This window comes from Leptospira weilii serovar Ranarum str. ICFT (genome assembly GCF_000332415.1).
GTDB classification, from domain to species: domain Bacteria; phylum Spirochaetota; class Leptospiria; order Leptospirales; family Leptospiraceae; genus Leptospira; species Leptospira weilii_A.
Genome location: NZ_AOHC02000037.1, coordinates 1 through 230,686, shown reverse-complemented (window position 1 = coordinate 230,686; position 230,686 = coordinate 1). Strand labels below are relative to the sequence as shown.

The following is a 230,686-nucleotide window of genomic DNA, read 5'->3' as shown; positions in this document are numbered from 1 at the left end:
GCAGGTCTTTCCGTCAGAGTTTTATAAGAATTCTTTTGATAATCGGTGGAAACCAAGTACCATTCCAAGACCGCGCCGTCTTGCGTGTTCAGTTCCACGGACGGAGTTCCCAAAACGGCTTCCGCTTTGATTCGTTTGTCTCCTTCTTTTATCATTCCGACTTCGAACGTTCTGATATCGGAGTTAGGTTGAAACTCCTGTCTCGGAGGTTGTTTTTTATCTTCGGAACTGCAAAAAGAAAGCGCCGAGACACAAGTTAAGATCAAAAGGGCCGAAAAAATATTTTTCATCGTAATCTTCTCTAAGTTTGGATTTTGATCCACGACTATGATTTTTATTTTCGATCTGTCGAGAGTAAAAATCGAAATAAAGTTTAAAAAATTCTTCTTTATCCTTATCAAAGAATCATCGTGGCCGCATGAACGAGAACGAGGTTTCCATAAAAACGGTCTTAGTGACCGGCGGTAGCGGTTCCTTGGGCTTAATACTCGTTCCGGAATTACTCAAAACTTACAGAGTGGTTTGTATCGGAAGAAATCTTTCCTCCTTTCCGGACACGATTCGATTTCATTCCAATTTCGTTTTTTACCAAATCGATTTTGAAAACGATTCGGATATTTCCCTCAATGAAAAACCGGAATTCATCATTCATCTTGCGGGAAAAGTAAGCGGTGAAGCGAGCACTTTGGAAGAGTATAGAAAAGGAAACGAACTTTCGACCCGAAAGATTCTTCAATTCGCTTCCAAAAATCGGACGACGAGAATTTTATTTTCAAGTTCCTCTTCCGTTTACGGATTTTCGGATCGACCGGTGACCGAAACTTCCGCGTTAAACGGAAATACGTTTTACGCGATTTCAAAAATTGAATGCGAATCTCTGGTGCGAAAATCCAAAAACCCTTTTGTAATTCTCAGAATCGCCTCGGTTTACGGGCCCACAAATAAAAGTTTTCTGAATAAACTTCTGAAATTATTTCGATACGGAATTCTCCTTTATTCCGGAAATCCGAACTTTAAAAAATCCATGGTTCATTCCTCCGATGTTGTCGCCGCCATTTTAATCGTATTACAAAAATGGAATAAAGCATCCGGAAAAATATTCAATCTCGCGCATCCGAGAGCCTTGTCCTCTCAAGATCTCGAAATTCTCTTTTCGAATCTGAAACCCGGAAAGTTTTTTCTACGATTGAAACTCAAAGGTTGGGTTCTTTTTTTGTTCAACCTCTTTAACAAAATTTTAACAAAATTTACGAAGAAGAAAATCAATTTGGAATATATCCAAGAATCTTCGATCGTTCTCTCGGATCGAATTCAAAAAGAATTGGGTTTTCGGTTTAAAACCGATTTCGAAGAAGGGATTCGTTTCGAGTAGTTCTAGGGTGCGACCGCACACGGTCCATAATGTTACCCACAAGTTAAGCAGGTTTTTGGAATCAGAAGGATCAAAAACGCACGTTTCAAGTGGTGAGTAGTTAGGATTTTACATACAATAAAATGCAAGTGTTCCGACAAGAAGGGAGTTTTTTACTTGCAAAAAGTATGATTTTCTGATAGAGAAAAGCCTCCCGAATCTTCCCACCGCCTATTTCGCGACTCATAGGGAGCGAAATTGAGTTTCTTCCCCTCCACCCAAAACGCGGGGGAAACTCAACACAACGCTTCCTAAACTCAATCTCACTCCCTAAGGGTCGTTCGTAACTCAATCTCACTCCCTACGGGTCGTTCGTAACTCAATCTCACTCCCTACGGGTCGTTCGATAGGGCGCGTTGTGGGGCTTGCTTGTTTCACGAAAGATTGTCGTAATTCCGACAAATTTATCTTGAGATCCAAGTAACTCGTGAGTAACGTTATGCACGCGGTCGAGTGGCTAGGGGTTAGGGGTTCGGTTTTCGGACAGAATCATCAACAATCGATCCAAATCATTTTTCAGATCGGTGAGACTTTTTTTATCGACTTCTAAGTTTTCCAGAAGTTTAGTCGGCACGCGGGTCGCTTTTTCTTTCAGTTTTTTTCCTTTTCCGGAAAGAAAGATCCGCACCGAACGTTCGTCTTCTTCGGAACGTTTTCGTACAACAAGCTCCGAATCTTCCAAACGTTTCAGCAAAGGAGTCAAAGTTCCGGAATCCAAATATAATTTTTTTCCGATCTCTTTCACGTTACATCCGTCTTCTTTCCATAACACAAGAAGAACGAGATATTGAGGATACGTTAAACCCAGTTCGTCGAGAATCGGACGATAAAGCGCCGTCACCGCTCTCGAACAAGCATAAAGAGGAAAACAAATTTGATTTTCTAAAAAAAGATTTTTGGCGGGCATAAAAGGTTCGGCTCATCCACGCGAGACGGATTCCATTTTTATTTTTTTAAAAGTTCTTGGATTTCTTTTTCGATTTTTTCCGGAGTCGTAATGGGAGAATAACGTTTGATTACGTTTCCCTCTTTGTCCACTATGAACTTCGTAAAATTCCACTTGATCGAATTTCCGAAAAACCCGGAAGCCTTCTTTGTCAAAAACCGAAATACGGGATGAGCATTATCGCCGTTCACTTCGATCTTTTTGAAAATCGGAAATTCAACTCCGTAATTTTTTTGGCAGAAATTTTTGATCGCCTCGTCCGAGCCGGGTTCCTGATGTTTGAATTGATCGCAAGGAAAGCCGAGCACCTCCAACCCTTCCGCTTTGTACTTACTATACAAGTTTTGTAAACCCGCATATTGAGGAGTAAAAGAACATTCGCTGGCGGTATTTACGATTAATAAAACTTTTCCCCTATAATCCCCCAACTTTTGTTCCTTGCCGTTATTCAGAGTAGCCGTTAAATCATAGAATGTCCGGTCCATTTCAATCTCCATTTAGATTGTGCACAATTTAATTTTATAAAATATAATTTCCTATTTTTAGTCAAGAGAATATTTATAATTTGTCCCAAAACTCAAGTTTAGCGGACTCACTTATCCGCCTTTTAAGGAGTTGATTTTTTAAAAGAAAGGTTAGAATCGATCCCATGATCCCTAAGTATAAGATTCTTATCCCGTTACCTTCCGTCGATTTTGATCCATCGGAAAGTTCGATTCCTTGGAAAATTTTAAAGGAAAACGGCTATGAAGTTTTCTTTGCGACTCCGAACGGTAAACCCGGATCGGCCGATTTTAGAATGCTCACCGGCAAAGGCCTTGGGATTTGGAAACCGATTTTGATCGCTCATAAAAAAGCGAGAGCCGCTTATGATGAAATGATTTCCGATCCTCACTATCAAAATCCTTTGTCTTATAAGGATTTAAAATCCGAAAACTTTGAAGGTGTGATTCTTCCCGGCGGACACGCTCCCGGAATGAAAGAATACTTGGAATCGAAGGAACTGCAAGAATTCGTAGGTTCGTTCTTTGCAACCGGTAAACCTTTGGGAGCGATTTGTCACGGAGTCGTTTTAGCGGCTCGAAGTAAACTTCCCGGCTCGGATCGATCCGTTCTTTACGGAAAAAAAACGACGGCGCTTTTAAAATCGCAGGAGATGGCGGCTTGGAATCTTACGAAATTATGGTTGGGAAATTATTATCGAACTTATCCCCAATCCGTGGAAGAGGAAGTGAAGTCGGCTTTAAAGGATCCGAATGATTTTCACTTCGGCCCGAAACCGATCTTCAGAGACAATCATAAGAGATTGAAAAGAGGTCATGCGATTACGGACGGAAATTACGTTTCTTCGCGATGGCCGGGAGACGCACATTCTTTCACGATTTCTTTTATGAAATTGTTTTCGAATCGTTAAAGAGAAGGCTTGAGTCTAAGTGTTTAACGTGAGCTCGGCCTAAGAACGTTTGGGCGAATCCCTCGCCTGTTTTTTCTTACGGAAAAAACCGGCGCGGGACCGCGCTTGAACTCAATGTTGCTGCCTGCGGGCGCAACATAATGCTCCAATCAACAAATTGATAGATCACCTAAAAGCGAAATTTTTTCGTGATTCCAATTTGTCGATTCCGCTTCAATCGCTTTCGCATCGGCTACATTCAACTTACGTTATATTAGGATAAAAAATGCAAGATCATAGTTTACTCATCACTCTCATTGTATTTCTTACCGCTGCGGTAATTTCGGTGCCGCTTTTTAAAAAAATCGGATTGGGTTCCGTCGTTGGTTATCTCATCGGCGGAACGATCATCGGTCCTTGGGGAATCGGATTGATCGCCGACGTGGACAGCATCCTTCATCTTTCCGAGTTCGGAGTTGTTTTACTTTTATTTTTGATCGGACTCGAATTAAAACCTCAAAGACTTTGGGTTTTAAGAAGACCCGTTTTCGGTTTAGGCGGACTTCAAGTTACCTTTACCTCGCTCGTTTTTTTTACGATCCTTTCCTTTTTAGGTTTGGAAAAGTCCCAAGCGATCGTAATCAGTATTAGCATTTCATTATCTTCTACCGCCTTTGCACTTCAAACGTTGGGAGAAAAAAACGAACTCAATACCGCACACGGAAGAAGCGCTTTTGCGATCCTTTTGTTTCAAGACTTAGCCGTAATTCCGATCATGGCGATACTTCCGTTTTTAGCGGAATCGGTCAATCCCGAGTCGCAAGGAAGTATTAAACAAATCTTAACCGCTATCGGAACGATTTTTGCTGTCATTTTAGCGGGAAGATTTCTGGCGAGACCTTTGTTCAAACTCGTCGCGTCCAGTGGAAATCACGAAATTTTCACGGCCTTATCGCTACTGATCGTGATCGGACTTTCCTTACTTATGGATCAAGTAGGACTATCGATGGCGCTGGGATCTTTTTTAGGCGGAGTGATTCTTGCCGACTCGGAATACAGACACGAGTTGGAATCGAATCTAGAACCGTTCAAAGGTCTTTTACTCGGATTATTTTTTCTAGCGGTGGGTATGTCGATCAATCTCGGAGAAGTATTAAAAGATCCGATTCTTGTTATTTTATTCGCATTCCTCTTAATGTTCGTTAAAGCGACAATCCTTTATTTTTTAGGAAGAATTTCCAAACATTCCGGCGAAGTTTCCTTAAATCTCTCCGCTACAATTTCCCAAGGCGGAGAATTTGCGTTCGTAATATTAGGAGTGAGCGTATCCCTATCCATTCTTCCGAAAGAAAAAGCGGATTTAGTCATCGCAGTCGTCACTCTTTCGATGGGCCTAACACCGATCTTCGGAATCCTTAAAGATAAAACGTCCGAATTGATTTTCAAAAAAAATCAAAGTTCGGAGGAAGATACGATCGAAGAACAAAATCGAATTATCGTGGCGGGTTTCGGAAGATTCGGGCAAATCATCGCGAGGATGCTTTTCGTTCATAGGATCGGTTTTACCGCGTTGGAACACAATCCGGATCAAGTGAACCTGGCAAGAAAATTCGGGTACAAAATCTATTACGGAGACGCGAGTAAACTGAGTCTTTTACGTTCCGCGGGAGCAGAACATGCGGATTTATTTATATTATCAATTCAGGATATAGATGTTTCCGTAAAAGTCGCGGAACTGGTTAAAAAACATTTTCCGAATTTGACGATCATTGCAAGAGCGCGAAATCGAGAGCACGTTTTTAAACTTATGGAACTCGGGATTCAAATCATTCGCAGGGACACTTTCGCATCCGCGCTCGAATTGGCGGGGGAAACCCTGAGCAAATTGGGTTTTATGGATTCCGAAGTGGAAAAAAAAGTCAAAAAATTCAGAGCCCACGACGAATTGACTTTGAAAGGACAGTTTCAAATTCGAGACGACGAAAAAGAATTTATCCAATTCTCAAAAAACTCGATGCGTCAATTGGAATTGGCTTTCGAAGCCGATCGGTTAGAGAAAGAAGGAAAAGCAGCCGGTTAAAAGCCGTTTCACTAACGCGATGGAAGAACATCCGATCGTATAAGAATTACTCAATAAATTATTTTTAAATCGAATCTAAACGATACGATTTTACAAAAAATATATCGGCATAATCGATTTTTCTCTGTCTTTTAGATCCGGTTCAACGGATATGTTCATTATAGGAAGCTTTTCCATCTTAAACTTCACAAAAGTTCAAGATGGAAAAATCCAATTCTCTTCACTATTCTCTCCGGAGCGGCTCTTAACAGGGCCGCTCCGATTTTTTGAAACGATTGTAAATTCAAAAACTCTAAAGTGATTTCAGGATTTCTGCCCGTTTCTTTTTATATTCCTCTTCGGAAATTAATTTTTTATCGAGCAGACTTTTCAGTTCCATCAATCTCTTTTCCGCATCTTTTGAATTCGTTTCTTTCGGCTGATTCTTTATTTTGATATTTCCGGAATCGGAAAGATCGGTTTTATAAACGATGTGAAATTTCTTGGATTCTCCTTTCTCGTCTTTAAAATAGGACAATATTCCCATTGCGGAATCGGGAATGAAAACTTCCAAGGGTTGTTTTTGTTTTGATTCTGAAAGAGAATAGTTCGACCAGTCCTGAAACGTATAAGGCGTTTGAAAATCTATGAATTGATTCAATTCCAAAAATATAAAGTGAATGGAATCGGCCGTCGGGTAGATTAAGAATACGGTCCTTCGAATTCTTCTTCCCGGATTGATCATATCTTCTTTTTTTAATATCCAAAGTTGATAGGGTTGGGAAGGAGAATTTTGAAATTTTTCAGAAGCACGCTGCGCGATCTCTTGGCTCAATTCTTTTGGAAAAATTCTCAGAGCGGAATCATTGACCAAGGAATCGTTTTTGTTTCCCATTTGAAACAAAACGTCCGCGATTAAATTTTTAAAATTATTTTTTTCTCGGTTTTTTAGATAGGATGCGTTTTGATCCAACCAAGAAGGAAGATCGGGGCCGCTTTCAAATGAATAAAATGCGATCGAATCGGAGGAATAATTGAGCTCCTTTCGAATTCCCGCAAAGCAGGAAGACGAAAAAATAATAAAAAATAAAACTATGACCCGATTCATGACAAATTCGACGTACGCTCCATTTTCAACTACAATCATTCCCCCAAGATGAGACTTAATCTGCGGGAACTACCGCAATTTACGAGGTAATCATTAAATTTTCATAAATTATAAATTCTTAAAGTATTATCGATCTTTTTTTTCGGAATCCTTCCTTTTGAGAATATCTCCGATCTTACCGAGATCTTCCGGTTTAATTTTCGTTCCTGCGGCTTTTTTATTTTCTTCCTGAATGTCTTTATAAACTTCCGCTCTGTGAACGGAAACGTTTCTCGGAGCCTTAACGCCGATTTTTACCTGATCGCCTTTTATATCCACGATGACGATTTCTATGTCGTCGCCGATCATGATCGACTCGTTCGTTCTCCTTGCTAAGACCAGCACTTAACCCATCTCCACGGCGGCCGATTCGAGAATTTTTTCCCGAATCGAATGAGATTCGTTCCTTGAAATAAATTGTTTCCCGAAAAGTGTTTCCTTATTAATCAGAATCGGACCCTGCATATTCGCGGTCATGAGGGAAGGATCGTCGCCCGGAATCGTTACGATCACCAACGTTAGACTCTCTTTCATCTCGACGATTCCGATTCCCTGTAGTTCCTGTTCGGGAATCAGAGGTTTATATTCTTTTTTAAAAAGGGAAGGCGGGATTACCACAAAGGCAAGATCCACTTCTTCGATCGATTGAAGCCATTTAAAAACGGATTCCTCTTCTTCCTCGATCAACGCAAATTTTTTATAGTCTTCAAATCCTAACAATCCTTCCGGAAAGGATAAGATTTGTTTTTCCGATATTTGTATTTTCCCAAACGGCTTTGTTTGAATCTCGATTCCCATTCTAAATTTTTACCTTCGAAATTTCATTTCTGAATATTCTATTTTTATGGTTTATCTCAGAAAATCCATCAATGTCTGTTTAATAATTTTCGATCCGACGTTGAGAGCGTACTGATGAACGGTTTCCAACCACTTCATATTCATAATGGTTTCGGGAAAATCGACTCCTTCGTTTTTGGAAAGGAGTTCGGTCATGTAAGATTTATCAAAATCCACTCTTTGAGCGTGTTCATCCATCCGATTCATTCTCGCACCTACGATAGCACGATGACGCAAAATATTTTCCATCGCAAGATCCAAATCCTGAAGATCGCGTCCTGAAATTCTTTCCTGATCTTTTTGGATGAGATCGTTTCTAAATTGGATCATCACGTCGAAAACCGAAAGACCGGTTACGGTTGCCGACTTGGAATAATTATTGGGGGGTTCGGAAGTCGCGGAATCCACAAGGCCGATGTCTTTTAAGATCGTTCCTCCTTCCGTGTCCTCCATCCAGATTTGATGCGGAGCCGTGGAACTCAAACTGATGTTGTCTTGAGCGAGTTTATTGGCCTTCACTTCCAGAGGCGAGTTGTTGATCTTATCGATGATATCGTCGATCGTATCTCCGGCCGAAACGTGAATTTCCACTCCGTCGATTTTAAACTTCTGATCCGAAGAAGTTACGTATCCGGAGTTATCCACCTTACTCGTGATGCTCATGTTGGTTCCCCAGAAAACTTTGTTTCCCGGAATCGTTACAGGGATGTATTCTCCCTTTTCGATTTCTCTGAGTTGTTCTCCGATATCACCTCGATATTCGACGCCTATATATTGATTTTTTAATTCGATTCCTTGAAGACCTTTGATCTTGGATTCGATCGGTTCGAAAGGAGGTCTTTCGATCACGTATCCTCCGAATAGCGGACGACCCGTTGCGTCTCTCGTGTTAGCGATGTCGACTAACGCTCTTAGGATTTCATCGATCTCTTTTCCGATCGCAACCTCGAGTTCAAACCCTTTATCACCTTGATAGATACCGTTGGAAGCTTGAACGGCGAGAACTCTTGCTCTTTGAAACAAAGAACCGATACGATCCAGTTCTCCGTCGATTTGTTGAAGACGCGAGTTTCCGTCGTCTATGTTTCTCTGAAACGTATCCAGTTCGTTGAGTCTAGAACGAAAAAACATCTGATTGGTTGCACGGCCGGGCTCGTCGGAAGGAAGACGAATTCTCTGTCCCGTGGAAAGTTGGTTCTGAGTCTCGTCCATGTTGAGCTGATGTCTGTTTAAATTATGGACCAGACTGTTGTTCTGCATCATGTTCGTAATGCGCATCATATAATTCTCTCCTTACTCGCCGGTATTAACGGGAGATTAAACGCCCAATCGATTGATGATCGTATCTAAGATTTCATTCATCGTGTTGATCATCTTCGCGGACGCGTTGTAAGAATGTTGGAACTGAACCATGTTGGCCATTTCTTCGTCCAGGTTGACGCCCATAACCGACTGTCTCATGTTTTCAAGTTCGGTCATGAGATCGTTTTGAATTCCGAATTCTTGTTTTGCTTCTCTCGCTTCCGTTCCCAATTTTGAAATGAGAGTATTGTAGAAATCATCGGTCGTTTTAGAATAATCGACCATAACCGGACTATTCCTCAAAGCGGACGCGACCATCAAAGCGTTTCTTCCGTCCTTATGACCGCCGGGCGAATTATAATCCCCGGTTCCGCCCACGTCCTTACCCCGAGCCGCCGCGATGTTTGCAACGTTATTCGCGATTGATTCCGCCACCCTAAAATGAGAAGACGGATGGAAGTGAGGGGTTAGGGTGATATCTTCGGAACGCGATTGCAGCTTGTTGATTTCGCCGAGACGTTTATAATCGTAAGCGCCCGAAGGACCGGACGCCATTAAGATCCCGGTCATTCCCACAAGAAGATCTCCCGAATCCTCGATATGTCTGAGTATAAAATTCTTATTGGGATGATCGTCTGCAACCGTCGCTTTCAAAGCCAACTGGTTGTCGTGGTTCATATAAGCTACAACGCCGGAACGGGACGCGTTGATTTTCTTAATGATTCCGCTTAACGTATCATTGGTAGTATAAGGAATCAACACGGGAGATTCTTTAACATCCGATTGATTGAAACTGATCGTTCCGTTGATTCCGATCGGTCTGTCGGGATCGATCGTATTTCTACCGGTGACTCTAAAAATCGCCGTCACGTCGTTCTGCCCGTCTCCGTTGGAATCGTATTCCCCGAAGGTGTTGATGGATAAAGAACGAATATTAAAGAAAGCTTGATTTGTATTTCCGTTGATCCCGAATCCGTCTTTGTGGATTTCGTTCACAGCATCCATTACGTTAATGGAAAGTGAATCCACTTGATCGATCTTCTCGCGGATGATCTTATCTCGAACTTCGATCAGACCCTGCAATCTTCCTTTTCTCAAAAGAACCGGATCACCGGTCGCGGACCAATACAAATCCAAAAGCCCGTCTTTGGAAGGATTGCCGAGTATATCGATCTTGTTGGCTTTGTTTCCCTGAACGAGAATTTGCTGACCGATAAAAACCATCAACTCGTCCTCGTCGGAACGGCCGATCGTAACGTCGACTAAAGAAGAAAGTTCCTGTAAAAGTGCGTCTCGTTTATCATAGAGGTCGTTCGGTCTATCGCCGAGCGCTTCCGACTTTCCGATTCTTTCGTTTAAAGTGCGGATGTTTTCGGCGATCGTATTCATGTGATACGATTTGGTTTCGATTTCGCGATTTGCCTGATCTCGCAATTGTGCGAGTTTACGATACACGTCTTCGGTTCTACTTCCAAGACCGTTTGCTTTTTCAAGAACGACGGAACGATGCGCGTTGTCTTCCGGATAATTCGCTAAGTCTTCCCAAGAAGACCAAAACTTATCCATCAAAGTTCTGAGTGTGGTTCCGTTAGGTTCGTTAAAAACCGTTTCGAGTTGATAAAGATATTCGTTACGAGCCGCCCAGTAATCCTTGTTACCGGAGGTTTCGACGATTCTATCGTCGATAAAATTATCCCGGATTCTTTCGATCGAAGCGAGTTCCACTCCTTGTCCGATTTGTCCCGGAAGATTAGAACGATTTAAAGAAGGATCATATAAAGGATCCATTGCGGTCATCGTAACCCTTTGTCTCGCATAATGTTTGTTATCCGCGTTGGAAATATTATGACCCGTGGTCTGAAGCGCTTGTTGGTGTGCGGTTAAACCCCGCTTTCCGATCTCAAGACCTGAAAATGTAGATCCCATGGCTTCCTCCTGTTACAAAAATAAACGATCAATTTACGCCGAAGCATTGAGCATAAGGGATTGTCTCTTAGCTTGTTTGCGTTCCGGCTCTTTTCCGGAGCCGTACGTGCTTACGCCGGATTCCATAGCTTTTTCTTTCATTGCGTCGATTGTTCGGGAAAGAATTTCCTGACGAGTCAGGATCAGTTTTTCATTGGATTTAATTTTTTCTTTTAAACGATGTAGAACGGATTTTAACGAAGACCCGTATTCTTTTAGTCGAAAATTGGAATCCCGATCCAGTCGGTTTAAAAAATCGGATAAGGTCGGCGCACCGGTTTCGGGGAGAGCGAAATTTTTAGAGCGATAAACTTCTTCGATCGACTTCATACGAACTCTTTCGATCTCGGCGGCCATCACGAGTAACTCGTATGTTCTTTTAGTAATCGCTTCGAGAGATTTACCGTCGGCTTGAACGACTGCGGTTGACTTCTGCGTTTCTAATTCCAAAACGTTTGAATAAAGATCAATCTCGTCCTGGAAAAGTTTTGTAAGTTGCTCCAACCATTCCTCTTGTTTCATTTGTTTTATCCGATCCCTGCTATCAAGGATCGGTAAAATCGGAAATTTGCTTAGGTAATTTTCAAAGAAAATGAGAAATGAATTTAAGACGTAAGATTGATTTAAAGTTTTGGAGAACACAACTTGGGAAAAAAGTTCGGTTTTATTTTTCAGAAGTAAAATCCGGATTTCAGTGAATTCAAAAGAAAAGACTGATAAGACATAAGAATCTGATGCGAGCGCCGGTGAATTTCTTATGCGGCGATCCATAAAAAGTCGTAGCTGAATTACCACGGGGATTCGTAGATAATTCGAATTCATCCGTAAAATGTGGGAACTACCGCATATCCGATTAAAAAAGTAAGTTTACAATTTATTTCCAAATCGTTTTTAAATTGTACTTCCACAGCATTTATAAAATCATAGTAGGATACGATGCAAAGATATCTTAGAATTTTTTACGTAATTTTTCTAATTCAGTTTTTAAATGCCGAGACGATATTTCCCAAAGACAAACCGGGGACGGAGACTAAAACCAAAGAAATAAAACTTGCAAATACGGCTCATTTCGATTCCAAAAAGGAAACAAAAGAAAAACCTAAGAAAAATTTAAAAAAAGAAGTAAAAGAAAAAAATAATAAACGCATAGAAAAAGGAAATTCGGAATTCGAGATCATCAAAAAGAAAGAAGCCCTTTTTTTCTTTTCCATTCAGACCAGAAAGTTCGCGCAAGGCGAGTTGTTGTTTCTCAAACTAACCCCGGAAAAAACGACTCTTTCCAAATTGGATAGAATCAAAATTCTCTGGGAAAAAAAAGAAATTCCTCACACGACGATCGATTCCGTCTTATACGCGTGGATTCCAATCTCTCCCGAGTTTTCCAAAAAAAACGGTATATTAGAAATTCAAGATAAAAATCTTTTTAGAAAAAACGATTATAAAGAATACGAAATTCCGATTCACAAAACGAGCTTTTCGGAAACAAAAGTTTCTTCTCTGACTATGGATAAAAAATACACATCGCAGGAACTTCCTCAGGAAACGTTAGACTTCATTGCTGAATGTTCCAAAGCAAAGGCCGAAGCATTCCAATCAAGGACCGATATGCAGATCGTATCCGATTTTATTTATCCCGTTCAGGAAGTCCACTTCACAAGTCCGTTTTATAAAAGACGTATCTATAACAAAACCAAAGGAAAAGCACACGGAGGAGTCGATTTTAAAGGAGGAGTCGGAACGCCGATTTATGCGATCAACGACGGAACCGTAATCTTATCCAGACCGATGTACTACGAAGGAAACTTCACGATAATTGATCACGGTTTGGAAGTTTATTCTTTATATATGCATCAATCCGAATTGAGCGTAAAGGCGGGCGACAAAGTAAAAAAAGGGGACCCGATCGGTAAAGTGGGCTCAACAGGAATGTCCACGGGCCCGCATCTTCATTTAGGTCTGCGCGTCCAAGGAACGATGGTCGATCCGCTTTCGGCAATCGGCCAGAAATTTTTTAGGTAAAGTTTTTTGAATATTCTATTTCTATTATTTAATGTGAGTTCGGTATAACAAATTTGGCGAATAAGTAAATTATTTTAGGAAACATTCAAAATCTTGCTCTACAAAATTTCCGTAAGAATTTTAAGTTTTTGGGATTGTTATATTTGAATTTTATAAAGTTCTTTAAAAGACATTTTAGATCGAATTAAAATTGAATCGTAATCGAAGCATGAACCTTCTGGTTGACTGTGATTTTTTCTTTCTTACGCACATCCGCCTTTAAAGGTAGAACGTACTTCGTAGAGTTTTTTTCGGGAAAAATTGACGTATTCCAACTTGTAACGCCTATTTTCGCCGTAACCGGAATCATACCCCAAGAACGCGACGTTTTATTCAATATAGATTTCGCCTCTTTAGAAGCAGTGGATGTTAAAGTTAAAAAATGCCACCCTCCTTTACCGGGATAAATCCAAACAGTCCCTTGAAATTTAATCGTAACTGAATTCAAATTTATTGATATACCCCGGAGCCGATTAGGACTAGGGAAAACCGCCTTTGTCCCGCAAAGTCCGTACATTTTTTTATTTCTATAAAAAAATCAATGATCGTGATTCCTATGACATCGATTACTTGAACATTTGATTCCATCTTTTTAAAGCGCGATCTTGTCGGCACCGCGCCAACGGAAGCGCTTGAGTAGTTTTGATTTCCAATATTTCATGAGTTTGTTTGTTGACACGAAGTCGTAAACATGAACACCCATAACCATAGTCGCCTGTGTTCGTTTTTATCCATTGGCCTGATCTAAAGACGGGCCATTGCCAATCTTTAGACACTCGATAACCGCCTTGGACCGCGATTATCCATTCGGCATCTCGGTCGTATAACCAAATGTTCGCGGGATAGGATTACTGAGCCATCCACATCGTGTTTCGAAATTGGTTGTCTCACTTTCTCCGAATGAATTCTTAGACGCAATAACCGTCATAACGAAGAATAAGCTAACAAGAATCTTATGTCGAACTTTCATCCTTACTCTCTCTTAAAACTTTGCAGAATTTTTTCCACCGGCTCTTCGTGACCCTTTCCTTTAATCAAACTTTCCGAAATATGAAACAAAAAAGAATCCGGAAGTTTGTCACCCGAAGCGATAAAAAATCCGGTCTTCGCATATCTCGGTCTGAGATTATCATAGTAAGTCCAAAAAACTCCATCCATTCTCTTTTCAAAATTTTCCTCGCCGAGTTCATGAACTTCGATCATCTCGCCTTGATTGACGGCCAGATCCAAAAATTTTCCGAACTCGGGTTTGATCTTATCGATCTCTAAAAACGGTTCCGGAAAATAAAAAATTCGAAGAGAAGGGTAACGATTCGGATCCGTCTCGCTTGAAGAAATAATTCCCGCAATCTGCCCCGTTCCGGTTTGATCTTTCAAAGTCAGGTTTTTGGGATTGTGAAAGTAAAAATCTTCCGGCAAAGTGAATTGAACTTGGATATCGGAATTTTTCAGAATCCTAGATTGGGAATCGTAACTCCAATTTGTAAGTTCTTTTTGTTCCCAAGTCGGTTTAAAAAGCAGATAGGAAGTTAATATCTCCGCTTGTTGAAGCGATTTAAAACTCAAAAGTCCTGCGGTCAAAACCATTAAACCGAACAAAGAAATTCTATAAAAGATCGTACTTTCCAAAAAGCGAAGAATAAAACCTACCACGCAATAAACCGCGATAAAAATAATACCGGATCGATTGGAATAGAAATCCGTAAAAAAAAGCAGCGAGATACAAGAAACGAACATGATCGTTTCCGCGATCGGATTTAAAAAAATTCGAACCGTATCGTAAGTCGTCGTAGAGTCCGGACCTATTTTGTATTTTCTGACCGACTCTTGCTGAAGTAGTTTTCCAAATGCAAATGAGATTAAAAAGAAAAAGGCGCTCGCAACGATAAAGGCTCCGGAAACCAAAAGCAGAACGAAAAAAAAAGGGAGATGGCTTTCGTGCAAAATTAGAAATGAAATTCCGATAACGGAATAAATCAGATAGAGTTTTCGCAAAAAGGAAAGTTCTTGCAGTTTCACGAGGAAAAATTGGAGTTTCTTCCAGCCGAAAAATTTTGGGAGCCGTTTCATGAGTCAAATTACCGATTTCTTTTCAGATCTGAAAACGAGTTTTGACAACCTATCTCAGTCCATCCAATCATTTCTGGATACGATCGGAGTAATTACCTCTTTTTTAAAGATTCTTTTTTCCATCGTTCCCTTGGATCTTTTTTTAGTTTTAATCTTTACTTTGGTTTTGGTCTTTCTGTTCAATACGATCTCACCGACCACAAGTCGTTTCAATTACACCTTTGGCGTGTTAATCGTTTCTACCTTTCGAGTTTTCTTTCATAAAACTTTATCTCAAACTTGGAATCTCGGACCGGTTCTTTTAACCGCAATCTATCTTTTAATTCCCGCTTATTCCGTTTTTCTGTTTCGTTTCGGATTTTCTTTTTTGAAAAATATCCGTAGACGAAAAAACGAACTCAATCCGAAAGATTTTGAAATCGGCCTGATGAACATTCAAAAATCGTTTCATAGTTTGATGGCAAAAGGTTATGGGGAAATTCATTCGGCCGACAAAAAAGCCGTTTTGGATCGCGATCTTTTGAAAGAACAAGTCGCAGATTTGGAAAGAACGATTCAAGGTTTGAAAAATCTTCTCAATTCCGACAAAGGGTAACGAAAATATTAATTTATTATAATTAACCGTTACTTATTCGATCCCGATCGTCAAATCTTGAGGTCGACTCCTAATTGCAAATCTCCCATTTCGGTTTAAAAAGCAGCTTTGATACATCATAAATTTTTAATATTCAAATTTTTGGAAAATTAGAATCCGTCCAAAACCCGTCGATTTTTCGTTTTCAAACTCGCGTTATCTTTCTAAAAAGACTTGAAAATCTCTCCGAGATAAATTCAGGAAAATTGCTTTTTCTTACGATCATAAAAACGATCCAATCCGCAAAAAGCCGAGCCGATAAACTCGGTTCTCAAAAATTCATTCCACGGGTTTAAACAAATCTTTTACCGCGTCTTTTGCCTTGGACTGATTGAAATCCTCCCGGTCGATCAGTATCAAATCCGGATTTTCTTTTTCAAGACGATTGAGAATTTTCGAAATTTCGGTTTGAGATTTTGAATTCGTTGCCAAGTAACGAAACTTCGTTTTACATTCGGGACAGGTTTTATCCTTCGTATAATTTAGGCCGAGACGTTTACAATTCCCGCAAGTTCCGTACAAATCGTCGATCAACATCAACTGAGAGGAAACTTCGGAAACGCTTAACTTTTTCCAAACACGAATATATTTTTTATCGTCAGTCTGCATTTCTCATTTTGATAATTCGAATTTTTTTCGAGTCAAGACAAAACCGAACGCTTCCTTATCGATGCTCGACTTTTTCCTTTCGAAAATTAGTTCTTAATTCTTTTACCTTGACTTTTGAGTTTTTAGATCCAGACTTTTTGAAAACGTTAAAACGACTTAGGGCAACGAAATTAAAATGAAGACATTAACGATAAGAATTTACGGTACGTTCCAAAACATAATCCTTTTGTTTGCATTTATCATAACCGGGAATTGCCTTTACACAAATGTGAAAACTCCCGGCTGGTTTTATTCTCAAAGTTATTCGGACATTCGAGGAATGGATCCGGTCGGAAAACTTTCCGGCCAGGCCTGCGGCGAAGGCTGGTTCTGGCTTGTTTATACGGGTGATGAAAGTTACGAAGCCGCGGTTCAAAATGCGATTCAAGACAAAGCCGATCTTCTTTTCGACGTACAAACAGACTACTACGTTAAATCTATATTCTTCAACCTCTACTTTTATAAATGCACGAGGGTAACCGGGATCGGCGTAAAACTTCCGCAACGATTGATGAAAAAAGAGTAAAAAAGAAGAACATGAAATTCCGGGTTAAAACCTCCGTCTTAACTTTGTTAGGTGCGATTTTACTTTTAAACTGTACGTTACCGATCGGAAACCGAAGAACGCTCGTTAGACGAAACCCGATGCCTTATCCTACAAGCCCGATCTTATCACCTGAAAATCAGGTTTCCGTAGCCGGCACATATTTTAGAGATCCTTCGATTCATTACGGAAACGCATCCACTCGATTGCGTTTGTTCGGATTCGACGGATTTATCCATTCCACTTCCTCTCTTCCGCACAAAGATATGTTCCACGGCTCGTTGGATGATTGGGATTGGTCCAAACATAGGATCGTTCGTTTTGAAGGACAAAGTCAAGGTTGCCAAAGGGGAGTAACGTTGATTCTTCCTTTGCGGCAAGGAGAACGCGAGACCTTGGTTCCGGTCTCCTTCGTTTTCGGAAAAACGAGTTTTTATGAGGAACTTAAAGTGGAAATGGAAAAGAATAAGATCAAAGCTTTGTTTGATTCCCGATTGGATATCGAACAAACGGCCTATTTATTTTGGTTGATTCAGAAAAGGTGTATTCGATTCAAAAGTTATGCTATTCAAGAATTCTAATTCGATTTGATTGAGTATATGTCAGGAAAACAAAAAACGATTCTTATACTTTCGTCCTTATCGGGATTTCTCGGAGTCGCCTTAGGCGCGTTCGGCGCACACGCTCTAAAATCCATTGTCAGTCCGGAAATGCTAGCAATCTACGAAACCGGGAACCGGTATCATCTGATCCATAGTATTCCCCCTTTGATTTTAACTTTAACGGGATATATAAATAACGGTAGGCTTGTTTGGATTTCTTCGATTTTATTTCTTGCAGGAATTCTAATATTCTCTGGTTCTTTGTATGTTTTGGCGATCACGGGAATCAAAATATTAGGAGCGATTACTCCATTCGGAGGAGTGGCATTTTTGACGGCTTGGGTTCTACTCGGTTTTTCCGCGGTTCGCTCAAAGGCCGACTAACGTTGAGTTCCGTAATAGAATTTTCCTTTTTTTTCGATCAGTTTTCTCGTAATTAAACCTTCCGCAATGATCAAAAGACCTTGAACGGCGGATTCTTTTTTGGAAATTTCCGCGTCCTTTTGTTCGGCCATCAGTTGATGAACGTACTCCCTTCTTTTTCCTTCAAGGACTCCCAGCATGGAACCACAAACCTTGCCGTCACCGATGAGAAAGGCCAACGCGAGAGTTTGGGGCGGAGTTTCATTACAGAGATAATAAAGAGCTAAGTTATCAAAGTAAGAAAGTTCTTCAAAAGATTTTACCGTAAGTTCTTCTTTTTCATCCATGATTGATCGATTCCAATTCGATAAGTTTTTTTTCGAGGTATTGCACAAGATGGGAAGAATCCGGCTCGGAACCGGTAGCCGAACGAATTAAATCTTCGGCGGAATAAAATTTTCCCTTAGAGTGAACATTTTTTTTGAGCCAGTTTAGGAGAGAAGAAAAGTCCTTTTTTTCCTTCACTTCCGTTTGAAAGTTCGGATTCTCTTTTAAGAACGTTTGAAAGAGTTGAGCCGAATAAATGTTGCCCAACGTGTAAGTCGGAAAGTATCCGAAAGCCCCGCCGCTCCAATGGACATCCTGTAAAACCCCTTGTTTATCGGAAGGCACGGTAATTCCTAACAGATCCTTCATTTTGGAATTCCAGATTTCAGGAAGATCTACGACTTTAATTTTACCGTTGATCAGATCTCTTTCAATTTCAAATCGAAGTATGACGTGAAGATTGTAAGTGATCTGATCCGCCTCCACTCGAATCAAAGAAGGAGAGGATTGATTGATATAGGAAAAAAGTTCCGAAAAACCGAGTTCCGATTTTCTTATATTCAAAATCTCTAATAAAATTGGATAATACATCTCCCAGAATTCTCTGGATCTGCCCACTTGATTTTCCCAAAGCCTACTCTGAGACTCGTGAACGCCCAAAGAAACGGAATCGTGCAGAGGCGAAGGACCGCCTTCAATTTCGGAAATTCCCGCTTCATAAAGAGAATGTCCGGTTTCATGCAAAATACTGAATATAGAAGAAAGAGGATCCTTCAGATCGTAACGTGTTGTGATTCTTTTATCCTTACTTCCCAGGGAAGTGGAAAAAGGATGTTCGCTCGCGTCCAAACGCGAAATCTTAGGAGATAAGCCCAAAATACCTGGAAGAGTTTCTCCCAATTTGTTTTGAAAAAAGATCGGGATCTCTTTTGCAAACGGGTTCGCAACGTTCTTTCCTCTTTCGACCAAAGGTTTTAGAGAATTTTTTAAATTGAAAAATAACTTTTCTAGATTTTCCGCTTTTTCACCGGGTTCGTAACTTTCAAGCAGAGCGTCGTAGGCTTCGGTCCGATATCCGTAACACTCGGCTTGTTTTTTACTTAAGTCGACGATCTTAGAAAGAATCGGAGCGAAGTCGGAAAATCGATTTTCCTTTCTTGCTTTGGCCCAGACCGCGTGTGCTTTGCTTGTAGTAACCGAAAATTCCTCGACGAGTTCTTGCGAAAGACAACGAGAGCGATCCAGGTCTTGAAATAATCTTTCAAACTCGACTTTTCTTTCCGTTTGACCGGGCAGAATTTTTTGTTCGTTTTCCTCTCTTGCATTTTGTGCAAGTTTGTAAAAATTTTCACCGGCGTATTTTGAATGAATCAATCCGGAAAGGAGTCCGATCTGCAAACCTCGTTCCGATCTTCCGTCTTCGGGCAAAGTAATCTCCGAGTCCCACTGGAGTACGCTGAGGATATTTCTGAGCGTGTGGATCTCTTGATAAGCGACTCTATACTCCGCAAAAGATTTTAGTTCGTTCCGAATCGAATCGGTAAAAAGGTTCTCATACTCTTTCATCGCATTGGATAGTAAAAAATCTTCTTTTAGATTGACAAGTACCCTAACCGCAAAAAAATGATTTTTGCACGAATCGCGGGCATGGTGTAATGGCTAGCACTGTAGCCTTCCAAGCTTCCAGTGAGGGTTCGAGTCCCTCTGCCCGCAAATCTTTTTCTACTCAATAAAATTCTTAATCACTAATTAACGACTCGAACGCGAGCTTTGGTAAAGCATTTTGAGCGACCCATAGGAAGCGAAAAAATGCTTCCGAGGAACAGGATGTTCCGAGGCCAAAGCGAGACGCCTCGGAGCAAAGTCGAGCACGATGCGAGACTGCGTAGAGGGCGAGTCCCTCTGCCCGCAAATCTTTTTCTACTCAATAAAATTCTTAATCACTAATTAAAATCAAAGTGAGACATGGATTTTGAGACGGACAGAACGTTATGCGCTCTTATTGAGGAATAAGAAATCGGTTCCGATTAGGGAACCGATTCGAGATGTTACGAAGTTTGATTCTATTTATGAATCGAACTTTCCGATCTATTCTTTCGAATCTCATTCAAGAAAACTATATTTGTAGAATCGTTTTCTAAAATGTTATCGGCGAGGGTCTCCAACAACCTTCCCATCTTTTTACTTTGGGAAAGATCCGGCTTACGGGAGATTTTGTCCGGTTTATTTTCCGGGTTATCTTCGTTCGCTCGGGAATACAAGGGAATCCTCCAAAAGGGTGTGAGAAAAAGAATGCCGACCGATTTTTGACTCTGTCAAGCTCAATCCTTTTCTTCCACTTTAATTCCCGCGAGTTTTTCCAGTTCCTTGATTCTTTTAGCCCATTTTTGAAAATTTACGAGATTTCTAATATTAACGCGAACCTTTTGGTATTCCGCAAAAGTAAGTCCGTAATCCCAACCCACAAAAATCTCTTTTTTCTTAGGTGAATTTCTAAGGGAAGAACCCCCGCCCACAATGGTACCCTTAGGTACGAATAGGTGATCCGAAATCGCACAGGCTCCTCCGATGATCACGTCGTCTTCGATAATGGTACTTCCCGCAACGCCGCTTTGTCCCGCGATGATGATATTTTTTCCAAGGACACAGTTATGCGCAACGTGAACCATATTATCAAATTTGCAACCGTCTCCGATGATCGTATCTTCCAAACCGCCTCGATCAATCGAACATAACGATCCGATTTCAACGTCGTCTCCGATTCTTACGGTGCCAACATGCGGAATTTTATGATGTTTACCGTTTGCAGTGACGAACTTATAACCGTCTCCGCCGATCGAACAATTTCCGGAACAGATAAATCTTTTACCGATGATCACTCCGTGTTGAATCGAAGAATTCGGACCGATATGGGAATCCTCACCGATCATTACATTTCTGGAAATCTTAACTCCGTCTTCAAGGTAAGTGTTGGCGCCGATCACTGAGTTCTCTCCGACTACGACGTATTCCCCGACCGTAACTCCAACTCCTAACTTTGCGGAAGGATGAATCAAAGCGGTGGAAGAAATTTTTCCGGACGGAACGTAAGGCGGATAAAGAACGTCAAGAACTTCCGCAAGACTCAGTTCCGGATTGGAAACAACGAGGCAAGGACAGGATAACTCGTTTGCAAATTCTTCGGTGGTTAATATTACGCTGGAAAGAGTTTGTTTGGCTTCGCTTAACATTTTCTTGCTGGAAAGAAAACTAACGGAGTTCTTCGCTCCCGGAGAAATGGAAACGATCTTATCTACAACGATTGCATCCGGTGTCTGAGTGTTTGTAATCTTAGATCCGCTGATTTTTTTCGTTAATTCCGATAACTTGATCTGGGGCATATTTCCCTCGTTTTATTTTTTTGTTACACGGAGAAATGAATATTCCTGATCGTCACTCAAAAAAAGAAAAGGGCTGGATAAGTAACTTATCAGTTTATAAGAATTATAAGCAGCTTTCCCAAAATGACGGTTTCTTGCAGTCTTGAACCTTCTCGTAAATGAACGACGAACAACTCGACGACTTTTGACTGAAGAATTGCGGCGTCAATGTTTTGGAACTCGTCAGAGACGCCATAGAAATATCCCGTTTGACGAAATGGTCTCTCTAAAAACCATGTAGTAAATTCGAAAGATTCTTCATTTTTAGGAATTGCACTCGCTCATGAAACCGATTAGAGAACCTCAGATCAACCTATTTAAAAAATCAAATCCTTACAAAGCAAAAGTCATTAGCAACGTCTTACTGACTCCGGAAGCCGGAACCGGAAAAAGACCCAAAAAAGAAGGAGAAGCGCTCGTTCATAGAATTATTCTTGCGATTGATCATTCCGCATATCCCTATGTAATCGGACAAAGCGGCGGAGTGATTCCTCCCGGAGAAGACCCGGAGAAAAAAGCAAAGGGCTCGGCTGACGTCGGGTATACCATTCGACTTTATTCCATCGCTTCTCCGAGTTACTCTTTCAACATGAAAGAAGATAACATCGAATTCATCATCAAAAGAGACAACGTATATGATGAAAACGGCAACCTTCAACACAAAGGAGTTTGTTCGAACTATATGTGCGATCTGAAACCGGGCGACGAAGTTGTAATGACCGGACCTTCCGGTAAGAAATTTCTTCTTCCTATCTCCGATTTCGGCGGAGACATCATGTTCCTCGCAACAGGAACGGGCATCGCTCCTTTTATAGGCATGAGTGAAGAACTTTTGGAACACAAACTCATCAACTTCACCGGAAACATCACTCTCGTTTACGGAGCTCCTTACTCCGACGAACTCGTAATGATGGATTATCTGAGGGGTTTGGAATCTAAATATAAGAATTTCAAACTCGTCACCGCAATCTCTAGGGAAGAAAAAAATCCTTTCGACGGCGGAAGAATGTACATCTCTCACAGAGTTCGGGAACAAGCGGAAGCGGTAAAAAAGATTTTAAACGGCGGCGGACGTTTTTACATTTGCGGCGGACCAAAAGGAATGGAAAAAGGTGTGATCGAAGAAGTTCAAAAGATCGCCGGCAACACCGGAACTTACGAGGAATTCAAACATCATTTAGAAGGCGCTCATCAGTTGTTCGTTGAAACATACTGACATCGTTTCACATTTTTTTAAACCTAAAGCCGAAGGAAGCTTTGTTTCTTTCGGCTTTTTTATTAGAGTCGTTTGAAACATAAGAACCCGCCGCGCCAATATTGCTTCTATCAGGAAAATCTAAAGATGAAATTTCGTTTAACCCTCTTATTTTTACAAAAAGCCACGACACTCTTTTCGATTTTTCTTTGTCTTTTTACGGAGCTACGAGCACAAGAGGGTGTTTATCAGAATTTAGTAGAAGCCCTTCAAAATCCTTTGAAGGTTTGAGTTTTGGATTTGAGTAACAACCAACTGACGACACTTCCCAAAGAAATCGGACAGTTGCAGAATTTGCAAACGTTGGATTTGATAGGCAATCTAATTGCATCAAAAGAAAAAGAGAAGCTTCGTAAGGCCCTTCCCAAGTGTAAAATTATATTCGAAGGGAAGGGGAATGAGTGACTCGATTGAAGTTTGAAAATTACGGGATGTTTCAGCGGCTTTATTTTAAATTTTCACTGAAACATTATAAAAAACGAATCGATGAAATTTCGATCCATTGTTTATACTGGTAGAAAAATTAAACTTCGCACTCTAAAATGCAACTTGTAGGGAATGTGTTCTGCGAAGTTATAGTAAACTTTATTTGAACATTTGCGAATTGCTTCCTAAAGGGCGCAATTCAGGGAGAATTTAAAATGGGTGTGATCCGCGACGTGGACAAGGGCCGAGGCGAAGTGATTCGTGTGGAAGTATCCGAATACAAAGGAATCAAATATCTCAATCTCCGAGTTTGGTACACCGACAAAGACGGAGAAAAAAAACCGACTCAAAAAGGAATCGCCATTCCACCGGAACTTTACGACGAAATCAAAGCAGCCGTGATCGAAGCCGAAAACGAAGTAAAAGAATGATTTTTTCCAACGATGTAATTCAGATGTTTCTTTCTTGAATTACATCGTTGATGATAACTCGCGCCGCTTCCTCCGTTTCGGCAACTCGGATGTGACTTTCCAATCTTGTGATCGAAAAAACCTTCTTTACGGAATCGCTCAAATCGGAAACCACCAATTCACCGCCCCTTCTTTTCAACCAGCCTGAGATTTGAATCAACGTCCCGATCGCGGACGAATCGATAAAAGAAGAGGACTTTAAATTGATAACTACAAATCTAAAACCTTCGTACATTTTTTCTTGAATGTTACTTTTCAGTTCGGGACATCGGTACAAATCGATATCGTCCGTAGACTTATATACGAAAATTCGATCATGATATACGACGTTATCCGAAATAGGATCCGTATTTCTATGCCGAATATCCGAGGCTCCCGCCATAAGATGTTTACCGGCCGTTTTAGAATTCTCTTTGACCTTCGATTCCAAGGCTTCCAAGCGGGATTTTAAAGAACTCATAACCTCCGGAGCAAGATCGATCCGCTGATCCACATCTTTGATAAGAGAATTCAAAGTCTGAGAAGCTTCTTCAAAAGACCCTTCCCGAATCAAAGAACTCGCTCGTTTTAAAGTCTTTCCGGATTTTGCTACGATCGTTTCCACAATTACGTCCGCGTCTTCTTTCACGGACACGGATTTCCAATCCGGCTTCAAATCGAATTCCGCATTTTCCAACTTCATTTTATCCGCAAGATTATAAAACGAATTCGTAATTTTGATTCCTGTTTCGTTTTCGCCGTTGTATATTAAATTTTCAGGATGTGTTTTGACTCTGATTACGATATTTCGAATGTCGTCCGCGCGCATATCGCCGCACTGAATTACGACGGAACGGATTCTGCTCGGTTGTTCCGGATCCGTTTCCGTATAAAAAGGAATGTCGCTTATCAATTCGAGAAACTCGACGTCCTTTCCGAAAACAACTTTGGTTTCGATGGATTGTGCGTATAAAGAACCGATATTTCCGAATTCTCGAAAGAAAATATCACCCGTTCCTTCGGGACTTTCGACGTAATAAAAGTTTCCGCCGCCCGCATCCGCGATATCCTTCAAAAGGATTTCGTTGAAGTCGTCTCCAAAACCCACCACGGTTGTAGATATTCCTTTTTTGTAATGATCGCCCGCGATCTGAATCAAGTCGATCGGATCCGTAATTCCTTGAGTAGGATTTCCGTCCGTTAAAAGAATCGCCCTCTTATACACGGACGTTTCCGGAAATAATTCCAAACCTCTCAGAGTGTGCAACCAACCGCCCGAAAGATTGGTCGATGTTCCCGGAGAAATCGTATGAATCCGATTGATGATCGAAGTTTTTTCCACAAGCTGAATGACGGGTTGAATTACGTGAATGTCTTCCGCATAGGCAACCACGGAAAGAAAATCTCTTCGAGTCAACCAGTTGACCAAAGAAGAAGCGGCCTGAATCACGGCTTCGAGTTTTTCTCCTTTCATGGACCAACTTCTATCGATTGACAAACCCAAAACGATCGGTCTTCGATCCGGATTGTTCGCGCCCGTCGGCGAGTTCATACGGATTAAAACGGAATTGTTTCTGTTTACCGAAACTTCGTTATGCAAAAACTTCGCCGAAAGAATCATTCCGTGAAAAAACCATTTACCGAAGGTTCGATCAAGAAGAATTTGTAGAGAATCTCTATGAGCGAATTCTTAAATGATAAGATTCCATCTCAAAAAAGTCGGATTCTTGCAACCTACGATCTTTCAAAAAAAGAAAAGAAAACCCAAGGTTTCGGATCTACATGAATCGTTCGGAAGATTTTGAGATCATTCTCCCTGATTTTTTAAAAAGAATGGAGAGTTTAGTTTCACACGGCGGAGAAGAAATTCCGAGTTTTACGAGAATCTATCACAAAGACGAATTGATCTCCGAAACTTTCAACGAAGTGGAAAAAAATTCGGACTCTTCCTTTCATAGCGAAATCCTTTGTATCCGCGACGCAAAAGAAAAATTACAAACTCGTTATCTTACGGATTGTTTACTCATCACTTCGTTGGAACCTTGTTTGATGTGCGCGGGGACCATTCTTCTTTCCAGAATTCCAAAAGTTGTCTATCTTTTACCCGCAAAACAAGGAGAAGGAATTTCGTCTCTGAGCATCGAAACGATTTATTCTCGAAATTTTTTTCCCGAGCTGGTTTGTATTCCCTCTAAAATTTCCAAGGACGCGTTCAAATCGTTTTTCAAAGTTAGAAGAAAGAAATTCAATTGACGTACAACCTTTCGACGGAATTCCTGAAAGCTACAGGAGAAGTGTCAGAGTGGTCTATTGTGCATGCTTGGAAAGCATGTGTGCCAAAAGCACCCCGGGTTCGAATCCCGGCTTCTCCGACTCCGTATTATGGCAGGAACTCACGAAGTCCTTTCCCGGAAGTATCGCCCGCAAAAATTTCGGGACGTAATCCATCAAGATCTCGCCATAGGCGCCCTTCAAAACGCTCTTAAATCCGGCAAAATCGGTCACGCTTATATCTTCTTCGGTCCTCGAGGTGTGGGTAAAACCACAATCGCGAGAATTCTCGCAAAACGTTTAAACTGCCAAAACCCGATCGAGAACGAACCGTGTAACGAATGTAATTCCTGCACCGAAATCACTCGGGGAATTTCCAGCGACGTTTTGGAAATCGACGCCGCAAGTAATCGAGGAATCGAAAACATCCGCGAGCTCAGGGACAACGTAAAGTTCTCTCCGATGGGCGGGAAATATAAGGTTTATATAATAGACGAGGTCCACATGTTGACGGACCAGTCATTCAACGCTCTTTTAAAAACTTTGGAAGAACCTCCGGCTCATATCGTTTTTGTTTTAGCCACGACGGAGTTCCATAAGATTCCGGAGACTATTCTTTCCAGATGTCAGGATTTTATTTTTAAGAAAGTTCCCTTGTCCGTTCTCCAAGATTATTCCGAAAAACTTTGTAAGATCGAAAACGTTCAATACGATCAGGAAGGTCTTTTTTGGATCGCAAAAAAAGGGGACGGCTCCGTGAGAGATATGCTTTCCTTTATGGAACAAGCGATCGTATTCACGGATTCTAAACTACTTGGCGCCGGAATTCGTAAGATGATCGGTTATCACGGAATCGAGTTCTTGACTTCGTTTATCAAAAGTCTCGTCGATCCGGACAATCATTCCAAGGCGTTGGAAATCCTCGAATCCCTCTACCAAGAAGGCCAAGATATCTACAAATTCTTATGGGATTCCATCGAGTTCACTCATACTCTCAATTTAATCCGCGATTCCCTCGCCGATCCCGAGTCCGTTAATTTTCCAAAAGAAGATCTCATAAAAATGAAATCCGATTTTGAGAGTGTGGATTCTTCAAAATTGAATTTTCTTTCCGGAAAACTTTTCGAGATCTACGAAAGAATCAAAACGATTCGTTTGAGAAATTCCTTTGAAATCAAGGTTTTCACGGAAATTCAAATCAAAAAACTCGTGGAAGAACTTACATATCCGAGTTTGGCCGGTTTGGTCGATCGAATCAATCACCTGATTCTTATGGTGCAAGGTTCTAAGAACGCGATTCCCGATACCGATCATAGTTCCGCGCCGTTGATCAAAAATACTCCGCAGAACGATCCTCCTAAAAAAAAAGAGGATCCGCTTTCTCACGTTTTAGAATCTCAATTCGAGTCTAATCAACGGGATTTAGAAACCGATCCGTTCGGTACTTCTAAACCTTCCGCCGCAACTTCCGAATCGAATCCTCAGAAGTTCGACACAAGTACCGAGATCAAGAAAAAATTTCTGGGAACGGAAGTGGATCGAAGTAAAATTCCAAGATTGGATTCGTAACGTTATGTTTGATAAGATAAAAAATTTTTCGGAACTTCTTTCCAATATGGGCGCGCTCCGAGAAAGAATGGAAGAAATAAAAAAACGCATCGCCGCAATTCGAGTGGTGGGAGACGCGGGCGCCGGAATGGTAACCGTAACCGCTACCGGTGAAGGTCATATCACCAACGTATTTATCAACAAACAGCTCTTTGACGCGGAAGATAACAAGATGCTCGAAGACCTCGTTATGGCGGCGACAAACGACGCTCTCAAAAAAGCGAAAGAAGTGGCCGCTCATGAATTTCAATCCGCGTCCGGCGGTCTGGACTTTACGGAAATTTCTAAAATGTTCGGCGGAAATTTTGGCTAATCATCTTCTCGACGAAATGGTGGAAGCGCTTTCCTCACTTCCCGGAATCGGAAGAAAGAGCGCTTTTAGAATCAGCTTCCATCTCTTAAGACTGGAACAAGGTCTTTTCAATCGGTTCGTTTATCAACTTACGGATACAAAAAGCAGAATTAAATTTTGTAAACGATGCGGTTCTTACGCGGAGACTGAAGTTTGCGATATCTGCACTTCGGAAAAAAGGGACACTCATACGTTCTGTGTGGTGGAACAACCGGAAGACATTTTTTTTATCGAGAACACGAGGGAATTTCACGGCAAATATCACGTGTTAAACGGAGTGATTTCTCCTTTGGAAGGAATCGGTCCTAGAGATCTGAGAATCAAAGAACTTTTGGAAAGAATCGAACCCGAACAGGTGCGGGAAGTTTTGATCGCTACGAACCCGACTTTAGAAGGAGACGCTACTGCGGACTACTTAGCGAATCAGTTGAAACCTATTTCGGTTAACGTTACTCGAATCGCATACGGAATTACCGTCGGAGGTTCGATCGAACTTGCCGATCAATATACTTTAGGAAGAGCGATTCGCTCTCGTCTTCAACTTTAGAATCTGTGTTCCGCAGTTACGAAAAATTCTCTGAGAATTTTTCCCTGAGTCGTATCCAAGTAAGCCTTTAACCCGTCGCCCGCCACAAAATAACCGGACCTCATCAAGATCTGCATATCCCGAAACGCGCTCCATCTTAAGTTGATGTTGACTTCGTGTCCGAAGAAGGCGCTCGTTTTGTATCCGTTCTCAAAATTGAAGTACCGATTGTTTTCAATAAAAGGAGATTTGGTTCCGTACAATCGATAATATCCCAATGTCAAAAGCAACGGACCGTAAACGACAAAGTCTCCGTTGATTCCGTACTCGTACAAACCGCTGGAATCCTTTCCCGAAAAAAGAGCGTAACCTCCCGTAAAGTCGTTTGCGATGTTTGATATGGAATAACCCGGCATCAAAGTTTTATAACCTCCCGCTCGAAGATTGGCCTTTGTTCCGTCCTTATCGAAACCGGGTCGTCCCGTACTACCCACACCCACTAAGTTGAAAGTAAGATTTTCGCTGTAACGATAGGAAAATTGAAGATCGGCCATGCCGCCGGATATACTGTGTCTGCTATATCGATTGTATAAAACGGTTCCGATTTCATCGCGATACGGATCCAAAGAACGGACGGTTCCGTGATTGTAAATCCCGTGAATCACAAATCCGAAATTAGAAAGATTGATCTCGTTCATAAGACCGTGCCAGAATAATTGACCGACCTCGCTGTCCAAGGCGATCACCGCTCCGTTCGCGTTAGTCGTTTTGTCGATAGATTTAATCGTATCGTCCAAAAAGTAAGAATAGAGTTCGTGTTTTACGTTGTTGAAAAAGCTCGTTTTGATTTCGTAAAAATAAATATTCGTTCCGATATAATTTTTATCCGCGTAAGTGTTTTTGTCCAAATCGAGTTGAGCGTTCTGTCTCGCCACAAACCAACCCGCTTCGATCGTCGTATTCCATAAACGAAAATCTTTGTTGAGCGTAACCCCGGTGCCGGGAGTAAAAATCACTCTCCCTCTCGGAGAGGAAAAAAGTTGCTGCCCGACTCTCAAACTGAAAGCGTCCTCGGGAAGTTTAAAATTCAAATATAAGAATGTTGTTTGAATATTTACGGGGGAAGCAAAACCCGCTTCTCCACCTTGACCCGGACCGATCGTAGAGTTTTGACCGAAGCCCTTTCCGCCAAAAGTAATATCTCCGACTTGAACCCCCCAAAGAGCTTCGAAATATTTCGAAGTATTGAAGTTCATATTGACGGTCATCCTCGTATCGAAATACGAAATATCTTCTTTTTGAGGAGATAAGGTACTAGGATTTCCTTTTAATCTTTCCGCAATTTCGGCGTCCGCCGCCGTTTGATGTTTTTGTTGTTCTTCTGTTTTAAAAGCGTTCTTATCATAAGGAGTGGCCGCGGTTTGACGAGACGTGTAGATATCTCTTCCGAGATTAAATCCGCGTACTCTGTAATTTCCTTGAAAGTCGAGTTTGGTTTTCTCTTCGATTTCCTGGGAAAAAAGTAAGGATGGAAATAAAATCATCGCCAGGTAATAAAAGCGATAAGCCTTTTTTGAAAGGTCGTTGGACACGGATCATTTTACCCAGTTGTTCTGATTAAAATATCGGCTTCTCAATTCTTCCAAAACACCGGTTCGTTTCAATTCCTTGATAAAGAAATTTAAATTATCCGCAAAAATCAAATCGTTCTGCGGAAGAGCGGCGCTGATGTTTTCCTCTTGGACCGTTCCCAAAAGAGGAAGATAATTTGCTCTCAAAGAAGGATTTTTTTGAAGCAATGTAAGAATATAAAAACTATCCGCGACAAAACAAGTTACGTTGTTGCCGAGTAGATTATCGACCGCGATCGAATCCGAAAGATAACTGTAAATCGGAAGCTTGGAGAATTTCTTTTGAAGATAAATGTGATTCGTCGTATTGGATCTTACCGAAAAACTTACAAGACCGCTCAGAACGGTAAGGTCCGAAAGACTCATAAATCTTCTGGAAGTAACGATGTTCCCTTCCGGTTCGGGAGGAAGAATTTTTTTACTGACGAGAGCGGCGGGGGTTGTAACGAGATAAGGATCGGAGAAAGTGACTTGTTTACCCCGATTTAAATCGGTCGACATTCCGGCTAACGCAAGATCGATATTACCCGCGCGGATGTCCTCCGAAAACTGTCTGAAGGTTTTGAGAGGAACCAATTTCAAAGATACGCCGAGATAATCGGCATAGAGTTTAGCCAACTCCGCGTCTAAACCCGGATATCCGTCCTTTGGATTTTCGATATAAAACGGTTCGTATTGTTTATTAACGCCGACTACAATTTCCTTTTTGGAAAGAATTTTTTCCAATCTGGAACCGACGTATTCAGACTGAGAAAATAAACCGACTGGAAAAACAAAAAACAAACATAGGATTTTTTTCTCGAACATGAAACAAATGATAGATCGATCCTTGTTTTTTTCCAGAGCATTTTAAACGGAAAAAGGAATTTCTAAGGACTTATGATCTGAAATTCGGTTCTTCTGTTTTTATAATCCGTTTCGGGATTTTTTTGAGGAACGATCGGTTCCGAACTTCCTTTTCCGTCGGTTATGATTCTTCCGGAATCGATTCCCTTTTTGATCAAAAAATTTTTTACCGCATCGGCTCGATTACGACTGAGAATCAGATTGTCTTGAAAATCTCCGTTGAGATCCGTATGTCCCGTGATTTTAATTTTTACGTTCGGATTTTCCTTTAAGTAAATATTCAAATTTTCTAAAATTGAAAAAGAATTTTCGAGAAGCTCATAAGATCCCAAAGCAAAATGAATATTGTCCAAGGAAATCGATTTCCCTTTTTCCAACTCTTGAAACGGATTGGAAAAGTTGGAATAGATATCGTAATCGCGCCCGTTTCTTCTACAGAAATAAAACGTCGATCCGTCGCCCGCTTCTAAATAAAACGCTTCGTCTCCGGTCGTATTGATCTCGGGACCAAGATTGATCGGCTTGGAATAGTTTCCATCCGCAAGCAAAGTCGATTTATACAAATCATAACCGCCGAAACCGCCGGGACGATTGGAAGAAAAATAAATCGTCTTACCGTCTTTGGCGATCGTAGCCGCAATCTCGGAATAAGGCGTATTGATCGGATCGGGAAGACTCGTTGCCTTTTCCCAAGTTTTGTTTTTATAAGCCGCAACAAAGATATCCGCTTCGGCGACTCGCCCGAACGGATAACGGGTAAAATACAATCGATTGTTAAATAGAAACGGATTTTCCTCGATCTCTTCCGTGTTCACGGTTCTTGGAAGAGCAATCGGCTCGGCCCAGGAAGAATTTACCTTTTTAGAAAAATAAAGATCTCTCGAAACCCCGATCTTTCCGTTGGTTAATTGAAATTCGATCGCACCGTCCCGATTGGATGAAAAAAGAATTCCTTCTTCTTGATTCAAAATGAAAGGACTTTGATCGTCAAAGTTCGAATTCAGGATTTCAATTTCCGCGCCTCGGGGCCACTCGTCGCCCGTACGAGTCGACTTGTAAAGATCGGTATAATTTGAATTTTCTCTTTTGGAATAAAAATAAAGAATGTTGCCGTCGTCCGTCAAACTGATGCCGAATTCGTTGAGATTTGTGTTGATGGAACCTTTTAACTTTTCCGGTTTGATATTTTTAGAATTCTGAATTTTACCCGACTCTTGCGGATAAACGGAAAAAGTCGGTAATGATATTATAAAAAATGTATATATTAAAAGAAGAATGAATGTGGTTTTGTTTGTCAATAACCCGATGATATTTCTTTTCAAATTCGGCGGGATATTCTCAATGAGTTTTTTCAAACGTTTCGGCGTTTTGTGGAATTTTACGAGATTCGATTTTTTCCAAAAAAGAAATGTAAGTCTGTAAAAAAAACGAAAGCACAACCGTTCCTCAAAGATCATATCGAAAAAGTATTTGGTAGACGGGGGAAAAGAACGCATAACCACTCCAAGAATTCTAAAAAGAATCCCTACTTTCATTATCCGTTCTTTTGAAAAAAACCTGAGTCTAAAAATTTCGTTAAAGGAAAAATTCGAAAACGAATTTAAAAATACGACTTTAACGCTTCCGGGATACGAACCGTTCCGTCCGCATTTTGAAAATTTTCCAAAATCGCCGCGTACGTTCTTCCAAGCGCCAAGCCGGAACCGTTAATCGTATGGACGAGTTGATTCTTTCCGTCTTTAGACTTATAACGGATTTTCCCTCTTCTGGCTTGAAAGTCCCTAAAGTTAGAGACGGAAGAAATTTCCATATATCGATTCAAACCCGGCATCCAAACTTCGATATCGTAAGTGATCGAAGAACTTGCGGAAATATCTCCCGAACAAAGAAGGATCACTCGATACGGCAGTTCTAATTTCTTAAGAATATTTTCCGCGTGAGAAAGCATTTTTTTGTGTTCTTCTTCCGATTCTTCCGGCTTACAAAATTTTACGAGTTCCACTTTCTGAAACTGATGTACACGAACGAGTCCGCGCGTATCTTTTCCGTAAGATCCGGCCTCTCTTCTAAAACAAGACGTATGCGCGGTAACGGAAATCGGCAACTGATCTTCCGGAATGATTTCATCTCGATATAAATTCGTAAGAGGAACTTCCGCAGTCGGAATCAAGTTCAGCTCGTCCTTTTCGATTCTATAAAATTCGTCCTTAAATTTAGGATATTGTCCGGTGGCCGTCATCGATTCGTCGTTTACCATCGATGGAACCCAAACTTCCGTATAACCGTGCTCCTGTGTATGAACGTTCAGCATAAAATTCATTAAGGCTCTTTCCAGTTTGGCGCCTTCTTTCCAATACGTGTAAGCCCTTGCTCCGGAAAGTTTGACTCCTTTCTCAAAGTTGATCCAATGGAGCGCCTCTCCGATTTCAAAATGAGGTTTCGGAGGAAAGGAAAAAGAGGGAATCGTTCCGACTTCGTATTGAAGCACGTTATCGTGTTCCGATTTTCCCGCAGGAACTTTCGGATCCAGAATATTAGGAAGTCCTAAATTGATATCGATAAGAGCTTTTTCTTCCTGTTCGAGTTTGATTTCGATTTCCTTAATTTTTTCGCCGACGAGTTTGACGGACGCGGATATTTCCGCGATGTCTCCGCCCGATTGTTTGATCCTTCCTACTTCTTTGCTAACTTTGTTTCTTTCTTCCCTAAGGTGGTCCGCTTCTTTTTGAAACTCGCGTTTTCTTTGGATGATAGACTTCAGTTCGTCTATGATTCCGATGTCTTTAAATCCTCTAAGTTCTAAAACTTTTTTGAGGTCTTCCGTGTTTTCAGTGATATAACGCAGATCAAGCATTGTGGTGATACGCCTTACGATTCATAAATTTAATACCGTTTTCAAAAAGTCTACGTTCCACTTCGGCGTTGGATTCTTGTCGGAGCGAAAACATCTTGTCTAAAATAAATTTCATATAGGAAGGTTCGTTTCTTTTCCCTCGGAAAGGCGGAGGCGCCAAAAACGGAGCGTCGGTTTCAATCAACATACATTCCAGAGGAAGTTTCCCGGCCGCTTCCTGAATTTCAGTCGCGTTCTTAAAAGCTACGATTCCGGAAAAAGAAATATAATACCCGATGTCGACTAACGCTTTCGCTGTCGGATAATCGTAAGTAAAACAATGAATGACGCCGAAAGCCCGATCTCGGTAATTCCTTAAAATAGAAATCGTATCCTCTTTGGCGTCTCTGGAATGGATAACGACGGGTAATCGAGTTTTAGAAGAACATTCCAAGAAGGCTTCTAAAACTTCCTCCTGCTGTTTTTTCGTATCCGCGGTATGATAGTAATCGAGACCGATTTCGCCTATCGCGGAAAGTTTAGGATCGCCTAAGCTCTCGTAGACGAGCTTTAAGATTTCTTCTTTATTGGGGAACTCGTGCGTTTCGGTTGGATGACAACCGATCGAATATCGAATCTCCAACATATCATTCGAATATTCGTTCGCTATGGATCGAGCCCTTAAAGAACTCTCAAGGTCGATTCCGATTTGGACGATTTTTTTTACGCCGGATTCGGTTGCATTCTTTAGAGAATCTGCAATTTCCAAACCCTGCGATTGTATTATATCAAGGTGACAATGTGTATCGACAATAGAAACCATTAGAAATCCGGTTTTAGTGAGTCACTTTTTGTGAATTCGATTGACTGAAAAGAGATTTTTTAAGATCACTTCAGACAGGTAAAAGCATTCCGCTAAAAACCGGGTTTCGGGACATAAACCGTGAATATCAAAGCAACTGCCGCACTCATCTACTATAGACTTCGTTATAAGTATCAAGAGTACAAACTCAAATTGGATCTTAAACTTTCCGAGCTCAATCGAAAGGGACGAGAAAGGTTGACCGTGATGGTCATTCCCCATTCCGAACAGAAAACAATCAACTTTCACATCTCTTACAGAGCGATTTCGATCTTTATCGGAACGGTTTTTATTCTTCTTATCATCAGCTCGATCAACGTCTTAAGTCATAGCGGTTCTGTTCATCAACTTACGGAACTCAATCTTTCCAACAAAGACTTTATCCGCCAATCGGCTAAGATGAAGGAAGAAATCAATTCTCTTCACGAGTATGTCGAGTATTATTACGGAAGATTAGCAAGGCTTTATATAAGACTCGGCGGCGACCCCGCAAAAGTTTCCAAAGGGATCGGAGGGGCGGAACAACTTTCCACTCAACCGCCTTCTATTATAGAACCGAAGTCAGTCAATTTTCAAACAAACGATCTTCCCGAAGGCGCGGCGGTTTTCAGACTGAAAGAAGACGTTCATAATTTAAAAATCAGCAACGAACTCACACAAGACATCATATCGATTCTTAAAAAGAGAAAAAATATTCTCAAACAAACTCCTTCCATTTGGCCCGTAAAAGGGTACGTTCTTTATCCTTACGGCGCTTACTTAAATCCGATTTCGGGAAGAAAAGAGTACAACAGCGGAGTTGATATCGGATCTTTTGCAGGTTCCGAAGTTCTCGCAACCGCACCGGGAACCGTATATGAAATCGGTTATACAAGAAACACAGGTTACTTCGTAAAAGTTTCCCATAAGTACGGATGGAAAACGATCTACTCGAACATGGATCGATTGAAAGTAAAACAAGGTCAGCAAGTTTCGAAAACGGAAGTGATCGGCTTTGTCGGCAAAACCGAAGCTTCTCCGAATTATATGCTTCACTATGAAATTCACGTTGGAACAAGAGCGATCAATCCGTTCGCTTTCCTCAATCAAATTCAGGACTGAATGGCGACAACAGAAGAACACTTAATCGTTAATAGTATCATAGGCGAAGGCGCCGAGTTCAGCGGAGAGTTCAAACTCACCGGTCTTTTACGAATCGACGGAATTTTCAGAGGTTCGATAAAAACGGAGGGAAAAGTCCTAATCGGTAAATCAGGAATCGTCGATACGGATATCAAAGCCCGAATTGTTGTCGCTGGCGGTGAAATCAACGGGAATATTTACGCGAGCGAACGTGTCACTCTACTTGCTTCCTGCAGAATGAAAGGAGATATCGTATCTCCCAGAATCGTAATGGAAGAAGGGGTACAATTCGAAGGCAATTGTAAAATCAACCCAGTCGCACATTGAAAGTATTCATACCTCCTTATCAACCTCCTCGAAAAGAAACAGAAACCAAAAACACTTTCAAAAGTAAGAAGAACGGAGTCTCTTCTTTAAACGGAGGGAGTTCTACAAATCAAACGGAAGCGATCGAAAGCCCGGCGTCTTCTTCCTTTTTAGATATCTTAGAAGAAATTGTTCCTTCCGGATCGGAGACAACAAAAGATTTAAACGCTCTTTGGCGAGAGCTTCCCGATATTGAAAAAAGATTTTTGGATCTTCCATCCATCGAAAACTTAGAAGCCTATCAAAAACACGTCCAAGCGATTACAAAAGCGGTCATCGATCAAAATATGCGAGTGGAAACTCTCGCCAAAAGAATGAAAGGCGAGGCCAAAAAGATCTATCACGTCGTAAAGATTATCGATGAAAAGATTCAGATCTTAGCCGAACTCATCATGAACGAAGGGAATTCCGCCTTTAAACTTTTAAAGTCTCTGACGGATATTCGCGGGCTTTTATTGGATATTCAAGAGTAGAGTTTTTAAAAAAGGTTAAGATTTTTTTGAATCTGTATTTTATTGTTTATCGTGAAATGAAAGTTAGATGGAATTTTTTAAAATATTATGAATTTATAAAAATGGCGGTGTGAAATGGCGAAAAGACGACAACAAAAAATCGGAGGATTTGCAATTTTTATTTTAGGTTTATCTTTTACTCTTTGGACTTGGTACACGGCCATTTACGAAGGTTATTTTTATCGAAAAGTAAGTATCCTATTCCCGATGTTTTGTATTCTCGGAATCGGAATGATTTTATTTACCGATTATAAATCCGAAAGAATCGCGCGCGGGGAAGATATTTCACAATTAAGCGGGCATCGTTTAATTACTCCACTTTGGTGGACCATTTCGGCAATTGCAGTACTATCCGGTTTTGTAAATTACGTTTTTCTTTCTAATTGGAATTTCTAAACTGAGAATACTCGAAGATTTATTTTAGTGATCGAAATTAAATTTCGCTCTAGAAAAAATACCATACTGAAATAGTGCAAAGCCAGGCAAGTATCAGGAAGATAAAAAATTTAGCTTTTATTGACCGATCAACGAATTCAATATATACGATAAACAACACAGTCAAAACAAAACCAAGAAACGGCGCAGAAACTATCCCTCCATAACCCTGGCGATCGTCATTTTCTATCAAACCAAGATACATTACCACTGGCATTAAAATTAATAATAACATCTCAAACCTATAATTGAAAATGGGAGGAACTTTTTTATCTCCCGTTTCTCTGAATTTGGAATATAAAACGATTAATGGTATAATTCCGAAGAGAGGATAAAGAGGAACAAAAGCCAATCTGGATACACATTCTTTTTCTGATCATGACTTGAGTTTATTTTTTCGCCCTTTAATCCAAGTATTTATTATAAATCATTTCAAAATATATTGATCGAAGTGAAATCAAGAATTCTTATTAGAGTTATAAACCCAACGCGTTTAGAATCTTTTCCATTGCTTCGAGATTGGGTAATCGTTACAGAATCGGTAAGTAACATTCGATTAAACTTCAATAGAAGGGTTTATATATTTTTAAATAGGAAAAGGTATTAGATTCAATTTCTTTAATGATTTTGAAAAACCTTGATCAAAGGTTACAATTTGTGCCTCTAAGAATCGGCTCGCTGCAGCCAAAACCGCATCACCAAAGTCTTTAATGCTTTTCGGCCATAACTGAAGTATCAATTCAGGGTAATACGCGGATTCATAGGTAACACCAGGATTGATTAAAAGATCCTTAATGATTTGATTAATCTTACTCTCTTCAACAGAATAAATACTTTTAAAAACAAATACGATTTCCGTTATATTGTGTGAAGTTAGTATTATTTCATACTCTAATCGCGATACTTTTTCCCAAAGTATAACCATTTTAGTATGTTGTTCCAGGTTTTTTTGATTTAAAAACGAGATATAACAATTAGTATCTAAGATTAATTTCATTTTGAGTATCGTTTTGCGCGCGCTTCCCATGCTTTTTTGATATCCTCTTTAACATCAACGGAACCGGCAGAGAAGAAACCTTTATATTTTAGGAAAGGTTTATTGGCCGATTCAATGTGAATCCCCTGTTCGTCAATAGACCATTCGATGACATCTTCCATGGAAAGTTTTAAAAATTCTCGGATCTCTTTAGGAATTGTTATCTGATATTTCGATGTAATTTTGGATCTAAGTTTCATATCCTTACTATATCTAAAAAAGTAAGGAGCGTCAAGGTAAAAAGCTATAACTGCAGCTCTCTACTACGGTCCCATTCACCGTTTCACGGCAATTCGGACAAGTTTCGATCTTCGACATTACTTCAAATTCGCTTTGAAGCGTAAATACCTTGGTCACTTGAAGAAATAGGAAATTAGAACAACATAGGAAGGAAACTAATCAATGTCGCACAAACACAAGTAATGATAAAAAAATAAAGTAACCTGTCTTTTTTCAAACGATGAATCAATTCTATATATAAAATATATAATAAACTCAAAATAAAACCAAAAACCGGTCCCTGAATTAATAACCAAGACTCCTTTGAGTTTGAATATTCCAGATTAAGACTCGTCGACAGAACATACAATAACAAAGGGATCAAAATTAATATGAGTAGATCCATCCGATTGTAAAATATTGAAACCTTTTCAATATTCACTTTTATAACGGGGGAGTTGACATAGAAAAAGAGAACGAGTATTACAACAAGGATTGCTAAAATAAAATCAACACTCATAAAAAGACCATCAAAGTTGATCCGTATGAAAGATAATCTCATATTTTTCCTTAAACAAAGGGAACTCAAATTCCTTTATTAAGTTTCATTTTTTGTATATTGAAAAAAATAATGTTGTTACAAACCTAACGCGTTTAAAATTTTTTCCATCGCTTCGAGATTGGGATAAACGATCGTCATCTTACCTTTACCGGAACCTTGATTGTGACCGATCTCGATTTTCATGGAATATTTCTTTCTAAACTTGTTTTCCAGTTCTACGATGTTCACGTCTTTACGAGACTTTTTCTTTTCAGGCGCCGATCTTTCTTCCGTCAGATTAGAAACTAAGTCTTCTACTTGTCTGGCGGTAAGACCTTTTTCAGCGATTTGAAAGGCGAGCTGTTCGATCTTCTTTTTATCAGCCAGAGACAAAAGAGGTCTTGCATGGCCTTCGGAAATTCTTCCGTTTTTAATCAAGTCCTGAACTACGTCGGGAAGTTGAAGAAGACGAATTAAGTTTGAAATTGTAGAGCGATTTTTTCCAACGCGGCTTGAAATATCGGTGATTTTTAAATTTAACTTTTCGGAAAGAGTTTTGTAGGCAATCGCTTCTTCGATAGGATTCAAATCTTCTCTTTGAATGTTTTCTATGATCGCCATTTCCATGGATTGATTTTCGGAAACATTTTTAACGACCGCGGGAATTTTTACAAATCCCGCAAGTTTACAAGCTCTATAACGACGTTCACCGGAAATAATTTCATAACCGACGTCCGACTGTTTCACAACGATCGGTTGAATCACACCGTGCGCCTTGATCGTTTCGGAAAGTTCTTTGAGAGATTCTTCCGAAAAAGTTTTTCTAGGCTGACTCGGATTGGGACGAATTTCACTGATCTTAATTTCGCGAAGAGCTCCTTCCGAAGAAGAATCCATCGGCGTTTTATTTTCGTTAACCGGAATTAAATTTCCAAGGCCGCGTCCGAGGGCTTTGGGTTTGATCGCCATTCTTAATTTTTCCCTGCAACTTCCAAAGCGAGACTTCTATAACTTTGAGCGCCGACTCCTTCCGGATCGTAACTCATAATCGTTTGCCCGAAAGAAGGCGCTTCGCTCAACTTAACGTTTCTAGGAATGATCGTGGTATAAACTTTATCTTTGAAATAGGACTTAACGTCTTCCGCAACTTGATTCGCAAGGTTGGTTCTCTTGTCGAACATCGTCAAAAGAACTCCTTCCAATTCCAAAGAAGGATTGAGTTGGTTCTGAACGAGAGAAATGATTTTCATCAACTGAGTCAGACCTTCCAAAGCGAAGTATTCGGTCTGAAGAGTAATCATCACGCTGTCCGCGGCACAGAGCGCGTTGATCGTTAAGATTCCCAAAGACGGAGGACAGTCTATTAGAATATAATCATATTCGGTACGAAGTTCGGAGACCGCGTTTTTCAGTCTGTATTCCCTTTGATCCTCTGCGAGAAGGTCCGCTTCCGCGCCGCTTAAGTTTATGTTGGAAGGAATGATATGAAGATTGGAAACGTTCGTCCTTTGAATACATTCGTTCGCAGAGGATTCGCCCAACAATAATTCGTAAGAAGTTTTTGTAAGAGTGTTGATTTCAAGACCGAGACCGGAACCCGAATTTCCTTGAGGATCCATATCAATGATCAAAACTTTTTTTCCGATCGAAGCAAGATTGGCCGCGAGATTGATGGAGGTTGTCGTTTTTCCGACACCGCCCTTTTGATTACTAATGGATACGATCTTTCCCATTTGCGCCCTTACTCTCCTTGCTGATATCCTTCCAAGCTCTTGGATAACCATGCCTCGGGCTAGAAACCTTTTTCAAGAATTTAATATGTCGCATGCCTAAAAAGTCAAGAGCAGGCAAATCTTCGGAAAATTCTAAACTAAAACCGGAATAAGAAAGAACTTTCTCTTCTAATTTTGGATCTAGTTCACGTTTTGCTAAAAATGGGACATAAGTTCCTCCAACTTTAAGGAGGTTACAAATCGCTTCTACGCTATACGGATAAGGAATAAAACCTCGCGATACGACATAATTCAAATGTAACTTAGACTCTTCTGTTCGAATAAATTGAAATTTCACATCGGTAATTCGATGCAACCGAACAAATTCTTCCGTATGAGAAAGTTTTCTTTTTTGAGAATCGATTAAAACGACAACCGGATGATCGTTGAGACAACGAAAAAAGAACCCTGGAATTCCCGGTCCGGTTCCCGCGTCTCCAAGTTGGGCTCCCTTCCAAGATCCGATTTTTTCGGTGATCTTATAAACGTGGTAGATCGATTCCAATACGTGACGATCCAGAATTTCTTCCGAATCTCTTTTGGAAAAGAATCCTCCGGCCTCGTTTTTTTCTCTTAAGAATAATGTGAACTCTAGGATCAATTCCCAATCAAAGATAGAAAGGATTTCATCGGCTTCTTTGAGAAATCTTTCCTTCAATCTTTCCGTGATTGATTCGATGGAAAACTGAGCGGGATCCTGCATGTTGCTAAAGTAGAATCTTGATTCGTCTTGTCTTTACGGATTTTTTTGCCGGAGTTCCGACTTTAAATTTTAAACTAAAAAGAGAACACCTTCAAGATTTTTTGAGATCCTTTAATACAATCCCTGCGCAAAGGATCGATGCGGGGTCCATTCCATTCCGGTTTGATTTCCGATGATCGGTGAACCGGAATGGACCGGAGCTGAGAGCCTGGTGGTCGGGCAGTTTCAATCGATTTCTTTTTATAGAAAAAATCGCCCCGACCATGCGCCCGCGTCTATTGGCAAATGATCGAGGTAATCCTACGTTGCCACTCGAAGTACGTTCGTGAGTTTCGAAACTTTAAAAAAGTTTAATGTTATTTTACGTCTAAATTCTTAAAGAACCTTAAGGAACGTTATTGAATTCGATCACGGACTTATGAAGAATTTCAATTCCGGTTTTTATATGTTCAATCCTAGTACTTTCATTCTTGCCGTGAATTCCATCGATCTCCTCCGAAGTCAGAAGCGCGGGAATCAAACCGTAACATTTAAAACCGGCCATTCTTAAGTAAGAAGAATCCGTCGTCCCGGGCGACAAAAAAGGAGTAACGACCGCACCGGGAACCACTTGTTGAACAATCCCGGATAAAACCTTAAAGTATTTCGAATCAACCGGCGACGTCGTTCCCGGTTCCAAATGTCTTGCGGTAACTTTGACTCTATATTTTTCTCCGAGCTTTTTTACTTTTTCAAAGATGACTTTCTCATCAAAACCCGGAAGAATTCTCATATCGATCGTTCCATTCGCTTTTGATGTGATCACGTTAATCCCCGCGTGATGTGTATCGATTCCCGTAATACTTACGGAGTTGCTCGTCATCGCCCGTAAATGTTTATTGGAACGTATGACTCCGTTTAAAATCAAACTCAACAATGGGTTGCGAGATCTTTTTAGAACAAACGAGTTCGGAAAGGAACTGACTTCCCCCATTTGATAAAAGAAAGAAGCGGTTTCGTCTTTGATGATAACGACTTCATTCATCTTCTTTAAGTCTGTAAGAAAATCAATGAGGTTCAGCGCCGCATATTGAATCGGCGGAGTACTTCCGTGACCGGAGATATCTTCCGATTCCAAATCCAACCAAACGGCGCCTTTTTCAGCATGTTGAATATTAAAGATCTTACTTCCTTTTACGATTACGTCTTTGGTTCCGACACCGCCTTCGTTGTGAACGAACTCATATCCGTTGAAGATTTCTCTATGTTTTGCGATCAAAAATCTCATCCCGAACTCGGAACGACTTTCTTCGTCGGCTACCGCCAGATACATTAGATTTTTTTTGAGCTTCACTCCGGAATCATGAATTAAGAAAAACGCATAGAGTTGCATGATACCCAGACCTTTTACATCCACGGCGCCGCGACCATAGATACGATCGCCTTTTCTTATTCCCGAAAACGGAGGCTCGTCCCATTCATTTGGATCCGCTTCCACTACGTCGATATGACTCGTAAGAATCAGACCGCCCTCCGAATCCGTTCCTTTCATCTCCGCCATGATATTCGCTCTTTCCGGTTTGCCGGGAACGTCAATGATTGTAGTTTTGATTCCGCGTTTATCAAAAAGACTTTTTAAAAACAAGACCGCTTGCTTTTCATTTCCTCGAACCGTTTTAATTCTAAGGTATGTTTGTAAATCTTTCGAAGCGTCTTCCGCAAGTTTCCTATAGTCGCGCTTTTGAAACTTTGCGACGGGTGTTAAAGATTGGATTCCTTTTTCTGTAACGAAAATCGTATAGAGTAAAAACAAAACCAAAACTCCTAAAAGACCGAATGCGATTTTCTTTCGATTCATTTGTATTTCTCCTCGGTGCGGGAAAAGATACTTAAGCCGTCTTTCCTTTCAAGGCATTTACATTAGGGAATTCGTTTGTTTTTCATTTGTGATTCCGATTTGCCGTTAACCTTTTTGATTGTTTTCCGATGATTGTAGGTAGAGGTTATAGGATGTTACGAATTCTATTTGCAGCTTATTCTGAATTTTTTATTTTTTTTCGAAGAAAAAAAGAAAACAATTCTTCCCGTTTAAAGAATTTATTCCCTAAGTTTAGAAAGGAAGTTTATATGTTTTGGAAATACATTTTTGTTACTAAACTCACGCATGACTTTTTACATTCTAAAGTTTTAGGGCGAGTTCTTATTTTAAAATTGGTTCTTATCTTCTTAGTGTTTCCAAAAATCATTTTCGGTGTTACTCCGGGCAAGTGGTCTCATATCGATAAGTATGTTTTTGGAAACAACTTAAACGGTCCTCTTAAAGAAATCGTAAAGAACACAAGCGGCAAAGTCGTTTACACGGCGACATACGAATATGATTCTTCTGGTAAACTTATCAAAGAAATTTACTTGGATGCGGATGGAAAGTCGGACGGTTTTACCGTTTTTCAATACAAAGATGGAAAAGTTGTTAGAGAAGAACTTTTCGATAAAAATAATTCCTTACTCGAAACAAAAACTTTTCGATATAACCCCAAAGGACGGATTGATCTCGTAGAAGTTTTCGATAAAGAGAAGAAACTTCTTTTAAAATCAAACATTACTTCTTGGGATAAGGACTTCGTAAAATCGGGACAAACCAGTTGGCCCGGTTCAAAGGAAGTTGAAATTTTCAACTTGATTCAGGATGAAAAAAATCCAAAAGCCTTAATTCAGAATATTTACAACGAAGAAAAAAAGCAAATCGCTTCCACTAAGTTTGAGTACGATGAGCAGGGAAAATTACTGAGTCGGATCAATATCCAAGGCGAGCAGGAAAGAAAAAACCAACTGATCTACGGGTCCGATAATCAACTTCAGAGTTTTACGTTTCACGTGAAACAAAACAACAAATGGGAACTTCAGAAGACTCACGAGCTGATCTACAAATAATCTTGATTCGTTCAGGTAAGTTTCTACCGGTAACAAGAAGGAACAAATTCAAAAAGAAAATCGTATTTCAAGCTTGATCCAAACCTTCATCCCAATCCGAAATCCTTTTCAAAGTATTTTTGAGAAATATCAACAAACGATTTTATTGTTAACTTTTATTTGTAGGAAACTTAAAACCGGATCGGCAATAAGCTTACATCAAAATCTATTTTCAATGAGAGATTTTTACGACGAGAAACGAGTCTTGAATTTTTCTTCTACTGAACTCAAAGGGTAATTTGTTTTTATTCCCGTTCTGAAAGAATGATAAGAACAAAAAAGAAATTCAAAACACTAAACTCTTAAAAGAAAAAGCCCGAATCAACGGGCTTTCAAAAACGTTTCATGTGAAACGCGAACGTAAATCGAAATCCCGTCGGAACTCCCACATCCTTTGTCGGAAGATTTTACGGTATCAAGAAATCTCCACCTCTTGTTTTCTTTTGCCTTTGATATGATAGAGAAGTAGATCGATATCGCTCGGATCCACTCCCGAAATCTGACCCGCCTTTTCCAAAGTCATCGGCTTATGATTTTTTAATTTCTGAATCGCTTCTTTTTTCAGTCCGGCGATACAATCGTAGTTTATATCTTCGGGAATGGAAAGATCCAAATACTTATTCTTCCACTGAATCGTTTCCAGTTCTCTTTTGATGTAACCTTCGTACTTAATTTCCATCTCAAGAATATTTTTCTCGGCCTCGGACCAAACTCTCACTTCGGGAATCATAAATTCTACATCCGTAATTTTAATCTCGGGACGTTTCAAAAAAGAATCCAACTTCATTCCGAACTTGTAGTTTGTGATTCCTTTTTGATCTAAAAGATTCTGAAATTCATCCGAAGGTTTCAAAGGAATTTGATAGATTCTTTCTCGAACAGAATTCACTCTCTCGTATCTTTCTTTCATTCGATCGTAACTTTCCTGATTCACAAGACCAAGATCGTAACCATACTTCATCAATCTTTGATCCGCGTTGTCTTGTCTTAAAAGAAGTCTGTGTTCCGCACGAGAAGTAAACATTCGATACGGATCCTCCACTCCCTTATGAACTAAGTCGTCGATCAACACTCCGATATAAGACTCGCTTCTTTTGAACAAGAGGGGAGTTAGATTCTTCAGAGAATGAAGAACGCTATAAGCCGCAACCAAACCTTGAGCCGCCGCTTCTTCATAGCCGGTGGTTCCGTTGATTTGTCCCGCGTGATAAAGACCTTTGATCTTTTTTGTTTCGAGCGTCGGCTTTAATTCCGTCGGATCCACATAGTCGTACTCGATCGCATAACCCGGTCTTACGATCTCGGCGTTCTCTAAACCTTTGAGAGATCTTACCAACTTCCACTGAACTTCTTCCGGAAGACTTGTGGAAACTCCGTTGAGATAGATCTCCGAAGTTTCATAACCTTCCGGCTCTAAAAAAACCTGATGTCTTTCTCGATCCGCAAACCGCACAACCTTATCTTCGATCGAAGGACAATAACGAGGGCCGGTGCTTTGAATTTGTCCCGAATACATCGGAGACAAACTTAGATTTTCATGAATGAGTTTATGAGTTTCAGCATTCGTATAAGTGATGTAACAAGGAATTTGTCTTCGAGTAATTTTCTCAGTTGAGAAAGAAAACGGAGAAGGATGAAGATCGCCCTCTTGGATCGCAAGCACACTCAAGTCGACCGAGTTCTTATGAATGCGAGGAGGGGTTCCCGTCTTCAATCTTCCCAACTTCAAGTTGTATTTCACTAAAGACTTAGAAAGTCCCTTTACGGTCGGCTCGCACATTCTTCCGTTTTCATTTTGATACGTTCCGATATGAACGAGAGAAGATAAAAATGTTCCCGTAGTTAAGATCAGATGATCGGTATAAATTTCAAAACCGCGTCCGGTCTTAACTCCGATTACTCGATCGTTTTCAATGAGCAACTCTTCGACCGTGTCTTGACGCATCGAAAGATTTTTTTCGGCTTCGAGAGTATGTTTTACTTTGAGTTGATATTCTTTCTTTTCTGCTTGCGCTCTTGGCGCCCAAACACTCGGACCTTTGGAAGTGTTGAGCATCTTAAATTGAATTCCGGTGTTATCGATGACCTTGCCCATGATACCGCCGAGCGCATCCACTTCTCTTACCATATGTCCTTTCGCAATTCCACCGATCGCAGGGTTGCAAGACATCTGGCCGATCGTATCCAAGTTCATCGTGATCAAAAGAGTTTTGGCTCCACCTTTGGAAGCGATATAAGCCGCTTCCGAACCGGCGTGACCCGCACCGACTACGATACAATCAAAACGGTTCGGGAAAAAAGATGGGTTCTTGAATTCAATCATTGGGATTCAACTTCCTGAAAAGAGATTACAAATTTTAGAATGAGATGTTTCGCGAGTGCCGAGCGCCTTTGTAACAAGTTTAATCGACAAGAGACCGGACATATTGATTCATGGAATTATATCACTTATCAGGTTCCTGTTCTATGGCAGAATCCATCAAGAAACTATCCTATTTCGAAGGAAAAATCCTTCCCGAATCCGAAGCAAAGATCAGCATTCAAACTCACGCGCTTCAATACGGAACCACTGTCTTTGGCGGAGTTCGAGGTTACTACGATAAAGACACCGATAACATCTATCTCTTTCGTATCTTAGACCATTATCAAAGGTTGATCAACTCGACTCGAATCATGCAGTTGAAGTTGGAGAAAACAAAAGAAAACCTGAGAGACATAACGATCGACTTGATTCGTCAAAGCGGTTATAAAGAAAACATCTATCTCCGTCCTTTTGTTTATACATCGGCGCTTCAACTTTCTCCGCGCTTTCATGACGTGCCGACCGAACTTGCAATCTACATTCTTCAGTTAAACGATTATCTGGATACAAAACGAGGATTGAAAACGATGGTATCGAGTTGGAGAAGGTTCGACGACGCCGTAATTCCGACCTTATCCAAAGTTTCCGGCGGATATGTAAACTCGGCGCTTGCAAAATCCGAAGCGGTTCAAAACGGATTTGACGAAGCGATCTTTTTAGATTCCAGAGGATTTGTAAGCGAAGGTTCAGCGGAAAATATCTTTCTCGTTCGAGACGGAAAAATCATCACACCGGGAATCAATTCTTCTTTGTTGGAGGGAATCACTCGAAGAAGCGTTCTGCAAATTGCAAAAGACAACGGAATCGAAGTGATCGAAAGAGATATCTCCAGAAGCGAACTTTACATAGCGGATGAAGTTTTCTTTTCGGGAACCGGAGTTCAAATCGCTTGGGTTTCAGAGATCGATCATAGGAAAGTCGGTAACTCGGAAATGGGACCGATCACAAAAAAGATCCAGAGTTTATTCTTCAATCTTGTAATCAACAAAGAAGAAAAGTACAAACACTGGTTGACTCCTGTATATTAAGAAAGAATGAATTCGTTTCAACTCGATGATATCTTAGGACAAGACGTTGCTCTTACGTTCTTAAAAAGATACACGTCGAAACCGGAAACGATTCCGCCCCTTCTTATCTTTCACGGTCCCGACGGAACCGGAAAAGAATCCGCATCGGAACGTTTCATTAAGAATGTATTGTGTTTCGAAGGAACTTCCTGCGGGATCTGCGCGTCCTGCAAAGCTTTCGTGCGCCACTCGCATCCGGATTACATTCGATTCCCGGAGGAAAGCGGTAAAATCATTCCGATTGGAAGCGAGGATAATCCGGATGAGTTCTCGATTCGATGGTTAATCCGTTCCCGCTTGAACTATCGACCGCATCTTTCCCGATTTCGATTTATCGTTTTCCCGGATGCGTCCTTAATCGGAAACGAAGCCGAAACCGCATTGTTAAAATCGTTGGAAGAGGCTCCTCACTTTTCAAGATTTATCTTTATCGTAAACAATCTGGATAAACTCAAAGAGACCATCATAAGTAGAGCGATCTGTGTTCCGTTTCAATACTTGAATCAAAACGATTTAAAAAGAATCAATACAAACTTCGGACTTACCACACTTCCGTTTCAGGGCGGAAGTCTCGTATCGTCCGACTGTCCAAAGGAAGTAATGGATTTGATTCAGGAAAAAATCAAGGATCGATTGGAAACGGCGCTCGATCTTTTAAAACTCGAGTCGTGGATTCTTTCTTACAAAGACGAACATCCCGAATGGAAGGAAAATTTTTCTTATAAAGAATTTTTAGAATTAATAAGTCTTGTTTTAATCTACGAATATACGAGAACAGATTACGAAAATAATCTCTCAAAAATCGAAACAATCTTTCAATTCAAGGCCGAACTTCACAAAAAAATCATCGGGATCGACACGATCGCACTTTCAAGATTGTTTTTTCAAATTTCTCTTTAAGATACATTCCAAAATTTGAATATATATTTCTTAAAAAACATTCAGTCAAACGTCCTCTAAAACGCATAAATCGATCGTTTTTTAAATTTGTGACATAATTAATTATTCAAAGCATAAACATCTTCTTTTTTTGGCAGAGGATTCCAATTCCGGAATTTTCATTTGAGTACAAGGCTTCTTCAAAAAATACTGTATTCTCATTCGTAGGGTTCCGGGACTCCGGAGCCGAATTGAAAAATCGTTTTATTCAGTCGAATTGAGAATTTTTTTAATTCGAACTCGCTGAAGTCTCTTCAAACAAGAGAACTTTTTGTTTTATTATTTTTGGAGGAAGCGTTGAATCTAGTTTGGAATAAAATTTTGGAGGAAGTATCTAAAAAGATATCTCCTCAATATTATGAACGCTTCATCGATACTCTGAAATTAGAAACTTTTAATTCGGAAAAATGTACGATCATCGCTCCTTCGGCTACGATCAAAACCCACGTCGAAAGAAAATATCAAAGTATCATTGAAAATGCGATCTTAGAAACCTGCGGCGATAAGATTCCCGTTGAAATTCTAATCGAAACAAAGGCGGCTTCTCCGCTTCAATCGATTCTTGAAAAATCATTCGATCAAAAAGATTTTCAATTCAATCCGGATTACACGTTTGAAACTTTTATTTTAGGAGATTGCAATCGATTGGCCTATACGGCCGCAAAAGAATGTGTTCGAAAACCCGCTGAAATCAATCCTCTTTATTTGTTTGGAAACGTCGGCGTTGGAAAAACGCACTTACTCCATGCGATCGGATCCGAACTTATCAAAAAAGATCCGTGGAAAACCGTATGTTACGTTGATATCACTTCTTTTATGAATGAGTTTCGTTTCGCTCTTCAATCCAGAGAACTGATCGAAAGTTTTAAGATCAAATATCAATCCTATAACTGCCTTCTCGTGGACGACATTCAACTTCTTTCCACCAACGCCGAAAAAACTCAGGATGAATTTTTTGCATTATTCAATTTTCTCTTTGAAAGAAAAAGACAAATCGTAATCGCATCGGATCGTCCGAGTTCCGAACTTACAATTCATGAAAGATTAAAATCCAGATTTGTAACGGGAGTTCAAGCGGACATTCAATATCCGGATCGCGAAATTCGAAAGGGAATCGTAACTCATCATTCTCAGATTATGGATCTCGGTTTAAGCGAAGACATATTGGATTTTTTAGCGGATCAAATCGAAGAAGATACAAGACTTCTTCTCGGCGCGCTCAACGATATTTACTTATATAAAAAATCTTACTCGCTTCTTTTCTTAAACTTAGATAAAGTGAAAGAGATTGTAAAAAATCGTTTATATCGAAAGAAGAATGTGGAATTTTCACACGATCGAATCATAGAATCCGTTGCTAAAGAATTCAGTTTGGATGCCTCGGAGATTATGGGAAAGAGCAGAAAGAAAGAGTTAATCATTCCCCGTCATATTTGTTTTTATCTCTTACACAATATTTTTAAAGTAAATAAATCTCAGGTCGGAAGACTTTTTCAAACTCAACATACGACCGTAATCCACGGAGTTCGTAAAGCCGAGGAACTTCTTTCCAACAACAAAGAAATGCGTTTTTTAGTGGAACGGATCAGTTCCAAATATAGGCTCCAGTAGACAAAGTTTTTCGACAGATAAAAAAATAGTTTTTCACACTGTTTATAAGCTGTTTATAAACTATAAAAATAGCGTTAAAAAAATTTATTAAATCTGTAAATAAGACATAATACAGAATTACTGTCGCTTTGCATCGGAAAATTGACTCAGAATTATGTCGGAAAAGAAAATTCTCTTTTCAAAAAGAATGAGACATATTTCAGTATTCTTTCAGAATGCGATTTTATGTACATATCTACAGGTACTACTCCTACAACTGTACAATAATAAGAAATCTATTTAATTAAAAAAGAAACTAGGAGAAACAAATTGAAAATCAAAGTTAACACATCGGAATTCTTAAAAGCCATTCATGCAGTGGAAGGTGTAATCTCCGCGAGAGAAATTAAATCTATATTATCAAATCTTAAAATAGAAGCGGAAGGGAAGGAAGTTTTTCTTTCCGCTACCGATCTTGAAATTTCGATCAAAACATCGGTGCCTGCGGAAGTCGTTCACTCGGGAAGTATTTCGTTACCCGCAAAACAACTTTCCAGTTTTTTTAAAACGATTCACTTTGAAGAGACGACTTTGTCTTTGGAAGAATCCGACGGTGATTCTTCCATCGTTTATATTACGGACGCTTCCGGTAAAAACGATTATAAATCCAAAATGAGCGGAATGGACGCGGAAGAAATCAAAACGATCTCTAAGGTCGATCCCTCTCAAGTTTCTTCTTTTCCGAGTACTTTGATAAACGACATGATTCGCAAAACCTCCTACGCGATCGCGCACGAAGATCAAAGATTTATATTCAACGGTCTTTATATGATTCCCGATGGAAATAAATTAATTTTTGTCGGAACGGACGGAAGAAGACTTTGTAAAATCGAAAGAACACTTCCTTCTCCTTTACAATTTAAGCAATCGATTATCGTTCCCGCAAAAGCAATTCGAGAAATTTCTAAAATGATCGCAACTTCCGAAACAGGAAATATCGGTTTGATCGACAGCCAGATCTACGCATCCGCAAATAACATAGAACTCTTATGTAAATTGATCGAAGGAAATTTTCCAAATTACGAACAAGTTATCCCGAAGAGCACGAAATTCTCCACGAGCATTTCCAAAGAAGAATTTCAAGTTTCTCTCAGACAAGTTCTTACCGCTGCGGAAGAACCTTCCAGACAAGTAAGACTTACTTTCGGTAAAAACAATTTGAATCTATTCGCTCAAACGTTAGGCGCTTCGGAAGCGAGTATCAACAAGCCGATCGAATATTCCGGCGACGAAGTTACGATCGCATTCAAAGGCGAATACTTGATGGATATTTTCAGATCGATCGACGACGGCGAGGTCAAAATCGAATTTTCGGATGCCAGTTCCCCGGTTATTTTTAAGGATCCGTCCGATCCTGAATTTATATCCGTAATTATGCCGATGAAATTATAAAAATCCTTCGAGCAAAATTCGGAAGAACTTTGCAGCTTGGTCTTTCCGATAAAATGTTTTTAAAACATCTTACTCTTCAGAATTTCAGAAACCACGAAGAACTTAGTTTGGATTTCGATTCCAGACTTATTTTTTTTGTGGGGGATAACGGAGAGGGAAAAACAAACCTTCTTGAAGCGATTTGTATGTTGTCTTGGCTGAAAAGTTTTCGCGAACCCGAAGATTCCAATCTGATTCGATGGGGTTCTGAAAATTTTTTTTTAAGAGGAAGAATCCAAGAAAATCAAAAAGAATCCGTGTTGGAAATCGGATTTACCGCAAAACCCACGATCAAAAGAAAATTAAAGTTCAATCAAGAAGAAGTAAAAAAAAGAACCGACCTGATCGGTAAGTTCATTACGGTTTTATTAACTCCTATGGATTTAAAAATCATAGAATCGGGTCCGGCGGAAAGAAGAAAATTCATCGATGCGTTTATCTCTTCTTTCGATCCCTTTTATCTCGAATCTCTGCTCGAATATAATAAAATTCTAAAACACAGAAACGCTTTGTTAAAAACGGGCGGCTCCGATTCCTCTCATCTATCGGTTTGGGATAAAAAACTGATCGAGAAAGGGGTATTGATTCTTAATCAAAGAAAAAAAATAGTTTTGGAACTCAATTCTTTCTATCAAACCAATTTGGATAAGTTGAGCGGTGGAAAAGACGGACTGGAACTCACCTACCAACCCAACGTAAAAGACGAAAACGAATTTGTAGAAAAACTCGGCCGTAATTTGGGAAGGGATTTGAGACTCGGTTATACTTCGGTAGGAATTCATAGAGACGATCTTTTTATCGGAAACAACGAACGTGATATCACCGAGTTCGGATCTCAGGGTCAAAAAAGAAGTACGGTAATCGCTTTAAAAACCGCTACGTTCAATTATTATAGGAATGTATTAAATACTACGCCGGTTTTATTGATCGACGACGTAATTCGGGAATTAGACGTTAAACGAAGGGAATATTTTGTGGATCTCGTCGTAAACGCGGGGCAGGCATTTTTTACAACGACGGATTTGGAAGGAATTCAAGATTATGTCGGTAAACTTCAGGATCAAAAACAGATTTTTCTAATTCGAGAAGGAAACGTCCAATCTGTAGAATGAAAGACGATTTGATTTCATCCAAAAAAATCGAGACTTCCGAGTTTCGTTCCGTTTTAAATCAAATGGGAATTACGGAAGAAAATTTACAGGAAAAAATTTCCGTTCATACGCTTCGAAATCGCTGGAAGGAAATAATTGGTCCCGTGTTTGCTTCGCATTCGGAAGTGAATTCGGTTCAATTCGGTAAACTCCGAATTCTCGTTTCTCATAACGCTTATAAACAAGAATTGCTTTTTTTGCAAAATCGTATTCTCAGAGAGTCGGCTCGGTTTTTAGGAAAAGGAATCGTTCGTTCGATTGAGATTTCAATCGGTAAACTAACGACTTCTTATTCTCCCGCCTTACCTGAAACCAAGGAAAAAAAAGGCTTGGAAGGCAAAGATGATTTAATCGCGATTCTCGAAAAAGAAACGGACCCCGAAGTTAAAAAACGTTACCTAGAGATTCTTCAATATCTTTGATCATTCGATGAATTTCCTTGCCTCCCTATGGTTTTCAGGAAAACTATTCCTGAGGTCCGAAAAAAATGAGCCAAGAAGAAGCAAGCTACGGCGCCGGTCAGATTAAGATTTTAGAGGGTCTCGAAGCTGTTAGAAAACGTCCCGGAATGTATATCGGAACCCAGGACGATACGGGACTTCATAAAATGGTCTACGAGGTCGTGGACAACTCCGTGGACGAGGCAATGGCCGGGCATTGTACGGAAATCAGGATCTCCATTTTACCGGATAACATCATCGAAGTAAAAGATAACGGTCGAGGAATTCCGGTCGACATTCACCCCGATAAAAAAATTTCCACGATCGAAGTCGTAATGACCATCCTTCACGCGGGTGGTAAGTTTGAAAACGACGCCTATAAAGTTTCGGGAGGTCTTCACGGAGTTGGGGTTTCCGTGGTAAACGCTCTCTCCGAATACCTCATAGTCGAGGTGCACCAGAAAGGAAAATATTATACTCAAAAATACGAGAAAGGTATCCCAGTTTCTCCCGTGGAAATGAAAGGAGATTCTTCCGAAAGAGGAACCATTGTTCGGTTTAAACCGGACGCTTCCATTTTTACCACTGTGGATTTTCAGTTCGACGTGTTATCCGCGCGATTTAGAGAATTAGCTTTTTTGAATAAAGGTTTGGTTCTAATCGTCGAGGATCGCAGACGCGGCGGCGAAGGGGAAAATCTTTTACGGAATGAGTTTCAATTTTCCGGCGGTATCGTTTCCTTCGTAGAACATATCAACGAAAACAAACATCCGATGCACAAGGTCATTCACTTTGAGCGAAATAAGGACGATGTAATCGCTGAAATTTCGATCCAATATTCCGAAACGTATACGGAAAGTATTTTTTGTTTTACCAACAACATCAACAACAACTTAGGTGGAACTCACTTAGAAGGTTTTCGCGCGGCTCTCACGAGAACGTTAAACGACTTCTTAAAAAAGGATACGGTTCTTTCTAAAAAACATCCGACGGGTCTTTCCGGAGAAGACGTTAAGGAAGGTTTAACCGCGGTCATCTCAGTTAAAATTCCTCAGCCTCAATTCAATTCTCAGACAAAAGAGAAATTGGTGAACGCCGAGATCAAAGGGATCATGCAGACCTTAACTTCGGAGGGCCTTACTTTATTCTTCGAGGAAAATCCGAACATTACAAAAAAGATATTAGAAAAATGTATTCTTTCTGCGAAAGCGAGAGAGGCCGCTCGTAAAGCAAGAGATCTTACTCGAAGAAAGACGGTTCTTGAAGGAGGAGGTCTTCCGGGTAAACTTGCGGATTGCGCGGAAAAAGATCCGGCCCTTTCCGAGATTTATCTTGTCGAGGGGGATTCGGCTGGCGGTTCCGCAAAACAAGGAAGAGATCGAAATACGCAGGCGATTCTTCCTCTGAAAGGAAAAATTCTAAACGTTGAAAAAGCGAGATTGGATAAAATTCTTTCCAGCGAAGAAATTCGCGTTTTGGTTTCCGCTCTCGGAACCGGAATCGGAGAAGACGAATTCAATATCGATAAAATTCGATATCATAAAATTATGATTATGACGGATGCGGATATAGACGGTTCTCACATTCGAACGTTGCTCCTTACATTCTTTTTTCGTTATATGCGACCCGTGATCGAAAAAGGTTTTCTTTACGTCGCACAACCTCCTTTGTATCTCATCAAACACGGTAAAAATTCTACCTATGCGTACTCCGACAAGGAAAAGGAAGAATTATTAAAGACCGTCGGAGCCGAAAAAGTCGTCATCCAAAGATACAAGGGTCTCGGAGAAATGAATCCCGAACAACTCTGGGAAACCACGATGGATCCTTCCAACAGAGTCGTTCTGAAAGTTAAGTTGGACGATTTCGTGGAAGCGGAAGAGACGTTTAACGTTCTTATGGGCGACGAAGTGCAGCCTAGAAAATTGTTTATCGAAGTGAATGCGGCTAAGGTTGCAAACTTGGATCTTTGATCCAAAGGGAATTTTGAAATGAGTCAAGAGATGGAAAACGAAACAAAAGTCCTGAGCTATAATATCGCCGGAAAACCGGATATCGCAGAAGCCCTTAAAAATGGTGTCAGAGTTATCCCCGTAGAAATCGAAGATCAAATGAAAGAAGCGTATCTGGGATACGCGATGTCCGTGATCGTCGGTCGTGCGCTTCCGGATGTGAGAGACGGATTAAAACCCGTTCACAGAAGAATTTTACATGCGATGAACGAGCGTGCATGGAGAAGCGATCGTCCTTATGTAAAATGCGCTAAGATCGTGGGGGAAGTGATCGGTAACTATCACCCGCACGGTGATGCATCCGTTTACGAAGCCCTCGTAAGAATGGTGCAAGAATTTTCCTTACGAGTTCCTTTGATCGACGGTCAAGGAAACTTCGGTTCGATCGACGGAGATAACCCCGCTGCGTATCGATACACGGAAGCAAGACTTGAGAAGGTCGCCGAAGAATTGTTACGCGACATCGAAAAGGAAACCGTCAGTTTTTCACCTAACTACGACGATACGAAACAACAACCGGATGTACTTCCTGCAAACTTTCCGAACTTACTCGTAAACGGTTCTTCCGGAATCGCGGTTGGGATGGCGACAAACATTCCTCCGCACAATCTTAAGGAAACAATCGATGCGGTAATCGCAGTGATTAAAAATCCTGAGATTACAATTCCTGAAATTCTCAAGATTATACCGGGTCCTGATTTTCCAACTTCAGGAATTATCATCGGTGGAGAAGGATTGATCTCCGCTTATACGACCGGAAAGGGTTCCATTCGAATTCGTTCGAAAGTCGATATCGAAGAAAAGAAAAACGGAAGAGAAGTGATCGTAGTTACCGAAATTCCGTATCAAGTGAACAAAAAAGTTCTCCTAGAAAAAATCGGAGACCTTGTTAACGATAAACAAATCGAAGGAATTTCAGAAATTTTGGATCTTTCGGATCGAAAAGGAATTCGAGTCGAAATTCATATTAAGAAAGATGCAAATGCTCAGGTCATTCTAAACCAACTTTATAAGATGACTCAACTTCAGGTGAGTTACGGAATCACGATGCTCGCGATTCTGGATAACAAACCTAAGATTTTTAATATTAAAGAAATATTAACTGCTTATTCGATTCACAGACGAGAGGTCATCGTAAGAAGAACCCAGTTCGACTTGGATAAGGCGGAAAAACGCGCTCATATCTTGGAAGGATTGAAGATCGCTTTAGAAAACATCGAAGACGTAATCAAGGTCATTCGGGCTTCTAAAAATCCTCCGGAAGCAAAACAACAGTTGATGATTCGTTTTAGTCTTTCCGAAGTTCAATCGGACGCGATTTTGGAAATGAGATTACAAAGGCTCACTTCTCTCGAAGTTCAAAAGATCATCGACGAATTGGAAGAAGTCAGAAAACTCATCGTGGATTTAATGGACATTCTTGCAAAACCTTCCCGCGTAAACGACATCGTTTGTACCGAACTCCAAGAAGTCGGAGATAAATACGCTACAAAAAGAAAAACCGAAATCTCAATCGAAAGTATAGAAAGTTCTTCCTTCAACGCGGAAGACTTGATTGCGGACGAAGAGATCGTAATCCAAATCACATACGATCAATTCATCAAACGTCTTCCGATCGATACTTTCAAAAGACAAAAACGAGGCGGAAAAGGAATCCAAGGTCTTTCCCAAAAACGCGACGACGTGATCAAGATCATGAAGGCCGCTATGACTCACGACAGTATCATGTTCTTTTCCAACATCGGAAAGGTTTACGTGATGAAAGCTTACGAATTGCCGATCGCATCCAAGGAAGCGCGAGGAAAATCTCTCAAAGCGATCATCAATCTTAGAGAAGACGAATATATTTCTTCGATCTTTGCATTTAGAGAAGAAGACATGGACAAGGATCTTCTTTTGGTGACCAGACGCGGTTTTATTAAACGAATTCAACTCAAAGAGTTTGGGAACGTTAAAAAATCAGGAATCATCGCGATTGGACTTCGAGACGGAGACGATCTCATCAAGGTAGAAGCGATTGCCGACAAGGACGAGGTTATCATCTTCTCCAGAAAAGGATTGGCCCTTCGAATCGAAGGGAATATTATTCGCGCTCAAGGAAGAACCGCGAGCGGTGTTACCGGAATGAGATTGTCAGCAGACGACGCAATCGTCGGACTCAGCAAGTTCAAAGAAGGCGAGGACATTTTTGTCGTTTCCGAAGAAGGATATGGAAAACGTCTTGGCTTTGAGGAATTTGCCGCGAAAGGAAGAGGCGGTAAAGGAATGGCTTACCTCAAAGTAACGGAGAAAAACGGATTTTCAGTCGGAACGGGTTCGGTCGGAAGCGAAGATGAAATCATTCTGATCACACAACAAGGAATGACGATTCGAATCAACGCATTCGATATTTCTAAACTAGGAAGAACCGCGGTCGGAGTTCGCATCGTAGATCTAAAAGACAACGATAAGGTGCAAGATTTTACGGTTCTCGGAGAGAGTTGAACCAATGATTCAAATCGGAAACGTTACGATTCCGGGGAGGATTTCACTTTCTCCGATGGCGGGCATTTCCGATTCTCCGACTCGTAGAATTTGCAGAAAATTCGGAGCCGCTTTTTCTTATACTGAATTCGTAAATACGGACGAACTCGTTCATCGCGCGCCTAAGGCTCTGAAAATGTTTCGGTTTCACCCGGAAGAACGTCCGATTACGTTTCAAATTTTCGGCAACCGCTTGGAGATCATCGCGGAAGCTGCGGAGATCATTCAAGAATTAAAACCCGATATCATCGATTTGAATATGGGTTGTTCCACTCGTAAAGTTTCTTTACGAGGAGCCGGGGCGGGACTTTTGCGTAGACCTGCGTTAGCCGGAAAAATTATAGAAGCAATCAAGAAACGAGTCAAAGTTCCCGTTACCGCAAAAATTCGTATCGGATGGGATTCAACAACACACAACTATCTCGAGGTCTCTAAAATTTTGGAAGAATCCGGAGTGGACGCGCTTACGGTCCATGGTCGAACCAAAGAAATGGCTTATACCGGACTTGCGGATTGGGACGTGATCGGCGAGGTAAAGACGAATAGAAACATTCCGATCTTCGGAAACGGAGATATCAAAAGTTTCCAAGAAGCAACTTCTAAAATCGACAAATACGCGTTAGACGGAGTTCTTATCGGAAGAAATGCGATCGGAAATCCTTGGATCTTTTCCGAAGTCAAAAAGGAAGAATTGTCATGGAATGATATTTCAGATGTGATTCTTCAGCACGTTCGTTGGATGGTGGAAAACTTTGGAGAAGAACTGGGGCTGGTTCTATTTAGAAAACATCTCGTGAAATATTTAAACGGTCTGGAATTTGATCCGATTTGGAAAACGGAATTATTGGAAATTAAAGAATGGAATCGTTTCGAAGATCTGTTTTTTTCTCATGAACCTTCTCGGCTTTTAGCTTTCGCTTAAAATCATTTTTTCCGTATTCTCTTTTACTTTAAACGGATAGATTTGAAGATGAAAATTGAGTTTTTATAATATACTAAATTCGATTTCTTCGGATATTCTTTTTAAAAATCAAAACCACAATTATTTTAAAAAATAATGACGGCAGGAAATAAAAAAACCCCGCTGTAAGGCGGGGTTCGTAAACAGTCAAGTTTTTGGTAAGTGAAAACTTATTGTTTGTTGGAAACCTCTTGTGCTTTCGCTACGAGAGCGTCTTTTCCACCGGGGAATTTTGCGTAAATTACACACTGACATTCTTCCCAGTTGTCTTTAGAAACGTCTTTTGGATCGGAACCGGAACCGGTCGCTTTACATTCGTAAACCCCGACTCCTTTTACAACACCTTGAGACTGAGAAACGATTACGGATGCGGTTGCCTCGCCGTCGGAAACTCCGGAAGCCGATTCTACGGTTTCTCCTACCATCTTTTTCACAACGTCGGACGCGCCTTGAAGTCTGGAAGCTTCACGGCAAGTGGATTGCATCATTGCTTGGCTTTTCTTAGCCACTGCTTTAGCGGAAGCTCTGGAAGCAAATTTAATAAAGTACCAGTCTTTTGGATTCGTATCTCTTGGTGTTTTTCCGTCGTTTCTTTGTTCCGGAGGTCCACCCCAACCTTCAAAAGTCCATCCACCGTCGCCTACGGTAGTTGCGTCCTTTTGTCCGGTGTCGGTGCTGGAGCAAGCTACAAAAATCATTGTTGCTACAGATAGAGCGATAAGTCTATTGATCATTATTTTCTCCTTGATCTACTAAATGAAAAAAACTAATACTTTGTCTAGTTTATGCAACTCATTTTTTAATAGGTTGCGTTGAATCCGGGTTCCCTCATAATAAAATTAAGAACTCGTTCAAATCGTACATGTTAAGAAATTTATTCCTTTTCTTTTCTTTTGTTTTGTGTCTCATCCCGTATTTTCTACGAATATAATTTTTCTTTCGGGAAAAGTTGAGGGAAACTTACCGGCAACTTTGGAACGGATCGATGACAGATCGCAAGAAATTTCCAAATTGGGGGCTTTTTACGCGAACTTATTGCTAAAAGCAAAAGTGGATACGACTGAAAAAATCAGAGATAAAGAAATTTTTAATAAATTCAAAAGTTCCCGTTTTGGTAAGGAAGACTTTTCAAAAATTTGTTCCGAATTGGCCGTAGACTATTTAGTCCGAGACGAGGTCGGTTTCCAAAACAATATTTCTCTCGATCGTGTCGTTTACGATTGCACACAGAAACGATTGGATGAATTTCATCTTTCCGAAAAATCGGATCTTTTCTTTTTGATGCGATCCATGACGGAACGTTCCTTTCCATGGATTCCTACTAAAAAAAGACAAACCACCGCTTTAATATCCGATAATAAGGGTGCGAGAGAATTCATCTTTGTTATCGATATGTCTCCTTCTTTCCAAAGAGAAAGGGACGAATGGGTTCGGTTCGTTAAGAATGCGTCTTGGGATTTTATGACCGGGATTCGGATCGTAACTTTCTCCGAAGGAAAAGTCTCAATTCTTCCCAAAGCCGGTTCTTTGGCGGAATTAAGAAATCAGATCGGAAATTTAAAATCATTCGGCAAATCCAGTTTGGATGATTTATCGGAAGCTTTACTGAGCGCAAAACGCGCGTTAATACGGTCGGGAAGTCGTTCTCAAAACGTTCAAAACATAATCATTCTTACAAACGCAAAAGGAAAAATTCCCAACCCCACTTTATCTTCCGCAATTCAGGATCTCCAGTCTTCCGGTTATAAGGTTCAATTGATTACCGCGCCGTATTTTGCCGTTTCTCAGACGCAGTTTTTTAAAGGAATTTTTCCAAAAGAAAATCTTTTCGAGATAACGTATTTCAAAAGAGTGAGTACCGTAAAAGATTCAAAAACTCTCATATTCCGGGGAAGGCGGATTTATTTTACGTATTCGGACGTTTCTCCGAGCCAAACTCCGCCGGAATCTTCGCTCAATAAGGTTTCTTATTCCGGAAAATATGCGGAATCGGAATCGATCCATCCGCTGAATTTTACGGAAATATATTCCGAATTGACGGGAGATAAAATTCTTACATCGGATTCTTTACGGGACAATCTTTCCTTTTTACTTTCTCAAGTCGTATTTAAAGATGAGTTTAAAGGGGAAGGTGGAACGGAAGTTTTGGTAAAATCCGGGGAAAAGGCTTTTTGGGTTTCGCTCCCGCCCGGAATCAAAACCCCTCAAATCGACGAGCAGATCTTATATCGGACGACTTATGTTCCGTCCGCAAGTTCCGTGGACGGTGTCGCGAACGTCGCGGGTCTTACGGAAACGTATCGGATTTCTCCTTCTCAGGTTTTGGAATGTACGCCGATTCAAGTAAGAAATTATTTTCAGAATACGAATAAAAGTTCTTTTGATTGTATCATCCGAGGTAAAGTTCTCCAAGTCAAAGGATTATAATCTTCACACAGGGATCGGCATTTGAATTCCGAAGAACACATTTTTATCGGCAACGCTTCGAATTCGATTAAGATATTCAATCGATTGAAGTCGTTGTCTCAAAATACGTTGCCCTTATTTGTTACGGGAGGTCCGGGCAGCGGGAAAACTTTTGTTTCCAAATTGATCGCCGATTTAACCGGCTCAAATCCTCGCGTTGTTATTTTAGATTCCGATAATATAGAAAACGAAAAAAATTTCGAATCGATACTTTCCGAAGGAAAAAACACGTATTTTCTTTTTAAGGATTTTCCGAATTTTCCCAAGGAGATTCAGGTTTATCTTCTGAAAAAAATCCGCGAAAACCAAAGCGACTCTCGTTTTGTTTTTATTTCCGGCAAAGAATGGAAACAGAAATTGGAAGCCGGCCAAATTTTAGAATCCCTTTATTTCGAAATTTCAAACTTTCGATTGGACCTTCCCGATCTCAGGGAAAGAAAAGAAGACATTCCTCTTTTGATTCAACATTTTTTGGAAACGCTTTCCGAAAAGTATAAACGAAAAGAAATCCGATTGAGCGAAAAACTAGTTCAGTTTTTGCTTAATTACGATTTTCCGGGAAACGTCAGACAGCTCAAAAATCTTCTGGAAAGTATGATTTCCTTGTTCGCCGTTCGTACTCTCGAAGTAAAACACCTTCCGCCTCAGATGTTCGAAACTTCTTACGTCTATTCGGAGTTCATCGAAGTAAAAACGGGAATTCCTTTAAGGGATTACGAAAGGGAGATCATTAAAAAAAATCTGATACTCGTTAACGGGAACAGGGAAAAAGCGGCCAAGATACTCGGAATTTCGGAAAGGACGATTTACAGGAAGATCATAGAATTCGGTCTTTCCGGCGAAGCTGAAGGAAAAAATCCTCCATCCGACGGTTGAAGTAAAACTCCGATCCTTCTTTTTCCGAATTTGTTTTGATTCGGATATTCATCTCTATCATAAAATCATAAAGTTCTCCGATGATCTTATCGGAAAAAAAAGCGGCTTCCTTTCTAAGACGATTTCGAACAAAATTCTTACGCGCGGGACTGTAGGATTGAATGTCCAAAAGTTCGTAAAGTTCCTCGTCGGAAAGAGAGGTTTCGTACTTTCTAGAAATGATTTTGTACTTACGAAGTTGATCGATTCTTTCCTTTAAGATCGAAAAAAATAAAAGCAAAGAATCTTTTCCGCTCTGAAACTTTTTCAACTCTTTGAAAAAACGAATCCGATCCGATTCCATAAAAAAATCAACCAAACCGGAAGAATTGAATTCCCCGCTGAACAATAAAACGTCTTCTACATCCTGTTTCGTGAAGGATTTTTTTAAGAGATAAAGTTTAAGTTTGGAAAGTGATTGTAAATACGCTCCCATTGACGGAGGAATTTTGTGAAGAAATTCATCCATCGCGTCTTCGTCCAATTGAACTCCGATTTCTTTACAAGCTTGTAAAAGACCCGAGCGGGTTTCGTTCGGATAAAAGTTTTTGATTTTGATGAGATTGGCTTTTCCTCCGAAGATCTGAAGAACTTTGTTGGGAACTTCCCAGTGATTGTAGTGGATTAAAAGTTGGATCGAGTCCGGAAAATTCGAAAATCGTTTTTGTAAGGATTCGTTGTTCTTTCCTTTTCCGCCGGAGATCGGTTTGAAAAATTCAAGTCCCGATTTGATGATAAATAATTTCCGATTGGAGAACATGTCCAAGTTGAAGGCTTCGGATTGAAATCTTTCGAAGTCTCCCGGTTCCGAAACGAAAATTACGATTTCGAAAGGTTCCCCCGTTTTCCGAATCGCTTCCTTATATTTTTCCGCGAGAATTTCAAACTCATAGGATTCTTTAGCCGCGACAAAAACGATTTGCGGTAATTCTTTGTTCCAATCGGCCAGGAACTCAATGGAATTTTTATATTCTTTTGTTTTAGTCGCCATTCGATTTGAATTGGAAGTAACTTCGATCCGTAAAAAAAAGGGAGAATTGTTTAAGGTAAAGAATCGATTCTCCGAAGATTAGAATATGAATATCAGTTCCGGAGTCCAGAGGATTTCTTTCCCGAACGAGACTTTGACCTACGTAAGTCCGGCTCGTATGGGCGGAAAAGTGCAGGCCGTGGAACCGATTCGCCGCGAGGATTTTAATTCCGATCGGAACGCGGGCGGTAAAAGTAATTTTTCCTCACCCAAAGAATCCGTGCCGACAACCCGCGGTAGTTTGATCGATTTTTACGCCTGATTTCCCTTTAAAAATTTTTTCCAAAGTTCGTGATACTGAAAGAACATTCGGATCGGAAATCCGAGAATGTTCGTATAAGATCCGTCGAAAGATTGAACCGGTCCTTCTCGGTCCTGAACTCCGTAACTTCCCGCCTTATCCAAGGGAGAATATTTTTCAATGTAGGTTCGGATTTGTTCGCGATTCCAAGAACGAAAATGAACTTGAGAAGAATCGAACGCGAATCGTTCCAACCCTCGATCGGAAATTCCTAATCCGGAATAAACCGTGTGAGTTTTTCCGGACAATCTTCCGAGTATTTCCGTCGCTTCCGAAACGTTTTCGGGTTTTTGCAGAATCGAGTTTTCGTAAACGACGATCGTATCGCAGGCAATCAAAAATTCATCCTTGGATCTTGTGCCTAACTTGGACAAAGAAATCCTTTTTAAATATTCCAGAGGACGTTCGTTCTTCAAAGAACTTTCGTCTATATCCTCCGCCTCGATTCTAAAATCAAGGTCCAAGGATTCCAAAACTTGTTTTCTCCGAGGAGATCTGGATCTGAGGACGATCATAGATCCACAGTTTGAGAAAAGCCTTGCTTTGCATCCGTTTTCCTGCCGATATTGTTAGGGATGAAAGAGAATCAACAAACTCTGCGGGATAAAATCGGATTTGTTATTTGTGTTCTTATTTTTGCCTGGAACGTTTCGATCCTTTCGCAAACGGTTCCAAACGAATCTAAGGATCTGAAAGAAAAACAAAAGGTCGAATCCGATCGAGAATTGATCGAAACGGGGAAGCTGGAATCGACTCGAAAAAAAACATATCTGGCATTGAAGGGAATTCGAATTTCTCTTTTGAATTTCGGGAAAAAACAGGAGCTGGACAAACTCGCCGGGGATTACGGGAAGGCTGAAACTCTTTATCTGAAAGCGGAATACGGAAACGCCACCGCCGCGTTTGAAAGTATTTTTAAAACGATCGTTCCTTTGGAAGAAACGATTCGGAAAGACTACGAGAACAGAACGATTCAGTTGGGACAGGAATTGGCCCCTTTGATCGTATCGATTCGTTTGGACGAAAAAAACAAAAACCGATCCATTCTCCCAGTATTAGAAAAATATTATGTTCGTTCCGGAGAAACGTCTAAAGTCGCCTCCAAAGAATTGGAAAAGGGGGAAAGAACCTCCGCTCTTTATTACCAAAGACAATCTCTTCTTTCACTCTATCAAATTAAAATTCTTTTGGGAAAAAACGAGGATTCCAAACTTTCCCTTTCGGATAAAATCTCCAAAAATAGAATCCTCGATACCGATTACCTAAAACCGGAAGAATTGATTTATTGGGACGACGCGGAAGGTCGTTTGAATGCGGAGGAAGAAAGGAAAAAAGACAGAACAAAAACCGTAAAGTCGTACGAATTGAAATTGGGGATTTTTTCCGGAAAATCGGAAAAAGAAAGCGAAACCAAAAGTCAGGATTCCGCCCAAAATCCTCCTAAATCAAATACAATAAAACCGTAATATTCAAAATAACAAACGTATGATTCCCTTCCGTAATCAGAGCCTGTCCCGTTTTCGTTTTGTTTGGATTTGTTTTTTGATTTTTTTGATCTTTCCTTATTGTAGAAGAGGAAGTTTTGATCGAATTAGAGAATCCAGTTTTCAATCCCTCTGCAAAAGATATCTTCTTTTCTGCGATCAAATCGTCGCCAAGATCGATATGTTCGACTGCGATCCGTTGCATAATACGTATGAAAGCGACGGAACTCATTACATCGATCGGGATGTTCTCGTGGACGATTTTACCGTAGAAAAAGAGGAAAAAGAAGCGGAAATCTTCGATCCGTATTCCGAAAAAAAACCTAAAAAAGAAAAAACAAAGGATACAAGTTCGGACTTCGGAAAAAACATTCGAATCGATTCCCGCAAACTCATCCGTACTTTCGATACGGAGCGCGGAAAAAAACCGTCCATGGCAAACGGCGGAGAATCCATAGAAGAGATTCGGCCTTGTTATCCGGTAAAACCACAATACAATCAGGAGTGATCCGTTGAACGATTTATTTGACGTAAAAGGCAAAACGGTTTTAGTGACCGGGTCCACTCGCGGGATCGGAAGACATTTCGCGGAAGGTTTTAAAAACGCGGGCGCCGTCGTTTATGGAACGGGTTCTTCGGAAGAATCGATCAAAAAATTCGACGGTTCCGGAATCAAAGGTTTTGCCGCGGACATTCGCCAACCGGATGTGATGACTCCGATCATCGAATCCATCGTCAAAGAACACGGAAAGTTGGACGTGCTTGTCAATAACGCGGGAATCGCTTCGAACAAACCGGCCGCTTTTTTAAAGGAAGATGAAATCGAATCCATCATTCAAACGAATTTTACGGGAGTGTTCAGAGCTTGTGCGGCTTATTATAGGATTCATAAAAAGAAAGGCGGAAACATTATAAATATTGCATCTATTCTCGGAATGAGAGGAACAAAGTTGGCTTCCGTTTATTCCGGCACGAAAGGCGCGGTCATCAATATGACCCGCGCTCTTGCCGTGGAATGGATCGGTTCGGGTTATCGTGTGAACGCGATTTGTCCGGGTTTTATCGATACGGATATGACGGATATGATCAAAGAAAAACCGGAAGTTTTGGAACAGATGACCAATGCGATCCCGATGGGAAGGCTCGGAAAACCGGATGATTTGGTGGGGGCTGCGATTTTTTTTGCGAGCGACGCGTCCGCTTATATTACCGGACAAACGATCGTAATCGACGGAGGAATTACCGCAGGACTTTGAAAGAGTCTAATAAACATGATTCTTTCTCTTCATCCGATCAATCCTGAAAAAAGAAAACTCGAGCAGATTTCTAAAAAGCTGTCGGAAGGAAAGGTTTATATTTTTCCGACCGATACGGTTTATGCTTTGGTTGCGGACTCTCAATCCAAGACGGGTGTTGAAAAATTATACGAACTCAAAAATATCCCTAAAAACCAACCTCTTTCCTTGATCTGCCCCAACATTTCGGTTGCTTCCGGTTATATAGAATTTCTTTCCAACGACGCTTTTAAACTGATGAAAAAAATCACTCCGGGTCCGTTTACGTTTATCGCGCGCGCTAATAAACACCTTCCCAGAGTTTCTTTTTCCAATCAGAAAGAAAAACAAATCGGGATTCGAATTCCGGATTCGATTTATTTACAAGAATTGTTGAAGATTCATCCGAACCCGCTAACATCCACTTCCGTTTTTAACCATGACGAATTTATCATCGAAGTCGATTCTCTCGAAGAAATGTACGGTTCTCGGGTTGAGGGAATCATAGACGGCGGCATTGTACAAGTCGAGTTATCTACGATTCTGGATATGACGGACGATGAAATGACGATCGTAAGAGAAGGAAAGGGTTTTGAACTTCTATAATCGATGTCGGATTAACATTTTTTTGGAAATAAATTTCTAAAACGCGAGCTCAATGAGGAATAAAATCGGATACAACTTCGTCTCTTTCCTCTAAGACGTCCGTGTCTTAGAATGTGAAATGCGGTTCGAAGCAGGTTACGATGAGACGATTTCCATGTTTTCTTTTCATTTTTATTCTCTTACACAATTGCGCCGTCAAATCCATGGAAAACGCCTGCGATCCGAGCGGTTCCCTCTTTTACAAATCCTTACTTGTTAATTTTATTTTAACCTCGGGACAAGCGACCGTTTGTGGAATCAGCCTCGTAAAAATCCCTCAACCTACAATTCTCAACGTAAAGTCGAGAGGTCTTTTAAACACCGGATTTTTAATCGGAGAAACCGATTCATCCGTTTCGGGAGTTCAAGTTGCTTTGGATGCCGGTCCGTTCGTGGATGCACAAAGGTCCGGAACTCAGTGGAAGTTTCAACTTCCCGCAGCCGGACTTCCGACCACACTTCCTACAACGGGGGTTTGGAAAGACTGGAGTTTACATACGATTTCGGTTCGATCCGTTTTCAACGAATCGGTTTCTCTTCCGGTTACGATTACCGTTCAAAAAGGATCGAATAAGGACATAGACGGAGACGGTTATCCGGATGCTTTGATCGGTTCTCAAACTGCAAACCGGGTAAGGGCCTATCTTTCCCTTGGAAAAACGAAAGGTTTAAATTCCGTTCCGGTCACTCTGCTGAACGGTGTGGGCGGATTCGGTTATTCCGTTAAGTTAGGAGACATCGATGGAGACGGTTACGCGGACGCAGTTGTGGGAAGTACAACAAACACGTTTGCGGTTTATCTGGGAGCGGGCGGTGGACTATCTACAACTGCGATTAGTAATATCGCAATCGGAGCCGGGGGTTTATTGAACGTAGACGTAGGCGATATCAACGGCGACGGATTTGGCGACGTTTTAGTCGGAGCGCCGTATGACTTAGGAAATATAGGGCGAGTTTATTCTTATTTCTCCAATGCGATCGTGGGACAAGGAGTTACGATGAGTCAACAATTGAACAATCCGGGAAATGCGGGAAGCGCGACATTTTACGGATATGCGATCACGTTAGGCGATATCAACGGGGACGGTAAATCGGATGCGATCGTCGGAGCCGTGGGCTCCGGACAAATCGGTGCGTCTTTCGTTTATCTCGCACAAGGAGCCGGAACTTTTGCGGCTTATTCTCAAACGATTACGGGCTCGGCGGCAAACGAGTGGTATGCAAATTCAGCAGTTGCGACGGATATCAACCGGGACGGTTTTGCGGATTTGTTCGTAGGCGCCTATCAAGAGTCGGCCGGGGGCGGTAGAGTTCATTTGTATTTATCCGATTTCGGAGTTCTTGTCAACGCAGTCAGCGGGCCGATTTCGGGAGTGGGCGGATCTCAAACAGGAACTTCGGTCGCAACCGGGGATATCAATGGAGACGGATTTTTAGATCTCCTCGCGGGAGGTTATTCTTATACTTCTACGTTTCCAAATCAGGGACACGCGGTTACGTACCTGACAACGGGGGACACATTCGGTTTTGTGGCGAACTCGCTGAATTTTTTAACCGTAGCGGTAAACTTAGGTGATATGGGAAATGCAATCGCTTCGGGAGATATCAATGGGGACGGTTTGAGTGATGTTCTTGTGGGAGCTCCCAGTTCTGTCGGCGGAACCAATATAGGAAACGTATATCTTTATCTTTCCGACGGATCCGGCGGATATACTTCGACCCCACAAACGTTTTCCGAACCGGATGTCAACGGAACGTTTGGGACTTCCGTAGATTTATGATCATCCAATCCGCTTCTTCCATTCCTCTTCTTTAAAACCTACAAAGCCGAAACCGTCTCCTAAAACAAAAGGTCGTTTAACCAAGTTTCCGTTTTTAGAAAGAAGATCCAATTGTTCTTCGATTGGCATGGAAGCCAATTTGTCCTTGAGACCCAATTCTTTATAATCGTTGCCGGAAGTGTTAAAGAGTTTTTTCGATTCGTTTCCAAGATATTTGAGCATCGTTTTGAGTTCCGTTTTTTTGGGAGGGGTTTCTCGGATCGGCAAAACTTCCAATTCCACTTTTTTTCCGGAAAGAAATTTGAGAGCGTTCCTACAAGTGGAACAATTTTTATATTCGTAAACTTTCAGTTTCAAGATTCATTCTCCGGTATCGATGGTTTGTGATTCTTTTTTCGAGTCAAGTTTTCCTCCGTTTCGAGGATTGACAAGTTTGCCTCCGTCAATTTTGGGCGAACCCCTCGCCTTTTTTTCTTACGGAAAAAAAGGCGAGGGGCCGCGCTTTCGGCTCCAATCAACAAATTGATAGATAGTCCTAAAAGCGAAATTTTTTTATAGTTCCAATTTGTTGATTCCGCTTCAATCGCTTTCGCATTGATGATATAGAACTCGCGTTATTTTAGAAACTCATACTTGCGGCGAAGAATTTTCTTCCATTGGTTGAAAAATCTTTTCGTTGAAACGTTCAATTTTAACCGATAGAATTCTTACGGGAAGTCTCGGGCGTGTTGAATAAAAAAACAAACTTAACCGGAAGACAAAAGGCCGCGGTTTTTCTCATCGCGGTCGGAAGCGAAGTGTCTTCCGAGATATTTAAACACCTTCGAGAGGACGAGATCGAGCAGATCACGTTCGAAATCGCGCGACTTGATAAGATCACTCCGGAAGACAAAGAAAAAGTTTTAGTAGAATTCAACGAGCTGATGATGGCTCAGGAATTTATCTCCAACGGGGGGATTGATTTCGCCCGAGGTCTTTTGGAAAAGGCGCTCGGAAATCAGAAAGCGATCGACATCATCAACCGACTCACTTCTTCTTTGCAGGTCAGACCTTTCGACTTTATTCGAAGAACCGACCCTCAGCATTTATTGAACTTTATCCAAAACGAACACCCTCAGACGATCGCGTTGATTCTTTCTTATTTGGATCCTCAGAAGGCTTCGAACATTCTTTCCAACTTACCGCATACGATTCAGGCGGAAGTCGCAAAACGAATCGCAACGATGGACCGGGTTAGTCCGGACGTACTTCGAGAAGTGGAACGGGTTTTGGAAAGAAAACTTTCCACCTTGGCATCCGAAGATTATACTTCCGCCGGTGGTATCGATTCCGTGGTCGAGATTTTGAACTTGGTGGACCGTGGAACGGAAAAGACCATCATCGAAGCCCTGGAGGAAGAAGACCCGGAACTCGCGGAAGAGATTAAAAAGAGGATGTTTGTATTTGAGGACATCGTTCTTTTGGACGACCGTGCGATTCAAAAGGTGATGCGAGAAGTGGATAATTCCGATTTGGCAAAAGCTTTGAAATCTGTCGATACGGAAGTTCAGGAAAAAATCTTTAAGAACATGTCCAAACGCGCGGCGAACCTTCTTCGGGAAGATATGGACTTTATGGGTCCGATTCGGATCAAGGACGTGGAAGACGCGCAGCAGAAAATCGTAAATATCATTCGTAAACTCGAAGACGCCGGTGAAATCGTCGTCGCTCGCGCCGGTGAAGACGAACTCGTTATGTGATTTAATTTTTTCGTTTCCGGAAAAATTTTTCACTTCGAATTTTTTTGAATGAACTCTGGTTGTATGATCCGGATTTTAAAAATTTTCACATATTCTTTGATCGTTTCGATTCTGCTTTCCTGCGGATACGAAGCTCCGCAGGCTTTGGATCTCACACACGCCGAATGGAGCGCGAGTTTGGGAAACCATCTCAAAAATAAATTAGAAAAATCGAATATTCAAAATTCTTTTCTAAAAAACAAAAAAGAAAAAACGAATATTGAAACCGACCTTAAGGAAAAAGAACCCAAAAATTCGGAAAATTGGAAGTCGATTCCGAGCTTCCCGGTGAGTTTTAATTCTCTTTTTGAAATACCCGATCAATCCGGATTTCACGACGTAACCGTAAAGGTGGAATTTTCGGTAAACTCCGAGTTGATAAAGTCGCCGACCGCGATTTATTTTCCGGACATAGGAGAAAATTGGGAATTGTATCTTAACGATGTTTTGGTCCGAAAAGAAAGATTTCCAAAACGGGTCGATAACAACGATTTGACTCCTTCGATTCGAAGATCCTTAAAGTCCGTAATTTTACCGATTCCATCGGGAGCCTTAAAAGAGGGAAAAAATACGATTTTTTTATACATGGTCGGGGAATCGAATCTCACGTCTTATTTTCAAAACGATCATTTCGGATTTTATCATACAAGCGGGTATAAAATTTCCCCGATTCAAAAAATTTACGAATCCACATCCGAGTATTTCGAAGTATTTTTGTATGGAATTTATTTTATATTCGGAATTTATCATGTATTTTTTTATGCGATACGAAGACAAGATTTGTATTATATTTATTTCGGATTTTTATCCTTTGTTTCTTCGGTTTATTTTTTCTCGTCTTCAAATTTGATCTTTCAAAAATTCGTGAATCCGAATTCGGAAATCGATAGTTCCCACTTTTTTAGGATCGAGTATTCTTCTCTGACGTTGATTCTTCCCGCGTTTTATTATTTTTTGAAAGACTACTTTTACCAAAAAGAAAAGACGAATGTAGTTCCGACATTCTTTCTCATTCTTTTGGTCGGGTTGTTTTTTGCGATCCTTGTTGTTCCGTTTTCCTGGATATACGCGGCCGTTGGGATCTGTCAAATTTCGATGATTTTCTTTTCGATTTACATTCTGTTCTTTGCGATTCAAACCGTAAGAAAAAAAAGAAAAGATGCGCGTACGATATTGGCCGGGATTTCCGTATGTATCGTTTTTGCGGTATGGGATTTATCGGATTCTGTTTTTAAAATTGTCGGGCCTCATTATTCTTTTTTTAAGATCGTTTACTTGCTTTTTATCGTCGCGATCGTAAGGATTTTGATTTCGAGATACATCCAACTTTATAAGGACGCGCAACTTTTAAATACGCAACTTTCCAGTCAGAAAGACGCCTTCTATCGTTTTGTTCCCGTGGAGTTTATTCGAATTCTCGACAATGAATCTCCCGTATCGATTTCCATCGGAAATAATAAAGAGAAATCGATGACTGTCCTGTGTTCCGATATTTGGAATTTTACGAATCTTGCGGAAACGATTCCGTCGAGTCGGACGATCGCATTCTTAAATTCTTATTTATCCGAAATGGAAGAACTCGTTTATAAAACTGCGGGTTTTGTGGATAAATATATGGGGGACGCGATACTCGCGCTTTTCGCGGATTATAACGATCGAGCGGAAAAGGAAAATTTCAATTCGGCCGACAACGCGGTCGAGTCCGCGATCAAAATGGTGAGCGCCGTTCGATCGGCAAAAATGCGAAAGGGTTTATCGACTGAATGGAATTTGGAGATCGGTATCGGGATCAATACGGGTTCTTTGATTTTAGGAACAGTGGGAAGTCAAAGGCGAATCGACACCACCGTGATCGGAGACGCGGTCGATCTTGCCTCAAGCCTTCAATCTCTTACTTCCTTGTATCAAAGTAGAATATTAATATCTCATCATACGTATCTTCGACTCCATAACATGAGCGAGGCGGGGATTCGTATGATCGACTCGGCGTATATAAAAGGAAGAAACCGGCCCGTGGATATTTACGAAGTGTTTGAATCCGATCCGGAAGAGATCAAAAAATTTAAACTGAAAACGTCGGATCTATTGTCTCAAGGGATTCTCGAATATAAATCCGGAAAATTCGACGAGGCCGCTAAAATTTTCAAACAACTTTATCGGGAGGAACCCGGGGATAATCTTTCTAAGATTTATCTGAAACGTTGTAAACTTTATTCTTCCAAACCTCCCGAAGAAAATTGGGACGGAATTTTTAGATTTCAATCGAAATGATATTAGAGTCGTTGAAAATTAATTCTCCATTTGTTTCCGTTTCGTTGAAATGGACGATTGAAGCGGTTTTATAAATCGCGACGATTGAATTTTTCAATAACTCTAATATTTGTAGAAGGAAACTTCGAACGGATTTTTTCGTTTTTGCCTTAAGTAATTTAATGTTTTATAATGTACGAATGGAAAAACTTCAGATCAAACCCTTCTTTCGTTTTAAAACGTTTTCCTTCCGGATTATTTTCTTATCGATTTTTCTTTTCCCGACGTTTTCCGTTTTTTCTTCCGATCTTCCCGATTTTCAACTCAAGGATCAAAGAGGCCAGGTTCTGAGTTCAAAAACTTTGAAAGGAAAAGTCGTATTCCTTTTGGGTTGTTCTTATACGGACGTCGTACTTTGCAGAAAACACGGCAGAAAAATCTATTGGAGAATGCAGAACCTGATCGATGAATCCAAGGATTTTGTCGAATTCGTTGCGTTTATCGATCTTAGAAACGCGCCGAGTGCGGTGTCGGTTTATATCGATGAAAACAAATCCAAAAATTACGAATCGATTTTTTTGGACTCGAAAGGAGTTTTATCTTCGGGAATCCGATCCGATTTTTCCTGGTTAAGGATTTTTTCCGGTAACAAAAAGCAAATTTTCGAATCTTACTACAAAGAAGTGGATGATAGAACCGTTGACTCTCTTTATGAAATCGTACGAAAACAAAGAAAATAAAACGCCGATTTTAATCTGTGTTTCGATTTGTTTTTTCCTTTTTGATTGCGTTCAAAAAAAACCGCAACAAGCCGCTTATTGGAAAGAATATATTTCCTACCAAAAAAGTATTCTACGCGAATATCCGACCGGAGGAATTAGAAACGCCTTATTCGGAAATTTAACTTCGGCGGACGAATCTCTTCTGAAAGAAAAAGACGGCAAACTTTCAATCGACTTTTATCTTCAAAAAACGGACGGGGGATTTCGAAATATTTTCACGACTGAAAAAATTCCGGAGAACGTTCCCTATCGAATCCATGCGGAATATTTTCCGACTTCTTTCCGGGATCAAAAGACTTTTCGAATGAAACGCGAAACCGTTTCGATTCTGCCGGCTTATAGTTATCTTGATTTTTTTCATCACGTGGATCGGCTTCAAAATTTTCTTCGTTTCGGCTCTAATGATTCCACCAAACTCGCTTCGATTTCAATTGCACATCGGTATCTTTGTTCCGTTTCTCATTGTGATTTGGGAAGGACGGAGAATTCATCTTGGCTTCTTTACGAACTGAACGACTCGACCGAAACGGAGTATCCGCAATTTTATAAACGATTTTATAAACTCTTAAATCAAGTTTCCTACAGAATCGCGATCTTTAAGTCCGGAGAATTTTTAGACGGAATCGAACTCTATAACGAAGGAACCAAAACCTTTTTAAAAATTCCGGACACTCCCGTTGGTTATTGGAGTAAACCGGAAACTCTTCACGTCCGTGTTTCCTTATCCGTTCAAGTTTACGGACTTAAAATTGATATTAGAAGTTTAGGATATAAGTTTCGTTTTTATTCATCCAAAAATTACGAAAAGATCACGGGGGAATTTTCGAAATTTCCGGAAAAAAAAATCAGCGGTCGTTTCCTTCGGGTCTTTCCGCCCGGAATGGTGAATTGGTTTATTCCCGGAAACATGGACGACTACTTTGATCGGTATTTTCTTCTTCTTGTGCAGGGAAGCGAAGGAAACGGAGGAAACAAATTCGAATCGGAGTTTCTTCGAAACGGAAACAACATGAAAGTGATTCTAAAATCTCAGGCTGAAATTTTTCGAGATCCTTTCACTCCATTTCGTTCTTCGAATGAAAAAAACGACGAACCTTCTTTCTGGGACGTATTACAGAAAAATTTAATCGAAGATCTTTCTTGAAACCCGCTTGGTGTTTGTTCCCGAAGATTGGAATTTATTTTTCTTAAAAATTAGAATCTTTCTAAAGTGCTTGACTGAGAGTCCAAATCCCGAGATCTATTTTTAGTTCTAGCGCTTCCTTGTTTCTTAGAGCGCACAAAAAAATCATAATTCAATCGATGAATTGGAGGTATTATGGAAGGAATTTCCCTTTTTACAAGTCAAGGCTTGTACTTCATTTTTAAGTGGATCCATTTTCTCGCGGGCGTTGCTTGGATCGGACTTCTTTGGTACATTAACTTTGTACAAGGTTCTTTTTTTGCCGAAACGGACGCCGATACAAAGAAAAAAGCGACTCAACAATTGGTCCCGAGAGTTCTCTGGTGGTTTCGTTGGGGAGCGATGTTTACTTTCCTCAGCGGTTGGGCGATGATCGTTTATGCGATCGTTAACGGCACGACTCTTTCCACCGGTCAATGGCTGGCGGTAATTCTCGGAGGAGGTTTGCTCGGAACTTTAATGTGGTTTAACGTTTGGTTCGTGATCTGGCCCGCTCAAAAAGTCGTGATCGCTGCCGCTAAAGGTGAAACTACGGAAAGTCCGGCTCCTCGTGCTGCAAGAGGTCTTTTGGCTTCCAGGACCAATACCCTGCTTTCCATTCCGATGTTGTTTTTGATGGGAGCCGCGAGAAATCTTCCGATTTCTTTCGAAGTAACGAGCGCTGAAGCACATACGTTCTTAGGGGTGATTTTAGTGATTCTCGCGATCGTTGAAATAAACGCGTTAACCGCAACACCGGAAAGCGCCACTTTCAAACCGATCAAAACCGTAAAAGGGGTTATCACTTCCGGGTTTGTTCTTTGTTTGATTATCTATGTTCTTCTTGAGGTTCTTCTTTAATCGATGAGGATCGACAAAAATCGAGGCGGGTCCTACCGCCTCTTACTCGTTTCTATTACCTTGATTCTCTTTTTTGCATATTGTAAGGAAGAGGAAAATCTTTCACCGGAACAAAAATCGATTTCCCAAGGGAAAGGTTTGTATATAACAAACTGCTCCGCTTGCCACAATCAAAATCCCGCGTTAGACGGCGCCGTCGGACCTGCGGTCAAAGGTTCGAACTTTGAGTTATTAAAAGCAAGAATCGTTGAGGGAACTTATCCTTCGGGTTATACTCCAAAACGCACAAGCCGGGTTATGACCAGACTTCCTTTGAACGACGATCAGATTCGGAATCTCGAGGCGTTCTTAAACGCTCCTTAATCGGAACTTATTGTGTGGCTGAAAAATAGTCGGACAACCGCGCTTTTTTGATGTTTAACTTGTATGAATTCCTTCGGTGAAACATGAGTAAACAACTTGAACCAGTTTGCGAGGCTTTGAAAAAACTTTCCGATGAAGAAAGGGAACTCCTTTACATTGATCTTCTAAAAGGTATGGAAATAGCTCCTCCTGAAGCTGAAAAAGTATGGGAAGCCGAAACACAAAAACGTTTACAGGAGATCCAAGAAGGAAAGATCAAAACAATCCCGGTTGAAAAAGTATTGGCAGATGGAAGAAAGATGTTGAATTTCATCCTCTGGCGCGAGCTGAGTACTTGGGCGCTCTTGAATATTACCACGAGCGATCGAAAACGGCAGCGGACATTTTTGAAAACCACGTTACGGAAAATCTTAAACTGATCGAACAATTTCCCGAAGGATTCTCGCTCATTGAGGCAACTTACAGGATTCGCAGATTATTCTGCGTCGTTTTCCCAATTCAATTCTCTATTGGAACGACTCTGATCTAATTTATATTCTCGCATTCATGCATCACAAAAGACATCCTGAATATTAGAAGGATCGAATAAAAGACGAACCGTTTTAATTTTCTGACTGATTGCTATTGGAAAAAGGAACCGATATCACTATAAGGACGGATGCTAAAACCGCATTATCCGCAGAGTCTTTAATTTTCAGTTGAGACCGATCGAACCCCGAACGTTTCTCATGATATCCACGATCTGAGAATGAATCTTTCCGTTTGATACGACTACTTCCGAGTTTCCGGAAAGAAAACGTTTTCCGCCGAAGTCCGTCAGTTTTCCGCCGGCTTCGGTAAGAATCACCGAACTTGCCGCAGTGTCCCAGAGTTTGACTCCTTTTTCCCAGATACCGTCTAACAATCCTTCTGCGACCCAACATGTATCCAAAACAAAAGAACCCGTTCTTCTCATGGATCGTCCGCAACTGATAAATGCGGTGATATCGGAAATGACTTCGTTTAATATTTCCTTTCTGTTTGTCGGAAAACTCGGCACGAGCATCGCGCGCGCGAGGGATTCCGTATTGGAAACGTCGATTCTAAGTCCGTTTTTAAAAGCGCCTTGCGAAAGAATGGCCGAATACTTAGTGCCGAGACCGGGAACGAAAACCACACCCGCCACCGGAGATTCCCTGTGTTCAAGTCCGATCGCGACGCAATAAAGAGGAATCCCTCTTACGAAGTTCATGGATCCGTCGATGGGATCCAAAACCCAGCGAAAAGAATTATTCCCTTCGTGTTTGTAGTTGTCTTCGGAAAGAATCGAATCGGAAGGAAAATTTTGTCTCAGATATTCCACGATGAATTTTCCCATCATCGCATCGGCTTTATGAATTTGATCCTTCTCTTCCACTTCGGTTGAAAAGGAGAAAGTTTTCAAATCTTTCTGAAGTTTCAACGCGGACTCGATAAAAATACCGGAGACGGATTGAACGGATTTGATCCTACGTTTGACTTCCTCTAAGGGAAAATCAATGGGAGGGGCAAGTGGATGGTCCATGGGTTTCTCTTCAAAAAGATTACTTTCGTTTAAGGATTTTCCAAAGCATATTCCCGGAGGGTGTTATACCCCTTTCCGTTTCGAAAGAACGAAGCCAGTCGTGCAAAGGTTCCCGTTTCACTGAATCTATAGTCATACTTTCCGGTGACAACAAAAGATCAATCAAATGCCGGAAGGTTTCAAATTGATTGAAAATTCTTTCTTGAGAGTTATCCAAAAACCGGGAACTGATCGTATGAAGTTCCACGTCGATCGGTTCGAAAACCTTACCGGGCCTCCAAACTTCCTTTGTTATGTTCAAAATAGAATGGATCAAAGAGATTTGTTTGGAATAATCCACGTCGTCGAAAAGTTCGGAGTATGTATGTTGGGCTTTGTTAAACGAAGAAACGGTTTCGACATCGATCATAAATTCTGTCTCTTTATATTTTCTGGTTAAGAAATCGACCAAGACGTCGTTTTTAAATTCAAAGGATTCTAAGGGAAGAATTCTCGCTGAAAAATAGATTCTCCGCGTTCGAACCGCCGCCGTTTTCCCTTGTAAGGGTTGTGTTACGATCATCGAAGTCGGTGCTCCGCCCAAATAAGTAAGGATAAAACTTACGACAAAAACAAACCTTTTCTCTCGGTTTTCTTCCGGAGAGGGAATCTCTTTGACCAAAAAAAGTTGGTTCGAATTTTTCTTCGGCTTTGCGATCGGAAGTACGCGACATCCCACAATCAGTTCCGGAATCAGTTGTTCCGCTTGTAAAAGAAATTCCTTGGCGGCGGAAAAATCGATTTCATACGCCGAAGTGGCCGGAAGAATAAAACTATCTTCGAATTCAAAGAATGCCGTATGCAAATTGTCCACGAAAATTTCTTGAGGTCGATTTTGTCCGGTAACGGATGCGAGAATCCGATTCAGTTCTTCGATTTGATTCAGTTCCAAAAAATAATTTCCTTTATATTGTTAAACGACTTGGTAAATCGAAGTAAGATTTCGGCCAAAATAATGATTTCACGTTGATCCGTAAAGTAACATACGGTTTATAACTAATGAGGAACCGCGGCGTTTAGTTTTTCGGTTTGACATTTTAGAATATAATAAACTCAGCATATTGATTTTTATCCCGTAAATTTATGGAAATCCTTGGAATCGGAACGATTAAAAGCCGTTTTTTCTTTGAGAAATCACCGAAACGTTTCATTTCTTTTTAGGAAAAATTCTCACTTCATAAGGATCTAAAATTTTCAAACCTGCAAGACTTTTCTTTCCGGAATGATTGATAAAGATTTCGTAATTTTGTTTTCTACCGTTTCTGAAAATTTTCTCGACGTTCGGTCCGTAAAAAGTAAACGGAAGTTTGAGATCTTTTAAAATACGACGATAGAGAAGTACAAGACTCAAGGGCTCCAAGGAAGCGCCTACGTAAACGACTTTTCCCTTGTGATAGGAGTTTGACGTGATCACGGGCGACCCTTTATAGAATTTCTTTTTATCCGTATAATGAGCCCAAACCTTCGCGGTGGTAGGTTCCAAAATTTCGCAGATCTTGGAACAGGTTCCGGGAAAAAAACGAAATCGAAATTTAACCTTTTGATTTCCGACGGCTTCGAACTTCCGAATTTTAACCCCCGCCATTTCCGCAAACGGTCCCGGAATTTGAGAATCGTACATCCAACCGTTTAAGTCTTTTGCTCCGGTCCTAAAACCCAAAATCAAAACGCCGCCTTCTCTTACGAATTGTTCCAATCGTTTAAAAACGTCGTCCGCGACCATGGTGTACATCGGTAATATTATAATTTTATAATTTTTAAAATCGATCTTGGAAGCGGGACGGAAATGAGTGTTGACATTCAATACGTTCATTCCCGAAAACCAGGTCGCCATTTCTATATCGTATCCCAACTGAGACCAAGGTACGGGCGAAAATTTTAAACCCGTTGAAATCGGTTGGTGTTTCCAGTTTCTTGCGTTTTCTATATCGTGTACGACCGCAACTTCGGCGGGAAACGATTCTTCCGTAAAGTCTTCCGCGTGTTCGGCGATCTCTTGAATTCCCTTTTGTAATTCGAAATAACGATCCGTTTTTTCCTTATCGTGATCTAAAATTCCGTAACAGAGTTGTTCCTGCCCGAAACGAGCGGTTCTGTATCTGAAAAAATAAACCGCATTCGAACCGTGAACGATCGAATGTTTCATCCAAAGTTTGATTTGTCCGGGAGCGGGAAGATAACCGAGTAAATCGTGTCCTTGAAAACCGGAAATTTGTTCCATCACAGTAAAAGGAAGATTCTTCAGACCTCGATTGTATTGTTGCATCGCCGATATAAACGGATGCGGAAACGGAGCTTCTTGTTCTCCCCAGGTCGGATAGTTATCCCAAGAAATGTAATCGAGATACGTAGCCAACTCGGCCATGTCGATAATCGGTAAAAACGGAGAAGGATATAAGTTTGTAGTCAGCGGTCTTCCTACGGAAAATTTTCTGAGGATTTGAGCCTGAAGTTTTACGAAGTCGACGATCGTATCGGAATGAAATCGATAAAAGTCCTGAATGTGAGAAGGATGAAAGTTACTCGCGACACGGCGACCGGGAATCTGAATTTCCTCAAAGGAATTGTAGAGCATTCCCCAGAAAACGTTTCCCCAAGTTTCGTTTAAGTTTTGGATCGTTTTGTATTTGTTCTTCAACCAAACTCGGAAGGCCCTTAAAGAAGTTTCCGAATGATCGATATCGGAACCTTCGTGACCGATTTCGTTGTCGATTTGCCAACCGATTACGGCCGGATGATTTCCGAAATTTTTAGCCATTGCGGTCACGATCTTTACGACCGCTTTTTTGTAATTGGGAGAAGAGAAACACGCTTGTCTTCTTGTTCCGATTGTTCTTTGAATTCCGTCCCGTTCTTGAAGGATGTCCGGAAATTTTTTGGCGAGCCAAGGAGGAAAGGTCGCCGTCGGAGTTCCGAGAATCGCGGTCATTCCGTTTTTTTCCAACAAGTTGAGAATATGATCGAAAAAAGAAAAATCGTATTTCCCTTCCTTGGGTTCCATCATCGCCCAAGCGAACTCCGCGAGACGAACGGAATTTAAACCCATTTCTTTCATGATGGAAATATCTTCTTCCCAATCTTTTTTGGTCCATTGTTCCGGATAGTAATCGGCGCCGAATATCATTCCATTCTCCTCTTTTGTTTCGAAAGAGATATCATCGAAGGTGAATCTGAAAAGAAAGAAAACCGTCGCTGCGGGTTGTCTAAAAGAAAAAATACTGTCTTTTCCGGGAAAGTCTGAGACGATACGAATGACGTAAGCTGCGACACATACGCAACCTCGAAACTCTCATTTCTCGCCCAAAAGGATTCCATGCAGAACCAAGATTCATTGATATACGGAATTTTACCGGATGTTCATTTCCGATATTCCGTCGCTGAAATTTCATACTCCGTTACAGCGGCTTCAAACTTGCATAACTTGGACGACCCGGATACGGAACTACTCGCAAGAACGATGATCGGCGCTTTTTTTTTAGCGGATCAAATCAAAGAAGATACGAAGGTCAGTTTACAAATTCAGTTTAACGAAGATTCTTTTACACATTCGGTACTTGCTTACAGCGATCGACAAGGAAGAATGAAGGCCGTTCTCAGGGAAAGACCCGAGGAAGACGTGGAACCCGGTAAAACGATGGAAGATTATGCCGGGATATTGAAAGTCTTTCGCTGGAAGGACGGAGCTTGTATCTATCAATCCGTGGTTCCCTATTTGAATAAAAGTTTCGAGGAAAATTTTCAGAATTATCTGAACAGCTCCGAACAGATCACATGTTTCGTAACTCTTTATATTCAAAAAAACGGTTTCCACTGGGATGTGCGCGGAATTCTCTTACAATCCCTGCCGGAAGCAAAGGAAGAACACATTCAAAAAGTAGCAAGTCTTTCCGAACAAATCAACACAAACGTAAACGAGTTCTTAGGAAAGAACGTCTATAATTGTTTGAGTAAAATCGGAGAGGCAACTCGTTCCGCGGTTCAAATTTTGGAGGAAGGTCAACCGGAATTTCGCTGCGACTGCTCCGAAAATAAGATCAGAGAACTGATTCAAACGTTGGGAAAAGAAGAAGCGATGCAGATCGTGGACGAAGTCGGGATGATCGAAGTGACTTGCGAATTCTGCACTTCGATTTACCGTTTTGAAAGAGAAAAGGTAAGCGAATTATTTTGAGGAAGAATTGGAACTCGAATTTCAGAATCTGAAACTGGAAGAATTAGACAAACCCGCCGAATTTCTAGCGCCTTTGATCGTTTCCGCTTTGAAGTGGAACCTTCATCCCGTTTTTTTATTTACGGGTTCCATGGGAGCCGGCAAAACAACTTTTACTTTTAGACTGGTGAAACGGATTTCGCCGGATGCAAACGTCAATTCTCCCACTTACACGCTTGTAAACGAATATCCGATTCCATTCGATATAAATCAAAGTTCTTCGACGCAAAAATCTTCGACTATAAACCATTTCTCCGATAAAAAATCCGATTCGGAATTACGTAAGGTCTATCATTTCGATCTTCATCGATTGAAATCGCCGGTCGAATTGGAGGATCTCGGTTTTGAGGAAATTTGGGGTAAGGTCGGAGTTTCGGTCATAGAATGGTGGCAGATCGCGGAAGAGGATTTGGAGATATTGCCGTTAAAGATCGAAGTGAAGTTTAAAATCGTTTCAGAATATGAAAGAAATATTATAATCAAAAGTACTGATATAGAAAACTTTCCAACGTTAAAAAACTTGTGGAAAAAATCGGAAGGAAATCCCGCATGAAAAGGATTTTATTCTTCGATGCGACAAATCAATGGATTCTAGTGGAATCCTTTCATCTGGATCGAAACGGGGAGTTGGAAATCGTCGCTACTTATTCCGGAATTCATCCCAGGGAATCGTCTAAACTTTTGATCCGGGAATTACAAAACGTTTTAAAAAAATCGAATTGGAAAACCCCCGATTTGATCGGTTGTGCGCTTGGTCCCGGATCTTTTACCGGGCTCAGAATCGCGGTCGCAACCGCGAGAAACCTGTCGCAGCTTTGGAAAATTCCTGCGATCGGATTCGACAGTTTGAACGTCTATACATCGTTTTATTATGAAGATGTCGGCGATCCGGTAATCGTAGGAATTGAAGCCAGACAGAAAAAAATTTATTTCGGAATGGAAGATACGAGGGGATTTTTCGGGTCTATCGATGTAAAACCGGACGACATTCCGGATAAAATTCCGGAAGATCGTTTACAAACGTTCCTAACGTCCCAAAGGTTTTCGGATAATCCGGAGTTTTTTCCGGGAAATTCCATATTGGAAAATCTTCCTTCCGCATCGGCGATTTTGAATCGAAATGTAGATCTGATTTTGGAAGCGCTGGAATTTCCGGATCGATTTCCGTATTGGAAACTCGCGCCTAATTACGTGCGCGGAACGTACGTCGACAATAAGTCAACGGTTTAGCAATTATGAATATAAAGAAAAAACAAAATACAAAAAAGAAAACCTTCGGCAAGTCCGATAGAACCAAACAAGATCGAAACTCCGGTAGATCCGAAGGATTCCGGGAAAACGAAGTCGGAAAAAAAATTCTCAAGTACCTTCAGTCGCGAGCGGGTTCCGTAATCCAATTAAAGGATCTAAACGCGAAAATTCTCAGGGAAGAAAATCAAAATTCTTACGGTAAAAAAAGGGAAAAATGGCAGATTCAAGAAAGGGAAAGGGAAATTTTAGAAACATTACAAATTCTTGAAACGGAAGGATTAGTAGAATTAGAAAAGAAGAATATAATCGTCAACCCGAGTCAAAAACTTCAAGGTACGATTTCCATCAGCAAACGAGGGGACGGTTTCGTAAAACTTTCTTCCGGAATGGAGATATTCGTTCCCGGCCAATACACACAATCGGCGATTCAAGGGGATCTTGTGGAAGTTCAACCTTACGGAATCGGAAAAAAAGGAAGGTTGGAAGGCGAAGTTACGGAGATTCTCAGACGAGGACGCGATCTTTACAGAATGATCGTCACCGAAAAAGATCCTAAGTTCATCTTCGGAAAATTCTTAGACATAGACGGCGAAGAGAAAGAAGGATATCTTCTTCGTAAAACAATTCTTACGGATCTTCAAGACGAAATCAAATCCGGGGACGTTCTGATCGTAAAACTCAAAGAAGAAACGGAACACGAAAGAAATCTCTACGAAGTTCAGTTTCTACGTTTTGAGTCGGATACAAAAGAAGACTTGGATCTGATGAGAATGTTGATGAAATACAATTACAATATTCTATATCCTGAAAACATAATGTTGGATCTTCCCGAAGAAGTGGAGGAAAATACGACGGAGGATTGGGGCTCTCGTGCGGATCTTAGAGACCTAAAGTGTATCACGATCGACGGCGAATATTCCAAAGACTTTGACGACGCGATCAGCTTTGTGGAAGAAAAAAACCGAATCCGTTTTTACGTTCATATCGCGGACGTTTCCCATTACGTCAAGCAGGGAACCGAACTCGACGCGGAAGCTTATAATCGAGCCACTTCCGTTTATTTAGGAAGTCGAGTTGTTCCCATGTTGCCTCCGGAGTTGTCCGAAAATCTTTGTTCTTTGGTGGCTGGAAAAAATCGTTTGGCTTTTACGGTGGAAATGGAAGCCGATTGGAAAGGGAAAATCACCCATGCAAAATATTATAAAAGTATAATTAAGGTTGCGGAAAGATACACTTATAATCGGGCCGAATCCGAAATCCTTTCCGGGGATTCTAAAAATTGGATTTTTAGAATGAACGAATTTGCCAAGGCGCTTCGAGCCAAACGGATCGAAGACGGAAGGGTGGATTTGAATCTGAAAGAGAATAAGGTGGTTACCGACTCCGAACACAACGTTATCGAAATCGCCGTTCAGGATCGGCTTCAAGCGCACATTCTCATCGAAGAATTTATGCTCTCCGCAAACATTAAGGTTGCTGAATATATTCGTAAGAAAAAACATCCGACCTTGTATCGAGTTCACGAACCGATGAACGAGGAAAAACTCGAATCTCTGAACGCTTTCTTGCAACTGAACGGAATTAAAATCTCACTGAAAGATTCAAGTTACAAAGCGATCCGAGTGGTTTTGAAAGAACTGGAAGACAAACCCGCAGAGAGATTATTCAACATGTTTTTGCTGAGAACCTTTATGCAGGCTTATTATTCGGGAGAACATCTCGGACATTGGGGTTTGGGATTCGAGGATTATTGTCATTTCACTTCGCCGATTCGAAGATATCCGGATCTCGTTTGTCATCGGGTTTTACAAAACATTCTACTGAGCAAAAAATCCCTCTATACTTCCGAGGAGATCGTCACTTCTGGTTTGCATTGTTCTCATCAAGAGCGAAAGGCGAGTGACGCGGAACGGGATTATTACAAACTCAAAGCGTGTCGTTATCTGGAAAAAACGGGTATTAAAGAATTTTCCGCAACGATTACGGGTTGTAAACCGTATCTGATTTTTGTGGATCTGGAGAATCCGGCTGTGGACGCCTGTTTACTTTCTTCCGAATTTACGGATGAAGGGGAAATTCGATTGGAAACGGACTTTTCCTTTTATTCAAAGAAGTATTCTAAAATTTATACTCTGGGAGATAAGATTGAAGTGGAACTCGATCGAATCGATTACGAGGAAATTAGGATCTTTGTTAAAATGAAAAAATTTCAGAAGAAAGTATAGACGTCGATTTTTAAAATTCAGTCGTCGAAAGACAAAAAATTAGGAAATTTATTATAAACCGGTTGGAAGAGAGATCGCAAATTCACTTTTAAAAAAGACTTCCTTCCGGATATTTGGTTGTATGGCCTTTCGAATTTTATTTGTTTCGATTCTTTTGAGTTCTTTCGCAACTTCGTTATACGCGGATTTGAAGGAAGGTAAGAAGGCTTACGCGAGAAAGGATTTTTCCAAAGCCATGGATGAGTTCCAGAAGTTCAACGATTCCAATCCGTCTTCCGGAGAAGCGTGGATGTATATGGGTTACATCTACGAATACAGAAGAGATTATCCGAAATCCATTCAAAGTTTTAAAAAAGCGGTCGGCCTTAGTTTACCGAAAAAAGATTTAATCAATTGTTATCAAAAAATCATTCTCTACTTTAATTATCAGAGAGATTACCACGAAGTAATTGCGTATTCCAATCGCCTTTTGAGGATCGATCCGGATCTGACTCATATTCAAAAAATAAGAACCACCGCAGAAGAGCGGCTTTCTTCCGGTCACGTTGTGCATCATCGTCCGAAAAAACATACGGAAGAACCGGAAACGAGCGGACCGAATACGGAAGAAGATTATCTTAAAATTCTTAAAAAAGATCCAGACGATGTTTCCGCGCGTTGGAATCTTTCTCTCGTTTATGCAAATCATAAAAAATTTCAACAATCGGAAACTCTTTTAGAAAGACTCGTAAAAGACTTTCCGGAAAAACACGATTATCTTTACAAGTACGGAGTAATTCTCATTCGGCTTGAAAAATATTCCGAAGCGCTCCGGGTTTTGGATAAACTCGAAGATAAAATCGGAAGCGACAATGCTAAGATGTTATATTATGCAAATTTAAATCAAGCGGTCGCCTATCATAAGATGAAACGTTATGAGGATGCCGCTAAATATTATAGAAAATCTTACGCGGCAAACGCTACGGTTCAACCTTTGATCGGATTGACAAAACTCAAGTACGAAGTTAAGGATTGCGAAAATTCGATCAAAACCGCGGAGAGGGCTCTTGAATTCGGCGAAAGGTCGCACGAGATTCGAATGTATTTGGCCCTTTGTAAAATTCAGAATAAGGAGGAAAACGAAGGGTATACGATATTAAAGGAAATCGCTTCCAAACTCGAAAAAGAAAATCCTGAGTTCAAAAATCTTCCCGACGTTTACAACGACGGAATTCTAAAATTGGCTCGTTATTATACCAACCACGGAGAATATGAAAAGGCTCTCCGATATTTTCATTCCGTTCAATCTTCCGAAGAAGAAGAAAGAGAATATCGTTTTTATCTAGGTAAGGCGTATTATTATACAGAAAAAACCGATCAGGCCATTTTACTTTTGGAAAAAGTAAACGGTTCTTCGGGAGCTTATTATTTATTAGCAAAATGTTATGCGAATAAGGACGACCTTGAAAAAACCATGGAATACATTCGTAAAGCCGCAAATATAAAACCCGCAATTTGGGCGACTGCGACCGAGGAAAAAGAATTCGATCGATTTAAGGAAAAATCTTCCTTTAAGATTTTTTTGGAATCCAAAGGTTCCGATAAGGAAAACAATCAGGATTCCCGGACTTCGGATAAAATCTAAGAGTTTGTTCCAAAACCGTCCGATTTTATCGGAATGGCCGTAAATCTCTGCGATTGTCTTAAGTTTTGGGACAGGCTCTAAGTTTTATTCTTGCGGATTTCTCAATCGGATTAAGGAGTTCAAATCCACTTGACCCGGCGCTTTGGGTGCGTTCAAACAGCAATAGGTAAAGATAGAACCGTAAAAGTCCGGAAAAACCCTCGAAATCACTCCCATCGGACCCATACAAATTCCCGTCGAAAATACATTCAATTTTTTGCATTCATTTGCGATCTCTCGAAAAGAAGAAAGGAATTCGGTAAGTTCGACGACGGAATTCGGATAAACCGCAAATTTATAAATCAGCGGAAGATCCGCTTCGTATTTTTTATTTCCATTCAGATAAGGATCTTTAAAAATCCAGTCCCTGATTTCCGACTTCGATAAAATTCCGTCGAACTTATGAACGGATCGCACGAGACCGAAACCGTTATTCGAATGTGTTTCAAAAAGATCGTTGGGACGATTCAATTCCAGATCCAGATAATGATCTTTCGGATTTATTTTCGATACTACATGCTGAAAATCGAATTCGTTTTCTTTAGCGTATGCGACCTGATCCGTATCTTCCGGTTGTCTGTAAGTAAAAATACATTTGGCTTTCAACTCTTCGATTTTATTCGCTAGTTTTTGTTCGATGTTGTCCGGAGAAAATAAATCGAGACGGATCTCGATCCAATCGCAGGCAGGATGTTTTTTGAGAGAAAAAAACTCGTTCTCACTTACCGTAAGAACTACTTTAAATTCTCGAGCGCCCATGAATCAAAGTCCTCTTTGTAAAAGATCGTGGATGGAAACGATTCCGATTAATTTTTCCGATCGGTCGACGATGGGCGCGACTGAAATCGGATTCGGCCTTGATTCCATTTGTTTCAAAACGTCGTAAGCGCTCGATCCGGATTGGAACGTTGTCGGGTTCGGATTCATCAATTGTTGCGCGGAGATGGAAGAATCCAGTTTGCCTTCTTTTAATTTTTTACGAATGTCAAAGTCGGTGATAATTCCCAAAAGTTTTCCCGCCGAATCCGTAACTCCCGTGGCGCCTTGTCTTTTTACGGTAATCTCAGTAAGTATGTTTTCTAGTTTTGTATCCGGTAATACTTTTGCGAGGTCCTTATCCTTACGCATTACGTCGTCGATTTTCAAACTCAGACGTTTTCCGAGACGCCCCGCAGGATGATAAAGAGCAAAATTCTCTTTTTTGAAATCTTTTAACTCCATCAAACACATGGCGATCGCATCTCCCAATATCAACGCGATCGTAGTGCTGGAAGTCGGAGCCAATTCAAGAGGACAAGCCTCTTTTAAAACGGGAGTTATTAAAACGACGTCGGATTCTTTTGCGAGTTTGGAATCAACGTTAGCCGTCATCGAAATCAATTTTGCGCCTATATTTTTGATCGTAGGGATTAGGTTTAACAATTCCTCGCTTTCGCCCGATTTGCCGATCGCGATAACTACGTCTTCTCCTGAAATGATGCCCGCGTCCCCGTGAGCCGCGTCGGCAGGATGTAAAAAAACGGACGGTGTTCCCGTGGAAGACAATGTGGAAGAGATTTTTTTACCGACGTTTCCGGATTTACCGACACCGGTTACGATCAGTTTTCCTTTGGATTGAAGAATCAGTTCGATCGCTTCTTTGATCGACGGATCTAAGTTTTTTCTGAAATGAAGAATGGATTCTATTTCCGTATCGATTGCCTTTTCTATCTTTTCAAAAATTGGGTCCAAGATTTTCCTCCAGTTTCAACGTTTTTACATCCAGAGTTACCGAAGTCACTAAATTCATTCCGGGAAATTTAACGATGATTTGTTCCTCGTTTTTTCGTTGGATAATTTCGGCTTTAAATCCCGCAAACGGTCCTTCTTGAATGAGAACCCTTTTGCCCGGAAGTAATCTTTCCTGAATTTCAACCTGAATTTTATCCGGATACGTCTCTAAAAAGATTCGTACTAAATCGAGATCTTCATCCGGAATTACATACGGTTTTCCCGCGTAGAATACGAAGTGATGCGCTCCGGGTAACTGTAAAATTTTGACTCGATCCTTAAAGAATGAAATTTTTACGAAAATGTAAGAGGGATACATCGGTTCTTCGACGATTTTCCAACGATCGGACCATTTTTTCTTTTTAGAAATCAAAGGGAGAAAACATTCTATCTTTTTTTCTTGAAATAATCGTTTGAGCTTTTTTTCGGCTCTGGGATTGGTATAAAGAGCGTACCATTCGTTGACTTCAGAATTCTCTATCATATACTTTAAAGGAAACCGGAATGATCAGGTTTGTTCCTTCTTTAAGATCAAATTTCCAAGTTCTTAAGGCCCTATTGAATTCGACTTCGAAGATCGAATATTTACAAGGTTGGAGAGTTCTGAAAATTTCGCCCTCGCCGTCAGATTTTATTTTCACTTCCCAAGAACAATCCGATTCCAATCTTTGATCGAGAGCGCCTTGCGGAAAGTGAATTTCGTTCTTAAATTTTTCGATTTCTTTTCTTAAAGTTCCCTCGTTATTTGCGTTTTCAGACTTAAGGGATTTTGAATTTTCCCCCGAACCTTCCTGCAAAAAATTCAGGGTTACGTTTGGAACGGATCCTTTTTTAAGATGAATTTTTAAATCTGCAATTTGCGGAAACCTGAAGAAAGTCGTAGAGAAAAAAAGAAACATTAAAAGATGAAGACAACCGGAAATAAAAAATGAAAGCCGAACGCTCATAGAGCCATCCTTTTTACATCGATTACGAGTGCAATAGATCCAAGCGCAAATGCGTAAGAAATATATTCATTAAGTATCAAGGCTCGTTTTTAAGATGGAAAATTGAATCCGACTTAGGCCGGTTCAAAACTTCGTTTCCATTTCCACAAAATTCTACGGCTTGTCTCAAAATTCAAATCCTCTAGAAGTTATATGAAATCTTGGGACATTTTAGTACTTCTTAAATACTCGCGGAAATAAAAAAATGTGCCGATAACTAAATCGATGGGGAATCGATTTCTCAGACTGACGATTTTTATTTCCATAGCGATCACGCTTTTTTCTTTTTGGGATCATCATCTTGTCGGTTACCTAAAGGATTTTATCGTTTTCATCCATGAGATCGGTCACGCGGTCGCGGCTTTATTGACGGGTGGCTCCGTTCATGCGATCGAACTCCACGGAAACGAATCCGGAGAAACCATAGCGATTCCCAATTCGGGAACCGGTTCTTTTATCTTTGTAGTTTCGGCCGGTTACTTGGGATCTTGTTTGATCGGCGGTTTTTTATTGAATCGCGGTTTTTCCGGAAAGATGATACGTCCGACTTTGATTTCCTTCGGAGCGATTCTTCTGCTCATGACGATCTCTTATTCCAAGCCGGGAAATCTTGCACAATATACGGGAATCCTTTGGGGTTTGGGATTTGTGTTACTTGGATTTTTCAATTTGAAATTCAATCGGTTCGTTCTCGTTTTTATCGGAACGAGTATCACACTTTATAGTTTATACGATCTTTTGGATTTTACGGGAAACATCGCCTATACCGATGCGGGGATCATGGCGACGTGGATTACGGGAGCCAATCCTACGCAAGGAATTCCGAAATCGGTAATCGTGTTGGGATATTTGATTGCTCTCCTTTGGTCTTTTTTTAGCTTATCCATCATATTCGTATCCGTTAAAAAAGTTTTCCAATCGGGAATTTCGGAACCAGAACTACCGCAAGACGAAAACTTTTTCCAATTGTCGGAGGACGGAAATACGGAAGCTCCGTTTCCGGGAGAAGTTACTCCGGAAGTTATGGAATGGTTTTTCAACAAGGGGCTCGACTTAAACGGAAAACCGTTACCCGCAGAATTTTTAGAAAAAGAAGAATCATGAATCAACAAAGAATATTGGTAACAGGCGGCGCCGGATTTATCGGCTCTCATCTATGCGAAAGGCTTTTGAAAGAAGGCAACGAAATTATCTGTTTGGATAACCTGCATACGGGAAGAAAAAAGAACATTCAAAAACTTTTGAACGATCCTAAGTTCGAATTTATCAGACACGATATAACGGACCCTATCCGATTGGAAGTGGATCAAATCTATAACATGGCTTGTCCGGCAAGTCCGGTTCATTATCAATCCAATGCGATCAAAACGATCAAAACAAACGTATTAGGAATGATGAATATGCTCGGACTCGCAAAAAGAGTGAAAGCGAGAATTCTCCAAGCGTCGACAAGCGAAGTTTATGGAAATCCGTTGGAACATCCCCAAAAAGAAACGTATTGGGGAAACGTAAACCCGATCGGAATCAGAAGTTGTTATGACGAAGGAAAACGAGTAGCGGAAACTCTTTGTTTCGATTATCAGAGAAATCATAAAGTTGATATTCGTGTGATCCGAATTTTCAACACTTACGGGCCGAAAATGCTTCCGGACGACGGAAGAGTGGTCAGCAACTTCATCGTACAAGCTCTTAAAAAAGAGGACATAACACTGTACGGAGAAGGAGATCAAACCCGATCTTTCTGTTACGTGGATGATTTGGTGGACGGGATCATTCGTATGATGAACGTCGAAAATTTTAACGGCCCTGTCAATCTTGGAAACGACGGAGAGTTTACCGTTCGTGAATTGGCCGAGTTGGTCTTGAAAGAAACCGGCTCTTCATCCAAAATCATTCACAAACCTTTGCCTCAGGACGATCCCGCTCGTAGAAAACCGGACTTAACTCTCGCTAAACAAAGACTGGGATTCGAGCCGAAGGTTCCTCTTGTGGAAGGAATTCGGAAAACCGTCGAATACTTTAAAAATAACTTGGATTAAATTTACGCGAAGAAATTCTGGACGTACTTTAACGAACGCGTCCGGAAACACGCATCTATTTATCACCGGGAAAAATTATGAATATTGGAATTCTAAAAGAAGCTAAAGAAGAAACGAGAGTATCCGTAACCCCAGACATCGTAGATACATTGAAGAAAATCGGAGCAACGGTACTTGTCGAAAAAGGCGCCGGAGAACAATCTTATTATCACGACGAAGATTATAAAAAAGTCGGAGCAAGTCTTGTATCTCGTCAAGATGTGATCGGCAAATCCAATATCATTGTAAGTATTCATCTCGCGGACTCTGCAACATTAGCAAAGATGAAACCGAAAACGATTTATCTCGGAATGTTTCAACCCGCGATGAACGCGGCTACGATCCAAAAACTCGCGGCAAAAAAAGTCGAAGTAATGAGTTTGGATGCGATTGCGAGAATCACAAGAGCGCAGTCGATGGACGTTCTTTCTTCTCAAGCGACGGTCGCCGGTTATAAAGCGGTGTTACTCGCGGCTTCTCATTTAGCGAGATTCTTTCCAATGCTTACAACCGCAGCGGGAACGATTACACCCGCGTCCGTTCTGATTATCGGAGCCGGTGTCGCCGGTTTGCAAGCGATCGCTTCCAGCAGAAGATTGGGTGCGGTAGTGGACGTATTCGACACAAGACCGGAAGTAAAAGAGCAGGTTCAATCTCTCGGCGCTAAGTTTGTCGAAGTGGAAGGCGCTTCGCATTCCGCTGCGGCCGGCGGTTATGCGGTGGAACAAACCGAGGAATACAAAAAACGTCAGCAGGAAGCGATCGATAAATACGCTCAGAGAGCGGACGTAATCGTAACGACTGCATTGATCCCGGGCAGAAAAGCTCCCTTATTGATTACTAAGAAGATCGTGGACAATATGAAATCCGGTTCCGTAGTTGTGGACCTCGCTTCTTCCATGGGTGGAAACTGCGAATATACGAAACACGGACAAAACGTAGTCACTCCGAAGGGAGTTACCGTAATCGGTCATAAAAATCTTGCGGGTTCGATCCCTGCGGACGCGTCTAAAATGTTCAGTAAAAACGTTTTGAATTTTCTTAAACTTTTGATTAAGGATAAGAAAATAAATCTCGATCTAAACGATGAAATCATTGCCTCTACGTCGATCACTCACGAAGGAGAGATTCGTCATAAACTTACGTTAGACGCTCTTGGGTCGAAATCCGGTTCAGGAGCAGCAAAACCTAAGAAGAGCGCTGCCAAGAAGTAAACCGAAAAAACCGAAAATCGTTCCGATCATCCAACCGCCGATCACGTCGCTTACAAAGTGATGGAGAGAAAGCAACCTTCCCACTCCGGCTAAGAAACTAATCAGAATCAAGGCCGGAGAGAATTTAAACAAAAGTACGAGAATCAAAACCGCCGTCATCGAGTTCGCCGCGTGGGCGGAAGGGAACGAGTGTTTCATGTCCGGATTCGAATCCACTTTTCCGGCGACCGTGACCAAAGGTCTTTTTCTTGCGATGAGCTTTTTTAGAAAAAGAACGAAACGATCGTTTGCATAAGTGACCGAGCCGGTAAAAAGCAAAACCCAGTACCAAACAATCGGCAGATCGTTTTTAAAATAAAGAAAGGGTAGAAGGATGATAAGGAACACTTCTCCCCGATTGATTTTGGAAAGAATATGACTCAGCCTAGGATTGTGGAGTTTTGCCCGAATCCAATTAGAGAATGAAAAATCGATTTGGTCTACGATTTCTATCAAAGTCGAAAGTCTTTTTTAAGAATATCCGAAAGCCCTTTTCTGGGCAGGCTTTTTTGTTCTCCGGAGACGAGGTCTTTGATTTGAACCGTTTCCGAACGAATTTCCGATTCTCCTAGGAACAATACGTAGCGATAACCTTTTTTTTCCGCGACCTGAATTTGTTTTCCGATTTTCGCAGAATCTAACATCGTTTCGGCGAGGATTCCATTCTCGCGAAGTTCCTTGGAAAGTTTGAACGTATCCACAAAAAGTGATTCGTCCATGATCGGAAGGAAGAGAGTTTTTTCTCTGCTCAGATCCGGAATCAGATTGTGGCCTTCTAAAAAATTCTTTAGAGTCACGTCGCCTAATCCGAAACCGATTCCCGATAATTGTTCTTTAGAAAATAATCCGATGAGGTTGTCGTATCTTCCGCCGCCGTATAAGGATCTTTTGTTTTCAGGATTTGTATCGAATACTTCAAAGATACATCCCGTGTAATAATCGAAACCTCGGATGATGGAAGGATCGAATACGAGTTGTTTGTCGACTCCAAGTTCTGCGAGCTCTTGAAACAAATTTCGGATGAAGGAAATAGAATCCGGATCGATTCCGGGAATGGTTGCAACGGTTTCCAAGTCGGAATCAAGATAGGTTTCGATGAGCGCAAGTTGTTCGTCGAAGTTGTTCAAGAACGGTTTGATTTCCGCTTCAAATGCTTCCGGAGAAATTTTGGATTTTTTATCCAACAGTTTGGAAACACCGTGAACTTGGTCGTTGTTGAGTTTGAGAGAATTTTTTAAAAAACTATCTAAGAGTTTTCTATGGGAAACCTTGATCTGATAACTTCCCTGAGGGGCTCCGAATTTTTTGAGAATCGAATCCGCGATCCAAAGAATTTCAAACTCGGCGCGGTATGTATCGACTCCGAAAAGGTCCACGTTCAATTGCCAGTGTTCTCTCAGTCGTCCTTTACCCGGTTGTTCGTAACGCCATAGATTAGGAATGGAAAACCAACGAACGGGTTTGGGAAGATTTCGGAGATTTCCCGCAACCATTCGCGCAAGAGTCGGGGTCATCTCGGGACGGATCGCAACTCTGCGTTCACCTTTGTCGATAAAGTCGTATAACTGCCGTTCGACGATTTCCTCGCCGCTTTTTGCTTTGTAGAGATCGAAAGATTCGAGGATAGGCCCGTCGTATTCTTGATAACCGAAAGATAATACGGTATCCCGCATAACGGAAAACATCCAGTTCCGGAGGCGCATTTCCTCCGGATAAAAATCTCTGGTTCCTTTGTAAGGGGCTGTGGTTAAAAAACTTTTCTGATTTTCCAAGGCAAATTACTGAGTCTTAATGAAGTTCATATTTTTCTTCAATAGAGTCATATTTGCCTTAGCATCGTTGGAGCCAACTATTTCTGCGCCTACGTGATAGATTTCTCCGACTTGGGAAATATGTCGGATACGAAACGCAAATCGCAGAGGAGCTTGCATCTTAAAAGTAATGTCCGCCGTAAATACCGGTTTGTGTAAAAAGGATTCGATCAGTTCCGATTCGGTTACTTCGAGAAGAATTCCTCCTTCCGAGATATTCAGAACGTTTTGTTTTTTTTCCAAGGATTTCGTATTGGAATCGCCCATTCTGGAATTGAAGATTTCTTCCATCTCTTTATATAAGGGAATGACTTTGTCCGAAACGGGACCTTCACTCGATTCGATCACTCCCATAGCGAATATTTGAGGATCGATTATACTCTTAAACAGAATCGGATAAATGAGAAGAGAACGAGTTTTACTACCTTTGAAAAAACGAAGCCTTTCTTCCAGGATCAGTTCTTCTTGAAGGGTTTCTTTAATCGGAAGTAGATTTAAGTTTGCAAACGCTCCTTCGGCATTCGAGTCCAAAGTGGATGTGTCTCGGATATAAATAGGTCTTTTATACTTTTTAACCAACTCTTCTTCGGGTGTAAGTTCCTTGGAAGAGTTGAACACGAGTTTGGAGGAAGGATATATCTGTTTGATTTTACGATTTAAGTCGTTAAGAATGATTTGCCCGGAAGTTCCTAAAACTTTATTGATTTCTAATTCTTTTCTCGGAATCAAAAATTTATGAGCTATCACTTTTCCGATAAGTCCTTCTAAGCGCGGAGACATTCTTTTTGCTTTTGCGATTTTTGCGAAAATCGGTTTGCATATGATTTGTGTATCCGTTTTTTCGATCACCTCGAAGTTGATTTCGATATGTTTCGAAAGAGTCCTGTAAAGTACAAGTTCGTCGTTTACGTTGGTTAGGCTTGAATCGATCGGAAAAACAAAAGTACCGTCTTCGCGGATTTCCATCGGTTTTAATTCCTGATGAAAGGGAGATTCTTTAACGAGTAATCCTTGAAAATGAATGTATTCCTTGAGAATATATTTAATCTTATTCAAGTCTTGGATCGTATCCCAAGACCTCTGGGCTTGCACGTATTTTTGGTATTGTACACTCATGAAAACTCCTTAGAGTTTTCTAAAACCGACTCTTCTGTTTTTTGCTCTTCCGGTTTCTGTCTCATTTTCTGCGTCCGGTTGTGAATACCAATAAGCCCTCATTTTCAATCGTTTTTCCGAAATTCCTTTTGAAAGAAGATATTCGTAAATGTTACGGGCTCTTTTGGCACTCAATCTTGTATTGTATTCTTTGGAGGCCACGTTGTCAGTATGTCCCCCAATTTCAATTTTATCGGACGCATTTTTCAGAAGATAGTCCACAAGAGGAGCTAATAACTTTTTGTTCTCATCCGTGATTTTTGTTTTATTAAATTCAAAGTAAACGCGTAGATTATAGACCGGATCTACGTCGTTTTCCGCTTTCAGAAAAATCGTGACGGTTCCGTTTTTGGAAATATCTTTTTGAATGATATTAATACTTTCGGAAATATATTTCGGAGCGGTCGCAAATAACTCAAAATCATTGTCCGGTAATTTATTTACTAAAAAGGACTTTGTATCCGTTTCCTGAACAAGCGATTCCCCTTTGCGGTTAGTGGGAGTAAACAGAGTAACTTTCGCATCGGGGATCGTTTGTTTTGTTTTTGCGTCCGCCACGATTACCTTCAAAGCGGATGAACTCGGAGTTTGATTGTCTACGGGTTGTTCTACTTTGACTGCTTCCGTTTTTCCCTCTCCGGTTTGGATCGGAAGAAGGACATAGGTTCTGTAAATCTTTCGATTTTTTCCGATGTTTCCGCGAAGATCCAAAATGTCTTCCTGAGGGTGGAAACCCGGAGAACTGATTTCCACTTTGTAAACCCTTCCGGTTTGAAGTGTGGCGGTAAAGTTGGAAGGTTTTCCTTTTGTTAGATCGCCGCCGATCCTTTTCGAAGTGATTACGTTAGTCGGTTTCGTTCCATCATAGATTTTTAAAGTGGAATCCAATCCGATCATCGTTTTTTCGGAACCGTCCAAAACCAAACCTTTGAAACTCAAAGTATAAGAATTCCGAAACGATTCCGGAACTTGAAAACGATAGATATCGAATTGACCTTCCCCACCGTTGCGATTGGAGGAAATATAAGCCCAAACTCCGTCCTTGTCAAAGCCGATTCCCTCGTTATCGTAACCTTCCCACTTATCCGTGTTAAACGGTTTAGGAAGTAGTAATAAAGAGGATTGATCGACTTTCGGAATCGGAGTTTCGGTCGGTTTAATTTGTGAAGTTTCTTCCGTTTCCTCCTCGTCTTCCAACATGCTGTCTAACGCGGATTTATATCGAAGGAATATTCTGAAAATCTTAAATTTCTTTCTTTCGTCTTCTCGATTGGAACTGAAAAAAAGTTGTTCACCGTCTTGATGGATAAAAGGAAGAATTTCACTTTCGGAAGAGTTGAGAGGAGATCCTAAATTTTTCGGTTGCGACCAACTTCCGTTTTTCGGATTTCGAACGGCAATCCAAAGGTCGAAGTCTCCGTATCCCCCCGGACGATCCGAAGAGAAGATCAAAAAATTTCCATCGGGAGAAATGGCGGGCATCTTCTCGTTGAAGTTCGAATTGATTTCGTTGAGATGTTCGGGGTCGGTCCATCTCCCGGTTTTTTTATCCTTAATCGTTCTATAGATATTCAAACCTTCAAAACCGGACCGTCCTACTGCGGGGTTCAACGTAGAAGTAAAATAAATTTCCGAAGGAGCGTTGTTGGAATCGAATAGAATGGAAGCGCCTCCTTCGAATGCATTCGAATTAAAAAGATTCGGTTTGCGAACTCCCGAAGCGGAAGGACGTTTTAGCTCCTCCCGAATGTTTTGATTCATGTTGACCGGCTTAGTCCATTCCGCCGGGGATTCCTTGTCCAAAAAACGAACGTTCTCGGAAATCCAAATGTCCATCCCACCCTCTCCACCCGGGCGATTGGATTGGAATACGATGTATCTTCCGTCGGGGCTGATGATCGGGTTGTATTCGTCGTTTTGTGTGTTGAGAGGTTGTCCGAATTGTTTTTCGGGAAGATCCGGTAAAGGTTGTGAAAAAACGGGTGAAAGAATGCAGAAAGACAAAATGAAAAACAATTTAGAAAAAGGACGCATTGAATCACTCCGAAAAGAATATAAAAAAGTTACCGTTTTTAGTTTAAATCCAGGATCTTTCTTAAAGTATCGGTCTTGTATCCGGGTTTTTAAAGATGGAAAGTAAGCAGGGTTCGAATTCTTCAGCGTATTCTCCCACGATCTTCGGTGTTCTCAATATCACCGAAGATTCGTTTTCGGATGGAGGAAAATATCTTACTCTTTCGGCTTCTTCTCGGAAAGCCGATTCTCTTATGGTTGAAGGTGCAGACGTGGTCGATATCGGCGCTCAGTCTTCCAATATTCACGCCGGTTTGATCGGTCCCGAAATCGAATGGGTAAGAATGAAAAATTTAATCCCCGACTTGATTGCAAAGGGAGTTCGTATTTCCGTGGATTCGTTTCAACCCGAAGTGATCGCAAGTTCTTTGGATGCCGGTGCGGAATTTATCAATCATATCCGCGGATTTGTGGACGAAAAATCCGTTCGAGCGATTTCAAAATATGCGGGAACGGATCGAAAGTTTATCGTGATGTATTCGCACAATCACGCAAATCGTGCGGAAACACAATCGCATCTGACTCCGCAGAACGTGGTTTCGGAAATCGTAAAATTTTTTCGAGAACGAAAGAAGGTTTTGTTGAATTCGGGAATTTCTCAAGAACAACTGATCTTTGATCCCGGAATGGGTCTTTTCTTAAGCCCCGATTTTCAAGTGAGCTTTGAAGTTTTAAAAAAAATTCAAACTCTCAAGGAAGAATTTTCTCCGATGATGGTTTCCGTTACGAAAAAATCCTTTTTAGGAAATGCGCTGGGAGGTTTGAACGTTGATGAACGCGAAATCGCCACCGTGATCTCCGAACTTTATCTTTCCATTCAAAATGTGGAATATATCAGAACCCACGAACCGAAAAACTTAAAACAAGCTTTAAAAATTTGGAATCTTCTTCGTTTACAATAAGCCCTAGTTTTATCTCGAGAAATTTCAAATCAGCGACCGACCTTGATGTCCTCGATCGTTTTTTTTCCGGAAACATCGAGAGTCGGTAAAATATCCTCTTCTCGAATTTGTAAACCTTTAGCCTGCATTTTTTTGATATAAGGAAGGATCGGATGTAAGTCCGAGTATGGATTTACGGAAAGCAGAATTCTTTTCCAGAGTTCTACAAACGGAAGCGTTTCTTTTTCCGATTCGGGCGATTTTCGAATCCATTCCAATGCCTCGGAATAGTTTCGTTTTTCATAATATGCTTTTGCAATGTAATAATTCAAATCGGGGATCTTATCGTCCGTAGAATTAAGGCTCATCGCAAACATCAAAAGGTCGTCCCATTTTTCCAGATCATGCGCCAGCAATACCATCGAAGCGCGCGCGTTCTTATGATACGGATTGATTTGTAGAATTTTTTCCAAATAAAAATACGCTTTTTCGTATTCTTGTTTTTCGAGAAGATACACGCTCAATTCATCCCAAGAAACAACTTCCATGCCCGGAATTTTGGATTGAATATCCAGCAGTAGGACCGTTTCTTCCCTTCGATTTTGGGTCGTAAGTAATTTTCGAACTTGTTGGATCTGATCTTTCTTTGCGGTTTTTAGATAAGCGGCGATTTCTTGTTTTGCAATTTCGTACTCGTCGATTAGATAGTGCATACGAATCAGGTTTGAAAAACAAATCGGATTCGATTCGGAAATTTTCAGACATTCCTTCCAGGCGGATTCAGCGTCGTCCAAAAGGGAATGTTTTGCAAATGTGATTCCTATATTATTTTTATCTTCTGCAGTCGTTCCTTTTCCTCTCAGTCCTTTAACTTTCCAGGTCGAAGTAATTTTTTCCAATTCGGCTTGGGAGAATTCCGAAGAATTTAAGTATAAAAATGAAACGTCGGTTTCTAAAATTTCGGCTTCTCGGATCGGATAAATACAAAAGTTTAAAAGAGAAACGATTCCTAAAATGAATAAGAATGTTCCCCGAATCGTTTTAGCGTCTCGTTGTTTTTTACGGATCGCTCGATTTCTCTGCACTTGATTCTTCCAATTGCTTTTGAGCATAGAGCATATACTTTAAGGCTCGTTCTTTATCACCATGGAACAAATACATGAGTGAAAGATCAAGTGCATCCTGAGGATTGGGAGGCGCGAAGTCTTCCGGATTTTCCTGGCTCATTTCAAATTTGGATCGGAACTCGTCCAGCTTGTTCTTCGTAAGTTTTTCCAATGAATTGAAGAACGCCGCTTCCTCCGGATTTTTTTTAGACTCTTCGATTGCATCCGAAAAACGCGTAAACCCTTTGGATTGAGTTGTTGCTTGTTTAAGAATTTCGAATGACTGTTTAAAATTTCCGAGACGAGTATGAACTTCGGAAAGAAGCACCTGCATTCTGGAATCGCCGGGATAGAGTTTATTGATTTTGTTGGCCGTTTCGAGACATTGATTCCAACGTTCTTTTTCAAAATGTAAAGTTGCAAGAGCGATGAGAGCCATTCGATTTTCAGGATCGAGTCGGATCGCATTGGTAAGATAGAGTTCGGTCTTATCGTCCTTTTCAAGTTGTCGATAACAGTAGGCGAGTAGAATATGCGATTTCAAAAATCTCTTTTCGATTTCGAGAGATTTTTTCAGGGATCGAACCGCCGTTTCGATCTCTCCGGTCCTATAAAGTTCCACTCCGATGTTGTAATAAAGTTCGGGAGTTTTTCCGATCCCGAGGGCTTTCTGATAAACCTCGATCGCTTTTACGGAGTTGCCTTGTTTGGAATAAAGCGCTCCCAGGTTGAGATAGGATTTCTGGTATTTTGGTTGGGATTGAATCAGACTTTCATAAAGTCGAACGGCTTCCGGGTGTTTGCCTTCTTTTTCAAAGGCCAAAGCCTGATTGAATATCTTGCCGATGTCCGTTCCGGTCATAAAACAACTATCGGAACTTTTTCGGGCTTGGGCCACCGAAAAAGTTGTCATGAAATTTTTCAGTTCTACCGATTTGATAAAGGAATCGCTAGGATCCGAGGGAAACATGAAACAAATAACAATCTTAACCGCTCTGATTATTTTTACGTCTTGCGCTTCGGTGGAATCTAAACGAAGCATCAGCGCTTCCGGAGATCCGTCGGAGATCTTTTTTGAAAAAGAAATCGCACCGATGGATTCCGGTTCGAATTCTCAAAAACCGGGACGCAGATCTTTTGAGGAAGAATTGAACGTTGAAAAATACGCAAAAGCGCAACCTCCTCAAAAAACAAATTCCGGAGATTTTGATGAAGTCGGAATGTCTTCCTGGTACGGAGCGAAGTTTCACGGTAAACCGACTGCAAGCGGAGAGAAGTTCGATAAAACGAAATTGACGGCGGCGCATCCGACTCTTCCTTTAGGATCCATCGTTCGGGTTCAAAATCTTGAAAATCAAAAAGAGGTTTTGGTTCGAGTCAACGATAGAGGACCGTTTGTAAAGGATAGAATCATCGATCTTTCCGAAAAAGCGGCGGACACTTTGGATTTCAAGGATATCGGTATCGCAAAAGTCGGTATCAAAGTGGTAAAACGCGGCGGTGCGGGTGAAGAATCCGAAGATCTCGAAAACACGGACGACGAAGAGGTTCTCTTGGAAGACGAGAAACCCGAAAAATTAAATCCTCAAAAATCGGATTCTCCCACCAAATCGGTCGCAGGTGGAAAGTATATCAAAGGTTCTCCAAAAGGTTATACCGTTCAAGTTGGCGTATTCCGCGATCAAACCAAAGCGGATGTTTATAAATCCGGTCTTGGACAAGAATACGGTGAAAAAACTTTCCTATTTACGAGAGACGGTTTGTTCGTAATTCAGTTGGGAGATTTCGCCAACAGAACCGACGCGGAATCGTTGAAGTCGAAATTAAAGACCGACGGAATCGATTGTTTCATTCCCAAAAGGTAATCGATCGATTTAAAAAGATTGTTTCAAAGCCCCGAAATTCGGGGCTTTTGTTTTTAACGATGTGCTCTGCAACTGTCTTGTTGCATTCTTCCTCTGCAGATTTCCTTTGCCGTTTCCACAACTGCAATCCCGCAGGTGTTTAAACTCGGATCTACACATCCCGGTATTGCCAAGAGCAGAACCGGAAAACACTTATCAAATTCTTCCATGTCTTTTGCGCAGAGTTGCTCGTTGGCGGTTAGAAAATTACAATTGAGAATTCCGATTGTAAACACACAAGCGATCCAAGTGAGAAGAATCCGTTTTTTCATTCCGTATATGAGAAAATTTTAAAATGAAAAATCAATTCGAAAAAGCCGAGAAATTCGGGTTTTAAAAAGAAATTTACAAACCCGAATTTAGATCCCGCCTCCGTGGATGAATTCGTCCAAAATTTCTTCCAAGTTATCCGTTTCCTTTTTAGGCCAAGAACGAGAAGGTCCGCTTTTATCCATGGAACGGATTTCTTTTTGAAGGGTTTCGATTCTTTCGAGTAGGATCGAGAATACCCTTGCAACCGGATCGGGAATTTCGTTATGATCCAGCATGTGTTCGCCTTCTTCTCCGATCGGCATTTTAGAACGAACTACTTTTGCCGGAATTCCGACCACGGTCGTATCGTGAGGAACGTCTCGCATAACGACGGACCCCGCTCCCACTCGCACGTTTTTTCCGATCGTAATATTGCCGAGTATTTTGGCGCCCGCTCCGACTACTACGTTCTCAAGCAAAGACGGATGACGTTTCCCGGATTCTTTTCCGGTTCCTCCGAGCGTCACACCTTGATAGATCAAACATCCTTTGGCGATCGTAGCGGTTTCACCGATTACAACTCCGTGTCCGTGATCGATCATAATTCCGTTTGCGATTTGAGCGCCGGGATGAATGTCGATTCCCGTGATGAATCTGGAAAAAGTATTGATCATCCTTGGGATTAAAGTAAGTTTCATCCGATAAAGAAAATGAGCCAACTTGTGAAACCAGAGCGCGTGAAGGCCCGGATAACAAAGTACGATTTCCAGATAGGACTTAGCCGCCGGGTCGTACTTTCTTATAAATTTAATGTTTTCAAACAAATGTCAATCTCCGGTTTTTCGGTAACGGAAAATTCGGTTTTAGCGAGCCGTAAGGAAAAGGTTCAAAGTTCGTGATACAATGTAAAGAGGATTCTTTTCAAGAAGAATAGAATATACGATTGAAACGATCTAGACCTTCAACACATATAATTTTGTTTATTCTAACCTTTCTGACGCTCACATTTCAAAGCGAATTTTTTGAGATCCCTTTCCTATCCGTTCCATACTTAAAAGAATTATTTTTTCTTAGACTGCCTTATTCCCTTTCTTTGATTATAATTCTTTCGGCTCATGAGATGGGGCATTTTTTAGCGGCTCGATATTACGGCGTTAAAGCGACATGGCCTTATTTTATACCGATTCCTTTCGCTCCGATAGGAACGATGGGCGCGGTCATTCGAATCTTGGAACCGATTCGAAATAAAAAGCAACTCTTTGACATCGGAATTTGGGGTCCTCTGATGAGTTTGATTCTTTCCGTACCTTGTTACATCGTAGGAATCTATTTGTCTTCGTTGATTCCGATGGAAAACGTCAAAGGAAATCCCGGTATCATTTCTTTTGGAGAATCTCTTTTTACGATTTTCGTGAATCAATGGATTCTAGGGCCTTTTAATCCTGCCGTTCAGGACGTTTGGATTCATCCGCTGGCGCAAGCGGGTTGGGTGGGACTTCTTGTCACGGCGATCAACTTACTTCCGTTCGGTCAACTCGACGGAGGACACGTAATTTATTCCGTTTTTGGGGAAAGGTATAGGAATTGGATTTATTATCTTTTTACGGGTTTTTTGCTTTTATGTTTCTGGAATTTTTCCTGGTTACTGTGGGGTTTTCTGATTTATTTCATCATAAAAGTAGAACACCCTTTTATACCTGACCCGGTGGTTCCTTTGGATCGAGTTCGAAAAATCGGCGGCCTATTGATTTTATTTACGCTGATCTTTATTTTTGTACCTTCTCCGATCCAACTCGGAACCGATATCAATAGACCCGGTCTTGCTGAGGAGTTATGGATTTCACTCAAATCGGTTTTTTCAGATATGTAACGATCCTTCTTTTCGTAATTTCGACTCCGATTTTTGATCAAGATCAAGAAATCAAACTTACAGAAAACGCGTACGGTTTGACATACGACGGCACGAACTTTTGGTACGTCGATTCCACACATCGATCTTTGTATCGAGTCGATCCGAACGGAAGACAGGAATCGTTTTCACTGAACATTCCTTTTCTCACCGGAATCAATTTTGATCCGCGAGAAGGAAGAATTTTTGTCGGCTCCAGAAAACTGATTTTAAAAGTGGAGCCGAATACGGGCGGCGTTACCGAAAGAATTCCGGTCCCGATCGAAAAAATCGGCGGGATCGCGAGCCAAAATTCTTTGCTTTATATTTTGGATCAGGAAAACGGAAAAATTTCCATCTTGGACAAGGCCACAGGAAAATTGATCGGGGGTTTTTTAACGGACCGCGCTCAACCGAGAGATTTGGTTTTTGCAAGAGATTCGATCTGGGTCTCCGATTCTTCCGACGGAAACATCTATCGATACAATCCGAATAACGGAGCGATTACGGGTTCCATCAAAACGTCTTCTAAAGAAATCAGAGGAATGGTTTTTTTAGGAAGTAAAATTTTCGTAATCGATCGGACCGGAAGGGAAGTTCTAAAAGTTTCCTTTGTGGAAACGGATCGTTTTATCGCTTCCGGAGAAAAGATTCATCTAATGAAGGTTAGGATCATCTTTTCGTTAAACGAACTCTCGATCGCGGGAGGTTCGCTTGGAGTTTTTCAACCGCCTACGACGGAACATCAAAGAATTCGAAATCTAAAGATGGTTCAAGCCGGATTTAAACAGGATTTTATCGGAAACGAAAAGGCTTTTGTAAAAGTTCTCGGGGTGGACGATCCAAAAGGAAAACAAACTTTAGAATATTCTTTTGAAGCGCGGACTCAAAACGTTCGTTATTACGTCACCGATGAGTTTTTAGAAAAGAAAGAAAAAATCGGAGACGATTTAAAACCGTTCTTGCGAAACGAATTTTTAGAAACTCAAAAAAATTCCTATTACGTGGATAGGATTTTCGACGCGCGATTGTTCCGAACTTCCATACCTTCTTTGAAAAAAAGCCTTTTAGATTCGGGTGTTCCCGTTCGTTCTCAATATACGGCTTCCATTACCGGACCGAATTCCGTTTCTTTCAAGGACACGTTAGACGCTTATATCCCGGGTTTCGGATGGGCTCCGATTCAAAATGTAAAACCTTCTTCGGAAGAATCCTCCCGCGTGTTTAAAAAAGGAGAGGAAAATATAGATCTCTTTCGAGCCGAAAGTTGGAACGAGATCCAATCTCCGATTTTTTATAAAAGTAGGGATTCGCAAGAATGGAAAAATGTTCCCGCTGAAATTCAAGTGATTTTGGAGTGATTTCGGAATTTTAACGTCCCGGAAAAGTTGTAATCCGTTTTTGAAAGAGCCGGATAAAGAATACGAATAAGTCGGAAACGTTATGTTAGAGTTATTAAAAAATCATTATATATATAACTTAGAATGTTAATTTTTTTGATAACCATATCGAGAGAAAAGATCTTAAATCTTTTTATTCAGACGTCTATGTCGTAGTCCGCGTTTCGTATTTTAAACTTTCAAAAAATTTTTTTGCTTGAACGGATAGGGTCAACGCCCTTCCAACCATGAGCAAAACGAGAGAAAACCAAAGAAGATGATTGTCTTTCTGAATTTTTCCAAAATACGCAACCGGAAGAAAGAAAAAAGTCGTACTAACAAACATCGAATTCCGAAGAATTCTTCCTTGTGTAAGTCCGATAAAAAATCCATCCAAAATAAACGCAATCGCTCCGATTTCTAAAACCGGAAACAACCAGAATCGATAGTCCTTCAACAAAGATAAAACGGCGTGGCTCCTTGTAATCATTCCGAAGATAAAATTCGGAAACAGAAAAATAAACCCGAGAAAGACCGAAGTAAAAAGAATACCGTTGTAAAGAGCGAGATATAGAAGTTCGTTCAGAAGTTTCCAATTCTTTTCGCCGTATATATTTCCGGCCAAACTTTCCGTAGCAAATGCGACTCCGTCCACCAAGTAAGCGCTCACAAGAATCAGTTGAAGTAGAATCGAGTTAGTCGCTAAAATTTCCGTACCGGCTTCCGAGCTGAAATTTCTAAATAAGCTAAACGTAATAATCAAAAACAAAGTTCTCAAAAAGATATCTCTGTTCAAGTGAAGAAGGGAAGAAAAACCGCGGATTGAAAAAAGATTTTTATCGTTCAACAAAGAAAGTTTTAAGCTAGGATGAATTTTCAGTTCTCTGAAAAACGAGAACATAAAAACGACCAACATTCCTAACTGGCTGATACTCGTAGCTAAACCCGCTCCATACGCTTCCCAACCTAAATCCAAAATAAACCATAAGTCGAGAAGAACGTTGATTCCGTTTCCGACGACGGTAGCGATCAAAACGATAGAACTCTTTTCTCTTCCTAAAAACCAACCCGTAAATACGTAATTACAAAGAACCGCAATGGAACCCGGAATTCTCGCGTCAAAGTAAGAAATACCTGCGGCTTTAACGTCGGAATTTCCCCGTAAAATTTGAAATCCGATTTCACGAATCCAAGGAGAAAGAAGCAGAATCATCGTTCCGAAGAAACAAGCTAAGACGACGGATCGGGCCAGGATAAAAAGAGATTCTCTTTCGTTCCTTTTTCCGGCGGCCTGAGCGGTCAAACCGGTGGTTCCCATCCTTAGGAAACCGAACATCCAAAACATTAAATCGAAAAGAATTCCGGATAACGCGGCTCCCGCCATAAAAACATAAGTATCAAGATTTCCTAATATAGCCGTGTCGACCAAACCGGTCAGAGGTACGCTGATATTTGCGAGAATGTTATAGAATGTAAGTCGATAAAATTTACGACGTGTCTCAATACTTGCCGAGTTATTCGACGGGAACAAAGTGTTAAGTTTTTTTCGGGACGGGCTTTTATATCCCAATCAAGTCATCCTATCCATTACGCAGCAAGCGGTAATGTCTCCGGTAACGTTAACCGTTGTTCTGCACATATCAAGGAAACGATCCACTCCTAAAATGATTCCGATTCCTTCCGCCGGAATTCCTACTCCGGCAAGAATCGTAGCCAAAATCACGATTCCGATTCCGGGTGTACTCGGAGTTCCGATCGACGCTCCGACGGTTACAAAAAGAATAAAAATCAACTGAGCCGGAGTTAATTCGATTCCGAAATACTGCGCTAAGAAAATCGTTGCGACCGCTTGGTAAAGAGCGGTTCCGTCCATATTGATCGTAGCTCCGACAGGAATGATAAACTCCGCGATATTTTTTTTCACTCCTAAGTTTTCCGTCGCGGTTTGAATCGAAACCGGCATGACCGCAGCGGAACTTGAAGTTGAAAAGGCGAGGAGTTGTAAACCCGCGATCTTTGTGAAAAAGTCGATCGGATTTCTTTTTGCTAAAAATATTAGAATGATCGAATAAACTCCGAGTATTGCGACGAGTCCCAGAAGAACTACGCTCATATAAACGCCGAGAGTAACGAGCAATTCCACGCCGATGGTGGAGATCGCCTTTGCCATCAGACCGAAAACGGCAAACGGGGTCAAAACCATCGCCCAATTTACGATTTTCATACTGATTTGAAAAACCGAATTCAAAATTTCAAGAATCGGTTTTGATAGATCTTTTGAAACCGAAAGGATCGCAATTCCGAGCAAAATAGAAAACACGATTACGTTTAACATTTCTCCCTGAGTGATCGAAAGAAACGGGTTTTTTGGAAAGAAGGACATAAACAATTCGGGATATTTGTCTAAAGTCGGAATCTCCGTGGGGGATGGAACCTTAGAAATCAGAGTATTTTTAATTTGAATCGTGGACTTTCCCGGTTTCAACCAAAGCGCCAATACGATTCCGATCGTGACGGCGATGAAAGTCGTAAAAACGAAATAAATTAAGGTTCCGATTCCTAGTTTTTTAACATTCTCTATGTTTTCAGCGGAACAAATTCCGAGAATAATAGAAGAGAAGATCAAGGGCAACATAATCATTTGTAAGAGGTTGATGAATAAAAGCCCGGGTATAACAAGCCAAGAAGTGGTAAGTTGTGCGACACTTCTATCGACCAAAGATAAATCGGAACCGAGTAGGATTCCGGTAAGAATTCCGGCCGACATTCCAACGAAGATTTTTAACCATAGTTTTTCTTTTAAGCGGCCTAAAATCTTAACGTTAAGTGAATTTAGTTTTTTGAAAACTGGCATATTGGAAAACTCTTTTGATTCCTTATTTTTTCTATTGATTTTTAGTTTTGGTATGAATTATTATAGCCGTTTTCGAGATTTTTAACGAGTCAGCACGTTTTCGAACCGAATAAAGAATTAGAAAGACGGACCTGGAGATTATGGGATTAGATTTTTTGAGATCAGATTTGATTCTGTTCAATTATTATTCTTTTGGAAGTCTTCTAGTAACGATTACGACCTTTTTTCTCGCCGCCTTTTTTCTGAGTTTAAAAAGAAAGACCGCCGCAACGTATCACCTAGGAGTAGCCTTCTTTGTATTCGGTTTTTTTGAGATCGGATATTTTATGGCGGCGTTTTACTATCATCCGATCGCGGCTTATCACAGGTGGTTTACGGGTTGTTTGATTTTACCTACGATCACTCACTTTACTCAATTTTTTATTCGTTACCCGAGTAATAACAATAAGAAGTTCGCGTTTTGGATGATGGTTTTCCAACACGTTCTCGGATTCATCGTCGCCTGTTTTTTTATTTATCTCACTTTTATTTCGGAAAAGATCTATCACTTTACGGCGCATCATTGGGATTTTAACGCTCTGATCGCGAGCAAATATCTTTCGTTGCTTATAGCGTTTTATTCCGTTATTGCCTTTATTCTCGTTCCCGCTTGGAGAATCATTACGGATAAGGAGAAGAAAAGATTTGCGATCTTCTTATTTGCGATCGGATTTATGATCGCGGCCTTTTATCCGAATATTTCCAACGTCTTGAGTCGAGACGGTTATATGGAAAGATCCACATACATGACTTCGAACGTTATTTTCTTCATTGCGGCGTTTTCGGTTGTGGCCATTGCCTTTATCAACAACAGTACTGAAAGAACCACATTCATGGTTAAGATCGTAGGGATTACCTTATTTACGATCTGTTTGATCATGCAGGCGCTCGTTTTTATTTCCAATCAAGACAAGGAAGCGGAATACGACGGTTTGCATATCGTAAATAGCGAACGGGTTTTGGAAAACGGTCGAGGTAATAGCGACGTACAATATATTCTTGGATACGACGAAAAAACGGGCGAACTGAACGCCGACGATTACGATCCGAAGTACGGATTGGATCTTTCTCTCGTAAAAGTGGATTTACAAAACACTCTAATCTACGAAGAAATCGTCGCTCTCAAAGAAGATAATTTCCGCGAAAATCTTAAATTGATTTTGGACGGATCGCCCGAATACTTTGCGGGTCACAAGGATACGATTTACGAGTTCGTAAAAGAGAATTCTTCCCTAAGTAGCAAGGATTTAAAAAAGGCCCTTTTGAAATATGCAGAAAAGCTAAATAGGGATGCTTTCGTAAATACCAATAAACTACAAGGACTCAATTCCGATTCTTTTTGCGATCAAGGAAAGTCCTACTTGGAAAAAAATAAGAACTTGGAATCTTACAAAAACGGAATTTTGAAAAATCTGGAAGGATGTAATTGGAAAGGAAAAGAAATTTCCGGTAAAGAGCTGAAAGCCGAATTCTTAAAATACTTCAGTTATTTCAAACCTGCGGAAACGAGACATTATAGAAGAAGTATAGACGGACTGGGTCATCACGTCGCGTTTATGAAATATGTTCCCGCTAAAAAACAAGTGGTCGAGTTCGGATTCTCTTATAAAAAATATAGAGAATTCGTACATCCTACTTCCGTAAAACAAACGGTCATTCTATTTGCCGTAATCTTTGTGGTTCTTGTATTATTCCCATTGTTCTTCAAAAGCAGTCTTGTCAATCCGTTGAACAACTTATTGTCCGGGGTGGAAAAGGTAAACAAAGGCGATCTTGACGTTCAGGTTCCCGTAAAGGTAAAAGATGAAATCGGATTTTTGGCGGATTCGTTTAACTCGATGGTTTCTTCCATCAAACAAGCCAGAAGGGAACTTCAGGATTATGCGGAGAACTTGGAAGAAAAAGTGAAAGAAAGAACTCAGGAAGTTCAAGAAAAAATGGAAGAAGTCCAAAGGCTGAAAGTTCAGCAGGACGGGGATTATTTTCTAACTTCCCTTTTAGCAAAACCGCTTTTTTACAACGCAAACAAATCGAAACTCGTTAATACCGAATTTATGCTGAAACAAAAAAAGCAATTCGAGTTCCGCGGAAAACATTCCGACCTCGGCGGAGACATTTGTATTACCGGGAATTTACGTTTAGGAATGCCGGATCATTATAAACGTTATACGATGGTGATGAACGGAGACGCCATGGGAAAATCCATGCAGGGCGCCGGAGGCGCTTTAGTTATGGGCGTCGTAATGAACTCCATTATGGCTCGTTCGGCGGCAAACAATAGAATTTTGGATAGGACGCCTTCCGAATGGTTAAGAGACGTATATAACGAAATTCATTCCGTATTTAAATCGTTTAACGGAAGTATGGTGATCTCCGCGACGATCTTTTTGATCGAAGAGGAAACGGGAAAATGTTTTTACTTCAATGCGGAACATCCTTTTACCGTTTTGTATCGGGACGGAAAGGCCAGTTTTTTGGAGGAAGGACTTCAACTTCGTAAATTGGGATTGGATTCGGAGTTCGATTTTCAAGTGCGAAATTTCGAACTGAAAAAAGGGGACGTTTTGATCCTCGGATCGGACGGGCGAGACGATATCGATCTTACTCCCGAAGAAACGACAAGAACGATCAACGAAGATGAGAATTTATTCCTCGTAAACGTGGAAAAAGGCAGAGGAAACTTAGAAGACATCGAGACTGAAATCCGCAAATACGGAGAATTAACGGACGATCTTTCCCTTTTAAAAGTCGAGTTCCAAACCGAAAAGAAAAAGGACGAATTGGATGAGATGTTTACCGGCGGTGATAGAATTGAAGTCGCATTAAATCCGGACGTGATTTATGAAGATGCAAAACAACTTTATAAAAACGGCAAAGTGGAACAGGCTCTTGAACTTCTCAAAACCGGATATACACACGATACCGCAAATCAAAAGATCAATAAACTTTTGGGTCTTTTAAGTTTTAAAGGTAAGGATTATACGACCGCGATCGAAGTTTTGAACAACTATCTCAGAACGGATCCGGGATTACACGAGTATTGGTTCTATCTTTCGATCGCAAATAAGAAAGTAGGAAAGTATGAACAAGCGCTTCAAGCAAGTTTGAAACTGAACGATATCCAACCTGAGAATTTATCCAATTTGATCAATCTTTCCGATATCTATCGTTTGATGGATCAATTCGATTTGGCCGAAGAAGCGGCTCGAAAATTGATACACTTGGATCCCGGAAATCAAAATGGGGAAAGACTTTTGAAACTCATCGAAAGAGATCGTGCGTAAGTTTTTATTAGGAATTTTATTTCTAATTTCCTTTAATCTTTATTCGGATAAAAGCGCGTGGATTCGAAGAATTCCTTTGAATCGAGGGGAACTCGTGCTTGAAATTCGAAACGGTTCCCAAGATAAGAGTTGGAACGAGTTCGCTTATCGCAAAACCGCCGATCTTTTTAAAGCCTTAGAATCTTATTCCGGTATTTCCTTTCACGAAACGAGCGCCTCCGTATTCGAAGGTCAAAGAGCTTCCGAGAAATATAAGGTTCTTTTGGTGGTTCAAGACCGAATTCATTTAAACGGAACCAGAGTAGGAGGATACAATAATATCTCCGGAGACTTAGGACCCACGCGTGGAATTTTTATGGAGCCCGGTCTTTCACCGGCGGGATTTCCTGCGTTATTGTTTCATGAACTCGGGCATTTTTATTTTTCGGATCTCCCTTGGCTGAGTGAAGGATTGGTTTCTTTCTTACCTTTTGTTTTGTATAAGGAAAAAAAAATCAATCTCACAAAGGAAGAACTGATTTCAATGGCGGAGGAATGGAGTACGGAAGAAGGACTTCAAGGTGAAAAAGATTTTCCATTGGATCCCGATTTTAGGGAAAAATTTCCTTCGGCGACTCCTACGTTTTACAATAAAGCATTCAAAATTCAATATATTCTTTATAAGGAATTGGGTCCTGCGGGATATCGGGCTTTTGTCAAAAAATTGGTCTTCGAAAATTCTCCCAAAACGACGAGAGAAGTCATTTTAAGACTAAAATCCATTCGAGATAAAAACTGGCCCGGTTTGTTGAAAGGTTGGGTTACTCCCGGTCCTTACGAAGTTTATACTTGGAAAACTTTTCAAAAAGAATCCATCCTCGGAACCTTTGTGCAACTTCCTTAATATTATAACCTTACGATGTACGAAATATCTTTTTCGAAATACGGAACTCACTTTTCGTTAACGGGAATTCTGCGGTTGAGTGTTCGGGCGAATCCGGTTCTTGGCTTTGCCAAGCGCCGGACCTATCTCGCGTTACGAGGTTGAGTTTCTTACTTTCAGCTATGATCAACAAATTGATGGATCGCGCGAAAAACGAAATCTTTTCGACATTCCAATTTGTTGATCTCGCTTCAATCGCTTTCGCATTGATTATAACGAATTTCAGTTAAGAGTTTGTCTGCCAACCGTCCGATTTTATCGGAATGGCCGCGAATCTCTGCGATTGTTTTAAGTTTTGGGACAGGCTCAGATATGGCGCCCCATCCGAATATCTACGTATCCTGAAAATTCGATTTTCGTTTTAAAAAAATGGAATATTTTAAAAATTGCATTTATCTTTGATTACTTAAGTAAAAGATTATGGTGTGTCCGAAGACGGCAACATTGAGTTATCGCTTCGCGGCTTTTGCCAATCTCACTCCCTAAGCTAAAGTGAATTGCTCCCCGGATGCCGATCCATAGGGCGGCAATTAGGGATCGGTGAATAGAAATCAGGGGTCGGTGGGATTTTCCTAGAAGGGCGACTGGGTTTTAACCATAATTTTGGGGAAACTCATGCAACTCTCGCTATGGATCGCGTTGCAAGTCGCAATTCATTGAGTTCGGAAATGTTCGGTTTTTAGATTAGAATAAGCTCTGCAATCATTCGTTAAAACGGATTCATTTCGATTTTATCATTGAAAGTAAGATTCCCGCAGCCAAAGTAATGTCGTTCTGAAAAATAAAAAAATTCCGTCGTAATCGGTCAAAAATTTTCTAAAAGAAAGGTTTATTAAGTTATGGATGAAACAGGATCCGTCTGGAGTAACGTACTACTCAATTACTATTCTTTTGGGAGTTTATTATCGTTTTTAGCCGCCATGTTGATTTCCGGCGTTTTTCTTTTTATCGATAAAAAAGTATCCAGCACCAAACACTTGGCGATCGGGTCTTTCCTCCTCGGAATATTCCAATTCGGTTATGTATTTGCGGCGGTTCTTTATCATCCTTTCGCCGCGTATCATCGTTGGATTACTGTGGGTCTAATTCTTCCCGCAATCTTGCATATCGGACAGTTCGTCGCTCGTTATCCCGAAAACGATTTTCCGAAATTCAATCGAATGACTATGATCGTATTGTGGGTAATTGCCGTAATTTCAGTCGGCTATTTCTGTTTTTCCACTTGGAACGCTTCGGTAAAATATCACTTCACCGCGCATCATTGGGATTTTAACGCGGAAAATGTAAGTAGAACGATTGCGATCATCATCTTCAGTTACGTGTTCATCAACTTTCTCGCGATTCCGATCTGGAGGATGATTCATCTTAGAGGAAAAACCAGATGGATCATCTTCGCGTTTCTGATGTCCTTTTTAATCGGAGGAACCGTTCCGGTAATCGCCAATCTTTTGAGTAGAGACGGTTATATCGAGAGATCGATCTATCTTACTTCAATCGTTCTTTTGTTTATGGTAGCGTTCTTTATCATTCTCATTTTATATCTGAATTTCTCCGTAGAAAAAACTTCTTTCATGCTCAAGATCGTCGGAATTACGTTCGTAACCGTCTTGATCATCATGCAAGCTTTGGTTTATATTTCCAACCAGGATAAAGAATCCGAATACGATGCTCTGAGTCGGATTCATATGGAAAAAGCATTGGAAGGAGGGAGTGTCAAAGGAGGAATCTCTTATATAATCAAATGGAATAAGGCCGGGAATTCTTTCGATAGGGATAAATACGATCCTAAAGTTCATCCGGATCAAAAACGGATCGAAATCGATTTTAAGAATACGTTGTTATACGAGGAAATATTCGATCTTTCTGAAATAGGTTTTAGGGAATCGCTTTTGAAACTTATGGACCGTTCTTACGAAAACTTCGGAGGATATAAATATTCGATCGTAAACTTCCTGAAAGAACACCCCGATTTGGAAAATAAGACTCTCAAACTCGCTTTGAGTAAGGAGTTATCCAGATTGGGACTACATGTGTTCGTGGCTTCAAACAAACTGGATAATATTTTTGCGGAAGATTTTTGCGACAAAGGAAAAAGTTATTTGGAGAGCGCCGAAGAAGTAAAGATGTTCCGAACCTCATTGGAATCCCGTTGGAGTTCCTGTAAATGGGACGGCAAAGATATAAGCCCGACTCAACTCAAGGAGGAAGTTTTAAACTACTTTCGCCCTTTTGTTCCTTCTCTTACGAGATATTATCGTAAGAAGGACGTGGAAGATCATAGCCTTCATTACATAGGATTTATCAAATACGATCGAGAAAAGAATAACGTAAGCGAAGTCGGATTCTCTTACAGAGCCTATCGAGAGTTTATGCATCCTACCGCGTTAAAACAAATCATAGTTCTCGGAGTGGTGATCGTCGTGATCATTCTTTTATTTCCTCTTTTTTTTCGGGGAAGCCTCGTTTCTCCGTTAAACGATTTATTAAACGGCGTTAAAAAAGTAAACGGCGGAAATTTTGAAGTCCAAGTTCCGATCCGTGTTAAGGACGAGATCGGATTTTTAGCGGATTCGTTTAATAACATGGTCTTATCGATTCGCGACGCCAGAAAGGAACTTCAGGATTATGCGGAACACCTCGCCACAAAAGTTCGTCTGAGAACGGAAGAGTTATCCGAAAAAATCGAGGAGTTTCAGAGACTCAAGGTGCAACAAGACGGGGATTATTTTTTGACGTCCCTTTTGGCAAAACCTTTGAACTACGATGCGAGTAAGTCGGATCGGATTTCTACTCAATTTTTACTCAGACAAAAGAAGCAGTTCGAATTTAGAGGGAAACGAGCCGACTTAGGCGGTGATATTTGTGTAACCGGGAATCTGCGTTTAGGAACCGCTTCCGATTACAGACGATATGTCTTTGCGATGAACGGCGATGCGATGGGTAAGTCGATGCAGGGCGCGGGAGGCGCTCTGGTTATGGGAGTTGTCGTCAATTCTATTCTGGCTCGTTCCGCTGCGGACGATCGGATTCTTGATATGTCTCCGGAACAATGGCTTACGGAAACGTATGAGGAAGTAAACGCAGTCTTTAAATCGTTTAACGGCAGTATGGTGATTTCGGCATCCTTCTTTCTAATCGAAGAAAATTCCGGTAAAACTTATTATTTCAATGCGGAACATCCTTTTACGATTTTGTATCGGGACGGAAAGGCGAGCTTTTTGGATTCTTCTTTAATGCTCCGTAAGATCGGTTTGGAATCGGAATACCCCTTTCAAGTTTTTACAACGACCTTAAAAGAAGGGGATGTTTTGATCGTGGGTTCGGACGGTAAGGACGATTTGGATCTTACTCCCGATCAGGAAACCAGAACGATCAACGAAGATGAAACTCTTTTTTTAAAAACCGTGGAGATGGGAAAGGGGAACCTAGAACAGATCGAACAGTTGATCTATAAGAACGGGGAGATTACCGACGATCTTTCTCTTTTGAAAATCGAGTATGGAATTCCTCAATTGAATCCGGAAAGAAGTTCTTTAGAGACGGCGGATAATACGGGAAATATTTCTTTAAACGATAAAGAAAGCGATTGGAGTCTATCTTATTCTCACGCGCGGCAGTTGTATAAGGACGGAAACGTAAAAGAAGCGATTGATGAACTTTCGGATCTTTATTCCAAAATTCCCGAAGATTCCAAAGTAATCAAGTTGCTTGGGCTTTTGAGTTTTAAGGACAAGGACTATATAAAAGCGGTGGAAGTATTAGAAAAGTATCTCGAATTGGATCCCGAGTTGAGCGAATACTGGTATTATCTTTCCATTGCGAACAAAAAATTAGGGAGATTGTCCGAAGCGATTTCGGCCTCCGAAAAAGTTCTGGCAAAACAACCGGATAACACAAACAATCTCGTCAATCTTTCGGATTTATATCGACTTCAAAACGAATTTATTCGAGCTAAAGACATTGCAATTAGGGTGTTGGATTTGGATCCTCAGAACGAAAACGCCAAAAAGATTCTTAGAAAAATCGAAGATAAGATTTAAGAATCTGCCTCAAGCCATCCGATTTCATCGGAATGGCCGCAAAACTTTACGATTGTTTTATGTTTCGGGACAAGTTTTAAATTGGAACTTCTTCTAAAGTTTCAAAAAATATAAAAATGAATGTAGAAAGAATTCGAAAGTTTTGAGATAAGTTCTAAAAAACTCTCCGTCGATCGATCGGAGAGTTTTTTAATTTTGCAACAAAAGATTGTTTAACGTTCCTTTTGATGGAAATTAAAAACTTGAGAAGTTTTATTTTACTCTGGTCCAGGCTGATTCTTTTCCGATCATCATAAAACCTACTTTATAACCGCCTTTCAGATCTAAATTTTCAGCTCCCCTTAAAGTAAGTTTTCCGTCGTATGTGTTACCGCTTTTTGCATCGTAAATTCGGCCGCCTGACCAAACTTGTTCTCCATCATAACTGAAGCCCGTAAGAAAAACCAAACCTAATACTGGACGTGTACGGAGACTTTCATCTTTGTTACGAATATCTACTTTTGGTGAACCCGGAGTTCCTTCCGTACTACCGGCAGGATAAACGGGTTCCTTCAACCAAACGAGTTTTCCGCAAATTTTAGCTCCGCATTTATACAATTCAACGTGAGCGTCTTTGTCCTTGGTCAACCATTTTCCAAGAACCGCATCTTCTTCACCGGCAAACGCAGGCGCCGAAATCAACACGAACGCAAGAAAAATTGCGATCATTCTAAACTGATTCATTCCATTCTCCAAAAAGTGTTTTGCGGTCAAAATTTTGAAAAGAACACGGAGAAAGTCAACAAAAAAGAAAAGGATTTCTATTTCTCGAAATCTTTATATAACATCGAAGGTTGGATTCCCTGATTGGCCTGGTATTTTCCGGATGTATATTCCGTTATTGGTCCTTCAAGAGTATGATAGAAAATTTGACAAACTTCAACGCCGGGATAAACGATAAGAGGTTGGATGACGGAAATTTCCAAAGTCCAAAATCCTTTAAAACCCACGTCTCCAAATCCCGCAGTTACGTGAACAAGCATACCCAGTCTTCCGATGGAGGATCTGCCTTCGAGCATCGGAACTAAGTGATGTGTTTCGGTGAATTCCAAGGTTCTTCCCAAGTACAACACGCCCGGTTTTAGTAAGAGGCCGGCTTCCGGTATGGTCAGCTTTTCAGCGGGGTTTTGTTTTTTCATATCCAGAGGAAGTTCCGTATAAACCAAAAGTTCTTCGTGAAGTCTTAGATTGTAGGAATTTGGATTGAGTTGTTTTTCCGAGTAGGGAGTAATTACGATATCTTGACCGATTCGTTTTTGAATTTCTTTTCCTGTAAGAATCATTTATCTTCCTTTAAAGATCGGTTTTCGTTTTTCTTGAAATGCTTTGAGTGCTTCCAACCGATCTTCGGTCTTTAAGGTTTTATCGTAATATTTACTCTCCGTTTTGAGAGCCATTTGTATATCCTGACCATAACCTTCCGCGATTGCTTTCTTTGCAAGCTGAAGTGCGATAGGCGCGCAATGAGATGCAATGTCCTCGGCTAACATCTTTGCGGCGGGAAGAGAAGAATCGTGCCAGATTGAATTTGCGAGTCCGTAACTCAAAGCGGTTTCTGCGTCGATGGTCTTACCCGTAAAAATCATTTCTTTGGCTTTGGCGATTCCGATTCTTCGCGGAAGTCTTTGAGTTCCTCCGCCTCCGGGTATGATTCCTAAACGTGTTTCCGTAAGTCCGATTCGGATATCGTTTTTAAGAAGAATGAAATCGCAACAAAGCGCAAGTTCCAAGCCGCCTCCGAAAGCGTCCCCGTCCAATGCGGCGACGGTCGGATGTGGAAAATTTTCCAATTCCAAAAAACAATTTTTAAGATCTTCCAAAAAACGTTTCACTTCTTTGGGAGACATGACGGTTCTTTCTTTTAAGTCGGCGCCCGCGCAAAAAGACGGTCCGATTCCACCTAGAACGAGAGCTCGAACGGATTTTTCCTTTTTTGCTTTTAAAATGTTTTTATGAAGTGTTGAAAGAAGTTCTTTGCTGATTGCATTTCTTTTTTCCGGCCTGTTGAGGAGTAAGACCGCAATTTCTTGTTCCGTAGAATACGATACTGTGGAGGATTCGATCATTTCAATGTGTCATTTTTTCAGTAGAATAATTCTTGCCGAAACCTTTTTGTCCCGGTAAATTAGATTGCCCATCGTAAATTTTTCAAACTAAGTAAGTTATGCTACATAAATCGATAAAAATTCTTTTAACATTCCTCCTATTTCTTTTCCTTTTTCAATGTGATAAAAATGATTCAAATAACGATTTATTAGTGGGACTTGGTTTAGGAAGTCCTGTGATCACCGTAGTGGATCCTCCCGCCGGGTCCCCTCCTCAAACAGACGAAGTTTCTTATACGGGGACTCAGATCACGATCAAAGGAAGGAATTTCACACCGAATGGAACGGAAACGATCGTGAAATTTAACGGACTTTCCGGTACGATATTTTCCGTAACGACGACCGAAATCATCACGACGATTCCGACGGGGACGACTGCTGGATTTTTAACCGTGTCTAAGGCGGACGGAGTTTGTGACACCGTCTACGGAACCGACGGCTATAACTGTTCCGCCAGAAGATTTTATGTGGATTGTTATAAGGCTTACGGTAATATTTACGGAGACGAAACGGCCATTAACTATCCCGATTCGCAGACGATCCGATTTACGGAAGATTATTCCACAAAAGCGTTTCGTTCCAATTTGAGAGAGGCGGGAGGAACGATTCTTACTTTCGAATGTGATAACTTGATCAGCGTGAAATATTTTTCGACGAATTGTACTGCTTCAACTCTGGGAACGTTTACGGCTCCCGTTTTCAATCCGACCATCAATTTTACGGATAATTACGCGGTTCAGTATTTTATCACGACTGCAAAAGGAAGTTGTAAGATCGGTTTTCAATGAGTGAACCTTTCAGAGTGTGGGAGCTCCCACATTTTACGGAACTTATGGTCGAACGTTAGGAATCTTAGTATCCGATCAAATTCTCATTAAAAAATGTTTGGTTTTTTTTCATAAATCTGTTAGAGTTCGATTAGGAGTTGTATCATGAAGGTAGTTTCCTCCGTTCAGCTAGGGCTTCCGGAAAAAGGAGTCAAGGATACAAGAAAAATCCCTAAAGAAGAAGGGATGGTTCGCGTCGAGCCTTATGAAAATAAGCAGGCTAACGTTTCAGACAAGAGAGCCTTTGCGGTTGAGGCCGGTCAAAACGGGGATTTCTACAAGGTTAAGGGTACTTTTATCGATAAAGTAGGCTGAACCGGGAGGAAATGGTTCGGAACTTTAGAGAATAAAAAAGCCTCTCAAAGAGAGGCTTTTTTTATGTACGAAAGTATTTTCACAATTCAAAATGTGTGAGTTCCCACATTTTCTGAGTTCGAGTTTTTTGGTCAGTCTTTGTAACTAATCTCTAAAACGTTTCCGGATGGATCTAAGAAATGTAAAAATTCGCCGGTATTGTTGGTCTCAGGTCCGCGAACGATCGATATTTTGTTTTCTTCCAATTCCGCAATCGCTTCGGTAAAATCATCCACATCCAGAACAAAACTGAGAACTGGAATTTTGTTCTCTCCTAGGGAGTTTTTGAAGCCGGAAATTTTCTGAAGTTTGATGTTGATCGTATCCAATCCCATCACCACGTATTCGCCGGATTTTTCATCTACCGATTCAAAATCGAATATATCAGAATAAAACTTCGCAGAGACTTCCGGATTCTCCGCAGGTATTAAGAAATAGTCGATTCCTTCAACGATAATCATGGATCCATTCCTGTTTAACTTTTTCGTCATTGTGAAAGGAAAACCTGGATTGTCTATTTAAAAACTAAAACCGGTTTCGAATGTGATAGAATTTCAAAAAAACGCGTTTTTGTAGTCCTTTTCGGAAATCTCAAAAAAGTGAGAGAGTCTTGGATTGTGTTTTCCGATCTTCCAGAGATACGCATCCAAAACATAATGAGTAAACTGAGGAAGAAAAAGTAAGGAAATCAAAAGTGCCGAAGCGAATTCGGGAAGTTCGAAGGAATAGAAACTTGAGTTTTTAAAAATGGAAGAATGATCTTTCCAAATGAAACTGTCCCAGGTCCATTCTTCCGCAAAAGCAAACAAGAATAGAACACATAAAAAGCAGAGAAGAATTTTTATCCAAGATCCGGTTTGAAACGTTTTTACTTTGATTTCCGAAACGTTTTGAACCGTGTAATAAAAAAGTAAAAAGATATAGGGAACACCGTGATTGATTACGTTCGTAATCGTAAAAGAAAAATCGGAATTGAAGTAAACGATTCCAAAATACCAAACGACCCAAGTATTCAGTACGAGTAAAATTTTTCCCAAAGGTAAGGAACGATATTTTACGAAATAATATACATGAGCGAGAATATAAAGACAAAGCCAAATTTTTTGAAACCAAAGTAATACGTTTGCCAAAGCAGGAAGCGGGTACGTCCAAAAATCCCCGTCCATAAACCAAGAAAATTCTCTCTTTTGATCGGTAAGATGCCAGTATACGATCGGAACACCGCCCATCAAATAGATCGTAATTTTATCGAGCCAGAAAGGAATTTGAACCGAAGTAGTTTTTCTTCGATAAAGAGCCAAAAATCCGAACTGTTGTCGAATGAAATGAAACACGGCGACGTAAGCCATGATTCTCCAAAACCAAATCGTTCCGAAAGAATACAAAAAAACGGAAAACAAAAAACAAACGATCGGCGCCGTAATCAAAAGATTTTTTTTCCCTTTCCATTCTTCCACATTGAAATAAGATCGAAAGAGAGTCGAGTATACGTGGGCCACATCGATTAACAAAACCGTGCAGAACCAAGTCCAAGGACCGATTTCAAAAGGAATAATATTCCATTCTCTTAATATAAATAAGGATAATACGGAAACGATCCCGGGAAGAATGATGAAAGTCAGATCAAGGGAGGGTTTAAAGATCCAACCTTTGGAACTCATATTTTTTGTTCTCCGAGAACTTTATTGGCCGCGTTGTATCCTCGTATCAAGGCTTCTTCGAAAATCGAAATTCCGCTGAGATCCGAGTGAGCAAAATGGAGATTCGGATAGGAGATGGAAAGTTTTTCCCTTTGTCCTCCCCAGAGTAGTCCGGGAACGGGGCGAATCATTGCGTGTGCGTAGGTCATCACGTCGAGGGTTCGGACTCTCTTTTCGATGTCCGGATGAGCTTTTTTTAAATCGGACAAAATCGATTCCTTCCAATCGGACCAAGAAGTTCTCATCATTTTTTTGCGTGTGGAAACCGTATCTTTTTCACCGAAGGTTTGGTAATACGTGAGAACGGACTCTTCCCTGCCCGCGCGCAGATCCTGGTGTGTGGATACGATATAACCCAAAGACGGACTTTGATAAATCACGTTGTCCCAACAAGGAGGAATTCCTTTTCCTGTCGGGATTTTATCCACACTCAAGTTGGCGACGAGCCAAGGAGAATAAATCAGTCCGTCCGTGACGTTCGACTTCTCACCGAGAATGTACTTTCGAGTGAAAGACGGAAGAGCGTAAACGATCGAATCGCAGAGAATGTTTTTTTGTTCCTTTACGGATGGGTTATAAATCCGAACTTCGAATCGACCTTTCTTTGAATCGGACGGTTTTACTTTTTCTACGAGTGTCGCGGTTTGAATTTTGGATCGGATCGGAGATCTTAATTTTTCCGCTAAAAAACCGTTTCCTTCCGGCCAGGTGAGAAGGGTTAAGTCCTCTCCGTTTTTATCCACGGGACGAGAACAAAAATAATGCAGGCCGATCCATGCGGAGACGGTGTTTAAGGAGCCGCCGAAATCGTCTCTAACGGAATAATCCAAAAACCAAAATAATTCTTTGGTTTTGAACCCCTGTTCTTTGATATATTCAAAAAAATTAATTTGATCCAGTTTTAAAATCTCCGGATCTCTGGAGGATAAATCGACCGGAATCGAAAACGCTTTTTTACCGTCTCTTCCGATTTTGGATCTCCAATTCAGAACGAGTTTTTTAAATTTTTGTTCTTCGTTTGCGGCCGTTGACCCGGGTGTTCCTGCGGGATATAAACCTTCGTTCCATCTTCCTTGATAAAAAATTCTTTCTTCGGGATCAAAACAAAGAAATCTTTCGTCGTAAACGGGCTTTCCATTTTTATCCTTACCCACGATGATTTTGTTTTCTTCTAAAAACTTACGAACGAGGATCGCTTCTTCTCCGGGTTGTGGTAAATAATGCGCGCCCCAAGGATAAGAACCGATTGAATTTTTTCCCGATCTCGAATTTCCACCGGAGTCATTTTCCAATTCGAGAATTTTAAACTCATCAAATCCTGATTTTTGAAGATAATAACCCGCGCTGAGTCCGGAGATTCCTCCGCCTAAGATCAACACTTTTACCGTTTCGGAAATCGAAAGATTTACGTTAGACGTTACGTTCGATTCGATATCTTTTCGAATTCTATGTCCGACTTCCGGGTCGGGACCGAGAATGTTTCCGGAAATTTTTTGTCTGAATTTTAAAAACCAAATTCCACTCACGAGCGCCGAAAAACAAAAACCTAAAATTGCAAGAAAGGATTTTCGGGAAATGATTTCTGGATTGTCGTTCATACTTGTTGGGAAGATTGAAGGGAATCTCCAATCCTGCAAGGAAAAATGGAGTAAAAGAATTGCGTTTGAAGTCGCAAAGATTCTTTTGCAAGGAATGGCTCTTTTTCTGGATTTTGATAATACTCTTTTGGATTCGATCGGAATCTACGAAACGACGATTCGACAACTTTGTAAAAATGCGAAAGAATACGGATTTTCATCAACGAAAGAATTTTCAGAATTCTACGAGGCCGCGAGAAAGGAAACAAAGTCGCAATTACGAGATTCTCCTTCCAATCGTCTTCGTTTAATCTATTTCAAAAAAATGTGTTTGTCTAAATGGGGAACTCTGGACCCTAAGTGGATTTTAAAATTAGAAAACGATTACTTTCGATCCTTTCAAGAAGGGATTCAAGTTCGTAAAAAAAAATACGAAAAAGAATATAACGAAGTTTTTGCGCTTTTGAAAACAATTTCAGAAAAACATAAACTTCTTTTTTGCACGAATGAAAATCTGAGAACTCAGTTGATTAAACTGAATCTCTTGTTTCCTAAAAAATTTCCGTATTCGATTTTAAGTTCGGAAGAAGTTGGAAAGGAAAAACCTTCGGAAGAATTCTTTTTTATGGCTAAGGAACTCGTAAACGGCGAGGCGGCGGTTGCGATGGTAGGAGATTCTCTAAAAGACGACGTGGAAGGCGCGCTTCGTTACGGAATTCCTGCGATCCATATCACGTCTATTTTTTCAAAAAAACAAAACGATCCGGAAAAACGAAAAATCACGTTTGAAGTCGGTTCCAACGAACAAGAATATTCTTATTTGGAAACGAACGATCTTAGAAAGACATTGAAATTATTTCTTTAAAACGGCGAATAACGTGTTATTCAAGTTTATAGTTTTAAAACTGAATAACCAAAAGATTTTAGTCGCATAATAATAAACTTTTTTAAAAAGAGAACCGAAACTTCCGCCTTGACTCCCTGAAACGAAAGCGATCGGTTTGAGAATCGTAAACTTGCAACCCGCAAACCCGGTTTGTTTTGCGAGCATTTTCATCGTTTTTTCAGTATAGTCGTTGATATGATCCTTTGCTTCGAGATAGTGACCGTCGGGTCTCATACCTTTCAACATCACTTTTAATTTCGCTTTAAAAAGTTGGATCGGAAAATTGGGCGTTTGTAAAAAAAGAATTCCGCCCGGTTTTAAAAGAGAATGCAAATATTCTAATAAACTATGAGGTTTCGGAATGTGTTCGATCACGTCCCAGAGAGTGATGATGTCCAGGGAGCCTTTTGCGATCCCCGAGTTTTGAACGATTCCCGGGAAAACGTTTTTCAATCCGTTTTTATCTTTGGCAAATTGAACCGCCTTTTCGGATATTTCGTAACCCGTAGCGTCCCAACCCGATTTTTGGTCCGTAATTCGTTTAACAAAAAAACCGAGCCCGCAACCCACATCTAAGATTTTGCCGGAAGGCGCGGTTAAAAATTCATCGATAAAGTCCTGATAGATTTCTCTGTGAGCGTGATCCCACCATCCGAGATCATAGGAAGAGTCGTCGTCCCAATAACCTTCGTAGTGTTCATCTTGTTCGTACGTGGAAAAAACGTGACCGCAGTTTGAACAACGGACGATATCGATTCCATTCTCCACAAAAACCGTGGAATTTTGAGAGCTTGAGCAGAGATAACAGGTTCGGTTCAAAAAAACCCCCGGACGAATCGTCGCATTTTCAACATCTTTGTTTGAAGTCGAAAAAGCCAGAAAAAAGTACGCGGCTTTTTCTTGTTTTTGAATTTCCTCGGGTAACAGTCTAAGAAAATATAGAACTCAATTCATCTCAGGAGTTTCCGTGGCAGCGCTTAAATTTACCAAAATGGAAGGAATCGGTAACGACTACGTTTACATCGATTCAACTCAGACCGATATCCGTCTGACTCCGGAACAGATTCAAAAAATATCCGATCGCAATTTCGGAATCGGAAGCGACGGGGTTATATTTATCCGCGGTTCAAAACAAGGCGACTTTATGATGGATATGTACAACTCGGACGGAAGTTCTTCCGAGATGTGCGGGAACGGAATCCGCTGCGTTGCCAAGTACATCTACGATCACGGTTTGACGAATTCTAAAAATCCGAAAATTGAAACCGGCGCCGGAGTCCTCGAAGTGGATCTGAAAATCGGATCGGGCAATAAAGTGGATCTCGTCAGCGTGGATATGGGAAAACCCATTCTTGTTCCGTCTCAGATTCCAGTCATTTGGAAGAATGAAGAAACCATCGTTGATCAAACGCTTGAGATTGGGGACAAAGATTTAAAATTCACCGCGGTCAGTATGGGAAATCCACATTGTGTGATCTTTGTCGAAGATTCCGATCAATTTCCCGTAAGAGGAATCGGACCTTTGATCGAACGCCATTTTATCTTTCCGAAACGAGTGAACGTTGAGTTTGTGACCGTTCGCGGAAAGGATCATCTGTATCAAAGAACCTGGGAAAGAGGAGCCGGAGAAACCCTTGCCTGCGGAACCGGAGCCTGTGCGGTTATGGTTGCCGGAAGTTTAACGGGAAGATCCGGAAAGGATGTTCAGATTGATTTAAGGGGTGGAACTCTTAGGATTCAATGGCAGGAATCGGGAAACGTTTTGATGACCGGACCGGCTCGTGAAATTTTTTCGGGAGAAATCGAAGTTTAGAAAATTCTAAACTTCGAATATAATTTAAACAACTTCCGTTTTTTGTAAACTTTCCATTCTCACTCGAACCTCGTCTGAAAGTCTTTTGAGATTGTCTTCCAATTTTCCTTCGAGATAAGGTCTATGATCGATTTTAGGTCCGTAAAGAACGCGGACTTTTTTGTAAATGGATCTTCGTTTGATATCACAGACTTCTTTCGGCATTCCCATAAAAGAACGAACTAAGGAAGGAATCGGAATATCGGAGTAACTTTCTTCGATCGGAACGATTACCGAAGGAAGAATATCGACTTTGTTTCGAATCGAGAACGCCGCAAAACCTTCGTGAAATCGTACCATCGGCGCGGAGAAGTCGTTTTGAACCATGTAATCGTGGCCTTCCGGAAAGATTCCCAAAACACCTTCTCTCTTAAAAACCTGCTGCACCATTTTGATACTTGCCATGGAAATTTTTCCGTCGATCGCCATCGGAATTCCTCCGGCCAACTTGGCTAAGTCTTTGAAGATCGGAATTCGAAACGTATAATCCGCGGCAATCCAGGAAATATATCGAGGAAAAGTATAGGAAAGAATAAACGGATCCATATCGGATCTGTGATTACTAACAAGGATTAACTTACCTTCTCGGGTGATGTGTTCCGTGCCATAAGCGTTGATGTTAACGGCAAAACCCAAAAAAGGGGCCACAAACTGCTTCAGTCTGAGATATGTTTGAGCTTCCTTTTCCATGATTTACTCCCTCGAATCGTTGCGATGAGGGCGGTTATTTTACTCACCCGTAAAAATAGACCACCATTTCTTTTTTTCCTCCGGAGAATTTGCATTTCTTGAATCGGAGGAGTCGTGAGATCTATCTCTTTCGAAGTCCTGAGGGCGAGAAGGGTCCCTTCTTTTTCTAACATTCTGCGGTACGGAACGTCTTAATTCTTCCAATTCTTTTTGTGCGGAAGCGTTGGACTTAATATAATTTCTTATATCGGCCCATTCGGGGTCTTGTTCATTTCCGTAAATTGCATAATTCATCAGATCAATCGAATCAAACTCAGGCATAGAGCTTCTTTCCAGGTTTATTTATATGAATGGGTAAAATTCCCACAATCTCATATAGTCTTCTTAGGGGAGCGATGTTGCAAGAGTTTTCATATCATAGGTTCTAAAAAATGCGCTGAAACAATATAAACCAACGGGCAAAAAAATAATTTGGAGTTAAGTCTTCTTTTTTATTGGGATTTCCTGAAGATCGCCGATCTCAACTCCGAAAATACTATTCATGGAGAAGATAGAAAGCGAATCCTTAAGACGACATAATTCAAAAATTGCGGAAGTCAAACAAAGCACCGATTTCAAAAACGCCGAAGGAGGTAGGATTTTAGAATTTCCGAAAAAAAGCATCTGGAATGCTGAAAAGATACGAAAACTTTGTGAAAAGTTGTTCTTTCATTGAACGCTTATCGGAAGTGTCATCGAAAAGATTTGTCTTTTTTTTAAAATCAGAAGAAATGCCTTCTTATTTTTAAATAGTTAGGTATGATTTTTAAAAAGACAATAGCCTTTTGGCCTACTGGAAAGTGAAAAATGGAAATTTTAAAAGAAGAAGACTATTCCGTCGAAACTGAAAAGAACCGCGGAAGGATAAAAATTTCCGGAACTCTTCGTTTGCTCAATGTGGAAGAATACGATCCGATTATCTCCGCTATCGAAACCATGTTGGATCATTCAGGGCGTGGGAAAGTGGTCATTGATATTAAGAATTTGGATTTTTTAAATAGCGCCGGAATTGCTAGTCTTTCCAGATTTGTCGCCGTTTATGATAAGAAAAACATTCGCAATATAGAAATCAAAGGTAATAAAAATAGGTACTGGCAGATTAAATTTTTGGAGAATATCAAAAAACTCAGGTCGGAAATTAAAACAAGTCTCGAGTAAAAAAATCAAACGTTTAAGGTTTTGAATTTCGTTTTTACAACTTCGTTTAAATCCAAATACGCTCTCACGATCACTTCATAAATTCCGAACGAATTTTCGTTGATTGAAAATCCCAACCGAACCGGAAAATCTTTTGAAAGAAGCATAAGACCGAGTCCGGAGTTCGTCTCGTTTCCGTCTCCGTTTTTGAGTTTATCGATATAAATTTTGTCCAAGTTTCGATCAATGAGAGTTGAGATGGAATTTTCCAATTTATTTTTGCAAGTCTCGTCCGTTAAGTTTTTAATTTCAATTTTAAGTAGCTCGGAATAGTATTTAAGATCTAAAAGAATTTCTCCCTTTCTATCTTTGGAAAATTTCGCAGCGTTTTCTATCAGTTCGTTTAATACGATTGAAAGTGTATTGGAAGAATCCGAATCCAGTTTTTCCTGATAAGAGCAATAGTTGGAAACGAAATCCGCAGTGAGCGAACATCGCCTCCATTGAACGCGAAGATCCATAGGCCGCAATTTTAACGTAAATTCGCTTTCACAGGGAAGTGAGTCGGGTATCAGATTGTAATGGCCGTATTGGACGGGATAATTCATAACATTTTTTGAATCTTCAAAATTCGACGATTCGTATTGCAAAAATAGAAACTCGAATCCGCATAAAGGAAAGTAAAAAACCGACTTCGAATGAAAGTCGAATTAAAAAAGTTTTCTTAATTTACCAAGGTATTCGTTTCGATTTGGGGCCGTTTCGGAAGGAGCCCAGGGCGCAAAATCCTTGTCCGTACTAGGCTCGTAGGGTCCTGACTTCCCTTCAAAACAAATCGCATTTTCGGAAAGGCAAATAAGAGTATGATAAACTCCGGGAGCGATATCAATTCCGTACACTGGACCTTCTGAGCTTAGGTAATGTGTCTCTTGAACCGAACCGTCTTCCTGAAAAAGGATAAATCCTAAATTTCCCTTGAGGACCAAAAACGTTTCCGGTTTGGGAGGAGATTTATGTCTATGCGCTTGTACGTATGTATCTTGAGTGAGAACGTTCAGAAATCTTTGGTAAACTTCCGAAAGTTCGTGAAAGTTATGGTTGGCTCTTTTACGAGGGGAGGAATTCGCCTTTTGCAATACTTCCGAAAAAAGAGAATCTGTAATGAGTTGTTTATACGGTCTGGAGGAGTTCGAGTCTGGATTCACAGTACTCAATAAGATATGACTTGCAGGCAGTGCAAGTATTTCCCGCGTTTACCCTTTCTATAATTTCTTGGTAGCCCACACCTTCACATTTTGCTGTTTCTACAATGGTCTCGAAGGCTACTTGTGCGCAGTGGCATTTATCCATTTTTGAACCTAACTTTTTTTACCTGCATTCCAATACAATGGAAATGAGACTCAGTCTTAGTGTCAAATCGTACATTGACTTTTTAAGAATTTTTTCGGAAAACCAAAGAATTTTGCCATTTAGGAAGAGACATAATTTTAAAAATTCAAAAGGGAATTTCTGTTTTTAGAAATTCTTTAAGTGAAAACAAATCTAGAGAATCTGTTCCAAACCTAAAATCAGCGTAAATCCGTCGGAATTACGACAACCCTCCGTGTAAAGATCGGCCCGGCAAAGCGACCCCTAGGGAAAGCTCTGCGTTGAGTTTTTCAACACGACTCGTAGGAAGCGTTGTGTTGAGTTTCTCCCTTGATTTTGGGTGGAAGTGAATTGCTTCCTGCCGAATGATCCCTAGAAAATGAGGCCCTATTTCAAGAAATCGTTCTCAGAAGTAAGTGAAACGCTCTCTAAGGATCGCGTTTCAGGGAGCTTCCGTCGCGAAATAGGTGGTGAGAAGACTCGGGAGGCTTTTCTTTATCAGAAAATTATACTTTTTGCAAGTAAAAAGCTTCATTTCTGTCGGAACACTTACATTTTATTGTATGGAAAATCCTAACCACTTGTCACTTGAAACGTCGGCGTTTCAAGTTTTAGGCGTTAGCGGTTAGGAATTTTATAACGGTGTGCGAATTTTACGCTGAGTTTAGGGAACGAGATTCACGGTCTTTTTCTATTTTTTAAAAAACCAAAAAAGAATCTCTAAATACAATAAAAAGACTATATGAAAATTACAAAAGCTTCATAACAATAATCTAATAAATCTTCGGCCTTGAATTGCGAGAATAGAATATGAATTCCTTTTTAGCCGGCGGGTAGATCTTTGACAAAGATAAATTAACGAGATAATCAGAGCTTGTCCCAAAACCTGAAATGTGGGAACTACTACGTTTTTAAACGACGAGAAAATCATCTAAAAGCCTAAAAACCGTAAAAGAGACGGTTTCTGTGGGAACTCCTGCAAATTTCCTTGTAGGTTTTGGGACAAGCTCTAAATAAAAGGAAGAGCGCTCAAAAAGAAAACCGAGAAAATCGAAACGCAGAGTTTTCGAAAATGAATTCGAGTTCTACCTAATAATACGAGACAGACATCAAAATGGCGGTTACTAAAATAAATATAATTTATAATATACTAAAGTAATAATAAAAAACGTAGCAGAGGGATCTGGGATATACCTTAGTAACAATCGATTGCAAAAAAGCCGAAGGTCCTCTTTAAAGCAAAACATCTGACAAAAGCTTTTCTTCTTTTTAAATTTCACCTTTCTGGTTCGAAATTAAATTTTCAGAATCATTTTGCTGAAAGTATTGGAAAGTTTTATCTCATCGGCTCGAATTGGTTCTTAAATGGAAATCATATCGGTCCTAAAAGGATTTTTTAGAAAAAATTCAAAAATCTACACCCTATTATTCGGTTTTTACGGAAGTCTGTTTTTAATTCTTTTCTTAAATGAGGAATTCGGATTCCCTCTTATCACTTCAAAGAATTTAGTATTAAGGTCTATTAGTATATGTCTAATATATGGATTTCTAATATTCTTATTTTATTTTCATCTTCCTAAAAGAAGAAAAATTAAATTTCATGGCGCAAAAATAATCGGTTTTCTTTTCGTGTTTTGGATAAGTTTAATCGTTTTACATCTATCGAATTTTCCCTATGAAAGATTTTTATCCCACTTTCCTAGAGAATGGATTTTTTGGGTTTGGAAAGTTATCAAACAATTCACCCATACGCTTCCACTGTTAGCCTTTCCATTGTTATACGATTTATATAGGTACAAAACGAATCCGGTTCCCTTTGAAAAAAAGAAAACTCCCTCTTATTATCCGATATTAATTCTCGCATTGATAATCGCGGCAATCGGTTCTTTTGTCCCCGGTTTTAAAGAATTTTACCCGAGAGCTCCAATTACGAACGAACGACTTTTGTATCATGCGACTTGGTTTACCACTCTCGTTTTTGAAATCGTATATCTTTACACTTTTTATTTTACGGAATTCTTTTTTAGAAAGTTTCTTATTCGATATTTGAAAGTTGTGGGCCGTTATCACGCGGTAGGAATGGCCGCTTTAATTTACGGCATGGTTCACTTTCAAAAACCTAGAGGGGAAATTCTAAGTTCGTTTTTCGGAGGATTATTGATGGGAGCTTTGAGCCTTAGAACTCATTCGATTCGAGGCGGGCTTTATGCACATATCATACTCGCAGGTGGTATGGAGTTTTTTGCGGGAATTTATGTTTGGGATAAATTATTTTGATCAAATTGAACAAATTTATAATTTATGCATGGATTAATCGAATACGAACCGAAATTTGAAATAATAAATTAGAGTTGTTGAAAAATTAATTCTCCATTTGTTTCTGTTTCATTGAAATGGATGATTGAAGCAGTTTTGTTAATCGCGACTGTTGAATTTTTCAACAACTCTATTATAAAAATTTATTTTTAAATTTTTAAAGCGACACCTTAAAATCGTTTCGGTCGATTTTTTAAAAGGAAGTTAAAAATCCGCGTTCTGCAATAAACCTTTGCAGAAATTTTTCAAATCGGAAAAAACTAAATTAACGTGAGTTCGGTATAACCCAATGCGAAAGCTTTAACTCGCTCCCTACCATAGCGTTGCCCACAAATATTTGGATCTCAAGATAAATCTGTCGGAATTACGATAATCCTCCGTGAAACGTTCGAGAGGCTTTTCTCTATCAGAAAATCATACTTTTTGCAAGTAAAAAGTATGATTCTTGTCGGAACGTACTAGTGGATAGATTTCTAACCACTAAATCCTAGTAAATAGATTTTAGGAATTTTACAGAAGAGGGAGATTATACATTGTTAAAGTCTGATCGCTCTATTAGAAAAATATAACTGAACTCTGAAATCTATTCACTGACTCCTATCACATCTGCGTTTTTGATCCTTCTGATTCCAAAAACCTTCTTAACTTGTGGGTAACGTATAAGTCAATACAGTCCCCGCATTTAAAGTGAAAATTCAAAAACACCACAAGAAACGAAATCATTTCTGAAATCCCCAAATTTAGCGAAAACCAAGAGTTGATGAACGATATAACTCTTGCAGCAATCCGAAGAATCCGTTAAACCTGCATTAACCAATCCCTATGAGAGATAAAATCTCCGAATCCACACAAAAGATATTTGATACTGTCTGGGAAAGAATCGCTCCTTTTCACGAAATGATCTTATCTCGTCCCGGCGTTCTTTCCTATTCCGGCGGAAAAGATTCTTCCCTTTTAATTCATTTTTACTTTTGGCTTTGGATCGAAAAAAAAATTCCGGCTCCTTGTATCTATCATCTCGATCATTCGATTCGATTCAACTTGGAACAGGAAAAAAAAATTCTCGATTATGCGGAAAGTACATTTCCGTTTCCGAAATTATTCAAAAAAAAAAATATTCCTCTTTTATCTCGAAAGTTAGGAAGAACACTCGAAGAAACCGGAAGGATTTTTCGATATAAGGACCTGGAGAAAATTTCGACTCGGTACGAAGGTTATATCGTTACCGGGCATCATTCGGAAGATTATCTTGAAACCGTTCTTCTCAATTTGATTCGGGGCGGCGGTTGGAATTCCTTACGTACCTTAGGCTGGTATGAAAAAAATCGGTTTAGACCTCTTTTCGCTTTTCAGAAAAACGAAATCAAAACGATTTTGCAATCCGAGTTTTGGCCGGTTTTCGAAGACGAATCCAATCGAAGTAACGAATATCTTAGAAATCGAATTCGAAATTATATTACACCTTTATTGTTAAGGGAGGGAGCCGATCCGGATCGAATTTATAAAAACTTTCATCGGATGGAAAAACCCTCTTCTAAAATTATTTCTAAAGACGTTTTGCCGCGCGAGATTCCCTCTTTTTTGAAAATCGACGTCTGGGTTTTGAACGATCTCTCTCAAAGGGAAAGAAAATTCCTGATAGACCGTTATCTGCGATCCTTAGGTCTACATCCGATCACTCGAAACTTTTTTCAGGATCTCACGAATTGTTTGGAAAGGAAAAATTCTTTTAGCCTTGAAAATAAAGAAGTGTGGTTTTGGAAATCGACTTCTTCCGATCTTTATCTGATTCCTAAAAATTCTTCTTGCCTGAAAAAATTCAGATTCGAACCGAAAGAGATGATTCTCAAATGGAACAGAAATCAAAAAAAAATTCCTTCCGGTTTGATTCCGGGTTTATGCTCTCCGGGCGCTAAAATTCGCAAAAACGGGATGAGTATAGAAATTTCCGAAATCTTTCGGCAAAAAGAGATTCCGGTTCCGGTTAGAAAAATGCTACCCATACTTTACGGGGAAGGGAAAGTTGATGTGATTTGTCTGAGTCTTTGGGATCCGAGGATAGGGGACATTTTAGCTGATGGAAGTTGAAAATTTTACCTGACTTTCAGGAGCCCGGAGTATGAACGAGGATCCTCAAAAAAAGGACGAACCATTCTTCAAGGACGTCGAGTTCAAAGCGTCTTACGGAGATGCAAACCAGATCCCTTCTCAAGGGATGCCTCAAATTGCATTTGCAGGTCGTTCCAACGCCGGCAAATCGTCTCTACTCAACGCGATCCTCGAAAGAAAATCCCTCGCAAAAGTTTCTTCAACCCCCGGAAAAACGAAACTACTCAATTTCTTTTTTGTAAATCGTTCGATCTATCTGGTGGATTTACCCGGTTTCGGTTATTCCGCAAACTCCCATAAAGACCACGAAGCGATGATGGGTCTCCTCATGGATTACTTAAACCTTGCAAAAGATTTAAAATGTCTCTTCTTGGTCTGCGATTCTCAGAGAGAACTTCCGGAAGAAGAACTGGAATTGATAGGAACCTGTTTTGAAAGAAATATAAAACCGGTTTTGGTAAGAACAAAAATCGACAAACTCAATCAAAGCGATCTTTCCAAACTGAGAAAAAAAATGAAAAATATTCACGAGTTGTACCCTATGTTGGAAACCGTACTGGTATCCAATAAATCGGGAAAGGGTCTGCCGGAGCTCAGAAAAATCGTGGACTCGTTAATCAACACGGTAGGAACTCCGATGAAAAATAAGGATACGGAAAAAATCGAAGAAATTTCTTGAGAAGATCAAGCCTTGGCGTCGAAAAGACTGCCGAGTTTATCGGAAACGTTCGCGTTTAATATTCTCAAGCTGACTTGAGTTTGTTTATCCACTAATTCCTTAAAAGTATTCAATGTATCTTTTAAGATATCTTTTAATTTTTCTTGGTTCAGAGCCATTTCAAGTTTTCTTTTTCTTCCTTCTAATTCCGTTTTTTTGATAGAATCGAATCTTTGTTCTTCTACGTTTTTTTTCATTTCAAAGGACTGAAGTTCCGATTCGACTCTGCGGATCTCCGAAAGAATTTGTTTTTCCCTGTCGTTGAAAGCCGAGGTTTTTTCTTCTTTTTTAAGTGTGTCCTTTTCTTTCGAAGATGCGTCCTGCGAGATTTCGTTTTTACGCGGGGTTTCCTCCGACTTTTTCGCAGTGACGGCCTCGGTTTCGCCGGAAACTGCCACAAGTTTTCCATTTCGAAACTCGTAATGGATTTTCATGTTTAAAGAACGAATTTCGGCTCGGTCCCTCATCGCGTCGGAGCGGAACTCAGCGACATGTCCAAGTTCATGTGAGATGACATGAAGAACGGAAGTGGACGAAGGAGCGCTTTCCAATTGTCCATGTCCGATATAATGCAAAGATTCATCCCGTGGAATTCCAAGTTGAGTCCTATGTTCACCGCCGATTTTCATTCTAATACTAGTGTCGGCTTATAAAACCCCAAGTTAAGGATTGGTTTATAAAATATTTCCAAAATCGATGAAATTCTTTGATAAAAAGAAGAATAGAAATTATAATAAGATTGATTCAGAATTTTAGTAGCCCCATCCGGCTCCAATAGAAGCGAGACGCCGAATGTTGCAATCATGTGGGAGTTCCCACATATTCGATGTTAGTCACTATAAATGTGGGAACTCACACAAATTTTCTTCGTGGTTTTGGGGGCAGGCTCTAAGAATTTTCGCAGATCTGTCTTTTTTCATTTGAAAGAAGAAGTCGGCTGGATTGTGAAAGTTTTAGTGAAAGTGCTCAATCGACGGAAGCAATCTTATTTAAAATCTCAGCGATAACGGCATCTGATAAATCGTGAAACAAAAGCCCGTATTTATATTTTTCGTGAATCACATCTTTCCTGACAATATCGGCTTCGATTTGAGTGGAAAACATAGGGGATATAAATTTTACACGCTCACCCAAAAGAATTTCCTCTCTGGAACTAATCGACGCTCCGATCATACTCATATCTTCAAGATTTCCCAAAATTTCATTCTTACCAAGGAGCATCTTTACTAGGTTGTTCTTCCGGAAGCGTTTGTAAAAACGTTTATCGGCAAAAATATCGTTCGTACTTCTCTTTTGTTGCCCTATATCAGTTTGCATAGGCTATCCAGAATAACTCAGATTAAATGAAATAAAAGAAAATTTTTAAGAAAATAAAGAATAACAAACTTCAAATTCTCTTTAGAGACGTTCTTAAAAGAGGACCGATCCAAAAACAACTTCTTAACTTCTTAGAGAGAAAACGAATCGTTCTCTCTTCCTAAAAGAACTTCCATCTTTACGGAAGCCCCGGATTCCTGATGAAAAATTCTAAAAATATCTTCATCCTTGTGATCCGGTTCGTGATGTGTCAATACTAGGCGTTTAACCTCTAAAATTTCTCCGCAACGAACCGCAACCTTACCACAAGTGTGTCCCCAACCTATTTTTTTTTCGGCTTCTTCGGAACTGTACTGAGCGTCGATGATCAACAGATCCGTTTTTCCGAAAGACTTTTTGAGTTCGAAAAACTCTTCGAGATCGGGTTCCTGAACCTCGACGTCGGTACAAAACAAAAAACTCTTACCATCTTCCTCGAATCGAAACCCGGTACAATTTCCCGGATGTCTGAGAAGAAACGGAGTCACCTTTACGGACCCGATATCCGTGCTTTTATTTTTTTCAAGAAGATGAAAGGTCTTTTTGGACATCATACCCGAAAGGGGAATGGGGAAATGCTCCTCGTTCTGTTGTCTTTCAAATCTTTCTTGAAGATTCGGAATGGTGGAGTAAAAATGAATATCCACACCTGGAAAATAAGCGGGTTTAAAAAACATCCAACCTTGTATATGATCCCAGTGAGTGTGAGTGATCAAAATGTGAATCGTATCACCGGGTTTGAGACCCTCCGCAAGCAGATCGTTTCCTAACTGTCGAATTCCGGAACCACAATCGATAATATAACGTTCTCCGGATCGAGCTTGTATAAAGACGCAAGTAGTGTTTCCCCCGATCGTTCGCGATAGGGAAGGATCTAAGGAATTTAAGAACGTTTCCTCTGAAAAATTTCCGTTCTGCTTTTTGATTTCGGAATGAGCCGCTTTCAGAATTTTAAGAATTTTCTCCCTGTATTCCGATTCACTCAGTGGTGTGGGGAGCGAGCCCCGTACGCCGTATAGTTTTACTTTCACTGTATTATATTAGACAAACAAAATGTGTAAAATTCTCTGACGATAAGCCATGGTCCAAGAACTCGAACAAAAACTCTGGTCGATCGCAAGCGGAATCCCTTTCGCTTCGGATTATTTTTTGCGGGCTAGTCCTTTAAGGAAACTGAAAAAAGAAAATTTATTCTCAAAAGTGTTCGAGACATATTTTTTAGAGTTGGGCTCCGGCTGGGGGGAAGTTGCGATCTCTATGGCCCTTCAAAGACCGAACACAGGTTTCGTATTGATGGAGAAGAAGTTCGATCGAATCCGGCACACGATACGCGGAATCGAAAAACATTCTCTCGATAACGTGAAAATTCTCTGTGTCAACTTCAATTGGTTCTTGGAAGACGTATTTGAAGAGAACCTTTTTTCCGAAATCCTACTCAATTTCCCGGATCCTTGGCCCAAAAGAAGACATCATAAAAAAAGAACGATGAATTCCAAGTTTCTGGAATCTCTGAGAATTCTCCTTCCGGAAAAAGGAAAGTTTTCCTTTGCAACGGATTACGGTCCTTATGCGAGAAAAGCGATTCGTCTTTTCAGAGATTCGGAAGTTTTCAGACCGGAAACGGTCGAACTGAGATCGGAAAGGAACGAAATTCCCGTTTCTCACTTTGAAAGAAAAAAACGGGAAGAAGGAAAAAGGATCTACTACATCGATCAAGTTTTGATCCGAAAATAAGTTTCTCTTACCGACAATCTATCAAACGATCTATGAAGGGTAAGGCACGGTACTAAGCCAACATTGCCGAACAATTTTTAGAAAGTGATGGTACTCTGAGTTTCCGACAAATTTATTTTTCTTATGCCGATTTCATAACGCAAAACGGCGTCTCAGTATCAACGTAATCTTTTATAGAATAAAGTTAAATTTTGAAACGCACCGTTAAGGTCTTCAACGATAGACTAGAGAATATATTTTTCCTTCTTCGTCTTTCAATGGATAAGACCAGATCGGTTTGCCGTCGATCCCGTAACGAATCGCCTTCCCGGATTTAAAAAGAACAATTCCGTCGTCTTTTTTACCCGGAAGAATCCCTTCAATGTCGGACGCCTCCACGGTAAAAGAATTTACGTTGAGAGAACCCGATTCGACACGATATACGATTTTTCCGGCATAAAACCAAAGATAAGGAGAACGAACCACGAACTGAGAAGCGGAATTGTTCGGCAGATCGATCGAAGAGGATTTTTCGTTATTGATCGAAACGATTTTCTTTCCGGATAAAAAGAAAATTCCGGTTTCATAAGATCCTAAATATCTAAGTTCTCCGGCTCCTTTTTGAAAGATCTTTTTGGCATTCAAGTCCTTTAGAGAAGCATCATATACTTGTGCTTGGATTCCGTCTTTTTGTGCGACCGAAAATAAAACGCCGGATTTAATCCCCGACCAAAAAGAACCTTCAAAGGAAACCGAACCGTTCAACTCGAGTTGATCCGAATAACTGTAAATTTTAGAACTTTTTCCGGTTACAACTTCGACCAGGATGTTTTCTCCGGAAAGATTTGCCTTTTTGATTTCACCGGACGGAAGTTTCGTTTCTCTGAGTACGATTCCGGTTTTAAGATCCATAACTTCGAGTTTTTTTTCCGAAATTCCGATCAGACGTTTATCGGCCAACAAAAATTTATAAGGAGTCGCGGTCTGAATTCTCCAGTGACGAACCCCACGATCCTTATCTAAAGATTCTACGCTCGTTCCGTAATTTAATATTACGGAATTATTAATAAGAACGGGAACACCGATCAACTTTCCTCTGCTCTGATAAGATTGCAGAAGCACAGGATTGTCCTCGTCCGCAATCACCAATCTTTCGGCTTGAGCAGCGTGCGGAGAACCCGGGAATTTTTCCGCGAGTTCTCTTCCTAATTCCAGAACTTCTTTTTTAATCGCCGGATTGGCCATCTTCGTTTTTTGCTCCGAAAGAATACGAATCAAAGCGAAAATATCTCTTTCGTTTCTTTCCAATTCCAGAGCTTTACGAATTTCTTTTTCGGCCAGTTCCAAATCTCCGCGTTTGTAATAGATGTAAGAGATCTGATAGTGAGCGTCCGAAAATTCCGGATTTTTCTGTATGATTTCCTTAAAGATCACAATCGCTTCGTTATAAAGATTATCGTTAAACAGTATAATCCCGATGTTGTAAGGCGCAAGTTCGTTCGCGGAATCCTGTTGCATCGCGGCTTCAAATTCTTCCTTGGCGATTTTTTTATTTCCGGAATGATACATGGAGATTCCCTTACCGATTCTCGCAGCTACGAAATCAGTGTTGAGAAGTAGGGACCTATCAAAAGAATCGATCGACGCATCGTATTTTTTTCTTTGGAGATGGATGATTCCCATCTGATAGTGGCTATAATAAGAATCCGGTTTTTTAGCGAGGATCTCCTTAAAACCCGCCTCGGCCTTATCCACTTCTCCTTTTCGGAGCAAAAACGCATTGATCGCTTCCCTCGTTTGAAGGTTACGAGTTCCGGGCGGAGGACTTTCCAACATCGAAATTCCTTTTTCTTCGTTTCCTAAAGCCAAATGACATTCAGCAATTTTAATATACAAAGTTAATTTTCCCGTTTTTTGAAACGCATCCTGATAAAGTGGTATCGCTTTTTCATATTGACGCATATTGAAAAGTTTATTCGCTTTTTGAATGGTCGGAATTACGGTCGCGAACTTTTGATTTTCTTGGATCGTTTTTCTCGTTTCCGCGATTTCGGGAATATCTTTGGATAATTTTTCCGCCTTGGAAATCCAGTTTAATGCGGAATCGTGATTGTTCTTTTCGTTCTCTTCCAGAGAGATTTTATAATACAACATCGCGAGACGAAAATTGACCGCTTCGTTGTTCGGAAATTTTTTCTGAAGATTTTTATAAACGTTTTCCGCCTTTTCGTATTCCTTTTTATCTTCGTATGTTCTTCCCAAAACGATCGCAGCGGAAGGATCGTTGCCGGTTAAATTTTCCAATTCTTTCGTGTATTGATTGGCGAGGGTTTGATTTTTTTGAGAAGAATAAAGCCGGATCAATCCTTGAAGCGCTGGAATGTTTTGTTTATCTATGGAAAGCGCTTTCTTAAAATTTTCTTCCGAGGACTTCGATTCTCCCGAAATAAAATACAATCTTCCGAATGCGTTGTAAACGGAAGGTTCTTCCGAAAAGGCCTTTTTTGCTTTTTCGTAAAAGACTTTCGCTCCTTTGGTATCTCCTTTTCTGAGATGTTTATCCCCTTCGTAAATTTGTTCGGAAACGTCGATGAACGAGATGATTTGTTTTTTTTCGGATTCGGACTTTAAGGACTCCGCTTCTCTTCTCGCGACTTTATAACGATTTTCGGCGATCAACAAGAACACTAGATTTGTCACCGGCTCGACAAATGTAGGATCCAAATCTCGGGCTCTTGTAAAATACACAAGCGCCTTTGCCGGTTCGCCCAAAGCCTTCATGTTCAAACCCATTTGGTTTTGATAAATCGCGTTATTCGGAAACTGGGAAATCGCCTTTTCCAAAACGGATACTGACTTTCTGTAGTTTCCGGTTTTGTAATATACTGCCGCAATGCCCGAAATCGCCTCTTGATAATCGGGCTTAAGCGCGAGAGAACTTTCGAACGCTTTTAGAGCGACTTCGTATTCTCCCGTTAAAATTCGGGCGTTCCCCAAAAAAATATAAGGCGCGGGATTTTTCGGATCGTTTTGAATTGCGGTTTGAAAATGGGAAGCGGCTTCCTTATAATTCTTTTTTCTCATCGCTTGATTTCCGTTTTCCAAAGCCGACGCAACTCTGCTTACGGAAGCGGATTTTTTTGCGGACAACAACTCAGGATCGTTCTTTCTTGCCTCTTCGAAATAAACCTCGGCTTCCTCGTATTTCTTTAACTGCACAGCGGCGTCTCCGAGTTGCATGTTCAATTGGGCGGGAAACGCGAATTCTTTTGCGGGAATTTTTTTGAGAGTCTCATAGGATTGTTCGAACCTACCTTGGTTTTTTAAGATCACCGCTTTTTTAAAGGAATAATTGTATTTATCTTTAACCGCTAAAGATTCCAACTTTCCGTAAACTTCGATGGCCTCTTCGTTTTTACCTTCGGCCGTGTAAATGATGCCTAACGTGAGCAGAATCTGTTCGTTTTCGGGATCGATATCGGTTCCTTTTTTCAAGGAAATAAGAGCGTCTTGATTTTTGCCGAGTTTGTATTCGGAAACTCCCGCGAGATAATAACCGGGTGCGGTAGGATACGTATTTACCGCAAGATTGGCTTTCTCCAAAGACCTTTCAAAATTTCCTTTTTGAAAGAATGAATTTCCTTCATTCAAAATTCTTGAAACTCGTTTCAGTTTTTCACGGGTCGCCGAATCTTTTTCCAAAACCGAGTCCTGAGTTTGGGATTTTCTAAAATCCTTACTCAAACAATGGACCGTAAATTGTCCGCTAATAAAAACGAGTACGATAATCGATATGATATTGTTTTTCATAGAATCCAAACCTTTCATTTATAACCTTTGTATTCGATCTTGAGATTTCTTAACGGAGAACGTTTTGAAAATTTTTCCCCTCTCGTAAGAATGGAAATCCGCCAAACGCCGGAAACATCCAACTTGTCTTCCAAAACTTTAGAATATCCTAAATACAATCGAACCGTTCCCTCTTTTACGTCGGTTACGATCCGGAACGGACGTCCGTCTTCTTTGTCTTCCTTTTTGAATTTGTATGTTCCGACGTCGTTTCCATTGGAAGGAAAAGAATACACGCTGAGTCTTTCTTTTTCATATTCCAAGCTGATCGTTTTTTTCGACGTGTGAAAAGAAATTGCCGCGATTCCGGAATCGGTTTCGGAAGTGATCGGAATGATTCCTTCCAACTCCATATTTTCGGGAACGAACGGAACGGAAAAAACTCCGTACCAACCGGAGGGTAAAGAAGAAACATTCTGAAAATCTAATGTTTTTCCGGAAAAAGCCTGAAATCCTTTTTCGCCGGAAAGTTTCCAAAACTCGGGTTCGGAAACCAAGTTGTCGGTTTTATAAGGTAACGCGATTTCGGTGATTTTATCCGCGTCCACGATCATTTGGCCTTCGTAATAAACCAAAGGTCCGTTTTCCGTGTCACGAACCAATTCCAACTGCATCGCACCCGGAGTAAGATTACTTCTATATAAAGGAGTTTCTCCGATTCTTAAACCGTCCAACGCAACTTGAAGCGCTTCCGGAAAACTCAAAATTCTTAAGCCCCCCAGCGTTCGATCTTCTTTCCATTCTTGATAAATGGAGATCGTCTGACCCGAGCGGATTTGTAAGGATTTGATAATATCTTTTTGTCCGGGACGAGTGATTTGAATTTGTTGTAAACCTTCCGGCAAAGAATAATTTCGAAAGGACGCGATTCCGATCTTTTCGCCTTGAAACGAAACCTCGGTATCCGCGGAAGAAGCGCTGAAGGAAAGATAACCTTGAATCGATTTTTTAAGAATCAAATCGATTTCCCCGGAACTCAAAGACTTTTCCCAAATCGGAACCAAAGAGGATTTTTGATCGAGTGCAAGCACTCCGGAACTGTGTTTCAGATAATAGGCTTGATTCGTTTGTAACTCATCCGTGGTTTGGGGAGGTTGAAAGGAACCGTCCACGTTTCCATAAACGATCTCTTTTATCGGATCCGTGATTTTTTGATTTACGATCCATTTCCCGGAGACCTCGCGGATATCGGTTTTTATCACGGCATCTACGTTCAACCTTTTGAGTTCTTGGGAAAGCTGCGAAGGATCTCTCCAAGCCGCATCCGTTATACGTACTTGTTTTCCTTTTACCTTAGCCCAAATCAAACGAACCTCGTCGCTTAAGAAAGAACCCAACTTGGAATCCATTTGGTCGGGAACCTGGATCGGAGCCATAACGAATACCGGAACCGCATTTCCGATTTTTCGAATCTTATAATCGGTATCGGAACCTACTCCAAAAATCGCTTCTTCCTCTTTGAGCGACTTAAACGTCGGCTCCTGCAAAACGGAATTGAAGTTTTCGATTTTTTGAACGGAAGAACAATCAATAAGAATCCATAAGAAAAAAAAGGAGAATCGTATCGGGTTAAAAATCAATTTCATAACAGTTCCATTAATTTTCATCAGTTGAATAAGAAATCCATTATAAAAAAATCGAAGGAAGGATCATCCGTAATTTTCGATGATTCGATTAAAAATAAAAAAACCGGAGAGAGTTCTCCGGTTTGTAAAACGTTAGTTCAAGGATTTATCGAAACCCTAAAAGGTTTCTTTCGGGTTTAATTTCAGTTTTTCCTTTTGTACATCTTGCTGAATATATTTGGTTTCATTTACGACCTTAGCGGTTTTTGTAACCTCGTCCGCGTTGTTACGATCGGCCTCGCGTTTTTGAAACTCGGCTCTTACTTCCTCTACGGAACCGGATTGACTCAAGATTTTGAGTTCTTCACTGGAGGATTTGAGTTCTTCCACGAGTTTTCCATATTCAAAAGTTTCGTTTTTATGAAGAACGATCAGTTCTTTCATTTCGGAAAGCGAATCGTTTTGAAGGGAACGAATCAACTTGTCCGTAAGTTTTTGATTCTTCTCGATTCTAAGCTCGCGGTTCTTGCTCAGGATCACTTCGGAAGATTCTCCCTTTTTTGAGACTGCGATACTTCCTTCGATCACCGCAAAACGAACGGTACAATTTTCTTTCGCACAATTGACTTTGGATCCTTGCGGACTTTCTACGGAAGTTAAAAAGGAAGTTCCCCTAACACCTGCAAGTGCGGTCGGAGTGGAAACGATAAACTCGGTGGTTTTCTGATTTTTCTTTACCATCGTCACGATTTTTCCGTAGTTCACTTGAACGTTCGTGTCCGATCCGTTCGGATTCATCAGAGAGGAAATCGCAATATCGGAATTTTTAGACATCTTGATAATACCGCTGTCCGCAACCATAATCTCCGCTCCTGCGTTCGATCCGGTTAGAACCCGATCTGTGGAAGAAAGCTCGACTCCTAATTCCGCTTTTTTTTCCCCGGAATCGGAAAGAATTTTCACGTCTCCCAGAACCCATACGATTCTTGCCGTCGCGGCATTGGATTCGGTTTTGACCTGATCGCTACCGGATGATTTGTTAGTGCTACAAACGATCGATAACGCGGACAATATACATATAATCGCAATCAATAGATAACGTTTCATAAACCCCCCAAAAACTTGAAAAAGATTCCACTATGGATAACAACCCATCCAAGAGAAAATTGCAAGAATTTAGAATTAGTATATCATACGAATGTAAGTATTTTATATAAAAAAACCGTAAACCGGAACTTTATACGGCGCTTATCGACAAAAAAAAGCGGTTTGAAACCTACATTAACGTGAGTTCGATATAACAAATGCGAAAGCGATTGAAGCGGAATCAACAAATTGGAATCACGAAAGAATTTCGCTTTTCGGGCGATTTATCAATTTGTTGATTGGAGCATTATGTTGCGACCGCAGGCAGCAACATTGAGTTCAAGCGCGGTCCGGCCAAAACTCAAGCGGATTATTCTAAGATCGGAGGCCAAGGCCGGATTCGCCCCGTTTTCGACCGCAGAACGCGCGTTAGCCTATAGGTTTATTTTTTTTCGGTTTTTCCGGCTCGACGATAATAGCGTCCAATTCCTCTTCCAACTTACATTTTGGATAGTTGTCAACCGGAAGACTGGCTCCTACCCAACCGAAGGCCTCTTGAGCGGTAATTACGTGAATATCCCAGCCCATGACGATATTCGGACAACTCCAAACCTTGTTTCTGCATAAAACCTGGCCGGATTTCGGTTTCGGATAAGCCCAAGCGGAAGGCGGATAAACACATTTCATTTCCACTTCGGCGATCTTTCTCAACCTTTTGACGTTTACTTCAAATTCTTTGAAAGTAGCAACCAAAGGATTTGCGAGAAGTTCGTCAAAGTATTTTTTGGAGGTATTGTAAGCGATATAATAGACCAATTCTTCCATCACGTAATCCTTATCGGAAGCGTGGTGACTGATATTTGCGATATAACGGGTTAACTTCAACGTGTCGGTCAGTAAGGCTTGGAAAAAGTCGTAGGATTTTTCCGGGATCGCGTCTTCTTTCGAACTTTCCTCCTTGCTATCGCTTTCGCCGTCGTTGGAAACGATATCATCCAAAAAAGTTTCGTCTATGTTTTGGCTTTGTCCGCCTTTATCGATCGAAATCGGTTTATCCGGATTGTCGATCATTCCGAGCGGCATATGATTGGAAATCGCGGCGTATGTGATCCAACAAGATCCAGTTTTTGTAATGTATCCGAACACTTGTTTGCGATTCGGACTTTTTCGTTGTCATCGTCGGGCAGTTTGATAAATCGATCCGCCCCGATCCGGGGAATGTCCATGAGGAGTCCCGCGATAAAAGCGTATCGCCTTAGAAGTCTGAACTTCATCGTATCCGGAATCATCACGATTCCGAGAGCCAAAAGCCCCAACTCGCTGATGTATTTAAAGAAGTTTAAATTTTGATTGTAGACTTTTAAAAGAGTCAAAACCGTCTTTTTGGAAAATAAGGAATTTCTAATGATTCCCTTATAATTATAAATCGCGTTTTCATACATGAATTTCAGAAACTTCATATCCGTGGATTTGAGTTGATTTATGATTTTTACGGCGAGAATATTCTGAATCTGCTCCACAAGTTCCTTATTCAACTTCACGTTGAATTTGGGAGTATATTGTCCTTTGATATCCTTCAAACGAGAAAGTGTGGATTCCTTAATCTGCACTTCCTCTTTTACCAACACATTTCCGGAATTGTCTTCGATCGGAGAAAGAAAACGAATCATAGATCCGGTTTCAAATTCTCTTGCAAAGTCGATTAGATCGTCGATTGAATCGAATTCCAGATAAGAATGTGTGACTTTCATTTTGAAATCCTATCTCTTCGTGTAACTCTATGCGGGTTATCAAGACTTGTAAGCATCGATTCCAAACTTTTCCTTCTTTCCAAAGTTATCGATTCGGTTTTCAAAACGGACAACATCGCGCAACCGGAGGATAGTTTACAACAATTCGATTCTTCACAACGTTTTTTTTGACTGGAGAGTTCGGGAAAACTTTCCAGAATTTCCTCTTTTTTCAGATGGAGAATTCCCCATTCTTTTATTCCCGGAGAATCGATCAAAGTCGTTCCGTCTTCCAAAACGAGCAAAAGGGAATTCGTAGTCGTATGTTTTCCCTTATCTTTCGAAACGCTAATCCCGGAAGTTTTCTGAACCTGAGTTCGAGTCAATAGATTGATTAAAGTAGACTTACCAACTCCCGAATTTCCGACGAGGAACGTCGTTTTTCTCCGCAGATATTTTTGCAATTCGGAAATCCCCTCTCCGGTCGTGCAAGAAATTCCAAACGCTTGATATCCGAGGTCCCGATAAACTTTCATACGATTTTCGGCTTCGTTTTCGGAAGTAAGATCCAACTTTGTAAATAGAATCAGCGGTTGTGTGCGAGATGTAAAAACCGCCGCCAAACATCGATCTAGAAAACCATCCTTGGTTTCGGGTGATTTTAGAGAAATAAGAACCGCAGTTTGATCCGCGTTCGCGCATAAAACCTGAGTATCTCCTTCGCGGCTTTTGCGAGTTAGGAAAGATCTTCTTTCCAATCTTTCGCAGATTACCCAATCCTTACCCGAAGAAAGTTCTGCGAGAATTTTATCTCCGACCACGAACGGATGTCTTTCTTCCGCGGAGACGGTCCTCAATTTTCCTTTGAGAAAGGCCCTTACGATCCCTCGTTCGGGAGAATAAATTTCATAATAAGCTCCGTAAACTCGGGAAATGATAAAAAATTCTTTGACTGAAGGATCCGACTCTAACATGATTTCAACGCGCTTTGTATGCCGACCCGGAGACTCAATGCCTTAGGGCCAATCGTATATTTAATTCTTTTGATAACCTGTTTTCAGCTTATCAATGTGCTGATTTTACAGTCATTTCATTTCTTTTCTTTCAATTCTCACGGACTTATTTTCGCTCTTATCCCCGGTACGATTTTAGGATTTATAGTCTACGTCCTTTCCCTTCGAATTTTAAGAAGAATTTCCGGTAAATTTTTAGGAAGAATTTTTCCGTTCCTTCAGTTTTCGAACAGCGAGATCGTTAAGTATCTTTCGATTTTGGATCAATTTAAAAACGATCTCATCGCGACGAACCTAACCGGGCTCGTATGTGAGAAAATTCTAAAATTCATCCAAACCGTCGTCCCCGCAAAAAAGGTTACGATCCTTCTTTGGAAAGAGGAAATGGGAAAATTCGCTCCTTGTCCGGATTCGGGAGAAATTCAATTTTTTATTTTCGATCCGTTTCTTCTTTGGATCACCGAAAACGATAGGATCTATAACTTTAAGGAATTTGCAACCGATTTCAGTCTGAGTAAGATTCGAAATTCCGCCGAAAACTTTTTCACAAAAACCGAAGCGGAGTTGGTGATTCCTTTAATTCTCAACAAAAGTCTTTTGGGAATGATCGTTTTGGGAGAAAGAAAAAATCGAAAAAATTACAACTCTTCCGAAATCGATAAACTCAACGAAATACGTTCCGTTTCCGTAATGGCGCTTTCCAATGCGATTTTCTACGAACGTTTGATCGAGTTAACCGAAACCTTGGAGGAAAAAGTTAAGATCCGCACTCAAGAATTGGAAAACGCCCAATCACAATTGATCTTGTCCGAGAAGATGGCTTCTCTCGGTATCATGGTGGCCGGAATCGCACACGAGATCAACACACCTGCCGGTGTGATCAACGGAGCCGCGGACAACTTGGATCAAAATATGAATTATCTGGTTCGAAACGTTTTCGATATCGTTCTTTTGGCTAAAAATAGAAAACTTAGAAAAAATTTCGAACTCGCTCTTCTTCACCTGCTTCGAGACAAAAAAAGTTCGGAACTCGATTCGAGAACAAAGTTCCGTTTAAAAAACGAACTCAAAGAAGAAATGAAAAGTATGAACTTCGGTCCTTCCCTTACCTCGGAACTTTCAAATTTTATTATAGAGAATCAGATCGGAGAGGAAAGAAAATACATATATAACGTTCTTCTAAAGGACGACGACCGCGGATATTTGATGCTTAAAAACGCCGCTCACATCAATCGAAACATCAAAAACATCCGATACGCGATCCGAAACATCGTTCGAATCGTAAAAGCTTTGAAGTCCTATTCCCATTTGGATCAATCCAAAATCTTTTCTCCCGCTAACCTCGTGGAAGGTTTGGAAAATACGTTAATCATCCTCCACAACCAAGTCAAATACGGAATTGAAGTGGTTCGGAATTTTCAGGAAATCCCTCTTGTACTCTGTAACCCCGACGAACTGAACCAAGTATGGACGAACCTGATTCAAAACGCGGTGCAAGCCTTAAAAGGAAAAGGTAAAGTCGAAATTTCGGTTTTTCCTTTAAACGATTTGGTCGTGGTTGAAATCGAAGACAACGGACCCGGAATTCCCGTTAAAATTCAAGATCGGATTTGGGATCCTTTTTTTACGACCAAGGATCAAGGAGAAGGAACCGGGCTGGGTTTAGGAATCGTAAAGGGAATCGTGGAAAAACACAAAGGCAAAATCACTTTAACTTCCAATCCCGGAAAAACGATTTTCCGAGTGGAACTACCCCTCAATCCCGAAGCCGTCTCCGAAAACGCAAGGTCCTGATTCATTCCGAAAATTTAAAATACGATCAAGAGCGCATAACGTGAAACGTGACAAAGAGAATTCGGAAATTTCATTCTTTAAGGAAGTTTATACTTTGGTTAAAAAAGTTCCCAAAGGCAAAGTGACTTCTTACGGTAGAGTCGCCGCGCTTTTGGGAAAACCGAGAGCCGCTCGTGCGGTCGGTTATGCGTTAAACGCGCTTTCCAAAGGCCAGGAACAGAAAGTTCCCTGGCAAAGGGTGATCAACAGTCAGGGAAAAATTTCCTTTCGAGGCGACACGGGTCGTTCGATCCTGCAAAAGAAAATGCTCGAAGACGAAGGAATCCAATTCAATTCGGCGGAAACGATCGACTTGAAAGTATTCGGTTGGCCGGATATGATCCCTCGTAAGGTAGTTCGTAAAAAAAGAAAACACATGTCTCAAAACCGAATAGACTCAAAAGCTTAATGATATTTCGTTTATCCGAGTTACAATTAAACTTTTTGAACAAGAAAAATCAAAGGCCGCGTGGGAGTTCCCGTAGAAACTTTTACTTGCAAAAAGTATGATTTTATGATAAAGAACCGCGGTATTGCATTGGAATATGCGGTAAATTCAAGACGGGAAATTTTCTTTTACCGATCTCTATAAAATTGAGTACCGTTAATTTTTATCGCCAAATACCGTTTTAATGCAAAATATTTGAGTATTTTATTATATGGTTATGAGTAAGAATTAAAACATGGAAACACATCAATGACTCAAAAAATAAAGCCGGTCACTTTGACGATCGCGGGCTCCGATTCCGGAGGGGGCGCCGGAATTCAAGCGGACTTAAAAACGTTCACCGCATTGGATACGTTCGGAACCACCGCAATTACTTGTCTTACTTCGCAAAACCCTTCGGGTGTTACTGGAATTTTGGAAGTGGAAGTGGACTTTTTGGAAAAACAAATCGTAGCCGTTCTGGATTATTTTCCCGTAAAATCGATTAAAACGGGAATGTTATTTTCGACGGCCATCATCGAAAGAACGAGTTCTCTTCTTTCAAAAAGAAAGAATGCCGAAAAAAAATTCTCACTCGTGATCGATCCCGTGATGGTTGCAACGAGCGGCGCCAAACTTTTACAAGACTCTGCAATTGAAGCATTGTTAACGAGTCTGATCCCTATTGCAGACTTAATCACTCCCAATCTGGACGAGGCTGAAATCCTTTCCGGAAAAAAAATCGATCGAAGCGGAGATATGCCGGATCTCGCAAAAGAAATATTCGAAAAATTTAAAGTTCCCGTTCTTTTAAAAGGCGGTCATTTACAAAATGAGGACGTCGCACTCGATATTTTGTACGACGGGAAAAAAATTACCGAATTTGAAAAACCGTTCGTAAGAGAATTTTATCCGCACGGAACCGGATGTACTTACTCCTCTGCGATCGTTTCTTATCTGGCGCGAGGCGAGAAGTTGATCGAAGCGGTTCGATTGGCGAAAGAATATTTACACGCGGCGATCGAACAATCTTATACCGCGGGAAAAGATAAAACGTTAAATCATACTCCGGTATTTCACTAAAACTTTAAGCAGATCTCAAACTTTATTTTCAATTTAATAAGATTGTATTTTTATTTAACGTGAGTTCGACGGTTGAAAGTTTGGGCGAATCAGAAACTCAACGCAGAGCTTTCCTAAACTCAATCTCACTCCCTCCTATGGGTCGCTCTACGGGTCGAAATATACAATCGCTTTCGCATTTGTTATACCCAACTCACGTTAACAAAAATAAAATTCATTTCTTTTCGTTTAACAATTCGTCTTGTATAAGTTTTTCCAGAATGATCAAAGGCAAAGACCCGTTGTCTAAAACGACTGAATGAAATTTTCGAATATCGAAGGTCTCCTTTTTATGAGTTCTTACCTTTTCTCTCAGCTCTAGAATTTTCAACATTCCGAGTTTATACGAACAAGCCTGACCCGGATAAACGATATATCTTTCGATCTCTGCGGTCACGTCTTTCGGAGCCATGCCCGTATTCTGCATCATATAAGAGATCGCTTGTTCCCGGGTCCATCGTTTATGATGTAATCCGGTATCGACTACAAGTCGAACGGCTCTGAACAATTCCGCTTGAAGTCTCCCTAAATCCGAATAAGGATCCTGAAAAAAATCATAATCCTTTGCAAGACGCTCCGCATACAAGGCCCAACCTTCCACATAAGCGGTAAACGTGATCGTGTTTCTAAAACGAGGAAGTCCTTTCAGTTCCTGCATGATCGCAATCTGAAGGTGATGACCCGGAATCGTTTCGTGATAAGTCAAAGTTTTCATCCCGAACGTTGGAATCTCTTTCGTGTCCCTAAGATTTGCGTAAAAAACTCCCGGCCTAGAACCGTCTAACGCAGGTTCGTCGTAATACGCACCGGGCGCCGTTTTTTCCTTAAAGACGTGAATTCTTTCCACTTCCACTTTGCTTTCCGGCATCCTGAAGAACAAAGGTTTCGTTTTGTTCTCGGAATCCTTTAGGATTTTCTTATATTCTTCCAGAGCTTGTAACTTGCCTTCCTCGTTGTCCGGAAATAAAAACCGAGGATCTTTTCTGAGTTCGGACATCGCAATCGGAATGGGTTGATTTTTTCCGATACTTTTCAAAATCGTTTTCATTTCGTTTTGAATACGAGAAACCTCCGACAAACCGATTTTATGGATTTGTTCGGGACTCAATTCGGTCGTAGTATGTTTTTTCAATTCGTGAGAATAATAGGCGTCTCCGTCCGGAAGTTTCCAAACTCCGGCCCTTGAGTCCGCGTGTTTTTTTTGTTCTAATAATCGATTTAGTAATTTTGAATATGCCGGATAAACTCCCGATTCGATCGATTGTTGAACTTTCGCTAAATAACGGGGCTTTGAATCCGCGGAGATGGAATTGATTTTTCCGATTTTTTTCTCGAATGCGACGTATAGAATGTTCTCCCGAACCGGAACTTCGACGAATCCCCTTACTTCCGAAATCAGCCGATCCAATATGAAATCGGGCGGGAGAATTTCGTTTTTATCCCTGTATAAAATTCCTTCGATCAGTTGGTCGATTTTTTTGGGAACGGCTTCCAGTCTTGCGACGTAATTGTCGACGTCTTGAGAAGAAGTGATCGGATGTTGAGTCGCTAAAAAGGTCGGAAGTTGACTTTGAATTCCAAACAACTGATTTGCGGGATAATCGTGGAATAGAAATCTTTCGCCTGAGATTTTTAAACGAAGAGACCATTCCAATATTTCAAAAGATAATAACTCCTGGCCGGATAAACTTTCTTTTCCGTAGGATAAAAGAGTTTCCAGATCCTTCTTCGCTTTTTCCAAATCTCGTTTTTGTTTTTCAATCGATATGTCGGTAAGTTTTTTTTGATAACCGATAATTCCGAAGTTGTTCAAAATTCCAAGAGACGTCAGATATTCCGGGTCGTCCAAAACGGATTCCCAAAAAATCTTTTCATAAAACAATCCGATCGTAAACGGTTTAAAGAAAATCGTATGTAAAAACAGAGTTAACGTTAAGAAAAGTAAGATCAAAATCCCGATAAGAATTCTTTTGAAAAGAGAAGTATTCGACATAGTGAAACAGGATACGAAAAGTCCGAGAAAATGAAATTCTATTTTTATAAAACAAATCGAAAGAAATAAATTTTCGTCAACCCCGACATCCGAACCTTATCGAATTAGCGGACACGGTCGTGCAGAAGAAACGGATACAAAGTACGGCTCTTAAAATACAATCTCATAAAGACTTCATAATGTTCTAAACTAATGGAACGATAATCAAAAAAATAAAGGAAATGAGTAAGATCCAGATTCCTGCGGAAGACAAAGAGAACCAAAGTGAATTCCGCCATTGGACCAGGGGAGTCGCAACGAATAAGATCATACCTAAGTAAGAAAGATAGGGTGAGCGATCATAGAGATGTTTTTGCCATTCTATAAATCCTTCCTTAAAGTCCTTTACGTCTCCGCGGAACTTTAAATCCAAGATCAATTCTCCGATCCATCCGGCGACGGAAAAAATCAAAGTCCACACAAAGAATAAAATCGAAGCGGATAATGGAATCGTTCCGAACCGAAGAAAAATATGAATTGTAAGAAAAAACATCCCAAGAACCGGCAAAAGCGGATAAAGAATTTTGGTTCTCAAAAATTTACTTTCCGCCGCGTAACGGAAAAAAGGAATCGAATTCCGAGACTGAAACGATCCGCAAAATACACACTGGATCGACTCCGCTAAGATATGTGTGCCGCAGTTCCTGCAGAATCGTTTTTCGTTCTCCATATTCGACGATAAGGATTCAGCTCTGATTGATAAGTCGATGAATCAACTGGCGTAAAAAATCCGCGTCCGGCGTACCGCTTTTCGGAAGAGGTTTGTTGTTTATGAACAACGTAGGAGTGGAATTGATCTTCAACCTTTCGGCCTCGTCCACTTCCCGATTGATCTGATCCCTGATTTTCGGAGAACCCATACAAGCTCGGAACTGATCCATCTTCAGACCGCTTTTTTCCGCGAGACGGGTTACGGTTACCGCAGTATGCATCACTCCCGCTTCGTTGTCGTCGTAAAGACCCGTATAAACCGGATAAAATTTATTTTGCTGATTTGCACAAAGCGCAGCACTTGCCGCCACACAGGAGCTTGCTTCCGGAGATTTTCTTCCGACAAGGCGATTGCAATTTCCATCCAACGGAAAATTCTTATAAGCGACTTTGATGATTCCGTCGTATTCACTCAGGAAAGATTTTAAAATCTTACTCGTGTGCATACAATGTCCGCAATTAAAGTCAGCGTATTTCACGATCGTAATCGGTGCGTTCGGATCTCCTACAATCGGAGCGTCTTTTAGGTCGATCGAAACCGTCGGAGTCGTTTCAAATTCCTTTAGTTGTTCCTGAACCGACTTTTCACCGTTAGCCGAAACCAGTCTCGCTCCGCCGGTGGAAATTTTCCCTCCGTAAAGACCCAACACAAAAAAGGAAAGAATCACGATGAGAAGATTTAAGGCATTTCCGCTTAAAGAATTCAGAACCCCCCGAATCGATTTATCGGAAAGAGATTTAAAATCGGGGAAGTTCACTGCAAGGAGTGCGATCGTTACGACGTACGTTGCGGCGCAAAGACCGCATAACGCTTTGATCACTCCCACCGAAATAATAAACAATCCCAAGTCGGCTACAAGACCGAAACTTAAAACATAAAACGCTAATCTAAGATTCGCTTCCGCGGTTTCTTTTTTGATTTCGGATAATACGAAAAGAAAACCTACGAAGCCGTAAAAAAGAAAACCGAACAACGCAATCGGAAGATCTCCGAGAACGGGAACGTTTCGAATCGCCGAATAAGAGCTTTCGGAAACCTTATCACAGGAACCGGATTCGCTGAGCGCGTTGCAGAGAGTTTCCCCGATCGAACTCGGATCACCGTAGTATTTTTGGATGAGTAAAAAAGAAAGAATCAATCCGATTACGGAAAGAATGATCGATATTTTATTTTTAGACAATTGGCTCATGAATATCCTCGATCCTTTGATCGATTTACCTTTATGTAAAGTTCCTTTCGAAATGAAAAGAAAAATCCAATTCTCTTGTCGGGTTTCCTTAAATGGATGAGATCGCCTCGGCAAGATCCAGTTTTCCTTCGTACAAAGCCTTTCCCGTAATCACGCCGAAGAGCGGAATTTTAGTTTTGAGTGAGGAAAGATCCATAAGATCTTTGAGAGAGGAAATTCCCCCGGAAGCGACGACTTGAAACGGATAAGAATTTAAAATCTCCCGATACGCTTCGAGATTCGGTCCGGCAAGAGTTCCGTCCTGGGCAATGTCCGTAAAGACAACGTGTTCGATTCCCGCCTTTGCGAGTTGATCCATAAGATCGTGATAATTAACGCCGGAGTCTTTTTCCCAACCCGCAATTTTTACGATCCCGTCCCTTGCATCCACTGCGACTATAACTCTTTCTTTTCCGTACGTTTCAAGAGCGTATTTCAAAAGATCCGGATCAGTGATCGCTGCGGTCCCGAGAATAAAACGATCGATTCCGATTTTATCATAATATTCTAATTTCTCTTTATCCCGGATCCCGCCGCCTAACTGAATTTTCAGGGAAGTTGTTTCGCGGATTTTCAAGATGGAAAGTTCGTTGATGCCGATTTGATTTCTGGCGCCGTTCAAATCGACTAGATGAAGTAAGGTCGCCCCGTTTTTAGCAAAACCTTCCGCAAGTTTCCAAGGTTCGGAAGAATAAATTTTCTTTTCCTCATAATTTCCCTTGAACAAACGAACTGCACAATTATCGAATAGATCGATGGCCGGAATGATAATCATACGAAACGAATGAAATTCTCCAAAAGTTTAAGTCCATGAGTATGAGATTTTTCGGGATGGAACTGAGTCCCGAAAATATTATTTTTTTCCACAACGGCCGGAAATTTTTCCTGGTAGTAATCGCAAAGCCCGGTAATCGCGTTTCCTTCCGTGTCGGTCGGTCTATAAGAATGAATGAAATAAAAAAAAGCCTCATCTCCGATCCCCTTCAAAAGAACGCTCTTATCCTTTCTACGAAGTCGAAGCCGGTTCCAACCGATATGCGGAACTTTAAAATCTTTTCCTTGAAACTTTTTGATCTTTCCTTTGATATATCCCAGACCTTCGATTTGTTCTTTTTGAGTACCTTGAGCGATTTCTTCGGAAGACTCGAAAAGAATTTGAAAGCCTATACAAATTCCAAAGAGAGGTTTTCCGGAATTTACGTGTTTATCAATCGTTTCCCGAAGTCCGGTCGAACTCAAATTCTCCATCGCCTTATCGAAATGTCCGTCGCCGGGCAATATTAGAGCTTTTGAATTTTCGATCGTTGTCCGATCTTTCGTAAAAACGAAATCTTTGGTATAAAGAGATACGGCTTTGATACAGGAATGAATGTTGCCCATTCCGTAATCTAGAATTGCTATCATTCTAGAACTCCTTTTGTGGAAGGAATCGCACCCGCAGCGGAAGAGTCGTGTGCGATCGCCATTCTGAGAGCCTTGCCCAAGGCCTTAAAAATAGATTCGTGAATATGATGTCTGTTATCTCCGTAATGAACGAGCACATGCAAATTCATCTTCGCGTTCAGCGCGAGCTTTTGTAAAAACTCCAAAGAAAGTTCCGCGTCATAAATTCCGAACTTACCCGTGAGCACGGGACCGGTGTATTTGAAAAAATATCGACCGCCCAGATCGACCGCGACCGTTGTCAAAACTTCATCCATGGTTAGAGTGAAATGTCCGTATCGAAAAATTCCCGCTTTGTCGCCTAACTGTTTATGAATCGTATTTCCCATCAAGATCGCCGTATCTTCGACGGAATGATGACAGTCGATTTCGATATCTCCTCTTAACCAGAGATTCAAATCGATCAATCCGTGTTTGGAGATATGAGAAAGCATATGTTCAAAAAAAGGAATCTCGGTATCGAATTGATATTTACCGGTTCCGTGGAGATTCATCTCCAATTTGATTTCGGTCTCGGAGGTTTTTCTTTCTGCTTTCATTCTAACTGGATCATAGTATCCGATCAACCTCCGTGTCAATGAATTCCAAAATAATGGATGACGGAAAACCCAAACCTACCCAGATTGTAAGAGTAGTTTCTTACTGCATTGCCGAAGTGGCGGAATTGGTAGACGCACTGGCTTCAGGTGCCAGCGATCGCAAGGTCGTGGGGGTTCGAGTCCCTTTTTCGGCAAAATTAATTATAACAATCAAACAATGGACTCGAAGCTTTCGAGCGAGAGCGTTTTGAGCTTCGGTAAGAAGCGAAAAAACGCGATGCGAATCCATGGATGGATGAGCACGCGAGAAAGACGCCGTGGAGCTTAATCCGTCAGGATGAAGGATTGCGAAACGGCGAGTCCCTTTTTCGGCAAAATTAATTTATGATTTTTCCGATCGCCGCGGATAAAGTCGCGATTCCCAACATTCCACCTAGGATCCAACGAGTTTGAATGGAAATGGTCTTGTGAATATCAGCGATAGACTTTTGCATTTCCGTTCTAAGTTCCGCGATCTCCGTTTTTAGCTCTGTACGAACACTGGAAATCTCAGTCTTTAACTCCGTTCTAAGATCTGCAATTTCCGTCCTAAGTTCTGCAATGTCTGTTTTCAATTCCGTTCTAAGATCTGCAATTTCCGTCCTAAGTTCTGCAATGTCTGTTTTTAACTCCGTTCTAAGATCTGCAATTTCCGTCCTAAGTTCTGCAATGTCTGTTTTCAATTCCGTTCTAAGTTCCGCGATCTCCGTTTTTAGCTCTGTACGAACACTGGAAATCTCAGTCTTTAACTCCGTTCTAAGTCCTGCAATGTCTGTTTTCAATTCCGTTCTAAGTCCTGCAATGTCTGTTTTCAATTCCGTTCTAAGATCTGCAATGTCGGTTTTTAACTCCGTACGAACATCGCCCAGTTCCTTTCGCATCTTGGCGGCTTCCGTTTCAGATCCGAATTGTACTCTGAAAATCTTAGAATTGAGTTCGCTGAAGCCGGTTTTCATTTCCGTACGCAACTCTGAAATTTCTCCCCGAACATTTATGATTTTAAGATCCATCTCATAACGAAGTTTTTCTATTTCTCCCGAAAAGGTAATTTTAACCGTTTCAATTGCAGAATGTAATCGTGAAATCTCGGTTTTTAACACCTTTTCAAATTGCTGAAAACCTGTTTCCAGAATCGAGTTTTTTGAAACCGTAAATGCTTCGTTCAAGAAAAGTAAAAATTGATCCTTTCCTTCCGGGCCCAGCAACTCTTCCATTCTGTTCGGGATTTTATGGATTAAGTCCATCAACATAATTTACTCCTTTGCCTGATTCGAGTTCAAGCGCATTTTTCTCTCCGTTTAATACGGTTCTCGAAATCGAAGGAGTGGACTTCAAAAAGAGATAAAAATTCGGTTTCTTTGAATTAGAATCTAGAATTCTGATAAAGCGAAAGTGGGTTATCCGTAGGCAAAACAAAAATCCATTGTAACAGTAACGTATGCATTCCCGCGCCGCCGCGTTTCAAAGCAAAGTAAAAGGTTCTTAAGATAAACTTTCATTTCTTAAGAATCAAAGTAGTTCATTTCATAAATCTGAAATCTTTTATAAGAGTAAGAATCGAACGGGTTCTTTTCAAATTTTAATATGAATTTCAAATCGGCGCTCAAAATAAAACTTGAGAACAATTCGTTTTCGATAGAATACTTTTCTTGAATTTATCCAATGAAATCCATAAATGGAATCGGATCGTCCTTAGAACGGAGATTTGAATTGGTTTCAAAGAAAACGATCAATACAAAAAAAATCAGCAATCACGAATCGGGAAGAAATCCGTCTCTCCTCAGTCCGAGAAAAGAACCTTCTCAAAAAAGATCCATCGATCGAGTCCAAAAGATTCTAGATGTAGTCGCCGATCTTTTGGAAAAACACGGAGCCGAGGCAATCACTACGAATATGATTGCGATCGAAGCCGGCATTCCGATCGGATCTTTGTATCAATATTTTCCCAACAAACACGCAGTCCTCAACGCGGTCGGGCAAAGACATTTGGAAAGAGTCAATTTAATGCTTTCCGAAATTTTCCAATCGAATCTTTCCCGAAAATCTTGGGAAAATTTGATCGACTCCGTAATCGATTCTTTTGCGAATTTTTACCTTACGGAACCCGGCTTTGCGCCTCTTTGGTCTTCGATGAAACAGGATCCGGAACTGATCGAAATCGATCGTGAAAATAATTTAAAAATCTCACAGAACGTTTCTATGATTCTTTCTCAATTTAACGTGGATCCGGCCGAAAATAGAATTATATCGAAAATTATCGTGGAAGTGACCGACGCGATTTTAAATCGCTGGATCCGAGAACAGAAAGATAAGGAATTTTCGGATAGAATGATTATCGAATTGAAGATCATTCTAAAATCTTATCTGACTCGATACTTACCCGGAGGACAAAAACGCTTTGATTCGGATTCTTCTTTTTGAATTTCCTTTAACCACATTTTTCGTTTTTTTAATGGTCGCGACTTTTTTTATTGTGAACATTTTTCTTCCGGAACATCTCATTCGACAATATTTCCTAAATCATCCCGGACAAATTCAACCCCTGTCTTGGATCGGAGCCGTGTTTTATCACGGAAGTTTAATACATTTATTCGGGAATGTTTTTTATCTTTTTTTCCTGGGAAGAGCGGTAGAATACAAGGCGGGAAAGGGAAGATGGCTTTTGTTCTTTTTTATGGCCGCTTTAGTTTCTTCTTTGTTGGATTCTTTTATCCGCGGTGTGATCTTGCGCGATTCGACTCCCGTGGTCGGGGCCTCGGGTGCGATCTCGGGAATCGCCGCGGTGGCCGCGTTACTTTCTCCGTTTTCTCTCCGTTTTAATCGGAAGAACATTCCCTTTCCGGTTTTTCTCGTGGCGTGGATCATGGTTTATTCCGACATCACAAATGTTTTTACCGAGGACGGAGTTGCACGGTGGGCGCATTTGGGCGGTTTCATTTCCGTAATTTTTGCCGCCTACTTTTTAAAACCGACGGAGCGAAAACAACTTCATTCCGGTTTTATTCTCAATTTGATATTTATCATTTTAACTTCGATTCTGGCATTCTTCTATTCAAACCGATGAACAAAGTTTGAACGTGTCGATTTAGGACGTAGGAAATCCGATGTTCTTAGATCCGTCTTTGAGCAATGGACGTAGGATTAAAAACAACGAACGACCTCGTATCCGGAATATTTTCTTAAATGTTTCCAAACCAACATACATTGCACTAGTTCTCATAGACGAGTTTTACAATGAAAATCGAAGTATAAACCGCATAACTCCCAACATATTACACATTCCCTTTTAAGTTCGCCGATCGAAGGCCCTGTAAAATAGGGAACCGAGATAAAAATGATTGTCAGTTAGGAAAAAGTATCAGCCCCTGTAGGAAACTCGGAGAACGAATTATACTTGAGCAAACACGGCTTTTTTCAAATCACTCAAAAGCTTTTCTTGAGAAAAGGGGACGAACTTTTGATTCTCAGAGATCGGAAATCCGGTTTGGGAGATCTTCCCGGCGGAAGGATGAACGAAGACGAATTTTTCGAAGATTGGACCCTGAGTATGAAACGCGAAATCGAGGAAGAATTGGGTTCGCAAGTCCGGATCCAAGTTTCTCCGAAACCCTTGTTCGTTCACAAACACAGGGTCAACGAGGGAAATTTCCCCTGCGTCATCATCGCTTATCACGCGGAATTTATCGAAGGAAAAATCATTCTTTCCGACGAGCACGATTATATCGCTTGGGAAAAAGTTCAATCCTACAAACCGAGTCCCTTGTTTACCGAATATATGCTCGACGCTGTGAATCTGTATCTTAAGGAATACGCATCTTTGGTGCATTAGAAAAAAATAATATGAATCCATTTTGGAAAAATGCAATCGTTTCCTTCGTTTTAATGCCGATTTTTTTAGGAATCGCGTATATCTTTTCCGGAAAACAGATTTCATCGGAACAATACAACACGCTCCCGCAAAAGGAATATCAAATCCTGAGCGACGGTTATGATCGAAACGCCGGAAACGTCGTAGTAGTTCAGCCGGAATGGAGGTTGGAAAATTTTTCCTCCGAGGAAAGATTTCTCAAATCGATCGAAATCCCTCTCAAACAAGCCAAACAAAAAGGACTTTTGAAAAAAAATACTCTCGTCGTTTTTCCTTCTCATACCGGAAGTTTTTTGTATTTTTTAAATTCCCGCCGGGAAGTTTTCGAAAAACCTACGCTGGAGAAAGCATTCCATTTTATTAAATTAGAAATTCTTTTTAAATCCATGTTCGGTTCGAATACGGGAAAAAAATCGGATCCTTACGCGGAACCGAGCGCGGTCTATTTAAGAATTTTTTCCAATCTTTCCAGAACCTACGGCGTTTATATTTTGCCCGGCTCGATTTTAATGCCGATCGAAAAACCGGATCCGGAAAGTTCCGATCCTACAGCCTGGCAGGAAGTCGTTTATATCTTCGATCCGAACAAACAGATTTCCCTTAAAGACAACGTTCTGACTCGAACCCCGACGGCAGCATGGAGGAAAAATTTAGCGGCGTTGAAATCCTCGGAGTCTTCAAACACGCCTAACGCAATCGAAGATAAATCTTTAGCAACCTATCAATTGCCGTTTGCAAGATTCGGAATTTTTTATCTCGAGGACTTTAAAAACCCGGAATTTCAAGAGAAGGTGAAAAAAACTTTCGTTTCAAGATTGCTCGCCATGGATGAAAGTTCCTCCGAAACGCAATTGAGAGAATGGGCTACTAAATCCAATATCGAATCCACGATTCGAATCATTCCTTCCGGTTCTTTTTTGGATAAGAACTACGACGGAGGAAGTTATATCAAAACAAGGTACGGTTTCCCGACTCCCCGCGTGAACACGAAAGAACCTTTGATCTTGAATTTGTTTTTATAATTTTAAGTTATCTCAAAATTTTTAGTAAGCAGATTTTTGACCGTTGAACTTACGTTATTTAACGTGAGTTCGGTATAACCAATGCGAAAGCGATTGAAGCGAGATCAACAAATTGAAATGACGAAAGAAAACCGTTTTTGATCGATCCATCAATTTGTTGATCAGAGCAGAAAGCGCGGTCCGGCCTGCCAAGGTCGGATTCGCCCAAACTTTCTTATACCGAATTCACGTTATTTACTACGAACTTCTTCGTAGAGTTTCCAGATGCTCCAGTCTTCAGGTTGAAAATCCAATTTGCTAAGGAACAACTGCCCGGGTTCCGTTTCACAAACGATTCGATCATCACCCGTCAAAAGAACACGCTCGCAAAGAATCGGAAGATTTTGACTTTTTTTCGCAGGTCCCCAAAGATGAACCTTCCCGGAATAACCGGATAGGAATTCGTTCTTCTTCGATAACTTCCAAGGATTGATTTCCTTTCTGCTCACCGTAAAAAGTTTTGTAACCGCCGGTTTACCTTTAGAAGAAAAATTAATTCTTCTAAGATGTAATTTTCCGATTTCACCGCCTATGTAATAGGCGTTTTCTCCGTTTCCATAATATAAGATCGGACTCAAAATATCCTTATCGATTTTCTCCGCCGTTTTTTGAGAAGGATGAAACCAATACAAATTGTATGCGCCCGCGTTTCCCGAAAAAATCAAAAAAGAATTTCCGGACGGATACATGAGAAAACGGGTTTTTAAATTAGGAAAAGGTGATACGATTTTTTCTTTGTTTAAAACTAGAACCGGCTTTCTAGGTTCGACGGTTTTTTCCTCGTATAGGTTATCATCCACAAAGTAATAAATTTTCGAACCGTCCGGCAAAATCGATCCTCGACTTTTACAGGAAACCTGAGCGCCCGCTTCGTAAGAAAGACTGGAATCCTTTAAGGAAATTGCAACGTATCTGCAACCGCCCGAAGCCTGCATCGTGTATTCGACCAAAGCGTAATTCGCGTTTTGAGAAAGAGAAAGGTTGGACGGAAGTTGATCCAAACTTCTGGAATTATTTTCTCCCGCTGCAAGATCTTGAAAAAAAATCTTTTGATCCTCGGTCCAAACGAGTTTTAAACGATCGTTGGAAAATTCTATGATCCGAGGCGAATCGGGAGCGTCCGTAGAAAGAAGTTCGTCCCTGTCTTTCGGAGATTGAAGTTTTTCCTTCAGCTTTTCGGAAGCCTTTTCGTACTTCTCTTGTTCTACGAGCTCCTGAATCTCTTCGATAAAAGTTTCGTGACTACTTTTACACAGATCGAAAAAAGTAATCATAAACAAAATCAGGATCGTATTCCTTTTTATAAGGTTCCGTCCCAAAGTCGAAACAGATCCCGACGCGCAAAAGTGCGCCGCTGAGTTCCCCGGCTTGACCTTTTTAATAAAGTAAAATAGAGTTTTGGGACACGTTGTAAAAAGAATCAATGCGATTTTATTTTTCAAAATAGATTCAAACTTCATAATATAATTATATCTTATCTCAAAAATTCTATATTTTGCATCATTACGCCGTTAAGCGACATTGTAATTATCTTTAAGATAGAAAAAAATTCCCCAGGTCTATTCTTCAAATTGACCCGTAAATTCCAATTCCTTTTGAAAAAGTTTAGCGGCCCTGTGTCCCGTTGTTTTCGTATCTAAAAACGAAATTCCTCCGTTCAGGATCGCGCCGATATACGGCAGCCACGCGTATTTCGCGGAAGAATTTCCTCCATTCTTGCGAAACAATTTCCATCCGAGATGAAATCCGATCGAACGCAAAATTTCCAAAGACGCAGGTCTAACTAAAACCCGGCTGCCCGCGTCTCTGACGATCGATCGTATCAAAGCGTGATTTTTATCGGGAAAGATACAATAACTCATGATTTCGGGGGATACCTGAGATTCTTTTCCGTAAAGTGCGGCGATATCTTTTACAAGATGACCTTGGATTCTATAGAATAGAATCATTTCGGGCAACAAAGTCAGATAACCAAGATGTCTTTTCGGAATGGAAAGTCCGGCGCTGATCGCTCCGGCTCGGATGGCGGCCTTCTGAATACATTCTTGAATGAAATCGTCCGGATCGCCCACGGTTTTACCGAACGGACTTCTGTATCCCCGGAGATCCGTCAGTAAGGATAAGAATTTTTCAGAAAAAGCTTCTGCGACGGAAATATGGTTTTCCATAGAGTGCGTTGATTTACAAAGGAAAGGTCGAGTTCATTCAATGATAGATAGACTTGAAAAAATACAAGAAAAATACCTTCGAATCAGCGAAGAGTTGAATCTGGCAAAAGATCCTTCTTCACTGAAAAATCTTTACAAAGAAAGATCCAGACTGACTCCTCTCTATCTCAAAGTGGAAGAGTATCTCAAAATCCATAAAGATAGAAAGGACGCGGAAGAATTGATTCGGTCCGAAAAGGACGAAGAAATGCATTCCATGCTCAAAGAAGAAATTCGTCAGGCGGGTGAAAGACTCGACGAGTTGGAAAAGGAACTTGAAATTTTACTCTTAACTCCGGACCTCCATTCCGGAAAAAATATTCTCGTAGAAATCAGAGCCGGAACCGGCGGAGAAGAAGCCGGACTTTTTGTAGCGGATCTTTTTAGAATGTATTCCAAATTCGCGGACAAACAAAAAATCAAAACCGAAATCATCGATTCTTCCCCAACGGGAATCGGAGGTTTGAAAGAAATTATTTTTGCGTTGGAAGACGATCGCGCTTACGACCTTTTCAAGTTCGAAGGTGGAACCCATCGAGTTCAAAGAATTCCAAGTACCGAGTCCGGCGGAAGAATTCATACCAGCGCGGTGACCGTTGCGGTTCTTCCCGAAGCCGACGAGGAAGAAGTGGAGATTAACGAAAAAGATCTTCGAATCGACGTTTATCGTTCCTCAGGGGCCGGAGGTCAGCACGTAAACACGACAGACTCGGCGGTTCGAATCACTCACATTCCGACCGGGGTTGTGGTCGCTTGTCAGGATGAAAAATCTCAACATAAAAACAAAGCCAAGGCTTTGAGAATTTTGAGCGCGAGAATTCTGGAAAAACAAGCCGAAGATAAAAAACAAGCTTCGGACGCGATCAAGAAGCAGATGGTCGGAAGCGGAGATCGTTCCGAACGAGTTAGAACTTACAACTTTCCACAAGGAAGATGTACGGATCATAGAATCGGTTTTACGAGTCACAATCTTTCCGCGATCATGGAAGGTGATCTGGACGAGCTGATCGGAGCCTTGACCGAAGAAGACAGAGCGCGTAAAATTTCAGAAACTCAGGCTCATTGAAAAATTTCGATCAATTTACGGATTGAAAAATCCGCAATCGATCGGCGACTGGAATCAATAGAGATGTTAAAAGAAATCAACGAACCCCACCGAACGTTTTGCGGAGAAAGAATTCCGTTCGAGAACATTCACGCGGTTTCCGTAAGCCTTCCTCATTTGGCGGATGTGATCGGATATGAGGAAAAAAGAACGGAAACACTTTCCAGGCTGAAATCGGGTTATCCGAGATTTGTGGCGCATTCTTATATCGCGAGAATTTTGGATTACAATCGCGAAGTCAAAAAAATCAACACACCTCAATTTATCGTCTCCTCCGAAAAAGCGGCGAACACGATCATACAAAAATTCTCCATTCAAAAATATGAAATCATAGAGGACGAAGGAATCATAACGTTAGTCATTCCCAATCTGAAGGATTTGGAAAAAGAAATTCTTTCCTTCATTCAACATACCGGATGTCTTGCATCTTCGAGAATGGCCGAGGACTTTCTTTTAAAAAAGGGGATCTTACAGGAAATTTTTAGAGAGAAGGTGGAAAAGGAAAATCCGGTTCGGAAAATTATTTCCACGTTATCTTCCTTTTACGGGAATCTAAATCCTGAAATTCTTCTTTGTGTTTCGGGAATGAACGGAGTTTATTCCGCCTTTGAATCCTTGGATCGGATTCAAAGAAAAAAAGGAAAAACGATTTGGATTCGTCTCGGTTGGCTTTACGTAGACAATATTAGAATTTTAGAAAAATATACGAAAGATTCCTACGTGATCCATAACGCGACGGACCTGAATGACTTAGAAGAATTTCTAAAAAAGAATGCGGAACAAGTTGTGGGAATCATCACGGAATGCCCGACCAATCCTCTCCTTTTAGTTCCCGATTATGAAAAACTAAAATCCATCGTGGATCGATATCAAATCCCGTTGATCGCGGATATCTCCGTTGCGGGTTCGGCGGTGATCAACATTCTTCCTTACGTGGACGTAGTCGTGGAAAGTTTGACTAAGTTCGCTTGTGGAAACGGAGATCTTATGATGGGAGCGATCGTTTTAAACAAAAACTCTCGATGGTTTTCCGAAATTCTTCCTTTGTGCAAAGAATGGATCGAAGAACCTTACTTTAGAGATTGTGAAAGACTCGCCTACGAAATCCAAGGTTACGAAGAAAGAGTTCTTAAGATCAGCGCCAACGTAAAAAAACTCGCGGCATTTTTTTCGCAACAACCGGGAATCAGAAACGTATTCTGGACCGGATCGGCGGATTCCTCCAAAAACTTCGAAAAGATCGTTAGAATTCCCGGAATTCAATCCGGAGTTCTATCGATCGAACTTTCAATTCCATTAGAAAAGTTTTATGATCGACTTGCCTTACTCAAAGGACCGAGTTTCGGAACCGAATTCACTCTCAATATGCTCTACGTCTATTTGGCCCACTACGAATTGGTGACCGAAGAAGAAGGAAGAAAATTCCTAAAGGAAAACGGGTTGGATCCGAACTTGATCCGAATCTCCGTCGGTACCGAGGACGCGGATCTTTTGATCCAAGAATACAAAAAAGCTCTGGAAGTTTAAACTCTTTTACCTTACTTGAGTTTACGTGTAATCCGAAAGATTCTTCAGATCAAATTGACCGAAAGAGGAATGTGAATTTTAAACTGAGTTCCTTTTATGGAATCGGACGAAAAATCGATTTTACCGCCCAATTGTCTTACGAGTATATTCACAAGTTTTAATCCAAGGGTGTTGGAATCTTCCAAATCGAAACCGGAAGGCATACCGACTCCGTTGTCCTCGATCCGCATTTCCAAATTTTCATCCGATTTGGAAAATGAAACCCGCAGCTCCGGTTTTTTCGTAGTCGATTCTCCTTCCGGAAAAGCGTATTTTAGAGAATTTGAAACTAGTTCGTTGATGATCAATCCGATAGGAATCGCACGATTGACGGTGATATCCAAAGATTCCAATAAGGTTATCAACTCGACGGACTCCGATTTTCCGTAAACTTGAAAGAGTTGGTTTAAAAGTTTTTCGATATATACGGAATATTGAATCTTCCCCAAATTCTCCGATTGATAAAGTTCCTCGTGAATCATGGACATCGTTCTGAGTCGATTTTGACTTTCCATAAAAACGGAAAGGCTTTGTTTGTCCTGAACGTAATCGGACTGCATGGACAATAACGAGGAAATCACTTGAAGATTATTTTTCACTCTATGGTGAATTTCTTTCAACATAACCTCCTTTTCATCCAGAGAAAGCTGTAGCTTTCTTTCGGTGGACTTGATGTCCGTAAAATCAAGAAGGGTTACGATCACACTCGAAAGGGAGGATTCGAACCCGGGCGGAACGGACCAACGAATTTTGATGTCGAGCCTCGTGTTGTCCTGGATCCTAAACCCGACTTCCACTTCGTAAAAATAAGACTTTTCACGAATTTTTCTCAAAACGATTCTGAAAACCTTGAAGTTATCCTGACTGAAAAAACGTTTCCAATTTTTATAAACCGCATCCGCGGACTCGACTCTCAACAAGTTTACGGTTTCTTGATTGACTCCGATCACCTGAATCGAATCGAAACAAAGCCGAACAAAATCGGGATGCGCTTCCACGTAATCCGTGAACGCATCCCCTTGAAGATCCGTAGGCAAGGTATCCAAAACCCGTTTGAGTTCGGAATAATCCGCTTCGATGATCGCAACGGGAAGATGTTCGAACAATCCCATATATCGAATCTGACTTTTTTCAAGAGCGGCTCTCGCTTCGTTCTTCTCCTGAATTTCTTCCCGAAGGACTTCATTGGAATGAAGAAGTTCGTGAGTTCTTTTTTCAACCTTTCCCTCCAGACTTTGATGGGAAATTCTGAGTTGATTCTCCGCCTCCTTTCTTTCGTTTACCATACTCACAACGAGCAAACTCGTGATCGACAACGCCGCGATAAAAAATTGAAGGAGAATGTTAGATGTGTTTACGGATTCGGCGTGGAACTGCGGAGATCCCGAGATCGTTCCCAAAATCGCGATAATGGAAGAAAGTATAACCGCCAAACTACTGGCTCTTTCCCCCAATCGAAACGCGGACCAAAGAATCAATGGAATTAAGATATAACCTAAGGGATAACCGAAAGATATAATCGGTGTGACCAAATCAAAAGACGTAAGTGAAAAGAAAACGATCAAAAGAAGAAGTACCGTGGATTCTAAAAATTCTTTCCATCGAGGCATTGAATAATCCCCTCGAAACCAGAAAAGAATAAACGGCGCTCCGATATAAACTCCGAGTGCGTCTCCGATCCACCAAGTCATCCAACTATGACGAATTGAGGAAAGTTCCATCTTTCCTAAAAAATACATAGAGGCCACGGAACCGGTCGAACTGATCATACATACGATCGCTTCGATAAAAATAAAAAGAAATACGAACTGAGTACGATCCGAAATTTTGTATCCGGGAATTTTACGGGAAATTACGACCTTTCCCATGTAACTTTGAAACGCAGAAAAAAAGCCGATTAAAAAACTAAGATATAAATTTTTTTCGGCGTCGATCCACACTCCCGACAATAAATCCGTTCCCGAACTGGAAAGAAAAGAGGCTAAAAAAACTCCTAAGATCGCATAATTTCCGAAAAGCAAAGTGAAACCGAGAGCCGCTCCCGAAGCGGGCCAAATCGAGGATGTATAACCCGGATAAATCGCGGTATTTTTTCCGATTTGCGCGAGGACGTAATAGATGGATCCGGAAATGAAAATGATTCCCGAGATTCGTATTATTTCTTTGAAACGAAGAGACAAAATGATTCATCCAGATTAAATTTGTTTTAAAATGAGAATCGAAGAGTTCCTATTCTCTGACCAGCCTTTTATGATTTTTGACGAAGGATTCCATCCTTTCGGAAAAATTATCTTCCGTAATCCCGTTAAAACGATCGAGGTTCATCGTTTCGATACGTTGTTAGTTTCACTTAACGAAATAAACGATTATCTAAAACAAGGATATTATGTAGCGGGTTTTATTTCTTACGAGGTAGGTTATTTCTTTTTCGATATGAATTGGAAAGAAACCGAAACGGTTTCACCGCTTTTATATTTTGCGGTTTTTCAAAACCCGGAAAAACTTTCGGAAATTCAAGCGGAACCTTCGCAAAATTACGGCTTTTATATTTCTTCGACTCCGAACCGTGAAACCTATTTTCAAAATTTGGATAGGATTCGAAACAAACTTTATCAGGGAGAAATTTATCAAATTAATTATACCGATAAAATCTCCTTCGATTTTGAAGGAGATATATTATCGTTTTATAAAATACTCACGCAAAGACAACCAGTCCCCTACGGCTGTTGGATTCGACTTCCGGACTTGGACGTACTTTCTTTTTCACCGGAACTTTTTTTCGAAAAAAAGGGAAAAACTCTAATCACCAAACCGATGAAAGGAACGTACAAAAGAGGTAAGTCCGAAGAAGAAGACGACAAAAACGTTCGAATTCTTATGAATTCCGAAAAGGAAAAAGCGGAAAATCTGATGATTACGGATCTAATGCGGAACGACCTCGGAAAAATCAGCAAAAAAGGAAGCGTTCAAGTTCAAGCCTTGTTTTCCGTGGAAAAATACAAAACGATTTTTCAAATGACGAGTACGATCCGATCGGAACTTTCAAACTCGGTCGAATGGAAGGATATTTTCAAAGAACTTTTTCCCGGCGGATCCATCACCGGCGCGCCGAAACTCAGAGCGATGCAGTTGATCCAACAATTGGAAAAACCGAGAGGAATTTACACGGGTGCGATCGGAGTCATTCAACCGAATCAAAACGCGGTTTTTTCGATCGGAATCCGAACTCTGGAATTAAAAAAAGGAAAAGGAAATATCGGAATCGGTTCGGGAATCACCTGGGATTCCGATCCTGAAAAAGAATGGCTCGAAATTTTGGAAAAGGCGAAATTTTTCACCGAAGCGCCGCAGAGATTTTCCCTTTTTGAAACTATACTTTATAAAAATAGAATATTCTATTTTTTGAAAGAACATTTGGAGAGAATCAAAAAATCCGCCGAGGTTTTCCGGTTTCCATTTTCGGAAAAGGAATGGAATTCCGTTCTAAAACAAATCGCCTCAAACTGTTCGGATCCGATCCCCTATCGTATCAAAATCAGCCTGAATTCCTTCGGAAAATTCAGTTTTGAATCGCACACACTTTCCCCGTTTCGAAAAGAAGGAATTCTACGGATCGGCAAAACTGAAATCGACTCCTCTTCCGAGTTTAGAAAACACAAAACGAATCTGAGGGAAACATACGATCGGGAACTCGGCAGGGACGCGGGTTATATCGACGTTCTATTTTTAAATGAAAAAAAAGAAATCACCGAAGGAAGTATCTGCAACGTATTCGTAAAAATCGGAAATTCTTATTTTACACCTCCGATTTCTTCGGGAGTTCTTCCGGGTGTTTTTCGAGGCCGCCTTTTAAAACGAAAAGGGTTTTATGAAAAAATTCTTTCCTTGGATGATTTGCGACGATCGGACTCGATATTTCTCTGCAACTCTCTCCGCGGAATTTTGAAAGTAAAAGAAGTCCGGGATTCAGCAAACAAATAACGCCGGAATCTAGTTGCGAAAATCAAACGGAATTCTAAACTTTTAAGTATGAGAACTTTCCTCGGAATATCCGTTCCGGAAGAAGTGAAAGAACAGCTAACTTCGATTTGTTTCGGCCTCCCCGACGTACGATGGGTGCCGAAAGAAAATTTTCACGTTACTTTGGCTTTCTTAGGCGAACAATCCGCCGACCGGATCGATGTTTTATCCGACTTCTGTTCGCGGATTTCTTTTCCGGAATTCGATCTGAGTCTAAAGTCGGTGGGGACTTTCGGAAAACAAAAATCTCCTTCGATTCTTTTTGCGGCTCTCCGTCCTTCCCCCGAACTTTTACAACTTCAGAAAAATTTAGATTCGGGCGCTCGCAGATTCGGTTTTTCTCCGGATCGACAAGATTATCATCCTCATCTTACGATCGGTCGTTTTAAAAATTCGAACGTGACAAGAGTGTCGACGTATTTGGAGGAATTTGCGGATTTTACTTCTTCGAACTTTAGAGTTTCCGAATTTCATATTTATTCTTCCCAAAACTTTTCGGACGGGCCGTTCTATTCCATCGAAGAATCTTTTTCACTTTTACCGTCTTACAAGAATCATGAGAGCGTCGAATCGTAAAGGCGCAGAATGGGAAACGCACATTGAAAGATTTTTCCGATTTTTTCCGAAACCCGCACGTCTGGGATCGTGAAATCGTCGCCGCCGGCGGCGATCTTTCTCCCGAGCGACTTTTATACGCTTATAAGAACGGAATCTTTCCTTGGTCGGATCAACCGATTCTTTGGTACTGTTTGGATCCGAGAGGAATTTTCGATCTCAATAAACTTCACGTTTCAAAACGATTGAAAAGAAAAATCAATCAAAAACGTTATACGATCACTTTCAACCGAGCCTTTGAACAAGTTATGCGCTGTTGTGCCTATCGTCCCGGAGAAGAAACCTGGATCACGGATCTTTTTATCAAAGGTTACGTCGAATTTCATAAACTCGGTTACGCCCATTCCCTAGAAGTTTGGGATGAAAACGGAAAATTGGGCGGCGGGGTCTACGGAGTCGCAATCGGAAACTTTTTTGCGGGCGAGTCCATGTTCTCCTTCCTTCCCGATTTCGGAAAAATCGGACTCTTTTATTTATTCGAAACTCTTAAAAAGGATCGGTTCACTTTGTTTGATACCCAACAACTCAACGTCGTTACTCTGGGTCTCGGGGCTTATCAAATTCCAAAAAAAGAATATCTCAAACGATTGGAATCGGCCATCGTTTCCGACAAAAAATGGAACCCTTCTTTGTCCGTTCTTTAAAAAAACGTATTTACATTTTTGCTTAGGGTGTTGGACTTCTCCAATCAATCACTCTATTCAATAGGAAATTTACCAATGACCCTTTTTAAAAAAATTCTTGTTCAACTTTTGATCGCCGCTATGGCTTTGACCGGATTCTCAGGACTCGTCGCAGAAGAACCCGCTGCAGACGCTCCGAGTGAACAAACTGAAAGCCCGAAAGAAACTAAGTCCGAGAAAAAAGGAAAAAAAGCTAAGAAATCCAAGAAGGCTAAAAAGTCCAAGAAATCGAAAAAATCCAAAAAAGAAAAAGCGGAAAGTAAAAAAGAAGAAGCGGCTCCTTCTTCCGAGTCTTCCGCTCCTGCCGGCGAAGAGCAATAATATCTTCCTCCGTCTATCTTTAAAAAGGATAGACGGATTCTCTTTTTGCGCCGCACTCCCTCCGAACCCTTCTCTAAAATTTGATTGACTCTCTCCATTTTTCTCTTAGCTTAATTCAGCCTTTAATCAACCGAAAAATCATTTCGGTAAAAACTCACACAAGAGGAATTGAAAATGTATAAAAACCTCGCGGATATGTTCATACAATCCACCGAGAAATATGGGGATCACCCCGTATTTTGGAGCAAGGGAGAAGATAAGGAATTTCATCCTACTTCTTATAAACAGTTATATGATATGGGAATCGCACTTGCGGAAACTCTCATTCACATGGGATTGAAAGCAAGGGAACACGTCGGAGTATTGGCGGATAACAGACTTGAGTGGATGATTGCCGATTATGCGGTTCAGTTTTCCGGCGCGGCTAATGTGCCTAGGGGGGTAGACGTCACCGAATCCGAATTGGAATACATTCTTCATCACTCCGAAGCAAAGATCGTTTTTATCGAAAACGATAAGATGTTGGAAAAATACAATAAGGTTAAATCAAAACTTCCTAAAGTGGAAACGATCGTTATTATGGATAAGAACTCCTCTGCAAAAGGAAAACACATTCATAAAATTTACGATCTGATCGAGGAAGGAAAAGCCCTCAGAGCCAAAGGAAGTAAAAAAGCGGAAAAAAGAATCGAAGAAATCAAACCCGACGATCTTTTTACTCTCATATACACTTCGGGAACGACCGGAATGCCGAAAGGCGTCATGCTTACGCATTCCAACATGATCCACCAAATGGTTCATGTAGTGCCGATGCTTCTGACGGATATAAAACCCACGGATAGTATGCTTTCTATATTACCGATTTGGCATATATTCGAAAGAGTGAACGAATACGGGGCCATTTCGAGCGGCATTCAAACGTATTATACGAAAGTGTCCGATCTCAAAAACGATTTAGCCAAAGCGAAACCTTCTTTTATGGGTTCGGCGCCTCGCGTTTGGGAAAGCGTTTATACGGGAATTTACAACAAAGTAAACGATCCGAAACAAACTCCGCCGATCCGCAGAGGTTTGTTTAAACTCGCGTATTTCTTCTCCAAACATTACAACGCCTCCAAAAGATTTTTGAACGGATTGGAAGTGGACTACGAAAATAGAAATATACTTAAGTCTTTTGCGATCGGAACCAAATCTCTGATTGTTCTTTTGTTAACGGGACCTTTTACGGTAAGCACTATGGCGATTCTGGCTTATCTGACTCTTCCCGCCTACGGAATTCGTCTTCCCGGCTGGCTTTTCTTTACGATCGCCGGACTTGGGCTCGTCTTCAACGCTAAAACTTTGGATGCGATCGTTCTTTCTAAAATCCGCGCGGCTACCGGCGGAAGACTGAAAGCATCCCTGTCCGGAGGCGGGGCGTTGCAATCACACGTGGATAATTTCTTCAACGATATAGGAATGCTCGTTTTGGAAGGATACGGAATGACCGAAACCAGCCCCGTGATTTCGGTAAGACCTTTCGTAAAACCGATCATCGGTTCCGTGGGCTTTCTGGTTCCTAAATCCGAACTGATTATCAAAGACGAAAACGGCAACGTATTGACTCATATCGACGATAAGTTCGAGGTTCTTGCGGGTAAATTGGGCCAAAAAGGAATCATTTTTGTAAAAGGTCCACAAGTGATGAAAGGTTATTATAAAAATCCCGAAGTCACTAAAAAGACCATCGTGGGCGGTTGGATGAATACCGGAGATATCGGATTTATCAACTTCAAGAAAACTCTCACGTTAACCGGAAGAGCGAAAGACACCATCGTACTGTTAGGCGGGGAAAACGTGGAACCGATTCCGATCGAGAACAAAATGGACGAATCTCCTTTTATCAAACAATCTATGGTAATCGGTCAGGACCAAAAGGTTTTAGGCGCGATTATCGTTCCCGATATGGAACATTTAAGCGTTTGGTGTAAGGAAAACGGAATCGATTCTTCCAAAGCCGATGAATTGATCAAAAATCCTAAGGTGATCGACTTCTACAAAAAAGAAGTTCGTAACTATAACAGCACGAAGACTGGTTTTAAATCTTTCGAACAGGTTCAACATATCGTTCTCGCCAAAAAACCTTTCGAGGTAGGCGACGAGTTGACCAACCTTCTTAAGATGAAACGACACGTGATCACAGAAAAATACAATAAGGAAATTAAGAAACTCTACGACAAAGATTGAATTTAAAATTTGTTTTTGTTTCAAGAGAAAAGGCCCGGGTTTTTTACTCCGGGCCTTTTTTATTCCTATATCTTAGATGGAACCGATTGAAAGAAATTTCCAAAACGACCCGTAATCGGATTCAGATCGAAATGAGATCACTCAAACGATTCGTTGGCTCTGGAACACGCTTGGGTTCTTTTTATAGAGGAAAACTAAGTTTTGCGATCGATATCGATAATGAAAGTTGTATATTGTTTTTCACGTTAGCTACAATCGGGATACAAGATCGCGATTTGTTTAAAAGAAATCAAGGAGGCGAATTCCCGGAGCGATCTCTTCTCCTTCCTTCAAAATAGAAGGATCGTGCAACGTGAAAATTTTGGTTCCCTTATCGTTCAAGATTCGAGCGTATTCCACAAACTCACGATTTCGTTTTAAAGAAAATGCCGCTTCTTTGGGAAGACCGATTCCATTTTTACATTCTTCGATAAAGTAACATTCGTCGCCCGTAAATAAAAACTGTTTCCCCGAAGGGGCAATCCATTCTAAAGCCTGGGAACCCGGCGTGTGACCGCCCGTGAATAGAATTTGCAACCCCGGTAAAAGGGAATAGGCTCCGTCGAAAGAATGAAGTCGATTGGTTTTGACCAAAGCTTTTAAATAATCGGATTGTTTCGGAAAGTAAGATTCTTTTTTCAGAAGATCCAAATCGTGATTTTGAATGTGAATCGTCGCGGCTGGAAATAAAAAAATTCCTCCCGCATGATCGAAATGAAAGTGCGTGAGTACGACGTCCGTAATTTCTTTCGGATCGATTCCGCATTTTTTCAAAAGACGATCGGGGCTTTCCAAGGAAGTAAAACCGAATCGTTTTTTGTAGGATTCATTCACGAAACCGGAATCCACCAAAATATTTTTTCCAGGAATTCGTATTAAATAAAAGAGATAAACGATTTCACGACTTCCTTCATCTTCTTCTACGTTTAAAAAACGATCCGGATATAAACTTCTTCCGTACGTGAACGCATAAAGCCCGAAGTTTGACTTACAATTTTTGGCAACGTCCGCCGCTGGAGAATTTACATTTTGATTTTTGGAAACGGCAAGGTTTGAATCATTGCCGTTTTGTTGATTCGAAGTGCAGTTTAAGAGAAAACCGAGAACCACAAACAATACGAACCAAGTTGTTTTCATTTCAACGCTTCTACGGGTTGGCTTTTGATCCTGGAAAATCCTTTTTGAAGAGGAGTTCTAAATTGCATTAGAATTCCTTTATGAAGATGACCGGACAACAACATCCATTCCTGTAAGTTCTCCAAAGATTGAACGTTGTAATGCAAAGGATAATCCACGGGAATTTTTTCTCCGTCCGGAGATCCGTATTCTTCCTTGGTTCCGTTTTGCATCGTTCTTAAAACGATTCCTTTTTCATCCGTAGGCAGGCTGAGTAAGTTGTCGCGAAAACCCGGAGTATAAGAAAAATAATCCTCGATGTTGGAAAGATAAACAACTCGGATAGGAACGTTCAATCTTGCGGCTCTTTCCCCGACGGACCTCATACTTTTTTCCGCGTTGATATCCCCTTTTAAAATCTGAATTCTTCCTTGAAGAACCATGTTACGAACATAATCGTATTCTTCTTCGGAATGAATGAAAGTCTTAAGACCGAATCTCTGAGAAGTTCGATCCAGTTCGTTCCATCTTTGAGGAATATCCGATTTGCCTCGGTGTGCAACCTCCCATGCCTCTCGGATCAAAGACCACTCGGGATCTTTTTCCCATTCTTTTTTTATGAGTTCAAAGGATGATTGTTTATTTTTTCGGGACCAAAGTTCCCGGTACGATTCCGGATCGGGAGCGAGTTTAAAAAATAAAAGATGAATCCGATTGATTAAACAAATCGTATAATCAAAATCCATTAACCATACATACTTGCTCTTTGCCCAAGCGATGAAGGTAAAGTTCTGATCGGTTCCGGCTCCGAGATAACCGCCTTCCAAATTTTCGATATAAGGTCTGAAAAGATCGATCCGGAGTTCGTTCGATGCGGGATAATGTCTGCCTCCCAAATCCTTGGAATCGAACTCGTCGATTTTTAAAGGAACTAAAAACAGTTTTTCATTTTCCGCAAGAGGAGAAACGATCCACGGATCTTTCGGAGGAGGGGTTTTACAAGAGGAACCGAGAACAATAAGTACCGTTAAAATAAACGGCATCGTTTTAGAATGAAACATAAACCTAATTACTTCGAGTTGAGTTTATACCAGTTCAACCATTCGTTCCGAGAGTAAAAGTTCTTTCCTGTGATCGATGAGAGCGAAGCCATTAAAAGTTTAGAACTTACGGCCCGGTTCTCTTCCAAAATTCCGATCAGAACGGGAACGCTGGTCGGATCTTTTCTTTTTCCTAACTCGGAGATTGCAACCTGTTGTAAGGAAACGTTTTTATTTTGCGCAAAATTCTCCAAAATCTTACTCGATTTTTCCCCCGGAATCGACGCGATCGCGGAAAGGACAACGGAAGCCGAGTCCGGATTGTTTTCCGCAATCTCCGCCAGAGTCGAAAGCGCTTCCGGAGAACGTAAAAGTCCAAGCGATTCAACGGCCAACAAAGAGAGTTTCGGATCGGAGGATTTTGAAGCCGCAATTATATCATCCAATGTTTCGGTCGCTTGTAAAATTCCCAAAGACCAAACCGCTCCATATCTGCCCTCTCCTTCGGGTTCTTTGAGAACATTCAATAAAACCGGAATACTCTTTTTATCTCCGAGATAACCGAGTGATCTACCGATGATTTCTCGATCGGGTAGTTTAGAATTTATGAATATATTTTCGATTGCCGTACGCGCATGATTAAAACGAATTCTTCCTAAGACCATGGCCGCAGGTGCAACCGCATCCGGATCGTTTGCCTCAAGAATTTTCAAAACCTTGGGTCCGGTTTCCGAAGAAGGAATTTCCGAAAGAACGTTTACGGCGCGATAACGAATTTCTCGATTTTTATGCTTCAAGATCGGGATCGTGGATGAAATCGCAGCCGAACTTTTAATTTCAATTAGGGCGAGCGCGGAATTTTCGCTTCCTTTATCGAAGTCTCCCGCAAGTCCTTGGATTAAAATCGGAATCGCGTTTTTACTGGAAATTCTTCCCAAAGCGAGATAAGCAGCGGCTAACGTAGGAGATGGTTCCGTCGTTTTCGCAAGCCTTATCAAATACGATTCCCCGGAACGAACTTTAAGTTTTCCTAATGCCATTGCATATGTTTTCGCGAGTTCCGAATCTTGATTTTTGTCGGCTAAAACCAGAATCTCTTTGCCGTAAGAATTGGCCCGAATACGAACCAAGGTATCGACCGCGATCAACCTCAAAGTGGAATCCGGAGATTGCAAAAAAGGGAGGATCGCTTTAGCCGAGGAAGAATTTTCCATTCTCGCGAGGGCTTCCAATACGATATCGGGAGTGACGCCGGACCCGTTCGACAAGAGGTTTATGATTTCCGAAGTGGAAACCCGGTCCTTCCAAGTTCCGAGCGCAATCGCGGCGGTTCCCCTCACCGCGGGATTCGGATCCGTTTTCAGTAATTTTCGAATCTTATTCAAAGAAGGTTTATGATTTATATTAGAAAGTTCTAAAATTGCTTGGGCCCTAATCCGAGGATTTGAGGAATTCAATTCTTCCCGAATTTGTTCCAATGGAATTTCTGTTTCCTCCTCCGGGACCGGTAACATATCCGGTTTTGGAGGCCGCTCGCAACTCCATAAAATCAAGGTACAAAATAATAATAATCGCATAAACTCTCCCATATTTTTGCGAGCGACTTTGTAAAATGGAAAATATCAAGAATCCGGAATCTGTTTTCGAACTTGTTTTAAATCCGAAAGTTCTTTTTTCCAAACGACGAGATCCTGATTGGCCGTCTCCATCTGTTCCAATTCCAGCCTTTCCTCTTGGATCGTATATTCAATTAATTGAATTCTAGATTCCAGCTCTTCTATCTTATAATTAACGTAAACGAGTTGTTCTTTCGGATCCACACTCGATTCGGAAGGAGCTTTGGGTTCCCTTCCGGGTTCCTCGTATTTTCCCAAAGAACGCGCGATTGCGTCTTTGGTTTCCAAGTCGGCGACCGTATCCAATCTTTCTCTCGCTTCTTTTTTCTCCGCTTCCGTCAGGATAGGTCGGAACTCCGAAGGGATGTATAAGTTTTTCGGATATCTTGCTATAAAGTCCGCCCATTCCTTCCGAATCTGTTCTTTTTCTTCGGGAGTTTTTTTAGGGCGAAACGCTTCGGGCCAAAGTTTTTTCGCCTGAACTTCCAGATCCGGATCTTCGTTAAAAGGATGAGGTGCGTCCGGAAAATAAGGATCCATTTCGGAATAATATTTTGTTTTTAAAACGACATCATTTCCCTCAGAGACCGAAAACGATCGTTTTTTGGAATCTTCCGGCAAAAAAACCAGAAGTAATATTAAAAATACTGCAAGTATAGAGGTTGCAAAAAAAAGTTTCTTTTTAAATTCCACAAAATCGACCTCCAAAATAAAAGAACGCCGCCTCAAATAAAGGCGACGTTTGTATTTCCTTTTTCTTTAGGTTGAAAAAGAATTCTCTTAGACAAAAACTCCGATTATCCAAGAGATGAATCGTCCGAAAAAAGTCTCAGTCAGGAATTTCTTTAAGTCGATCGGATTTCTATTTAAGCTGTCGTGATACCAAGCGGTGTATTCGCTGACTTGAGGAATGTTCAAACCGTACCGATTGTTAATGGCTTTAATCAACTCGTTCGCTAAAATCGCATGCCCGAGCATATTAGGATGTACGCCGTCCAGACTAAAAACTCCCGGCTGACCCGGTAAAGGCCAGTGTGCACGCGCATAACCCGGACTCCAACCCGAATGACTTTTTATGAGACGTCCGTTTTCTTTTAAGTCGTCAAAAACGACTTTTAGATCCGCAACTGCAAATCCCATCGCCGCACCTTGAGCCTTAATTTCGTTGTTCAACATAGTTAAGAACTTAGTAATATTTGCAACTTCATCCGCATCTAAAACTTGACCCGCATGGGATACGGAATTACGGTAGAATGCTTTCAATCCAGTGTGATGCCTTTTTCTTTGAGGATCCGTGTAATGTTCTAAGTGCGAAATCGCGGTTAAATCCGGAGTCGTAAATAGGACTCCACCTTTTATGCTTCCAATCGCGGCCAAACGTTTCATCACCGTACGAATATCATGTTTAAAACGAGCTTCGTTCAAACAAGAAGTAGAAGTTGAAAGAGCGCTACAAAGAACATAATTCCCCGCCGCAGTTCCGAAAAGAAAAGTAGGTTTGACTTTTTCCATGATCTCAAGTTGAGTCCCGGAATTCCGAAGTCCGAATCGATGGAACTTATCGGGTGTTTTACAATCGTTGACTCGCGCCCAGCGATATGTATGCCAATACCATGCCGCCCAGTACCATTCTTTACTCCATTTAGTCGCCGTAATGTCATCACATTGTCCGGAAGTTTTTAAAACGGAATTATATTGAGCTCCTGAAATTCCCGCATTGGTAGGAAGCCTAACGGTGGAAGCGTTTCCTCCAATGAGAGACTTCACCATACAAAAAATACCGCATTCGCCTTTTATTATATCTTCGAAGTTGAGATAAGGTCCATTAAGAACGTTATACGAAACGGAAGATCCGGCTTGTTTACTGACTAAAACAGGATAAGCCCAATCCTGAGTTTTTTTCTCAACCGTAGCGCCAAAGAAACCTTGACTCAAAGAATCACCGATCACTCCGGGTTTTGCAAAAAGCTCGCTCTGAGATTGCGCGCCTAAGGTTCCGACTTCAAACGCGAACCACAACGTAAAAACCATAGCCCACTTCACTTTTTCAACCATCACTATTCTCCATTTTTATCAAGGGCTTGGAAAACGATTCATTCATGAAAGAACTCGATCTCGTTATCCTATAACCTTCGTTATTATAATGAAGTTAAACGCTAAAAAACAATCAGTCAATAGGATTTGCAAAATACATCCTTAACGAGATTTTTTTTGCAGTCCAACGTAAGATCCGATACAAGAGTAATGGATGAAAAATTCATATTTGGCGCTTAAGTAACTATACTTAAGAACATAATTTTAAATTAATATATAAAAATTATTCTAAATTAATATCTATTACTTAAGAAGTAAAAAGATTAGCTTTGTTGAAAAACTTTCTTCGTAGCTACAAAAATAAAAATTCATTCTATAATATATATGGAACCCGACCGGGACGATTTCAGCTCTTCTTTTCAACCTTTACGACGACTTCGAAATGTTTCGTTCTTGGAAAAAAATCGACTAACGTTACGTTCAAAAGTTTATAATTCTCATTCAAAATCAGAGATAAATCTCTCGCAAGAGTGGTATGATTGCAGCTCGAATATAAAAATCCGTTCGGATTTTTTTCGATGAGCGTTTGCAAAACCTTTTTGGACAAACCCCCCCTCGGTGGGTTCATAATCCAAAAAGAAAAATGCGACGCGTCCTCGATCGAATCCGTTTCTAAATTCAGACTTTTGAAATCACAGGAAAAAATCCCGTTTTGTAAAACATTTTCCTTTGCTTGTTTAACGGAATCCGAAGAAAGCTCGTAACCGATCCAATTTTCGGTCTTGGATCCAAGAACGATAGCGATCAATCCCGATCCACAATATAATTCTAATATTCCATTTTGATTTTCCGGAACCAATTCGAAAATTTTTTCGAGCCAAGGAACGATGAGATATCGATTTACTTGCGAGAAACCTCCGGCCGGAATTTCCCAAACGATTTCCTTAGGTTTCGGGACTGAGATCTTTTCTCGAAAGGCAACAGATTCCTTTTTATAAGGAACGACCTTGGTTCCTTCCAATCTGAAGGAAAGAGTTTTTGATTTAGAAAAAGGAGCCGACCCCGTTTTTTCTTTTTTTAGAAATTCAATAAAAGCCGAGTTCATTTCTTCCGGAAGATTTTTACATCCGTCTTCTGGAAAATTTACGATCGAATGCGAGAACTCTTCATAAAAACCCGCAACTCTTTTATTCCCTGCAAAACCCAATTGAATCTGCGCCGTGTTTCTATATCCGTTCGGCTCACCGCTAAGAATTTCAATTTCAGGAATTTGAATATGATTCTTGGATAAAAAACGTTCCAGCGTTTCTTGAAGAAGAAATTTTTTGATCTCCAATTCCTTTTGATAAGAAACGTGACGATAAGAACAACCTCCGCAACGAGGAAACGCAGTACAATCGGACGCAATCCGTTCCGATGAAACTTCTTCAATTTCGGAGACAACCCCCCAAAACAAAGAACCGGATTGTTTGCGAGGAATCACGGAAACCGATTCACCGGGAATCGCATTTTTCAAAAAGAAAGCGGCTTCTTTCGAATTTGCGATCGAATAACCTAAATTCACCCAAGAACGAGGTTTGAGTAAAATTGGATCCGAAAGGTTTTTGTGAATTTTTTTTTGGGAATGGTTTTTATGTCCCTCGGTTTTCATCTCTTTCGGCAACGTCTTCCAGGAAATACCAAGATCCACGAGCGCAAAGAACAATTCACCTTGACATAGGGGGGTTTTCTCGCGGTAAAGTAATTTCGTCGGGAGAAGTGGCTGAGTGGTCTAAAGCAGCGGTCTTGAAAACCGTCGTGGTAATCCCACCGTGGGTTCGAATCCTACCTTCTCCGCTGATGGAGACGTGCCTGAGTGGCCGAAAGGAGCAGTTTGCTAAACTGTCGTACGGGTAACTGTACCCAGGGTTCGAATCCCTGCGTCTCCGAATTTTGTTTTCATTTTACTTGAGCAATCGGAATCCTTCCTCTATGTCCTCTGAGCGTTTCAAAACCCGGGAATTTATTCAGGAAACATTGAGAGTTTTAAAAAGCGACGAGCTTCCTGGTTTAATCGCCGCCTTTTCTTACGTTCCTTTTTTCGGCTGGGTGTTCCTTTGGATTTTTCGCAAGACACAAAAATTCGCCTCTTTCCACATCCTTCAGTCCTTAAAACTCAATGTAGGATTTATCGTAATTTATTCCGTGGTTTGGTTTCTAAGAGAATTTCCCGTTATTAGTTGGATCTTATCTTTGATTCGGATCAACCCGATCGTTACGGACTTTATCAGTTACGTTTCTTGGATCGTATTTCTAGGTTACAGCGCGCTGGGAGCTTGGAACGCATATCAAGAAAAAGAATTTACTCTTCCTTATTTCCCGGAGATGGAAAATGAACTTCAAAGAATATTTAAAAAAATACGAACCGGTTCTCCGTAACTTTCCCGAAATCGCCAATCGATTTCTTAGATCGGAAAGATTTCTAGTTTACTTTGTCTCTCTGCCTTTTTTCGGAACCTGGTTGATCGGTTTTACTTTTTATTGGGAGAATCAAACGGTTCGAAAATATTCCGGAATTTCCTTCGTGAACTTTCTTTATTTTCTCGGATTTCTTTCGGCGAGTGTTTTGGTTTCTTGGGTTCCGATTGCAGGCCCTTGGCTCGGTCACATGATCCATCTTACCGGGATTTTGATTTATCTTGGAATTTCCGGATTACTGCTATACAATTACACGAGTGCAAAAAAGATTGCACTTAAGATTCCTGAGAAACATCTTTCTCTTTTGGAATCTTACATCCATTGACCCACGCGCCCATAGCTCAGCTGGATAGAGCGTCTGACTACGGATCAGAAGGTCGGAGGTTCGACTCCTTCTGGGCGCGCCAATTTCCTTCAAAATTTTAAACTCTCATTCATAGAATTTATCTTAAATTTATATCCGGGGTCTTTTCATTTTCTCAAAAAATCTTAGGATGAAAAGTTCTAACGCGACACAATATGCTGTCTCAGTTCCATCTCGCATGGAGTCAAAAGCGACCGTTATGGAATCCTTTTTTTAGAAACACAATGAGAGAAAAGTTTATAAATGCAGATACATCAAAAAAATTTATTTTCCCATTCATAAGAATCTTCCTATTTATAAATTCAATCTCGCTGCGGGAATCGAATACAACACTTTGAACGCGAGGGTTATTTCAGTTGTCATTCTATCCTTTTTCAAATGTTTTGTAAAAAGGAACACTCGAGGAAAGGAAAAATGGCAAATATCTATTACGACGCCGATTGTGATTTAAACTCGCTCAAAGGTAAAACCATCGCAGTGATCGGTTACGGAAGCCAAGGACATGCTCAGGCTCAAAATATGAAGGATTCCGGACTCAAAGTCATCATCGGTTTAAAAGAAGGATCCAAATCGGCTCAAGACGCCAAGAACGCAGGTTTCGAAGTTTATAACGTCGCGGAAGCTTCTCAAAAAGCGGACATCATTCAAATTCTTGCTCCGGATACGATTCAAGCGGATCTTTATAAAAAAGATATCGAACCGAATCTTAAAAAAGGGGACGCTCTCGTTTTTTCTCACGGATTTAATATTCACTACGACTTCATTCAACCGCCTAAAGAAGTGGACGTTTATATGGTCGCACCCAAAGGTCCCGGTCATCTCGTTCGTAGGGTTTATACGGAAGGCGGCGGAGTTCCTTGTTTGATCGCGATCTATCAGGATTCAACCGGCGAGGCTAAGAAAAGAGCGCTCGCGCACGCGGCCGGAGTCGGCGGTGGTCGCGCCGGAATTCTCGAAACTTCTTTTCGTGAAGAAACCGAGACGGATCTTTTCGGCGAACAAGTCGTTCTTTGCGGCGGCCTTTCCAATCTGATCATGGCCGGTTTCGAAACCTTAACCGAAGCGGGTTACGATCCTGAAATCGCCTACTTCGAATGTCTTCACGAAGTGAAACTCATCACCGACCTCATCTACGAAGGCGGATTGGCGAGAATGAGATTCTCCATTTCCGACACCGCGGAATACGGCGATTACGTAAGCGGTCCCCGTATAATCGACGCGGGTGTAAAACAAAGAATGAAGGAAGTTCTGAACGATATTCAAAAAGATAAGGGAGCAAAATTTGCGACCAACTGGATGGCCGAAACAAAAGCGGGTTATCCAAACTTTAAGAATATGAGAGATAAGAATGCCGCTCATCCGATCGAATCGGTGGGTAAAAAATTAAGAAGTATGATGAAATGGTTATCTAAATAATTTCCGTTTTAGATTCTCTTTGAATGAGAAACCCGGCGGATTTCAATCTTCCGGGTTTTTTTATACGTTCGCCGAATTACGATTGGAATGAGTTCCCAATTGCGAAGGGCTCGTTCCAAAACCCATTCGATTTTGGAGTTCTTACGTTTTAGGTTTTTATACGGGCTCTGAATTTTGAGACCCGTTTCGGTTCTAGATTTTTCTTCGACTCGAATCATCTAAAAAGTTTAATCTTTGGATGTTTTCTTTTTGATTTCGGTGCAAACTTTAAATCATATCCTTTTTCAAATAAACTCGGACAAATAAAAAAGATTCGGGTTAAAAAATCTGAAATGAAAACGTTCGTTTGGGGCAACGAACGACCTTTTGAAATCGGAAAATTCTTTCCTTAATTTCGAAGTCTCGATTCTTTCCTTAAAAAAATAATGACAAAAGGGTTTCTTTTGTTACCTTGATTCCATTCTAAATCATACCTAGGAGGCCAGATTTGAAATCCAAGTTATCGGCAATCAGCGTCTGTTTGTTTTTGTTTTTCGCAACGGATGCATTTGCACAAAAGAGATACGGACTTATTTTCGGTTCCAATTATACCGGCAATAAAGCCGGAATTCCGGAACTCAATCTTTGTGAAGCGGACGCAACTTATCTGAACGATGAAATTCGGAAGGTCGGAAACTTCGACGAAGTAAAGATCGTACTCGGAAAAGAAGTCACAAAAGATAATATAGAAAAAGAGATCAAGGCCTTAGCCAAAAGAGCGGGTGATAACGATACCGTTCTACTTTATTTTTCCGGCCACGGCGCATTTCAAAGAGACGCGTCCGCGAAAAACGGAATGAGAAACTTGATCATCTGTTACGATAGACCTCATCTTCCGGACGACGAACTCAACAAGTATTTAGAAAAAGTAAAATCTCCAAAAACGGTTTTTATTTTCGACTGCTGCTTCTCCGGAGGGATCGCTAAAAAAGGAAAATCGACTCGAGGCTCCGCCGATGTTCCGATTCCGGAAGGAAGTAACGGAACCGTAAAACAGGACTCTGAAGATTTTTTCTTTCAGGACAAAACGATCATCTCCTCCGCCGATGACAACCAAACCGCGATCGAAGTCGGTGGTAACATCAATCACGGGATTTTTACCTACAACTTCGGACGTGCGCTCGGCACCGCAGACTTAAATAAGGATAACGTTGTTACCGCGCTGGAAGCCTTCTTCAAATCGAGAGAAGAAACCGTTCAGATGGCTAAGAAGTTTCAACACGAACAGGTTCCTCAGATTTCCGGAAACGCTTCGGGTATTTTCCTTTCCGGTAAAAAAACTCCGGAGCCGCCAAAACCCATCGATCCTCCAAAACCTCCCGCGCCATCCGTTGAGCCTGAACCCGATCCGGTAAAACCCGATCCTTCTCAGCCCGTAGTAACTCCGGAAGAACCACCCGTAGTTCCGACAAATGAAAGAGGGGATTTGGTGTTAAAAACTACGATCATTCAAGATCGCGCCTACGGTCTTTCGGATCTTCCTCCCGATATTTTGATCTTTGCGAAGAAAAAAAGAAAAGGGAATCGGAACGTTAAGGTTTATATCGACGATCAGGAATTTACTTCAAACGTGACTGCGATTTCTTCCAACTTTTGGGGCGCGGTTAAGAGACAAGGACAATTGATTCCGGGTAATATCTATACGATCACACTGAGTAAAGTTCCTGCGGGAGTTCATAAGATTACGATCAAGGCCGACGACTATCCCGAAATTCAGGAAACGTTTGCGGTCCTTCCGAATAAGAAGAATGAACTTCCGATTAATGTTTCCATGAGCGGTTTCGGAGCGATTCAAGGAAAGGTTTTTTACAAAACTCTGGATAATCCTGTGATCAATCAGCCGATTTTTATGCCTACGATTTCCAGCGTTACCGGAATTCAGAAATTGAATACCGACAACGATGGAAATTTTTGGTTCACAAATCTCAAACCGGGTGATTATGAAATCAAGGCTTCTTTTGCGGAAGATTTGAATCTGAACAATTCAATGATCAATGTAAGAGAAGGGGACGTTACCAAGGTGGATGTCATTCTAAACGTAAAGATGCCTTCTACCAAAACGAAATACTAAAAACCGTATTTCGGATTCTAAACGAAAGCCCGCTGTGAGCGGGCTTTTTTGTTATATCGAATTCAATCCTATAGAACGACCTAAGTAACTAAAGTGGCACTGCTCCCTATGAGTAGCAGCACCAGGGAGCGAGACGTTTTAGTTTCACAAAATTGTGGGAGTTCCCACAATTTCAGGTTTTAGAATAAACTTTTAGTCTTTCAAAAAATTCTTCCATTCGCCGGATTGAAATCTGCGTTTGCGGATTTCCTTTAATTTTTTCATCTGGTCCGCGTTGAGAAGATTTCCTGCTTTTAGGCCGGATTGGGGAAGAATCGTGTTGTTTACGAGGTTTGCGACGGTTTTGTCGATTGAAAGAAAGGAACTTTTTAAGTCCGGGTCCATCTCTGGGTAAAACATTTTTGCGCCTCCGTGCGACTTTCTGGTTTGGTTCGGGATTTATCTATTGGGGAGCCATTCGATTCTCTTCCTTGAGAAAGCAATTGACCCCCAAAACTATCTATCGAAGAAATTGGAAAATCCTTGAGCTTTTTTTTCTTGTACGAATTTTCCTAAAACGATAAAATTGCAAAAAAATGCAGATCCGGCTGATCAACAATACGGGTAAAAGAACGGGAAGATTCGTCGCGTACGAGTACGGAACGGATTTGTTCGGATACGTATATGTGGATAAGATCAAAGGCAAAGAACGCGGTAAATTGGTTTCGCGCTGGGTTATGCCCGACCTTGGATCATTGGTTCGTTTGTTGGACTTTGAAATTTATAAACGAGAAAACGAACATTACGAAAATATAAGTTCCCTTACCGGATGACACCTTCCCATCGGATCGATCGACTCAAACGCAGAGTCGAAAAATTAAAACGACTTTACGATCGAGTTTCCGTCCTTCTTTCCAGACTTTCCTTATTTCGACTTATTTTCTTTTCCACATTTGTTCTTTGCATTTCCGTCCTCTATTATTTACGCTTTTCGATCGTTTATTATTTTCCTTCTTTCATTCTTCTTTTTGTTTTTTTCTTTTTTGTAGGAAGATATAAAAAAACCCTTTCGACTCGGGAAAAAATTCGACTTTGGATTTTCGTTTTAGAAAGAGAATCCGCGAGAATCACAATCAAAGGTTTCGGTAAAAAATTCGGAACTCGGATTGGATTGGAAAAAATTTCTCCCTTAGCGAGGGATTTGGATCTATTCCGGGAAACGGGACTGTTTCCTTGGTTGGATACTACGTTTACCGCAAATGCGGAACGGAAGTTGATTTCCGTTTTGGACCCAGAGAACTTTTCCGCCGATTTTAAAAGAGAGAATGTTCTACTCCGTCAGTCCCTCGTTCGATCGATTTCCGAAAAAACATTAGCAATTCCTAAAATACTCAGACTCGCTTCCTACCTACAAGAAAATCGGGATTCTACATTGAATCCTAAAAAGACGGAAATGACATTGATTCAGAGCGACGACACTTCCGAACTCTGGAACCGATATCCTTGGTTGAAAAAAATTTACAGACCGGTTACAATCCTGGTTCTTGCGTTGATTCCGGCGAACGTGTTGTTGGGCGTTCCTTTTCCGGCGTCCGTTTTGTTTTTAAACTTAATCCTATTCGGATTGTATCGTTCTCGTTCTTTGGAAATTTTTAGTCAATATTACTCCCTTTCCGGTAGTATCGGAGGACTTCAGAAAATTCTAATATACTTAAAAGGGCTGAACGTCCGGGACAAAGACGGTCGGTTTCTTTTACGGGATACTTCCAAAGAAGAATTAAAATCCACGTACGAAGATCTGGATCGTATTTTAAAACGTGTCGCTTTGACCGAAGCTCCTCTATTACATCTGATTTTAAATAGTCTCTTTCTTTACGATCTTTGGATCTTACAGAAAATTTCCAAATGGAAAGAGAAACACTCCGCACTTTTGGAAAAGTCCATCGAGGATTTGACCGTATTCGATTTTCTTTTTCCTTTTGCGAATTTGAAATGGATGTTTCCCGATTATTGTTTTCCGGAAATTCTTTCCGAAAATTCTAAAGAAGGAATTTCGGGAAAAGATATTTTTCATCCTCTTCTTCCTTCGGAGTCCAGAGTTTCCAATCCGTTGGATCCGGTTCAAGAAGGGAATATCGTGCTTATCACGGGCTCGAACATGTCCGGTAAAACCACATATCTACGTACGCTCGGGGTTGCTTCGATTCTTGCCTTAGCCGGCGGTCCGGCGCCTGCGTCCCGATTTTCCCTACCGATTTTGCAAGTTCATACGAGTATGAGAAACGAGGATAACTTAGAGGAAGGAATCTCCTTTTTTTACGCGGAAGTAAGAAGACTTTCCGAGATCGTCAAAAAGATTCAAAATCAGGATTTGCCCCATCTCGTTTTGCTGGATGAGATTTTAAAGGGTACAAACACGAGAGAGCGTTCTCTTGCTTGTAAGGGAATTTTGAAAGAACTCAAAAAAAATCGCGTCATCGGTTTGGTCACAAGTCATGATTTGGAACTTGCAAAGGTCGAAAGTGTTATCTTAAAACATTTCCAAGAAGAAATTTTAAACGGTACCATGTATTTTGATTATAAGATCCGAGAAGGATTGGTTCAGACAAGCAACGCGTTACGAATTTTAGCGCAAGAAGGGTTGGATCTGGATTTCACTTAACGCGAGTTCGATGTAAAAAAATTTTGGCTTAAATAAAGCCCGGTCTTGAAAATACGGAAAGATAATTTCAAAAACAGGAATATACGTATATGATTGTATTTCAAAAGATAGGGTCCGGGGAGAACACACGATGAAACCGCCCGGAGAGGGGGTAGCGAAAGACGCGTGTGTTTTAATGGGTGGCGGTTAAGGATCGGATGTCGGGATTTTAGACGTCAGGGGACACGAATCAGGTCGATCGCGAAGCGATCGTTAAGAAATGACGCATAACGCGTCTGAAGCGAGGGGGACTCATCCCCCTTTGAATCTAATTCTTGTTCAATAGAACGATACTCGCTAAAAGGGAAAACGCCCCTAAGGAAGCCACCAAAGTCGGCACCGGAAAAAAATAAAGAAAACCCGTGACGCCGAAACAGGTTATACAAAAGAAAACCGGAATCAGGAGTTTCAACGCTGCGTTCGGATTCGATTCGGAAAGATTGGATAATAACCAAAGAAGTATCGTCAAAAAAATCAACACGATACTCAAATTCAAACTCATTCCCGTATAAAATTGATCGTAAGTGCTCGTAACTCCGTCCATCGGAATCCTGGTTTGTTGCATCTTAGAAATCGCATTTAAGGCTTCCGAATCCGTCGTGTTGTACCGAGTGAAATGTCCGATCGAATGTCCGATTGCAAATACGAGCATCAATACCGATGCGATACGAATGAATAATTTTGGTTTCATAAAATCTCCTTTAGATTTTTAAATTATTTCTTTTTGTTCTTTTCTTTGGATGTAAACAATCCCTTAAATCCTTCCCAAGCGTCCCTTACGTATTCCGATGCGACCGATCCGGCGATTCCTCCTCCGAAAGGTCCGCCGACCAGCGTGAAAAACGGGGCGAGGATCGTACTTCCCGCAAAAACCGAACCCAACCAGATCGGATCTATATAAGGAATCGATTGTTTATAAATTCCCTTATAAATAATCGGAATTTTTAACGCTCTTCCCACAATATTTCCGCCGAGCCTTAAGTTCACGATAACATCCACGTTTTTTTCAAAGCTGATGTTTCCTTTCCCGTCGGCTTCCAATCCGTTTCCTTGCAGTTTTAGATTCGGAAAGTAAAGGTGATTGTTTTCGATTTTAAAATCCGATTTTAAGGAAGAGAATTCGACCTTTCTTCCGTCGATTCCGTTGAACGAAATGATTTTTCCGAGAGTGTTTAAAACCGGAATCATGAAGTTTGCGTAACCGAGTAGTTCCCCGTCGATAATTTGAAGATTTCCGGAGCCTTCCATATTCCTGAAAAATTCCGCCACGAAATCCGAAGACCGGTTGTGAACTTCCGTAACAAAGCTGAACTTGCTGAACATGTCTCCGGTGATGATTTGTTCGGTTACGTAAGGCATAAGAAGTCGATCGGATTGAATTCGATACACTTCGCCCTGAACCTCGAACCTGGATTGGAACGGATTAATTTTAGATTTTCCTAATATTTCTCCGTTGTATATGTAAGCGTGAAAACTCGATATGTGTATCCAGGGATATGTGTATTTGATTTCCGCTTTTAAAACGGGAAATCTGTGTTTCAACGCGTAGACGTTCTTTAAATCCGCACTAAAATAAAAAACTCCGTCCGGTCGATTCGGATCGTCGAACTTCTTTGTGAATTCGAAAAGTTTTCCCAATCGGAATATACTGTGATAATCCGCATAATTCGCTGTGATTTGAAAGAAAACATTCGTTTTGTAATTCCATAATACTTTCCCCTTGGCGCTTCCTTCGGCGATCCCGGGCCAGACGACGGTGATATATGGAAATTCCAATTTTTTATTCGGAATATCCAATTTCATTTCCATGTTTACTTTGATGTCGCCGAACGGATTGCCGCCTTTATACGCGAAATTTTTCGCTTGTGCGGTTACGTTGAATTTGATCGATTCATTGGAAGCTTTATCGATTTTGATTGTACCGTCCAAGATCGTTTTTGAAAAATCCGCGTTCGGAAAAATAAACAACAAATCCCTAAAAATCGAAAGAGAACACTTATCTAAAATGATCGTAGATTTAAATTTTAACTTTTCAAGAGTCGTCGAAAATTCATCCAAACCAACGCTTCCGTAAATCTGAAAACTTTGACCGTCTAACTTCCCCTGTAGAGTCAGATCGAAAGTATTTCCGTAAAAGGAAATGCTGAACGCCGAATTCCAAAGATAAATCCCGTATGTTTTATTATGGGCATCGTCCTGATAGTGAACGTAAAAGTTTTCGATTTGAACGTTTTTTAATCCGACTTTAAAAATTTCTTTCGGATTGAAGGAAGCGCCGCTTCCCGGAGACGGATCAAAAATCCTTATGGTCTGTGTTTGATGATCGGTTTCCGGCTCTTCTTTTTCCTGCTGAAAAAACTCGATTAGATCGACGGAGCCGTCTTTGTTTTTATGAAGATTGATCTTTCCGCCTGAAATATAAATGTCTCTGATTTCCACTTTCTGACCCAATAAACCGAGCCAGGTAATATCGATCTTAATCCGATCGCTGATTCCTACGATCACGTCCCCGCTTCGAACCTGAACCGTTTTAAGTTCTATTCCCGGAAACGGAAACAAAACCAAATCCGAAGTATCGACTTTTACTTCCAGGCCCGTTTCCTTTTCGATTTCGGTAAGAATGAAGTCCTTGTAAAAATCCTGGCGGACAAGAATGGGAACTAACGTGAATATGATAAGAGTAAGAATCTGAAACAAAAGAATCGAAAAGAACTTGATTCGATTATTATATAAAAATTCTTGAATGCGCTTCAAAAATTTCATCTTATATAATCCAGTGGAAAGTGGCACAATGTTTTTTGGTCGTTTTTGATTTCCTTCCAAGTCGGAACCTGGGACTTGCATAAATCCTGAGCGATCGGGCATCGGGTATGAAAGTGACACCCGGAAGGTTTGTTTACGACGCTCGGAATTTCTCCTTTGAGAGGGGTTCTAATTTTTTTTCTGTCGTAGACGTCGAACGTGGATTGAAACAACGCTTTTGTATAAGGATGTGCGGGAGAAGAGACTATGTCTCTCGTTTTGCCGAGTTCGACGATTTTTCCCAAATACATGACTGCGATCCTGTCCGAGATCGATTTTACCACACCGAGATCGTGAGAGATAAACAAATAGGAAAGACCGAAGTCTTTTTTTAATTCGACCAAAAGTTTTAATACTTGAGTGCCGGTGGAAACGTCGAGAGCGGAAACCGATTCGTCACAAATGACGAACTTAGGTTTTAAAACGAGCGCTCGTGCGATCGCGATCCTTTGTCTTTGTCCTCCGGAAAATTCGTGAGGGAACCTGGAAAGAATATCGGAGGATAAATTCACTCTTTCGAGAATTTCCTTGATCTTTGTTTCCGCTTCTTTCCCGGATAATTTTTCGTGAAGTTCCAATCCTTCCATTAGAATTTCTGCAATCGTCATTCTTGGATTGAGAGAAGAATACGGATCTTGAAAGATAATCTGAATATCCTTTCTGAAAGGAAAAAACTCGGAAGAAGAAAGAGAAGTGATTTCCCGGTTTTCGAAATAGATCGATCCAGATTCGGGCCTGATTAGTTTTACAAGGCTTCTTCCCAACGTGGTTTTACCACAACCCGATTCTCCCACGAGTCCCAAAATTTCATTACGTTCGATCTCAAGATCGATTCCGTCCACCGCGACGATTCGATTCTTTTTAAAACCGAATCCCGATTTCGTATAATAACTGATTGTAAGATCTTGAATGCGAATCATGATTCGTTCTGATTTTATTCCCGATTTTTTGCGAGGAAACAAGCCGAAAGATGGGGTTCTCCGCTCGAACGTATGGAAAACAATTCCGGTTTAGTTTCTTTACAAGAATCGACTGCGATTTGACAACGAGTCGAATAATGACATCCGATCGGATATTGATCCGGAGAAGGAACGATTCCATGGATCGGTTGTAAATCTTCGACGGACTTTGCCAGAGAAGGAATCGATCGAAGTAAATCTTCCGTATAAGGATGATTAGGTGAATCGATGACGGAATCCGTATCTCCGATTTCGGCGATTCTTCCGGCATACATCACTGCGATTCTGTCCGCGATCGTTCCCACGAGTCCGAAGTCGTGCGAGATGAATAAGATGGACATTCCGTTTTGTTTTTGAAGATTCAAAAGAAGTTCCACCAATTGCGCCTGAATCGTTACGTCGATCGCACTCGTCGGTTCGTCCGCAATAAGAAGCGTAGGATCGCACATAAGAGCCATTGCGATGCTGATTCTTTGCAAAATTCCCCCGCTCATCTGGTTCGGATAAGAATATAATCTTTGTTTAATATCCGTGATCCCGACCGAAAAAAGAAGAAACTCCGCTTTTTCCAGAGCCTCCTTTTGGTTGGAAGAAACGTGCATCAAATACGCTTCGGTCATTTGATCTTGAATTTTTAACAAAGGATTGAGAGCGGCAAAGGGTTCTTGAAAAACGTATGCGATTTCCTTCCCTCGGATTTTTCTCAATTCTTCCGAAGAAATTTTTAAAAGATCCTTTCCGTGATATAAAATTTCGCCGGATTTAATTTTTGTAATATTAGAAGGAATTAATCTTGTTAGAGCCAGAGAAGTGAGCGACTTACCGCAACCCGATTCTCCGATGAGCGATAAAATTTCCCCCGGTCTTACTTCAAAACTCAAATCTTGAAGAACGGGAAGCCATCGATTTTCCGAAAGAAGATCCAGTGAAAAATTCTTAACTTGAAGTAAAGAGGAAGCGGTCATTCGTACACCGCCTTTTCTCTGGAATCAAAAGAGTCTCGCAAACCTTCTCCGATAAACGAAGTGAATAAAATCGTTATAAAAAGCGCCGCCGAGGGAAATGTGATCAACCACCATGCGCCGAGTCGTTCCCTTCCTTGCCCGATCATTTCTCCCCAGGACGGATTGGGCGCCGGAATTCCGTACCCAAGGAAGTCTAACGCGCTCAAAATGGAAATCGATCCGATAAGCGTGAACGGTAAAAAAGTCACCAAAGGTGTAATCGCGTTGGGGAGAATATGACGAAGCATGATTCGAAACGAACTTACTCCCAACGCCTTTGCCGAATCCACGTAAGTCAATTGTTTGAGTTTGAGGAATTCTCCTCGCATATAATAAGAAATTCCGATCCAACTCAACGCACCGTAGGTGATCAAAAGTACGGCAAAACCTCTTCCGAAAAATGCTCCGACAATCAGTATCAAATACAAAAAAGGAATCGCGGAAAGAATTTCCACGATTCTCTGCATTATAATATCCGTTTTTCCTCCGAAGTATCCCTGTATTCCCCCGATCAAAGAACCCATCGCTAGTTCAAGAAAAACTAATATAAGCCCGAAACTCAAAGCGTTTCTGTACGCGTAAAAAACCCTCGTAAAAACGTCCCTGCCTCGATCGTCCGTTCCGAGCCAGTGTTTACGGTTCGGAGAAGAAGGTGGAGTTTCGCCTTCTTCCAAACTTTCCAAATTGTCTTCGTTGGATCCGTATGGAATCGGAGCGAAAAAAATCCGGTTAGGACCCGATGTAAAATCCTCTCTTTGCGAAAGTTTTTTGTAGTTCGGAGGTGTTAGGTTTTCCCCTCCGAACGCGGATTCGGGGTAAAAAGAAAAAATAGGGAAATGCAGTTTGCCTTGATAACTTACGATCAAAGGTTGATTGGTGGCGATAAGGGGCGCAAATAGGGAAATTACATAAGAAATCATTAATAGATTCAGAGCGTACCAGGCTCTTTTGTTCGCTCTGAATTTCTGAAATCTTTTTTTTAGAATCGGACTTAGGATCATTCGAACTGAATCCTCGGATCGACTAGTACATAACAAAAATCTGATAGAATATTTCCCGTTAACGAAAGAAGGCTTTGTACGAGTAAAAGCCCCATCATCAGATCGGTATCCCTTTCCGTAACCGCTTGAAAACTCAAAAGCCCCATTCCGTCTATGTTGAATACGAGTTCGATCACCAGAGATCCCGCAAAGATAAGACTGAGATTATTTCCGAATCCGGTTGCGATCGGAATCAAAGAATTTCGAAACGCGTGTTTAAAGATCGCTTCTTTAAAACTAAAACCTTTGGAAAGCGCCGTACGAACGTATTCTTTGGAAATCTGATCCAAAAGAGAATTTTTCATAAGCAACGTGAGGACCGCAAAGGAACCGGAAACGTAACAGATCACCGGAAGAAACATATGTTGTATCCGATCTGCGGCTTTTTCCCAGAAAGTAAAAGATTCGTACTCGTCCGAAACCTCGTGTCCCAATGGAAAGACGGATAACAATTCACCCGAAGCGAATATATAAAGAAGTAAAACGGAAAGTGCGAACACCGGAATCGAATACGTGATCAAAATAATTCCGCTGGAAGCGATGTCGAAACGTTCCCCGTTTTGAAGCGCCTTTGAAATTCCTAAAGGGATACAGATGAGATAAGAAAGTAAAAATCCGGAAAGGCCGAAGGTAAGAGATACGGGAAGTTTTTCCAAGATAAGATCCGATACTTGTCGAGTGTGAAGTCTGGATTCTCCCAAATTGAAAACGAGAATTTCTTTGAGCCAATAAAGATACGCGATTCCTACGGGTTGATCCAAGTGTAATCTTTTTTTGATGATGTCGATTTCCTCTTCCGAAATCGTTTTCGCGTTTCCACCTTGAGAATTCGCATAACCTCGAATTTTTGCGATCTCCGTTTCCAGAGGACCACCCGGTGCGAAATGAGAAATTAAAAAAACGATAAACGTCATTCCCAATAACGTTGGAATGATCAAAAGAAATCGTTTTAGGAAATATTTTTTCATTTCGTTTCCGAAAACAGTTTCAAGGAATCGGATCTTAAGACAAAGCCTTTTTCAAAAAAGAATTTCAATTGTTAAGAGAATTGCACGGTCGGATCGTTTTAAATTTTAATCTCGGTTTCCTTTGAGTTCCAGATAGCCGATTCCGCGAACGGCTTTTCCTCCTCTAGTTCCTTGAACCTTTACGGCTCCTTCCCAATAACTAAATCCCGTAGTAATACGAGAATCGAATTCTTGATCTTCAAAGAAAGGTTCGATTATAAGATGAAGCGCCGATTCTTTTTGAGAAAAAACACGAGTAAAAAGATTCCAAACAAGCGGATATTTTTGATTTGTTCTTGGACTTGTCCAAAGGGAGGAATCATGGACCAACACAATCTCTCCTTCTTGTTCAAAGTATGTTTTCTCTCCGGATTTTAAACGAAGGGTCGCAAAACTTTCGGAGATTGAATTCGGTGTATCTCTGAAGTTGAAAGCCATGATGTCGCTTCCGTCTTCGAGTTGAATGCAAATCCAGTCCCAGGAATTTGATTTGTCCGAAAGTTCGGCTTGCCGAGTCGAATCGAAAGGACTACTCCATTCGTGATCCATCCAAGAGTTGCCGCTTTCGATCCGGATTTTTTTTCCATATAGAGTCAATTCTCCCCGAGTGGATAAGCGGGGAATACTGTAGTAATAAGAATAGAAATCCGGATTCCTTCTGCTCTTGATCGACTTACCTTTGTCTCCGTGTAAAAGAAGATCCGAGTCTTTGCCGCTTAAAAATAAATCCAAAGAAAGTCCGGAAGTGTTTTTGGGTTTTGCGATCAGATGAAATTTTGTTTTACCTTCGATTTTGAGAACGAAGTCGCCGCTGAAGATTTGTTCGGAATCGTAACCCGCCATTCCGCCTAACTTGCGTTCGATGGTCTGAGAGATGTTGTGTTTTTTATTTTCCAAATCGGAGATCGCAAAATGAACCGGAAAAACTTCCCTGTTTTTTCCGAAATTTCCTTTGAAAAAACTGAGTTCGTATCCGTATTTTTTTCCTTCGGAAGATTGCAGAACTCCGACAAAATAACACCATTCCACTTTGTGTTTGGGATGAAAAGAGTGGTCTTTTGGAAAAACAAAAGGGCGGTCGTCGGCTTGAAGTGAGAAAAAAAAAGGGATTAAAAAATGGATTCCGATTAGAAGGTTGACCGTGTTATGAAGAAAGCCGTAATGATTCTTCTTAAAGATCATGCAATTTTTTGATAACATCCGCTCTTCCAAATTTTTTTCATTAGGACTTTTTTTACCACAGTTCGTTATTTTAGGAATCTATTTCCATAAACTCTATTTGAAATTTCTATCGTTCTGTCCCAATCAAAACTTTTTAACTTGGGATCCGGACGCAAGACTGGTAACTTCGATCCGATTCGCGGAGGCGTTTCGATCTTTCGATTTGTGGACGGTCGCAAAGTTAACCTTTGATTCTCCCACTTGGCCCGTTTTAAGAAATTTTCCGGAAGCGATGATCCTATTATGGTTCGGATCGGGCGGAACTCCGGTTTCACTATTCACATTCGGAGAATTGATTTTTCTTTTTTTGATCGTTCCTTGGATTTTATTTCGCTTTAGCAAATCGAAACGTTGGGTTGTGTCCGCGGTTTTGTTTCCACTCGTTTGGGCCGGATTGCTGCAGAATCCCGGATTTATGTATTATTCGTTTTCGGGAATGTTGGAAATCCAAGGAGCGTTTTTTTTTCTTCCTGCGATTCTTTCTTTTTGGGAATTGCAAAGGCGCTTCTTTGAGAGAGATCGATTTTTAAATTCATCCCGCGACTCGATTTCTTTTTTAAAGAAAGATACAAAACGGGATAACTCCCAATCTCGATCGGATGAATTCCGTACTACCGCTGCCTATTCGCCATGGTTTTTATGTATCAGCGTTAATCTTTTGTTTCATACGAAATATCCGTACGGTTATATTTTTATTTTTTTCGGTTGTTTGTTTTTAATTACGTTTCATTTCGATGAAACGAAACGATTCATATTCAAAATTTTGAATTTTTACGGATTGTTTTTAAACGGAAATTCTTTTCTTCAAAACAAGTCGGAGCAAAAAAATTCCGTTTTTTCGGAAGGGAATTTTTTCAAAAGAATCCGATGGGGCGCGTTGATTCCGATCGGACTTGCGGTTTTTTTCATTTTTGTTTCCGTGATTTTTTCCAAAGACGTTTTACCCGGAAAGACAAAGGCGTTTTTGCGTTATGCGGGAGTTTTGATATTTTGGATTTCCATCAGCGTTACGCTTTGGAAAATTTTTTATATTTGGAAAGAAAACATTGGAAGAGATTCTGACTTTTTTTCCTTGGATCAGGACAAAGAAATCGATACCCCGCTTGTTGCAGATAACGCAGCCCATAACGACTCCAGTTTATATGAGAATCTTTTTGTTTGGAAGTATTTCTGGACATATGTAATTCTTCCGATCGGTTCTTGGGTTTTGTTGCATCCGGATCGATTTTCAAGTTCGAGCAGTACGATTCAACACGCGCAGGGTGCGGGTTTGATGCCGGGACAAGGTGATGATTCGATTTTTAGTCTTACGTATTTCCAAGAAATTTCAGAAAATTCTTTTTATGCTCCTTATGGTGGATGGATCTTATGCGGCGGTTTGATTTTAGGAATCGTCTTTGGAATTTTTCGTTATCTAAAAGAGCGCGAAGTCAGCGCTTCGTTTTTTCTTTTTTTGTCGGTGTTTGTTTCGATTTTGGGACTTACATTGATGACGCCGAATCACCAGCCCAGACATATCTATCATCTTTATCCCGCTTTGTTGATCGCGATCGGAATCTTTTGTTACGAGGAATTTTCAAATGAACGGGCAAGGATTTTATCCTCTTTTATATATTCTATATTCTTAATGTTTACTTTAGGATATTGGAGTTGTAAACATTCCGATATTTGGGAGAGGACCAATCTTTGTTTTTCAGGCGTAGACCGTAGTTTGTTTTTTACCGCGGAGGACGCGGAGAAAGTCCTTTTTAAAACGGTAAATCGTCCTTCCGTCTTATGGAATATGCTTCCATTGGAACATCACAATCGACCGGATATTACTCTTTCGTTTTATCGTGCCGGTTTTATCAACCGCCAAGAGGTGAGAGAAAAACGGAAAAAGGAAGAATTCAATTTCATTATAAATTCTCAATCCAAAGAGGATTGGTTTATAGTGTCGGAAAAATCTTGCGAAGCAATGGAAGGCGGCGGTCTCGGAACTTCATGGAGCGAGTTCAAATTTGCAAAGAATGTAATACAATTTCCCATCCGAGGAGCTTGTGTTTTGAAAATAGAAAATCATTAACGTGAGTTCGGTATAACAAATGCGAAAGCGATTGAAGCGAGATCAACAAATTGAAATGACGAAAGAAAGCCGTTTTTCGATCGATCCATCAATTTGTTGATCGGAGCAGAAACTAAAAAACTCAATCTCGCTGTTTGTTAGTAGAAGTCAGTAATTCTATAATTTCTTTATAACCGTTTTTTTGCGCGTACTGCAAAGCGTTCATGTTGGCGTTATTGTAAATTTTCGGATCCGCTCCTTTGGAGATTAGAATTTTCACAATTTCCTTAAACCCTTTGTCTGCCGCAAACATCAAAGCCGTTTTTCCGATTCTATCTTGTACGTTTAGATCCACTCCTTTTTGAATCAGGTATTCGACGATATTATTATCTCCGCGATTGCTCGCATAGATCAACAAAGATCGGCCTTCCACGTCGACTGCATTGAGATCGGCACCTTTGTCGGCGAGCAACTTGAAAATCGCGAAATTCCCTTTTAAAGTCGCATAGAAAATCGCACCTTGCCCGTTGTTATCCCGAAGATGAAGATCGCTTCCCTTATCAATCAATAACTGGGTCAAAGACAAGGATCCGTATTCGACCGCATAGATAAGCGGAGTTTTGCCATATCGATTTTTAGAATGGATCGGATAATTTTTTGATAACAATAACTCGATGAAATTTGCATTTCCGGTTTCGATCGCATAGGTCATTGCGTTATAACCTTTTTTATCTTCTATATTTACGTTGGCTCCTCGCTCTAACAGTAATTTTACGATTCCGATATGATTGTTTTGAATTGCAAACATCAACGCGGTTTTAGAATATTCGGACGCTCCGCTCGCGAGATCGATCTGAGCTCCTTTGTCCAAAAGATAACGAACTAAGGGTTCGTCTCCGTTTTCAACCGCGACCATTAGAGCCGTTTTACCGTGAGTTTTGACCGAACCCAGATCGTCTAAATTCGAACCCTTTTCCAGCAATAGTTCGACCATGGATTTATCTCCCTGTTTGGCAGCGATCGCCAAAAGGCTATAACCTTCGTTGTCTTTCACATGAAGATCTCCTCCTTTGGCTATAATCAGTTCCGCTAAATCCGTTTTACGTTCTTGAATCGCAATCATCAAAGGGGTTTGATTGTAACGATCCTTAACGTTTACGTTAGCTCCTTTCCCTATGAGATATTTGGCGATTTCAAATTGATCTTCTTTTAAAGCGATTCCCAATGCGGTAAGGGAATCATTGTCCTTTTCGTCGAGACTAACACCTTTCTCCAATAAAAGTTTTGCGATAGAAAAATTTCCGGCTTTGATTGATAGACAAAGATAGTTGCAATTTCTGGAATCTTTGTAACTAAAATCTTTGATTTTACTCAATAATAATTTTGTAAATTTCTGTTCGCCCTGTTCCTCCTCCCCATCTTCATCATAGTCGGATCTTTCTCTTTGAACCGATAGAGCTAAAACGTTTTTATCGTTTTTGGTTGAATCGATTTGAGAGCCTTTATTGAGTAGTAATTTTGCAATCCGAAAGTTATAATTATTTACCGCCAGATAAAGAAGTGATTCTTCCCTCGAATTCTTTAAATTTAGATTCGCCCCTTTTAAAATCAAAAGCTCGATGATTTCCGTTCGGTTTTTCCCCACTGCGTAAAATATCGCGGACATTCCTTCCTTATCTACGGAGTCGATTTTTGCTTTTTTTTCCAGAAGTAGTTTCGCAATTTCTAATGAACCGACTTGAGAAGCGGCGATCAAAGGAGTTTTTCCCGTTTCATCGGTGGAATTGACGTCGGAACCGGAATCAATGAGAGACTTTGCGGTTTTCAATTCTCCGACTGAAATGGAATAAACTAAAAGATTTTTTTGGGGAGATGATTTCTCTTCTTCCTTATCAACCTCATATCGACTCGTATTATTTTTGGCTAATTGTATTTCCGATAAAAAATTTCGATCCATCAAAAGATCCAAGATTCCGTCTAACATTTTATTCTCCGTTGAAAGTGTTTCAAAATAAACTCGAAATTAATTTTTAAAATAAAACGATACAAAGAGTCTGTCCCAAAACGTCCGATTTTATCGGAATGGCCGCAAATCTCTGCGATTGTTTTAAGTTTTGGGACAGGCTCAGAAATCCGATTGATCGACAGACCGGGAACGAATAGAAAATTATAATTTTTTAATTTGATTTTGAAACTTTATTCCCGAATCAGTTTTAAAAAATCCCGATCGTTCCAAAAATTTTTAAACTCCGGTTCTCCTTTGAAATGACTTTTCGGTTTTCCCAAGGAGAGTGCAATTTTCATATACTTTAGCATTTCCTGTTTTTTACCTCGGTTAGAGTTCAAACAGGCTAGATTGAAAGCGAGTCGACTATCGGTAATTTGCGGCGGGATCAGCGTTTCCATAAAAGGTTCATATTGGAAGTCCTTTACTTCATGCATATATGCGATTATATCTCCTGCAAAATATTCTTGTGTATTGTATTCATTTTGCGAATCGACGCCGGTATGGGTTCCGTTTCCGATTCCGATCGTACGACTGACCTTATAAAATGATTTTAGAATATACCCCGCACGCTCCATTTTTCGTAAATTCAAACTCTGATTGAAATGATCGCTGGTCCAATGTAAAACCTCGTCTTTTAATTCCGATTTAGCCCCATCGGATTCTTGCGAATAAAATTTTACACATTGAAAGTATGTGAAATCAAACTCGGATTTTGCTTGGCTTTCCCCAGGAGTATTTTCGCTTTCGATCCAGGTTTTCCAGGTTCGATTGGTTTCTTTTCTCCAATGAGATACAAGATCTCCTTCCGGAGTTTCCGGCTCGATGAAACCTTGTGTGTTCGAATTTTCCTGCTCAATATTTTTAGTATCTTCGGATTGTATGGAAACACTCGAAAGGATGAGAAAGAAGTAAAAAAAATATTGAGGAATTCGGATTAGCAAAAAAATAATTTTGTTTGAATCGGTTTTCATAAGATTCGAGTCAAAATACTTTTTTTTAAGGATATGTAAATGAATTTAACGGTTTATCCCTCAAAGTGTTTTTTCCAAAGGTGTTCTATTGAACGTGAATTCGGTATAACAAAGTTTGGGCGAATCGGAAACCAATGCGTTCGCTCCCAATGATAACCAACGTTTCGAGTGAGAGTGGCGGCCGCCATGCGGTCGAGATTCTAGTGATTCGGGGGGTTAGGTAGCGAGGTATTATGTCTTCTGCTGAGGGAGGCTTGAAAACTTTGAGAAACAGAAAACTCAGTTGAGTTTAAATATTAATCAGCATTTTTTAAAAAATAGCTTTATAAATAAGCGAAAAATAAAAATTAGATTGACCTCAAAATTGTCAAATCGCAAAAATTTTAAGCATGTCAGGATATGTGAAGCCAAGTCCCTTAAGATCTATACAAGAAGTTGCAACCGCTATGAACTCTACTTTGGATCCGGATAAACTTCTGGATTTGATTCTAGAGCGTTGTATTCAGATTTGCGAAGTCGGTTCGGGTTCTCTCATGTTGATCAACGAAAAAGAGAACGTTTTGGATATCGTGACTTTCCGAGGTATGAATCCTTCCGTTCGAACCAGAGTGAAATTGAAAGTCGGAGAAGGAATTACCGGGATTGTTGCGGCGTCCGGCGAAGGTATGATCGTCAGCGACGTTACAGCCAATCCACATTACATTTCCATAAAGGACGATATTATGTCGGAGCTTGCGGTTCCGATGATCGTAGAGGACGTAGTGATCGGCGTTATCTCTTTGGATTCGAGTCGTAAAGGCGCTTTCAACGAAGAACACCTGGAAATTATCTCAACTCTTGCCAATCAGGCCGCTCAGATTTTTAAGAACTTACAAATTTTCAGACAACTCGAACAAAAGAATAAAATCCAACAGGTGTTGATCGACATTTCCAGAACCGTTACTTCCACTTTGGTTCTTCAGGAAATTTTCGAAGACATCATGGATCGCTTGGAAAAATCCCTAAACTTAGAGCGGGGAAGTATCGTTCTTTTCGAAGCGGAAAAAGCGATTTTGAAACTCGAAGCAGCCTCCGGTTTAACCGCAGAAGAAATGGAAAAAGGGGTTTATCTTCCCGGAGAAGGAGTTACCGGAAAAGTTTTTGAAACGGGCGAGGCGATCATCGTGGAATCGATCGCAAACGACGAAAATTTTGTGAACCGCGTGGGCAACGCCGCTCATTTTAAGAATAATCCCGAGAACGTTAGTTTTCTTGCGGCTCCGATCAAGTCCGATACGGACGTTTTGGGAGTGGTAAGCGTTTATTTCGTTCATAAGAAATACATCGATTTAAAAACTTATTTAGATTTTTTGCAAGTAGTTGCGTCCGTAGTCTATCAGGCGATTCGAATTCAGAAACTGATCGACGAGGAAAAAAGAGAGATATCAAGAGAGAACGTTCTTCTTAAAAGAGAATTAAAGAATAAATATAAGTTCGGTTCTTTGATCGGCAAATCCAAACCGATGGAAAAACTTTTCGAGATGATTCATCTCGTTTCGGATTCTCGCGCTTCCGTTTTGATTACGGGAGAATCCGGAACCGGTAAGGAAATGATCGCATCCGCGATTCATTACAATTCTTCCCGCGCGGACAAGCCGTTTATTAAAATCAACTGTGCGGCGATCCCCGAGAACCTGCTCGAAAGCGAACTGTTCGGTCATAAGAAAGGTTCCTTTACCGGAGCGGTTTCGGATAAAAAAGGGAAATTTGAGATGGCCGATACGGGAACGATTTTTCTGGACGAGATCGGCGAGATGGATCTCAATTTACAATCCAAACTCTTAAGAGTTCTTCAGGAAAAAGAGATCGAAGCGGTCGGTTCCGTTAAACCGAAAAAAATCGACGTGAGGATTATCGCCGCGACCAACGCCGATTTGGAAAAACTGATCTCCGAAAAAAAATTCAGACCGGATCTTTTTTACAGACTCAACGTCGTGAATATGGTCACTCCTCCTCTTCGTGAAAGAGCGGACGATATTCCTCTTTTGATCAATCACTTCATCGCAAAGTATGCGGAAGAAAACGGTAAAAAAATCACCGGAGTCACAAGAGAAGCGCATAAACTTTTGATGAATTACAATTGGCCCGGAAACGTCCGAGAACTCGAAAACGTGATCGAACGCGCGGTCGTTCTTTCGCAACTGGAAATGTTGGATATCCAAGACTTCTCCGAAATCAGCGGGCGTCTTCTTTACGGAGATCATGACTTCGATCCTGAAACGGGCGATTCGGAAGCGTCCGTGGAAATCGCCAGTTCCAGATTCGCTTCTTCCAATTTGGACGCTCTGGATGGAAGGGCCATCGAAGTTGTCGTAGGCGAGGTGGAAGCTCGTTTGATTAAATACGCCATGAAAAAGTTCAAATACACGAAAACAAGAGTCGCCAAATTCTTGGGGATCAATCGAAACACCTTGGATAAAAAAATCAAGGATCTCAAAATCGATTACTAATTTTCGATTGCTTGTAAAAGGCGTAAAGGCGCCGACCTGGATCCTTTCGATTGTATTTCAATTATGCGTGTTTCTTTCATAAGAAACCGCGCAATGAAAACTCAATCCTGTTATTGACCGCTTTGGGTCTTTTTGTGGTGGAAAATTTGGGTTTTCGGATAAGCTGTAAAAAATACGTGTAAAAATTTTCAAAACTTCCAATGATAGCAATCGTTCGTTTCCGGGATCTTTACGGAAATAAAATATAATCGTTATTAGGTGAAAAAGTATGATTCAAACCGCCGATCAAAAATCCACGTTAAACACTCAGAATTTTTATAAATACCTGCCGACACTTTCTTCCTTTACGGATATCATAGAACCTTCCAATTATTTTACCGTTCCCGACGATTGGAATCTTATCATCACGGACGTTGTGAATTCGACGGATGCGATTCGAAACGGACATTACAAGGACGTAAACATTGCGGGTTGTATCACGGCGATGGCCGTTTCCAATCTTATGAAAGATATGGATTATCCGTTTTTATTCGGCGGGGACGGAATGACGTTGTTGCTTCCGGATAACGTTCTTTCCGGTGTGAAGGATATCTTATTTTCGGTTCGAGAATTGGTGAAAAGCAGTTTCGGATTAAAACTCAGAGCCGGAATCGTAAACGTAGGCGAGTTGAAAAGAACCGGAAAAGAATTAAAACTTTGTAAATTAAAGATTTCTGATTTTTATAATCAGGCGATCTTAACGGGAAACGCTTTGGATGTCGCGGAAAGTCTCGTTAAAAACGACGATTCCACAAATCCTTATATCATTCCTTTAACGCATAAAACCAAGATCAAACCGGATTTTACCGGATTTACTTGTCGTTGGCAGGATATTCCGAGTCACCGAGGGGAAACGGTTTCGTTTATCGTTAAGATGAATTCTTCGAGCGCCGCTTCCGATCAGGCATTGTTGAAAGTTGTTTTGGATCAAGTCGGCTTTCTTTTGGGGAACGACGTGGAAATTCATCCTCTCAAAGAAGAAAAAATCAAAGTGGATTTGTCCGGAAAGTATCCTAGTAAAGAAGCGACTGTTCATTCCGGAAGTGGAAAAGGAATTTTTTATTTTTTAAGAAGGCTCAAAATCAAAATCGAAGGAATTGCGGTCAACTTTGCCATCAATTCACAATGGAAGTTCGGTCCGAAAGTGAACGGAGCGGAACTGAGAGAATTAAGAAAGTCGCAAGTGATTGCTTCCGACTTTAGAAAGTACGACGGAACCTTAAAGATGGTCGTCGCTTGTGATTCCGGTTCCAGAGAATCGTTTCTGAAATTTTTGGACGAACTTTATAGACAAGGAAAACTATTTTACGGTTATCACGTTTCCGATAGGGCTTTGATGACTTGCGCCTTACACGAAGGTTCGGTGAGAGAGGTTCATTTCGTGGATTCCGCCGACGGAGGTTACGCTCTCGCCGCTACTCAACTCAAAGAACAAATCAAAGCTTCAAGAGGTTGAACCCAGTTTTATTTTCCAGTTATCGTCGAAGAGTTTATAGTCGCACGTAAGCTCTTCTCCTTTTCGAATCGATCTCGTCGCACTATCCTGTCCCATCGGATTCGTTCGATCGCTCGTAAAATCCTCTTTCGTATTCGGATCGTCGCTGTGGTTCATAAACTTGGAATTGTCAGAACAGTAGAACCATTTCCCTTCGGTTTGATAGGAATAAGTGCGAAACATTTCTTGAACGGCAGTCGGAAGGGAATTCAATTCTTGATCGGTTAAAACCCAGACCGTTTTAGGATTGTATTTCCAAATCAATTCGCCTTTGTGAATATCTCGGCCGGCAAAAAGACCGAAACCGCCGATCGGAGAATCGGCGATGTATGTGGGAACTAAAAGCATTGGAAGAAATGTAATTTAGCCGGGAAAAAAATTGCAAGTAAGAAAAGATTCTACAGGACCATTGCATGTTGTTCGGGTTCGGGGACCGAAAATTTTTCCAACTTTCCGTTGCGGATTTGAAAAACCTGATCCGCTTCCCGAATCGTGGAAAGTCTATGAGTGACCGAGATCACCGTTCTTCCTTCCCTTAATAAAGAAAGTGTTTTCATGATTCTCGCTTCCGTTATCGGGTCCAAGGAAGAAGTCGCTTCGTCCAAAAGAAGAATTTGCGGATTTCTTAAAAAGGCTCTTGCGATCGCGATCCTTTGTCTTTCGCCGCCGGAAAGTTTGGTTCCTCGATCTCCTGCGTTCGTTTCGTAACCCATAGGCAAGGAAAGAATCGTCTCGTGGATTTCGGCTCTTTTGGCCGCCTCGATCACTTCTTCCAGAGTCCCGCTCGGTTTGCCGATCCGGATGTTTTCAAAAATCGTAGTATTAAAAAGAAAGGTTTCTTGAAATACGACCCCGACTAAAGATCGAACGGAACTTCTGGATAAGGAATTTAGATCCATACCGTCGAAAAGAATCCGTCCCTCGTTCGGTTGAACCATTCCCAAAAGAAGTTTGATGAAAGTGCTTTTACCGACTCCGGAACCGCCTACGATAGCCGTATAACTTCCTTTGGGAATGGTGAGAGTGATGTCGCTTAGGTTTTTCGATCTTCCTTTGTAGCGAAAATGAACGTTCTCGAAATGAATGGCTCCTTTCAATTCGGGGATCGAAAATGCTTCCGGATCGGATTCAAAAACGGGAGCGCGTAACAATTCTAAGATCCGTTTTGCCGAGCCGCTTGCGTGATTCAGCGCCGGTAAATATTGGGAAAGATACAATAAGGAATAACTTAAATTTAAGAACGGAGGTAAAAACGCCGCTAAGGTTCCGATGCTGAGAGCATTATTATATGCTAATGCAGTTCCCGCGAGCAAAAGGATTCCTTGAAGTAAAAGAATTCCCGAACCAGCGGAACGTTCCAAATAGGAGTTTGTCAGTCCGAGCCGTAAAGAAACCTGAAACAGTTTTTCACAGTTGTTTTTGAATCGGTTGAAGAAGTGATCGCTTAGGTCGTAAGCCCGGATCAAATTCTGAGCGGAGATGGATTCTTCCACAAGACTGAGTACTTGAGCTTCTTCTAATTTTCTTGTATAACTGATTTCCGTGGACTTTCTAGATAAAAATCCCGGGCCTAAAAAACTGATCGGCCAGATCAACAATGCGATCAAGGCCAACTTCCAATCCAATAAAAAAAGTAAAATGGTTCCGAAAACCGCTTCCAATAGCGGACCGAGTCCCCAAGGGATAAACGCTAAAAGCGCGTGTTCCAATGCCGCGAGGTCGTTGAAAAATCGGGAAAGAATATCTCCCAACTTATTGTTGGAAAAAAAATCCAAACTCAATCGATCCAAATGTTCATACAGCTGTAATCGAAGGTCTTGGATGATTCTTGCGGAAGCCCAGTTATAAAGATAATCTCTTACGGTTCCTAAGATCGCAAATGTAATCGTTCCGATTGCGAGATAAGCTCCGATCCAATAAAGTGCGCGTTGATTTCGATTGATGAGGGCTTCGTCGATTAAGTATTTAAAACTGAAAGGGATACTTGCATAAAATCCGATTTCGAAACAGAGAAGTCCGATGATAACGAAAATTCTCCCCTTGTATTTTTTAACAAATCGGAACAACCCGAAAATCAAAAGGCCGGGCGCGCCTTCCGTCTCCGGCTTTTCCTTTTTCGGATTCGGGGCTTTCCATTTTTTAGCGGAGCCTTTTTCTTTTTCGAGAGGTAAAGGTTCCGACTTTTGGATGAGGTCCGGATTGTATTCGAGGGGTCTTTTCATACCGTTTTGGGAAATATCGTCCTTTTATTTTCGGCAGATATCTTTCATTTCCACTCTACTTTGACTGTTTTTCCCGAAAACCCCAAGGCAAGAATTTTTCACCGGATAAGAGACAGAATACGTCCGGAAAAGAGTCGTTTTTTTTGAAACGGACATTATCTTTGTAACCAGGTCTATATAGAATGATTCATTTTCACTATAAAGAGAAAGACGGATTCTATACGGTTACGTTAAAAACATCCGAAACGGCTCCGGGTACTCTTCATAAAATGGTGAAAGCGATGTTCTTTATGGGATGGGAAATCGTTTCCGGCGATATTGAAACGATAGAAGAGAAAGGCCATCCTTATAGTTACGATATTTTTACGTTAAGATCGGATGAAACGGATTCTAAAATCAAGGCTTCCAAATTGGGAGTTCTTATGTCTTCCGTATTCACGGACGATTTTGCTTTGGAAGAAATCATTCATCACTCAAGCGAGATCGATATCAGAAATACCTATCATCTCGGTGCCGATTCCAAGTTGGAATTCAAAGATATAGAATCGGGCGCTAAAACCAAATTTTCCCTCGAGGCTCCCGATAGAAAAGGTCTCCTTTACTTTGTTACTGGAGTTCTCAAAGAAAACGGAATTAACATTCATTCGGCTACGATTCGGACGGATCGAACCGGAAATCGGGCTCAAGATACGTTTATACTTTCCGATACAAAAGGAGGAGGTTTTGCAGGTTCTTCCTTAGAAGATCGCGTAAGCCGAAATATACTCGAAATCAGTTTGAATTCCTCCTGGAAATAATCGGTAAAATAATTTTTTTCGTATCGTATAAAAATATTCGGTGCAAACGGTTTATTCCCGCTTTTCATGGATTAAAAATGGAATTCTTGAACGGTTATTTTTAATCAGCGTTAGTTCGCATACTTATATCCCCAAAGTAAATTTCACTATTTAAGATTATTCTCATGGATGCCCAAAAAGACTTACAGAAATTCGATTTTACAGAAGAGATCATCCAACACTTTAAGATCAACAGCGTCATCCCCGTCGATTTCTATAATAGAAACGGACAAATTCTCATCCATAAAAAGGAAAATGCGGACGGAGAAGACATTACAAAATTATTAAGGTTTGAAAGTCAGGGGATCTATTTTCTAAAATCCGAATTTGAAAAGATTGCCGGTGGAAAATCCGACTCGGGACCGAATAACGTAAACGGCCGAGACGTCAGTTTTACGAAACTGGTCAACTCCGAACTGACTGTCGATCTTGCAAAAAACGCTTCCAGCTTTTTATCGGAATTAAAAAAATTCCCTCTCAACGGAGGTCAGGTAAGAAACCTCAACAAATCCATCGACGGAATATTAGAAGATTTTAAATCTACGCCGGATATGGAAAACGGGTTGGTCAACATCATCGAGGTTATGAGTAACGCGGGAGTTCCGATGGATTCCGAAATACTTACGAAACGCACCGTAATCGCGATGGCGATGAAGGTGAGAGCGGGAAAGGCTTTTACCAAAGTCGACATGGAACAGAAAAAATTGGATCAGATGAATCTGATGATGTCTTCCTATCTCGCGGATGTCGGTTATACTCAGATGAAAATTCCGATTCAGAAGGATCTGAAAACGGAAGAATTCGAATATATCAAAAATCATCCGATCATCAGTTATCTTATGATCGCTAATCTTCCGGACCTGGACGATAACATCAAAACTCTGGTTCTCAATCACCATCGTCCTCACAAAGGCGAAGGGATGAACAATAATTATCCTCAACCGAAGGCTCTCATTCATAAACTCAATCTTTATAAGGAAAAATATAAGGACGATCTGAAAAGGACCGTTTTGGTGAGTGATATTCAAAAACAGATACGAAATATTCTCACCAACAATCTGCCCATGGAAGATATCGGAGTCATTTCCATCGCGGGAGAATTCGCTTCTTTGACCACGAAACAGGAATGGAGGGAAGCGTTCGAACCTCTGGTCGCGATGAAGCTGATTTTGAATAACAGTTTTTTTGCATATAATGAAAAGACGCTGAGGGATTTTTACGATCACATCGGTCTTTCTTTATGCAATAACTTACCTTTTATTCGGGAAGGGGATTTCGTAATCGTGGTTACTCAGGATTCCAATCAAAAAGTGTTTTTCGAGATTTGTATCATTCGGGAAATGTATAAAACTCAGATTCGCCCCATGCTGGAAAGGGTCGGAACCATTCGGCCGAATTTCAGCAATATGGGAAAACTAAGGATTTCCGGATTCGACATTTCTTCGTTAAAACTCGATCGCAGAAAAGCGGTCTACAATCTCGAAAAAAATCAGGATCCCAGAAGAATCGTCTACGTCTTGGACCCCTACATGGATGCCGGCCTTTACGAAGAATTGACCAAACAAACCGGCGAAATTCCAAAAGAAAGCGCCTGAACCGATTTCTAAAAAATAACGATCAATTTACATAAAAACTCCGTTTAAACCGTAGATCGCCGCGTTTTTTCACGTTATCAGTCATCTTATATAGAACTTCTAATCGAATTCTTTGGAAATAATTTTTTGATTATTTTTGAATCCAACGGATTTTGAGTTAGAATGTACGTTTAATAAATAATTTTTTTCCAGTCGGATAGTTCATTATCCTAAAGAAGGTGTTAAAGGATTTTATGTTATACGATTCTTTTTCGAAAAATAACCGGCGGTATCGGATAAAACGTTTGTCCCAAATCAGGATGGGGAGTTCCTACATTTTTCGGGCTTTGGGGCAGGTTCAAAATGAGTTCTAACACGGCTCATAACTCGCATTCGGTCAATAGGGAACTTTTGGAAAAGTTCGAATTCAGTTCCGATATGATCAAAAGTTTTATCAGTCAGAGCGAAATTCCGGTCGATTTTTATAATAAAAACGGGCAAATCCTAATTCACAAAAAGTCGGACGCATCCGAAGAGGACGTTACGAGGCTTCAAAAATTCGCAAGTCAAGGGATTTACTTTCTTATATCGGAAAAGGATAAATTTATCAAACCGAAAAATCCCGATGCGGTTCACGGAAGGGAAGTTTCGTTTACAAAACTCGTAAATGCCGATCTTACGCTTGTTCTTGCGAGAGATGCTTCCGATCTTCTGGAAGAACTCAAACACTTTCCTTTAAGCAATCATAATATTCGTATGGTCCAAAAGGGAATCGACGATATTCTTACCGACTTCAAGACAAGTTCGGATATGGAACTGGGCCTTGTGAACGTAATCGAAGTGATGAGGCAGAGCGGAATCAAAACGGATTCCGAGATGATGACAAAACGTACCGTGATTTCGATGGCGATGAAGCTGAGGGGAATGAAGGCTCTTAGCAAAACCGATAACGAGATTCAAAAGGCAAAACAACTGAACGTTATGCTTGCTTCCTTTATGGTGGATATAGGCAAGTCCAGAATGAAACTGCCCAATCATTCCAATCTTCGTCCCGAAGAATTCGATTATATCAAAAACCATCCGATCATCAGTTATCTCATGATCGGAAATTTAAACGGAATCGATTCGGAAGTCAAATCCGCCGTACTCAACAGCCACAGAACCTTCCGCGGCGAAGGTCTGAATAACAATTATCCTTCCAACAATATCATCCTCCGAAGATTAACCGAGTATCTTCAGAAATATAAGGACGATCAAACGAAACACGTTCTCATCGAGGACATTCAAAAACAAATTCATCATATACTCAGCAATTCTTATACGGACGAGGATCCCGGAATCATTTCGATTTCGGGAGAATTCGCTTCTCTGACTTCCGATCAAGAATGGCGGTCTGCGTACGATTCTCTGACCGCTATGAAGTTGATTTTGAACAACAGTTTCTTTTCTTACAATGAAAAGATCGTCCGAGATTTTTTCGACCTAATGGGTTTGAGTCTTTGCGAGAACAGAAGCGTTCTCAATCCGGGCGATTACATCATAGTCGTTTCGATGGATTCTCAAAGAAAGGTTCACTTTGAAACCTGCGTGATCAAAGAAATTTTCAAACATCAAACAAGACCGCTTTTGGAAAGAATCGGAACGATCCGACCCGTAATCACCAACAAAGGAAAGATTAAAATCGAAGGGTATGATCCCCATTCTTTCCGTCAGGATAGAAGGAAGGCGGTTTTCGATCTGAACAACAGTATGGATCCGAGAAGGGTGATCTATGTAATCGATCCCGAATTGGAACCGAATCTCTATGAGAAAGTCGATCAAAGTTTTAGAGGAACCGCACCTCGTTCCGTGGCCTGACAAAACCGAAGGATTCCTTTAGAAACTCGCTTTATCCCTGAGCTTTCCCTTGTTTTTTTGGTATTATGCCTTCTAGTTGGGGAAAAATTTTTAAAGTCAGTACGTTCGGTGAATCGCACGGAACATCCGTGGGAGTTGTTGTCGAAGGAGTTCCCGCAGGAATCCCCATTCGTTTAGAAGAAATTCAAAAAGATTTAAACCGAAGAAGGCCGGGTCAGAGCGATCTCACCACACCTCGAGACGAGACCGACACGGTTCGCGCGGTTTCGGGTGTTTTTGAAGGAAAAACGATCGGATCTCCGATCGCCTTGATCGTGGACAATCAAAACACGATCTCCAAAGATTACGAAAATTTAAGAACCACATTCAGACCTTCTCATGCGGATTATACGTATCAAATGAAATACGGTTTTCGCGCTCACGTAGGAGGAGGTCGATCTTCCGTTAGAGAAACGATCGGTAGGGTTGCCGCCGCCGCCATCGCGAGAATGATCCTCAAAGACGATCTAGGAATTGAAACCGTAGCTTGGGTGGATTCGATCGGAACCGTTCAATCCACTATCGGCGAAAAATATCCCAAGTCCAGGGAAGAAGTGGATCAAAACGAAGTTCGTTGTCCGGATGCCTCCAGCGCACAAAAGATGCGTTCCTTGATTCTTCAAATGAAGGAAGCAGGGGATAGCGTTGGAGGAACAATCAAATGTGTTTCTTACAACCTTCCGCCCGGTTTAGGAGATCCCGTCTACGATAAGTTAGACGGAGATTTGGCAAAGGCCGTTCTTTCCATTCCCGCGTGTAAAGGATTTGAAGTAGGCTCCGGATTTTCGGGAACCCTTTTGACGGGAAGTTCGCATAACGATGAATTTTATACGGAAGAAGGAACCGGAAGAGTCAGAACCAAGACAAACCATTCCGGAGGACTTCAAGGTGGAATTTCCAACGGAGAAGAACTGATCATCCGCGCCGCGTTCAAACCGACCTCGACGATTTTTAAAAAGCAGAATACGGTAAATCTCAAAGGAGAGGAAACCGTCCTGGAAGCAAAGGGCCGTCACGATCCTTGCGTTCTTCCGAGGGCCGTCCCTATCGTTGAAGCCGTGGTTAACTTGGTTCTCGTGGACGCGTATCTGTATCAAAGAGCGATTAACCCACAGTGGTTTCGGAAATGGGCTCGTGTTCCCGATTATTACAAAAACTTGGAACTTTAAGAAACGATCCATTCTATAGAAACGGGTTGCCAGAATGAGAATGGTACGTTTCCATAGAATTGTTTCCCGGTAACGGATACGATCAATAGGATGATTCCATGGTAAAAATCAAAATCGACGGAATCGAGCACGAGGTAGATGAAAAGAAAAATCTTATCTCCGCTGCGAAAGACGTCGGAATCGATATTCCTTTCTTTTGTTATCACCCCAAACTTTCCATCGTGGGTATGTGCAGAATGTGCCTTATCGAAATCGAAGGAGTTCCTAGACTTCAGGCGGCCTGTAATACGAAAGTGGCTGAAGGTCTTTCCATTTTTACAAAAAACGATCGGATCAAAGAAGCGCGGGAAGGAACGATGGAGTTTCTTTTAGCCAATCATCCGTTGGATTGTCCCGTCTGCGATAAAGCCGGAGAATGCCAACTCCAAGACAACGCCTTCCAGGAAGGAAACGGCAATTCCAGATTTACATTAGAAAAAAGGAATGTCCCTCAGGAAGAAATCGGCACGAATCTGATCATCAACCATAATCGTTGTATCGTATGTTATCGTTGTGTTCGTTTTGAAGAGGAAATAGTAGGGGAATCCAATCTCGGTCTTTTTGAAAGAGGATATCATTCCATCATCGGTCTTGCAAAAAACGAACCGATTCAACATAACTTTCAGGGGGCGCTCGCGGACATTTGTCCGACGGGAGCTCTTCTCAACAATAAGACCTTATTCAAATCGAGAGTTTGGTGGTACAAAAACGCAGAATCGATCTGTCACGGCTGTAGCACCGGTTGTAATATTACGACTAACGTAAGAGATAACAAAATGTATCGGTATATGCCTCGAATCGACGAAGAAAAGGATATGTATTTCCTTTGCGATCAAGGACGTTTTGATATCGATTGGTTGAACGAAAATCGTTTGTTCGCTTATTATCGAAACGGAAACGTTTCGGAAAGCGCGGTTGTATTACCTGCAATTGCGGAAAAGGTTCTGAATGCAAAGAAGATTGCGATTTTGGGCGGAGCTACCGAGTCGAACGAAAATCTAAAAACAATCCTACAAAGTGTGGAGTCTTTCGGAAAATCGGTTATCCTGGAAGCAAGGGTGGACGCGGTTCAATACAAGACGCCCGAACAAAAAGACTTTTTGATGACTACGGATTTAAGGCCGAATACGAGGGGCGCAACGGACTGCGGATTCGTTTCTACTCAAGGAATGGAAACGATTCATAAGTCGATCGAATCGGGAGAAATCGATTTGGTTTTTGTAATTAAGGAAAATGTAAAGGAGTTTCTACCTTCTGTTTCTTCCAATACGACCCTTGTTTTATTAGATACGAACGTATCGCAAGAAATTTCCGATGTTGCCTATGGGGTTCCGATTCAAACGTTTGCGGAACAAGCGGGTTCCTTTACGAATAAGAACGGATTGAATCAACGTTTTCAAAAGGCCATGGAACCGCCGAAGGGATTGTTGAATTCCGGCTCCGTTTTCCGGAGACTTGCGGAACTGGTACAAGAATCCGCGTCTTCTCTCAAGGAGGTTGGCGTTGGGAACCGTTAACGTTATACGAGTCGCGAGTCGGCACAAACTTACTTGGTATGAAAAGTTTTATTTTTATTCCATCGGTAAAGGACTTTGGATCACGCTCAAACATTTTATCAAAGCGGCGATTTTAAGAAGAACGGTCACGATCGAATATCCGGAGAAAAAAAGAAAATACTCCACGCGTTTTCGCGGAATGCATACGATGAAACGGGACGAACAAGGTCGCGAAAGATGTACAAGCTGCTTCTGTTGTATGTGGATTTGTCCCGCCGACGCGATTTATATCGAAGCGGCGGAAGTAACTCCCGAGATTCAACATCTTCATCCCGAAGACAAGTACGCAAAAAAGTTTGAAATCGACTTGTTGCGTTGTATTTTTTGCGGGTTGTGTGAGGAAGCTTGTCCGAAAGGCGCGATTTATTTGGATGGACCGGGTGAAATGGCAACCGATAACCGAGAAGATTTGATTTTAACCAAAGAAAGAATGATGCAACTCGTGGGCGGGCCGATCATCGGAGAAAGACAATAAATCAACACGCATTATTTTCGAACCCAAGGTTGGAATTTAAAAACGGTTTGATTGAGATCGATCTGAAAAGGCCGTCTTAATTAACGTGAGTTCGATATAAGAAAATCTGGGCGAATCCAGCCCTTGCACACAAGGGCTGGACCGCGCTTGAACTCAATGTTGCTGCCTGCGGTCGCAACATAATGTTCCAATTCCTTCGGAATTAAACTCAATATTTCTCCCTATGGGTCGAAATATATAATCGCTTTCGCATTTGTTATACCGAACTCGCGTTAATTAGAGTTGTTGAAAAATTCAATAGCCGCGATTAACAAAACTGCTTCAATCGTCCATTTCAATAAAACAGAAACAAAGGGAGAATTAATTTTTCAACAACTCTATCGATTTCAACTTACCCTTTCATTCGTATATTGATTCTGCCTTGCCATTTCCAATTTAATCTCCAGGAAAGAAACGGCCGAATCGATATCATCGTTGGAAATTCCGGGATATTCTCTTAAAATTCCTTTCCTGGATATTCCCGATAACAGCAAATCCAATATTTCCGAAACCCGCACTCCAGTTCCCTTAATAAAGGGTTTTCCTCCCAGATAACCCGGAATGATATCTATCGAAGTAAATTCGTCTTTACTCATATACTATTTTAACAATAGAACCCGACAAAATTAGAACGAAAATTTTTTCTCGAGTTTGAATTTTTCTTTTTATTGAAACTTTTTACCGTGACTGACAAACAACCCGTCACTTAAAAACTACGCGGTAAACTCAAGTTTTTATGTATCATTGAAATCAAATCGGAGCCTGATTCAGCTTCCTTGAAAAAAATTCCTTCAAAAGAGAAAACAATAGACCGGGATAGGACATATTTACCAAACAAAGTTCCGGGATCGGCCGGTTTTTAATTTCTTTTTTGTGCTTTTAGAATCACAATTTACCTAAAAAATTGCAAAAGACCGGTTCCCCGGTATTTCTCTCAATGGACCGATCCGATTCTGCAGATTTTTCAATTTTATACGAGGAGAACTATCGAACCGTATATCATTTTCTTTTAAAGATCTCCGGTGACCAGGAGGTTGCGGAAGATCTAACGCAAGAAGCTTTCTTAAAAGCGTTTACTTTTTTTGCCAAATTCGATTCTAGGATCGCCTCCTTCAGCACGTGGACGTGCTCGATTGCAAAGAACTTATATTTCAAACATTATAATAAACAGAAAAAAGAATTCGGAAACGTAAGTCTGAGCGATTTGATCTGCGATATTGAAATCGATCCGGAGATTCCCGAAAACTTGGAAAGAGTTTTTTTGGAAAAAGCGATAAAAGATACGATTGAGAGTCTTCCTGAGCCGGAAAAAAGTATAATACTATATAAGGAATTGGAAAGGAAAACTCTGAAAGAAACCGCGCAAGCGTTGGGAATTTCGGAAAGAACGGTAAGTAGAAGGTTGATTTCGGCGGTCTCCTTACTCAGGGCAAAAATGGAAAAACAAGGACTCCAATTCTAATTCATATTCCACCATGAAAACGGAAGTAGACGACATAGAACGTTTTGAGGACCTTTTAGGAAGGTATTTATACGGCGAGTTGAACGCCGAAGGTAAACGTGAACTTCTTCAGTTCATACTCAAAAATAAAAAAGCTCGTTCTATATATCAGACTTCCACCCGGATCAATTCAATTTTATCTCATACACTTTCCAATCCCAAGCCCGGTTTAAAATCCGGTCTTGCAGGAAGAATATTAGAGTTTCCGAATATAATTTTGAAATCACGGACGATGGTTTCCGGACTCGCCGCGACCGCAGTGATTTTAAGCGTCGTGTTTTCTTTTTGGTTCGGTTATGGATTTTGGTCGGATCCTAAATTGGATCAGGCGTTTATCAATTCTTACGGGGATTGTAAAATCGATGGAACCGCGTCTCAACCGGGAGAGAGTCTTCTCGATCGTAGATTGGTTTCCGGTAATTTTTCGATTTGTGAATTTCAAGTCGAAGGATCAAAAAGTGTTGCGGTTCGAATGTTACCCGATTCGGAAGTTTCGGTAACGGGAGATAAAAAATATTCCTTTTTGAATGTGGCTCGAGGATCGGTTCTTGTGGATTCCGTCCGGAACGAATCGGCGGAAGAAGGTTTACTTGCGATTCTTTCCCCGGATGTGAGAGCGTTTTTAATCGGAACGAAGGTGGTTTATTCCCGCAAAGCGAGTGAATCCTATTCCAAATTGGATCTCGACGTTTTGGACGGAAAGGTCGAGATTGAAACCGGACCTAGGATCGCCTTTGAAAAAACGGCCAACACTTTAACCGAAGAAGAAAAGGAATTTTTAAAAATGAATTTTCCGATCCTTTTTCAAAGTAAGAAGGTCCAGATCAATGGAGGACAATCTTTATCTTGGAAGGGAATTCCCGAGTCGAGTTTAAAGAAAATTCGTTCTTTGGAAAAAAGTATCGAAGAAACGAAGGCTAAAGGAGCGAAACTTGAAGATAGTTTCGTTTTCGCATTAAATTCGGACGTTCGTAAACTCGGCGGAGAAAATACGGCCGGGATGTTTTTGATGGACGACGATTTGAGTAAAAAAATCAAGAATATACTTCCCCATCAAGAAAAAGACCTGGAAGAAAAATTTAAATCTATGGTTCGTTTCGCTCCGAACGATTTGAAACAGGTCGAAAAACTGAAGTCTTTGGTTGCAAAACTCGATAATACCGCTTTGATTCAAATCTTAAAAGACAAAAATCAGCCCGACGTTGAAAGAGTGATCCACTTTAAGGACGGTTCCCAAGCAAAAGGGTTCGTTTATCAACACGAAAGTTTTTATATACTTCTAAAGAACGACGGTAACCTTTTGTTTCCCATCGACGCGGTCGACTCGATCCATTTCGAATAAAATATAAAACTTTAAGTTCGTCTCGAAAATTACCCTTAACGTTGTAAAACGGCGTTTCCAAAAGGCGGATGATTTTTGAGATATGTTCTAATTCCTAAGTTTGTTTTTTGTATGAAATTTCTTTTGGACTGATTTCCATAATTGCAAGGATCGAATCTTAATAAAGAAGTAGAACGGAAATAAATTCAATTTCTTTGATATTCCGGTTGGAAATCGATTTAGGCCGGAAGTGTAAAAGAAGGATGGGTTCGGATTTTTTTTGAAAGGGCCGTTCGCCTCGAAAACCCGATCGACGACCCTGAATGACGATTTTAGACTTTAAGCGGCTACGGAATTTTTTCCCATTTTTCCTAAAAAATAAAAAAGCATACCTACCACCAACAATCCGGCTCTGATTCCCCAACCGGTCGCGGTTCCCCAATTGTCGATCCACATTAAAATTTTTAAGTTATAATTGAAAAAGCTCAACGCTGCGGAAGCAACACCCGCAAAAGAAAGAAAAGCTCCGAAAGAAGAAATCTTATCCTTAATTTGATCCATATCTAACGCACCTCTTATGATTGAATTGGTCAAAGGATTAACAAACGATTCCTTTTTTTTTCCAAAATTTAAAGTAATAATATCGATTGGATCCAAAATTTTTTGCAATGATTCCAAATAAAACTCGAAGTAAATATAACTTTCAATGTTTGCTAAAAAACTTGCCGTAAAATTTCAGTTATCTATTTTTGACAGTCTAATCAAAGAACAATAGGGGACGAAATTGGTTTCGACTGTTGTTGCCAGGGATTATGTGGCGTGTAGAGGTTGTAGGCTCCTCTCAAAACCTTCAAACAATAACCGCTAATAACGAATTAGCTTTAGCAGCTTAATCTCTGCTACGGAACTTTGGTTTTTTCTCTTGGATTCCAAACGTTCTGAAACTTATCAAGAGGCGGCTCTTTTGGTTTTCGGTTCCTAAAAGAGACTGTATTTGAGCCGGATAGGAGAAAGAGTCCTGTCTGAGGGTTAACCTTTTTCCGAAATTTTATACACAGACTACACACGTAGAGGCTGATCTGGGGCGCAATAGGACGCGGGTTCGAACCCCGCCGTCTCCATAGTTCATTCCGATCCGATCGTTTTTGGATTCGGTTCCGACGGGTTCGCACACTTTCTGTTCAAACTAAATCCAATTTTATAAAGTCCGACCAATAGAGGAAGATAAACAACCTTACACAAAAGGTTGTCGTTCGGTTTTTCCGACATTGTATTAGAGTTTTATAATTTTCAGAAATTTGAATTAAAAATTCCGGACTTCAATCGGTCGAAACGTCTTGATTTTTTCGACGGATACGAACGATTCTAAAAAAGAAATCATTCTTTCTTTTTTAGAATTTTGGGGGTATGGCGGTGGAAACAAAAATCGCAATTTATTCGGATGTTGTTTGTCCTTGGTGTTATATCGGGAAAAAAAGATTGGAAGATGCGATCTCTCTTCGAAAAAAGTCCCACCCCGATGATACGATTGAAATAGAATGGAGAGCGTTTCAACTCAATCCGGATCTTTCTCCCGAAGGAGAGGACCGCGTACTTCATATGACTCGAAAGTTCGGGTCCATGGATCGGGTGAAAACGATGGTTCAAAGAGTCGCCGACATAGCCCAAGCGGAAGGTCTTCCTTTTTTGGTCGAACAAGCAGGTCGTCAGCCCAACACGTTTTTATTACACGCTCTCATTCGAAAAGCCAAGGAAACCGAAAAGGCTTCGGTTCTTTCGGAAATTTTTTTTAGAAAATTCTTTGCAGAAGGTAAAGATCTTTCGGATACGAATATCATTCTCGAAAGTTTGCGGGAAGCCGGAATGAACGAGGAAGATTTTTATTCCGTAAAGGAAAACGAAACTCTCCTGAAGGAAGTTCATGAGGAAGAATTGAAAGGTCGTCAACTGGGAGTTTCCGGAGTTCCTTTCTTCATATTCAACGAAAAATACGCCGTTTCCGGCGCTCAGGAATCCGATCTTTTTTTACGGGTTTTCGACCGGCTGCAAAACGAAAATTCCTGATCGAAAATAGATTCTATTTTTCTAATTTATTGAAGCGTTAAATACCAACTTGTATGCAGGATCTTCTTCCGAAGACCATGGAAGTTTAAACGGAACTTTTTCGACTTTCATCCCCGCATTCTTCAAATGATTTATAGTTTCGCCGTCCCTAAAGACGGCTTCGGAAAATGCGATTTCTCCGGCTTCGGTGATTCCTTGTAGCTTGGACGCGTAGTTCACGGTAATCCCGAAATAGTCGATATTGCTGTTTAGATTTACCGCAAGGCATTGACCCGAATGAATGCTGATTCTGATTTGAATTCTATTCTCGGGTGTAACCTGAAACACCTTTTGTAATTCTATCGAAGCCAAAAGAGAATCGAGCGGACTGGAAAAAGAAGCCATCACGGCGTCTCCGATCGTTTTTACGACGGCTCCTTTGTGTTCTTTGATGATTCTGAACGCTTGAACGAAATGTTCTCTGACTTCTTTAAACGCGCCGCTGTCTCCTTCTGCAAGATAGAATCGAGTCGAACCTACGATGTCCGTAAAAAGAATCGTCTGTATCCCGATATCCAATTGTAAATCGGAAGCGATCGCCTGTTCCGAAAACAAATCTCTGAAATCCTGAAAGTTAAACAGTTCCACCGGTCTTAGGCTGATCGCGTCTTCTTTTCTTTCTTCTATGATAAACGTTCGCGGCGATTTTTCCGCGTTGAAAATTTGAACGGTCGGCATAGGCTTCGCAGTCAGTTCCACTCCCGGTTGATCCACGGTCCAATGGATCGTTTCTGGAGAAGAAGGTTGTAATTCCAAAAGATTGTATTTTTTTTCACCCGCGATTCGGAGACGAAAGACCCCTTCGTTTAATAATAAATTTGTAATGTATTCGGTTTCGGGTTGTACCGTTCTTTGAAATCGAATATGTGTTTTTGTCGCCGGTTCGGCCGCGCAAAAAAATCGTTTCTGCACTTCTCGAATAGAAGGGTGGATATGAAACGTGACTTCGATCGTGTTGAGTTTTGTGGATTCGAAATCGATCCCGCATGCGTCGCAAGTATCCCGAGAAGGAACGTCGCCCAAGTTGAAAAGTTCGGAGCGTACTCCTCTGCAATGAGGACAAATTACGTCCCAAGACAGAGTGAACAGCCCTTGTCTGCAACCGTGTAAAAATAGAATGAGAAGACTTTCGAGAGGGACTTTCCAATCCATCGCCAATTTTTTAATCCGAATTCGATAGAGTTCGTTTTCTTCTTCGAAAAGAATGTAGTGAATCACACGATCGAGCAGTATTTCGTCGATCCCTTCCCGGATTAAATTGGTTTTGATTTGCTGGAGTTTAACGCTTTCCGCAATCGGTGAAGATTCTTTCGAAGTTTTGTTCAAAAGAAGCATGGATTCGTTTTTCATTCTCTTTTCGATGTCTTCTAATAATCCGGCAAGACTTCTTTGATAATCCCGATAGAGTTGTTTCATTCCGAAATGAAGAATCAATTTTCCCGCGATTCCTCTCGGAATCCATCCGAAATAAACGGTTAGTTTTGTCTTACTTTCTGAAAGTTTTTCTAGAAGGTATCTGGTTCTAACGTAGCGAGCCAAACCTTTACTATAAATCCTCGCGTTGTTGAGACCTTTGCAATATTCCCATTCCCACGGAACCTCTTCCCACTCCATTAGAATTCCTGCATTTTTGGAACTGCCGAAAAGTTTTCCTTCCTTTTCGACAAATTTCATTTCGGGAATGCCGAGCCTTTTGTTAAACGAAGACGTGTCGATGAGCCAGGGCCAAAGAGTTTCGATGTTGATGTCGAGTTCGAAGTCCCAAAGAGTGTCGATCGGTTTTCCGAATTGAGCCCATTCTTCGGTCCAAGGATATTGGTTTAAAAAATCGGTAAGGTCTAATATTTCTTCGGATTTAACTCTGCTTTGATTTGCTTCCATTCTAAATTATCTGTTTCCCGATCTGTGCGTTTTATGTTTTTAAATTCTTTCAAAAAAGAATCTACAAAATTTCTCTTTTCGTTTAGATTCTAGTTCCTGGTTTAGAGTTCGGAAGAATTTTGGTACGGTATGGAATATTCTCTTTTTGGACGGAAATTTTCAAAACAAACCGGAATCGGACAGTTAATGGACGATTTGGCGAATTCTCGTCCGGATTCCTGTTTGTTAGGCGGAGGAAATCCCGCTTTAATTCCGGAAGTGGCCGAAGCCTGGAAAGAAATCGTACTCAAACAAATCGAATCCGGAAGAATGGAAAAAATTCTCGGGAGTTACGAATCACCTTCCGGAATTCCCGAACTTCGAGAAACGATCGCTTCGATTTTATCGGAAGAATCCGGAACAAAAATCAAAGAGGATCAAATCGCAATCACGAACGGAAGCCAGAACGCGTTTTATTTCCTACTGAATTTTTTCTCCGGGAATTTCGGAAACGGTCAAAGAAAAAAAATTCTTTTCCCCATTCTTCCGGAATACATCGGTTATACGGATCAAACCTTGGAACCCGATTCGTTCTTATCCTTTGCACCCGAAATCCGGGAAATCGGAGGTCGATATTATAAATACTTTATATCCTCTGCAAAGTTCGATTCGGTTCCCAATTGGCGGAATGAGGCCGGTTGTATCTGCGTTTCTCGCCCCACAAATCCTACGGGCAACGTGATTACGGATCAAGAGCTCGAATTTCTGATTGAAAGAGCGAATAACGTAGAAATCCCGTTGTTAGTCGACAATGCCTACGGATTTCCGTTTCCAAACGTGGTTTTCGGCAAAAGCTCTTTTATTCACAAACCGGGAATGATTCAAAGTTTTAGTCTTTCCAAGTTGGGTCTTCCGGGAGTTCGCACCGGTTTTGTGGTCGGCGATTCGGAGACGATTTCCATGTTGCACCGGGCCAATTCGGTTATCAATTTAACGAGCGCCAATCCGGGACAGTTTATCGCATTGGATCTTTTTCGTTCGGGCCGTTGGAAAAATTTGTGCGAAAAAATAATATTACCTTTTTATCAAAAGAAATCGATTTTCGCCCAAGAAACGATTCTAAACAATTGGAGTTCCAAGATCGACTATAGGATTCATCAAAGCGAAGGCGCTTTTTTTCTTTGGATTTGGATCCGGAATTTATCTCTGTCCGTTAGCGATCTTTATCCGATTTTAAAGGAAGCGGGTGTGATTATCGTTCCCGGTAAAACTTTTTTTCCGGGAGCCGATCCGCTCTGGTCTCATAAAGAAGAATGCTTTCGATTGAGTTTTGTCAGAGAAAACAAGGAAATCGAAGAGGGGATTTTGAGAATCGGAAGAGTATTGGAAAAATTTTCGAAATAAATGGTTTTGTCCAGTCATTTGAGTGGAAGACTGGACAAGTAGAAAGGTTCATCTAATAAGATCGTATTGTCGATTTGATAGGAAATATGGAAAGCACCGAACAGGACATAAGCTTTGAGGAACTGGCGGCGAGTAAGCCTACGGAAATTCAGTCTCTTGCACCCGATTATATTTTTTTAAACGAAGGGGCAGTCGGCTTATCCGCGACCGCACGTTGTATTTTGGACGAACTTAGGGATTGGCATAAAAAGACTGAGAAACACGGTTCCAAAAGTATTCATCCGTCTTATTTACTTACGTTAGACAAGCTTGCGGAACTTTTGAATAAATATAGGAACTTAAGCGAACAATCCAAATCCCCTCCGAGTGTCGATCTCGCCTTACGACAGTTAGTCGATTATGAAAAAAAAGGGAAAAATAAATCCGCATATATCTATCCGTTTTTAGTCCGTAACGGAGTTAAGGTCCAGGCTCGAATTGCGATCGCGAGTCCTCAGAAAGATGCAAAAACGGATGTAAATCCGTATCGAGTCTCTTGTTTCGAGTTTTCGGAAGAAATGATCGATCTCATTCTTCAGAACCGAGCTAAAAAGCCGAAACTTCCGGACGAAGACAACCCCGGTACGTTTTTACTTCATAAAAATAAGGCCGGAAAGAATTGGCTTTTTCCAAAATTGGCTTCGCTTGAAGCGGAGTTTTCCACTCTTTTAAAAAAAGGGTTTCAGCCTTACAGTTATATCCCTATGACGGATTTCCTTCGGGATTTTCTCACGTATTCGACTAAAAAGAATTACGTGATGAAAATTCTTCCGGACTATCACGTCATTTTGGACGATCTTCAGTTGAATCCCGACGGTACTTACGTAAATCAACCGGAAGTGATCGCGCATTATCGTTGTCAGGCGGACGCGCTCGAAAAATTCGCGATTCCTTATTTGAAAGAACTGAGTGAAAGGGCCGGTTACGGTCTTTTCGGAACTCGGATTGCGGAATTCGAACAAACTCATATTCAACTGGTAGAACCGGGAAGAAAACAAAACGGCGAAAAAGTAAAAGCGCTGATTTCGCTTATCAACGATTATCCGTTCGATCGTGAAACGGACGAACTCGGCAAGAAAGTATCCGAAACCTGTAGACTTTCCATTCAAATCATTTCCAGACTGATGGAGGAAAAAGAGAAACTCGTTCAAAGAAAGGAAGAGAGCGTTTTTAAGTCCTTTAAGTTGAAAATTCTTCATAAGATCGGCGAAAATACGATTCAGGAACAAACCTTATATCGTTTTTCTCCCGAACAAAAATTGAAAGCTTCCGGTTTGTCGGACGAGACACGTTATCCGGCATTGATTGATGAATTGAAAAAGGAAATTTCCGATCAATACGGGATGAAGGTGATCGAAAAACCGGATCAAACTTCCGAGATATACGCGGTCGATCCGGGTTATATGTCCGCAGTTCTTCATAAGTTAAGCGGTATGGCGACGAAGAATGTCGCTTATCAAAAAGAATTGGAAATCGCCAAAGAAATCAACGCAAGTCTGAGTAATCCGAAACATCCGGGATTAAACGCAAAACTCAAAGCCGATGACATCGTAAGGCTACAACAGGGAATCCAGTCGATGGAACTGTTGAAAGTTGAAAAACAACGTTCCCAAGAATTCGCGAAAAAATTCAATCTTCCGATGGGGATGTTGGGTTTTGTCGCGAGTATGATCTTATTTTTGATCGCATCCGTACATTTTAGAACTACTGGAATTTTGTTCGTGGGGATTCCGGTCAGTTTGTTTCTGGGATTGATGCTCGCTTTTCATTTTAGAAATAAAGAAAAATCGGATATTCTTTCCGGCGGAGGTTCCGCCTCGCTCGGATCCGGCTTTAAGGGAGAATACGGTTCGATGACGTCTTCCGGAAGCGATTCTTCCGGAGACGATTCCGACGACGAACGTTTTCAGTCCAAGGGAGAGACTCCAAAGGAAAAGAAAGTAAGTTTGATCGCAAAAGGTGCGGAGCGATTCATCTTCCCGAGCCGGTTTACGAAGATCACCGATAAGATTCACGATTCCCGTTCTTTGCGTAAAAAAATCTTCGAGAATTTAGACAATATTCGAAGTAGTGTCGCACATCTCAAAGGGGAGAAAGACGACGATAAAGTCGCTTCCACGGTCGAATACGCCCTTTTGCAGAATTCGGCCACGATCTTGATTCCGGACGATATCGTTCCGCAGGGAATGCCGGGTTCCATCATTCTCAGTCACAACGATTTAAAAGCTCCTTTGATCCGGGATCAGATCGCGGAATTTTTACGAAACGAGGCGCAGAAGAAACAATACGATAAAAAACTCGTAAAATATTATACTTTTCTAATCAATACGATCGAAGTGGAATATTATAAATATCTTCCGAGTCGGAAAAAGAAATAAACGTTTCTTAGGCAGGGGGGTAAGTTTCACAGAAGATTTGTCGTAATTCCGACAGATTTATTTTAAGATCCAAGTATTTGCGGGGGTTGGTTATCGTTTTTTATGGATCGTAACGAAAGAAATTCAACGTCTCGTTTCTATCGGCGCTCGGTAAAACTCTGTGCGCCATTTGGCTAGTTTTGATACATGTTATATAAGGAAAATATAATGAATCATGCGAATAGCGGAATCGGTTCTAAGCTGAAGAAAATATTTCTCTTTGTTCTTTTGTCCGTCGTAATGTTTGCGGGGACTTTTGAAATCGTTTTGTATTTTTTACTACCGCTTTCACCCGACCCCCAAGGTGTGGATTTATTACATATTCCCGGTCCTTGGGAAAATTCTACGATAGAACTTCCCAAACGAAACGGCTCCTCGTCGCTGCGAGTGCATTATCTGAGCGCCGGATCCTTAACGGCGCCGGTTGTGGTTTTGTTGCACGGCTTTCCGGACACATCCTATGGATGGCGTTCTATGATTCCCTTGCTTTCAAAACGGTATAGAGTTTTGGTTCCCGATCTACGAGGTTATGCCGGAACGGACAAGCCGGAAGACGGTTATGATCTACGATCGTTGAGCGAGGATTTATTTTCGTTTGTGGAAGAAACGAATCAAAAGGAGGGTCGGAATTCCGATACTCCGATACACGTCGTTGGACATGATTGGGGCGCTTCCATCGTATGGTTTGCGATTACGGAAAAGCCGAAGCTCTTCCGAACCGCGACCGTTTTGGACATACCACATCCGAACGCATTTGAAGAACAGATGTCCGTTTCTTCAAAACAAAGAGAATATCGTCACTTCGTATTTCGATTGATCGCGCCTCGTTCCGCTCGCCTTCTTGCCGGATTGAGTCAAGAAACTCGCGCAAGAATCTTTTATCTGAATGAATTACAAAACAATAATGTTCTTCATGATTCGGATAAACCGATTTACCACGCTGCGTTTAATACTTCCGAGGAGATGCGCGGGCCTTTGGAATATTACCGCGAACTTGTATTTCACGGAGATTCCATTCTGGAATATTTTAAAAACGCCGGTCCGGTAAAAGTGGAGACTCTTGTTCTTTGGGGAGCGAAAGACAATTATATGATGAGTGAGATGGCCGCATTGTCCTGCAAATCCGTTCAAGCGCGTTGTGAATTTGAAATTTATCCGAACGCCGGTCACTGGCTTCAATGGGAGGAACCCGTGAAAGTTTTTCATCGATGGGAGAAGTTTATAGAGAAATAATTTGGTTGAATTTGAACTTTTTTATAATTTTTAGATTGACTGAAGAAACCGGTACGCGAATCTGACTGCAAGATTCCCGGTGACTATAGAGAGAGGGCCACACCCGTTCCCATCCCGAACACGGAAGTTAAGCCTCTCATCGCTGATGGTACTGTGTGGTTCGCTGCATGGGAGAGTAGGACGTTGCCGGGTTTTCTTGTTTTAGGACAGAGGATTGATTCTGACAATTCTCCTCCGGTCGTTCGGGCCTTCCTCGGGGTTTTCTTTTCCCTGAAAATTTCAAAGAATAGAATTCCCGATCCAGACAAACTTCGCATCCAATCCGGATGTGAAATAGGTTGACTCAAACCTTTTCAGAAAGCTTCTGTATGGAAAGAGTATTGAATTCTTCCAAACCGAAGAGAAACGCAATCATTAATGCCAATCAGGGATAATTATGAAAAGAAATTACCAGCCCAGCCGAGTTAAAAGAGCGAGAACACACGGATTTCGCACAAGAATGGCTACTGCAGGTGGAAGAAAAGTTCTTTCACGCAGAAGAAAAAAGGGCAGACATAAGCTGACTGTTTCCGACGAAAAACTCGGTAAAAAATACTAAGAACTAAGTCATCGAAGAGACATTAAAATCCAGGAAGGAGATACAATCTCTTTTTAAGGCTGGAAAAAGAGTCTCCCGCTTCCCGATCGTTCTTGTATTCCTTCCTAATTCTTTATCGAGAAATCGTTTTCTTTACTGTCCGGAACGTACGGTAAAAACCGCGGTTCAAAGAAATCGGATCAAAAGGAAGCTTAGGGCGGTCATACACGAGGAAGAGAAAAACTTTCTAAAAGGCTTTGATATCGCGATATTAGCCAAAAAAGAAATTTTGGATCTGAACCACGGGGAACTGGTCAAGATTCTTCTCTCTCTGATCAATCGAATCCGATGAACCAACTTGCAATCCAATTGATTCAGCTTTACAAAAAACTAATCTCTCCGTTACTCCCACCGGCTTGTCGTTTTACACCCACTTGCTCCGAATATGCCGCCGAGGCTTTTCAAGAATACGGATTTTTCCGTGCATTGCAGTTGAGCACTTGGAGAATTTTGAGATGTAACCCTCTTTTTCGGGGTTTTGAAGATCCCTTACCACCTAACACTAAAAGGACGAAATGATGGAAGATAGACAAAGTAGATTATTTTTAGCTTTGATTCTCAGTATGGGAATTTGGATGGGGGTGAATTATTTTTTCTTCCCTTCGGCTCCGAAAAAAACTCCCGAGAGCGCCGATAAATCTTCGGACAATAAAAAACAAAATCAAGTTCAGACTGAAAAAACAAAAGAGTCTCAGATTATCGCTCCCGTTAAGGAAACGAAAACAACTTCTTTTGAAAATAAAAAGACGTTAGTCGTAACGGATTCTCACATCGTAGAATTCAGTTCTCTCGGCGGAAAAATTTCCAAATTCTACGTAAAGGATTACGTCGGTTCGGACGGTCATACCGTTCAAGTAGCTCGTAAAAATCCGGAAACTCTCGTAGTGGACGGCAAAACGTATCAGGCGGTGGAGTTATCCAGAGAAAAAGGTTTCGACTTTAACTTTACGGATTCGTTAAACGAACTTCCGGATTCGGAATGGAATCGGATTCCTTTTTCTTTGGAAGAAAACAAAACCGACGGTTCCGTGGTGTATTTAATATTCACCGCCCTGTCTCCGGATAAAACCTATCAATTGAAAAAAACGTTTCGTTTCTTTAAAGGCGAGAATTATTTCAAAGTTACCGTTTCCATTATCAACTTAACGAAAGAAAAACTTTCCTTCGCTTCACAAAAGAAGGTTCAGTATCTGAAAACCTTCGGAAGTCTCGGGCCTTTTCCGAAAGACAGACCTTTGAACGATAGGGACACCGCGAACTTCTTTCGTTTTTATCATTTAGGCGGTTCTTTTAACGACACGTTAGACGGAAGTTCTTCCGTAGGTTTTTGGTCTTCGATCGGAAATTTTTTTACGGGAAATTCCGGCGCCGACGAATCTTTCAGCATAAATACAAACGTTGAATCCGGAGTTGACTTTGCGGGAACGGGTTCCCGTTATTTTATCGCGGTGGCCGACCCGTTGGATCATAAACCGCAAGGTATCGTTTTAGACAATAGACCTAAAAACGAAAGCGGAGTAGTATTATTATATGATAATATTACTTTAAGTCCGGGCGAAAGATACAACATGGATTTTGCATCCTACGTAGGAATTAGAGAAAGTCTCGGAATGGTTTTCCGTAATTCGGAACTCGATCCGAACCAAGCCAAGAACAGCCCGTTTACAGGTTTAAGCGGCGACTTAAGTAAATCCTTCAACCAAGGGATAACCACTCCGTTTAGAAACGGAATCATCTGGGTTCTGAAACAAATCTATCGATTTACGATTCCGAATTACGGATGGAGCATCATCATCTTCGCGATTCTTTTCAAACTCGTTTTCTATCCTCTGAACCAAAAACAAGCGGATAGTATGAAGAAGATGCAGGAACTGAGCCCTCAACTCAAAACAATCAACGAGAAGTTCGCGAACGATCCTAAGATCCGCCAGCAAAAAACCATGGAGCTTTATAAGAAGAATAACGTGAACCCGGTGGGCGGTTGTCTTCCTATGGTGATCCAAATTCCGATTTTTATCGCTCTTTATACGGCTTTTTCTGATACAATAGATCTTTGGAATTCACCGTTTTTATGGGTAAAAGATCTCAGCGAACCGGACGTAATCTGGACTTCTCCTGCGATTCCATATTTTACTCAAACGGGACTCGGTTTAAATCTTCTCGCTCTTTTGATGGTTGGAACACAAGTCTTGCAAACGAGAATGACTTCGGTATCTATGGATCCGAATCAGAAAATGCTAATGTATGTTATGCCCGTGATGATGCTTTACATTTTCTGGAATATGCCTTCCGGTGTCACTCTCTACTGGACTTTTCAAAACATTCTTTCCATCGGTCAACAGTGGATCACAAATCATCTGAAAAAGACCGAAGAAAAGAAGAAGGCAAAAGTTTAATTGTTACGAACTCATTATCGAGGATAAACACATGGAAAATTACATCTTTGAAGCCGAGGCGAAATCCAAGTCCGAAGCCGAAGATTACACTCTCAAAACTCTCCGATTGAATTCGGACGAGGTTCGTTTTGAAACCGTCGATTCCGGAAAGGGAGGTTTTTTCGGAATCTCCCAAAAAAAACCGGCGATAGTCCGTGCTTACGTAACTTCTCGGGATCTGCCCGCGGAGAAAATCATTCACGGGGTCGTTCTTACCGTATACTAGGTGT

206 protein-coding genes, 6 tRNA genes, 1 rRNA gene, 1 other RNA gene and 5 pseudogenes (1 of these 219 cut by a window edge) are annotated in these 230,686 nt (G+C 40.9%); 118 read left to right on the top strand and 101 right to left on the bottom strand.

What is annotated here, in order from left to right:
* Positions 1 to 323, bottom strand: the 5' portion of a protein-coding gene (locus tag LEP1GSC060_RS12060) for an LIC13410 family lipoprotein (protein WP_155119677.1). It extends 82 nt beyond the left edge of the window; 323 of the gene's 405 nt are visible here — the first part of the coding sequence; it begins with the start codon at positions 321 to 323; the stop codon falls past the left edge of the window.
* A gap of 95 nt (positions 324 to 418) precedes the next feature.
* On the opposite strand from LEP1GSC060_RS12060, the gene LEP1GSC060_RS12055 reads away from it, so the two are divergent.
* Entirely contained in the window at positions 419 to 1,372 is a 954-nt protein-coding gene (locus tag LEP1GSC060_RS12055) for an NAD-dependent epimerase/dehydratase family protein (RefSeq protein ID WP_003004896.1), read from the top strand.
* A gap of 496 nt (positions 1,373 to 1,868) precedes the next feature.
* Here LEP1GSC060_RS12055 and LEP1GSC060_RS12050 read toward each other — a convergent pair whose 3' ends face one another.
* The gene (locus LEP1GSC060_RS12050) at positions 1,869 to 2,318 is read right to left on the bottom strand and encodes a MarR family winged helix-turn-helix transcriptional regulator (protein WP_003004788.1); all 450 of its coding nucleotides are present in this window, start codon (positions 2,316 to 2,318) and stop codon (positions 1,869 to 1,871) included.
* 38 nt (positions 2,319 to 2,356) lie between these two features.
* A complete protein-coding gene (locus LEP1GSC060_RS12045; RefSeq protein WP_036096269.1) occupies positions 2,357 to 2,842 on the bottom strand; it encodes a glutathione peroxidase in 486 nt (161 codons plus the stop codon).
* A gap of 164 nt (positions 2,843 to 3,006) precedes the next feature.
* On the opposite strand from LEP1GSC060_RS12045, the gene LEP1GSC060_RS12040 reads away from it, so the two are divergent.
* Entirely contained in the window at positions 3,007 to 3,771 is a 765-nt protein-coding gene (locus LEP1GSC060_RS12040) for a type 1 glutamine amidotransferase domain-containing protein (protein ID WP_003004496.1), read from the top strand.
* A gap of 265 nt (positions 3,772 to 4,036) precedes the next feature.
* On the top strand, positions 4,037 to 5,830 hold the full coding sequence (locus LEP1GSC060_RS12035; protein WP_003004717.1) for a monovalent cation:proton antiporter-2 (CPA2) family protein: 1,794 nt from the start codon (positions 4,037 to 4,039) through the stop codon (positions 5,828 to 5,830).
* Positions 5,831 to 6,122: 292 nt separating this feature from the next.
* Here LEP1GSC060_RS12035 and LEP1GSC060_RS12030 read toward each other — a convergent pair whose 3' ends face one another.
* The 6 genes from LEP1GSC060_RS12030 to LEP1GSC060_RS12005 form a co-directional block, all read right to left on the bottom strand.
* Positions 6,123 to 6,917, bottom strand: a complete 795-nt coding sequence (locus tag LEP1GSC060_RS12030; RefSeq protein WP_003004582.1) for an SHOCT domain-containing protein — start codon at positions 6,915 to 6,917, stop codon at positions 6,123 to 6,125.
* Positions 6,918 to 7,043: 126 nt separating this feature from the next.
* Positions 7,044 to 7,301, bottom strand: coding sequence for a carbon storage regulator CsrA (gene csrA / locus LEP1GSC060_RS12025; RefSeq protein ID WP_036096265.1), 258 nt, complete (start codon positions 7,299 to 7,301; stop codon positions 7,044 to 7,046).
* Positions 7,302 to 7,754: a flagellar assembly protein FliW gene (gene fliW, locus LEP1GSC060_RS12020; RefSeq protein ID WP_003004919.1), complete on the bottom strand. Its 453-nt coding sequence runs from the start codon at positions 7,752 to 7,754 to the stop codon at positions 7,302 to 7,304.
* 51 nt (positions 7,755 to 7,805) lie between these two features.
* Positions 7,806 to 9,071, bottom strand: coding sequence for a flagellar hook-associated protein 3 (locus tag LEP1GSC060_RS12015; RefSeq protein WP_003004307.1), 1,266 nt, complete (start codon positions 9,069 to 9,071; stop codon positions 7,806 to 7,808).
* Positions 9,072 to 9,110: 39 nt separating this feature from the next.
* Entirely contained in the window at positions 9,111 to 11,021 is a 1,911-nt protein-coding gene (flgK, locus tag LEP1GSC060_RS12010; protein ID WP_003004484.1) for a flagellar hook-associated protein FlgK, read from the bottom strand.
* A 33-nt stretch (positions 11,022 to 11,054) separates the two neighbouring features.
* Positions 11,055 to 11,582: a flagellar protein FlgN gene (locus tag LEP1GSC060_RS12005; RefSeq protein WP_036096323.1), complete on the bottom strand. Its 528-nt coding sequence runs from the start codon at positions 11,580 to 11,582 to the stop codon at positions 11,055 to 11,057.
* 414 nt (positions 11,583 to 11,996) lie between these two features.
* On the opposite strand from LEP1GSC060_RS12005, the gene LEP1GSC060_RS12000 reads away from it, so the two are divergent.
* Positions 11,997 to 13,079, top strand: a complete 1,083-nt coding sequence (locus LEP1GSC060_RS12000; protein WP_003004921.1) for a M23 family metallopeptidase — start codon at positions 11,997 to 11,999, stop codon at positions 13,077 to 13,079.
* Positions 13,080 to 13,263: 184 nt separating this feature from the next.
* Here LEP1GSC060_RS12000 and LEP1GSC060_RS11995 read toward each other — a convergent pair whose 3' ends face one another.
* The 3 genes from LEP1GSC060_RS11995 to LEP1GSC060_RS11990 form a co-directional block, all read right to left on the bottom strand.
* Positions 13,264 to 13,566, bottom strand: a complete 303-nt coding sequence (locus LEP1GSC060_RS11995; RefSeq protein ID WP_036096320.1) for a DUF1905 domain-containing protein — start codon at positions 13,564 to 13,566, stop codon at positions 13,264 to 13,266.
* A 118-nt stretch (positions 13,567 to 13,684) separates the two neighbouring features.
* Positions 13,685 to 13,951, bottom strand: coding sequence for a DUF4087 domain-containing protein (locus tag LEP1GSC060_RS20990; protein ID WP_080634555.1), 267 nt, complete (start codon positions 13,949 to 13,951; stop codon positions 13,685 to 13,687).
* A gap of 139 nt (positions 13,952 to 14,090) precedes the next feature.
* Positions 14,091 to 15,188, bottom strand: coding sequence for a hypothetical protein (locus tag LEP1GSC060_RS11990; protein ID WP_003004872.1), 1,098 nt, complete (start codon positions 15,186 to 15,188; stop codon positions 14,091 to 14,093).
* Here LEP1GSC060_RS11990 and LEP1GSC060_RS11985 point away from each other — a divergent pair.
* Entirely contained in the window at positions 15,187 to 15,783 is a 597-nt protein-coding gene (locus LEP1GSC060_RS11985; protein WP_003004084.1) for a hypothetical protein, read from the top strand. The two genes, LEP1GSC060_RS11990 and LEP1GSC060_RS11985, sit on opposite strands and share 2 nt — an antisense overlap.
* Before the next feature lie 318 nt (positions 15,784 to 16,101).
* Here the strand turns inward: LEP1GSC060_RS11985 and LEP1GSC060_RS11980 are convergent, their stop codons facing one another.
* On the bottom strand, positions 16,102 to 16,431 hold the full coding sequence (locus LEP1GSC060_RS11980) for a hypothetical protein (RefSeq protein ID WP_003004404.1): 330 nt from the start codon (positions 16,429 to 16,431) through the stop codon (positions 16,102 to 16,104).
* 175 nt (positions 16,432 to 16,606) lie between these two features.
* On the opposite strand from LEP1GSC060_RS11980, the gene LEP1GSC060_RS11975 reads away from it, so the two are divergent.
* From LEP1GSC060_RS11975 to LEP1GSC060_RS11965, 3 genes are read left to right on the top strand one after another with little or no spacing between them, the layout of a single operon-like run.
* A complete protein-coding gene (locus tag LEP1GSC060_RS11975) occupies positions 16,607 to 16,996 on the top strand; it encodes a TRL-like family protein (protein WP_036096262.1) in 390 nt (129 codons plus the stop codon).
* Positions 16,997 to 17,007: 11 nt separating this feature from the next.
* Complete coding sequence (locus LEP1GSC060_RS11970) at positions 17,008 to 17,595, top strand: hypothetical protein (RefSeq protein WP_003004414.1); 588 nt, start codon at positions 17,008 to 17,010, stop codon at positions 17,593 to 17,595.
* A gap of 18 nt (positions 17,596 to 17,613) precedes the next feature.
* Positions 17,614 to 18,000, top strand: a complete 387-nt coding sequence (locus LEP1GSC060_RS11965) for a DUF423 domain-containing protein (protein ID WP_003004876.1) — start codon at positions 17,614 to 17,616, stop codon at positions 17,998 to 18,000.
* Here the strand turns inward: LEP1GSC060_RS11965 and LEP1GSC060_RS11960 are convergent.
* Both LEP1GSC060_RS11960 and LEP1GSC060_RS11955 read right to left on the bottom strand, forming a co-directional pair.
* On the bottom strand, positions 17,997 to 18,326 hold the full coding sequence (locus LEP1GSC060_RS11960) for a hypothetical protein (protein WP_003004703.1): 330 nt from the start codon (positions 18,324 to 18,326) through the stop codon (positions 17,997 to 17,999). The two genes, LEP1GSC060_RS11965 and LEP1GSC060_RS11960, sit on opposite strands and share 4 nt — an antisense overlap.
* Positions 18,319 to 19,872 carry a carboxypeptidase M32 gene (locus tag LEP1GSC060_RS11955; RefSeq protein WP_003004270.1) on the bottom strand — a complete coding sequence of 518 codons (1,554 nt, stop codon included), beginning with the start codon at positions 19,870 to 19,872 and terminating at the stop codon, positions 18,319 to 18,321. Before LEP1GSC060_RS11955 ends, LEP1GSC060_RS11960 begins: the two co-directional genes overlap by 8 nt.
* A gap of 75 nt (positions 19,873 to 19,947) precedes the next feature.
* Between LEP1GSC060_RS11955 and LEP1GSC060_RS11950 the strand changes: the two genes are divergently transcribed.
* A tRNA-Gly gene (locus LEP1GSC060_RS11950) sits at positions 19,948 to 20,019 on the top strand.
* 350 nt (positions 20,020 to 20,369) lie between these two features.
* Here the strand turns inward: LEP1GSC060_RS11950 and LEP1GSC060_RS11945 are convergent.
* Together LEP1GSC060_RS11945 and lpxD are read right to left on the bottom strand one after the other, a co-directional pair.
* Positions 20,370 to 20,567 (bottom strand): hypothetical protein, encoded by a 198-nt coding sequence (locus LEP1GSC060_RS11945; RefSeq protein ID WP_003004799.1) that lies wholly within the window; start codon positions 20,565 to 20,567, stop codon positions 20,370 to 20,372.
* 60 nt (positions 20,568 to 20,627) lie between these two features.
* Entirely contained in the window at positions 20,628 to 21,686 is a 1,059-nt protein-coding gene (gene lpxD / locus LEP1GSC060_RS11940; protein WP_003004149.1) for a UDP-3-O-(3-hydroxymyristoyl)glucosamine N-acyltransferase, read from the bottom strand.
* Between the two features lie 322 nt (positions 21,687 to 22,008).
* Between lpxD and LEP1GSC060_RS11935 the strand changes: the two genes are divergently transcribed.
* The 4 genes and pseudogenes from LEP1GSC060_RS11935 (at position 22,009) to LEP1GSC060_RS11925 (ending at position 23,837) form a co-directional block, all read left to right on the top strand.
* Entirely contained in the window at positions 22,009 to 22,941 is a 933-nt protein-coding gene (locus LEP1GSC060_RS11935) for a ferredoxin reductase domain-containing protein (RefSeq protein WP_003004696.1), read from the top strand.
* Positions 22,942 to 23,067: 126 nt separating this feature from the next.
* Complete coding sequence (locus tag LEP1GSC060_RS20360) at positions 23,068 to 23,211, top strand: hypothetical protein (RefSeq protein WP_003004174.1); 144 nt, start codon at positions 23,068 to 23,070, stop codon at positions 23,209 to 23,211.
* Positions 23,212 to 23,385: pseudogene (locus LEP1GSC060_RS20355) on the top strand (leucine-rich repeat domain-containing protein); the annotation flags it as partial.
* Positions 23,386 to 23,621: 236 nt separating this feature from the next.
* Positions 23,622 to 23,837 carry a transcriptional coactivator p15/PC4 family protein gene (locus tag LEP1GSC060_RS11925; RefSeq protein WP_003004469.1) on the top strand — a complete coding sequence of 72 codons (216 nt, stop codon included), beginning with the start codon at positions 23,622 to 23,624 and terminating at the stop codon, positions 23,835 to 23,837.
* Positions 23,838 to 23,856: 19 nt separating this feature from the next.
* On the opposite strand, the gene LEP1GSC060_RS11920 is transcribed toward LEP1GSC060_RS11925, so the two are convergent.
* Entirely contained in the window at positions 23,857 to 25,476 is a 1,620-nt protein-coding gene (locus tag LEP1GSC060_RS11920) for an anti-sigma factor antagonist (protein WP_003004132.1), read from the bottom strand.
* A 161-nt stretch (positions 25,477 to 25,637) separates the two neighbouring features.
* Here LEP1GSC060_RS11920 and LEP1GSC060_RS11915 point away from each other — a divergent pair, with 161 nt between their 5' ends.
* The 5 genes from LEP1GSC060_RS11915 (at position 25,638) to recR (ending at position 28,633) form a co-directional block, all read left to right on the top strand.
* The gene (locus LEP1GSC060_RS11915) at positions 25,638 to 26,108 is read left to right on the top strand and encodes a nucleoside deaminase (protein WP_003004901.1); all 471 of its coding nucleotides are present in this window, start codon (positions 25,638 to 25,640) and stop codon (positions 26,106 to 26,108) included.
* Between the two features lie 35 nt (positions 26,109 to 26,143).
* A tRNA-Ser gene (locus tag LEP1GSC060_RS11910) sits at positions 26,144 to 26,227 on the top strand.
* Positions 26,228 to 26,237: 10 nt separating this feature from the next.
* Positions 26,238 to 27,695 carry a DNA polymerase III subunit gamma/tau gene (dnaX, locus tag LEP1GSC060_RS11905; RefSeq protein ID WP_003004187.1) on the top strand — a complete coding sequence of 486 codons (1,458 nt, stop codon included), beginning with the start codon at positions 26,238 to 26,240 and terminating at the stop codon, positions 27,693 to 27,695.
* Between the two features lie 4 nt (positions 27,696 to 27,699).
* The gene (locus tag LEP1GSC060_RS11900) at positions 27,700 to 28,047 is read left to right on the top strand and encodes a YbaB/EbfC family nucleoid-associated protein (RefSeq protein WP_003004114.1); all 348 of its coding nucleotides are present in this window, start codon (positions 27,700 to 27,702) and stop codon (positions 28,045 to 28,047) included.
* A complete protein-coding gene (recR, locus tag LEP1GSC060_RS11895) occupies positions 28,040 to 28,633 on the top strand; it encodes a recombination mediator RecR (RefSeq protein ID WP_003004551.1) in 594 nt (197 codons plus the stop codon). Before LEP1GSC060_RS11900 ends, recR begins: the two co-directional genes overlap by 8 nt.
* Here the strand turns inward: recR and LEP1GSC060_RS11890 are convergent.
* The 5 genes from LEP1GSC060_RS11890 to LEP1GSC060_RS11870 form a co-directional block, all read right to left on the bottom strand.
* On the bottom strand, positions 28,630 to 30,204 hold the full coding sequence (locus LEP1GSC060_RS11890) for a hypothetical protein (RefSeq protein WP_003004815.1): 1,575 nt from the start codon (positions 30,202 to 30,204) through the stop codon (positions 28,630 to 28,632). The two genes, recR and LEP1GSC060_RS11890, sit on opposite strands and share 4 nt — an antisense overlap.
* Before the next feature lie 3 nt (positions 30,205 to 30,207).
* Complete coding sequence (locus LEP1GSC060_RS11885; RefSeq protein ID WP_003004448.1) at positions 30,208 to 31,050, bottom strand: substrate-binding periplasmic protein; 843 nt, start codon at positions 31,048 to 31,050, stop codon at positions 30,208 to 30,210.
* 62 nt (positions 31,051 to 31,112) lie between these two features.
* A complete protein-coding gene (locus tag LEP1GSC060_RS11880) occupies positions 31,113 to 32,546 on the bottom strand; it encodes an OmpA family protein (RefSeq protein ID WP_420805482.1) in 1,434 nt (477 codons plus the stop codon).
* A 143-nt stretch (positions 32,547 to 32,689) separates the two neighbouring features.
* On the bottom strand, positions 32,690 to 33,943 hold the full coding sequence (gene serS, locus LEP1GSC060_RS11875; protein WP_003004770.1) for a serine--tRNA ligase: 1,254 nt from the start codon (positions 33,941 to 33,943) through the stop codon (positions 32,690 to 32,692).
* Positions 33,936 to 34,745 carry a TatD family hydrolase gene (locus tag LEP1GSC060_RS11870; protein WP_003004574.1) on the bottom strand — a complete coding sequence of 270 codons (810 nt, stop codon included), beginning with the start codon at positions 34,743 to 34,745 and terminating at the stop codon, positions 33,936 to 33,938. The genes serS and LEP1GSC060_RS11870 overlap by 8 nt, the downstream gene beginning before the upstream one ends.
* Before the next feature lie 120 nt (positions 34,746 to 34,865).
* Between LEP1GSC060_RS11870 and LEP1GSC060_RS11865 the strand changes: the two genes are divergently transcribed.
* The 4 genes from LEP1GSC060_RS11865 (at position 34,866) to LEP1GSC060_RS20575 (ending at position 37,180) form a co-directional block, all read left to right on the top strand.
* Positions 34,866 to 35,885, top strand: a complete 1,020-nt coding sequence (locus LEP1GSC060_RS11865; protein ID WP_003004694.1) for a M23 family metallopeptidase — start codon at positions 34,866 to 34,868, stop codon at positions 35,883 to 35,885.
* A complete protein-coding gene (locus LEP1GSC060_RS11860; protein ID WP_003004504.1) occupies positions 35,886 to 36,233 on the top strand; it encodes a bactofilin family protein in 348 nt (115 codons plus the stop codon). It abuts the gene before it with no gap.
* Complete coding sequence (locus LEP1GSC060_RS11855) at positions 36,230 to 36,745, top strand: YaaR family protein (RefSeq protein ID WP_003004588.1); 516 nt, start codon at positions 36,230 to 36,232, stop codon at positions 36,743 to 36,745. The genes LEP1GSC060_RS11860 and LEP1GSC060_RS11855 overlap by 4 nt, the downstream gene beginning before the upstream one ends.
* 114 nt (positions 36,746 to 36,859) lie before the next feature.
* A complete protein-coding gene (locus LEP1GSC060_RS20575; protein WP_003004752.1) occupies positions 36,860 to 37,180 on the top strand; it encodes a hypothetical protein in 321 nt (106 codons plus the stop codon).
* A gap of 625 nt (positions 37,181 to 37,805) precedes the next feature.
* Here LEP1GSC060_RS20575 and LEP1GSC060_RS11840 read toward each other — a convergent pair.
* The 6 genes from LEP1GSC060_RS11840 to LEP1GSC060_RS11810 form a co-directional block, all read right to left on the bottom strand.
* Entirely contained in the window at positions 37,806 to 38,216 is a 411-nt protein-coding gene (locus LEP1GSC060_RS11840) for a type II toxin-antitoxin system VapC family toxin (RefSeq protein ID WP_080634554.1), read from the bottom strand.
* Positions 38,213 to 38,455 carry an AbrB/MazE/SpoVT family DNA-binding domain-containing protein gene (locus LEP1GSC060_RS11835; protein ID WP_003004168.1) on the bottom strand — a complete coding sequence of 81 codons (243 nt, stop codon included), beginning with the start codon at positions 38,453 to 38,455 and terminating at the stop codon, positions 38,213 to 38,215. The genes LEP1GSC060_RS11840 and LEP1GSC060_RS11835 overlap by 4 nt, the downstream gene beginning before the upstream one ends.
* 656 nt (positions 38,456 to 39,111) lie before the next feature.
* Complete coding sequence (locus LEP1GSC060_RS11825) at positions 39,112 to 39,984, bottom strand: ParB/RepB/Spo0J family partition protein (RefSeq protein WP_003004591.1); 873 nt, start codon at positions 39,982 to 39,984, stop codon at positions 39,112 to 39,114.
* Positions 39,985 to 39,986: 2 nt separating this feature from the next.
* Positions 39,987 to 40,748 (bottom strand): ParA family protein, encoded by a 762-nt coding sequence (locus LEP1GSC060_RS11820; RefSeq protein WP_003004761.1) that lies wholly within the window; start codon positions 40,746 to 40,748, stop codon positions 39,987 to 39,989.
* Positions 40,726 to 41,490, bottom strand: a complete 765-nt coding sequence (locus LEP1GSC060_RS11815; protein ID WP_003004823.1) for an RsmG family class I SAM-dependent methyltransferase — start codon at positions 41,488 to 41,490, stop codon at positions 40,726 to 40,728. The genes LEP1GSC060_RS11820 and LEP1GSC060_RS11815 overlap by 23 nt, the downstream gene beginning before the upstream one ends.
* A 385-nt stretch (positions 41,491 to 41,875) precedes the next feature.
* Positions 41,876 to 43,327 carry a M20/M25/M40 family metallo-hydrolase gene (locus tag LEP1GSC060_RS11810; protein ID WP_003004147.1) on the bottom strand — a complete coding sequence of 484 codons (1,452 nt, stop codon included), beginning with the start codon at positions 43,325 to 43,327 and terminating at the stop codon, positions 41,876 to 41,878.
* 152 nt (positions 43,328 to 43,479) lie between these two features.
* Here LEP1GSC060_RS11810 and LEP1GSC060_RS11805 point away from each other — a divergent pair, with 152 nt between their 5' ends.
* Positions 43,480 to 44,400, top strand: a complete 921-nt coding sequence (locus LEP1GSC060_RS11805) for a hypothetical protein (RefSeq protein ID WP_003004852.1) — start codon at positions 43,480 to 43,482, stop codon at positions 44,398 to 44,400.
* Positions 44,401 to 44,854: 454 nt separating this feature from the next.
* On the opposite strand, the gene mnmG is transcribed toward LEP1GSC060_RS11805, so the two are convergent.
* Complete coding sequence (gene mnmG / locus LEP1GSC060_RS11795) at positions 44,855 to 46,762, bottom strand: tRNA uridine-5-carboxymethylaminomethyl(34) synthesis enzyme MnmG (protein WP_003004329.1); 1,908 nt, start codon at positions 46,760 to 46,762, stop codon at positions 44,855 to 44,857.
* 143 nt (positions 46,763 to 46,905) lie between these two features.
* On the opposite strand from mnmG, the gene LEP1GSC060_RS11790 reads away from it, so the two are divergent.
* The 9 genes from LEP1GSC060_RS11790 (at position 46,906) to dusB (ending at position 58,936) form a co-directional block, all read left to right on the top strand.
* Positions 46,906 to 47,829, top strand: a complete 924-nt coding sequence (locus tag LEP1GSC060_RS11790) for a branched-chain amino acid transaminase (protein ID WP_003004138.1) — start codon at positions 46,906 to 46,908, stop codon at positions 47,827 to 47,829.
* A 6-nt stretch (positions 47,830 to 47,835) separates the two neighbouring features.
* Positions 47,836 to 48,768, top strand: a complete 933-nt coding sequence (locus LEP1GSC060_RS11785) for a DNA polymerase III subunit delta' (protein WP_003004164.1) — start codon at positions 47,836 to 47,838, stop codon at positions 48,766 to 48,768.
* A gap of 336 nt (positions 48,769 to 49,104) precedes the next feature.
* On the top strand, positions 49,105 to 50,418 hold the full coding sequence (gene dnaA, locus LEP1GSC060_RS11780; protein WP_036096310.1) for a chromosomal replication initiator protein DnaA: 1,314 nt from the start codon (positions 49,105 to 49,107) through the stop codon (positions 50,416 to 50,418).
* 309 nt (positions 50,419 to 50,727) lie between these two features.
* Complete coding sequence (dnaN, locus tag LEP1GSC060_RS11775; RefSeq protein ID WP_003004793.1) at positions 50,728 to 51,849, top strand: DNA polymerase III subunit beta; 1,122 nt, start codon at positions 50,728 to 50,730, stop codon at positions 51,847 to 51,849.
* A 53-nt stretch (positions 51,850 to 51,902) separates the two neighbouring features.
* A complete protein-coding gene (recF, locus tag LEP1GSC060_RS11770) occupies positions 51,903 to 53,000 on the top strand; it encodes a DNA replication/repair protein RecF (protein ID WP_036096258.1) in 1,098 nt (365 codons plus the stop codon).
* On the top strand, positions 52,997 to 53,461 hold the full coding sequence (locus LEP1GSC060_RS11765) for a DciA family protein (protein WP_003004720.1): 465 nt from the start codon (positions 52,997 to 52,999) through the stop codon (positions 53,459 to 53,461). Before recF ends, LEP1GSC060_RS11765 begins: the two co-directional genes overlap by 4 nt.
* Positions 53,462 to 53,526: 65 nt before the next feature.
* Complete coding sequence (gene gyrB / locus LEP1GSC060_RS11760) at positions 53,527 to 55,452, top strand: DNA topoisomerase (ATP-hydrolyzing) subunit B (protein WP_003004888.1); 1,926 nt, start codon at positions 53,527 to 53,529, stop codon at positions 55,450 to 55,452.
* Between the two features lie 18 nt (positions 55,453 to 55,470).
* The gene (gene gyrA, locus LEP1GSC060_RS11755) at positions 55,471 to 57,975 is read left to right on the top strand and encodes a DNA gyrase subunit A (RefSeq protein ID WP_003004255.1); all 2,505 of its coding nucleotides are present in this window, start codon (positions 55,471 to 55,473) and stop codon (positions 57,973 to 57,975) included.
* A gap of 4 nt (positions 57,976 to 57,979) precedes the next feature.
* Positions 57,980 to 58,936 carry a tRNA dihydrouridine synthase DusB gene (gene dusB, locus LEP1GSC060_RS11750; protein WP_003004910.1) on the top strand — a complete coding sequence of 319 codons (957 nt, stop codon included), beginning with the start codon at positions 57,980 to 57,982 and terminating at the stop codon, positions 58,934 to 58,936.
* A gap of 209 nt (positions 58,937 to 59,145) precedes the next feature.
* Here dusB and LEP1GSC060_RS11745 read toward each other — a convergent pair whose 3' ends face one another.
* Positions 59,146 to 59,709 (bottom strand): lipoprotein LipL21, encoded by a 564-nt coding sequence (locus LEP1GSC060_RS11745; protein WP_036096255.1) that lies wholly within the window; start codon positions 59,707 to 59,709, stop codon positions 59,146 to 59,148.
* A 142-nt stretch (positions 59,710 to 59,851) separates the two neighbouring features.
* Between LEP1GSC060_RS11745 and LEP1GSC060_RS11740 the strand changes: the two genes are divergently transcribed.
* Positions 59,852 to 61,402 carry an LIC10012 family protein gene (locus tag LEP1GSC060_RS11740; protein ID WP_036096253.1) on the top strand — a complete coding sequence of 517 codons (1,551 nt, stop codon included), beginning with the start codon at positions 59,852 to 59,854 and terminating at the stop codon, positions 61,400 to 61,402.
* 21 nt (positions 61,403 to 61,423) lie between these two features.
* Positions 61,424 to 62,317, top strand: coding sequence for an AAA-type ATPase lid domain-containing protein (locus LEP1GSC060_RS11735; protein WP_036096251.1), 894 nt, complete (start codon positions 61,424 to 61,426; stop codon positions 62,315 to 62,317).
* Here LEP1GSC060_RS11735 and holA read toward each other — a convergent pair.
* On the bottom strand, positions 62,259 to 63,347 hold the full coding sequence (holA, locus tag LEP1GSC060_RS11730) for a DNA polymerase III subunit delta (RefSeq protein ID WP_003004337.1): 1,089 nt from the start codon (positions 63,345 to 63,347) through the stop codon (positions 62,259 to 62,261). The two genes, LEP1GSC060_RS11735 and holA, sit on opposite strands and share 59 nt — an antisense overlap.
* An 85-nt stretch (positions 63,348 to 63,432) precedes the next feature.
* Here holA and LEP1GSC060_RS11725 point away from each other — a divergent pair, with 85 nt between their 5' ends.
* On the top strand, positions 63,433 to 63,648 hold the full coding sequence (locus LEP1GSC060_RS11725) for a hypothetical protein (RefSeq protein WP_003004317.1): 216 nt from the start codon (positions 63,433 to 63,435) through the stop codon (positions 63,646 to 63,648).
* On the opposite strand, the gene LEP1GSC060_RS11720 is transcribed toward LEP1GSC060_RS11725, so the two are convergent.
* A complete protein-coding gene (locus LEP1GSC060_RS11720) occupies positions 63,639 to 64,202 on the bottom strand; it encodes a nucleoside triphosphate pyrophosphatase (protein ID WP_036096249.1) in 564 nt (187 codons plus the stop codon). The genes LEP1GSC060_RS11725 and LEP1GSC060_RS11720 overlap by 10 nt on opposite strands.
* Before the next feature lie 60 nt (positions 64,203 to 64,262).
* Here LEP1GSC060_RS11720 and LEP1GSC060_RS11715 point away from each other — a divergent pair, with 60 nt between their 5' ends.
* The 5 genes from LEP1GSC060_RS11715 to LEP1GSC060_RS11695 all read left to right on the top strand — a co-directional run bounded on the left by LEP1GSC060_RS11715 (position 64,263) and on the right by LEP1GSC060_RS11695 (position 68,871).
* The gene (locus LEP1GSC060_RS11715; protein ID WP_003004450.1) at positions 64,263 to 65,153 is read left to right on the top strand and encodes a hypothetical protein; all 891 of its coding nucleotides are present in this window, start codon (positions 64,263 to 64,265) and stop codon (positions 65,151 to 65,153) included.
* Between the two features lie 19 nt (positions 65,154 to 65,172).
* Complete coding sequence (locus LEP1GSC060_RS11710; protein ID WP_003004246.1) at positions 65,173 to 65,679, top strand: hypothetical protein; 507 nt, start codon at positions 65,173 to 65,175, stop codon at positions 65,677 to 65,679.
* A gap of 4 nt (positions 65,680 to 65,683) precedes the next feature.
* The gene (locus tag LEP1GSC060_RS11705) at positions 65,684 to 66,427 is read left to right on the top strand and encodes an SDR family NAD(P)-dependent oxidoreductase (RefSeq protein ID WP_003004193.1); all 744 of its coding nucleotides are present in this window, start codon (positions 65,684 to 65,686) and stop codon (positions 66,425 to 66,427) included.
* A gap of 15 nt (positions 66,428 to 66,442) precedes the next feature.
* A complete protein-coding gene (locus LEP1GSC060_RS11700) occupies positions 66,443 to 67,051 on the top strand; it encodes an L-threonylcarbamoyladenylate synthase (RefSeq protein WP_003004843.1) in 609 nt (202 codons plus the stop codon).
* A 140-nt stretch (positions 67,052 to 67,191) separates the two neighbouring features.
* On the top strand, positions 67,192 to 68,871 hold the full coding sequence (locus LEP1GSC060_RS11695) for an FG-GAP-like repeat-containing protein (protein WP_003004301.1): 1,680 nt from the start codon (positions 67,192 to 67,194) through the stop codon (positions 68,869 to 68,871).
* Here the strand turns inward: LEP1GSC060_RS11695 and LEP1GSC060_RS11690 are convergent, their stop codons facing one another.
* Positions 68,872 to 69,228, bottom strand: a complete 357-nt coding sequence (locus LEP1GSC060_RS11690) for an arsenate reductase family protein (RefSeq protein WP_003004560.1) — start codon at positions 69,226 to 69,228, stop codon at positions 68,872 to 68,874. It abuts the gene before it with no gap.
* A gap of 368 nt (positions 69,229 to 69,596) precedes the next feature.
* Between LEP1GSC060_RS11690 and fliG the strand changes: the two genes are divergently transcribed.
* The 7 genes from fliG (at position 69,597) to LEP1GSC060_RS11655 (ending at position 76,486) form a co-directional block, all read left to right on the top strand.
* Positions 69,597 to 70,610 carry a flagellar motor switch protein FliG gene (gene fliG, locus LEP1GSC060_RS11685; protein ID WP_000932791.1) on the top strand — a complete coding sequence of 338 codons (1,014 nt, stop codon included), beginning with the start codon at positions 69,597 to 69,599 and terminating at the stop codon, positions 70,608 to 70,610.
* 63 nt (positions 70,611 to 70,673) lie between these two features.
* Positions 70,674 to 72,920, top strand: coding sequence for an adenylate/guanylate cyclase domain-containing protein (locus LEP1GSC060_RS11680; RefSeq protein WP_036096246.1), 2,247 nt, complete (start codon positions 70,674 to 70,676; stop codon positions 72,918 to 72,920).
* A 161-nt stretch (positions 72,921 to 73,081) separates the two neighbouring features.
* Positions 73,082 to 73,639 (top strand): hypothetical protein, encoded by a 558-nt coding sequence (locus LEP1GSC060_RS11675; protein WP_036096244.1) that lies wholly within the window; start codon positions 73,082 to 73,084, stop codon positions 73,637 to 73,639.
* Positions 73,611 to 74,825, top strand: a complete 1,215-nt coding sequence (locus tag LEP1GSC060_RS11670; protein WP_003004334.1) for an LIC10025 family lipoprotein — start codon at positions 73,611 to 73,613, stop codon at positions 74,823 to 74,825. The genes LEP1GSC060_RS11675 and LEP1GSC060_RS11670 overlap by 29 nt, the downstream gene beginning before the upstream one ends.
* A 174-nt stretch (positions 74,826 to 74,999) precedes the next feature.
* The gene (locus tag LEP1GSC060_RS11665) at positions 75,000 to 75,704 is read left to right on the top strand and encodes a urate hydroxylase PuuD (RefSeq protein ID WP_003004584.1); all 705 of its coding nucleotides are present in this window, start codon (positions 75,000 to 75,002) and stop codon (positions 75,702 to 75,704) included.
* Positions 75,705 to 75,707: 3 nt separating this feature from the next.
* Complete coding sequence (locus tag LEP1GSC060_RS11660) at positions 75,708 to 76,067, top strand: c-type cytochrome (protein ID WP_003004830.1); 360 nt, start codon at positions 75,708 to 75,710, stop codon at positions 76,065 to 76,067.
* Positions 76,068 to 76,183: 116 nt separating this feature from the next.
* Positions 76,184 to 76,486, top strand: a complete 303-nt coding sequence (locus LEP1GSC060_RS11655; RefSeq protein ID WP_003004259.1) for an addiction module protein — start codon at positions 76,184 to 76,186, stop codon at positions 76,484 to 76,486.
* A 275-nt stretch (positions 76,487 to 76,761) separates the two neighbouring features.
* Here LEP1GSC060_RS11655 and LEP1GSC060_RS11650 read toward each other — a convergent pair whose 3' ends face one another.
* The 3 genes from LEP1GSC060_RS11650 to LEP1GSC060_RS11640 form a co-directional block, all read right to left on the bottom strand.
* Positions 76,762 to 77,610, bottom strand: a complete 849-nt coding sequence (locus LEP1GSC060_RS11650) for an inositol monophosphatase family protein (RefSeq protein WP_003004330.1) — start codon at positions 77,608 to 77,610, stop codon at positions 76,762 to 76,764.
* A gap of 19 nt (positions 77,611 to 77,629) precedes the next feature.
* Positions 77,630 to 78,541 carry an LIC_10030 family protein gene (locus LEP1GSC060_RS11645; RefSeq protein ID WP_003004273.1) on the bottom strand — a complete coding sequence of 304 codons (912 nt, stop codon included), beginning with the start codon at positions 78,539 to 78,541 and terminating at the stop codon, positions 77,630 to 77,632.
* Between the two features lie 255 nt (positions 78,542 to 78,796).
* The gene (locus tag LEP1GSC060_RS11640; protein ID WP_003004659.1) at positions 78,797 to 80,773 is read right to left on the bottom strand and encodes a beta-galactosidase; all 1,977 of its coding nucleotides are present in this window, start codon (positions 80,771 to 80,773) and stop codon (positions 78,797 to 78,799) included.
* Between the two features lie 189 nt (positions 80,774 to 80,962).
* On the opposite strand from LEP1GSC060_RS11640, the gene LEP1GSC060_RS11635 reads away from it, so the two are divergent.
* The 5 genes from LEP1GSC060_RS11635 to LEP1GSC060_RS11615 all read left to right on the top strand — a co-directional run bounded on the left by LEP1GSC060_RS11635 (position 80,963) and on the right by LEP1GSC060_RS11615 (position 86,959).
* Positions 80,963 to 81,820: an Hsp33 family molecular chaperone HslO gene (locus tag LEP1GSC060_RS11635; RefSeq protein ID WP_003004199.1), complete on the top strand. Its 858-nt coding sequence runs from the start codon at positions 80,963 to 80,965 to the stop codon at positions 81,818 to 81,820.
* A 7-nt stretch (positions 81,821 to 81,827) separates the two neighbouring features.
* Complete coding sequence (gene tsaE, locus LEP1GSC060_RS11630; RefSeq protein WP_003004934.1) at positions 81,828 to 82,412, top strand: tRNA (adenosine(37)-N6)-threonylcarbamoyltransferase complex ATPase subunit type 1 TsaE; 585 nt, start codon at positions 81,828 to 81,830, stop codon at positions 82,410 to 82,412.
* Positions 82,409 to 83,089 (top strand): tRNA (adenosine(37)-N6)-threonylcarbamoyltransferase complex dimerization subunit type 1 TsaB, encoded by a 681-nt coding sequence (gene tsaB / locus LEP1GSC060_RS11625; protein WP_003004161.1) that lies wholly within the window; start codon positions 82,409 to 82,411, stop codon positions 83,087 to 83,089. The genes tsaE and tsaB overlap by 4 nt, the downstream gene beginning before the upstream one ends.
* A gap of 5 nt (positions 83,090 to 83,094) precedes the next feature.
* Positions 83,095 to 85,335: a ribonuclease R family protein gene (locus LEP1GSC060_RS11620; RefSeq protein WP_003004490.1), complete on the top strand. Its 2,241-nt coding sequence runs from the start codon at positions 83,095 to 83,097 to the stop codon at positions 85,333 to 85,335.
* A gap of 121 nt (positions 85,336 to 85,456) precedes the next feature.
* Complete coding sequence (locus LEP1GSC060_RS11615; protein ID WP_003004599.1) at positions 85,457 to 86,959, top strand: tetratricopeptide repeat protein; 1,503 nt, start codon at positions 85,457 to 85,459, stop codon at positions 86,957 to 86,959.
* An 84-nt stretch (positions 86,960 to 87,043) separates the two neighbouring features.
* Here the strand turns inward: LEP1GSC060_RS11615 and LEP1GSC060_RS11610 are convergent, their stop codons facing one another.
* The 4 genes from LEP1GSC060_RS11610 to LEP1GSC060_RS11595 are packed head-to-tail and all read right to left on the bottom strand — an operon-like array spanning position 87,044 to position 89,715.
* Entirely contained in the window at positions 87,044 to 87,757 is a 714-nt protein-coding gene (locus tag LEP1GSC060_RS11610) for a type I 3-dehydroquinate dehydratase (RefSeq protein ID WP_003004854.1), read from the bottom strand.
* Between the two features lie 3 nt (positions 87,758 to 87,760).
* Positions 87,761 to 88,729, bottom strand: a complete 969-nt coding sequence (locus LEP1GSC060_RS11605; RefSeq protein WP_003004664.1) for a KpsF/GutQ family sugar-phosphate isomerase — start codon at positions 88,727 to 88,729, stop codon at positions 87,761 to 87,763.
* Positions 88,713 to 89,252 carry a UpxY family transcription antiterminator gene (locus LEP1GSC060_RS11600; protein ID WP_003004932.1) on the bottom strand — a complete coding sequence of 180 codons (540 nt, stop codon included), beginning with the start codon at positions 89,250 to 89,252 and terminating at the stop codon, positions 88,713 to 88,715. Before LEP1GSC060_RS11600 ends, LEP1GSC060_RS11605 begins: the two co-directional genes overlap by 17 nt.
* A complete protein-coding gene (locus tag LEP1GSC060_RS11595; RefSeq protein WP_003004935.1) occupies positions 89,236 to 89,715 on the bottom strand; it encodes an LIC_10042 family TonB-like protein in 480 nt (159 codons plus the stop codon). The genes LEP1GSC060_RS11600 and LEP1GSC060_RS11595 overlap by 17 nt, the downstream gene beginning before the upstream one ends.
* A 264-nt stretch (positions 89,716 to 89,979) precedes the next feature.
* Between LEP1GSC060_RS11595 and LEP1GSC060_RS11590 the strand changes: the two genes are divergently transcribed.
* From LEP1GSC060_RS11590 to LEP1GSC060_RS11580, 3 genes are all read left to right on the top strand, one after another.
* A complete protein-coding gene (locus LEP1GSC060_RS11590; protein ID WP_003004266.1) occupies positions 89,980 to 90,858 on the top strand; it encodes a M50 family metallopeptidase in 879 nt (292 codons plus the stop codon).
* The gene (locus LEP1GSC060_RS11585; protein ID WP_003004626.1) at positions 90,855 to 91,793 is read left to right on the top strand and encodes a UDP-glucuronic acid decarboxylase family protein; all 939 of its coding nucleotides are present in this window, start codon (positions 90,855 to 90,857) and stop codon (positions 91,791 to 91,793) included. The genes LEP1GSC060_RS11590 and LEP1GSC060_RS11585 overlap by 4 nt, the downstream gene beginning before the upstream one ends.
* A 77-nt stretch (positions 91,794 to 91,870) precedes the next feature.
* Positions 91,871 to 93,046 carry a Re/Si-specific NAD(P)(+) transhydrogenase subunit alpha gene (locus LEP1GSC060_RS11580; RefSeq protein ID WP_003004596.1) on the top strand — a complete coding sequence of 392 codons (1,176 nt, stop codon included), beginning with the start codon at positions 91,871 to 91,873 and terminating at the stop codon, positions 93,044 to 93,046.
* On the opposite strand, the gene LEP1GSC060_RS11575 is transcribed toward LEP1GSC060_RS11580, so the two are convergent.
* From LEP1GSC060_RS11575 to LEP1GSC060_RS11560, 4 genes are read right to left on the bottom strand one after another with little or no spacing between them, the layout of a single operon-like run.
* Positions 93,005 to 93,541: a phosphatase PAP2 family protein gene (locus LEP1GSC060_RS11575; protein WP_003004398.1), complete on the bottom strand. Its 537-nt coding sequence runs from the start codon at positions 93,539 to 93,541 to the stop codon at positions 93,005 to 93,007. The two genes, LEP1GSC060_RS11580 and LEP1GSC060_RS11575, sit on opposite strands and share 42 nt — an antisense overlap.
* Positions 93,538 to 94,857 (bottom strand): histidine--tRNA ligase, encoded by a 1,320-nt coding sequence (gene hisS / locus LEP1GSC060_RS11570; RefSeq protein WP_003004834.1) that lies wholly within the window; start codon positions 94,855 to 94,857, stop codon positions 93,538 to 93,540. Before hisS ends, LEP1GSC060_RS11575 begins: the two co-directional genes overlap by 4 nt.
* 6 nt (positions 94,858 to 94,863) lie before the next feature.
* Entirely contained in the window at positions 94,864 to 96,012 is a 1,149-nt protein-coding gene (locus tag LEP1GSC060_RS11565) for a DUF1577 domain-containing protein (protein WP_003004177.1), read from the bottom strand.
* Between the two features lie 9 nt (positions 96,013 to 96,021).
* Positions 96,022 to 98,085 carry an OmpA family protein gene (locus LEP1GSC060_RS11560; protein ID WP_003004472.1) on the bottom strand — a complete coding sequence of 688 codons (2,064 nt, stop codon included), beginning with the start codon at positions 98,083 to 98,085 and terminating at the stop codon, positions 96,022 to 96,024.
* 95 nt (positions 98,086 to 98,180) lie between these two features.
* Here LEP1GSC060_RS11560 and folP point away from each other — a divergent pair, with 95 nt between their 5' ends.
* Positions 98,181 to 99,026 (top strand): dihydropteroate synthase, encoded by an 846-nt coding sequence (gene folP, locus LEP1GSC060_RS11555; RefSeq protein ID WP_003004691.1) that lies wholly within the window; start codon positions 98,181 to 98,183, stop codon positions 99,024 to 99,026.
* Between the two features lie 29 nt (positions 99,027 to 99,055).
* On the opposite strand, the pseudogene LEP1GSC060_RS11550 reads toward folP, so the two are convergent.
* A pseudogene (locus tag LEP1GSC060_RS11550) lies at positions 99,056 to 100,027 on the bottom strand (tetratricopeptide repeat protein); the annotation flags it as partial.
* Between the two features lie 37 nt (positions 100,028 to 100,064).
* Positions 100,065 to 100,973, bottom strand: a complete 909-nt coding sequence (locus tag LEP1GSC060_RS11545) for a tetratricopeptide repeat protein (protein WP_003004386.1) — start codon at positions 100,971 to 100,973, stop codon at positions 100,065 to 100,067.
* Positions 100,974 to 101,079: 106 nt separating this feature from the next.
* On the opposite strand from LEP1GSC060_RS11545, the gene mpl36 reads away from it, so the two are divergent.
* On the top strand, positions 101,080 to 101,976 hold the full coding sequence (gene mpl36 / locus LEP1GSC060_RS11540; RefSeq protein WP_080634561.1) for an RlpA family plasminogen-binding lipoprotein MPL36: 897 nt from the start codon (positions 101,080 to 101,082) through the stop codon (positions 101,974 to 101,976).
* Between the two features lie 53 nt (positions 101,977 to 102,029).
* Here the strand turns inward: mpl36 and LEP1GSC060_RS11535 are convergent, their stop codons facing one another.
* Positions 102,030 to 102,287 carry a hypothetical protein gene (locus LEP1GSC060_RS11535; protein ID WP_003004117.1) on the bottom strand — a complete coding sequence of 86 codons (258 nt, stop codon included), beginning with the start codon at positions 102,285 to 102,287 and terminating at the stop codon, positions 102,030 to 102,032.
* 87 nt (positions 102,288 to 102,374) lie between these two features.
* Complete coding sequence (gene cysE / locus LEP1GSC060_RS11530) at positions 102,375 to 103,091, bottom strand: serine O-acetyltransferase (protein ID WP_003004735.1); 717 nt, start codon at positions 103,089 to 103,091, stop codon at positions 102,375 to 102,377.
* A 152-nt stretch (positions 103,092 to 103,243) separates the two neighbouring features.
* Between cysE and LEP1GSC060_RS11525 the strand changes: the two genes are divergently transcribed.
* Complete coding sequence (locus tag LEP1GSC060_RS11525) at positions 103,244 to 104,137, top strand: site-2 protease family protein (RefSeq protein ID WP_003004938.1); 894 nt, start codon at positions 103,244 to 103,246, stop codon at positions 104,135 to 104,137.
* Positions 104,101 to 105,516, top strand: coding sequence for an NHL repeat-containing protein (locus tag LEP1GSC060_RS11520; RefSeq protein ID WP_003004698.1), 1,416 nt, complete (start codon positions 104,101 to 104,103; stop codon positions 105,514 to 105,516). The genes LEP1GSC060_RS11525 and LEP1GSC060_RS11520 overlap by 37 nt, the downstream gene beginning before the upstream one ends.
* 184 nt (positions 105,517 to 105,700) lie before the next feature.
* Here the strand turns inward: LEP1GSC060_RS11520 and LEP1GSC060_RS11515 are convergent, their stop codons facing one another.
* Together LEP1GSC060_RS11515 and LEP1GSC060_RS11510 are read right to left on the bottom strand one after the other, a co-directional pair.
* The gene (locus LEP1GSC060_RS11515; RefSeq protein WP_003004344.1) at positions 105,701 to 107,104 is read right to left on the bottom strand and encodes an MATE family efflux transporter; all 1,404 of its coding nucleotides are present in this window, start codon (positions 107,102 to 107,104) and stop codon (positions 105,701 to 105,703) included.
* The gene (locus tag LEP1GSC060_RS11510) at positions 107,105 to 108,388 is read right to left on the bottom strand and encodes a dicarboxylate/amino acid:cation symporter (RefSeq protein WP_036096238.1); all 1,284 of its coding nucleotides are present in this window, start codon (positions 108,386 to 108,388) and stop codon (positions 107,105 to 107,107) included.
* A 140-nt stretch (positions 108,389 to 108,528) separates the two neighbouring features.
* Here LEP1GSC060_RS11510 and LEP1GSC060_RS11505 point away from each other — a divergent pair, with 140 nt between their 5' ends.
* The 3 genes from LEP1GSC060_RS11505 (at position 108,529) to LEP1GSC060_RS11495 (ending at position 116,673) form a co-directional block, all read left to right on the top strand.
* Positions 108,529 to 111,711, top strand: a complete 3,183-nt coding sequence (locus LEP1GSC060_RS11505; RefSeq protein ID WP_036096237.1) for a SpoIIE family protein phosphatase — start codon at positions 108,529 to 108,531, stop codon at positions 111,709 to 111,711.
* Entirely contained in the window at positions 111,704 to 112,594 is an 891-nt protein-coding gene (locus LEP1GSC060_RS11500; protein WP_003004501.1) for a hypothetical protein, read from the top strand. Before LEP1GSC060_RS11505 ends, LEP1GSC060_RS11500 begins: the two co-directional genes overlap by 8 nt.
* An 878-nt stretch (positions 112,595 to 113,472) precedes the next feature.
* A complete protein-coding gene (locus LEP1GSC060_RS11495) occupies positions 113,473 to 116,673 on the top strand; it encodes a SpoIIE family protein phosphatase (RefSeq protein ID WP_003004538.1) in 3,201 nt (1,066 codons plus the stop codon).
* A gap of 252 nt (positions 116,674 to 116,925) precedes the next feature.
* Here LEP1GSC060_RS11495 and LEP1GSC060_RS11490 read toward each other — a convergent pair whose 3' ends face one another.
* The 3 genes from LEP1GSC060_RS11490 to LEP1GSC060_RS11480 all read right to left on the bottom strand — a co-directional run bounded on the left by LEP1GSC060_RS11490 (position 116,926) and on the right by LEP1GSC060_RS11480 (position 118,778).
* Complete coding sequence (locus tag LEP1GSC060_RS11490) at positions 116,926 to 117,396, bottom strand: DUF2147 domain-containing protein (RefSeq protein WP_036096235.1); 471 nt, start codon at positions 117,394 to 117,396, stop codon at positions 116,926 to 116,928.
* 77 nt (positions 117,397 to 117,473) lie between these two features.
* Positions 117,474 to 117,995 carry a dCTP deaminase gene (gene dcd, locus LEP1GSC060_RS11485; RefSeq protein WP_003004184.1) on the bottom strand — a complete coding sequence of 174 codons (522 nt, stop codon included), beginning with the start codon at positions 117,993 to 117,995 and terminating at the stop codon, positions 117,474 to 117,476.
* The gene (locus LEP1GSC060_RS11480; protein WP_003004453.1) at positions 117,996 to 118,778 is read right to left on the bottom strand and encodes an enoyl-CoA hydratase-related protein; all 783 of its coding nucleotides are present in this window, start codon (positions 118,776 to 118,778) and stop codon (positions 117,996 to 117,998) included.
* Positions 118,779 to 118,876: 98 nt separating this feature from the next.
* Between LEP1GSC060_RS11480 and LEP1GSC060_RS11475 the strand changes: the two genes are divergently transcribed.
* Positions 118,877 to 119,605, top strand: a complete 729-nt coding sequence (locus tag LEP1GSC060_RS11475; RefSeq protein WP_036096233.1) for an LIC10067 family putative lipoprotein — start codon at positions 118,877 to 118,879, stop codon at positions 119,603 to 119,605.
* A gap of 144 nt (positions 119,606 to 119,749) precedes the next feature.
* On the top strand, positions 119,750 to 119,959 hold the full coding sequence (locus tag LEP1GSC060_RS11470; protein ID WP_003004233.1) for a hypothetical protein: 210 nt from the start codon (positions 119,750 to 119,752) through the stop codon (positions 119,957 to 119,959).
* A 131-nt stretch (positions 119,960 to 120,090) separates the two neighbouring features.
* Here the strand turns inward: LEP1GSC060_RS11470 and LEP1GSC060_RS11465 are convergent, their stop codons facing one another.
* The 3 genes from LEP1GSC060_RS11465 to LEP1GSC060_RS11455 form a co-directional block, all read right to left on the bottom strand.
* Positions 120,091 to 120,459, bottom strand: coding sequence for a VOC family protein (locus LEP1GSC060_RS11465; protein ID WP_003004518.1), 369 nt, complete (start codon positions 120,457 to 120,459; stop codon positions 120,091 to 120,093).
* Between the two features lie 93 nt (positions 120,460 to 120,552).
* A complete protein-coding gene (locus LEP1GSC060_RS11460) occupies positions 120,553 to 121,659 on the bottom strand; it encodes a hypothetical protein (protein ID WP_003004729.1) in 1,107 nt (368 codons plus the stop codon).
* Complete coding sequence (locus tag LEP1GSC060_RS11455; RefSeq protein ID WP_003004382.1) at positions 121,656 to 123,296, bottom strand: NAD(P)-binding protein; 1,641 nt, start codon at positions 123,294 to 123,296, stop codon at positions 121,656 to 121,658. Before LEP1GSC060_RS11455 ends, LEP1GSC060_RS11460 begins: the two co-directional genes overlap by 4 nt.
* Before the next feature lie 94 nt (positions 123,297 to 123,390).
* On the opposite strand from LEP1GSC060_RS11455, the gene LEP1GSC060_RS11450 reads away from it, so the two are divergent.
* Positions 123,391 to 124,140, top strand: a complete 750-nt coding sequence (locus tag LEP1GSC060_RS11450) for an HAD family hydrolase (protein ID WP_036096305.1) — start codon at positions 123,391 to 123,393, stop codon at positions 124,138 to 124,140.
* On the opposite strand, the gene LEP1GSC060_RS11445 is transcribed toward LEP1GSC060_RS11450, so the two are convergent.
* Entirely contained in the window at positions 124,129 to 124,980 is an 852-nt protein-coding gene (locus LEP1GSC060_RS11445; protein ID WP_003004493.1) for a class I SAM-dependent methyltransferase, read from the bottom strand. The genes LEP1GSC060_RS11450 and LEP1GSC060_RS11445 overlap by 12 nt on opposite strands.
* Before the next feature lie 148 nt (positions 124,981 to 125,128).
* On the opposite strand from LEP1GSC060_RS11445, the gene dapF reads away from it, so the two are divergent.
* Positions 125,129 to 125,974 (top strand): diaminopimelate epimerase, encoded by an 846-nt coding sequence (dapF, locus tag LEP1GSC060_RS11440; protein WP_003004928.1) that lies wholly within the window; start codon positions 125,129 to 125,131, stop codon positions 125,972 to 125,974.
* Between the two features lie 24 nt (positions 125,975 to 125,998).
* Here the strand turns inward: dapF and LEP1GSC060_RS11435 are convergent, their stop codons facing one another.
* Positions 125,999 to 126,703 (bottom strand): lysophospholipid acyltransferase family protein, encoded by a 705-nt coding sequence (locus LEP1GSC060_RS11435; protein WP_003004263.1) that lies wholly within the window; start codon positions 126,701 to 126,703, stop codon positions 125,999 to 126,001.
* 39 nt (positions 126,704 to 126,742) lie between these two features.
* Entirely contained in the window at positions 126,743 to 127,024 is a 282-nt protein-coding gene (locus LEP1GSC060_RS11430; protein WP_003004498.1) for a hypothetical protein, read from the bottom strand.
* Between the two features lie 220 nt (positions 127,025 to 127,244).
* On the opposite strand from LEP1GSC060_RS11430, the gene LEP1GSC060_RS20350 reads away from it, so the two are divergent.
* Positions 127,245 to 127,418, top strand: coding sequence for a hypothetical protein (locus LEP1GSC060_RS20350; RefSeq protein WP_003004356.1), 174 nt, complete (start codon positions 127,245 to 127,247; stop codon positions 127,416 to 127,418).
* A 131-nt stretch (positions 127,419 to 127,549) separates the two neighbouring features.
* On the top strand, positions 127,550 to 127,900 hold the full coding sequence (locus LEP1GSC060_RS11425; RefSeq protein ID WP_003004462.1) for a slr1659 superfamily regulator: 351 nt from the start codon (positions 127,550 to 127,552) through the stop codon (positions 127,898 to 127,900).
* A 5-nt stretch (positions 127,901 to 127,905) separates the two neighbouring features.
* On the opposite strand, the gene LEP1GSC060_RS11420 is transcribed toward LEP1GSC060_RS11425, so the two are convergent.
* Positions 127,906 to 128,487, bottom strand: a complete 582-nt coding sequence (locus tag LEP1GSC060_RS11420; protein WP_036096231.1) for a slr1658 superfamily regulator — start codon at positions 128,485 to 128,487, stop codon at positions 127,906 to 127,908.
* A 102-nt stretch (positions 128,488 to 128,589) separates the two neighbouring features.
* Positions 128,590 to 129,123, bottom strand: coding sequence for a WbuC family cupin fold metalloprotein (locus LEP1GSC060_RS11415; protein WP_196221645.1), 534 nt, complete (start codon positions 129,121 to 129,123; stop codon positions 128,590 to 128,592).
* A 1,489-nt stretch (positions 129,124 to 130,612) separates the two neighbouring features.
* On the opposite strand from LEP1GSC060_RS11415, the gene LEP1GSC060_RS11410 reads away from it, so the two are divergent.
* From LEP1GSC060_RS11410 to yihA, 3 genes and pseudogenes are all read left to right on the top strand, one after another.
* The gene (locus tag LEP1GSC060_RS11410; protein ID WP_003004352.1) at positions 130,613 to 131,524 is read left to right on the top strand and encodes a CPBP family glutamic-type intramembrane protease; all 912 of its coding nucleotides are present in this window, start codon (positions 130,613 to 130,615) and stop codon (positions 131,522 to 131,524) included.
* A gap of 861 nt (positions 131,525 to 132,385) precedes the next feature.
* Positions 132,386 to 133,686 (top strand): annotated as a pseudogene (gene tilS, locus LEP1GSC060_RS11405) (tRNA lysidine(34) synthetase TilS).
* The gene (gene yihA / locus LEP1GSC060_RS11400) at positions 133,683 to 134,351 is read left to right on the top strand and encodes a ribosome biogenesis GTP-binding protein YihA/YsxC (protein ID WP_003004869.1); all 669 of its coding nucleotides are present in this window, start codon (positions 133,683 to 133,685) and stop codon (positions 134,349 to 134,351) included. The pseudogene tilS and the gene yihA overlap by 4 nt, the downstream one beginning before the upstream one ends.
* A 5-nt stretch (positions 134,352 to 134,356) precedes the next feature.
* Here the strand turns inward: yihA and LEP1GSC060_RS11395 are convergent, their stop codons facing one another.
* From LEP1GSC060_RS11395 to LEP1GSC060_RS11380, 3 genes are all read right to left on the bottom strand, one after another.
* Entirely contained in the window at positions 134,357 to 135,019 is a 663-nt protein-coding gene (locus LEP1GSC060_RS11395; RefSeq protein ID WP_003004064.1) for a hypothetical protein, read from the bottom strand.
* Positions 135,020 to 135,356: 337 nt separating this feature from the next.
* Positions 135,357 to 135,707: a PilZ domain-containing protein gene (locus LEP1GSC060_RS11385; protein WP_003004656.1), complete on the bottom strand. Its 351-nt coding sequence runs from the start codon at positions 135,705 to 135,707 to the stop codon at positions 135,357 to 135,359.
* A 131-nt stretch (positions 135,708 to 135,838) separates the two neighbouring features.
* The gene (locus LEP1GSC060_RS11380; protein ID WP_003004631.1) at positions 135,839 to 136,777 is read right to left on the bottom strand and encodes an MBL fold metallo-hydrolase; all 939 of its coding nucleotides are present in this window, start codon (positions 136,775 to 136,777) and stop codon (positions 135,839 to 135,841) included.
* Between the two features lie 49 nt (positions 136,778 to 136,826).
* On the opposite strand from LEP1GSC060_RS11380, the gene trmB reads away from it, so the two are divergent.
* The gene (gene trmB / locus LEP1GSC060_RS11375; RefSeq protein WP_003004421.1) at positions 136,827 to 137,480 is read left to right on the top strand and encodes a tRNA (guanine(46)-N(7))-methyltransferase TrmB; all 654 of its coding nucleotides are present in this window, start codon (positions 136,827 to 136,829) and stop codon (positions 137,478 to 137,480) included.
* Between the two features lie 213 nt (positions 137,481 to 137,693).
* On the opposite strand, the gene LEP1GSC060_RS11370 is transcribed toward trmB, so the two are convergent.
* From LEP1GSC060_RS11370 to rsgA, 5 genes and pseudogenes are all read right to left on the bottom strand, one after another.
* Entirely contained in the window at positions 137,694 to 141,287 is a 3,594-nt protein-coding gene (locus LEP1GSC060_RS11370) for a tetratricopeptide repeat protein (RefSeq protein WP_003004239.1), read from the bottom strand.
* Complete coding sequence (locus tag LEP1GSC060_RS11365) at positions 141,284 to 142,894, bottom strand: LIC10124 family lipoprotein (RefSeq protein ID WP_003004153.1); 1,611 nt, start codon at positions 142,892 to 142,894, stop codon at positions 141,284 to 141,286. The genes LEP1GSC060_RS11370 and LEP1GSC060_RS11365 overlap by 4 nt, the downstream gene beginning before the upstream one ends.
* A gap of 156 nt (positions 142,895 to 143,050) precedes the next feature.
* Positions 143,051 to 143,980: a FecR family protein gene (locus LEP1GSC060_RS11360; RefSeq protein WP_036096226.1), complete on the bottom strand. Its 930-nt coding sequence runs from the start codon at positions 143,978 to 143,980 to the stop codon at positions 143,051 to 143,053.
* A gap of 408 nt (positions 143,981 to 144,388) precedes the next feature.
* A pseudogene (locus LEP1GSC060_RS11355) lies at positions 144,389 to 145,710 on the bottom strand (hypothetical protein).
* Complete coding sequence (gene rsgA / locus LEP1GSC060_RS11350; protein ID WP_003004388.1) at positions 145,707 to 146,663, bottom strand: ribosome small subunit-dependent GTPase A; 957 nt, start codon at positions 146,661 to 146,663, stop codon at positions 145,707 to 145,709. Before rsgA ends, LEP1GSC060_RS11355 begins: the two are co-directional and overlap by 4 nt.
* A gap of 18 nt (positions 146,664 to 146,681) precedes the next feature.
* Between rsgA and LEP1GSC060_RS11345 the strand changes: the two genes are divergently transcribed.
* The 3 genes from LEP1GSC060_RS11345 (at position 146,682) to thiD (ending at position 150,045) form a co-directional block, all read left to right on the top strand.
* A complete protein-coding gene (locus LEP1GSC060_RS11345) occupies positions 146,682 to 148,496 on the top strand; it encodes a sensor histidine kinase (protein ID WP_036096225.1) in 1,815 nt (604 codons plus the stop codon).
* Positions 148,497 to 148,536: 40 nt separating this feature from the next.
* Positions 148,537 to 148,944: an MGMT family protein gene (locus LEP1GSC060_RS11340; protein WP_003004926.1), complete on the top strand. Its 408-nt coding sequence runs from the start codon at positions 148,537 to 148,539 to the stop codon at positions 148,942 to 148,944.
* A 288-nt stretch (positions 148,945 to 149,232) separates the two neighbouring features.
* Positions 149,233 to 150,045 (top strand): bifunctional hydroxymethylpyrimidine kinase/phosphomethylpyrimidine kinase, encoded by an 813-nt coding sequence (gene thiD, locus LEP1GSC060_RS11335; RefSeq protein WP_003004236.1) that lies wholly within the window; start codon positions 149,233 to 149,235, stop codon positions 150,043 to 150,045.
* A 214-nt stretch (positions 150,046 to 150,259) separates the two neighbouring features.
* Here the strand turns inward: thiD and LEP1GSC060_RS11330 are convergent, their stop codons facing one another.
* The 6 genes from LEP1GSC060_RS11330 to hisB form a co-directional block, all read right to left on the bottom strand.
* Positions 150,260 to 152,077: a DUF885 domain-containing protein gene (locus tag LEP1GSC060_RS11330; protein ID WP_003004819.1), complete on the bottom strand. Its 1,818-nt coding sequence runs from the start codon at positions 152,075 to 152,077 to the stop codon at positions 150,260 to 150,262.
* 184 nt (positions 152,078 to 152,261) lie between these two features.
* Positions 152,262 to 152,786 carry a hypothetical protein gene (locus LEP1GSC060_RS11325; protein WP_003004653.1) on the bottom strand — a complete coding sequence of 175 codons (525 nt, stop codon included), beginning with the start codon at positions 152,784 to 152,786 and terminating at the stop codon, positions 152,262 to 152,264.
* Between the two features lie 16 nt (positions 152,787 to 152,802).
* A complete protein-coding gene (locus tag LEP1GSC060_RS11320) occupies positions 152,803 to 154,017 on the bottom strand; it encodes a vitamin K epoxide reductase/DsbA family protein (protein WP_003004459.1) in 1,215 nt (404 codons plus the stop codon).
* 88 nt (positions 154,018 to 154,105) lie between these two features.
* Positions 154,106 to 154,831 carry a 1-(5-phosphoribosyl)-5-[(5-phosphoribosylamino)methylideneamino]imidazole-4-carboxamide isomerase gene (hisA, locus tag LEP1GSC060_RS11315; RefSeq protein ID WP_003004813.1) on the bottom strand — a complete coding sequence of 242 codons (726 nt, stop codon included), beginning with the start codon at positions 154,829 to 154,831 and terminating at the stop codon, positions 154,106 to 154,108.
* Positions 154,828 to 155,460 (bottom strand): imidazole glycerol phosphate synthase subunit HisH, encoded by a 633-nt coding sequence (hisH, locus tag LEP1GSC060_RS11310; RefSeq protein ID WP_003004190.1) that lies wholly within the window; start codon positions 155,458 to 155,460, stop codon positions 154,828 to 154,830. Before hisH ends, hisA begins: the two co-directional genes overlap by 4 nt.
* Positions 155,457 to 156,077 (bottom strand): imidazoleglycerol-phosphate dehydratase HisB, encoded by a 621-nt coding sequence (gene hisB, locus LEP1GSC060_RS11305; RefSeq protein ID WP_036096222.1) that lies wholly within the window; start codon positions 156,075 to 156,077, stop codon positions 155,457 to 155,459. The genes hisH and hisB overlap by 4 nt, the downstream gene beginning before the upstream one ends.
* Positions 156,078 to 156,148: 71 nt before the next feature.
* Between hisB and LEP1GSC060_RS11300 the strand changes: the two genes are divergently transcribed.
* Positions 156,149 to 156,232 (top strand) — tRNA-Leu (locus tag LEP1GSC060_RS11300).
* A gap of 183 nt (positions 156,233 to 156,415) precedes the next feature.
* On the opposite strand, the gene LEP1GSC060_RS11295 is transcribed toward LEP1GSC060_RS11300, so the two are convergent.
* Complete coding sequence (locus LEP1GSC060_RS11295; RefSeq protein WP_003004930.1) at positions 156,416 to 157,327, bottom strand: LA_3696 family protein; 912 nt, start codon at positions 157,325 to 157,327, stop codon at positions 156,416 to 156,418.
* A gap of 460 nt (positions 157,328 to 157,787) precedes the next feature.
* Here LEP1GSC060_RS11295 and LEP1GSC060_RS11290 point away from each other — a divergent pair, with 460 nt between their 5' ends.
* From LEP1GSC060_RS11290 to LEP1GSC060_RS11275, 4 genes are all read left to right on the top strand, one after another.
* Positions 157,788 to 158,498 (top strand): TetR/AcrR family transcriptional regulator, encoded by a 711-nt coding sequence (locus LEP1GSC060_RS11290; RefSeq protein WP_003004368.1) that lies wholly within the window; start codon positions 157,788 to 157,790, stop codon positions 158,496 to 158,498.
* The gene (locus tag LEP1GSC060_RS11285) at positions 158,476 to 159,141 is read left to right on the top strand and encodes a rhomboid family intramembrane serine protease (RefSeq protein WP_003004916.1); all 666 of its coding nucleotides are present in this window, start codon (positions 158,476 to 158,478) and stop codon (positions 159,139 to 159,141) included. The genes LEP1GSC060_RS11290 and LEP1GSC060_RS11285 overlap by 23 nt, the downstream gene beginning before the upstream one ends.
* Before the next feature lie 330 nt (positions 159,142 to 159,471).
* A complete protein-coding gene (locus LEP1GSC060_RS11280) occupies positions 159,472 to 159,906 on the top strand; it encodes an NUDIX hydrolase (protein WP_003004119.1) in 435 nt (144 codons plus the stop codon).
* An 11-nt stretch (positions 159,907 to 159,917) separates the two neighbouring features.
* On the top strand, positions 159,918 to 160,967 hold the full coding sequence (locus LEP1GSC060_RS11275) for a carbon-nitrogen hydrolase family protein (protein WP_003004742.1): 1,050 nt from the start codon (positions 159,918 to 159,920) through the stop codon (positions 160,965 to 160,967).
* A 230-nt stretch (positions 160,968 to 161,197) separates the two neighbouring features.
* On the opposite strand, the gene LEP1GSC060_RS11270 is transcribed toward LEP1GSC060_RS11275, so the two are convergent.
* Both LEP1GSC060_RS11270 and LEP1GSC060_RS11265 read right to left on the bottom strand, forming a co-directional pair.
* Positions 161,198 to 162,280, bottom strand: coding sequence for a hypothetical protein (locus LEP1GSC060_RS11270; RefSeq protein ID WP_420805481.1), 1,083 nt, complete (start codon positions 162,278 to 162,280; stop codon positions 161,198 to 161,200).
* A gap of 285 nt (positions 162,281 to 162,565) precedes the next feature.
* On the bottom strand, positions 162,566 to 163,174 hold the full coding sequence (locus tag LEP1GSC060_RS11265) for a hypothetical protein (RefSeq protein ID WP_003004795.1): 609 nt from the start codon (positions 163,172 to 163,174) through the stop codon (positions 162,566 to 162,568).
* Between the two features lie 40 nt (positions 163,175 to 163,214).
* Here LEP1GSC060_RS11265 and prfA point away from each other — a divergent pair, with 40 nt between their 5' ends.
* A complete protein-coding gene (prfA, locus tag LEP1GSC060_RS11260; protein ID WP_003004507.1) occupies positions 163,215 to 164,279 on the top strand; it encodes a peptide chain release factor 1 in 1,065 nt (354 codons plus the stop codon).
* 63 nt (positions 164,280 to 164,342) lie between these two features.
* The gene (locus LEP1GSC060_RS11255) at positions 164,343 to 165,845 is read left to right on the top strand and encodes an aminotransferase class I/II-fold pyridoxal phosphate-dependent enzyme (RefSeq protein WP_003004726.1); all 1,503 of its coding nucleotides are present in this window, start codon (positions 164,343 to 164,345) and stop codon (positions 165,843 to 165,845) included.
* A 44-nt stretch (positions 165,846 to 165,889) separates the two neighbouring features.
* Here LEP1GSC060_RS11255 and LEP1GSC060_RS11250 read toward each other — a convergent pair whose 3' ends face one another.
* Complete coding sequence (locus LEP1GSC060_RS11250; RefSeq protein WP_003004758.1) at positions 165,890 to 168,064, bottom strand: MASE1 domain-containing protein; 2,175 nt, start codon at positions 168,062 to 168,064, stop codon at positions 165,890 to 165,892.
* Positions 168,065 to 168,095: 31 nt separating this feature from the next.
* Between LEP1GSC060_RS11250 and pabB the strand changes: the two genes are divergently transcribed.
* The 5 genes from pabB (at position 168,096) to LEP1GSC060_RS11225 (ending at position 173,749) form a co-directional block, all read left to right on the top strand.
* Positions 168,096 to 169,865: an aminodeoxychorismate synthase component I gene (gene pabB / locus LEP1GSC060_RS11245; protein ID WP_036096219.1), complete on the top strand. Its 1,770-nt coding sequence runs from the start codon at positions 168,096 to 168,098 to the stop codon at positions 169,863 to 169,865.
* 48 nt (positions 169,866 to 169,913) lie between these two features.
* Positions 169,914 to 170,480: an RNA 2',3'-cyclic phosphodiesterase gene (thpR, locus tag LEP1GSC060_RS11240; RefSeq protein ID WP_003004523.1), complete on the top strand. Its 567-nt coding sequence runs from the start codon at positions 169,914 to 169,916 to the stop codon at positions 170,478 to 170,480.
* 23 nt (positions 170,481 to 170,503) lie between these two features.
* Positions 170,504 to 171,163 carry a leucyl/phenylalanyl-tRNA--protein transferase gene (aat, locus tag LEP1GSC060_RS11235; RefSeq protein ID WP_003004456.1) on the top strand — a complete coding sequence of 220 codons (660 nt, stop codon included), beginning with the start codon at positions 170,504 to 170,506 and terminating at the stop codon, positions 171,161 to 171,163.
* A 75-nt stretch (positions 171,164 to 171,238) separates the two neighbouring features.
* Complete coding sequence (locus tag LEP1GSC060_RS11230; protein ID WP_003004197.1) at positions 171,239 to 171,523, top strand: hypothetical protein; 285 nt, start codon at positions 171,239 to 171,241, stop codon at positions 171,521 to 171,523.
* Between the two features lie 174 nt (positions 171,524 to 171,697).
* On the top strand, positions 171,698 to 173,749 hold the full coding sequence (locus LEP1GSC060_RS11225) for an AMP-dependent synthetase/ligase (protein ID WP_003004832.1): 2,052 nt from the start codon (positions 171,698 to 171,700) through the stop codon (positions 173,747 to 173,749).
* Between the two features lie 279 nt (positions 173,750 to 174,028).
* On the opposite strand, the gene LEP1GSC060_RS11220 is transcribed toward LEP1GSC060_RS11225, so the two are convergent.
* The 6 genes from LEP1GSC060_RS11220 to LEP1GSC060_RS11195 all read right to left on the bottom strand — a co-directional run bounded on the left by LEP1GSC060_RS11220 (position 174,029) and on the right by LEP1GSC060_RS11195 (position 181,245).
* Positions 174,029 to 174,925, bottom strand: a complete 897-nt coding sequence (locus LEP1GSC060_RS11220; RefSeq protein WP_003004925.1) for an N-acyl homoserine lactonase family protein — start codon at positions 174,923 to 174,925, stop codon at positions 174,029 to 174,031.
* Positions 174,922 to 175,965, bottom strand: a complete 1,044-nt coding sequence (locus tag LEP1GSC060_RS11215; RefSeq protein ID WP_003004320.1) for an LIC_10091 family lipoprotein — start codon at positions 175,963 to 175,965, stop codon at positions 174,922 to 174,924. The genes LEP1GSC060_RS11220 and LEP1GSC060_RS11215 overlap by 4 nt, the downstream gene beginning before the upstream one ends.
* An 8-nt stretch (positions 175,966 to 175,973) precedes the next feature.
* Entirely contained in the window at positions 175,974 to 177,458 is a 1,485-nt protein-coding gene (locus LEP1GSC060_RS11210) for a HEAT repeat domain-containing protein (protein WP_036096215.1), read from the bottom strand.
* Between the two features lie 108 nt (positions 177,459 to 177,566).
* Entirely contained in the window at positions 177,567 to 178,253 is a 687-nt protein-coding gene (locus LEP1GSC060_RS11205; RefSeq protein WP_036096302.1) for a hypothetical protein, read from the bottom strand.
* 87 nt (positions 178,254 to 178,340) lie between these two features.
* On the bottom strand, positions 178,341 to 179,615 hold the full coding sequence (locus LEP1GSC060_RS11200; protein WP_003004723.1) for an SGNH/GDSL hydrolase family protein: 1,275 nt from the start codon (positions 179,613 to 179,615) through the stop codon (positions 178,341 to 178,343).
* A 385-nt stretch (positions 179,616 to 180,000) separates the two neighbouring features.
* Positions 180,001 to 181,245, bottom strand: coding sequence for a class I SAM-dependent RNA methyltransferase (locus LEP1GSC060_RS11195; protein WP_036096300.1), 1,245 nt, complete (start codon positions 181,243 to 181,245; stop codon positions 180,001 to 180,003).
* Between the two features lie 101 nt (positions 181,246 to 181,346).
* Here LEP1GSC060_RS11195 and LEP1GSC060_RS11190 point away from each other — a divergent pair.
* From LEP1GSC060_RS11190 to LEP1GSC060_RS11155, 7 genes are all read left to right on the top strand, one after another.
* Positions 181,347 to 181,430, top strand: a tRNA-Ser gene (locus LEP1GSC060_RS11190).
* 5 nt (positions 181,431 to 181,435) lie between these two features.
* Positions 181,436 to 181,522 (top strand) — tRNA-Ser (locus LEP1GSC060_RS11185).
* Between the two features lie 43 nt (positions 181,523 to 181,565).
* Positions 181,566 to 182,012 (top strand): hypothetical protein, encoded by a 447-nt coding sequence (locus LEP1GSC060_RS11180; protein ID WP_003004158.1) that lies wholly within the window; start codon positions 181,566 to 181,568, stop codon positions 182,010 to 182,012.
* Positions 181,966 to 182,376, top strand: a complete 411-nt coding sequence (locus tag LEP1GSC060_RS11175) for a hypothetical protein (protein ID WP_003004798.1) — start codon at positions 181,966 to 181,968, stop codon at positions 182,374 to 182,376. Before LEP1GSC060_RS11180 ends, LEP1GSC060_RS11175 begins: the two co-directional genes overlap by 47 nt.
* A gap of 5 nt (positions 182,377 to 182,381) precedes the next feature.
* Positions 182,382 to 182,458: transfer RNA gene (locus LEP1GSC060_RS11170), tRNA-Arg, on the top strand.
* Between the two features lie 371 nt (positions 182,459 to 182,829).
* Positions 182,830 to 183,831 carry a ketol-acid reductoisomerase gene (gene ilvC, locus LEP1GSC060_RS11165; RefSeq protein WP_036096298.1) on the top strand — a complete coding sequence of 334 codons (1,002 nt, stop codon included), beginning with the start codon at positions 182,830 to 182,832 and terminating at the stop codon, positions 183,829 to 183,831.
* Between the two features lie 487 nt (positions 183,832 to 184,318).
* Complete coding sequence (locus LEP1GSC060_RS11155; protein ID WP_003004638.1) at positions 184,319 to 185,941, top strand: caspase family protein; 1,623 nt, start codon at positions 184,319 to 184,321, stop codon at positions 185,939 to 185,941.
* Between the two features lie 192 nt (positions 185,942 to 186,133).
* Here LEP1GSC060_RS11155 and LEP1GSC060_RS11150 read toward each other — a convergent pair whose 3' ends face one another.
* Positions 186,134 to 186,340, bottom strand: a complete 207-nt coding sequence (locus tag LEP1GSC060_RS11150) for a hypothetical protein (RefSeq protein ID WP_003004816.1) — start codon at positions 186,338 to 186,340, stop codon at positions 186,134 to 186,136.
* 176 nt (positions 186,341 to 186,516) lie between these two features.
* Between LEP1GSC060_RS11150 and LEP1GSC060_RS11145 the strand changes: the two genes are divergently transcribed.
* Positions 186,517 to 186,753, top strand: a complete 237-nt coding sequence (locus tag LEP1GSC060_RS11145; protein WP_003004379.1) for a hypothetical protein — start codon at positions 186,517 to 186,519, stop codon at positions 186,751 to 186,753.
* On the top strand, positions 186,750 to 188,582 hold the full coding sequence (locus LEP1GSC060_RS11140; protein ID WP_003004557.1) for a MutS family DNA mismatch repair protein: 1,833 nt from the start codon (positions 186,750 to 186,752) through the stop codon (positions 188,580 to 188,582). The genes LEP1GSC060_RS11145 and LEP1GSC060_RS11140 overlap by 4 nt, the downstream gene beginning before the upstream one ends.
* Before the next feature lie 307 nt (positions 188,583 to 188,889).
* On the opposite strand, the gene LEP1GSC060_RS11135 is transcribed toward LEP1GSC060_RS11140, so the two are convergent.
* From LEP1GSC060_RS11135 to LEP1GSC060_RS11105, 7 genes are all read right to left on the bottom strand, one after another.
* A complete protein-coding gene (locus tag LEP1GSC060_RS11135; RefSeq protein WP_003004791.1) occupies positions 188,890 to 189,312 on the bottom strand; it encodes an LIC_13387 family protein in 423 nt (140 codons plus the stop codon).
* Positions 189,313 to 189,335: 23 nt separating this feature from the next.
* Positions 189,336 to 191,384, bottom strand: a complete 2,049-nt coding sequence (locus tag LEP1GSC060_RS11130) for an AsmA family protein (RefSeq protein ID WP_003004288.1) — start codon at positions 191,382 to 191,384, stop codon at positions 189,336 to 189,338.
* Positions 191,381 to 192,343 carry an ABC transporter ATP-binding protein gene (locus LEP1GSC060_RS11125; protein ID WP_003004366.1) on the bottom strand — a complete coding sequence of 321 codons (963 nt, stop codon included), beginning with the start codon at positions 192,341 to 192,343 and terminating at the stop codon, positions 191,381 to 191,383. Before LEP1GSC060_RS11125 ends, LEP1GSC060_RS11130 begins: the two co-directional genes overlap by 4 nt.
* A gap of 14 nt (positions 192,344 to 192,357) precedes the next feature.
* On the bottom strand, positions 192,358 to 193,347 hold the full coding sequence (locus LEP1GSC060_RS11120; protein WP_003004526.1) for an ABC transporter ATP-binding protein: 990 nt from the start codon (positions 193,345 to 193,347) through the stop codon (positions 192,358 to 192,360).
* Positions 193,344 to 194,387 (bottom strand): ABC transporter permease, encoded by a 1,044-nt coding sequence (locus tag LEP1GSC060_RS11115; protein WP_003004395.1) that lies wholly within the window; start codon positions 194,385 to 194,387, stop codon positions 193,344 to 193,346. The genes LEP1GSC060_RS11120 and LEP1GSC060_RS11115 overlap by 4 nt, the downstream gene beginning before the upstream one ends.
* Complete coding sequence (locus LEP1GSC060_RS11110) at positions 194,384 to 195,394, bottom strand: ABC transporter permease subunit (protein WP_003004605.1); 1,011 nt, start codon at positions 195,392 to 195,394, stop codon at positions 194,384 to 194,386. Before LEP1GSC060_RS11110 ends, LEP1GSC060_RS11115 begins: the two co-directional genes overlap by 4 nt.
* A gap of 105 nt (positions 195,395 to 195,499) precedes the next feature.
* Entirely contained in the window at positions 195,500 to 196,615 is a 1,116-nt protein-coding gene (locus tag LEP1GSC060_RS11105; RefSeq protein WP_003004803.1) for a lipocalin-like domain-containing protein, read from the bottom strand.
* Here LEP1GSC060_RS11105 and LEP1GSC060_RS11100 point away from each other — a divergent pair.
* Entirely contained in the window at positions 196,614 to 198,719 is a 2,106-nt protein-coding gene (locus LEP1GSC060_RS11100; RefSeq protein WP_003004529.1) for a hypothetical protein, read from the top strand. The genes LEP1GSC060_RS11105 and LEP1GSC060_RS11100 overlap by 2 nt on opposite strands.
* A gap of 121 nt (positions 198,720 to 198,840) precedes the next feature.
* Here the strand turns inward: LEP1GSC060_RS11100 and LEP1GSC060_RS11095 are convergent, their stop codons facing one another.
* Entirely contained in the window at positions 198,841 to 200,682 is a 1,842-nt protein-coding gene (locus LEP1GSC060_RS11095; protein ID WP_003004781.1) for an ankyrin repeat domain-containing protein, read from the bottom strand.
* Between the two features lie 212 nt (positions 200,683 to 200,894).
* Positions 200,895 to 201,677, bottom strand: a complete 783-nt coding sequence (locus LEP1GSC060_RS11090) for a TPR end-of-group domain-containing protein (protein WP_003004105.1) — start codon at positions 201,675 to 201,677, stop codon at positions 200,895 to 200,897.
* A gap of 446 nt (positions 201,678 to 202,123) precedes the next feature.
* Here LEP1GSC060_RS11090 and LEP1GSC060_RS11085 point away from each other — a divergent pair, with 446 nt between their 5' ends.
* Both LEP1GSC060_RS11085 and LEP1GSC060_RS11080 read left to right on the top strand, forming a co-directional pair.
* Positions 202,124 to 204,166 carry a sigma-54-dependent Fis family transcriptional regulator gene (locus LEP1GSC060_RS11085; RefSeq protein ID WP_003004510.1) on the top strand — a complete coding sequence of 681 codons (2,043 nt, stop codon included), beginning with the start codon at positions 202,124 to 202,126 and terminating at the stop codon, positions 204,164 to 204,166.
* 268 nt (positions 204,167 to 204,434) lie between these two features.
* Entirely contained in the window at positions 204,435 to 205,661 is a 1,227-nt protein-coding gene (locus tag LEP1GSC060_RS11080; protein ID WP_003004913.1) for a DUF3095 domain-containing protein, read from the top strand.
* Here the strand turns inward: LEP1GSC060_RS11080 and LEP1GSC060_RS11075 are convergent.
* On the bottom strand, positions 205,650 to 206,048 hold the full coding sequence (locus LEP1GSC060_RS11075) for an SET domain-containing protein (protein WP_003004707.1): 399 nt from the start codon (positions 206,046 to 206,048) through the stop codon (positions 205,650 to 205,652). The genes LEP1GSC060_RS11080 and LEP1GSC060_RS11075 overlap by 12 nt on opposite strands.
* Before the next feature lie 50 nt (positions 206,049 to 206,098).
* Positions 206,099 to 207,922: an ABC transporter ATP-binding protein gene (locus LEP1GSC060_RS11070; protein WP_003004170.1), complete on the bottom strand. Its 1,824-nt coding sequence runs from the start codon at positions 207,920 to 207,922 to the stop codon at positions 206,099 to 206,101.
* Positions 207,923 to 208,104: 182 nt separating this feature from the next.
* Between LEP1GSC060_RS11070 and LEP1GSC060_RS11065 the strand changes: the two genes are divergently transcribed.
* The 6 genes from LEP1GSC060_RS11065 to LEP1GSC060_RS11040 all read left to right on the top strand — a co-directional run bounded on the left by LEP1GSC060_RS11065 (position 208,105) and on the right by LEP1GSC060_RS11040 (position 215,467).
* A complete protein-coding gene (locus tag LEP1GSC060_RS11065; RefSeq protein ID WP_003004417.1) occupies positions 208,105 to 208,719 on the top strand; it encodes an ACT domain-containing protein in 615 nt (204 codons plus the stop codon).
* A 164-nt stretch (positions 208,720 to 208,883) separates the two neighbouring features.
* Positions 208,884 to 210,353, top strand: coding sequence for an HD-GYP domain-containing protein (locus LEP1GSC060_RS11060; protein ID WP_003004662.1), 1,470 nt, complete (start codon positions 208,884 to 208,886; stop codon positions 210,351 to 210,353).
* Positions 210,354 to 210,695: 342 nt separating this feature from the next.
* Entirely contained in the window at positions 210,696 to 212,189 is a 1,494-nt protein-coding gene (locus LEP1GSC060_RS11055) for an HD-GYP domain-containing protein (RefSeq protein ID WP_003004805.1), read from the top strand.
* Positions 212,190 to 212,254: 65 nt separating this feature from the next.
* On the top strand, positions 212,255 to 213,397 hold the full coding sequence (gene aroC / locus LEP1GSC060_RS11050; protein WP_003004409.1) for a chorismate synthase: 1,143 nt from the start codon (positions 212,255 to 212,257) through the stop codon (positions 213,395 to 213,397).
* 98 nt (positions 213,398 to 213,495) lie between these two features.
* Positions 213,496 to 214,953: an NADH-quinone oxidoreductase subunit G gene (locus tag LEP1GSC060_RS11045; RefSeq protein WP_003004545.1), complete on the top strand. Its 1,458-nt coding sequence runs from the start codon at positions 213,496 to 213,498 to the stop codon at positions 214,951 to 214,953.
* Positions 214,940 to 215,467, top strand: coding sequence for a NuoI/complex I 23 kDa subunit family protein (locus LEP1GSC060_RS11040; protein WP_003004775.1), 528 nt, complete (start codon positions 214,940 to 214,942; stop codon positions 215,465 to 215,467). Before LEP1GSC060_RS11045 ends, LEP1GSC060_RS11040 begins: the two co-directional genes overlap by 14 nt.
* A 386-nt stretch (positions 215,468 to 215,853) precedes the next feature.
* Here LEP1GSC060_RS11040 and LEP1GSC060_RS11035 read toward each other — a convergent pair whose 3' ends face one another.
* Complete coding sequence (locus LEP1GSC060_RS11035) at positions 215,854 to 216,102, bottom strand: DUF433 domain-containing protein (protein WP_003004110.1); 249 nt, start codon at positions 216,100 to 216,102, stop codon at positions 215,854 to 215,856.
* A 341-nt stretch (positions 216,103 to 216,443) separates the two neighbouring features.
* Between LEP1GSC060_RS11035 and LEP1GSC060_RS11030 the strand changes: the two genes are divergently transcribed.
* Positions 216,444 to 216,968, top strand: a complete 525-nt coding sequence (locus LEP1GSC060_RS11030; protein WP_003004732.1) for an RNA polymerase sigma factor — start codon at positions 216,444 to 216,446, stop codon at positions 216,966 to 216,968.
* 13 nt (positions 216,969 to 216,981) lie between these two features.
* Complete coding sequence (gene rsx / locus LEP1GSC060_RS11025) at positions 216,982 to 218,349, top strand: LIMLP_03685 family anti-sigma factor (RefSeq protein ID WP_003004688.1); 1,368 nt, start codon at positions 216,982 to 216,984, stop codon at positions 218,347 to 218,349.
* A gap of 318 nt (positions 218,350 to 218,667) precedes the next feature.
* On the opposite strand, the gene LEP1GSC060_RS11020 is transcribed toward rsx, so the two are convergent.
* Complete coding sequence (locus LEP1GSC060_RS11020) at positions 218,668 to 218,889, bottom strand: hypothetical protein (RefSeq protein ID WP_036096296.1); 222 nt, start codon at positions 218,887 to 218,889, stop codon at positions 218,668 to 218,670.
* Positions 218,890 to 219,102: 213 nt separating this feature from the next.
* Between LEP1GSC060_RS11020 and ssrA the strand changes: the two genes are divergently transcribed.
* Positions 219,103 to 219,452: a transfer-messenger RNA gene (ssrA, locus tag LEP1GSC060_RS19490) on the top strand.
* 283 nt (positions 219,453 to 219,735) lie between these two features.
* On the top strand, positions 219,736 to 220,392 hold the full coding sequence (locus LEP1GSC060_RS11015; protein WP_003004081.1) for a DsbA family oxidoreductase: 657 nt from the start codon (positions 219,736 to 219,738) through the stop codon (positions 220,390 to 220,392).
* A gap of 21 nt (positions 220,393 to 220,413) precedes the next feature.
* Here the strand turns inward: LEP1GSC060_RS11015 and LEP1GSC060_RS11010 are convergent, their stop codons facing one another.
* The gene (locus LEP1GSC060_RS11010; RefSeq protein ID WP_003004838.1) at positions 220,414 to 222,312 is read right to left on the bottom strand and encodes an adenylate/guanylate cyclase domain-containing protein; all 1,899 of its coding nucleotides are present in this window, start codon (positions 222,310 to 222,312) and stop codon (positions 220,414 to 220,416) included.
* Positions 222,313 to 222,441: 129 nt separating this feature from the next.
* On the opposite strand from LEP1GSC060_RS11010, the gene LEP1GSC060_RS11005 reads away from it, so the two are divergent.
* The 9 genes and pseudogenes from LEP1GSC060_RS11005 to LEP1GSC060_RS10980 all read left to right on the top strand — a co-directional run.
* Positions 222,442 to 223,695, top strand: a complete 1,254-nt coding sequence (locus LEP1GSC060_RS11005; protein WP_003004594.1) for a valine--pyruvate transaminase — start codon at positions 222,442 to 222,444, stop codon at positions 223,693 to 223,695.
* Positions 223,696 to 223,781: 86 nt separating this feature from the next.
* Positions 223,782 to 226,112, top strand: a complete 2,331-nt coding sequence (locus tag LEP1GSC060_RS11000) for a hypothetical protein (RefSeq protein WP_003004314.1) — start codon at positions 223,782 to 223,784, stop codon at positions 226,110 to 226,112.
* Between the two features lie 207 nt (positions 226,113 to 226,319).
* The gene (locus tag LEP1GSC060_RS10995; protein ID WP_003004285.1) at positions 226,320 to 227,384 is read left to right on the top strand and encodes an alpha/beta fold hydrolase; all 1,065 of its coding nucleotides are present in this window, start codon (positions 226,320 to 226,322) and stop codon (positions 227,382 to 227,384) included.
* Positions 227,385 to 227,459: 75 nt separating this feature from the next.
* Positions 227,460 to 227,576: ribosomal RNA gene (gene rrf / locus LEP1GSC060_RS10990) — 5S ribosomal RNA — on the top strand.
* A gap of 244 nt (positions 227,577 to 227,820) precedes the next feature.
* Entirely contained in the window at positions 227,821 to 227,982 is a 162-nt protein-coding gene (gene rpmH, locus LEP1GSC060_RS19485) for a 50S ribosomal protein L34 (RefSeq protein ID WP_003004764.1), read from the top strand.
* Between the two features lie 10 nt (positions 227,983 to 227,992).
* Entirely contained in the window at positions 227,993 to 228,313 is a 321-nt protein-coding gene (gene rnpA, locus LEP1GSC060_RS19480; RefSeq protein WP_080634560.1) for a ribonuclease P protein component, read from the top strand.
* A complete protein-coding gene (gene yidD / locus LEP1GSC060_RS19475) occupies positions 228,310 to 228,540 on the top strand; it encodes a membrane protein insertion efficiency factor YidD (protein ID WP_080634551.1) in 231 nt (76 codons plus the stop codon). Before rnpA ends, yidD begins: the two co-directional genes overlap by 4 nt.
* Positions 228,540 to 230,417: a membrane protein insertase YidC gene (gene yidC, locus LEP1GSC060_RS10985; RefSeq protein ID WP_003004281.1), complete on the top strand. Its 1,878-nt coding sequence runs from the start codon at positions 228,540 to 228,542 to the stop codon at positions 230,415 to 230,417. The genes yidD and yidC overlap by 1 nt, the downstream gene beginning before the upstream one ends.
* Before the next feature lie 31 nt (positions 230,418 to 230,448).
* Positions 230,449 to 230,676 (top strand): annotated as a pseudogene (locus tag LEP1GSC060_RS10980) (Jag N-terminal domain-containing protein); the annotation flags it as partial.
* Positions 230,677 to 230,686 lie beyond the last annotated feature (10 nt).

Coding starts and splice junctions, on each gene's coding strand:
- LEP1GSC060_RS12050 (WP_003004788.1), bottom strand. CDS start 2,318: ATGCCCGCCAAAAATCTTTTTTTAGAAAATCAAATTTGTTTTCCTCTT.
- LEP1GSC060_RS11220 (WP_003004925.1), bottom strand. CDS start 174,925: ATGAAAACAACTTGGTTCGTATTGTTTGTGGTTCTCGGTTTTCTCTTA.
- lpxD (WP_003004149.1), bottom strand. CDS start 21,686: ATGCCCCAGATCAAGTTATCGGAATTAACGAAAAAAATCAGCGGATCT.
- LEP1GSC060_RS11535 (WP_003004117.1), bottom strand. CDS start 102,287: ATGAAAAAACGGATTCTTCTCACTTGGATCGCTTGTGTGTTTACAATC.
- LEP1GSC060_RS11105 (WP_003004803.1), bottom strand. CDS start 196,615: ATGATCTTTAAGAAGAATCATTACGGCTTTCTTCATAACACGGTCAAC.
- LEP1GSC060_RS12055 (WP_003004896.1), top strand. CDS start 419: ATGAACGAGAACGAGGTTTCCATAAAAACGGTCTTAGTGACCGGCGGT.
- LEP1GSC060_RS11880 (WP_420805482.1), bottom strand. CDS start 32,546: ATGATCTTTGAGGAACGGTTGTGCTTTCGTTTTTTTTACAGACTTACA.
- LEP1GSC060_RS11320 (WP_003004459.1), bottom strand. CDS start 154,017: ATGAGCCAATTGTCTAAAAATAAAATATCGATCATTCTTTCCGTAATC.
- LEP1GSC060_RS12005 (WP_036096323.1), bottom strand. CDS start 11,582: ATGAAACAAGAGGAATGGTTGGAGCAACTTACAAAACTTTTCCAGGAC.
- LEP1GSC060_RS11210 (WP_036096215.1), bottom strand. CDS start 177,458: ATGTTACCGGTCCCGGAGGAGGAAACAGAAATTCCATTGGAACAAATT.
- trmB (WP_003004421.1), top strand. CDS start 136,827: ATGGTCCAAGAACTCGAACAAAAACTCTGGTCGATCGCAAGCGGAATC.
- LEP1GSC060_RS11295 (WP_003004930.1), bottom strand. CDS start 157,327: ATGTTGATGGACTTAATCCATAAAATCCCGAACAGAATGGAAGAGTTG.
- hisA (WP_003004813.1), bottom strand. CDS start 154,831: ATGATTATCATTCCGGCCATCGATCTATTCGATAATTGTGCAGTTCGT.
- LEP1GSC060_RS12015 (WP_003004307.1), bottom strand. CDS start 9,071: ATGCGCATTACGAACATGATGCAGAACAACAGTCTGGTCCATAATTTA.
- LEP1GSC060_RS11675 (WP_036096244.1), top strand. CDS start 73,082: ATGTTTTATAATGTACGAATGGAAAAACTTCAGATCAAACCCTTCTTT.
- LEP1GSC060_RS11095 (WP_003004781.1), bottom strand. CDS start 200,682: ATGTTAGACGGAATCTTGGATCTTTTGATGGATCGAAATTTTTTATCG.
- dusB (WP_003004910.1), top strand. CDS start 57,980: ATGATTCAAATCGGAAACGTTACGATTCCGGGGAGGATTTCACTTTCT.
- LEP1GSC060_RS11125 (WP_003004366.1), bottom strand. CDS start 192,343: ATGATTCGCATTCAAGATCTTACAATCAGTTATTATACGAAATCGGGA.
- LEP1GSC060_RS11900 (WP_003004114.1), top strand. CDS start 27,700: ATGTTTGATAAGATAAAAAATTTTTCGGAACTTCTTTCCAATATGGGC.
- LEP1GSC060_RS11615 (WP_003004599.1), top strand. CDS start 85,457: ATGGCCTTTCGAATTTTATTTGTTTCGATTCTTTTGAGTTCTTTCGCA.
- LEP1GSC060_RS11560 (WP_003004472.1), bottom strand. CDS start 98,085: ATGCGTCCTTTTTCTAAATTGTTTTTCATTTTGTCTTTCTGCATTCTT.
- LEP1GSC060_RS11965 (WP_003004876.1), top strand. CDS start 17,614: ATGTCAGGAAAACAAAAAACGATTCTTATACTTTCGTCCTTATCGGGA.
- LEP1GSC060_RS11490 (WP_036096235.1), bottom strand. CDS start 117,396: ATGAATCAGTTTAGAATGATCGCAATTTTTCTTGCGTTCGTGTTGATT.
- LEP1GSC060_RS11785 (WP_003004164.1), top strand. CDS start 47,836: ATGAATTCGTTTCAACTCGATGATATCTTAGGACAAGACGTTGCTCTT.
- LEP1GSC060_RS11195 (WP_036096300.1), bottom strand. CDS start 181,245: ATGAAAACCGAGGGACATAAAAACCATTCCCAAAAAAAAATTCACAAA.
- LEP1GSC060_RS11000 (WP_003004314.1), top strand. CDS start 223,782: ATGGAAAGCACCGAACAGGACATAAGCTTTGAGGAACTGGCGGCGAGT.
- LEP1GSC060_RS11370 (WP_003004239.1), bottom strand. CDS start 141,287: ATGAAAGGTTTGGATTCTATGAAAAACAATATCATATCGATTATCGTA.
- LEP1GSC060_RS11925 (WP_003004469.1), top strand. CDS start 23,622: ATGGGTGTGATCCGCGACGTGGACAAGGGCCGAGGCGAAGTGATTCGT.
- yidD (WP_080634551.1), top strand. CDS start 228,310: ATGAACCAACTTGCAATCCAATTGATTCAGCTTTACAAAAAACTAATC.
- LEP1GSC060_RS11840 (WP_080634554.1), bottom strand. CDS start 38,216: ATGAAATTAATCTTAGATACTAATTGTTATATCTCGTTTTTAAATCAA.
- LEP1GSC060_RS11145 (WP_003004379.1), top strand. CDS start 186,517: ATGCAGATCCGGCTGATCAACAATACGGGTAAAAGAACGGGAAGATTC.
- LEP1GSC060_RS11420 (WP_036096231.1), bottom strand. CDS start 128,487: ATGAATTATCCCGTCCAATACGGCCATTACAATCTGATACCCGACTCA.
- flgK (WP_003004484.1), bottom strand. CDS start 11,021: ATGGGATCTACATTTTCAGGTCTTGAGATCGGAAAGCGGGGTTTAACC.
- LEP1GSC060_RS11700 (WP_003004843.1), top strand. CDS start 66,443: ATGATTCTTTCTCTTCATCCGATCAATCCTGAAAAAAGAAAACTCGAG.
- LEP1GSC060_RS11200 (WP_003004723.1), bottom strand. CDS start 179,615: ATGGTTGAAAAAGTGAAGTGGGCTATGGTTTTTACGTTGTGGTTCGCG.
- LEP1GSC060_RS11990 (WP_003004872.1), bottom strand. CDS start 15,188: ATGAAACGGCTCCCAAAATTTTTCGGCTGGAAGAAACTCCAATTTTTC.
- LEP1GSC060_RS11885 (WP_003004448.1), bottom strand. CDS start 31,050: ATGTTCGAGAAAAAAATCCTATGTTTGTTTTTTGTTTTTCCAGTCGGT.
- LEP1GSC060_RS11585 (WP_003004626.1), top strand. CDS start 90,855: ATGAATCAACAAAGAATATTGGTAACAGGCGGCGCCGGATTTATCGGC.
- LEP1GSC060_RS11325 (WP_003004653.1), bottom strand. CDS start 152,786: ATGGAGAACGAAAAACGATTCTGCAGGAACTGCGGCACACATATCTTA.
- LEP1GSC060_RS11955 (WP_003004270.1), bottom strand. CDS start 19,872: ATGAAAGAGTATGAGAACCTTTTTACCGATTCGATTCGGAACGAACTA.
- rsx (WP_003004688.1), top strand. CDS start 216,982: ATGAAAACGGAAGTAGACGACATAGAACGTTTTGAGGACCTTTTAGGA.
- LEP1GSC060_RS11610 (WP_003004854.1), bottom strand. CDS start 87,757: ATGGGCGCTCGAGAATTTAAAGTAGTTCTTACGGTAAGTGAGAACGAG.
- LEP1GSC060_RS11075 (WP_003004707.1), bottom strand. CDS start 206,048: ATGCTTTTAGTTCCCACATACATCGCCGATTCTCCGATCGGCGGTTTC.
- LEP1GSC060_RS11385 (WP_003004656.1), bottom strand. CDS start 135,707: ATGCAAACTGATATAGGGCAACAAAAGAGAAGTACGAACGATATTTTT.
- LEP1GSC060_RS11835 (WP_003004168.1), bottom strand. CDS start 38,455: ATGAAACTTAGATCCAAAATTACATCGAAATATCAGATAACAATTCCT.
- LEP1GSC060_RS11120 (WP_003004526.1), bottom strand. CDS start 193,347: ATGACCGCTTCCTCTTTACTTCAAGTTAAGAATTTTTCACTGGATCTT.
- LEP1GSC060_RS20575 (WP_003004752.1), top strand. CDS start 36,860: ATGGCGAAAAGACGACAACAAAAAATCGGAGGATTTGCAATTTTTATT.
- LEP1GSC060_RS11745 (WP_036096255.1), bottom strand. CDS start 59,709: ATGATCAATAGACTTATCGCTCTATCTGTAGCAACAATGATTTTTGTA.
- LEP1GSC060_RS11255 (WP_003004726.1), top strand. CDS start 164,343: ATGTTAAAAGAAATCAACGAACCCCACCGAACGTTTTGCGGAGAAAGA.
- LEP1GSC060_RS11565 (WP_003004177.1), bottom strand. CDS start 96,012: ATGAGTGTACAATACCAAAAATACGTGCAAGCCCAGAGGTCTTGGGAT.
- LEP1GSC060_RS11790 (WP_003004138.1), top strand. CDS start 46,906: ATGGCAGAATCCATCAAGAAACTATCCTATTTCGAAGGAAAAATCCTT.
- LEP1GSC060_RS11670 (WP_003004334.1), top strand. CDS start 73,611: ATGAAATCGTACGAAAACAAAGAAAATAAAACGCCGATTTTAATCTGT.
- LEP1GSC060_RS11470 (WP_003004233.1), top strand. CDS start 119,750: ATGAAGGTAGTTTCCTCCGTTCAGCTAGGGCTTCCGGAAAAAGGAGTC.
- LEP1GSC060_RS11720 (WP_036096249.1), bottom strand. CDS start 64,202: ATGATCGTCCTCAGATCCAGATCTCCTCGGAGAAAACAAGTTTTGGAA.
- recF (WP_036096258.1), top strand. CDS start 51,903: ATGTTTTTAAAACATCTTACTCTTCAGAATTTCAGAAACCACGAAGAA.
- ilvC (WP_036096298.1), top strand. CDS start 182,830: ATGGCAAATATCTATTACGACGCCGATTGTGATTTAAACTCGCTCAAA.
- LEP1GSC060_RS11505 (WP_036096237.1), top strand. CDS start 108,529: ATGGGATTAGATTTTTTGAGATCAGATTTGATTCTGTTCAATTATTAT.
- LEP1GSC060_RS12045 (WP_036096269.1), bottom strand. CDS start 2,842: ATGGACCGGACATTCTATGATTTAACGGCTACTCTGAATAACGGCAAG.
- yihA (WP_003004869.1), top strand. CDS start 133,683: ATGAACGAGGATCCTCAAAAAAAGGACGAACCATTCTTCAAGGACGTC.
- LEP1GSC060_RS11175 (WP_003004798.1), top strand. CDS start 181,966: ATGAACTTCAAAGAATATTTAAAAAAATACGAACCGGTTCTCCGTAAC.
- LEP1GSC060_RS11600 (WP_003004932.1), bottom strand. CDS start 89,252: ATGATAGAGAATTCTGAAGTCAACGAATGGTACGCTCTTTATACCAAT.
- LEP1GSC060_RS11725 (WP_003004317.1), top strand. CDS start 63,433: ATGAATATCAGTTCCGGAGTCCAGAGGATTTCTTTCCCGAACGAGACT.
- LEP1GSC060_RS11870 (WP_003004574.1), bottom strand. CDS start 34,745: ATGGTTTCTATTGTCGATACACATTGTCACCTTGATATAATACAATCG.
- LEP1GSC060_RS11635 (WP_003004199.1), top strand. CDS start 80,963: ATGCAGAACCAAGATTCATTGATATACGGAATTTTACCGGATGTTCAT.
- LEP1GSC060_RS11475 (WP_036096233.1), top strand. CDS start 118,877: ATGCTACATAAATCGATAAAAATTCTTTTAACATTCCTCCTATTTCTT.
- mpl36 (WP_080634561.1), top strand. CDS start 101,080: ATGAAACAAATAACAATCTTAACCGCTCTGATTATTTTTACGTCTTGC.
- LEP1GSC060_RS11100 (WP_003004529.1), top strand. CDS start 196,614: ATGCAATTTTTTGATAACATCCGCTCTTCCAAATTTTTTTCATTAGGA.
- LEP1GSC060_RS11215 (WP_003004320.1), bottom strand. CDS start 175,965: ATGTTTCATTCTAAAACGATGCCGTTTATTTTAACGGTACTTATTGTT.
- LEP1GSC060_RS11495 (WP_003004538.1), top strand. CDS start 113,473: ATGGATGAAACAGGATCCGTCTGGAGTAACGTACTACTCAATTACTAT.
- LEP1GSC060_RS10995 (WP_003004285.1), top strand. CDS start 226,320: ATGAATCATGCGAATAGCGGAATCGGTTCTAAGCTGAAGAAAATATTT.
- LEP1GSC060_RS11330 (WP_003004819.1), bottom strand. CDS start 152,077: ATGTCGAATACTTCTCTTTTCAAAAGAATTCTTATCGGGATTTTGATC.
- LEP1GSC060_RS11715 (WP_003004450.1), top strand. CDS start 64,263: ATGAAAGAGAATCAACAAACTCTGCGGGATAAAATCGGATTTGTTATT.
- gyrA (WP_003004255.1), top strand. CDS start 55,471: ATGAGTCAAGAGATGGAAAACGAAACAAAAGTCCTGAGCTATAATATC.
- LEP1GSC060_RS11115 (WP_003004395.1), bottom strand. CDS start 194,387: ATGATCCTAAGTCCGATTCTAAAAAAAAGATTTCAGAAATTCAGAGCG.
- LEP1GSC060_RS11225 (WP_003004832.1), top strand. CDS start 171,698: ATGTATAAAAACCTCGCGGATATGTTCATACAATCCACCGAGAAATAT.
- serS (WP_003004770.1), bottom strand. CDS start 33,943: ATGCTTGATCTGCGTTATATCACTGAAAACACGGAAGACCTCAAAAAA.
- LEP1GSC060_RS11150 (WP_003004816.1), bottom strand. CDS start 186,340: ATGTTTTACCCAGAGATGGACCCGGACTTAAAAAGTTCCTTTCTTTCA.
- LEP1GSC060_RS11360 (WP_036096226.1), bottom strand. CDS start 143,980: ATGAAACGTTATCTATTGATTGCGATTATATGTATATTGTCCGCGTTA.
- LEP1GSC060_RS11070 (WP_003004170.1), bottom strand. CDS start 207,922: ATGAAAAGACCCCTCGAATACAATCCGGACCTCATCCAAAAGTCGGAA.
- LEP1GSC060_RS11985 (WP_003004084.1), top strand. CDS start 15,187: ATGAGTCAAATTACCGATTTCTTTTCAGATCTGAAAACGAGTTTTGAC.
- LEP1GSC060_RS11805 (WP_003004852.1), top strand. CDS start 43,480: ATGTTACGAATTCTATTTGCAGCTTATTCTGAATTTTTTATTTTTTTT.
- LEP1GSC060_RS11450 (WP_036096305.1), top strand. CDS start 123,391: ATGGCTCTTTTTCTGGATTTTGATAATACTCTTTTGGATTCGATCGGA.
- holA (WP_003004337.1), bottom strand. CDS start 63,347: ATGGCGACTAAAACAAAAGAATATAAAAATTCCATTGAGTTCCTGGCC.
- LEP1GSC060_RS11455 (WP_003004382.1), bottom strand. CDS start 123,296: ATGAACGACAATCCAGAAATCATTTCCCGAAAATCCTTTCTTGCAATT.
- LEP1GSC060_RS11410 (WP_003004352.1), top strand. CDS start 130,613: ATGGAAATCATATCGGTCCTAAAAGGATTTTTTAGAAAAAATTCAAAA.
- LEP1GSC060_RS11460 (WP_003004729.1), bottom strand. CDS start 121,659: ATGAGTTCCAAAGGTTGGATCTTTAAACCCTCCCTTGATCTGACTTTC.
- LEP1GSC060_RS11820 (WP_003004761.1), bottom strand. CDS start 40,748: ATGGGAAAGATCGTATCCATTAGTAATCAAAAGGGCGGTGTCGGAAAA.
- LEP1GSC060_RS11510 (WP_036096238.1), bottom strand. CDS start 108,388: ATGCCAGTTTTCAAAAAACTAAATTCACTTAACGTTAAGATTTTAGGC.
- LEP1GSC060_RS11545 (WP_003004386.1), bottom strand. CDS start 100,973: ATGACCGGAACGGACATCGGCAAGATATTCAATCAGGCTTTGGCCTTT.
- LEP1GSC060_RS11090 (WP_003004105.1), bottom strand. CDS start 201,677: ATGAAAACCGATTCAAACAAAATTATTTTTTTGCTAATCCGAATTCCT.
- dcd (WP_003004184.1), bottom strand. CDS start 117,995: ATGATTCTTACAGGAAAAGAAATTCAAAAACGAATCGGTCAAGATATC.
- LEP1GSC060_RS11140 (WP_003004557.1), top strand. CDS start 186,750: ATGACACCTTCCCATCGGATCGATCGACTCAAACGCAGAGTCGAAAAA.
- LEP1GSC060_RS11345 (WP_036096225.1), top strand. CDS start 146,682: ATGCCGACCCGGAGACTCAATGCCTTAGGGCCAATCGTATATTTAATT.
- LEP1GSC060_RS11695 (WP_003004301.1), top strand. CDS start 67,192: ATGAGACGATTTCCATGTTTTCTTTTCATTTTTATTCTCTTACACAAT.
- LEP1GSC060_RS11970 (WP_003004414.1), top strand. CDS start 17,008: ATGAAATTCCGGGTTAAAACCTCCGTCTTAACTTTGTTAGGTGCGATT.
- LEP1GSC060_RS11060 (WP_003004662.1), top strand. CDS start 208,884: ATGGATGCCCAAAAAGACTTACAGAAATTCGATTTTACAGAAGAGATC.
- LEP1GSC060_RS20360 (WP_003004174.1), top strand. CDS start 23,068: ATGAAATTTCGTTTAACCCTCTTATTTTTACAAAAAGCCACGACACTC.
- LEP1GSC060_RS11680 (WP_036096246.1), top strand. CDS start 70,674: ATGATCCGGATTTTAAAAATTTTCACATATTCTTTGATCGTTTCGATT.
- LEP1GSC060_RS11430 (WP_003004498.1), bottom strand. CDS start 127,024: ATGCCTGAGTTTGATTCGATTGATCTGATGAATTATGCAATTTACGGA.
- LEP1GSC060_RS12000 (WP_003004921.1), top strand. CDS start 11,997: ATGCAAAGATATCTTAGAATTTTTTACGTAATTTTTCTAATTCAGTTT.
- gyrB (WP_003004888.1), top strand. CDS start 53,527: ATGAGCCAAGAAGAAGCAAGCTACGGCGCCGGTCAGATTAAGATTTTA.
- LEP1GSC060_RS20350 (WP_003004356.1), top strand. CDS start 127,245: ATGGAGAAGATAGAAAGCGAATCCTTAAGACGACATAATTCAAAAATT.
- LEP1GSC060_RS11580 (WP_003004596.1), top strand. CDS start 91,871: ATGAATATTGGAATTCTAAAAGAAGCTAAAGAAGAAACGAGAGTATCC.
- thpR (WP_003004523.1), top strand. CDS start 169,914: ATGAGAACTTTCCTCGGAATATCCGTTCCGGAAGAAGTGAAAGAACAG.
- LEP1GSC060_RS11365 (WP_003004153.1), bottom strand. CDS start 142,894: ATGAAATTGATTTTTAACCCGATACGATTCTCCTTTTTTTTCTTATGG.
- LEP1GSC060_RS11005 (WP_003004594.1), top strand. CDS start 222,442: ATGGAATATTCTCTTTTTGGACGGAAATTTTCAAAACAAACCGGAATC.
- LEP1GSC060_RS11085 (WP_003004510.1), top strand. CDS start 202,124: ATGAACTCTACTTTGGATCCGGATAAACTTCTGGATTTGATTCTAGAG.
- LEP1GSC060_RS11065 (WP_003004417.1), top strand. CDS start 208,105: ATGATTCATTTTCACTATAAAGAGAAAGACGGATTCTATACGGTTACG.
- LEP1GSC060_RS11395 (WP_003004064.1), bottom strand. CDS start 135,019: ATGAAAATCGGCGGTGAACATAGGACTCAACTTGGAATTCCACGGGAT.
- LEP1GSC060_RS11055 (WP_003004805.1), top strand. CDS start 210,696: ATGAGTTCTAACACGGCTCATAACTCGCATTCGGTCAATAGGGAACTT.
- LEP1GSC060_RS11130 (WP_003004288.1), bottom strand. CDS start 191,384: ATGAAATTTTTGAAGCGCATTCAAGAATTTTTATATAATAATCGAATC.
- LEP1GSC060_RS11010 (WP_003004838.1), bottom strand. CDS start 222,312: ATGGAAGCAAATCAAAGCAGAGTTAAATCCGAAGAAATATTAGACCTT.
- LEP1GSC060_RS11110 (WP_003004605.1), bottom strand. CDS start 195,394: ATGAAAAAATATTTCCTAAAACGATTTCTTTTGATCATTCCAACGTTA.
- LEP1GSC060_RS11480 (WP_003004453.1), bottom strand. CDS start 118,778: ATGATCGAATCCTCCACAGTATCGTATTCTACGGAACAAGAAATTGCG.
- LEP1GSC060_RS11765 (WP_003004720.1), top strand. CDS start 52,997: ATGAAAGACGATTTGATTTCATCCAAAAAAATCGAGACTTCCGAGTTT.
- dnaX (WP_003004187.1), top strand. CDS start 26,238: ATGGCAGGAACTCACGAAGTCCTTTCCCGGAAGTATCGCCCGCAAAAA.
- LEP1GSC060_RS11980 (WP_003004404.1), bottom strand. CDS start 16,431: ATGCAGACTGACGATAAAAAATATATTCGTGTTTGGAAAAAGTTAAGC.
- mnmG (WP_003004329.1), bottom strand. CDS start 46,762: ATGATTGAATTCAAGAACCCATCTTTTTTCCCGAACCGTTTTGATTGT.
- LEP1GSC060_RS11935 (WP_003004696.1), top strand. CDS start 22,009: ATGAAACCGATTAGAGAACCTCAGATCAACCTATTTAAAAAATCAAAT.
- LEP1GSC060_RS11435 (WP_003004263.1), bottom strand. CDS start 126,703: ATGGAAAAGGAAGCTCAAACATATCTCAGACTGAAGCAGTTTGTGGCC.
- LEP1GSC060_RS11180 (WP_003004158.1), top strand. CDS start 181,566: ATGTCCTCTGAGCGTTTCAAAACCCGGGAATTTATTCAGGAAACATTG.
- hisH (WP_003004190.1), bottom strand. CDS start 155,460: ATGATAGCAATTCTAGATTACGGAATGGGCAACATTCATTCCTGTATC.
- tsaB (WP_003004161.1), top strand. CDS start 82,409: ATGAAAAGGATTTTATTCTTCGATGCGACAAATCAATGGATTCTAGTG.
- LEP1GSC060_RS11825 (WP_003004591.1), bottom strand. CDS start 39,984: ATGGCGATCAAACCCAAAGCCCTCGGACGCGGCCTTGGAAATTTAATT.
- LEP1GSC060_RS11860 (WP_003004504.1), top strand. CDS start 35,886: ATGGCGACAACAGAAGAACACTTAATCGTTAATAGTATCATAGGCGAA.
- LEP1GSC060_RS11265 (WP_003004795.1), bottom strand. CDS start 163,174: ATGGAAAACCATATTTCCGTCGCAGAAGCTTTTTCTGAAAAATTCTTA.
- LEP1GSC060_RS12035 (WP_003004717.1), top strand. CDS start 4,037: ATGCAAGATCATAGTTTACTCATCACTCTCATTGTATTTCTTACCGCT.
- fliW (WP_003004919.1), bottom strand. CDS start 7,754: ATGGGAATCGAGATTCAAACAAAGCCGTTTGGGAAAATACAAATATCG.
- LEP1GSC060_RS11465 (WP_003004518.1), bottom strand. CDS start 120,459: ATGATTATCGTTGAAGGAATCGACTATTTCTTAATACCTGCGGAGAAT.
- LEP1GSC060_RS11920 (WP_003004132.1), bottom strand. CDS start 25,476: ATGATTCTTTCGGCGAAGTTTTTGCATAACGAAGTTTCGGTAAACAGA.
- LEP1GSC060_RS11030 (WP_003004732.1), top strand. CDS start 216,444: ATGGACCGATCCGATTCTGCAGATTTTTCAATTTTATACGAGGAGAAC.
- LEP1GSC060_RS11425 (WP_003004462.1), top strand. CDS start 127,550: ATGGAAATTTTAAAAGAAGAAGACTATTCCGTCGAAACTGAAAAGAAC.
- LEP1GSC060_RS11015 (WP_003004081.1), top strand. CDS start 219,736: ATGGCGGTGGAAACAAAAATCGCAATTTATTCGGATGTTGTTTGTCCT.
- LEP1GSC060_RS11045 (WP_003004545.1), top strand. CDS start 213,496: ATGGTAAAAATCAAAATCGACGGAATCGAGCACGAGGTAGATGAAAAG.
- prfA (WP_003004507.1), top strand. CDS start 163,215: ATGATAGATAGACTTGAAAAAATACAAGAAAAATACCTTCGAATCAGC.
- rsgA (WP_003004388.1), bottom strand. CDS start 146,663: ATGTTAGAGTCGGATCCTTCAGTCAAAGAATTTTTTATCATTTCCCGA.
- LEP1GSC060_RS11080 (WP_003004913.1), top strand. CDS start 204,435: ATGATTCAAACCGCCGATCAAAAATCCACGTTAAACACTCAGAATTTT.
- LEP1GSC060_RS11595 (WP_003004935.1), bottom strand. CDS start 89,715: ATGAGCGTTCGGCTTTCATTTTTTATTTCCGGTTGTCTTCATCTTTTA.
- LEP1GSC060_RS12040 (WP_003004496.1), top strand. CDS start 3,007: ATGATCCCTAAGTATAAGATTCTTATCCCGTTACCTTCCGTCGATTTT.
- LEP1GSC060_RS11520 (WP_003004698.1), top strand. CDS start 104,101: ATGGATTTCACTCAAATCGGTTTTTTCAGATATGTAACGATCCTTCTT.
- LEP1GSC060_RS11660 (WP_003004830.1), top strand. CDS start 75,708: ATGAGGATCGACAAAAATCGAGGCGGGTCCTACCGCCTCTTACTCGTT.
- LEP1GSC060_RS11915 (WP_003004901.1), top strand. CDS start 25,638: ATGAATCGTTCGGAAGATTTTGAGATCATTCTCCCTGATTTTTTAAAA.
- LEP1GSC060_RS11620 (WP_003004490.1), top strand. CDS start 83,095: ATGAATATAAAGAAAAAACAAAATACAAAAAAGAAAACCTTCGGCAAG.
- LEP1GSC060_RS11035 (WP_003004110.1), bottom strand. CDS start 216,102: ATGAGTAAAGACGAATTTACTTCGATAGATATCATTCCGGGTTATCTG.
- LEP1GSC060_RS11650 (WP_003004330.1), bottom strand. CDS start 77,610: ATGGACCATCCACTTGCCCCTCCCATTGATTTTCCCTTAGAGGAAGTC.
- LEP1GSC060_RS11230 (WP_003004197.1), top strand. CDS start 171,239: ATGACCCTTTTTAAAAAAATTCTTGTTCAACTTTTGATCGCCGCTATG.
- LEP1GSC060_RS12030 (WP_003004582.1), bottom strand. CDS start 6,917: ATGAATCGGGTCATAGTTTTATTTTTTATTATTTTTTCGTCTTCCTGC.
- LEP1GSC060_RS11135 (WP_003004791.1), bottom strand. CDS start 189,312: ATGAAACCAAAATTATTCATTCGTATCGCATCGGTATTGATGCTCGTA.
- rpmH (WP_003004764.1), top strand. CDS start 227,821: ATGAAAAGAAATTACCAGCCCAGCCGAGTTAAAAGAGCGAGAACACAC.
- LEP1GSC060_RS11960 (WP_003004703.1), bottom strand. CDS start 18,326: ATGGATGAAAAAGAAGAACTTACGGTAAAATCTTTTGAAGAACTTTCT.
- folP (WP_003004691.1), top strand. CDS start 98,181: ATGGAAAGTAAGCAGGGTTCGAATTCTTCAGCGTATTCTCCCACGATC.
- LEP1GSC060_RS11975 (WP_036096262.1), top strand. CDS start 16,607: ATGAAGACATTAACGATAAGAATTTACGGTACGTTCCAAAACATAATC.
- LEP1GSC060_RS11710 (WP_003004246.1), top strand. CDS start 65,173: ATGATTCCCTTCCGTAATCAGAGCCTGTCCCGTTTTCGTTTTGTTTGG.
- LEP1GSC060_RS11810 (WP_003004147.1), bottom strand. CDS start 43,327: ATGAATCGAAAGAAAATCGCATTCGGTCTTTTAGGAGTTTTGGTTTTG.
- LEP1GSC060_RS11020 (WP_036096296.1), bottom strand. CDS start 218,889: ATGGATCAAATTAAGGATAAGATTTCTTCTTTCGGAGCTTTTCTTTCT.
- LEP1GSC060_RS11270 (WP_420805481.1), bottom strand. CDS start 162,280: ATGATTACTTTTTTCGATCTGTGTAAAAGTAGTCACGAAACTTTTATC.
- LEP1GSC060_RS11640 (WP_003004659.1), bottom strand. CDS start 80,773: ATGATATTCGGCGCCGATTACTATCCGGAACAATGGACCAAAAAAGAT.
- LEP1GSC060_RS11665 (WP_003004584.1), top strand. CDS start 75,000: ATGGAAGGAATTTCCCTTTTTACAAGTCAAGGCTTGTACTTCATTTTT.
- LEP1GSC060_RS11590 (WP_003004266.1), top strand. CDS start 89,980: ATGGGGAATCGATTTCTCAGACTGACGATTTTTATTTCCATAGCGATC.
- LEP1GSC060_RS11815 (WP_003004823.1), bottom strand. CDS start 41,490: ATGCAGGATCCCGCTCAGTTTTCCATCGAATCAATCACGGAAAGATTG.
- pabB (WP_036096219.1), top strand. CDS start 168,096: ATGAGAATCGAAGAGTTCCTATTCTCTGACCAGCCTTTTATGATTTTT.
- thiD (WP_003004236.1), top strand. CDS start 149,233: ATGACTCAAAAAATAAAGCCGGTCACTTTGACGATCGCGGGCTCCGAT.
- yidC (WP_003004281.1), top strand. CDS start 228,540: ATGGAAGATAGACAAAGTAGATTATTTTTAGCTTTGATTCTCAGTATG.
- aroC (WP_003004409.1), top strand. CDS start 212,255: ATGCCTTCTAGTTGGGGAAAAATTTTTAAAGTCAGTACGTTCGGTGAA.
- LEP1GSC060_RS11275 (WP_003004742.1), top strand. CDS start 159,918: ATGAATCCATTTTGGAAAAATGCAATCGTTTCCTTCGTTTTAATGCCG.